This window comes from Gallaecimonas zhanjiangensis, from assembly GCF_057624825.1.
Genome location: NZ_CM172603.1, coordinates 284,897 through 509,689 on the forward strand (window position 1 = coordinate 284,897; position 224,793 = coordinate 509,689).

Consider the following 224,793-nt stretch of genomic DNA (forward strand, 5'->3'; position numbering starts at 1 on the left):
TTGTGGGACCAGAGCCGGTGGTAGCCAGCGGTAATGGACAGGTTGCAAAAACAGAACAGAACCGCGAAGGCTATCCATTGCCCGGCGCTGAACCCGTGGAAGACTCCCCACAGCGGTACGGCAACCAATGCCAAGAGGGTAGAGACAACGAAGAAGATGACGTTGGCCCAAATGATACGGGGCTTTTCCATCGGATATCCTGATTTCGGCTTACAACTGTTCGCCAATCTAGGGGGAGGGGCCTTTACTGTCAATGCGATTTAAGTGGAATCTTGATCAGGGTTAAGCTTTGGCTGGCTATTGGCTTTGGGATCTCGCTGAAAAATGGCGCTAAACTAGGCCTCTTTGTTTTCTGGAGCTATTCATGGGCCCCCGCGCACAACAAAAATTCAAGACTCGCCGCACCATTATCGATGCCGCCTTGAACCAGCTCAGTGCCGAGACCAGTTTTTCCAACCTCTCGCTGCGGGAAGTCACCCGGGAAGCCGGTATAGCCCCCACCTCCTTTTATCGCCATTTCAAAGACATGGACGAACTGGGGCTGACCCTGGTGGACGAAGCCGGCCTGACCTTGCGCCAACTGATGCGCCAGGCCCGCGCCCGCATCGCCGATACCAGCGGTGGCTCGGTGATCCGCACCTCGGTGGAAACCTTTATGGAGTTCATCAACGACAACGGCAACGTGTTCCGGCTGCTGCTGCGGGAGCGCTCCGGCACCTCGGCGGCGTTCCGGGCGGCGGTCAGCCGCGAGATCCAGCACTTTATTGCCGAGCTTGGGGATTACCTGCAAAAGGAGCTGGGTTTTGCCGAAGACGAAGCCCGGGTGCAGGCCGATGCCATGGTGATCCTGGTGTTCTCAGCCGGTGCCGAAGCGCTGGATTTGTCCAAAAGTGCCCGCCAGGGGCTGGCGGAAAAAGTGATGATGCAGCTAAGAATGGTGGCAAGAGGGGCAGCCACCCTGAAAGCCAAGAAGTAAAAAGCGGCCCTTGGGCCGCTTTTGGATTTAAGAGTTGAGCTTGTCGAGCTTGGTGATGCCGTCCTTGAGGCCAATCTCGCCGAGCAGGGCGTCCACCAGAGGCGCCTGGGTGCGATAACGCAGCGCCGCCTCGGTCACTGAATCGGCCAGGTTGCCTGACCCTTCCCGTTTGTCGTCGCCATGGCCGCTGGCCTGGCCGGCAAAGCCGTCCATCTGCACTATCTTGATGCCGTCGATGTTCTCCAGCGGTTTGACCGACTCGCGGATAATGTCAGGCAGGTACTTGTACAGCGCCAGCTTGAGCTGCATTTCCACCTGCTCGGGGGAGAGCACGTTGCTGGCTTCGTGCAGGGCGCGTTGGCCGGCTGCTTCCACTTCGTAGCTCTTGGCCTTGGCGTCGGCGCGGGTCTTCTCGGCTTCGGCTTCGGCCTGGGCTTCAATCTCCGCCTTCTCGGCGTGGGCTTTGGCTTCGGTCAAGAGGGCCTGGGCGCGGTCTTCGGCGGCGGCCTTTTCGGTCTCGGCGGCGACACGGATCTTCACCGCATCCATTTCGGCCGCTTTGCTGGCTTCGATGATCTCGATTTGCTTGTCACGCTCGGCAACGGCGGTTTCCTGGACGGTGCGCACATTCTCTTGCGCCGCCACCGACAGCGCTTCGGCCTCGGAGGCCTTTGCTCTGGCGGCGGACTCTTCTTCTGACTTGCGGGCAAGGGCAATGGCCTTTTCCTGCTCGGCCAGTTCCAGGGCGCGCTTACGGACGATCTCCGCTTCTTCCAACTGGCGGCGCTTATCAATTTCGCGGGCTTCTACTTCCCGCTCCTTGGCGATGCGTGCTTCCTCTATGGCCCGGTCGGCCTCGATGGTCACCAGCTCCGCTTCGCGGTTTTTGTCGGCGCGTTCCTTGGCAATATCGGTAGTTTGCGCGGCGCGGCGCAGCTCCACTTCTTTTTCTTGCTGCAGGCGGGCGTATTCGCTCTCCCGCTTGATGGCCAGGGAGCGCTGCTCGGTTTCGAGGTTACGCTCCTGAATTTGCACTTCGGTCTCGCGCTCGATGTCGTTGCGCTGCTTGCGGCGCGACTCGGTTATTTTGGTGAGCTGGGTCAGACCCTCGGCGTCAAAGGCGTTATCGACCCGGAAGAATTTAGGGTCGGTTTGGTCAAGGCCGGTCAGGGACACCGACTCCAGCTCCAGGCCGTTCTTCTCAAGGTCCACCCGCACATTGTTCTGCACCCGCTGCACGAAGTCAGAGCGTTTCTCATGCAGCTCTTCCATGGCCATTTCAGCGGCCACGGCCCGCAATACGTCAACAAACTTACCTTCAATCAGGGATTTAAGGGCGTCTACCTCGAGGGTGCGGTTACCCAAGGTTTGGGCCGCCACGCTGATGGCTTCCACGGTCGGGGCCACCCGCACGTAAAACTCGGCGGTAACGTCTACCCGCATCCGGTCGCGGGTAATAAGCGCCGCTTCGTTGGCCCGGCGCACTTCCAGGCGCAGGGTGTTCATGTTGACGTTGATCACTTCCTGCAGCACCGGAAGCACCAGGGTGCCGCCGTCTTTGACGACCTTCTCGCCGCCCATGCCGGTGCGCACAAAGGCCACTTCCTTGGAAGCCCGGTGGTAGAGCTTGGTGAAAATAAGGCCGATGAACAGCAAACCGGCTACAACGGCGCCGGCAACCATCAGTATGAAGTTGAGATTTTCCATGGGTCTTCCTTGTACTCAGCCCGGGTAAGGGCTTACTAAATAGATGCCGTCTTCCAGGTCAAACAGCAGTACCTGCTGACCTTGGCTCAGCACCAGATCGTCATAGGGCTTGGCCATGACGTAATGCTTGTGTCCTTGTTTGTCGGTCACCGACACCTCGGCGGCGCGTTCGCGGCTGGCTTCCCCTATCACCACTTCGCCTACCAGGCCGATAAGTTCGCGCTGGAATACCGCATTGGTCTCGGTCGTGGGTAACAGTTTGACCAGCAGCAGGCTCAGGCGCCGCTGGAGCGGCAAGGATACCGCCAGGGCGGCAATGGCCACAGGCAAAGGTGGCAGTAGGCCGCCCAGCAGGTTCATCAGCAGCCACTGGAAGGTCCAGCCGACAACCGCAAACAGCAGCAGCCACAGCAGCAGCCAAATCAGAAAAGGCAGGCGCCCCAGGCACAACCAGTTAAAACCGTTGGCAAAAAAGCCGGGGTTGTCGATGTCGAAGTCCGGTAGGGCGGTGTCGATGAGTTCACTCAGGCCCAGGCCCAGCAGCAGGCTGAGCAGCTGCAACAGGCCAATGGCGCAGACCAGCACAAAGGCGAGAGAAAAAGGCAGGTTACCGCTGGCCAAAATAAAGTCCCACATGGCCCATATCCCTTTGGTGACAATGCTCCCACGCTATTATTTAACTTTTGTTCAGTCAAACCTTCAGATGTAAGCATCCATGAAAAAGGCCGGTTAAACCGGCCTTTTTATCAACGCATTACCAGCCAGACGCCAGATTCCATATGGTGGCTGTAGGGGAACTGGTCAAAGAGCGCCAGCTTCTCGACCCTGTGGGTTTGGGTCAGGGTTTCGAGGTTCTTGGCCAGCGTCTGGGGGTTACAGGAGATATAAAGGATATGCTCATAGGCTGCCACCAGCTGCTCGGTGGCTGGGTCAAGGCCGGCCCGGGGCGGGTCCACTACTATGGTGCGGCAATTAAAGGCCTTGAGGTCGACCCCTTTTAGGCGGCGGAACTCGCGCTTACCTTCCATGGCCTCGGTAAATTCCTCGGCGGCCAGGCGGGCGACGGTGACGTTATCCACGCCGTTGGCGCGCATGTTGTACTGAGCGGATGCCACCGAACTGGTAGCGATCTCGGTGGCCAGCACCTTGTCGAACTGGCTGGCCAGCGGCAGGGTGAAGTTGCCGTTGCCGCAGTAAAGCTCCAGCAAATCGCCGCCAATGCCGGCGGTGCAGTCCAGGGCCCAGGTCAGCATCTTCTCGTTAATGCCAGCGTTGGGCTGGGTGAAGCTGTTCTCCACCTGCTGAAAGGTCCAGCTGCGGCCTTTAACGGCCAGCTTCTCCACCACAAAGTCGCGGTCCAGCACCTTCTTTTGCTTCTTGGCACGGCCAATGAGGTCAACCCGGCCGTACTGCTGGAGCTTGTCTTTTAGCTGGCTGGCTTCCACTTCCCATTCATCGGTCAGTGGTTTGTGATAGAGCAGACTCACTACCGCCTCGCCGCTCTGGCTGGTCAGAAACTCCACTTGGAACAACTTTTTGCGCAGCAGGGTGTTGGGCTTGAGCAGCTCGATAAGGGCCGGCATCAGGGTGTTGATCAGGGCGCTGCCCATGGGGTAGCTGTCGACCCGAATGCGCTCATGGGACTCTTGGTCGAACATGATATAGAAGAGGTCATCCCCCTGGTGCCAGACGCGAAACTCGGCCCGCATCCGGTAATGACTGGGGCTGGAGGCAAACACCTCTGGCGCCGGCGCACCGAACGGCTGCATCAGCGCATTGAGCCGGCTGACCTTCTCGGCCAGTTGTGTTTGGTAGTTGTCGGGGTAAACCGCGCCCGGTTGTTGCATGCTTGCCTCCTTTATAGGGGAGCAAATGATAGGCAAGGCGCACTCAATGTCCAGTGCTGGTAAACTGGGCGGGCAAAAATATCAGGTAGGTCATTGGCAAACAGCATGAGTCAGTTGCTCTTTTTCGATTCAGGGGTAGGCGGTCTTTCCATCTGGCAACAGGTCCATCAGGCCCTGCCCGGTGTTGAGGCGGTTTATGCCATGGACGATGCCGCCTTCCCTTATGGCGAGCTGAGTGAGTCCGTGCTGGTCGAGCGGGTGTTGGCGGTGTTTGACGCCGTCACCCAGCGCCACGACATCAGCCTGGCCGTGGTAGCTTGTAATACCGCGTCTACCCTGGTGTTGCCCCATCTTCGCCAGCGCTTTAGCTTCCCGGTGGTTGGCGTGGTGCCTGCTATCAAGCCGGCGGCGCGGCTTACTCGTAGCGGCGTCATTGGCCTGTTGGCAACTCCCGGCACCGTCAACCGCCCTTATACGCATCAACTCGAAGCCGACTTTGCCGCTGGCAAGCAAGTCTTGCGGCTCGGCTCCAGTGAGCTGGTCACCATGGCAGAAGCCAAACTGCGTGGCCAAGAGCTGGATATTGACCGGCTGGCCGACATTCTTGCCCCTTGGCTGCATGCCCCCAAGCCTGACACCGTGGTGCTGGGTTGCACTCATTTTCCCCTAGTAAAAGAGGAACTGGCGAAGGTCTTGGGGAGTGATGTGACTTTGGTGGACTCCGGTGAAGCCATTGCCCGGCGGGTGCGCAGCTTATTGCCGGTTGGCGCTGGCAATAAAAAAGGTGGCCTGAGCCACCTTTATCACACGGCCTCCAACCCCAAGGGGCTGGAGCTATTGCGGGCCTGGCTGCAAGAAAGCGCCTTGCCCGAATACCTACCGCTTTACTCTTCTTCTTGATCCCGGCGTTCCTTGGCTTCCCTGACTTTCAGGGTACGGTCTTGGAACTGCTGGTCATTAAGGCCGTTAATGGCGGCCTGGGCATCTTCAGTCAGCATCTCGACAAACCCAAAGCCGCGGCGGCGGCCGGTTTGGCGATCCTTCATCAGTCGTACCGACAATACCTTGCCGAAACGCTCGAAGGTCTGCTGCACCGAATGCTCATTGGCACGATAGGGCAGGTTACCGACATACAGGGTGACGGTAGCAATATCCTCGGTACGGGTAGCTTGCGCTTTAGGGCGCCCCATAAAGAAGGCAACAACGCCCCCCAAAAGGATACCGAGCCCAAAGAAGGTCGGGCGTGAGTAAGGAAATTCGACAGGGACGAAAGACAGTAAGACCGATCCCAGAATCGCAACGACGAAAAGGGTAATAGCTGGATGCATGGTTTAGCTCGTTAAAGTGTACAGGTACAGTGAATTTGATAAGGGGAATGCGCGAGCATGTTAACTTTATTTACATCATTGCGCAAAGAAAGGGCCGCCAGGTGAAGATTTCACCGATCAGTTCGCCTGTATTAAAAAGCACTTGCGCTCCAAAATCCGATCCCTATAATGCCGCCTCGTCGCCAAGGGAAAGCGCGGTTGAGAGCTGATTAAGCGGTGCTTAAAAAGGCCTTGACCGATAAAGATAAGTGAGTAGAATGGCGGCTCGCTTCGGGGATTGAGTCGAAAGGCTTAAAAAACGAAGTTTAGTGTGAAGCGAAAGGGCTTGACACTGTATTGGGAGGCTGTAGAATGCGCCTCCTCGCTTGAGAAAGCGACGCTCTTTAACAATTGAATCCAAGTAATCTGTGTGGGCACTCACAGTTGGGTAGACTCAAAAAAATTGAGAACTACTCGATGAAGTGAAGTGTTCAACACTTCAGCAATTCATTGAGCATCAAACACTTTTAATTGAAGAGTTTGATCATGGCTCAGATTGAACGCTGGCGGCAGGCCTAACACATGCAAGTCGAGCGGTAGAGGGGAGCTTGCTTCCCTTGAGAGCGGCGGACGGGTGAGTAATACGTAGGGAGCTGCCTGATAGTGGGGGATAACCATTGGAAACGATGGCTAATACCGCATGATGTCTACGGACCAAAGAGGGGGACCTTCGGGCCTCTTGCTATCAGATGCACCTACGTGGGATTAGCTAGTTGGTGAGGTAACGGCTCACCAAGGCGACGATCCCTAGCTGGTCTGAGAGGATGATCAGCCACACTGGGACTGAGACACGGCCCAGACTCCTACGGGAGGCAGCAGTGGGGAATATTGGACAATGGGCGCAAGCCTGATCCAGCCATGCCGCGTGTGTGAAGAAGGCCTTCGGGTTGTAAAGCACTTTCAGCGAGGAGGAAAGGTTGATGCTTAATACGTATCAGCTGTGACGTTACTCGCAGAAGAAGCACCGGCTAACTCCGTGCCAGCAGCCGCGGTAATACGGAGGGTGCAAGCGTTAATCGGAATTACTGGGCGTAAAGCGCACGCAGGCGGCTTGTTAAGTTAGATGTGAAAGCCCCGGGCTTAACCTGGGAATTGCATTTAAGACTGGCAAGCTAGAGTCTTGGAGAGGGGGGTGGAATTTCCGGTGTAGCGGTGAAATGCGTAGAGATCGGAAGGAACATCAATGGCGAAGGCAACCCCCTGGCCAAAGACTGACGCTCAGGTGCGAAAGCGTGGGGAGCAAACAGGATTAGATACCCTGGTAGTCCACGCCGTAAACGATGTCAACTTGGAGTTTGTGTTCTTGAAACGTGGACTCCGGAGCTAACGCGTTAAGTTGACCGCCTGGGGAGTACGGCCGCAAGGTTAAAACTCAAATGAATTGACGGGGGCCCGCACAAGCGGTGGAGCATGTGGTTTAATTCGATGCAACGCGAAGAACCTTACCTACTCTTGACATCTAGCGAACTTGGTAGAGATACCTTGGTGCCTTCGGGAACGCTAAGACAGGTGCTGCATGGCTGTCGTCAGCTCGTGTTGTGAAATGTTGGGTTAAGTCCCGCAACGAGCGCAACCCTTATCCTTTGTTGCCAGCGAGTAATGTCGGGAACTCAAAGGAGACTGCCGGTGATAAACCGGAGGAAGGTGGGGACGACGTCAAGTCATCATGGCCCTTACGAGTAGGGCTACACACGTGCTACAATGGCGCGTACAGAGGGAAGCAAGCTAGCGATAGTAAGCGGATCCCAAAAAGCGCGTCGTAGTCCGGATCGGAGTCTGCAACTCGACTCCGTGAAGTCGGAATCGCTAGTAATCGTGGATCAGAATGCCACGGTGAATACGTTCCCGGGCCTTGTACACACCGCCCGTCACACCATGGGAGTGGGCTGCACCAGAAGTAGATAGCTTAACCTTCGGGAGGGCGTTTACCACGGTGTGGTTCATGACTGGGGTGAAGTCGTAACAAGGTAGCCGTAGGGGAACCTGCGGCTGGATCACCTCCTTACTAAAGAGATACCTGCTGTTGCAGTGTCCACACAGATTATTTGGAAAAGCCCGCTTTCGAGCGGGCTTTCTAGTTCTTTAACAATTCGGAAAGCTGATAACACTGCAATTTAAACGAGATTCTCAAGTTTTACTTTGAGCGTCCGGCGAAAAACCAGGTGTTAGTCACATACGGATGTCGCCATTAACGGGCGATATGTTCGCACAAGCGAAACCCTTAGGGGTTGTATGGTTAAGTGACTAAGCGTACAGGGTGGATGCCTAGGCAGTTAGAGGCGATGAAGGACGTGCTAATCTGCGATAAGCATTGGTGAGGTGATAAGAACCGCTTGAGCCAATGATTTCCGAATGGGGAAACCCACTGACATAAGTCAGTATCTGTATCTGAATACATAGGGTGCAGAGGCGAACCGGGAGAACTGAAACATCTAAGTACCCCGAGGAACAGAAATCAATTGAGATTTCCTCAGTAGCGGCGAGCGAACGGGAAAGAGCCCAGTGTGTTTATCAGCGGTTGGTATAGTGGAAGGCTCTGGAAAGTGCCGCGATACAGGGTGATAGTCCCGTACATGAAATGCCAGCTGTTGTTGCACACGATGAGTAGGTCGGGACACGTGGTATCTTGACTGAATATGGGGGGACCATCCTCCAAGGCTAAATACTCCTAACTGACCGATAGTGAACCAGTACCGTGAGGGAAAGGCGAAAAGAACCCCGGCGAGGGGAGTGAAATAGAACCTGAAACCCTGTACGTACAAGCAGTAGGAGCACCTTCGTGGTGTGACTGCGTACCTTTTGTATAATGGGTCAGCGACTTATATTTTGTGGCGAGGTTAACCGAATAGGGGAGCCGTAGGGAAACCGAGTCTTAACTGGGCGTCCAGTCGCAAGGTATAGACCCGAAACCCGGTGATCTAGTCATGGGCAGGTTGAAGGTGCCGTAACAGGTACTGGAGGACCGAACCCACTACTGTTGCAAAAGTAGGGGATGACCTGTGATTAGGGGTGAAAGGCCAATCAAACCGGGAGATAGCTGGTTCTCCTCGAAAGCTATTTAGGTAGCGCCTCGGACGAATACCTTGGGGGGTAGAGCACTGTTTGGGCTAGGGGGTCATCCCGACTTACCAAACCCATGCAAACTCCGAATACCCAAGAGTACTATCCGGGAGACAGACAGCGGGTGCTAACGTCCGTTGTCAAAAGGGAAACAACCCAGACCGTCAGCTAAGGTCCCAAAGTCATAGCTAAGTGGGAAACGATGTGGAAAGGCTTAGACAGCTAGGAGGTTGGCTTAGAAGCAGCCACCCTTTAAAGAAAGCGTAATAGCTCACTAGTCGAGTCGGTCTGCGCGGAAGATGTAACGGGGCTAAGCTATGCACCGAAGCTACGGGTTCACGCTTAGCGTGAGCGGTAGAGGAGCGTTCTGTAAGCCTGCGAAGGTGTGTCGGGAGGCATGCTGGAGGTATCAGAAGTGCGAATGCTGACATGAGTAACGTTAATGGGGGTGAAAAACCTCCACGCCGGAAGACCAAGGGTTCCTGTCCAACGTTAATCGGGGCAGGGTGAGTCGGCTCCTAAGGCGAGGGCGAAAGCCGTAGTCGATGGGAAACAGATTAATATTTCTGTACTTCTATGCAATGCGATGGGGGGACGGAGAAGGCTAGGCAGGCATGGCGTTGGTTGTCCATGTGAAAGTGCGTAGGGAGAGTGCTTAGGTAAATCCGGGCGCTTAATTCCGAGACACGAGACGAGTCACTACGGTGACGAAGCTGTTGATGCCACGCTTCCAGGAAAAGCCTCTAAGCTTCAGTTGCATAGGAACCGTACCCCAAACCAACACTGGTGGTCAGGTAGAGAATACTAAGGCGCTTGAGAGAACTCGGGTGAAGGAACTAGGCAAAATAGTACCGTAACTTCGGGAGAAGGTACGCTCTTGTTTGTGAAGGACTTGCTCCGTAAGCAGACGAGAGTCGCAGTGACCAGATGGCTGGGACTGTTTATCAAAAACACAGCACTGTGCAAACTCGAAAGAGGACGTATACGGTGTGACACCTGCCCGGTGCCGGAAGGTTAATTGATGGGGTTAGCCGTAAGGTGAAGCTCTTGATCGAAGCCCCGGTAAACGGCGGCCGTAACTATAACGGTCCTAAGGTAGCGAAATTCCTTGTCGGGTAAGTTCCGACCTGCACGAATGGTGTAACCATGGCCATGCTGTCTCCATCCGAGACTCAGTGAAATTGAAATCGCTGTGAAGATGCAGTGTACCCGCGGCTAGACGGAAAGACCCCGTGAACCTTTACTACAGCTTGACACTGAACATTGAGCCTACTTGTGTAGGATAGGTGGGAGGCTATGAAACCCGGACGCCAGTTCGGGTGGAGCCAACCTTGAAATACCACCCTGGTATGTTTGATGTTCTAACTTAGACCCGTTATCCGGGTTGAGGACAGTGTCTGGTGGGTAGTTTGACTGGGGCGGTCTCCTCCTAAAGCGTAACGGAGGAGCACGAAGGTTGGCTAATCCTGGTCGGACATCAGGAGGTTAGTGCAATGGCATAAGCCAGCTTAACTGCGAGACAGACACGTCGAGCAGGTACGAAAGTAGGTCATAGTGATCCGGTGGTTCTGAATGGAAGGGCCATCGCTCAACGGATAAAAGGTACTCCGGGGATAACAGGCTGATACCGCCCAAGAGTTCATATCGACGGCGGTGTTTGGCACCTCGATGTCGGCTCATCACATCCTGGGGCTGAAGTCGGTCCCAAGGGTATGGCTGTTCGCCATTTAAAGTGGTACGCGAGCTGGGTTCAGAACGTCGTGAGACAGTTCGGTCCCTATCTGCCGTGGGCGTTGGATGATTGAAGGGAGTTGCTCCTAGTACGAGAGGACCGGAGTGAACGAACCTCTGGTGTTCGGGTTGTCACGCCAGTGGCACTGCCCGGTAGCTAAGTTCGGAATCGATAACCGCTGAAAGCATCTAAGCGGGAAGCGAGCCCTGAGATGAGTCATCCCTGAGACTTCGAGTCTCCTAAAGGGTCGTTGAAGACTACGACGTTGATAGGCTGGGTGTGTAAGCGTAGCGATACGTTGAGCTAACCAGTACTAATTGCCCGTGCGGCTTAACCATACAACACCCAAAGGGTTTTGTGGGACGCCAAAGTAAGGCGAGAGAATCGAAAGCACTGTTATCAGCTTAATCCGAATTGATAAGTTGGCTCGCAAGAGCGGACTTAAACGAATTCGCCTGGCGGCAATAGCGCTGTGGAACCACCTGACTCCATTCCGAACTCAGAAGTGAAACGCAGCCGCGCCGATGGTAGTGTGGCATTCGCCATGTGAGAGTAGGTCACCGCCAGGCACCTAATATGCGTGCTGATATAGCTCAGTTGGTAGAGCGCACCCTTGGTAAGGGTGAGGTCGGCAGTTCGAATCTGCCTATCAGCACCACTAAAATGAATGAGCCCCGGTCTTTTGACCGGGGCTTTTTCGTTTCTGGCATCTTGGATACACTAAGCGCCTCTTAAAAGCGGTTCTCACCATGCACATCCTGTCCAACACTCCCCTTCAGCCTTTTAATACATTCGGCCTTGCGGCCAATAGCTCAGGTTTTTGCCTGCTGGAAGACATCAGTACATTGCGCGAAACACTGCCCTTGGCTGCCGGTGCCAATGTCTTGGCTCTCGGTGGCGGTTCCAATGTGCTGTTCTGCGAAGACTATGAAGGGCTCATTCTCAAGAACGCCCTTCAAGGGCGAGCAGTGCGTGAGAGCGATGACGCTTATCACCTGCATGTGATGGGGGGGGAAAGCTGGCCTGAACTGGTGGATTGGACAGTTGCACAGGGCCTTGGTGGCCTTGAGAACCTTGCGCTGATCCCGGGGACAGCCGGAGCGGCGCCCATCCAGAATATCGGTGCCTATGGGTTGGAACTGGCCGAGCGCTGCGAGTACGTCGAGTTTATCGATTTTGACGGCGGCGGCCTGCACCGGCTGAGTCGCGAGGAATGCCGCTTTGACTATCGGGACTCCATCTTTAAAGGTGAGCTGCAAGGCAAGGTGTTTATCACCGCCCTTGGCCTGCGACTGGAAAAGCAGTGGCAACCGGTACTGGACTATGCACCGCTTAGTGAACTGGCATATGATGGCGCTGAACCGCACCAGATTAGCGAGCTGGTCAAGTCGGTTCGCCGGGCTAAATTACCCGATCCCTCTCTTTTGGGTAACGCCGGTAGCTTTTATAAGAATCCAACAATTACAAGAACAGCATTCGATGCGTTGAAAGAAGGTTATCCCGACTTGCCAGGCTTTATCCAAGCCGATGAGCTGGTCAAGGTGCCAGCCGCTTGGCTTATCGATAAGGCCGGGTGGAAGGGCAAGCGTCTGGGGGGAGCAGGCGTGCACCAGCATCAGGCACTGGTTTTGGTCAACTATGGCCAAGCAACGGCCGACGATGTTCTGACGCTGGCGCGTCAGATCCGGGATGACGTAGAAGCCAAGTTTGGTATCCGACTGGTCCCTGAGATCCGGTTGATTGGCGCATCGGGAGAATTTTCACTTTAAATAGATGCGTTCAAATGAAAAAACTCGACCCCGCCAATCAGCTGCTGTTGGCGCAGCTTGCTGATGGGCGCTTCCATTCAGGCGAGGAACTGGGAGAAATGCTGTCCCTGTCCCGCGCATCAATCTCCAAACGGATGGCAGAACTCAGGCGCCTTGGCCTGGACGTGTTCAGCGTCAAAGGTAAAGGTTACCGCCTGCCGTATCCCATCTCCTTACTGGATGAATCCAGGCTCAAAGCGTCCCTTGGCGACAACCTCCAGGTATGGTCCGAAGTTGGTTCAACCAACGATCTACTAAAAGACGCTGCTAGCCTGACCAGCGGCGACGTGGTGCTGGCCGAGTGTCAAACCGCCGGCAGGGGGAGGCGCGGGCAGACTTGGGTTTCACCCTTTGGAGCCCATCTCTATTTCAGCCTGTTCTGGCAATTAGATAGCCGCCATGCCGCGTTGCAAGGGCTGAGCCTGGTGACCGGCGTCGCCGTAGCCAAGGCCATCAATGATTGGCTGGGTGATGCGGTACGTCTTAAGTGGCCAAACGACCTTTACCACAATGGCCGCAAGCTTGGCGGTATTCTAGTAGAGATGGTTGGCCAAGCTAATGGGCCGGTGAACATCATTATCGGTGTCGGCCTCAATGTGGCCATGCCACCCGAATCGGCCAGTAGGGTCGACCAACCCTGGGTAGACTTACAGCAAATCTATGGTCAGCAAGTCGACCGTACTGAGCTTGCTAATCAGGTGATCAGTGCCTTGCGTGAAGCTCTCACCCTTTTTGCCGATAAAGGCCTTGCCGCCTTTGTTGATGATTGGAATCGCTTGGATTGCTTTTGGGGGCAGGCCGTTGTCCTTAAAAACGAGAAGAGCCAGCAGGTGGGTATTTGCCGGGGCATTGAAGGTGATGGCGCTTTGCTGCTGGAAGCCGGCGGCCAAGTTACCCGCATCTATGGCGGCGAGTTATCAATGAGAAGCCATGACAACGCTCTTGGTTGAAGCCGGTAACAGCTTCCTTAAATCGGCGGTGCTTTCGGGGGCAAAGTTGTCCCCCTCTCTACGTTTTCAAGCTGAGCAGATCGCGGCGATGCCGGTGCCGGCAGATTGCCAGCGGATGGTTTTTGCTTCCGTGGGTAATGAGGCAATAGCCAATGCGTTTTTCTCGTTTGCCAAGTCGCAGGGTATTGAGTGCCTAGAGATTAAAAGTGAGGCCAGGGCTTTTGGAGTAACCAGTGCCTATGCCGAGCCGCAGCGCTTGGGGGTTGACCGTTGGCTCGCCATGCTGGCCGCTTTTAATGAAGCTAAAGGCGCCTGCTTGGTGCTGGATATCGGTACTGCCGCCACAGCGGACCTTATCGATAACAACGGCCGGCACCTTGGCGGTTGGATCGCCCCTGGCTTTCAAATGATGACCGATGCGGTATTGAGCCGGACGGCAAAGGTCATTGGCCTTGAACCCACCGAAGGGGAACTGGCTTTTGGCGCAAGTACCGGCACCGGTTTATATGCTGGTTGCCGTGCCATGGTCACAGGCTTTGTAAGCTCAGCCATCGCCACGGCAAAGGCCCAGATTGGCCAGGACATTCCCCTGTTCCTTACTGGCGGTGGCATTCGCCACTTGCCCAATTCAATGGGGTCTTTGGGAGCGTACCGGCCAGACCTGGTGCTTGAAGGGCTGGCGCTCTACTCCTAGGCATTGGCCAAAGTTTGCACAAATGACCGCTTTTACAGGCAAATAGCTGCAACAAGCTATTGCCCTGGCTTTCACTCTCTCTTAGAATGCGCACCACTTAATGGGCTTCTGACCGGCCTGCAGCGTGCAATACGCTCGAATCAGGACAGGAAAATTCGGTGGGGTTCCCGAGTGGCCAAAGGGATCAGACTGTAAATCTGACGGCTCAGCCTTCGAAGGTTCGAATCCTTCCCCCACCACCATATTCATGGTTTGAGGTCGCCTCTCAAAAAGGGATAGTTAGCGGGCATCGTATAATGGCTATTACCTCAGCCTTCCAAGCTGATGATGCGGGTTCGATTCCCGCTGCCCGCTCCAAATAATGTGTGCTGATATAGCTCAGTTGGTAGAGCGCACCCTTGGTAAGGGTGAGGTCGGCAGTTCGAATCTGCCTATCAGCACCACTTTTCCCTCCCTGCCTTTCAAGCCATAATATCTTTCTTGTAAATGCCATTTTTGAAGACTGCCTTGTGGCCAGTCAAATTGTGAACCGAGGGACTATCATGTCTAAAGAAAAATTCGAGCGTACGAAGCCGCACGTCAACGTAGGTACCATCGGTCACGTTGACCACGGTAAAACCACCCTGACTGCCGCCATCACCTCCGTACTGGCCAAAACCTACGGCGGTGCTGCCCGCGCTTTCGACCAAATCGATAACGCGCCGGAAGAAAAGGCTCGTGGTATCACCATCAACACCTCTCACGTTGAGTACGATACTCCGACTCGTCACTACGCCCACGTTGACTGCCCCGGCCACGCCGACTACGTCAAAAACATGATCACCGGTGCTGCCCAGATGGACGGCGCGATCCTGGTAGTAGCAGCCACCGACGGCCCGATGCCGCAAACCCGTGAGCACATCCTGCTGGGTCGCCAGGTAGGCGTTCCTTACATCATCGTGTTCATGAACAAGTGCGACATGGTTGATGACGAAGAGCTGCAAGAGCTGGTCGAAATGGAAGTGCGCGAACTGCTGTCCGCCTACGACTTCCCTGGCGACGACCTGCCGGTCATCAAAGGTTCTGCTCTGAAAGCGCTGGAAGGCGACGCTGAGTGGGAAGCCAAGATCATCGAGCTGGGCGAAGCCCTGGACACCTACATCCCTGAGCCGGAGCGCGCTATCGACAAGCCGTTCATCCTGCCCGTGGAAGACGTGTTCTCCATCTCCGGCCGCGGTACCGTGGTAACCGGTCGTGTAGAGCAAGGCATCGTTAAAGTTGGTGAAGAAGTGGAAATCGTCGGTATCAACCCGACCACCAAAACCACTTGTACCGGCGTAGAAATGTTCCGCAAGCTGCTGGACGAAGGCCGTGCTGGCGAGAACGTAGGTGTTCTGCTGCGTGGTACCAAGCGTGACGAAGTCGAGCGTGGCCAAGTACTGTGTAAGCCTGGTTCAATCAAGCCGCACACCAAGTTCGAATCCGAAGTGTACGTGCTGAGCAAAGAAGAAGGTGGTCGTCATACTCCGTTCTTCAAAGGCTACCGTCCGCAGTTCTACTTCCGTACTACTGACGTGACCGGCACCATCGAACTGCCAGAAGGCGTAGAGATGGTAATGCCTGGCGACAACATTCAGATGGTAGTAGAGCTGATCGCTCCTATCGCGATGGATGAAGGTCTGCGCTTCGCTATCCGCGAAGGTGGCCGTACCGTAGGCGCCGGCGTTGTAGCCAAAATCATCGCCTAATCGCGGTGATTGCCAGAAAACAGGGCGCCTCGGCGCCCTGTTTTTCTGAGTAAACGAAAAAAATCCTGCGGCTTCATAATCCCAGAAGAAATATTGCGCACATTCTGTTAGTATCGGCAGCTCGCTTGCGCGAGGTCGCAAATTAACTACTGGAAGGGTAGTGGGAAAAGACGCTGAAGCGTCTGGGAGAGAACGATAAAATGACTCCCCGTTTCCGCTGCCAGAGGCGCCATTCGCAGGATGGCTCCGAATCGACGAAAATTGACTAGGTTGGTCATGATGAGTGTGAATACTGAACATCAACAGCAGCCCAAAGGCGGTGCGCTGGATGTAGTTTTGTGGATCCTGGTTGTTGCTCTGCTGTGTGGCCTGGTAGTGGTTAACCACTTCTATGGCCAAGACACTTCCATGCTGATCCGTGCTGTGATTGGTGTGGCAGCTTTCGCCATTGCTATTGGTTTGGCTGCATTGACCCGCAAGGGCAAGCAAGCGCTGGCCTTTGCCAAGGAATCACGCACTGAAGTTCGCAAGGTTGTTTGGCCGACTCGTCAGGAAACCGTCCACACTACGCTTATCATCATGGCGGCCGTAGCCGTTATGGGCCTGCTGTTGTGGGCAATGGATGGCATCCTGGTACGGGTGATCGGCTGGTTCACTGGTTTGGAGATCTAATACCTATGTCAGAACAGAAAAAACGCTGGTATGTGGTCCAGGCCTTCTCTGGCTTTGAGTCCCGTGTAGCTCAGTCGCTGCGCGAGCACATCAAGATGCATGGCATGGAAGAGCATTTCGGCGAAGTGCTGGTTCCTACCGAAGAAGTGGTAGAAATGCGTGCCGGCCAGAAGCGCAAGTCCGAGCGTAAATTCTTCCCAGGCTACGTGCTGGTGCACATGGCTATGAATGACGAATCCTGGCACCTGGTGCGTTCCATTCCCCGGGTGATGGGGTTCATCGGCGGTACCTCCGACCGCCCGGCGCCGATCTCTGATAAAGAGGCCGATGCCATCCTCAACCGTCTGCAAGAAGCAGTAGACAAGCCGCGTCACAAGACCCTGTTCGAGCCCGGCGAAGTGGTACGTGTTACCGATGGTCCTTTTGCCGACTTCAACGGCGTGGTCGAAGAAGTCGACTACGAGAAGAGCCGCGTGAAAGTGTCTGTGATGATCTTCGGCCGTTCCACTCCGGTAGAGCTGGATTTCGGGCAGGTCGAAAAAGGCTAACGCACGAAAAATCGTCAAGTCGCTTGGCAGGGGCAGCGAGATTCAGTAGAATTCGCTGCCCTAATTTCTTTAGGGACCCCAAAGGGGAGCCTCTTTTGAGGCGCTAGAACCCAAATAATGAGGTAAATCATGGCTAAGAAAGTAACAGCCTACATCAAGCTGCAGGTTGCAGCTGGTATGGCTAACCCCAGCCCGCCGATCGGTCCTGCCCTGGGTCAGCACGGCGTGAACATCATGGAATTCTGTAAAGGCTTCAACGCCCGTACCGAGTCCTTGGAAAAAGGCATGCCGCTGCCTGTGGTTATCACCGTGTACAGCGACCGTTCCTTCACCTTCATCACCAAAACCCCGCCTGCCAGCTTCCTGCTGAAGAAAGCGGCCGGTATCAAGAGCGGTTCCAAAAAGCCGCACGTTGATAAAGTGGGTAAGGTTAACCGCGCTCAGCTGGAAGAAATTGCCAAGCTCAAAGAGCCGGATCTGACCGCAGCCGACATGGACGCCGCCGTGCGTACCATCGCTGGCTCTGCCCGTTCCATGGGCCTGGTAGTGGAGGACTAAGACATGGCTAAGCTGACCAAGCGTATGCGTCTCATCCGTGAGAAAGTCAACGCCACCCAAGACTACGCCATCAACGAAGCCGTTGCCCTGCTCAAAGAGCTGGCCACCGCCAAATTCGTTGAGAGCATCGACGTTGCCGTGAACCTCGGTATCGACGCACGTAAATCCGACCAAAACGTTCGTGGCGCCACCGTGCTGCCCAACGGTACTGGCCGTAGCGTTCGCGTAGCCGTATTCACCCAAGGTGCCAACGCTGAAGCCGCCAAGGCTGCTGGCGCTGACATCGTGGGTATGGAAGACCTGGCCGAGCAAGTTAAAGCCGGTCAAATGGACTTCGACGTGGTTATCGCTTCTCCCGACGCCATGCGTGTTGTGGGTATGCTGGGCCAGATCCTGGGTCCCCGCGGCCTGATGCCGAACCCGAAAGTCGGTACTGTAACCCCTAACGTTGCCGAAGCGGTTAAGAACGCCAAGGCTGGTCAGGTGCGTTATCGCAACGACAAAAACGGTATCATCCACACCACCATTGGTAAGGTTGATTTCGAAGACAGCAAGCTGAAAGAAAACCTTGAAGCTCTGCTGGCTGCCCTGAAGAAAGCGAAGCCCGCTACTTCCAAAGGTCAGTTCATTAAGAAAATCAGCCTGTCCACCACCATGGGCGCTGGTGTTTCTATCGATCAAAGCTCTCTGGACGTTCAATAATCCAGCGGCTTTGAGAGAGATTGGCGAAAGCGTCAGCAGGTGTTATACTCTGGCGCTTTCGCATGGGTCGACGTTCAAGTTTTGAACGTTCGTCCAAGACCGTAGGAGCCTTCGGGCTTAAACCTTTCCTACGCAGACGGTGTAGGCCCTAAGAGATTTTCTCTCTTGGATGCTGTCACCGTGAGGTTGTCAGGGATTTCCCCTGACATGTATTACTACCGGTTTGACCGGTGAAATCCAGGAGTAAGCCAATGGCATTAAGACTCGACGACAAAAAAGCAATTGTTGCTGAAGTCAACGAAGCTGCCAAAGGCGCGCTTTCTGCAGTTGTTGCCGATTCTCGCGGCGTAACTGTAGCAGCAATGACTCAGCTGCGTGCGACTGCCCGTTCTCAGGGTATTTTCGTGAAGGTTGTTCGTAACACCCTCGCGCGTCGTGCTGTAGAAGGTACCGATTATTCAGTACTGTCTGACGTCTTTGTTGGCCCAACTCTGATCGCTTTCTCTAACGAGCACCCTGGTGCTGCGGCGCGTCTGTTCAAAGACTTTGCCAAAGAGAACGACAAGTTTGAGGTAAAAGGTGCTGCCTTTAACGGGGAATTTATCCCTGCAGCAGACATTGACCGTCTCGCAAAACTGCCGACCTACGAAGAAGCTCTGGCGAAGCTGATGGCGACTATGAAAGAAGCCGCCGCTGGCAAGCTGGTTCGTACCCTGGCCGCACTGCGCGAGAAAAAAGAAGCCGAAGCTGCCTAAGGGCTGTTTGGGTGTAACAAATACTTCAGTAATTAGGAACTTGAGTCATGTCCGTAACTAAAGATCAAATCCTTGAAGCCGTAGCCGCCATGTCCGTAATGGAAGTGGTTGAGCTGGTTGAAGCCATGGAAGAGAAATTCGGCGTTTCTGCCGCTGCTGCTGTTGCCGTTGCTGGCGACGCTGCTGCTGCCGTCGAAGAGCAAACTGAGTTCAACGTTGTTCTGACCGCTGCTGGCGCGAACAAAGTTGCTGCTATCAAAGCCGTTCGCGGCGCCACCGGTCTGGGCCTGAAAGAAGCTAAAGACCTGGTTGAGTCTGCTCCTGCTGTTATCAAAGAAGCTATCTCCAAAGGCGAAGCCGAAGCGCTCAAGAAAGAACTCGAAGAAGCCGGTGCTTCTGTTGAGATCAAGTAATCTAGTTAATAGATTACAGCCCCTTCACGGGGGCAAAGGCTGGTGGCGTAGCGCCACCGGCCTTTTCGCGCTGTAGGAATAGGCAAAATTTCGCGTCGTTTATTTTGCCTATTCCGGCAGTTCGGTCACCCGGATTGCCAACGACAAAACGACGTTGCGCTGAGACTGTCCCGTCGGACATTAGTGGGTCACACTTTCGCGAGCTGAGGAACCCCATGGTGTACTCTTACACAGAGAAAAAACGCATCCGTAAGGATTTTGGTAAACGTTCACAAGTTCTGGACGTGCCTTTCCTGTTATCCATCCAGTTGGACTCTTTTACCAAGTTCATCGAGATGGACCCAGACGGTCAAAACGGCCTGGAAGCCGCTTTCCGTTCTGTTTTCCCGATCAAGAGCTATTCCGGCAATGCCGAGCTCCAATACGTCAGCTACCGTCTGGGTGAGCCCGTCTTTGACGTGCAAGAATGCCAGATCCGTGGTGTTACTTACGCAGCCCCGCTGCGGGTCAAACTGCGCCTGGTGCTGTTTGACAAAGAAGCGGCGCCCGGCACCGTAAAAGATATCCGCGAACAAGAAGTCTACATGGGTGAAATCCCCCTGATGACTGACAACGGTACCTTTGTTATCAACGGTACCGAGCGCGTTATCGTGTCTCAGTTGCACCGCTCTCCTGGCGTGTTCTTCGATCACGATCGTGGTAAGACCCACTCTTCCGGTAAGGTCCTCTACAACGCTCGCATCATTCCTTATCGTGGTTCCTGGCTGGATTTCGAGTTCGATCCCAAAGACAACCTCTTTGTGCGTATCGACCGTCGCCGCAAACTGCCGGCGTCCATCATCCTGCGTGCCTTGGATTACAGCACCGAGGAAATTCTTGATCTGTTCTTCGACAAGGTGACTTTCGAGATCAAGAAAGACAAGTTGATGATGACTCTGGTACCCGAGCGTCTGCGTGGCGACACCGCCAGCTTTGACATCAAGGGTATCGATGGCGAAGTGCTGGTCGAGACCGGCCGCCGCGTGACTGCCCGTCACGTTCGCCAGATGGAAAAGGACGGCATGGACAAACTGGAAGTACCTACCGATTACATTATCGGTAAGGTGCTGGCCAAAGACTATGTTGACCAATCCAGCGGTGAAGTGATTGCAGTGGCTAACCAGGAGCTGTCCCTGGATCTGCTGGCCAAGCTGTCTCAAGCCGGTTACAAGGCCGTTGAAACCCTGTATTTCAACGATCTGGACCACGGCGCTTACATGTCCGAGACCGTGCGTGTCGACTCCACCAATAGCCGCCTTGAAGCGCTGGTTGAGATCTATCGCATGATGCGTCCCGGTGAGCCGCCGACCCGCGAAGCCGCCGAAGCCCTATTCAATAACCTCTTCTTCTCTGAAGAGCGTTATGACCTGTCTACCGTTGGCCGGATGAAGTTCAACCGCCGCGTGGGCCGCGATACCATCGAAGGCTCTGGCGTACTGGATAACCAGGACATCATCGATGTCATGAAGACCCTCATCGAGATCCGTAACGGTCGCGGTGAAGTGGACGACATCGACCACCTGGGTAACCGTCGCATCCGCTCTGTGGGCGAGATGGCCGAGAACCAGTTCCGCGTTGGCCTGGTACGTGTAGAACGTGCCGTGCGCGAACGTCTGTCTCTGGGCGACATGGACGGCCTGATGCCGCAAGACTTGATTAACGCCAAGCCTATTAGCGCTGCCGTTAAAGAGTTCTTCGGTTCCAGCCAGCTGTCTCAGTTCATGGACCAAAACAACCCGCTGTCCGAGGTTACCCACAAGCGCCGTATCTCGGCTCTGGGCCCGGGCGGTCTGACCCGTGAGCGTGCCGGCTTTGAGGTTCGTGACGTACACCCGACCCACTACGGTCGTCTGTGCCCCATCGAAACCCCTGAAGGCCCGAACATCGGTCTGATCAACTCACTGTCCTGCTTTGCCCGCACCAACGAGTACGGTTTCCTCGAAACCCCGTACCGTAAGGTTGTGGACGGCCAGGTGACCGACGATGTCGAGTACCTGTCTGCCATCGAAGAAGGCCAGTACGTGGTGGCCCAGGCCAACGCTTCCGTAGACGAAAACAATCGTCTGCTGGATGAGCTTGTGCCTTGCCGTCACAAGGGTGAATCAACCTACATGAACGCCAGCGACATTCAGCTGATGGACGTAAGTCCCCAGCAGATCGTTTCTGTTGCGGCGTCATTGATCCCCTTCCTTGAACACGATGACGCCAACCGCGCCCTGATGGGCTCGAACATGCAACGTCAGGCCGTTCCGACCCTGCGCGCTGACAAGCCGCTGGTAGGTACCGGTATGGAGCGCACCGTAGCGGTGGACTCCGGCGTCTGTGTGGTGGCCAAACGTGGCGGCACCATCGACTACGTCGACGCCTCCCGTATCGTGGTTAAGGTCAATGAAGATGAAATGCTGCCTGGCGAAGCCGGCATCGACATCTACAACCTGATCAAATACACCCGTTCCAACCAGAACACCTGTATCAACCAGAAGCCGGTATGTAACGTGGGTGACCCCATCGTGCGTGGCGACGTGCTGGCTGACGGTCCGTCCACTGACCTGGGCGACCTTGCTCTGGGCCAGAACATGCGTGTCGCGTTCATGCCCTGGAACGGTTACAACTTCGAAGACTCCATCCTCATCTCCGAGCGCGTGGTGCAAGAAGATCGCTTCACCACCATCCACATTCAGGAACTGTCCTGTGTGGCGCGTGACACCAAGCTGGGGCCGGAAGAAATCACTGCCGATATCCCCAACGTCGGTGAGTCTGCCCTCTCCAAACTGGATGAGTCCGGTATCTGCTACATCGGTGCCGAAGTGAAGCCTGGCGACATCCTGGTCGGTAAGGTCACCCCCAAAGGTGAAACCCAGCTGACCCCGGAAGAAAAACTGCTGCGCGCCATCTTTGGTGAGAAGGCCTCCGACGTTAAGGACACCTCCCTGCGTGTGCCCGGTTCCACTTACGGCACCGTAATCGACGTACAGGTGTTCACCCGTGACGGCGTAGAGAAAGACAAGCGCGCTCTTGAAATCGAAGAGATGCAACTCAAGCAGGCCAAGAAAGACCTGACCGAAGAGTTCCAAATCCTCGAAGCCGGTATCTATGACCGCGCCAAGAACCTGCTGCTGTCTTCTGGTTTCGACGAAGCCAAATTGGCCAAGCTTGAGAAAGCCAAGCTGCTGGAACAGTCCATCGATGACGAAGCCAAGCAGGTTGAGCTGGAGAAGATCGCCGAACAGCTCATCGAGATCAAAGCCGACTTCGACAAGAAGTTCGAAGCCAAGCGCGCCAAGATCATCCAAGGTGATGACCTGGCTCCTGGCGTGCTGAAGATCGTCAAGGTTTACCTGGCCGTTAAACGCCGCGTACAACCCGGTGACAAGATGGCCGGTCGCCACGGTAACAAAGGTGTTATCTCCACCATCGTTCCTGTGGAAGACATGCCTTACGACGAAAACGGCAACCCCGTTGACATCGTACTGAACCCGCTGGGTGTACCGTCGCGGATGAACATCGGTCAGATCCTCGAAACTCACCTGGGCATGGCTGCCAAAGGTGTGGGCGAGCGCATCAACGAGATGCTGCAAGAGCAGCGTGAAATCGCCGAACTGCGCGACTTCCTGAAAAAGGTTTATGCCCTGGGCAACTACCGTCAGGAAGTGGACATCGACAGCTTCAGCGATGACGAAGTCATCCGTCTGGCCAAACACCTTAAAGGTGGTGTGCCGATCGCCACTCCGGCTTTCGATGGCTGCGCCGAAGCCACCATCAAAGACATGCTGGAACTGGCTGGTCTGCCCCGTTCAGGCCAGATTAAGTTGCATGATGGTCGTACCGGTAACGAGTTTGAGCGTGCGGTAACCGTGGGTTACATGTACATGCTGAAACTGAACCACTTGGTTGACGACAAGATGCACGCCCGTTCCACCGGCTCCTACAGCCTGGTTACCCAGCAGCCGCTGGGTGGTAAGGCTCAGTTCGGTGGTCAGCGGTTCGGGGAGATGGAAGTCTGGGCTCTGGAAGCCTACGGCGCCGCCTACACCCTGCAGGAAATGCTCACCGTCAAGTCGGACGATGTGAACGGCCGTACCAAGATGTACAAAAACATCGTGGATGGCGATTACTCCATGGAGCCGGGCATGCCCGAGTCCTTCAACGTATTGCTGAAGGAAATCCGCTCTTTGGGTATCAACATCGAGCTGGACGAAGAGTAAGCCGCAAGGCCGAAGTGAATCGAGGTTTGGGGGCGGCGTTCGCGCCGCCCCGCAGGGTTTAACTCCGATAGGAGAAAAGCGTGAAAGACTTACTCAAGTTTTTGAAACAGCAGAACAAGACTGAAGAATTCGATGCCATTCGCATCGGTCTTGCGTCTCCTGACATGATTCGCTCTTGGTCTTACGGCGAAGTCAAAAAGCCTGAGACCATCAACTACCGTACCTTCAAGCCGGAGCGTGACGGTCTTTTCTGTGCCCGTATTTTCGGCCCGGTAAAAGACTACGAGTGCCTGTGCGGTAAGTACAAACGCCTCAAGCACCGTGGCGTTATCTGTGAAAAATGTGGTGTTGAAGTCACTCTGACCAAAGTGCGCCGTGAGCGCATGGGTCACATCGAGCTGGCCAGCCCCGTTGCCCACATCTGGTTCCTTAAGTCCCTGCCGTCCCGTATCGGCCTGCTGCTGGACATGACCCTGCGTGATATCGAGCGCGTGCTTTATTTCGAAAGCTACGTGGTTATCGAGCCGGGCATGACCAACCTCGAAAAGAGCGCCATGCTGACCGAAGATCAGTACCTGGACGCCCTCGAGCAGTGGGGTGACGAGTTCGACGCCCGCATGGGTGCGGAAGCCGTACAGGAGCTTCTCAAGCGTATCGAGCTCGAAAAAGAAATCGAGCAGATGCGTGAAGAGCTGCCCTCTATCAACTCCGAGACCCGTCGCAAGAAAGTGACCAAGCGTCTGAAGTTGATGGAAGCCTTCTTCAAATCCGGCAACAAGCCGGAGTGGATGATCATGGCTGTGCTGCCAGTGCTGCCGCCGGACCTGCGTCCGCTGGTACCCCTGGACGGTGGCCGTTTCGCGACTTCGGATCTTAACGATCTGTACCGCCGCGTGATCAACCGTAACAACCGTCTCAAGCGTCTGCTGGACTTGGCTGCGCCCGATATCATCGTGCGCAACGAAAAGCGGATGCTGCAAGAAGCGGTTGACGCCCTGCTGGATAACGGCCGCCGTGGCCGTGCCATCACCGGCTCCAACCGTCGTCCGCTGAAATCCTTGGCTGACATGATCAAGGGTAAGCAAGGTCGTTTCCGTCAGAACCTGCTGGGTAAACGTGTCGACTACTCTGGTCGTTCCGTTATCACCGTAGGCCCGACCCTGCGCCTGCATCAGTGCGGCCTGCCCAAGAAGATGGCCCTTGAGCTGTTCAAGCCCTTCATCTACGGCAAGCTGGAAGCGCGTGGCTTGGCCACCACCATCAAAGCCGCCAAGAAAATGGTTGAGCGCGAAGTGGCCGAGGTATGGGATGTTCTGGATGAAGTGATCCGCGAACACCCTGTGCTGCTGAACCGTGCACCGACCCTGCACCGTCTGGGTATCCAGGCGTTCGAGCCCGTGCTGATTGAAGGTAAAGCCATTCAACTGCACCCGCTGGTCTGTGCCGCGTACAACGCCGACTTCGACGGTGACCAGATGGCGGTCCACGTACCGCTGACTCTGGAAGCCCAGCTTGAAGCCCGCGCGCTGATGATGTCCACCAACAACATCCTGTCCCCGGCCAACGGTGAACCTATCATCGTTCCCTCTCAGGACGTTGTACTGGGCCTCTATTACATGAGCCGTGAGCGCATCAATGCCAAAGGTGAAGGCATGGTGCTGCGTGGTCCCAAGGAAGCCGAGAAAGTCTATCGCGCTGGCCTGGCTGACCTGCATGCTCGCGTCAAAGTGCGTATCACCCACTGGGTGGAAGCCGAGAACGGCGAATACGTTGCTGACATCCGTCTGACCGACACCACTGTTGGCCGCGCCATTCTGAGCCTCATTCAGCCCAAGGGCATGCCCTTTGAGCTGATCAACCAGAACATGGGTAAAAAGCAGATCTCTCGTCTGCTGAACGCCTGTTATCGTCGCCTGGGCCTGAAAGATACCGTTATCTTTGCTGACCAGCTGATGTACACCGGTTTCCATTACGCCACCCTGGCGGGTGCCTCTGTTGGTATCGATGACATGGTCATCCCCGATGCCAAAGCGGCCATCATTGCCGAGGCGGAAGCGGAAGTTGCCGAGATCCAGGAGCAGTTCTCCTCTGGTCTGGTAACCGCCGGCGAGCGTTACAACAAAGTAATCGATATCTGGTCAACCGCGAACGAGCGCGTTTCCAAAGCCATGATGAGCAACCTCTCTACCGAAGAAGTAGAGAACCGCGACGGCGAAATGGAAACTCAGGCGTCCTTCAATTCCATCTACATGATGGCGGACTCCGGCGCCCGGGGTAGTGCGGCTCAGATCCGTCAGTTGGCCGGTATGCGGGGCCTGATGGCCAAGCCCGATGGCTCCATCATCGAGACCCCTATCACCGCGAACTTCCGTGAAGGCTTGAACGTACTGCAGTACTTCATCTCCACCCACGGTGCGCGTAAAGGTCTGGCGGATACCGCACTGAAAACCGCGAACTCCGGTTACCTGACTCGTCGTCTGGTCGACGTGGCGCAAGATTTGGTTATTACCGAATCCGACTGTGGCACCCTCGAAGGTCTGTGGATGACTCCGCTGATCGAAGGTGGTGACGTAGTAGAGCCGCTGCGCGAGCGCGTACTGGGCCGTGTGGTCTGTGAAGACGTACTGGTTCCCGGCAGCGACGAAGTGCTGATGCCGCGTAACACCCTGCTGGACGAGGCCAAGGTGGATATCCTTGAAGCCAACTCCGTTGACCAGGTAAAAGTGCGCTCCGTTATCACCTGTGATACCGACTTCGGTGTTTGTGCTCACTGTTACGGCCGCGACCTGGCCCGTGGCCACATCATCAACGGCGGTGAGTCCATCGGTGTTATCGCTGCCCAGTCCATCGGTGAGCCGGGTACCCAGCTCACCATGCGTACCTTCCACATCGGTGGTGCCGCATCCCGGGCGACTGCAGAGAACTCCGTACAGGTGAAAAACACCGGTTCTCTGAAGCTGCACAACGCCAAGTTCGTTGAGAACGTTGACGGTAAAGTGGTAGTAACTTCTCGCTCCACCGAGCTGACCGTAACCGACGAAAACGGCCGCGAGCGTGAGCGCTACAAGCTGCCCTACGGTGCCGTGCTGTCCAAGAAGGACGGTGAGGCTGTGACCGGTGGCGACATCGTTGCCAACTGGGACCCGCACACCCACCCGATCATCACCGAGGTAAAAGGTCGCATCAAGTTCGTGGACATGCTTGACGGCGTGACCATGAGCCGCCAGACCGATGACCTGACCGGTCTGTCCAGCATCGTTATCCTCGAGCCGTCTCAGCGCCCAAGCGCCGGTAAAGAGATGCGTCCGATGGTGAAACTGGTGGACGAAAAGGGTAAGGACGTCAACATCGCTGGTACCGATATTCCGGCCCAGTACTTCCTGCCCGGTAACGCCATCGTTAACCTCGATGACAACGTCGAAGTGAACGTGGGTGACGCCCTGGCGCGTATTCCGCAGGAAACGTCCAAGACCCGCGACATCACCGGTGGTCTGCCACGGGTTGCCGACTTGTTCGAAGCCCGTCGCCCGAAAGAGCCTGCCATTCTGGCGGAAATCACCGGTACCATTTCCTTCGGTAAAGAAACCAAAGGTAAACGTCGCCTGGTGATCACCCCGGCCGAAGGCACCGCTTACGAAGAGATGATCCCGAAATGGCGTCAGCTCAACGTGTTCGAAGGTGAACAGGTTCAACGTGGTGAAGTTATCGCCGACGGTCCGGAAGCACCTCAGGACATCCTGCGCCTGCGTGGTATCGAAGCCGTTGCCCGTTACATCGTTAACGAAGTGCAAGACGTTTACCGTCTGCAGGGCGTTAAGATCAACGACAAGCACATCGAAACTATCGTTCGCCAGATGCTGCGTAAGTGCACCATCAACAACCCGGGTGATTCCGAGTTCTTGGAAGGCGAAACCCAGGAAGTGGCCCGCGTCAAGATCGCTAACCGTGAGCTGGAAGAAGCCGGCAAGCAACCTGCGAGCTTTGAGCGTCAGCTGCTGGGTATCACCAAAGCCTCTCTGGCTACCGAGTCGTTCATCTCCGCGGCCTCCTTCCAGGAGACCACCCGCGTACTGACCGAAGCGGCTGTGTCCGGTAAGGCTGATGACCTGCGTGGTCTGAAAGAGAACGTCATTGTGGGCCGTCTGATCCCGGCCGGTACCGGTTACTCCTATCACCAGGAGCGCAACCGTCAACGGAACCGTGGTGCCGTTATTGCCGAGCCGCAGATGACTGCCGACGATGCAGAAAAAGCGCTGACCGATCTGCTGAACGCTGATCTGGGTGGCGAAGAGTAAAAGTTGTCATAACAACGTCAAAGGCCGTCCCTAAAGTGGACGGCCTTTGTTGTCTTGACACTTTTTTGAGCGGCATTTAGAATGCCGCGGCCCTTATTGGGGCGATTTTTCACCGTAAAAAGCATCTAACCAGGAGTTAGCAAGCTAATGGCTACAATTAACCAGCTGGTGCGCAAGCCCCGCGTCAAGAAAGTTGCTAAGAGCAACGTTCCTGCGCTGGAAGCCTGCCCCCAAAAGCGTGGTGTATGTACTCGTGTGTACACCACCACCCCGAAGAAGCCGAACTCCGCACTGCGTAAAGTTTGCCGTGTGCGTCTGACCAACGGCTTCGAAGTGACTTCCTACATCGGTGGCGAAGGCCACAACCTGCAGGAGCACTCCGTTGTTCTGATCCGTGGCGGTCGTGTAAAAGACCTGCCAGGTGTGCGTTATCACACCGTACGCGGCACCCTTGACTGTGCTGGCGTTAAAGATCGTAAGCAAGCCCGTTCCAAATACGGCGCCAAGCGGCCCAAGTCTTAATGGTTCTCCGTTAAGTAAGGCCAAGCTAAGTATTCATTAATTAGGTTTTGGGTAATCCCTGAAGCATACGGAGAATAAGTCATGCCAAGACGTCGCGTGATTGGTCAACGCAAGATCCTGCCTGATCCGAAATTCGGATCCGAGATCATTGCCAAATTTGTCAACGTTGTAATGGTTGACGGTAAGAAATCTACTGCCGAGAAGATCGTTTACGGTGCCCTGGACATCATGAACGAGAAAACCGGCAAGTCGCACCTGGAACTGTTCGAAACCGCCCTGGACAACGTTCGTCCTGCGGTCGAGGTTAAGTCCCGCCGTGTGGGTGGTTCCACCTACCAGGTGCCTGTTGAAGTACGTACTGTGCGTCGTAACACCCTGGCTATGCGCTGGCTGGTAGATGCTGCCCGTAAGCGCGGTGAAAAATCCATGGCTGCTCGTCTGGCCGGTGAACTGCTGGACGCTGCCGATAACAAAGGTTCTGCCGTTAAGAAGCGCGAAGACGTGCATCGCATGGCAGAAGCGAACAAAGCATTCGCTCACTACCGCTGGTAATGCTGTTGTGGCCCCTTTCGGGGGCCACCTATTTCACAGCATCACCATAGGTTTCTTAATTAGAGGAAAGCTATCGTGGCTCGCAAAACACCTATCGAGCGCTACCGCAATATCGGTATCAGCGCTCACATCGATGCAGGTAAAACGACCACCACTGAGCGGGTCCTGTTCTATACCGGTGTTTCTCACAAGATCGGTGAAGTACATGATGGCGCTGCCACCATGGACTGGATGGAGCAGGAGCAGGAGCGTGGTATCACCATTACCTCCGCTGCCACCACCGCTTTCTGGAGCGGCATGGGTAAGCAGTTCCCCGAGCACCGCATCAACATCATCGACACTCCCGGACACGTTGACTTTACCATCGAGGTAGAGCGTTCAATGCGTGTTCTGGATGGTGCGGTAATGGTTTACTGCGCTGTGGGCGGCGTTCAGCCCCAGTCCGAAACCGTATGGCGCCAGGCGAACAAGTACCACGTACCCCGTATCGCCTTCGTCAACAAAATGGACCGTACCGGTGCCAACTTCCTGCGCGTTGTTGATCAAATCAAAACCCGCCTGAAAGCCACCCCGGTTCCAATTCAGCTGCCTATCGGCGCCGAAGAGCACTTCAAAGGTGTTATCGACCTTATCAAGATGAAGGCCATCAACTGGTCTGAAGAAGATATGGGTACCACTTTCACCTACGAAGACATTCCTGCCGACATGCAGGACCTGGCCGACGAATGGCGCATGAACATGGTGGAAGCAGCCGCTGAAGCCAACGAAGAACTGATGGAAAAGTACCTCGGCGGCGAAGAGCTGACCGAAGAGGAAATCAAAGAAGGCCTGCGCGCACGCGTGCTGAGCACTGACATCATTCTTTGTACCCTGGGTTCTGCGTTCAAGAACAAGGGTGTTCAGGCCATGCTGGATGCCGTTATCGAGTTCCTGCCTGCGCCTACCGACGTTCCGCCGATCAAGGGTGAACTGCCCAACGGTGAAGTCGCTGTGCGTAAGTCTAGCGATGACGAGCCCTTCTCTTCTCTGGCGTTCAAGATTGCTACCGACCCGTTCGTTGGCTCTCTGACCTTCTTCCGCGTTTACTCCGGTGTGGTTAACTCCGGTGACTCGGTTCTGAACGCCACCAAAGACAAGCGTGAGCGTATCGGCCGTATCGTACAGATGCACGCCAACAAGCGTGAAGAGATCAGCGAAGTTCGCGCCGGCGACATCGCCGCTGCCATCGGCCTGAAGGACGTCACCACCGGTGAAACCCTCTGTACCGAAGCTGATCCGATCATCCTGGAGCGCATGGAATTCCCTGAGCCGGTAATCTCCGTTGCCGTTGAGCCGAAGACCAAGTCTGACCAAGAAAAAATGGGTCTGGCTCTGGGTCGTCTGGCCAAGGAAGACCCCTCCTTCCGCGTTTGGACCGACGAAGAGTCTGGCCAAACCATCATCGCTGGTATGGGTGAGCTGCACCTGGAAATTCTCGTTGACCGTATGAAACGTGAATTCAAGGTTGAAGCCAACGTAGGTAAGCCGCAGGTTTCCTACCGCGAAACCATCCGCAACAGCGTTGAAGTCGAAGGTAAGTTCGTACGTCAGTCCGGTGGCCGCGGTCAGTTCGGTCACGTTTGGCTGCGCATTGAGCCAGTCGAAGAAGGCAAAGGCTACGAATTCGTCAACGCCATCGTGGGCGGTGTGGTTCCTAAGGAATACATCCCGGCCGTTGATAAAGGTGTTCAGGAACAGATGAAGAACGGTGTTCTCGCCGGCTTCCCCATCGAAGACCTGAAAGTTACCCTGTACGACGGTTCTTACCACGACGTGGACTCCAACGAGATGGCGTTTAAAATCGCTGCCTCTATGGGTTTCAAAACCGGCTTTATGAAAGCCAACCCCGTGCTGCTCGAACCTATCATGAAGGTAGAAGTCGAAACGCCCGAGGAAAACATGGGTGATGTGATCGGTGACATCAACCGTCGCCGTGGCCTCATCGAAGGCATGGATGACGGCCCGTCCGGTAAGATCGTCCGTGGCCAGGTACCGCTTTCCGAAATGTTCGGTTACGCTACCGACCTGCGTTCTGCCACTCAAGGCCGTGCTTCTTACTCCATGGAGTTCTTGAAGTACCAAGAGTGTCCGAACAACATCGCCAAAGAAGTTATCGAAGCTCGCAAAGCTGGCGAGTAATACATAGCGAAAAAGGGCCAGCTCAGTGGCTGGCCCCCTTTTACATGAAGGATTTTAGCCGTGTCTAAAGAAAAATTTGAACGTACAAAACCCCACGTCAACGTAGGTACCATCGGTCACGTTGACCACGGTAAAACCACCCTGACTGCCGCCATCACTTCCGTACTGGCCAAAACCTACGGCGGTGCTGCCCGCGCTTTCGATCAAATCGATAACGCGCCGGAAGAAAAGGCTCGTGGTATCACCATCAACACCTCTCACGTTGAGTACGATACCCCGACTCGTCACTACGCCCACGTTGACTGCCCCGGCCACGCCGACTACGTCAAAAACATGATCACCGGTGCTGCCCAGATGGACGGCGCGATCCTGGTAGTAGCAGCCACCGACGGCCCGATGCCGCAAACCCGTGAGCACATCCTGCTGGGTCGCCAGGTAGGCGTTCCTTACATCATCGTGTTCATGAACAAGTGCGACATGGTTGATGACGAAGAGCTGCAAGAGCTGGTCGAAATGGAAGTGCGCGAACTGCTGTCCGCCTACGACTTCCCTGGCGACGACCTGCCGGTCATCAAGGGTTCTGCTCTGAAAGCGCTGGAAGGCGACGCTGAGTGGGAAGCCAAGATCATCGAGCTGGGCGAAGCCCTGGACACCTACATCCCTGAGCCGGAGCGCGCTATCGACAAGCCGTTCATCCTGCCCGTGGAAGACGTGTTCTCCATCTCCGGCCGCGGTACCGTAGTAACCGGTCGTGTAGAGCAAGGCATCGTTAAAGTTGGTGAAGAAGTGGAAATCGTCGGTATCAACCCGACCACCAAAACCACTTGTACCGGCGTAGAAATGTTCCGCAAGCTGCTGGACGAAGGCCGCGCTGGTGAGAACGTAGGTGTTCTGCTGCGTGGTACCAAGCGTGACGAAGTCGAGCGTGGCCAAGTACTGTGTAAGCCTGGCTCCATCAAGCCGCACACCAAGTTCGAATCCGAAGTGTACGTGCTGAGCAAAGAAGAAGGTGGTCGTCATACTCCGTTCTTCAAAGGCTACCGTCCGCAGTTCTACTTCCGTACTACTGACGTGACCGGCACCATCGAACTGCCAGAAGGCGTAGAGATGGTAATGCCTGGCGACAACATCCAGATGGTAGTAGAGCTGATCGCTCCTATCGCCATGGATGAAGGTCTGCGTTTCGCTATCCGCGAAGGTGGCCGTACTGTAGGCGCCGGCGTAGTAGCCAAAATCATCGCCTAATCGCGGTGATTGCCAGAAGAAGGGGCGCCTCGGCGCCCCTTTTTTTGCGTGAAGGGCAGGGCAGTGCTGGATTTTTGTGCGCTGGGGTTGAAATTGGCTGACGGCTACGTATAATGCCCCGACCTTCTATGTGAAGGTAATGCTCTTGCTGAAACAGGTGAACAATTGGTTCGCCACTACAGCAGCCCCGATATGGGGCTGACGGATAAGAGAATCGCTTCTCCCATCTCATTAGAGATGTGGTAGAAGTGTGTTTTTTTGTCTGTAGCTCTTTAGTTCTTTTTAACGGAGTCAATTGCAATGGCTAATCAGCGTATCCGTATCCGCCTGAAGGCTTTCGATCACCGTTTGATCGATCAGTCTACTGCGGAAATCGTGGAAACGGCTAAGCGCACTGGTGCCCAGGTTCGCGGTCCTATTCCGCTGCCTACTCGCAAAGAGCGTTTCACCGTGCTGATCTCCCCGCACGTCAACAAAGATGCGCGGGATCAGTATGAGATCCGTACTCACAAGCGTCTGGTGGATATCGTAGAACCCACCGACAAGACTGTTGACGCCCTGATGCGCCTTGATCTGGCCGCTGGCGTCGACGTACAGATCAGCCTGGGCTGATCCTCTGCGTGGCAACACTCTGAACAGTCTTAGAGGTTTATAATGGCTATTGGTCTAGTCGGTAAAAAAATCGGGATGACCCGTATCTTCACTGAAGACGGCGTTTCCATTCCCGTGACCGTAATCCAAGTAGAAAGCAACCGCGTTACCCAGGTTAAGACTCTGGATACCGACGGTTACCGCGCGCTGCAAATCACCACTGGCTCCAAGAAAGCCAACCGTGTGACTAAACCGCAAGCGGGTCACTTTGCCAAAGCTGGTGTTGAAGCCGGCCGTGGCCTGTGGGAATTCCGTCTGGCAGACGGCGAAGGCGAAGGCCTGGAGCTGGGTGCCGAGCTGAGCGTAACCCTGTTCGAAGACGTCAAGAAAGTTGACGTGACCGGTACCTCTAAAGGTAAAGGCTTCGCAGGTGCCGTTAAGCGTTGGAACTTCCGCACTCAAGACGCTACTCACGGTAACTCCCTGTCTCACCGCGTACACGGTTCTATTGGTCAAAACCAATCCCCGGGTAAGGTATTCAAGGGCAAGAAGATGGCTGGTCACATGGGCGACGAGCGCGTCACTACTCAGAACCTCGAACTGGTTCGTGTAGATGCCGAGCGCGGCCTGCTGCTGGTAAAAGGTGCTGTACCCGGCGCCACCGGTGGTGACCTCATCGTTAAACCCGCTGTGAAAGCGTAACGTCTGAGGAGATAGGTGATGGAATTGGTATTGAAAGACGCGCAAGGCGCTCTTGAAGTTTCCGAAGCTACCTTTGGGCGTGAGCTGAATGAAGCCCTGGTACACCAAGTAGTTGTAGCCTACGCTGCTGCTGCTCGTCAGGGTACCCGCGCTCAGAAGACCCGCTCAGAAGTATCCGGTGGCGGCAAGAAGCCCTTCCGTCAAAAAGGCACCGGCCGTGCCCGTGCCGGCACCATCCGCAGCCCGATCTGGCGCTCCGGTGGTGTGAATTTTGCGGCCAAACCGCAAAATTACGAGCAAAAAGTTAACAAGAAAATGTATCGCGGCGCGATCAAAAGCATCCTGTCTGAACTGGTTCGTCAGGAGCGTTTGGTTGTTGTCGAGAACTTCGGTGTTTCTGCACCCAAGACCAAAGAACTGGTTGCCAAGCTCGGCGAGCTGGAGCTGAAGGACGTGCTGATCGTGACTCAAGAAGTCGACGAGAATCTGTTCCTGGCTGCTCGCAACCTGTACAAGGTCGACGTGCGCGACGTGGCCGGTATCGACCCGGTGTCTCTGATCGCCTTCGACAAGGTGCTGATGACCGCTGGTGCTGTTAAGCAACTCGAGGAGATGCTGGCATGATCCGTGAAGAACGCATTCTGAAAGTCATTCGCGCCCCTCACGTCTCTGAAAAGAGCACGCTGGTAGCCGAGAAGTTCAACACTGTTGTGTTGAAAATCGCTACTGACGCTACCAAGGCCGAAGTTAAGGCTGCCGTAGAAAAGCTCTTCGAAGTGGAAGTGGACGCAGTTCGCACCGTAAACGTCAAAGGCAAAACCAAACGCCACGGCGCCCGTACCGGCCGTCGCAGTGATTGGAAAAAAGCCTATGTGACCCTGAAGGCCGGTCAAGCGATCGACTTCGGCGGCGCTGAGTAAGGGGAGGATTCAGAGCTATGGCTATCGTTAAATGTAAGCCGACATCTCCGGGTCGCCGCCACGTTGTTAAAGTGGTTAACCCTGAGCTGCACAAAGGCAAACCGCACGCCGCCCTGCTGGACAAAAAGTCCAAGTCTGGTGGTCGTAACAATGCTGGCCGCATCACTACCCGTCATATCGGTGGTGGTCACAAGCAGCATTACCGGATCATCGATTTCAAACGCACCAAAGATGGCGTTCCTGCCACTGTTGAGCGTCTGGAATACGATCCGAACCGTAGCGCCAACATCGCGCTGGTTCTGTACGCTGACGGTGAGCGTCGTTACATCCTGGCCCCCAAAGGCCTGCAGGCTGGCGACAAGATCCAATCCGGTGTAGATGCGCCTATCAAAGCAGGTAACGCCCTGCCGATGCGCAACATCCCTGTTGGTTCTACCGTTCACGCTGTAGAAATGAAGCCTGGCAAAGGCGCTCAGCTGGCTCGTTCCGCTGGTGCTTATGTTCAGATCGTTGCTCGCGACGGTGCTTACGTGACTGTGCGTCTGCGCAGTGGCGAAATGCGCAAAGTGCCTGCTGATTGCCGCGCCACCGTAGGTGAAGTGGGCAACGCTGAGCACATGCTGCGTCAACTGGGTAAAGCTGGTGCCAAACGCTGGCGCGGTGTTCGTCCGACCGTTCGTGGTGTTGCCATGAACCCGGTAGATCACCCGCACGGTGGTGGTGAAGGCCGTACCTCTGGTGGTCGTCACCCGGTTTCTCCGTGGGGCAAGCCTACCAAGGGCGCCAAAACCCGCAAGAACAAGCGTACCGATAAGTTCATCGTACGCCGTCGTAGCAAGTAAATAAGCTAGAGGAATCACCATGCCACGTTCTCTCAAGAAAGGTCCGTTTATCGACCTGCACTTGCTGAAGAAGGTAGAGAAAGCGGTGGAAAGCGGGGACAAGAAACCAATCAAGACTTGGTCCCGTCGTTCAATGATCATTCCGAACATGATCGGTTTGACCATCGCTGTCCATAATGGTCGTCAGCACGTTCCGGTATACGTTTCCGACGAAATGATCGGTCACAAGCTGGGCGAGTTCGCGCCGACCCGTACTTACCGTGGTCACGCCGCGGACAAGAAAGCCAAGAAGCGTTAAGGAGTAAAAGATGGAAGCTATCGCTAAACATCGTTTTGCCCGTACCTCTGCGCAGAAGGCTCGCCTGGTTGCTGATCAGGTTCGCGGTCTGCCCGTGGCTAAGGCCATCGACACTCTGACCTTCAGCGACAAGAAAGCTGCCGCCCTGGTCAAGAAGGTACTGGATTCAGCCATTGCCAATGCCGAGCACAACTTCGGTCTGGACATTGATGAATTGAAAGTGGCGAAGATCTTCGTTGACGAAGGTCCGTCCATGAAACGCATCATGCCCCGCGCCAAAGGTCGTGCGGATCGTATCCTCAAGCGCACCAGCCACATTACTGTGGTTGTCGCTGAGCGTTAATCCAGGAGATAAGCAATGGGACAGAAAGTACATCCTAATGGTATCCGCCTGGGCATCGTGAAGCCTTGGAACGCGACCTGGTACGCGGACACCAAAGATTTTGCTGACAACCTGCATGGCGATCACGAAGTGCGTCAGTTCCTGAAAAAGGAACTGAAAGCCGCTTCTGTATCCCGCATCGTTATCGAGCGCCCGGCTAAGTCCATCCGCGTTACCATTCACACTGCCCGTCCGGGTGTGGTGATTGGTAAGAAAGGTGAAGACGTTGAGAAGCTGCGCAAAGCTGTTGCCAAAATTGCCGGCGTGCCCGCGCAAATCAACATCAGCGAAGTGCGCAAGCCTGAGCTGGACGCGCAACTGGTAGCTGACAGCATCAGCAGCCAGCTGGAGCGCCGCGTCATGTTCCGTCGCGCTATGAAGCGTGCGGTACAAAACGCCATGCGTCTGGGTGCCAAGGGTATCAAGGTAGAAGTGAACGGCCGTCTTGGTGGCGCCGAAATCGCTCGCACCGAATGGTACCGTGAAGGCCGTGTGCCGCTGCACACCCTGCGCGCTGACATCGATTATGCCACTTCCGAAGCTCACACCACTTACGGCGTGATCGGCACTAAAGTCTGGGTCTTCAAAGGTGAGATCCTGGGCGGTATGCCGGTTGCCGAAGTCCAGCCTGAGCCCAAGAAGAAAGGCAAAGGTGGCAAGTAAGGAGTTCCAGCGATGTTGCAACCGAAACGTACAAAATTCCGTAAGCAGCACAAGATGCGTAACCGTGGTCTGGCGCAAGCCGGTGCCAAGGTTTCCTTCGGTACCTTTGGTCTGAAAGCCATTGGCCGTGGTCGCATGACTGCTCGTCAAATTGAAGCTGCCCGTCGTGCCATGACCCGTCACGTCAAGCGTCAAGGTAAGATCTGGATCCGGGTATTCCCCGACAAGCCGATCTCCGAGAAGCCTCTGGAAGTGCGGATGGGTAAAGGTAAAGGCTCCGTTGAATACTGGGTCGCCGAAATCAAACCCGGCAAAGTCCTGTATGAAATGGACGGTGTCTCCGAAGAGCTGGCACGTGAAGCGTTCGCCCTGGCGGCCGCCAAACTGCCGTTTAAGACCACCTTTGTGATTCGGACGGTACTGTAATGAAAGCGACTGATCTTCGTAACAAGAGCGTTGAAGAGCTGAACGCTGAGCTGATCAATCTGCTGCGTGAGCAATTCAACCTGCGCATGCAGTCAGCAACTGGTCAGCTGTCACAGTCTCACGAGCTCAAGAAAGTGCGTCGCAATATTGCACGCGTGAAGACTGTTCTCAACGAGAAGGCAGGTGCGTAATGACTGAGAAGACTGTTCGTACGCTGCAGGGCCGCGTGGTCAGCGACAAGATGGACAAGTCCATCACTGTTGCTATCGAGCGCTTTGTGAAGCACCCGATCTACGGTAAGTTCATCAAGCGTACCACCAAGCTGCACGTGCATGACGAGAACAACGAGTGCCAAGCTGGTGACGTCGTGACTATTCGCGAATGTCGCCCGCTGTCCAAGACCAAGTCCTGGACTCTGGTGCAAATCGTTGAGCGTCCGGCCAAGGTTTAATCGCCTTAGCCTGCGCAAAACCGCAATGACCCCGGCAACGGGGTCATTGTATTTTTATTAGCCTTAGCGCTACCCATTGCAAAGTGATGGTGTTAAACTGTCGCGCCTTTGCTATAGGCAGCCAAAGGTGGCCCAATTCTGGGCCGTAGTTATTTTTTAGCGGAGCACTAACATGATCCAAATGCAAAGTATGCTCGACGTTGCTGATAACAGCGGCGCTCGCAGCGTAATGTGTATTAAGGTTCTGGGTGGTTCGCACCGCCGTTATGCCGCTGTTGGCGACATCATCAAAGTTACCGTTAAGGAAGCAATTCCGCGCGGTAAAGTGAAAAAAGGTGATGTGGTTAACGCGGTGGTAGTGCGTACCAAGAAAGGTGTGCGTCGTCCTGACGGGTCACTGATCCGTTTCGATCGTAACGCTGCGGTACTGCTTAATGCTAAGCAGGAACCCATTGGCACCCGTATCTTCGGCCCGGTGACTCGTGAACTGCGTTCTGAGAAGTTCATGAAGATCATCTCTCTGGCGCCGGAAGTACTGTAAGGAGTATCCCAATGGCAGCGAAAATTCGTCGTGACGATGAAGTGATCGTGCTGACCGGCAAAGACAAGGGCAAGCGTGGCAAAGTCACCAAGGTCCTGGCTACCGGCAAGCTGATCGTTGAAGGCGTAAACGTCATCAAAAAACACCAAAAGCCCAACCCCTACCTGGGTGTTCAGGGTGGCATTGTTGAAAAAGAAGCCCCTATTCAGGTTTCCAACGTAGCCATCTACAACCCCAAAACTGGCAAGGCTGACCGTGTCGGTTTCCGTTTTGAAGAAGGCCAAAAGGTCCGTTTCTTCAAATCCAATAACGAAGTCATCAACTGATTTTTGGAGTAAACGATGGCGAAACTGCATGATTTCTACAAAGAGACTGTAGTGCCTGGGCTCGTTACCGAGTTCGGCTACAAGACAGTCATGCAAGTCCCTCGGATTGAGAAAATCACCCTTAACATGGGTGTAGGTGAAGCTGTGGCTGATAAAAAGCTGCTGGATAATGCCTCTGCCGATCTGGCAGCCATTTCCGGTCAGAAGCCGCTCATCACCAAAGCGCGTAAATCCGTGGCGGGCTTCAAAATCCGTGAAGGTTACCCCATTGGTTGCAAAGTAACCCTGCGTGGCGAACGTATGTGGGAATTCTTCGAGCGTTTGGTCTCGATTTCTATCCCCCGTATCCGTGACTTCCGTGGCCTCAACCCGAAATCTTTCGACGGTCGTGGCAACTACAGCATGGGTGTTCGCGAGCAAATCATCTTCCCTGAAATCGACTACGACAAAGTCGATCGCGTACGTGGTCTGGATATCACCATCACCACCAGCGCGAAGAATGACGAGGAAGGTCGTGCTCTGCTGGCTGCCTTTAACTTCCCGTTCAAAAAGTAAGGAATTAGGGTTATGGCAAAGCAATCAATGAAGGCCCGCGAGGCCAAGCGCGCCAAGCTGGTAGCTCAGTTCGCTGAAAAACGTGCGACCCTGAAAGCTACTATCAGCAGCGTCAACAGCTCTGACGAAGAGCGTTGGGACGCCGTGCTCAAACTGCAATCCCTGCCGCGTGATTCCAGCCGCAGCCGTCAGCGTAACCGCTGCCGTGTGACTGGTCGTCCGCACGCCTTCCTGCGCAAGTTCGGCCTGAGCCGTATCAAGGTGCGTGAAGCTGCGATGCGCGGTGAAATTCCTGGCCTCAAAAAGGCCAGCTGGTAAGCCACTTACGGGAGTGAAGCATTATGAGCATGCAAGATCCTATCGCTGACATGCTGACTCGCATCCGCAACGGCCAACAGGCCCGCAAGGTTGCGGTCATCATGCCTTCTTCCAAGCTGAAGGTGGCTATCGCCGAGACGCTGAAGAAAGAAGGTTATATCGCCGGTTATCAAGTTTCTGGCGACGTCAAGCCCGAGCTGGAAGTGACCCTGAAATATTTCCAGGGCAAGCCGGTTGTCGAGAGCATTCAACGCGTTTCCCGCCCTGGCCTGCGCATCTATAAGAAAAAAGATGAGCTGCCGAAAGTAATGGGTGGTCTGGGCGTTGCTATCGTCTCTACGTCCAAGGGCGTGATGAGCGACCGTGCTGCGCGTAAAGCCGGCATGGGTGGCGAAATCATCTGCTACGTAGCGTAAGGGGGTAGAACAATGTCTCGTGTCGCTAAAGCACCTGTGACCATTCCTGCCGGCGTTGAAGTTAAATTCGACGGCCAGGAAATCACAGTTAAGGGTAAAAACGGTACTCTCAGCCGCGTTCTGAACAACGCTGTGACCGTGAACCAAGAAGACAACCAGCTGAAAGTTAGCCTGAAAGACGGTGCTACTGAAATTGCTCAGGCCGGCACTGCCCGCGCCCTGATCAATAACATGGTCATCGGTGTTACTGAGGGCTTCAGCCGTAAGCTGCAACTGATTGGCGTGGGTTACAAAGTACAGGTACAAGGTTCCAAGCTGAACCTGGCCCTGGGCTTCTCTCACCCGGTAGAGCATGAACTGCCGCAAGGCATCACTGCCGAGTGCCCGAGCCAAACTGAAGTGGTTATCAAAGGCGCAGACAAACAGTTGGTCGGCCAAGTTGCTGCCAACGTTCGCGGCTACCGTCCGCCCGAGCCCTACAAAGGCAAAGGTGTTCGCTACGCTGACGAAACTGTTCTGCGTAAAGAGGCTAAGAAGAAGTAAGGTAACACTATGGACAAGAAAGCATCTCGTCTTCGTCGCGCTCTGCGCGTACGCAAGCAGATTAAAGAGCTGGGTGCGAATCGTCTGGTGGTTCACCGTACACCGCGCCACATTTACGCGCAGCTGATCGCAGCCAACGGTTCTGAAGTGATCGCCTCTGCCTCCACTCTGGAGAAAGCACTGGCCGAGCAAGTGAAATACTCCGGCAACATCGATGCTGCCAAAGCAGTGGGTAAAGCCATCGCCGAGCGCGCTCTTGAAAAAGGCGTGAGCACCGTTGCATTCGATCGTTCCGGTTTTAAATATCACGGTCGTGTAGCTGCCCTGGCGGACGCTGCCCGTGAAGCCGGCCTGAAGTTCTAAGGAGCAGTCATGGCGAACGTAGAAAAGCAAGCCGGTGACCTGATCGAAAAGCTGATCAGTGTTAACCGTGTTTCTAAAGTAGTTAAGGGCGGCCGTATCTTCAGCTTCACTGCATTGACTGTAGTGGGCGACGGCAACGGTCGCATCGGTTTTGGTTACGGTAAAGCCCGTGAAGTTCCTGCTGCCATTCAAAAGGCTATGGAACAAGCTCGCCGCAACATGGTTACCGTCTCTCTGAACGGCACCACCCTGCATCACCCTGTTAAGGGCCGTCACTCCGGCTCCCAGGTGTACATGCAGCCTGCCTCTGAGGGTACCGGTATCATCGCCGGCGGTGCCATGCGCGCCGTGCTGGAAGTTGCTGGCGTGCACAACGTGCTGTCCAAGGCCTATGGTTCCACCAACCCGATCAACGTGGTTCGTGCGACCATCGGTGCCCTGGTAGACGTTAAGTCTCCGGAAGCCGTAGCGGCCAAACGTGGTCTCACCGTTGAAGAAATTCTGGGGTAATCACAATGGCTAACAAAACTGTAAAAGTGACTCAAACTCGCAGCTCTATCGGCCGTCTGCCTAAGCACAAGGCCACGCTGCGCGGTCTGGGCCTGCGTAAGATCAACCACACTGTAGAGCTGGAAGATACTCCTGCTGTACGTGGCATGATCAACCAGGTCTATTACATGGTGAAGGTGGAGGGCTAATCGGATGAAACTGAATACCCTGTCCCCCGCCGCTGGTTCCAAGTCCGCACCTAAGCGTGTTGGCCGTGGTATCGGTTCTGGCCTGGGTAAAACCGGTGGCCGTGGCCATAAAGGTCAAAAGAGCCGCAGTGGTGGTAAAGTACGTGCCGGTTTTGAAGGCGGTCAAATGCCGCTGCAACGCCGTCTGCCGAAGTTCGGCTTCACTTCTCGTAAGTCCCTGGTGACTTCCGAAGTGCGCCTGTCCGAGCTGGCCAAGGTAGAAGGTGATGTGGTTGATCTGAACAGCCTGAAAGACGCTAACGTCATCACCCGTAACATTGAATTCGCCAAGGTTGTACTGTCCGGCGCCATTGAGCGTCCTGTGACTGTACGTGGTCTGCGCGTCACCAAAGGTGCCCGTGCTGCCATTGAAGCCGCTGGCGGAAAGGTCGAGGAATAATAGGCAATGGCTAAACCAGGACTGGATACTCAAAAGGCACAAGGCGGGCTGTCGGAACTTAAACGCCGACTGCTGTTCGTGCTCGGGGCGATTATCGTTTTCCGGGCCGGCTCCTTCGTCCCCATTCCTGGTATTGACGCTGCTGTTCTTGCCGATCTGTTTGCACAGCAAAAAGACACCATCGTTGCCATGTTTAACATGTTCAGCGGTGGTGCCTTGTCCCGTGCCTCCGTGTTTGCACTGGGGATCATGCCGTACATTTCGGCATCGATCATCGTGCAGCTGCTGACCGTGGTGCACCCTGCGCTCGCCGAACTGAAAAAGGAAGGTGAAGCAGGCCGCCGCAAAATCAGCCAGTACACACGCTGGGGTACATTGGCGCTGGCGATTGTCCAGTCCTTCGGGATCGCAACCGGTCTCCCTAACCTGGTTAACGGCCTTGTGCTGGATCCAGGCCCGGCTTTCTACTTCACCGCAGTAGTCAGCTTGGTGACCGGTACTATGTTCCTGATGTGGCTGGGTGAGCAGATCACTGAACGGGGTATCGGCAACGGTATCTCCATTCTGATCTTTTCCGGTATCGTCGCGGGCCTGGCCCCGGCGATCGGCAAGACAATAGAGCAGGCGCGTCAAGGGGATTTGAATTTCCTGGTAGCGATCCTGATTGCAGTTGTAGTTGTTGCTGTCACCTTTGGTGTTGTTTTCGTTGAGCGCGGCCAGCGCCGCATCGTCGTCAACTATGCCAAACGTCAGCAAGGCCGTCGCGTCTTTGCCGCGCAAAGTACGCATCTGCCGCTGAAGATCAACATGGCTGGGGTTATCCCGCCGATCTTCGCCAGCTCCATTATTCTGTTCCCGGGCACTGTGGCTCAATGGTTCGGTCAGAACCAGTCACTGTCTTGGTTGCAGGATATTGCTCTGTCGCTGTCACCAGGTCAGCCGTTGTACGTGATGCTGTATTCAGCAGCCATCATCTTCTTCTGTTTCTTCTACACCGGGCTGGTATTCAACCCGCGTGAAACAGCTGAAAACCTGAAGAAGAGCGGTGCCTTTATTCCGGGCATTCGCCCAGGCGAGCAAACTGCTCGTTATATCGACAAAGTGATGACTCGCCTCACTCTGGCCGGTGCGATCTACATCACCTTGGTGTGTCTGATCCCTGAGTTCATGATGGTGGCCTTTAATGTGCAGTTCTACTTCGGTGGTACCTCACTGCTCATTATCGTCGTCGTGATCATGGACTTTATGGCGCAAGTGCAGACTCATCTGATGACCCATCAGTATGAGTCGGTCATGAAGAAGGCGAACCTCAAGGGCTACGGGCGATAAGCCCGGCCTTTGGTGTCGTTGAACATACGGAGTAAGCAATGAAAGTTCGTGCATCCGTTAAGAAAATTTGCCGCAACTGCAAAATCATCAAGCGCCACGGCGTGGTTCGCGTGATTTGCACTGAGCCGAAGCACAAGCAACGGCAAGGCTAATCCGGGGCTGACCAGCAAATAGCTGGTCAGCTTAATTGAAAACAGGCTTTCTGTTGGGTATCCTTACGGGCTTTCCGCAGATAGCCACTACTTTAGGAGTGCAGTTGATGGCCCGTATAGCCGGCATTAACATTCCTGATCATAAACATGCTGTGATCGCACTGACTGCCATTTTTGGCGTCGGTCGTACCCGCGCTAAGGCCATTTGTGCCGCCGCTGGTATCGAAGAAAGCGTGAAAATCCGCGAGTTGGATGAAGCGCAAATCGACAAACTTCGTGACGAAGTCGGTAAGTACACCGTTGAAGGTGATCTGCGCCGTGAAGTCACCCTGTCTATCAAACGTCTGATGGACCTGGGTTGCTTCCGTGGCCTGCGCCACCGTCGCGGTCTGCCCGTACGTGGTCAGCGCACCAAAACCAATGCGCGTACCCGTAAGGGTCCTCGTAAGCCGATCAAGAAATAATTTGGGAAGGTAAACGATGGCTAAAACTCCGACTCGCGCACGTAAGCGCGTTAAGAAGCAAGTGGTTGATGGTATCGCCCACGTACATGCTTCTTTCAACAACACTATCGTGACTATCACTGACCGTCAGGGCAACGCCCTGTCCTGGGCTACCGCTGGTGGCTCTGGTTTCCGTGGCTCTCGTAAGTCTACTCCTTTCGCTGCGCAGGTTGCTGCTGAGCGTGCTGGTGTAGTTGCTGCTGAGTACGGTGTGAAAAACCTGGAAGTGAATGTGAAAGGTCCCGGTCCGGGCCGTGAATCCGCAATCCGCGCTTTGAATGCTGCCGGTTTCCGGATCACCAACATCACCGACGTCACGCCGATCCCGCACAACGGTTGTCGTCCGCCCAAGAAGCGTCGCGTGTAATTCGCTTCTAGAGGATAGTGGAGAAAGAACATGGCAAGATATTTGGGTCCTAAGCTCAAGCTCAGCCGCCGCGAAGGTACTGATCTGTTCCTGAAAAGCGGTGTACGCGCGATTGATTCCAAATGCAAACTCGAGCAAGCCCCTGGTCAACACGGTGCCCGTAAGCCCCGTCTGTCTGACTACGGTGTACAGCTGCGCGAGAAGCAAAAAGTTCGTCGTATCTACGGCGTACTGGAAAAGCAATTCCGTAACTACTACAAAGAGGCCGCCCGCCTGAAAGGCAACACCGGTGCAAACCTGTTGCAACTGCTGGAAGGCCGTCTTGATAACGTGGTTTACCGCATGGGTTTCGGTGCTACTCGCGCTGAATCTCGCCAGCTGGTGAGCCACAAAGCGGTCCTGGTTAATGGCAAAGTAGTAAACGTTGCCTCCTTCCAGGTCTCCGTCAATGACGTCGTCTCCATCCGTGAGAAAGCCAAGAAACAGGCTCGCATCAAAGCAGCTCTGGAACTGGCTGAACAGCGTGAAAAGCCGACCTGGCTGGAAGTTGACAAAGACAAGATGGAAGGCACCTACAAGCGTCTTCCTGAGCGTACTGATCTGTCCGCCGACATCAACGAACAGCTGATCGTCGAGCTTTACTCCAAGTAAAGCTTAACGCACTAGAGAGGACTATATGCAGGGTTCTGTTACTGATTTTCTCAAGCCGCGGCTGGTGGACATTGAAAGCCTCAGCCCGACTCGAGCCAAAGTGACCCTGGAGCCGCTTGAACGCGGTTTCGGCCACACACTTGGCAATGCGCTGCGCCGCATTCTCCTGTCTTCCATGCCCGGCTGTGCCGTAACGGAAGTGGAAATTGATGGCGTACTGCACGAGTACTCCAGCAAAGAAGGTGTTCAAGAGGATGTTATTGAGATCCTTCTGAACCTGAAAGGCCTGGCTGTGAAGCTGCACGGTAAAAACGAAGCCATGCTGACACTCACCAAGAGTGGCGCTGGCGCTGTCGTTGCGGCAGACATCACTACTGACGGTGATGTGGAAATCATGAACCCCGAGCACCACATCTGCACTTTGACTGGCGACGCGGAAATTTCCATGCGCATCAAAGTAGAGATGGGTCGCGGTTACGTACCTGCTTCTTCTCGTCTGACTCTGGAAGAGGATGACCGTCCCGTGGGCCGCCTGCTGGTCGACGCCGGTTTCTCTCCCGTTGAGCGTATTGCTTACAACGTGGAACGTGCTCGTGTTGAACAACGCACTGACCTCGACAAACTCGTTATCGACATGGAAACCAACGGTACCATCGATCCCGAGGAAGCTATCCGTCGCGCTGCCACCATTATGGCCGAGCAACTGGAAGCCTTCGTCGAGCTGCGCGACATGAGCGAGCCGGAACAGAAAGAAGAGAAGCCGGAGTTCGATCCGATCCTGCTGCGTCCTGTTGATGATTTGGAGCTGACCGTGCGTTCGGCTAACTGCCTCAAAGCAGAAGCCATCCACTACATCGGTGACCTGGTACAGCGTACCGAGGTAGAGCTCCTCAAAACGCCTAACCTGGGTAAGAAGTCTCTGACCGAAATCAAAGACGTATTGGCCTCTCGTGGTCTTTCTCTGGGCATGCGCCTCGAGAACTGGCCGCCTGCCAGTCTGGTCGACAGAGATTAATCCGGGTTACGTGTTCAACTGATTTAGTTAAAAGGAAACTCCCATGCGCCATCGTAAGAGTGGTCGTCAACTAAATCGCAACAGCAGCCATCGCCAGGCCATGTTCCGTAACATGGCCAGTTCACTGGTTCGTCATGAAGTTATCAAGACTACCGTGCCGAAGGCGAAAGAACTGCGTCGCGTTGTTGAGCCGTTGATCACCCTGGCCAAGATCGACAGCGTTGCTAACCGTCGTCTGGCCTTTGCCCGCACTCGTGATAAAGAAGTCGTGGGTAAACTGTTCAACGAACTGGGTCCGCGTTACCAAGATCGCCCCGGCGGTTACCTGCGCATTCTGAAGTGCGGTTTCCGTGCCGGCGATAACGCCCCCATGGCATTCGTAGAACTGGTTGATCGTCCTGTTGCTGCCGTAGCTGCTGAAGAAGCCGCTGCCGAGTAAGCTGCAGACCTGTAAAAAAGCCGAGGCATTTGCCTCGGCTTTTTTATTGGCGTTTTTTCTTCAGGGCTGATGCGCTCCTTGTTGCGCAGACACATCATCTTCTTTCTTGAGTGCAAACATGGCTTTTACAGTGGCCATTGCTTCATCAGCCTGATCGGGCACCAGCTTTTTCACCAGTGCTAACAGCTCATTAATATGGTCAGGGTGCTGCTCGGCTGTTACCTGCACAATACTGTCTACAGCCAGCGGTTCGGTAGAAAGTGCCACGGTCATGATCTGGCTGAATCTGGCTGGCTCATCATTAACAGCAGAATTGACGACCACATCTGAACAGGCAGGATCGGCATGGATAGCTGCTTGGACCACTGCGTCCGTATCGACTCCAGGAAGTTTCAGTGCCTGGTCGACTGCAAGGGACAACAACCCAGGTTGTTGCTGCGCAATACCACTGATGATCTTAGGTATGGCATCGGGGTAGCTACGGTACGCTTCATTAAGGATGACTTCCGAAGCATTCGGGTAATTCTGCACCAGAATGCTCACTGCTTTGGGGACAGAATTATTTTGGGCAACCTGGTTTTCTAGCAGATCATGAAGGGAAGCCTGACCAGCAAGTGCCGGCAAGCTGCACAAGCTCAATGTAGCTAGCAGTACGCAATAGTTTGGTACCAGACGCATAGACCCCTCTCTATATGACTTTCTTATTCTTTACCTATCTTCAGACTGCATTAATCCGAGATAGTTTGCTTATGTTTTAGCCTTATTTAGTTTTTCCTGCGAGCCCTAAAAAAAGATCTTGTGATCTGAAACAAGATCCCTATAATGCCGCCTCGTCGCCAAGGGAAAGCGCGGTTGAGGGCTGATTAAGCGGTGCTTAAAAAGGCCTTGACCGATAAAGATAAGTGAGTAGAATGGCGGCTCGCTTCGGGGATTGAGTCGAAAGGCTTAAAAAACGAAGTTTAGTGTGAAGCGAAAGGGCTTGACACTGTATTGGGAGGCTGTAGAATGCGCCTCCTCGCTTGAGAAAGCGACGCTCTTTAACAATTGAATCCAAGTAATCTGTGTGGGCACTCACAGTTGGGTAGACTCAAAAATTGAGAACTACTCGATGAAGTGAAGTGTTCAACACTTCAGCAATTCATTGAGCATCAAACGCTTTTAATTGAAGAGTTTGATCATGGCTCAGATTGAACGCTGGCGGCAGGCCTAACACATGCAAGTCGAGCGGTAGAGGGGAGCTTGCTTCCCTTGAGAGCGGCGGACGGGTGAGTAATACGTAGGGAGCTGCCTGATAGTGGGGGATAACCATTGGAAACGATGGCTAATACCGCATGATGTCTACGGACCAAAGAGGGGGACCTTCGGGCCTCTTGCTATCAGATGCACCTACGTGGGATTAGCTAGTTGGTGAGGTAACGGCTCACCAAGGCGACGATCCCTAGCTGGTCTGAGAGGATGATCAGCCACACTGGGACTGAGACACGGCCCAGACTCCTACGGGAGGCAGCAGTGGGGAATATTGGACAATGGGCGCAAGCCTGATCCAGCCATGCCGCGTGTGTGAAGAAGGCCTTCGGGTTGTAAAGCACTTTCAGCGAGGAGGAAAGGTTGATGCTTAATACGTATCAGCTGTGACGTTACTCGCAGAAGAAGCACCGGCTAACTCCGTGCCAGCAGCCGCGGTAATACGGAGGGTGCAAGCGTTAATCGGAATTACTGGGCGTAAAGCGCACGCAGGCGGCTTGTTAAGTTAGATGTGAAAGCCCCGGGCTTAACCTGGGAATTGCATTTAAGACTGGCAAGCTAGAGTCTTGGAGAGGGGGGTGGAATTTCCGGTGTAGCGGTGAAATGCGTAGAGATCGGAAGGAACATCAATGGCGAAGGCAACCCCCTGGCCAAAGACTGACGCTCAGGTGCGAAAGCGTGGGGAGCAAACAGGATTAGATACCCTGGTAGTCCACGCCGTAAACGATGTCAACTTGGAGTTTGTGTTCTTGAAACGTGGACTCCGGAGCTAACGCGTTAAGTTGACCGCCTGGGGAGTACGGCCGCAAGGTTAAAACTCAAATGAATTGACGGGGGCCCGCACAAGCGGTGGAGCATGTGGTTTAATTCGATGCAACGCGAAGAACCTTACCTACTCTTGACATCTAGCGAACTTGGTAGAGATACCTTGGTGCCTTCGGGAACGCTAAGACAGGTGCTGCATGGCTGTCGTCAGCTCGTGTTGTGAAATGTTGGGTTAAGTCCCGCAACGAGCGCAACCCTTATCCTTTGTTGCCAGCGAGTAATGTCGGGAACTCAAAGGAGACTGCCGGTGATAAACCGGAGGAAGGTGGGGACGACGTCAAGTCATCATGGCCCTTACGAGTAGGGCTACACACGTGCTACAATGGCGCGTACAGAGGGAAGCAAGCTAGCGATAGTAAGCGGATCCCAAAAAGCGCGTCGTAGTCCGGATCGGAGTCTGCAACTCGACTCCGTGAAGTCGGAATCGCTAGTAATCGTGGATCAGAATGCCACGGTGAATACGTTCCCGGGCCTTGTACACACCGCCCGTCACACCATGGGAGTGGGCTGCACCAGAAGTAGATAGCTTAACCTTCGGGAGGGCGTTTACCACGGTGTGGTTCATGACTGGGGTGAAGTCGTAACAAGGTAGCCGTAGGGGAACCTGCGGCTGGATCACCTCCTTACTAAAGAGATACCTGCTGTTGCAGTGTCCACACAGATTACTTGGGTTAAAGGTAAGAGCGTATACAAGTGTGGGTCTGTAGCTCAGCTGGTTAGAGCGCACCCCTGATAAGGGTGAGGTCGGTGGTTCAAGTCCACTCAGACCCACCACACTTTTGGGGCTATAGCTCAGCTGGGAGAGCGCCTGCTTTGCACGCAGGAGGTCAGCGGTTCGATCCCGCTTAGCTCCACCATTATTGATGTCCCCTTCGTCTAGAGGCCTAGGACACCGCCCTTTCACGGCGGTAACAGGGGTTCGAATCCCCTAGGGGACGCCATCAATAAGGTTCGCTCGAGAGAAGACTAAGTTAAGTCAACGACTTACCTTAGGCTTTTTAAGCCTGTTCTTTAACAATTCGGAAAGCTGATAACACTGCAATTTAAACGAGATTCTCAAGTTTTACTTTGAGCGTCCGGCGAAAAACCAGGTGTTAGTCACATACGGATGTCGCCATTAACGGGCGATATGTTCGCACAAGCGAAACCCTTAGGGGTTGTATGGTTAAGTGACTAAGCGTACAGGGTGGATGCCTAGGCAGTTAGAGGCGATGAAGGACGTGCTAATCTGCGATAAGCATTGGTGAGGTGATAAGAACCGCTTGAGCCAATGATTTCCGAATGGGGAAACCCACTGACATAAGTCAGTATCTGTATCTGAATACATAGGGTGCAGAGGCGAACCGGGAGAACTGAAACATCTAAGTACCCCGAGGAACAGAAATCAATTGAGATTTCCTCAGTAGCGGCGAGCGAACGGGAAAGAGCCCAGTGTGTTTATCAGCGGTTGGTATAGTGGAAGGCTCTGGAAAGTGCCGCGATACAGGGTGATAGTCCCGTACATGAAATGCCAGCTGTTGTTGCACACGATGAGTAGGTCGGGACACGTGGTATCTTGACTGAATATGGGGGGACCATCCTCCAAGGCTAAATACTCCTAACTGACCGATAGTGAACCAGTACCGTGAGGGAAAGGCGAAAAGAACCCCGGCGAGGGGAGTGAAATAGAACCTGAAACCCTGTACGTACAAGCAGTAGGAGCACCTTCGTGGTGTGACTGCGTACCTTTTGTATAATGGGTCAGCGACTTATATTTTGTGGCGAGGTTAACCGAATAGGGGAGCCGTAGGGAAACCGAGTCTTAACTGGGCGTCCAGTCGCAAGGTATAGACCCGAAACCCGGTGATCTAGTCATGGGCAGGTTGAAGGTGCCGTAACAGGTACTGGAGGACCGAACCCACTACTGTTGCAAAAGTAGGGGATGACCTGTGATTAGGGGTGAAAGGCCAATCAAACCGGGAGATAGCTGGTTCTCCTCGAAAGCTATTTAGGTAGCGCCTCGGACGAATACCTTGGGGGGTAGAGCACTGTTTGGGCTAGGGGGTCATCCCGACTTACCAAACCCATGCAAACTCCGAATACCCAAGAGTACTATCCGGGAGACAGACAGCGGGTGCTAACGTCCGTTGTCAAAAGGGAAACAACCCAGACCGTCAGCTAAGGTCCCAAAGTCATAGCTAAGTGGGAAACGATGTGGAAAGGCTTAGACAGCTAGGAGGTTGGCTTAGAAGCAGCCACCCTTTAAAGAAAGCGTAATAGCTCACTAGTCGAGTCGGTCTGCGCGGAAGATGTAACGGGGCTAAGCTATGCACCGAAGCTACGGGTTCACGCTTAGCGTGAGCGGTAGAGGAGCGTTCTGTAAGCCTGCGAAGGTGTGTCGGGAGGCATGCTGGAGGTATCAGAAGTGCGAATGCTGACATGAGTAACGTTAATGGGGGTGAAAAACCTCCACGCCGGAAGACCAAGGGTTCCTGTCCAACGTTAATCGGGGCAGGGTGAGTCGGCTCCTAAGGCGAGGGCGAAAGCCGTAGTCGATGGGAAACAGATTAATATTTCTGTACTTCTATGCAATGCGATGGGGGGACGGAGAAGGCTAGGCAGGCATGGCGTTGGTTGTCCATGTGAAAGTGCGTAGGGAGAGTGCTTAGGTAAATCCGGGCGCTTAATTCCGAGACACGAGACGAGTCACTACGGTGACGAAGCTGTTGATGCCACGCTTCCAGGAAAAGCCTCTAAGCTTCAGTTGCATAGGAACCGTACCCCAAACCAACACTGGTGGTCAGGTAGAGAATACTAAGGCGCTTGAGAGAACTCGGGTGAAGGAACTAGGCAAAATAGTACCGTAACTTCGGGAGAAGGTACGCTCTTGTTTGTGAAGGACTTGCTCCGTAAGCAGACGAGAGTCGCAGTGACCAGATGGCTGGGACTGTTTATCAAAAACACAGCACTGTGCAAACTCGAAAGAGGACGTATACGGTGTGACACCTGCCCGGTGCCGGAAGGTTAATTGATGGGGTTAGCCGTAAGGTGAAGCTCTTGATCGAAGCCCCGGTAAACGGCGGCCGTAACTATAACGGTCCTAAGGTAGCGAAATTCCTTGTCGGGTAAGTTCCGACCTGCACGAATGGTGTAACCATGGCCATGCTGTCTCCATCCGAGACTCAGTGAAATTGAAATCGCTGTGAAGATGCAGTGTACCCGCGGCTAGACGGAAAGACCCCGTGAACCTTTACTACAGCTTGACACTGAACATTGAGCCTACTTGTGTAGGATAGGTGGGAGGCTATGAAACCCGGACGCCAGTTCGGGTGGAGCCAACCTTGAAATACCACCCTGGTATGTTTGATGTTCTAACTTAGACCCGTTATCCGGGTTGAGGACAGTGTCTGGTGGGTAGTTTGACTGGGGCGGTCTCCTCCTAAAGCGTAACGGAGGAGCACGAAGGTTGGCTAATCCTGGTCGGACATCAGGAGGTTAGTGCAATGGCATAAGCCAGCTTAACTGCGAGACAGACACGTCGAGCAGGTACGAAAGTAGGTCATAGTGATCCGGTGGTTCTGAATGGAAGGGCCATCGCTCAACGGATAAAAGGTACTCCGGGGATAACAGGCTGATACCGCCCAAGAGTTCATATCGACGGCGGTGTTTGGCACCTCGATGTCGGCTCATCACATCCTGGGGCTGAAGTCGGTCCCAAGGGTATGGCTGTTCGCCATTTAAAGTGGTACGCGAGCTGGGTTCAGAACGTCGTGAGACAGTTCGGTCCCTATCTGCCGTGGGCGTTGGATGATTGAAGGGAGTTGCTCCTAGTACGAGAGGACCGGAGTGAACGAACCTCTGGTGTTCGGGTTGTCACGCCAGTGGCACTGCCCGGTAGCTAAGTTCGGAATCGATAACCGCTGAAAGCATCTAAGCGGGAAGCGAGCCCTGAGATGAGTCATCCCTGAGACTTCGAGTCTCCTAAAGGGTCGTTGAAGACTACGACGTTGATAGGCTGGGTGTGTAAGCGTAGCGATACGTTGAGCTAACCAGTACTAATTGCCCGTGCGGCTTAACCATACAACACCCAAAGGGTTTTGTGGGACGCCAAAGTAAGGCGAGAGAATCGAAAGCACTGTTATCAGCTTAATCCGAATTGATAAGTTGGCTCGCAAGAGCGGACTTAAACGAATTCGCCTGGCGGCAATAGCGCTGTGGAACCACCTGACTCCATTCCGAACTCAGAAGTGAAACGCAGCCGCGCCGATGGTAGTGTGGCATTCGCCATGTGAGAGTAGGTCACCGCCAGGCACCTAATAAACGAAGAACCCCAGCCTTACGGCTGGGGTTTTTTGTTTATCCGGTGTTTGATGACCCGCTCTCACATGGCGACATCAACAGCGCGGCCAAAGGCCGCTTCAACACCCTGTGAGAGTAGGGCGAAAAGCCGGTCGCAACGCGAGAGGCAGTGCCGGTGGCACTGGCTCAGGCTTGCAGCGCGAAGGGCTTGCCCCTGAGCTGGCCACCGCAGGCTTCATTAACGGCTCTTGGCTATTTGACAGTCCGGAGTGGTTGTCGTCCTGACGGCTCCTGCCGGTTCGGCCATCCAGGCCTCACGCTCAGCTGCACCAAGGCAGCGCCTTGGCTTCGAGCTTCGCCCCTGGCCGTCCACAGCTCACAGGCAAGCTGCTCGCGTTCGCCAGCTAAAGTCGCCTGCGTGAAAGCGGCGCTTTCACTTCAAGGCTCACCCACCGCCGCTAGCGGTGTGGCATGGCGACGCACGTCCTTGTGCGTCGTCCCTGCGGGACCGTGCTGCGCACGTCCAAGCGCCGGTTCCCGACGCGCTTGTCGCTAGGTGATGCTGCTTGTGAGATTCGCGGGCTTCATACACCGTCAAACCTCTCTTATTTATCGAGATCACAGCGCCGGTGTTTCGAGATTTTGTGGGAGTTGCAGGAAGAATGTGGTGCCTTGGCCTGGCTGGGATTGGACTTTAACTTTGCCGCGCAGCACGCTTACCACCCAGTTGTAGACAAAGTGCAGTCCCAGGCCAGAGTTGCCCTTACCGCGACCTGTGGTAACGAATGGGTCGAAGATCTGGGGGATAAGGCTAGGCTCAATGCCCTTGCCGTTGTCAGATACCGTTATTGATACCCAACCTTTATCCAGCGTGGCATTGATGGTGATGCTGCCTTTGCTGTTAGTGTCAAAGCCATGATCCAAGGCGTTTGTGATTAGGTTCTGTAGCACCTGGGACAGGGTGCCAGGCTGCGAACGCATTTCAATCTCTGGCGGTATATCCAGCACTATCGTGACATGCTGTTTGGCCGCTCGTATCTTTATGGCGTCGGTAAGGTCGTTTGCTACTTGCAGCAGTTTAAAAGCAACCACGTCTTCATTACTGCGGTCTATGGCCAGCCGTTTAAAGCGTTGCACTAGGGTAACGGAACGGGCCAAGTTCTGCTCTGCCAAGGCCAGTCCCTGTTCGGCATTGACAAGAAAGCTATCCAGATCAGAGCGGGTGAGGCCGCCGCTAATTTGAACCTTGAGGGTGTCCAAGTCACTTTGTTGTTTGGATATAGCCATCATGGCGCTGCCGATAGGGGTGTTGAGCTCATGGGCAACACCCGCCACCATCATGCCGAGAGAAGACAGCTTCCTGGCTTCGACCAAGTCATCTTGCAGGACTTGCTGCTGCTCAAGCAGGGTTTGGGCCTGTTGCTGGGCCTCAAACAGGCGCTGATTATCGCGGTCCAGCTGATCATTTAGCCCCTTGAGGCTGTGCAGGTAATTGCGCTCGTGCCTGATAAGCCAAATCCCTGGGATAAAAAGCACCAAAGCAATCACGCCTGCCTCCCACAGCACGCGCTGTCGGTTTGCCTGGGCTTGTTCAGCCGGGGTGATAGCCAACAGGAAAATATCGCGGCTGCCATCTGCCATCAGGCTGCTGCGTTCGCTGGATACGGTGCCAAGTTTAAAGGTTACGGCATTGTCTGTCTTATCCTTGGTCAGCCCCTGCCACAATGCCGGTGTCTGTGTTTTCAGATTGTATTGAGGGTGGTTGAGGTCGCGCCCCCACTGCCAGTCACTTTGTGGTGATAGCAACCAGTAGCCGTTGTCGTCGGCGATGCTGAGTTGGGTCTGGTGTTGCTTGAGCGCGCTTAAGCGTTTGAATAAGTTGGTGAGATCGTAGTTGAGGATCAATACCCCGTTGGGCATGGGGTCGATAATGCCGGTATGAAAGGCCACCCTTACCGTCGGTTTAAAAGGTCGCTCCACTTCGCCATGTTCAACGTTGAGGTCGATAGGGGAAAAGTACAAAGCCGGCGGCATGGTTTTCATGGCATCGGCAAAGTAATAGCGGCTGGCCTTGTTTTGTAGCTGCCAAGGTTGGGCAATCACTGTCTTTTGGTTCTTGATGTCGACCCTCACCATTTCCATGCCGTTTTCATCCAGCCAGCGCACCTGCTGGAGATTACGGATGGACAGCCCAAAGCGGGTAAAAACATCGGCGGCTATGCCGAGTTGAGGAGCCTGTTGCCGGTCCAGGGCGATATTGAGGGAGTGGTCGAGGTGTAGCAGGTTCAGGGCATTGCGAATATCCCCGAGCTCGCGGTTAATAAGGGCGATACCGCTGGTCAGCAGATTGTGGTGATCCCGCTCCATGTCGCTTTGAAGCTCTGCGAGCTTGGTTTTGTACCAAAAGCCCGCTATCAGCAACGGCAGCAGCAGCACCGTTAGGTAAAGTATCTGCAGGTAACTGCGGTTATGGTAACGGCGACTTGCCATCAACGGGCCTGGGCCTGGGTGGCAAGCCAATCGAGCAAAGCGGGCAAAGGCATGGGCCTTGCGTAGTAGTAGCCCTGGCCCAGGGTGCAGCCCAGTTGCAACAGCATGCTTGATTGTTCTTCCGTCTCAATACCTTCGGCGACGATGGTGTAGTCAAACTTCTCCCCCAGCCTTATCACCATGTCTGCAAGGGAATGCGTTACTTCGCTAAGTAGCAGGTCATGCACAAAACTGCGGTCCAGCTTGATGATATCGATAGGCATCCAGGCTAGATGGGCCAGGGACGAATACCCGGTACCAAAGTCATCCAGGGCGATCTTCAGCCCGGTTTGCCGCAGCCGCTCCAGCAGCGGGCTGATTTCGTCATAGTCGGCCATGGCCTGGGATTCGGTGATCTCCAGCTCCAAGAAGGGGGCCAGCAACGGGTTTTGTGTCAGCACATTGGTCAGCCGCTCCATGTAGCGGGGATTGACCAGATCCTTAAGGCAGGCGTTGAAGGACAATTGCAGGTAGAAGCCGAGTTGGTGCAACTGCTTGATAGCTTTGATGCACTCTTCAAAAACAAAGATATCGATAACGTGGCTGGTGCCGGAGGCCTCGGCCAGGCGCATGAACAGCTCCGGCGAGATCATGGTGCCGTCTGCGGTTTGCCAGCGGATCAACGCCTCCAGCCCCAGTGGCCGGCCATCGCCCAGCTTTACCTTTGGCTGGAACACCAAAAAGAACTCGTTGTTTTCCAAGGCGCTGAACGAGCGCTGCAATATCTCGTAGTGTTCCCGCTGCTGGCGCGCTATCTGCGGGCAATAAGGCAGGTAGGAAAGGCCTTTTTCATGGGCTCGGGTCAGGCTTACTCGCGCCAGGTTCAGCACGTCTTCGCCGCTCAGCTCTCCCACTTCGCTAAGGCCGATGCTGGTGACGGTCAGCGGCAGGGAGTGGAGCACCGCATCGACCGTTACTTCAAAGGAGTCCAGCCGTTTGAGTTGTTCTTCTCCCGGCATGGCGTCTTGGCTGACCATCACCGCCAGGGTGTCTGAGGCGATGCGGGCGATGTCTCTGAATATCGGGTCGCCGGCCGCCAGTTGCAGCACCAGTTGCTGGATGATGCGCTCGATATGGTCGTGGCCGAAGGTCAGGCTGCAAGAGAAGTGGTCGTCGATGGAGATGGCGATAAGGGAGGTGGCCTGGCGCTCTTCTTCGTTGAGCAAAGACAGCTCTCGCAACAGCCAGTTGCGGTTGTGGATCTTCAAAGACGAGTCCAGGTATGCGAGCTCATTGAGGCGATTGGTCAGGGTGATTTGGGTAAAGCCGATGCGAGCGTTCTCGGCAAAGACCTGCAATAGCCTGATATGGCTGGTACTGAGCTTGATGGGGGATTTCACCACGATCAGGTAATGCTGGTTGAGCTCAGAGCTAAATTCGCGGTGCTCCTGTGATTTGAAGTAAAACACCGAGCAATTCTCGTTGATGGTATTGGCCTGGTTTTTAAGGGCATTTCTTATGGCGCTGCGGATGTCGTCCGTCAGTGGCGCCAGGGCTGTTGCCTCGTCCCCCAGCTCTGCCACCGTCATGCCGCTAAAGGCGCCGCTGGCGCACAGTACCCGTTGCGGAACACCATCGTCGTAAAGCAGGGCAACGATACCGTCGGCGGTGGCCGACAAGCCGATGATCTCCGACACCTGCTCCAAAATGGATTGGGCAAACTGCTCGGTGTTTTGGCGGTTGATCATGGCGCGGGAGGCATCGGCGATCATCTGCAGGCCGTTGCGGGCCTGTTCCAGCTCGATAAGGGTCTGCCAGGAGCGCAGGTTGGTGGTGACGATAGACGGCAACCGGCCTTTGAGTTCGGATTTATCCCAATATTCGTTGATGTCGTAGTTGTCGATCACATCATTGCGCGGTGCCACGCCGGGCTGGCCGGTCAACAGCACGATGCGCACCGACTGGTTGCCAATCACATTACGGATGGTCTCCACCAGCCGCAGCCCGGCATCGTCTACCTCCATCACCACGTCCAGCAGGATCAGGGCGATATCGCTGTGGGAGTTGATGGCGTCAATGGCGGTGGGGATGGAGTTGGCAGTGAGCACCTCGACTCGGCGGCCAAGGTAGTGCAGGTTGGATAAGGAATAGAGAATGGAGGCCTGAAACCCCGGGTCATCTTCAACCGAGAGAATGCGCCAGGGAGCGGCGTCCTGTTGGGGGCTGATTTCCTTGGCCCCAGTCTTTTCCACGGCAAACTCAAAAAGATCGTTCCTGATCATAGTTATTCCTGCTGCCTGTCTTAACCGGCGGCTGCCCGGCGGTTAGATTGTCCGTAAGTCACTATCACTTATAGGCATTAGCAGGCTTTGCTGCCAGTGAGGTTGCCGTCTTGGGAACGGAGTTTGTTGAGAATTTGCTCCCTCTTGCCGGGCCTTGAGGCTGGTATCTCAAAGCCAGCATCGGTAGGCTCTGGTTATTCTTCCTTTTCTTATGAGTTGTACATCATGCAGGCATTGTTGTTTGTTGCCCTGGGCGGCGCCGTGGGCGCCATGTTGCGTTTTGGCATCAGCGAGTTTGCGGTCTGGCTACTGGGCCGAGGCTTTCCCTACGGTACCCTGGCGGTAAACCTGCTGGGCTCCCTGCTGATGGGCATTCTGATGGGCTTTATCCTCTCCGGGCAGATGGAAACCTACCCCTGGCGTAACCTTGTTGGCATCGGTTTTCTGGGGGCTTTGACCACCTTCTCCACTTTTGCCATGGACAACGTGCTGCTGCTGGAGCAGGGCGACTTTTTAAAAGCCGGCCTCAATATCTTCCTCAATCTGAGTTTGACCATCTTGTTGGCCGTAGCCGGCATGGCGTTGGTCCGCCACCATCTGTAAGGAGCGGCCATGACCAACGCACTGACTCTCGAGCGTATCTTCTCGGCGCCGGGGCTTTCCGGTGCCGCCTTACGGGCGCCGTCCTTTTCTCCCGACGGGCGCCTGGTGACCTTCTTACAAGGCCGCGACAGCGACCCCAGTCGGCTGGACTTATGGGCCTATGACATCGCCAGCGGCACATTACGGCTGCTGGTGGATGCCGACCAACTGCACCATGGTGACGAATCCCTCAGCGACGAGGAAAAGGCCCGCCGCGAGCGCCAGCGCCTCTTTGCCTCGGGCATTGTCGAGTACCACTGGTCCCACGACGGCAAGGCACTGCTGTTCCCCCTGGCTGGCAACCTTTACTACTACCCGTTGCAAGGGGGGCAGGCCCGCCAGCTCACCGATTCTGCGGCTTTTGATCTCGACGCCAAGTTCAGCCCCGACGACACCCAGGTGGCCTTTGTGCGCGACCAGAACCTCCGGGTGCTGGACCTTGCCAGCGGCCAGGAGCGGCCCCTGACCCAAGACGGCGCCGGCCCCATTAAAAACGGTATGGCCGAGTTTGTGGCCCAGGAGGAGATGGCGCGGCTGAGCGGTTATTGGTGGTCACCCGACAGCCGCCAAATCGCCTTCTTGCAGGTGGACGAAAGCCCGGTGCCAGAGGTGACCCGTAACGAGATTTACGCCGAGCGTATCGAGCTTATCCAGCAGCGCTACCCGGCGGCGGGCGATGCCAATGTCAGGGTGAAGCTGGGCGTACTCAGCGTAGAGAGCGGCAGTGTGACCTGGCTTGACCTTGGCAGTGAAGAAGACATCTACATAGCCCGGGTCGATTGGAGCCATGACGCCAGCCTGCTGACCTACCAGTGGCAAAACCGCAACCAGCAGCGCCTTGAGCTGCGCGGTGTTGACCTTGCCACCGGCCACACCCGGCTGCTGCTGGCAGAAAACGCAGACACCTGGGTAAACCTTCACGACGACCTGCGCTTTCTAAAAGCTGACAACAGCCTGCTGTGGGCGTCTGAGCGCAGCGGCTTTAAGCACCTTTACCACCTAAAAGACGGCGAGCTGGCCCCGCTCACGCAGGGCCAATGGCAGCTGGATGCTGTGAAGGCCGTGGACGAAGCCAGTGGCTGGGTGTACTTCAGCGGCTGGCTTAGCGACCCCAAAGAGCGCCAGCTTTATCGAGTCCGCCTCAATGGCAGCAGCGCCAGCCCCGAGCTTGTCTCCAAAGAGGCCGGTTGGCATGAGGTTACCTTCAGCCCGGATGCCAGCCATTACCTGGATTTGTATTCGCGTTTTGACCAACCGCCCCAGGTTGCCCTTCATGACGCCACCGGGCAGCGCCTAGCGTACCTGGTTGAAAACCGCCTCGATGAGCGCCACCCCTTGAGCCCTTATCTTGGCCAGTGGACGGCGCCGCAATACGGCACCTTAGCGGCAGAAGACGGCCAAACCCTGCACTATCAGGTGTTCAAGCCGTCTACGCCGATGCCGCCACAGGGCTACCCGGCCATAGTGCGGGTTTATGGCGGCCCCCATGCGCAGCTGGTGGTCAACGCCTGGAGCGAGGCCAACCTCTGGACCCAATACATGGTGCAGCGCGGATATGTGGTGTTCCAATTGGATAACCGCGGCAGCTTCAACCGTGGCAAGGCCTTTGAAGATGCCATTTACCAGCAACTGGCGGTGGCCGAGCTTGCCGACCAAGTGCAAGGCGCCCAGTGGCTCAAAGCCCAGGGTTTTGTTGATGGCAGCCGGGTGGGCATCTACGGCCACAGCTACGGCGGCTTTATGACGTTAATGGCGATGTTCCGCTCAGGCGAGACCTTTGCCGCTGGGGTGTCCGGGGCGCCGGTAACCGACTGGTATCTCTACGACAGCCACTACACCGAGCGTTACCTCAATACCCCCCAGGCCAACGGCGCTGGCTATGAGCGCTCGGCAGTCTTTCCCTACACCGATGGCCTTGCAGGGGAGCTTCTTATCTACCACGGCATGGCCGACGACAACGTGCTGTTTAGCAACACCACCAAGCTTGCCAACCAGTTGCAGCAGCAGGGCAAACTGTTCGAACTGATGGCCTATCCTGGCGCCAAGCATTCCCTCTATGGCCGGGAAACCCGCATCCACATGTATAAAACCATCAGCCACTTCTTTGACCGCACCTTGGGGCGCGGCCTTATCACCGCCCCCAACCTCTGACCCAAGGCCGCCTCGCGCGGCCTTTTTTATCGCTATCTTTTTGATCCTTCCCGGTTTAGGCGCCCGAACTGTGGCCCAGATCATGCTCTCATGGCTGTTATAAAAATAAATATATTATACGGTATACGTAAATGCCTGGGCTTTACGACACCAAGAGGGTGGGATGGACAGACGACACTTTTTGCAATCCATGGCGGCCGCAACCGCCGCGTTGGCGGTGATGGATGCCAAGGCCGCCCCGGCGCCACTGTGGGGGGCGGTGAAAACGGCGCCCCTGGCGGATGTCGATTTAAGCGGGTACAGCCTGGTTTGCCATTTTGACGAGCAAGGTAAACGCTGGGCCGTCTATGAAGACTGGCAGCGTCAGGATGGTGCCCTGGTCTTTACCCAGGGCCAGCAGGCGCTAGTGCTGACCAAAAGGCTGGAGGCCACCTTTGCCGGCGATACCCCGCCTTACCTTGGCATGGCGCTTTCCAAAGTCGCCCTCAGCGATGCAGACCTGCTCGCCGATGCCCTGCTGGCCAACGGCGAGCCAGATGAAACTGCCGTGCGCACCGCCGCGCCGCCGCTCGCCTCCAAGCTCAACCCGGCCGAGTACGGCGGTCGCCTGCCCTGGAACAGCTTTGTGGGCACCCGCCAGTGCAACGACACCATGATGGTCTACCCCAATGGCCGCACCCGTACTTATCACCCGCGCCAAGTGCTTAAAGGCGCAGGCTCGGATGAGCTGGCCGCCAAGCGCTTTGAAGGGCTGGTAGGGGGCTGGATGCCAGCGGTGCATAAGGTGATCCCCTTGGGGGACGGCCGCTACTACGAGCTGCTGGTGTTTGCCGATGTGGACGCTACCGACACCTTTATTGCCCAAACCTGGCACCGCTCGGCGCTGATGGAAAAAGGCAAGGTGCTGGAGGTGCATTACGCCCACAGCTACCCGGCCTATCCGCCGCGCCGCGAGCCGCCGCCGGCCGCCGATTTCTACCGGGCGTTGCTGCGTTTTGCCGGCTACTGGCAACAGCAATTGGCCGACATGGCACCCTGCCAGCTGCCTGACCCCAGCTGGAGCGACATGGCCCGCTTTGCCTTTGCCCGTGAATTGGTGGTGCGCCCCGGTGGCACCTATCCCAAATACGGCGCCGTTGACCGTGACTACTACGGCCCCGAGTACGACGGCTTCCAAGACACCTTCACCAGCTCGCTCTACGCCAACCTCGAATGGGGCCGCTTTGCGCAAGCCAGTGCGGTGCTGGACCAATACTTCAGCGACTTTGTCTATGAGGACGGCATGATCAACATGCGCGGCCCCGAGACCGGCCAGTTCGGCCTGACCTTGTCGCTGCTGGCCCGTTATTTTCAGCTCACCGGCGACAAAGCCCTGCTGCAAAAGCACCGAGGCAAGATTGCGGCCACCGCCGCATTGCTGCTTGAGCTGCACGACGCCGCCCTGGCATTACCCAAAACGGCGCCGGGCTATGGCCTTATCCATGGCTGGAACGAGTCGGATGCCTGCCTGTTTGAAGACCCGTCCATTTGGTGGAAGCCCTATTACGCCAACAGCGCCATGACCGTTCGTGGCCTAGTGGATATCGCCGCCATCTGGCCAAAACTGGGGGGCGAACCGGCTCTGGCAGGGCGCTGGCGCCAGCGCGCCGACACCTTAAAGGCCCGCCTTGAAACCAGCATCAGGGCCAATATCCGCCACGATATGAGCCCGCCCTACATTGGCCCGCTGCCTGGGGTAGCGCTCACCTTCCGCCAGGCCCTTGCCCAGCAGCAACCCAGCGAGCAAGGCTGGCCGCACCGGGTTTATGCCGAGCTGCTGCACGCCGACGTGTTACCGGCGGATCTGGCCAACCTGGTGATCGATTGCATGCGCGCCTATGGCGCCACCAGCATGGGCGTGGTGGCCAATATCACGGCGCCGAACGACAAAGAGCGCAACCTGCTGGGCTTTATCTCCTACGGCTATGCTTTGCAGCTGCTGCGCCTGGGGCGGGTTGATGAGTACCTGCTGTTTATGTTCGCCCATCGCTACCACGCCCACACCCCCGGCAGCTGGACCGCCGGCGAGGTGAGCGATATCACCGGTGGCATGCCACTGTTTTGCATGCCGGCCCAGCTCACCATCCCGCTGCTGCTGCGCTGGGCGTTGGTGTTTGACGACGGCCCCCAGTTGCACCTGGCAAAGGCGGTGCCCCATGCCTGGTGGCAAAGCGGTAAAACCGTCGCCTGTGAGGCTATCCCCACCCCCTGGGGCAAGGTGGGGTATCGCCTGCAACTGCACTTGGGCGAGGGCCGCCTGAGTGGCACCGTCACGCTGCCTCAAAGGCTGCCTGAGGCGCTGACCCTGACCCTGCGCCTGCCCAAAGGTAAGCGTTGGCAGCAGTTGCTGGTGGGCGGCCAGCCGGCCGAAGCCTGTGGCCAGGATTGTTTTGTGATTCGCGGCAAGGCGGGGCAGGTGCTGGCGGTAGAGGGGCGGCTTGGCTGAGGGGGCCGGCCCCTGCTGCTGGCGGCATAACTTTGCTACCCTGTGGTCTTTTCGTCAGCAGCAAAGGCAACAGAGATGACCTATCACATTGGTACCCCAGGCTCGCCCTGGGGCGAGCAGGAAAAGGCCCAGTGGCTGGCCGAGCGCCATCTGCAGCGCAGCTACCAGGACGAAGTTGTCAGTCAGGTTCAGGCCCTGGCCGCAGGCTTGGAACTGGTGCAATACGGCGCCCTGAGTTACGACCCCGAGCGCTACCCGCTGCTGGCGCTCAAGTCCCCCAACTGGCAGCCGGGTAAACCCTATGTGCTGGTCACCGGTGGCATGCACGGCTACGAAACCTCCGGGGTGCAGGGGGCGATAGCCTTTGCCAGAGAGAAGGCCGGCCACTACGGCCAGTACTTCAACCTGCTGATCTGCCCCTGCATCAGCCCTTGGGGGTATGAGGTGATCAACCGCTGGAACCCGCTGGCGCTGGACCCTAACCGGTCTTTTATTGCTGACAGCCCGTCGGAAGAAGCGGCCGCCCTGCAAAAACTGGTTGCCGATATCGGGGCCGAATTTCTTTGCCATATCGACCTGCACGAAACTACCGACAGCGACGAGTCCGAGTTCCGCCCGGCCTTGGCGGCCCGCGACGGCAAAGCCTTTGAGCCCGGCACCATCCCCGATGGCTTCTACGTGGTTGACAACACCGAGTCCCCGCAGCCGGCCTTTCAGCAGGCCATTGTCGAAGCGGTAGCCAAGGTGACCCATATCGCCCCGGCCGACCCGGACGGCACCATCATTGGCTCCAAAGTGGTGGCGCCCGGGGTGATTGAATACCCGCTGAAAAAGCTGGGCCTGTGCGCCAGCGTAACCACCGCCCCCTATACCTGCACCACCGAGGTGTACCCGGACAGCCCCAAAGCAACCCCGGCCATCTGCAACGCCGCCCAGGTGGCAGCAGTGTGCGGCGCCCTGGAATTCCTGCTGGCCAGGTAATGCTCCCAAGGCCCGCCAACCCGTGACTTCTGGCACATTGTTGCGCCGCTAGCGGGCCGATAACCTTGCCAGGCAACCTACGCAAAAGGAGCCTGTCATGGTACTTGAGATACTCAAACACACCCCGCTGTGGGTTTACGGATTACTGCTGGGCTTGCTGTATCTGGGCGTGACCCAAACCCGCCCCCGCCAGCTTTCTCGCACCCGAGCCCTGATGCTGCCCATGGTCATGGTGGTGCTCTCGGCCCTTGGCCTTATCAGCAGTTTTGGCGCCACGGCGCTGCACCTGGGGCTGTGGCTGGCGGGCCTGGCGGTAACGGCACTGGTGGCGGGCGAGCTGTTCACGCTGGTTAAGGCGCGCTATCACGCCCACAGCGGCCAGTTTCATGTGGAGGGCAGTTGGTTGCCATTGCTGCTGATCCTCGGCATCTTCTTAACCAAGTACCTGGTGGGCGTGCTGAGCGCGCTGCACAGCCAGTTGTTGGCCGAGCCGGCCGTGGTGGCCATGCTCTGCCTGCTCTATGGGGTGCTAAGTGGCCTCTTTTTGGCAAGGGCCCGGCGCCTTTGGCGCCTGGCGCGCCAGCCGGAATAAATAGCCGGGCAGTGAAGCCTGGCGCGATGGAGAATCGATGAGAATTGCCGCTGTAGCGCTGCTGGCGCTGTTACTTCAGGCCTGCGCCAGCACGCCGCCGCCCCTTAGCCAAGACCCGCAATGCGAGGCAGAGTCCACCCTGGCCGGGGTGCTGGCGGGGCTTAAGTGGAATATCCGCAGCAAGGACTGGGACCAAGCCCGCAAGGACCGCAACTGGGCGCTGATGGCCCGCACCCTCTACCAAACCCAGAGCGAGCCGCGCCTCGCCGAAGGGCCCTTTCGTGACTTGGTCGAGCAGGTTCACGGCCTGGATCTGACCAGCAGTTTCAAAGATGAAATGCTGGCCTACAGCAGCGTGGTGGCGGCCCAGTGCGAGCTGCGCCGCGAAGGGCGCATCAGCTGGCCCCTGGCTAAGGTCAAGGCGCAGCTGCTGACCTGCCAACCCCAGCATATCGTGGCCAGTACCCAGGCCTGCCTGAAAAAGGTGCTGGCCGCCGACTAACCCCGTTTAGTTGCCAAAAAGCAGGCAGTCGGTGTCGCCTGCTGGGCAGGGTTTGGCATCCTCTGCCACCGGCACGCCTTGGCGGTAATGCTCGGTGCTGTAGAGCACGCCGCCGCTGTAACGGCGCTGCTCGCCGTCAAGCTCCCCATCTTGGTAGCGGCTCACTTCCTCCAGCAGGCCATTGGCGGCAAAGCGGTAAAAGGTGCCCTGGGGGCGGCCTTGCTGGTCGTACTGGGCCGTGCCCAGCAGGTAACCGGCCTCATCTTTGGCCTGCCACTTGCCCACCTGGTTGCCGGCCTGGTAGCGGCCATGCCAGAGCCGGGGGGCTTGCTCATAGGGGGCCTGGAAGACCCACTCGCCAGTGCGAAGGCCTTTTTCCATCAAGCCCTTACCCAGCAAGCGGCCGTCTTCATCGTATTGCAGCCACTGGCCGTGTTCCTGGCCGCGCCGGTAATGGGCAAGCAGCAACAGCTGGCCTGCCGGGGTTTGTTCGCGCACTTCGCCGTCGAGCTCGCCAGCCTGGTTGTAATGCTCGGTTTTAAGGGTTTGTTGGTGATAGTGCCAGGTGCCCACCTTGTTGCCTTGCTGGTATTGGCCTTCTGCCAGCAAGGTGCCCTCGCGGCTTTCGCTGTAGGGGCCATGGCGCTCGCCATTCTGGTAGTGGCTGCGGGTGATATGGCGGCGGCCTTGGAAATCGGTGTATTGCTCAAGCATCAGCCCCTGGCGGCGCCCGGCCAGGGTTTCTTGGCGGGTGATGGGCTGGTCGCCACCTGCAAAGGTTTCCACTAGGGTCCAGCGCCGGGCGTTATCGCTCTGGCGGCGCCGCTCAAGCTTGCCGTCTTTATAGTACTGCTCGGTTTCCAGGCGGTTTTTGCCCTGGTAGGCCAGGGTTTGGTGGTAGCTCAGGGTGCCGGCCTCGGTAAAGCGGCGGGTTTGGCTAAGGCGCCCTTGGCTGTCGTAGACCGCCAGCTCATTGAGCACCCCCGAGCTATAAAAGCGCTTTTGCTCACCGGTGCGTTTGCCGCCTTGGTAGTGCTCGACGCGCACCAGGGTGCCGTGCTTGTCAAAGCTTCGGGACTCGCCGTGCTGGCGGCCAGCCCGGTAGGCTGTTTCGTGGCTTAGGCTGCCGTCTTCGCGCCAGTCTTTGTCGGTGCCGTCGCGCCTGCCGTTTTTATAGAAGGTTTCGCTGCGCCGCTTACCGCTGCCCCAAAAGTAGGCCTGGCGGCCATCAAGCTGGCTGCGCGAGTTGTAGTGGCGAAGGGCGATCAGTTGGCCGCCTTCGCCATATTGCTTTTCTTCGCCCACTTGGCGGTCTTTGACATAGTGCTGCTCACGGCTGAGCTTACCGTCGCTGTTGTAGTAACTGACCACTCCGTTGATATAGCCCTGGCTGTCGCGCTGGCCTACCGCCTCAAGCTGACCGTTTTCATGAAAGTACCGGTAGGGGCCGACGGCCACGGCGCTGTTGATGTCCTGGCGGTCAAAACTGCCGACAAAGCGCTGCTGGCCGCTGCTTTTGTAGTAGATGGTGCCAAACCAGCGGCCGTCTTTTTCGGCCAGCGGCTCGGCCAGATAAAAGCTGGCCTGGCCGGGGGCGGTGCGGTTCCAGTGATCGTCCAGCCACACCTGGGCGGCGCTCACCTTCAGCGCCAGGGGCAGCAGCAACATCAAGATAAAACGCATGGTGGCTGTCCTCATGGCAGGGGCGGGAAATCGGTGGTCCATTGGCGCTGGTAGGGGACGGGTGCCACCACCAACTGCCGGGCTTTAACTGGCAGGCCGGCCACCCGCAGGTAACCGTCAACGCCGATGCTGGCCAGGGTATCGCCGGGTTTGGCGGGCATGCCGCTGTGGCCATCAAGTAGGGCCAGTGGCCGGCCTTCGCCATCCAGCAGCTGCAACCGGGCCAGGGTGGCCTCTACCGTGGCATTGCCATCCAGCCCGTCGATGTTGACCAGCCAGGGGCTGGCGGGATCGGCGCTAAAGGCAAGAGGCTGCCAGCCGGGCGTGCCGGTGCAGTCAAGGCGGGTGGTAACCGATTGGCCGTAAAAGTAGCGGCGTTTACCGTCGTCGGTGGCCAGCACCATTTGTTGCCCCGGCGCGGCAAAGCCAAGATAACCCGCCTCAGGCACGGCCGCGGGCTGCCAGGTAACGGGGTGGCCGTTCTCGCTAAAGCCCTTGTCGAGGCTTAGCTTGCACAAAGGCTGCCAGGCGGTGGGTAAGGTCAGCAGCAGCCCCTGGCCTTTATCCAGGTGCAGCGCCGGTTCCAGAGGGGCGCTGTCACTGCCTTCAAAGAGGGTCAATGCTTCGGGGGACGGGTAGTGGGGGTTGGCAAGGTAACGATTGGGGCTGATAAAACCCACTTGCCGGCGCAGCACCGGCTCGGAGCTTCGCTCCAGCACATAAAAGGTAACCTGGCCCGGCGCCTTATCCAGGTGAAACACTAGGCGCTCGGCGCCCTGGCCTGTGATGCTGGCGATGGCCTCTTTCTCTACCGGTTGCAGCCAGTCTGGCAGGGCCTTGGTATCGCTTTGCCAGTTCATGGTGCCTTGCAGGCCGTCAAAGCCCAGCAGCAGCCAACTGGTGGCGGTGTTGGTGTGGCTCAGGGTGAGCTCAAGGGGCGCGTTGGGCGACGAGCTTAAGGTGAGGATTTGGCCGCCAAGGCGCAGCTGCTGGGTTTTACCGGGCTGCAAGGTCAGGCTTTTGGCGCGCACTGTGGTGGTGTAGAGCTTGGCGTCGGCCCTGATGCTGGCAATGGCGGCGGGGTTTTCTTGCCAGCCGGTGCGAGCAAGGGAGGTGTCGATGCGGGCGATATCGCCGTAGAGCGGGTAGCGCGAGCGCTCCTGGATGAGCAAGGCGTCTTTTATCACCTGGCCGCCAGCGTCCAGCGCCTCGATGTTATCCAGCGCCAGCTCCTGGCGGTCCGGGTTGCCGGGTAAGAAGTAGCTTAGGCGCAAGTCGTCATGGCGCGGGTCGATGTAGCCCTCGGCGTAGAGGTGGTCGGTGGCCGGGGCATGGCTTTGCTGCTCGGGGGGCGTGGGAATGGCAAAGGGCTCGTCGTCCAGCTGCTGGTAGCTGGTGCGATAACTCAAGGAGGTGAGCGATCTGCCCTTGGGCGCCATCACCATCAAGGTGCGCAGCTGGCCGGTGATGCCAAAGCGCTCAAAAGGCGCCTCCATCACCAGGGCCATGTGGGTCAGCCAGGTGGTTTTTCTGTCAAATTGCAGGCGCCCGTAAAGGCGGGTTTGCTCGGCCTCGGCGCTGAAGTGGGCGTGTAGCTGCGAAGGGGTTACCTCGTCCACGGTGAGGGTGGCTCTGTGGCCCTGGATATCCGGCAAGGCCAGGGTGGCGCCCGGGGTGGCAGGAATGGCGCTGACAAAACCCGGCACCGCCATGCCCTGGCGCAACTGGCGGATAAGCTCGCTGCCGCCGCGCTCAAGGGCCTTTTGCCACAGAGCCTGGTCGTGGCCTTGAAGCGTGACCAGCGCGCCGCTTTTGGCGTCTACGGCCAGCTCAAAGCCGGCGGCCATCAACTGGCGCCATTCCTTGTCACCGCTGTTTGGCTGGTCGCTACGCAGCCGCCCTTGGCCACTGGCGTCCAGCGCCATGTAGTCGTTGGCGATATCAAAGCGCAGTACCTTGCCGGTTTCGGTGACCCGGTAACGCACCAGAGACTGGCTGTCCACGTGCTGGCTGGGGTAGTGGCCGTCCGGCTTGACCAGGGTGCTGGTCACTACCTGGTAGCTTTGCTCGTCCCCAAGCTTGGGGGAGAACACCAAATCGTCGTTGCAGCCACCGAGCAGCAGCAACGCCAGTAGCACCAAGGGCCTCATGGCTGCGCCTCAAGCGTGGCCTTGGCGGGCAACACCAGCAGCGTCATGGTCATCAGGGTCAGCACCATCTGGCTGGTGCCAGCCAGGATACAGGCCAGCATCAACTGCCAGGCCTCGCCCTCAAGGCTGAGTACCCACTGGCAAAGGCCGATAAGGGCCGACAACCCCAGATAAGTGCCGATAAATGGCGCCTTGGCCAGCCCGGCGTTATTGAGGCGCTTGACCACCAGCACCAGCCAGTAGATGACGGTGGCGGCAAACAGCAACACCATGGCCATGGTGGCCACCGTGAGCATGACAAGGCTGAGGCTCGCCATCCACGACAGCAGCGCCCCCACCACCAGCACCACCAAGGCCATTACCAGGTTTTTGTAGAAAAAGGCGCCGGCACTGATCTGGGTGCTGGCGGCTCGTGCCGGATTCAATGCCGCCAGTGGGTGGCGGCCAATGCCGGGCCTGAAGGCGGCAACAGCCACCAGGGCGAAGCATGTTGCCAGCGTCACCAGCCCCAGCGCGAAAAGGTAGGGCTGGGCGCCGTCGTTCAAGGCGTTCTCGAAGTTGGAGTTCATGCCTGCCAGGCGCCTTGGCAGCCGGGTCAGCACGTAACAGCCGAAGGCCAGCAACGGCGCCAAAAAGCGCCCACAAACACCCCGCGCCAGCAGGTAGCAAATGGCCAGCATCGGCAGGTCGCCCAGTACCCAGGTCGGCTGAAAGAATTCCAGCAGCACTTGCAGCTTGTTGACGATGAAGGGGTCAGTGCCGTTACGGTCTGCGTTTTCGATGACACTTATCAGGTAACGCTGGCCCAGGGTGCTGGACAGTTCCAACTGCAACAGCAGGGTCAGGCCGATAAAAAAGCGGGTTCTGTCGAGGCTTTGGCGGGGGGCGAGGAAAATATCCTTGAGGATTGCCAGCATGTGTCCGTCCGTGGGCTTGAAGGTGGCGGCATGATAGGGAATTTCCCCAGGCAGGACCAGCCAGGCCGGGTAGGTTGCACCTTTGCTCCGTTAAGTGGCTGGCCCTTTGCTGCAAAAGTGAGCGAAAACGCCGTTTTTTCAAGGCCGGCCACTATCTTCCTTTGCTAAACAGCCACTTCCTTTCTAGTCTTTGGCCTATCCAAGCCCGCCAAGAAGGCCTTATGGCAACCCGAATTCTTATCTGCGACGACTCAGGGATGGCCCGCAAGCAAATGGCCCGTTCCCTGCCCGCCGACTGGGAGGTCGATGTCCAGTTTGCCAAGGATGGGCGCGAAGGCCTGCAATTGATCAAGGCCGACAAGCCCGAGCTGCTGTTTCTGGATCTCAACATGCCCGACGTGGACGGCTACCAGGTGCTGGAGGTGCTCAAACGCGCCAACATCCAGCTGCCGGTGATCGTGGTGTCTGGGGACATCCAGGAAGAGGCTCACCGGCGGGTAAAAGCCCTGGGGGCACTGGATTTCATCAAAAAACCCATGGCCGCAGACAAACTGCTGGCGGCCCTGGAGGCCACCGGCCTTTACCGAAAAGCCGCCGCCAAAGCGCCCGAGGCGGCGCCCGCCCCCCCGGTGGCCGAACCGCAGCGCCAACAGCGCCCGGCCCTGGAGTTGTCTCCCGAGCTTCGCGACGGTTACCAGGAAGTGGTGAACGTGGCCATGGGCCAGGCCGGTGCCATGCTGGCCCAGATGCTGGGGATCTTCGTCAAGCTGCCTATCCCCAAGGTTGACCTCTTGGAGCTCAGCGAAATGCAGATGGCGCTGCAGTCGGCCATGTCAGACCGGGTTTCTGCCATCTGCCAGGGCTTTATCGGCCCGGGGCTGTCTGGTGAGGCATTATTGCTGCTGGACGACGCCGACCTGGGCGATCTGGCCCGGCTGCTCAAATACGAGGGCGAGTTGACCCCGGCGGTGGAAGTGGAGCTGCTGACCGACATCGCCAATGTGCTGACCAGCGCCTGCCTTGCCGGCCTTGCCGAGCAGCTGGACGTGCGTTTTTGCCAAGGCCACCCCACGGTGCTTGGCCTGCATCGAGACCTGCACGAGCTGCTGCGCCACGCCAAATCCTGGCAGCGGTTGCTGGCGGTGGAGATAAGCTACGGCCTGGAGGACTACAAGCTCACCTTCGACTTGTTGATCCTGCTGACCGAATCGTCCCTGCATACCCTCAATTTCAAAATCGCCCACCTGCTGGAGTAACTGATGAGCGCGCTTTCCGAACTCAACGAGATCCATTGGCTGGTGGAGCTGTTGCAGAATGTCGATGTGGGCATGATGGTGCTGGACCGCGACTACAAGGTGCAGAGCTGGAACGGCTTTTTGGAAAACCACAGCGGCATGTTGCCAAGCCAGGTCAAAGACCGGGTGCTGTTTGACGTCTTTCCCGAGTTGGAGCGGCCCTGGTTCGAGCGTAAGGCGGCCATGGTCTTTACCCTCAAAAGCCGCGCCTTTGTCACCTGGGAGCAGCGCCCCTACCTGCTGCGGTTCAACAACTACCGGCCCATCACCGGCACCGCCGAGTTCATGTACCAGAACGTCACCTTGTTCCCCATCACCGGCCTGACCGGCGATGTGACCCACATGGCGGTATTGATCTACGACATGACCGATCTGGTGCTGGCCCGTCAGGACACCAGCAAATAAAGGAATACCCCAAAGCCGCCAAAGAGGCAGGCGCCCAGCAGCAGGGTGATCAATAACGAAGGTGGAGCCTGGTGAGGTGTGGCGAGCCGGTCCTGGCTCGGCTTTGACGCGGCGGTTTTAGCCATGGGAATCCTTTCCATGTATATAACGAATTGATTATTAACAACTATTGCAATCCATGCCATAGCGGATACTAGTGCAGCGACGCCGCTTTGCCAAGTTAGGCGTCGCTGCATTAGCCCGGCCCGAATTAGCCGGTGTTACGCATACCGGCGGCAATACCGGCCATGGTGACCATCAACGCCTGTTTGACCGGCTCTGGCGCCGTCTCCGAAGCCCGGGCCCGGCGCAACAACTCCGCCTGCAGGATGTTGAGCGGGTCGGTGTAGGGGTTGCGAAGCTTGATGGACTCTTGCAGCCAGGGGTCCTGGTCCATCAGGAACTCTTCCTTGGACAAGGTCAGCAGGGTGTGAATGCCCTCGTGGAGCAGCGCCCGCAGCTGTTTACCCAGCGGCCACAGGTGCTCCGGAACCAGGCGCTGATCGTAATAAGCCGACAGCTCCGAGTCGGTCTTCATGTACACCATCTCCAGCATATCCAGCCGCGCCTTGAAGAAGGGCCAGCGTTGGTAGAGGGTTTCCAGCTCCTGCTGGCGGCCAGCCTCAATCATGTTACGAAGGGCCTGGCCGGCGCCCAGCCAGGCCGGCAGCATCAGCCGGTTTTGGGTCCAGGAGAAGATCCAGGGAATGGCCCTAAGCGACTCCACACCGCCATCGGGGCGGCGTTTGGAGGGGCGGCTGCCAAGAGGCAGGCTGGCCAGCTCCTGCTCGGGGGTGGCGGCGCGAAAATAGGGCACAAAGTCCTTATGGCCGCGCACCACGGCCCGGTAGGCGGTGCAGGCGTCGTCGGCCATTTTGTCCATCACCTCGCGCCAGCTTTGCTCGGGCTCGGGAGGCGGCGACAAGCGCGCTTCCAAAATGGCGGTGATGTAGATCATCAGGCTGTTCACGGCAATGGCCGGTTGGCCGAACTTGAAGCGGATCATCTCCCCTTGCTCGGTAACCCGCAGGCCGCCGTCCACCGAGCCTGGCGGCTGCGACAGAATGGCCCCCTGGGCCGGGCCGCCGCCGCGGCCAACGGTGCCGCCGCGGCCGTGGAAGAGCCGCAGGCTGATGCCCCGTTCCTTACCGATATTCACCAGCGCTTCCTGAGCCCGGTACTGGGCCCAGGCGGCGGCAATCACCCCGGCGTCCTTGGCCGAATCCGAGTAGCCAATCATCACCTCCTGGTGGTGGTTGGCGTAGTCGCGGTACCAGGGCACGTCCAGCAGCGCCGTTATCACATCGGCGGCGTTGTTGAGATCGTCCAGGGTTTCAAAGAGCGGCGCTATGGGCATGGCCCACCGCATGCCAGCCTCTTTAAAGAACAGCGCCACCGCCAGCACGTCCGAGGGCTGGGAGGCCATGGAGATGATGTAAATGCCCAAGGCTTCTTTGGGCTGGCGGGCCACCACCGCAAAGGTGTCCAGCACCTCCTGGGTGTCGGCGCCCGGTTGCCAGTTGCGGGGAATAAGGGGCCGCTTGGAGTTGAGCTCGGCCAGCAAAAACTGTTGGCGCTTGGCTTCGTCCCATTCGAGGTAGGAGCCCAGGCCAAGATAGCGAGTGACTTCGTCTACGGCCTCGGCGTGGCGGCCCGAGTCTTGGCGGATATCGAGGCGAATGAGGTTCAGGCCGAAGCAGCGGGCGCGGATGATCATATCCAGCAGCGGGCCGTCGGCGATTTGCTCCATCTTGCACTCGTAGAGGCTCTTGTGGACCGCCAGCAGTGGCTTGAGGAAGTCCTCGTCCTGCCAGAGGATGTTGTCGCTGTCGGCCTGTTCGCCGCGCAGGGTCGCCTCGATGTAATCGATGGTGTTGCGCAGCTGGCGGCGCACTTTGCGAAGGGCCACCCGGTAGGGCTCCTTGCTGTTGTCGCCCATGGCCATGACTTCGCTATTGGCCTGGTGCATGGACAGCTCGGAGATAAGCGGGCTGATGTCGCGCAGGAACAAATCGGCCGCCGTCCAGCGAGCCAGCAGCAGCACCCGCTCGGTGATTTTGGCGGTCACATTGGGGTTGCCGTCGCGGTCACCGCCCATCCAGGAGGCAAAGCGCACCGGGCTTTTCTCCCAGGGCAGTTCCAGCTCGAACTGGCCCAGCTTGGCGTTGCACTGGCGGATAAAGTCCGGCACTGCGTCCCACAGGGCGTTTTCTACCGTGGCAAAGCCCCATTTGGCCTCATCCACCGGGGTGGGGCGGGCGGAGCGAATTTCATTGGTGTGCCAGGCCTGGGCAATGAGCTGGCGCAGCCGGTCTTGCCACTTTTGCTGCTCGCTGGTGCCAATGTTGGGGTTCTCAAGGGCCTTGAGGCAGTCGGCAATCTCGTCGTATTTGACGATGAGGGTGCGGCGGGTCACCTCGGTGGGGTGGGCGGTGAGCACCAGCTCGATGTCCATCTCCTTGAGCACCTGGGGCAGTTTGGCTTTTTGCTCGGCATTAAGGCCGGCCAGCAGTTCGTCGAGGCGGCGGCCGACGCTGTCCATGTTGTTGGTGACGCTAAAATGCTGCTCGGCGATGTTGGCCAAATTCAAAAACTGGTTAAAGGCCCGGGCCACTGGCACCAGCTCGTCGTCGGGCAGGCTGGTGAGGGTTTCCAGCAGCTCGTCGCGCCGGGCGCGGTCGCCAAAGCGGGCAGCCTTGGCCAACTGGCGAATGGCCTCGATGCGATCGAGATAAGCCTCGCCCTGATCGTGGGCGATGGTCTGGCCCAGCATGTCGCCGAGCATGTGAACTTGTCGTTTCAGGGCGCCGTATTGGTCAGCCATGAGAATCCTCCTTCAATAACCGAGGGTCGTATTGACGACATGGTTAAGCGCCGTGCCTTGGCGCATTGCAAGATAGTTTTGATAGACCACCCTGGCCAAATCGTTACCGCTTGTGATGCTGGCGTTGTGGGGAGTGACTGTTATGGTTGGATGCCGCCAGAACGGGTGCTGGCGGGGTAGGGGTTCTTGGATAAACACATCGAGGCAGGCGCCGCGCAGCTGGCCGCCGTCAAGGGCTGCCAGCAGGGCCTGCTCGTCAAGCTGGGCGCCGCGCCCAACATGAATAAGATAAGGGGCGCTATTGAGCCGGGCAAAAAAGGCGCCGTTCATCAGCCCCTGGGTTTGGGGCGTTAGCGGCAGCAGGCACACCAGATAGTCGAGCCCGGCAAGAAAATCGCCAAGGGCTGCCTCGCCGCTAAAGCAGTCGATGCCCGGCAGCTGCCGGGGGCTGCGGCTCCAGCCTTTGACGCTAAAGCCAAGGCCGGCAAGCTGGCCCGCCACATAGCCGCCCAATTGCCCAAGGCCCATCACCCCAACGCAGCCGCCCCGGCGATAATGGCGCTGCTGCCAATCTTGGTTGGCTTGGTCGCTGGCCATGGCCTGCCACTGGCGCTGCTCGGCAAGGATGGCCAGCAGCACGTAATCACGCATATCGGTTTTGAGGTTGGGGCTGATGGTGCGACAGAGCGTCACCCCGGAAGGCATCTCGGCGGCCAGGCCGTCGACCCCGGCGCCCAGGCTTTGCACCACTTTGAGATTGGGAAACTGCGCCAAGGCGCCGGCTGGCGGCTGCCAGGCAACAGCAAACGCTACGGTCTGGGGAGCGGGGCAATCGGGCCACAGCTGAATATCCAACTGCTCATCCAGCGCCTTTAGTCGCTTGGCCAAACCCTCGCCGCCGCGCCCCGGCAGCACCAGTGCCAGGCTCATGCGCCGTCACCGGGTTGGCGTTTACGCAGCTGCACCACCTTGCGGCGGCCCTTGCGGGCGCGAATATTGAGCACTTCCACCCCCAGCGAGAAGGCCATGGCGAAGTACACGTAGCCTTTGGGGATGTCCAGGCCAAAGCCTTCGCCGGTGAGGGTAAAGCCCACCAGAATCAAAAACGACAGGGCCAGCATCTTGATGGTGGGGTGGCGGTCGACAAAATCGCCGATGGCCTTGGCTGCCAGCATCATAACCACTACCGACAGCACGATGGCGATGATCATCACCTCAATATGGTTGGCAAGGCCGACGGCGGTGATCACCGAGTCTAGGGAGAAGACGATATCGATAATGGCAATTTGCACCAGGGTGGCGGCAAAGGCGGCAGACTTGGGGGCTTCGTGGCTCTCTTGCTCGCCCTCCAGGCTGTTGTGGATCTCATGGGTGCTTTTCCAGATAAGGAATAGCCCGCCGAGAATAAGGATGCTGTCGCGACCGGTCACCGCGAAATCGCCAATTTCAAACCAGGGGCTGGTCAGCCCCATCACCCAGGACAGGCTCAGCAGCAACAGGATGCGGGTCAGCATGGCCAATCCCAGGCCAAGCAGGCGCCCCTTTTGCCGTTGCTGCTCGGGCAGCCTGCCTACCAGCACCGAGATAAAAATGATGTTGTCGATGCCAAGGACGATCTCAAGCAGGGTTAGGGTCGCCAAGGCGGCCCAGGCGCTGGGATCGGTTAACCATTCCATGATGTAAACCTGTTGTTAAAAGACAACGCTTCCCCGATGTTACGTGAGACACAGCCGCTTGACCATGCCTTGCACCAGTTCCATGGCCGGGCCTATCTGATCCATGGCCATAAACTCGTCGGGCTGATGGGCCTGGCGGATGGAACCCGGGCCCAGCACCAGCACCTCGCTGCCCAGGCTGGCAAAGAAGGGGGCTTCGGTGGCGTAGTTGGCGGTTTCCACCGGTTGGCCCAGCAGCCGGCTGACTTCGTCTTTCCAGGGCCCATCCGGGCTGACAAAGGCCGGGCAGGGCTCGTGCAGGTGCTGCCACTGCAAGGCGCCGGGATGTGCTTTTTCTACATTTGACAGCTTTTCTTTCAAAAGCCCTTCTAATTCGGGAATGCTCATGCCCGGCAGCGGGCGCATGTCGATATGCAGCTCGCAGCAGCCGCAGATGCGGTTGGCGTTGTCGCCGCCGTGAATGTGGCCGAGGTTCAGGGTCGGGTAGGGCACCGCGAAGTGATGGTCGCAGTAGCGCTCGGCCAACTCCTGTTTGAGCACAATCAAATCGCCCAGCACGCCGTGCATCAGCTCCATGGCGTTAAGGCCGGCGCCGGGGTCTGATGAATGGCCACTCTTGCCGGTAATGCGGATACCGGCGCTGATATGGCCCTTATGGCGGCCGATGGGTTTGAGCTCGGTTGGCTCCCCCACCAGGGTCAGGGCCGGGCTGAACGGGGCAGCCTCGGCCAGGCGGCGGGCCCCTTCCATAGAGGTTTCTTCATCGGCGGTGGCGGCGATACGCAGCGGCGCCTTGAGTTGGCTTAAATCCATGCCCTCCAGGGCCGCCAGCACCAGGGCGAAAAAGCCCTTCATGTCGGTGGCACCCAGGCCAAACCATTTGCCGTCGGCTTCGGTCATTGCCAGTGGATTTTTATTCCATCGGCCCTCGTCGAAGGGCACGGTGTCGGCATGGCCTGCCAGCAGCAGGCCGCCAGGGCCACTGCCCAGCTCGGCCCACAGGTTCAACTTGTTGTGGCCCACCGGCTGCAAGGTCACCTTAAAGCCCAGAGTCTCGCACCACTGGGCCAATTGCTCGATCACCGCCTTGTTGCCGGTATCCAGCGCCGGATCGGTGGCCGACACCGAAGGCAGGGTCAGCAACCGGTTAAACATCTGCGCCAGAGAGGGTAATTTCTGCATGAATAAATTCCCGGTGGTGTTGCATTAAAATTTAGGTTTGGGTAGTCTATCGAGCATTGAATTAAAATCCACCATCCAGGGATAAAAATGTTTCAACCGATGCGACGATACAACTGCGTATTCCATTGAATCCGGGACCGCTTTTTTAAAGCCTGCCCGGGAGCAGGCGCGTTGCATCAGGCTTCACTACTGCTCATCTAGACTTGGTGTCATTGATTCTTGAGAGCTGTTGCCATGTTGAAAACCCTTATTATTGGTGGCGCCGGTTACACAGGCCAGGAACTGTGCAAACTGGTTACCTCCCATCCCCAGCTGAAACTCGGACATGTCTTTGCCTCCGCCGGCTCCAAAAATGCCGGTGAGCCGCTGCCTTTGGGCATCAAGGGCGTGATTGAAGACGGCAACCTCGAAGCCATCCTGGCCGCCGCCAAAGACGCCCAGGTGATCCTGCTGGCCACCCCCCATGAAGCCTCTGCTGAGCTGGTGCCGGATTTGGTCAGGCACAGCGACGCGCTGATTGTGGACTTGTCCGGCGGCTTTCGCCTGGACGCCTCAGCTTATCCCAAATGGTACGGCTTCGAGCACCCCTCAAAGGATCTGCTGGCCGGCGCCGTTTACGGCCTGGTGGGCTGGAACGATGACGCCATCAAAAAAAGCCGCCTGATTGCCGCCCCTGGCTGTTACCCCACCGCCAGCCTGCTGGCCCTCAAACCGCTGATGAAAGCGGGCCTTATTGATGGCCTGCCCATTATCAATGCGGTCAGCGGTGTATCCGGTGCCGGTAAATCCAATAAGCCCCACACCCAGTTTTGTGAGGTGAGCCTCAGCGCCTACGGGGTGCTGGGCCATCGCCATCAGCCGGAAATTGCCCAGCACCTGGGCTGCGACCTCATTTTTACCCCGCACCTGGGCGCCTTTGACCGCGGCATCCTGGCCACCATCACCGTGCCGGTGAAGGCCGGTACCACCCAGGGCCAGTTGGACGCGCTCTACAACGACTGTTACGGCAATCATCCGTCGGTACAGCTGACCGGCAATCTTCGGGAAAAATCCCCGGCCATCAAGAACGTGGCCTATACCCCTTATGCACAAATCGGCTGGGCGGTGGACGAGACCCGCAACTTGGTGGTGCTGTCGTCTGCCATCGACAACCTGCTCAAAGGCGCGGCAAGCCAGGCAGTTGAGTGCATAAATACGCACTTCGGATTCAAGCTCCGGCCGCTGCCGGGCTACGGTTGGGAGGCCCTATGAAGCCGCTGGTAGTGAAAATCGGTGGCGCCGTACTGGACGCTGGCCAAGCCCTGGAAAGCCTGCTCAGTGCCTTGGTGGCCATCAAAGACCGCCCGGTAGTGCTGGTGCACGGCGGTGGTGACCGGGTTGACCAGGTGCTGAAACAAGCCGGTATCGAGCCCCGTAAGTTCAACGGCAAGCGCATTACCGATGCCGCCAGCCTGCCACTGGTGGTGGGCACCCTGGCCGGTGAAATCAACAAAACCCTGGCCGCCAAGATGCGTGCCTTAGGCGGTGAACCTGTTGGCCTGTCCCTGGCCGACGGCATCGCCTTTGCCGAACCGGCCGGGCAAGAGTGGGGCGCCGTGGGCGTACTCACCGAAGGTTCCGACACCCTGCTGTCGTTGTTGCTGCAAGGCGGGTTCATCCCGGTGGTGAGCTCCATTGCGGCCAGCAAAGGCGGGGATCTTTTGAATATCAATGCTGATGAAGCGGCGGCCAAGGTGGCCGAACTTCTGGATGCCGAGTTGGTGCTGCTCAGTGACGTACCCGGCGTGCTTGATGGCAACAAACAGCTGATCCCGTCGTTGACGGCGGCTGATATTGCTGCCCTCAAGGCCGACGGGGTGATCAACGGCGGCATGGTGGTGAAGGTGGACGCGGCGCTGTTTGCCGCCGGGAAACTGGGCCGGGCGGTACGCCTTGCCTCCTGGCGTGACCCCCAGTCCATCAGCAACGCCGCCCTTGGCACCCAGATCGCACCCTGAGGACGACATGAAACACTTATTGACAGACTTTGACTGGACCGAAGGCGAACTGAAGGCGCTTTTACAAAAGGCAGCGACCGTAAAGGCCAAGCCAGCCGACTACGCCCAGGCCCTGGCCGGCAAGTCGGTGGCAATGATTTTTGAAAAGCCCTCCCTGCGCACCCGGGTCACCTTCGAGCTGGGCGCCCAGCAGTTGGGCGCTTTTGTGGTCTATCTTGACCAGAACCATGGCGCCCTGGGTAAGCGTGAGCCGGTGGGGGATTTTGCCCAGAACCTGTCGTGCTGGGTGGACTGCATCGTGGCCCGTACCTTCAGCCAGACCACCATTGATGAGCTGGCGGACAAAGGATCGGTGTCGGTGATCAATGCCCTGTCTGACCGTTACCATCCCTGCCAGGCCCTGGCCGACATGCTGAGCCTGTACGAGGTGTTCGGCAAGCTCGAAGGGGTGAAGCTGGCTTATGTGGGGGACGGTAATAATGTCACTCAATCGCTGATGATACTGTCCAAGCTGTTGGGCGTAGAGATGGTGATTATCACTCCCAAAGGCTGTGAGCCGGCGGCGGACATCGTTGAAGCCACCGGCTTTACCGTGACCGACGACCTTGCTGCTTTGGAAGGGGTAGATGCCATCTACACCGACACCTGGGTCTCCATGGGGGACGACAAGGATCCGGAAGACGTGCTGCGCACCTTCCTGCCTTACCAGGTGAACAGCGAGATGATGAAAAAATACGGGGCCAAGGCCTTCATGCACTGCCTGCCTGCCTACCGCGGCAAGGAAGTGACCACCGAAGTGCTCGAGGGCCCGCAATCTATCGTGCTGCGCCAGGCCGAGAACCGCCTGCACGTGCAAAAAGCCGTTTATTTGAAGCTTCTTAAAGAGGATTAATACAGATGTCTGTATCCAAAGTGGTATTGGCCTATTCGGGCGGTCTCGACACCTCAGCCATCGTGCCGTGGCTCAAAGAAAACTACGACTGCGAAGTGGTCGCCTTCGTGGCCGACGTAGGCCAGGGCGCTGAAGAGCTGGAAGGCGTGGAAGCCAAGGCTTTGGCCTCTGGCGCCTCCGAGTGCCACATTGTCGACCTCAAAGAAGAGCTGGCCAACGAGTACATCTGGCCGATGCTCAAGGCCGAGTCCATCTACGAAGACGACTACATGCTGGGCACCTCCGTGGCCCGCCCGGTGATCGCCAAAGCCCAGGTGATGGTGGCCCGTAAAGTGGGCGCCGACGCCCTGGCCCACGGCTGTACCGGTAAAGGCAACGACCAGGTGCGTTTCGAGTCCTGCTTCGCCGCCCTGGCCCCTGATCTTAAAGTCATCGCCCCCTGGCGCGAGTGGACCATGCGCAGCCGTGAAGAGCTGCTCAACTACCTGGACGAGCGCAACATCCCCTGTAGCGCCAGCCTGACCAAAATCTACAGCCGCGACGCCAACCTGTGGCACATCTCCACCGAAGGTGGCGAGCTGGAAGACACCTGGACCACCGCCGGCGTTAACTGCTGGGCCTGGACCGTTGACCCCAAAGAAGCCCCGGACACCGCCGAAGTGGTGGAGCTGGATTTTGACGCCGGCATACCGGTATCTCTGAACGGCCAGAAGTTGTCCGGCGCTGCCCTGATTGAAAAACTCAACACCATCGCCAGCGCCCACGGCGTGGGCCGGGTCGACATCGTTGAGAACCGTCTGGTGGGCATGAAGTCCCGCGGTTGCTACGAGACCCCTGCCGGTACCGTACTGTTGGCCGCCCACCAGGCGCTGTCGCACCTGGTACTGGACAAGGTCTGCTCGCAACACCTGAAATACCTGGGCCTGCAATTTGCCCAGCTGCTCTATGACGGGCGTTGGTTCACCCCGCTGCGCGAAGCCATTGTCGCCGGCGTTGAGAGCCTCAACCAGGAACTGACCGGCAAGGTGAAAGTGGAGCTCTATAAAGGCCGCGCCACCGTGCTGGGCAGCGAGTCGCCCAACAGCCTGTTCTCCGAAGCCTTCGCGACTTTCGGCGCCGATGAGGTGTACAACCAGAAAGACGCGGCCGGTTTCATTCGTCTGTACAGCCTGCCAGCGCGCATCAAAGCGCTGAAGAAAGAGGGTAAATAACATGGCGGCGCTCTGGGGAGGTCGTTTTGAGCAAGGTGCCAGCGAGGCCTTTGCGCGGTTCAATGCCTCTTTACCTGTCGATTGGCGATTTTGGGCCGAGGACATCCAAGGCTCCCAGGCCTGGGCGGGTGCCCTGGCCGACGTGGGTGTACTGACCCAGAGCGAAGCCGAGGTGCTGCAAGGCGCCCTTGGCAAACTGGCCGGTCAGCTGGCCAGTGACCCCAGCCCGCTGCATGCCAGTAGCGAAGAAGACATCCACAGTTTTGTGGAGTCTTGGCTGATCAATGAAGTGGGCGATCTTGGCAAAAAGCTGCACACCGGCCGTTCCCGTAACGACCAGGTGGCTACCGATTTTCGGCTTTGGTGCCGTAACCGTGCCCGTGGCCTGCTGGGCGAGGTCTACCAGACCCTGGAGATCATGGCGGTGCTGGCCGAGCGCGAGCACGGCACCTTGATGCCGGGTTATACCCACCTGCAACGGGCTCAGCCGGTGACCTTCGGGCACTGGGTGATGGCTTATGCCGAGATGCTGGAGCGCGACGCCGAGCGCCTGGAAGACGCCATCAAGCGGGTGAATGTCTGCCCGCTCGGTTGCGGCGCCCTGGCCGGCACCGCCTATCCCATCGACCGGGATAAGCTGGCCAAGGAGCTGGGTTTTGACCGGGCTGCCCGTAACAGCCTGGATGCCATCTCCGACCGCGACTTCGTGCTGGAACTGCTGCAGGTGGCCTCCACCTCCGGTTTGCACCTGTCACGGCTGGCCGAAGACCTTATCTTCTTTGGCACCGGTGAAGCGGGTTTCGTGAAGTTTTCTGACACTGTCAGCTCCGGCTCGTCCCTGATGCCGCAGAAGAAAAACCCCGACGCCCTGGAGCTTATCCGTGGCAAAAGCGGCCGTATCTTTGGCTCCATGGCCGGTTTTGCCATGACCGTCAAAGCCCTGCCCTTGTCTTACAACAAGGACCTGCAGGAAGACAAAAACGGCCTCTTCGACGCCCTGGACACCTGGAGCGACTGCCTGCTGCTGACCCGTGAAGTGCTGGCCACCATCGAAGTGAACAAGGAAGCCTGCGCCAAGGCGGCCGCCGGAGGCTACTCCAACGCCACCGAACTGGCCGACTACCTGGTGGCCAAGGGCATCCCGTTCCGCGAAGCCCACCACATGGTTGGGGTGCTGGTGCGTATGGCCATCGAGCAGCAACTGCCCCTCGAAGCCCTGCCGCTGGCCCAGATGAAGCAAGTGGCAGAGGTTATCGAAGACGATGTCTACCCGGCGCTGGATTTGTTGGCGGCGCTGGAAAAACGCTGCGCTCAAGGCGGTGTGTCGCTGGCGCGCCAACAGGAAGCCATCAAGGCCTTTAATGGCCGCCTGGCTGCCAAGGCGGTGCGCCGCGCCAACCTCGAAGACGTGGATGCCATCGTCAAGCTGATTGGCCACTGGGCCGGCGAAGGTGAAAACCTGCCCCGTTCCCGGGAAGACATCATCCACTCCATCCAGGATTTTGTGGTGGCAGAAGTGGACGGCAAGGTGGCCGGTTGTGCCAGCCTGTACATCTACTCCACCGGCCTTGCCGAGATCCGCTCTTTGGGGCTGAACGAAAACGCCCACGGCAAAGGCCTTGGCCAAGCCATGGTGCAGATCCTGATGGACGAAGCCAGGTCGCTGAAACTCAAGCGCGTTATCGTGCTGACCCGGGTGGCGGGCTTCTTCGACAAGCAGGGCTTCAAGGTGATCTTCAAGGACACCCTGCCCGAAAAGGTGATGAAGGACTGCAAGCTCTGCCCGCGCCAGGACAACTGCGATGAAATCGCCATGGAGCACCGGCTCTAACGAATAAAAAACCCCGCTTCGGCGGGGTTTTTTATTGCCCGAAATGCAGCACGATACGGGCGCCGCCCAAGGGCGAATCTTCCAGGCGCAGCTCGCCGCCGTGCAGGTGCATGATACGGGCGCACATGGCGAGCCCCAGGCCCAGGTGCGGCGCCTGATCCTGGCTGCGGGCGCTGTCGCCCCGGTAAAAAAGCTGGGTAGCGCGCTGTTTTTCTTCTTCGCTAAGGCCGGGGCCGTCGTCTTCCAGATACAAGGCGTCGTCTTGCCAGCCCAGGCGGATCTGCGCTTTGGCGTAACGCTTGGCATTATCCAACAGGTTTTGCAGGCAGCGGGTTAAAAGGTGCGGGTCGGCGGCCAGGGTAGCCGGCAGGGCGCCGCTGATCTGCACCGCTTCCCCTGCCAGTAGCTTTGCCAGAAAAGCGGGCAGGGCAATGGTTTGGCGCTGGATGCTGTCCACCGCCTCCAGTTCGTGGAACTGGCTCCAGTGGTCGATGATCTGTTCCAGGTAATCGAGGTCGGCCTTGATGCTGTCGGAATGAGGGCCTTTGCCATTCATGGCCAGGGCAAAACGCAGCCGGGTCAGAGGGGTGCGAAGGTCGTGGCTGACGGCGCGAGTCATCAGGGCTTGGTCGGCCAGCAGCTGCTCGATGCGCTGGGCCATCCGGTTAAAACTCTGGGCCAAGTCCGACAGATAACCGCCGCGGCGCACCTTCACCCTTTGCTGCCAAAAACCGCGCCCGAACGCCTGGGCGGCCTTTTTTAAGGCGGCAAGCTCGCGGGCCAGCGGCCATTGCCACAGCAGCACAAAGAGCGCCAGCAGAATGAAAAACAGCGCTTCCAGGCCAAAGCTGCTGGCTCGGGGGCCTTCCTCAAAAGGGCCTATCAGCAGCAACTGGCTGCCTTGGGGAGTGAGTAGGAAGTCTTGCTTGCCTTGGGTTAGAGGCAGAATTTGCTCTTTGCTCAAAGGCGCGGTGAGCTGGATATCGCTTGGGCTTAGCAGCTTTGCCTTGACTCCGTGCTGGTCAAGGTAGGCCTGCCACTGCTCGGCCGGCAGCGGGGCCAAGTCACTTTTTATCAGCCGTACCAGTTGCACCTGGCTGGCGGTGGCTGGTGCCGGTTCACTGTTAATGTGCTGCCAGAGCTGGTCCAGGCCGTAGCCCAGAGACAGCAATGCCAGCGTCAGCAAGCCATAGAGGCTGATAAAAAGGCGTTTCATAACCAGGAGTCGGGTGCGAACAGGTAGCCGTGGCCCCAGATGGTTTTGATGCGGGTAGGGCTGTCGCTGTCGTCCCCCAGTTTTTTACGCAGCCTGGAAATGCGTTGGTCCAGCTTGCGGTCGCTGCCATCGTAGCTAAAGCCCAGCAGGCTCTCGTAGAGATAATCACGGCTGAGCGCTTTGCCGGCCTGGCTGGCCAGGGCCCACAGCAGGGCAAATTCGTTGCTGGTCAGCGCCACTTCTTTGGCCTGGTACTCGACGGTACGGGTGTCACCGTTGAGCACCAGCGAGCCAAATTGCAGCTTGGTGGAGAGCGGCACCCGGTTTTGGCGGCGCAGCAGGTTTTCGATACGGGCCAGCAGCAGCTCGGGCTCAACCGGCTTGACCACGTAATCGGCGGCGCCAAGGTTCAGGCCCTGAATTTGGTCGCGGCTATTGCTCAGGGCCGACAGGATCAGCACCGGGCCGTTGTATTGCTCTGCCAACTGGCTGCACAGGGTAAAACCGTCGGTATCCGGCAGCATCAAATCGAGGATGATAAGGTCCGGCTGCAACTCTCTGGCCAATGGCAGCACTCGGCTCCCGTTGGCAACCCAGTGCACAAAGTAACCCTGCTCTCGCAGATATAACTGCACCAGCTCGGCAAGACGCCTGTCGTCTTCAACCAGCAACAAACGGGCTTTGGGGTCGGATGTTATCAATGAAGGCTCCATGGCATGCGGTTACGCCGCTTTACGTGTTGGGTGAAAAGCACCTGCCAGCTTCCCTGCCAGATGACGGTGCCGTCGTTGAGGATCAGTTTGAACAGCTGGGGTGTGTCGGCTTTGACCTCGCCTTGCCAATGGCCCTGACGGTTAGCCGGCCAGCATTTGAGCTGCTGCTCCTGGCGATAAAGGCACAGCGGCAGCGGCTCGGGTTGGGACCATTGAAGCTGGACCTCGGCTTTGCAACTGGACTCAGTGGGGGCAGCCACGCACCATTTCGGCTGCAACTCAACCTGGGGCGCCGTTAGCGCCCCTGAGTTACCCATGAGAAAAACCAGGCCAAGCCATTTCATCGTTTCTAAAAGGTCAGGGTGATGCCGATAAAACTGTCCAAGACGGTCCTTTCGTCTACCAGCGGGCTATTGGCGATGCCGCTTCCAAGGCGACGGCTATTGAGGTTGACCAGCAACCCAAGGTGTTCGGAAAGGGGATAAAGCCATTGGCCGCTGACGACCCAGTCGACACTGCTGCGGCCTTGGTAGCCCATACCATCCTGGTCGAGGCTTTCCGTTCCATAGTAGTAGTCGACCAATTCGGCGCTTTTCCAATCAAAACCGCCGCTAAATTGCCACTGGCCGTAAAACTCAAAGCCCCGACCCAAGCGCAGGCTGGCAAAGGCGCCGTTGTGACGGCCGCTGATGTCGTTGAGCAGTTTGAGCCGCACAAACCCCTGTTGCCCGTAGTGGCTGAACCCCAGGCCCCCTAACCAAGCCCACTGCGGGTCGTGGTCTTGTTGGGTAACGACTTCTTCTGTGGTCATCACTTTATTGCATTCATTGCAAAAGGCCGGCAAACGGGAAGAGGCCAGAGAAACACGTTTCCAGTGATGAAAGTAAAAGGCGTCGTCAGAATAACTGACCATGACAAACAGCTGGTTATCGCCGTCGTCATAGAGGTTGGCGGCCAACTCGCCGTTGTCGAAATAACCCCAATCGGCGTAGTAGGCCAGTTGCGGCAACAGGTAGTAGCGGTTGTCCCCTTTTGTGGCCAGCGGATTTTGCTTATGGCCAGCCCCAACTGCCAGCCCCACTTCCCACTGGCCGGCAGCGATAGTGCTCAGCTCCTGGGCATGAGCTGCCAGGCTGGAGAGCAAAAAAATAAGGGATATCAGGGTCTTTGGCACAGGGGGAACAACAAACAGGCAAAGGGACAGCGGATTGTAACTGCTTAACCTTTGCCCGTCTGTGATGTCATACAAATTGCGACATCTGTGATGTACTGGCGGTGCTGCTCAGTCTTCGTCGTGCATCTGCGATTGCAGGTAGTTTTGCTGGCCCACGGTGGCTATCAGGTCAAGTTGGGTTTCCAGCCAATCGATGTGGTCTTCTTCAGAGCTCAGAATTTTGCGCAGCAGGTCGCGGCTGACGTAATCACGTACCTTTTCGCAATACTCAATGCCGTCTTTGAGGTCGGGCAGCGCTTTTTGCTCCAGGTCCAAGTCGCACTCCAAGCACTCTTTGGGATCTTCACCAATAGAGAGTTTGCCTAAGTCCTGCAGGTTGGGCAGGCCTTCTAGGAACAAGATGCGCTCGATCAGCCAATCGGCGTGTTTCATCTCGTCGATGGACTCGTGGTACTCGTGGTCAGCCAACTTTTCCAGGCCCCAGTTTTTGTACATGCGGGCGTGAAGAAAGTACTGGTTGATGGCAACCAACTCGTTGCCCAGTACCTGGTTGAGGATCTGAATGACTTTCTTATCGCCTTTCATGCAATGCTCCTGATGCTACTAACCAGAAAGCATGGGCTGATAAAAAAGTCTTGTCAAACAGCTATTTGAGTAATGAGAAGCGTTTGCGGAGGGCGCTGAGAGGTGGCTTTGGTAGTGGCTTCATTTAGCACGGCTTTTGCTTGGCGGGCGCACTTGCCACATTGGCCGGCAACGCCCAGTTCACAGCGCAACTGAGCCAGGGAATGACAACCGGAAGCGGCCGCTTTGCGAATTGCCTTGTCGGTTACAGCATTGCAGAGGCAAACATACATAAAAAAATCCGGCCTACTGAGAACAGTGGACCGGATTATAAATGCGAACTGTTTTTATTTCAATGTCAGTTTCCGGTCTTCTCTGGCTCCGCCGGGGCGAAAATATCGTCGTTGCTGCTTTGGCTGGGCTGCAACGGGCCGTCGAAGGGATTGGCCAGGGTATCGCGGGCAAAGGTCTTGGGCTCGGTACCGGCCTTGAAGTACTCAAAACGGCTGGTGTAGTCGGTGGCCCGAGTCAATTTGCCGGTTTCGCGGTCGATACGCACCGTCACGATGCCGGGCGGTACCGGGAAGCCTTCTTCCGGCATGCCGTCCAGCGCCACCTTCATATAGGCGTTCCAGGCCGGCTGGGCGCTCTTAGCACCGCCTTCCTTGCCGAAGATAGGGTCGTCGGTAATGGCCTTCATGCGGGTGGTGCCCCCCAGCTCATGCTGGTAGGTGTCGTAACCAATCCAGGAAGTGGCTTGCAGATCTGGCATGAAGCCGGAGAACCAAGCGTCTTTAGACTCGTTGGTGGTACCGGTTTTACCGGCGATATCATGGCGCTTGAGCTCGCGGGCAGCGCGCCAGCCGGTGCCGTTCCAACCGGTGCCGTGGTTCCAGGAGCCGCCGCCCCAGATGGTGCTTTCCATGGCCTGGGTGACCAAAAAGGCGGTTTGGGCACTGATGGCTCGGGGCGCCAGGCGGTTACTGCCGATATAGGACACCGGGCATTGTTCCTGCCAGCTGACATCGCCACTGCCCTGGAGCTGGGCAAAGGCGGCGTCCATGGCTGCTTCTTGGTCGTTGGCAACAGGCCAGGGTTTGGCTTTGGCCAACATCTGCTCGCATTCGGCGCAGGCGACTTTGGGGGTGGCCATCCACACCAGGTTACCGTAGCCGTCTTCCACTTTGTCTATCAGATAAGGGGTGACCAGGAAGCCGCCGTTGGCAATGGCGCTAAAGCCACGGGCCACATTCATCGGCGTTAATGACGCCGAACCCAGCGCCAGGGACTCGTTGCGGGGCAAGTCTTCGCGGGGGAAGCCGAAATCGCTCAGGCGGTTGATAACGGTATCGATACCCACGGCTCTTAGCAGCCGCACCGACATCACGTTTTTCGACTCCGCCAGACCCATGCGCAGGCGGGTCGGGCCGTTATACACCGGCGGCGAGTTTTTGGGGCGCCAAGCGTAGCCCTGAGAGCGGTCCCACTGATTGATGGGAGCGTCGTTGACCAAAGAGGCCAAGGTAAAGCCGTTATCCAAGGCCGCCGAATAGATGAAGGGCTTGATGTTAGAGCCTACCTGGCGTTTGGCTTGGGTGACCCTGTTGTACTTGCTCAGGTAATAGTTAAAGCCGCCAACCAGCGCCTCGATGGCGCCGTCTTTAGGGCGCAGTGATACAAAGGCAGAGTTCACCTCGGGGATCTGCGCCAGCAACCAGCCATCGCCGTGGGGGCGCACGTAGACAAGGTCACCGGGGGCGACAATTTCGCTGGCTTTGTCAGGCGCCGGGCCTTGACGGTTTTCATCGATAAAGGGCCGCGCCCAGTCCATGGCCGACCAATCCAACTCAAGTTTACCTTTGCCCTTCACCTCGACGGTGGCTGACTGGTCTTGCACGGCAGTCACCACGGCGGGTATCAGAGGGGTGTAGGTCATCTGGCTTTTCAGGAAATCCTGAATTTTGCTTTCATCCCAGGGCCAGTCTTTGAGTTTCTGCGCCGCGCCGCGCCAGCCGTGGCGGCGGTCGTAATTGAGCACATTGGTGATCACCGCCTGCTGGGCGGCACGCTGGTCTTTGCTGTTAATGGTGGTAAAGACTTGGTAGCCCTCGCCGTAAGCGGCGTCTTCACCAAACAGGTCGACCATTTCCTGGCGCACCATTTCCGCTACGTAGTGGGCCGACAACGTTATCTCGGCGCCATGGTATTTGGCGGTGTTGGGGGCTTTGGAGGCGTCGTCATACTGGGCCTGGGTGATATCACCCATGTCCTTCATGCGGGCCAGTACCACGTTGCGCCGGGCCAGAGCCCGCTCCGGGCTGGAGATGGGGTTCAAGGTGGAGGGGGCTTTAGGCAGGCCGGCCAACACCGCCATTTCCGGCAGGGTGAGGTCTTTTACATCTTTGCCGTAATAGACCTGCGCGGCAGCACCGACCCCAAAGGCACGGTGCCCCAGCTCGATTTTGTTGAGATACAGCTCAAGGATTTCGTTTTTGCTCAGCAACTGCTCGATATGCCAGGCAATAAACATCTCCTTTATCTTGCGGATATAGGTTTTTTCGCGGGTCAGGAAGAAGTTACGGGCCAGCTGCATGGTAATGGTACTGGCGCCCTGGCTTTTATGGCCGGTCAGTACCAGGTTGACTGCCGCCCGGCCGAGACCGACGAAGTCGATACCGGGGTGTTCGTAAAAGCGGCTGTCCTCGGTGTCGAGGAAGGCCTTGATCAAAAGCGGCGGCATATCCTCGATATTCAACGGGATACGACGCTTTTCACCAAATTGGGAGATCAATTCGCCATCGGCGGAATAGACCCGCATCGGGGTCTGCAAGCGCACGTCCTTGAGCACGGCAACACTGGGTAATTCCGGCTTGATGTAGTAGTACATACCCACCACACCAAGGGCGCCAACGATGGCCATCGCCCCCAGGGCAAACAAAATTCTAACCAGCCACTTCACTTATCACCTCGCAATTGCCCCCGGGCTTGCCCTATTATCTGCTTGATTAGGCGGCAAAACTATAAACGCTCAACTAGACCGCTTGCAAAAAGAGCACTATTCTTGTTCACCACATAACAAAAAATTTACGACGGTCCTATGCTTGCAAAACTCTTCCGTCGGCAAGCCCCCATCATGGTTGGCGTTGATATCGGTTCACACTCGATCAAGGCCGTGTTACTGGCGAAAAATGGTAACACGTTCAAAGTTGAAGCGGTGGCCGTTGAACCCACACCCAAAGGGGCTGTAGTCGACCACGAAATCCAAGACATCGAACCCGTGGGTGAGGCACTGCGTCGTCTGGTGCGCCGCTTGCCCTCGAAAATCCAGACTGCCGCCATGGCAGTGGCCGGTTCGTCGGTGATGACCAAGATCATTCTCATGGACGCTTCCTTAAGCGACGATGAAATGATGAGCCAGATAGAGGTGGAGGCCGAGAACCTCATCCCCCACCCACTGGACGAGGTTAACCTGGATTTTGAACGCCTCCATCCTCATGCCAACGACCCTTCCCGGGTAGACGTGCTGCTGTCGGCGGCCCGCTCCGAGTCGGTGGTGGCCAGGGTCAGCGCCATGGAAATCGCCGGTCTTGATACCGGCATCATGGACATCGAAGCCTACGCTCTGGGGAGAGCCATGGCGTCGGTCGCGGCGCGCCAGCCCGGTTTGGCCGACGCCAAGCTGGTGGGAGTCATCGATATCGGTGCCCGTACCAGCACCCTGGCGGTGATGGAAAACGGCGAGGTGATTTACACCCGGGAAGAGGCCTTTGGCGGCGAGCACCTTAACCAGATCATCCAGTCCACTTACGACATGAGCGTGGACGAGGCCGAGCGCGTGAAATTGCGCGGCGAGCTGCCCAGCAGCGCGGCCCTTGAAGTGCTGGCCCCTTTTCAAACCGAATTCCTGCAACTGGCCCGTCGCTCCCTGCAACTTTTCTACACCACCTCCGGCCATGACGAACTGGACGCACTGCTGCTGACCGGCGGCTCGGCCATGGTAGAAGGCCTGCCTGAAACTCTGACCGAAGAGCTGGGCTACCAAGTGTTGGTGGCCGATGTCTTTGCCGGCATGAAGGTTGGGGCTGACGTTAATAAACGCGACTTCGAGCGCTACAACGCGGCCCTGGCGATTGCCACAGGCCTGGCCCAGAGGAGTTTCGGTTAATGGCAAACATCAACCTTCTGCCCTGGCGGGAAGAAGCCAGGGAAAAGGAGAAAAAGGAGTTCACCGCCACCCTTATCGGCATGGTGGTGCTGACCGTGCTGCTGGCCTTTCTGGCTAACTGGATAGTCAGCCAATATGTCGATGGTCAGCGCCAGCGTAACGCCTACCTGCAAGGGCAAATCAAAGAGCTGGAGCAGGCTATCTCCGAAATCGAACTGCTGAAAAAGCGTAAAGCCGACCTGCAACAGCGCATGGGCCTCATCGCTCGCCTGCGGGCCAGCCGGAACGTGACCGCGCATATTTTCGATACCGTGGCCGACTCCGTACCTCCCGGCATGTACCTGACCGAAATGAAGCGCGATGGCGACGATTTGTCGGTGAAAGGGAAAACCGAGTCCAACAACCGGGTGTCCAGCCTTATCCGCTACATCAAGGAATCCGAGTGGCTGGCCAATCCCGAGCCGCGGCGTATTCAGTCGGTTAACAAGTCCAGTGCTCTTTCAGACTTTGACCTGGGCGTACAGGTTCGCCTGGACGGCGTTGCCCCGGCACCGGCTGCGGGAGGTAAAAAATGAACATCAACGAACTAGACCTCTCGGAAATCGGCAGCTGGCCCAAGGCCGCCAAAGCGGTCTTTATCGGCTTTGTCTGCATCGTGGTGGCGGCGCTTTTCTACTACGTGCAAATCAGCGACAACCTCGACCAGCTGTTTGCCGAGCAGAAAAAGGAAGAAGAGCTTAAGCATACCTTTGAAAGCAAGCAGCGAATGGCGGCCAACCTTGAGGCCTACCGCGCGCAGATGCTGCAACTGGAAGCGACCTTCTCCCAGTTCTTGAAGCAGTTGCCAACCGAGGACGAAACAGCTGGCTTGCTTGACGACATTAACTTTGTGGGCACCTCCAGCGGCCTGGATTTCCGGGTTATCCAATGGCAGGCACCACAGGAAAAGGAATTCTATATCGAGCTGCCCATCGATATAGAGGTGGTAGGGGATTACCACCAGCTTGGCACCTTTGTCAGTGACGTGGCGGCGCTGCCGCGCATCGTCACCCTCCACAACTTCGATATCAAGGCCCTGCCTGACGGCAAGCTGCTGATGAAGCTGCAGGCCAAGACATACCGATATAAGGAGGACAGCAATGCCAAGAAGAAACGCTAAATGGCTGCTGCTGGTATCGGTGCTGGGGCTGGCCGGTTGTAATGACGACACCAGTGACCTGCAGGCCTTCGTCGCCGAAGTGAAGCAGCGCCCAGTGCCCGGTATTGAACCGATGCCAGAGCTCAAATCCTTTGAGCACTTCCGCTACGAGCCCGGTGACCGGCGCAGTCCCTTTACCCCGCCGAGTCCCGAACTGCTGGCGGAAAGTGCGGCTAACCGTAACCCCGATTGTTTGCAGCCCGATTTTGATCGGGTCAAAGAGCCTTTGGAGCAGTTCCCGCTGGATACCCTTTCTATGAAAGGCACCCTGGGCAGCGCAGGTGAGTTGTGGGCCCTGGTCAGGGCTGGCGACGGCAACCTGTACAGGGTCACCACCGGTAACTATCTGGGGCTATATAACGGCTTAATTCAGGAGATCTCCCGTAGCGGCATCAAGATACGGGAGCTGGTTCCGGATGGGGCGGGGTGCTGGCAAGAGCGTGATGCGTCGCTCGACTTGGTCAGTGAATAACAATGAGATTCTCGAAGGGACATGATGTGATGAATGCTTGCAAATCCCCTAGAACCCCGGCCTTTTCTGTATGGCGTCGGGCTAAACAAATCGCCCTGGGGCTGCTGCTGGCCATGCCGGTAGCCCAGGCTCTGGCGACTTCCTTGGTGGATGTGAAGGAAAACACCCTTGGCAGACAAGGGATAGAACTGGAATTCGTGATGGACGGGGACTTTATCGAACCCCGTACCCGTATCTCCTACAACCCGGCCGAGCTCTACATCGATTTTCGCGGTGTCGACTCCAAGCTGGCCATGTCGGAGCTGGCTGTCGCGGCGGGGGGCCTCGATAAGATCACCACCACCCATATCAACGATGGGGTGCGGGCGGTACTGCATCTGGACAAACTGATGTCCTACCAGACCAAACGTGTCGACAACCGTTATGTGGTGTCGCTGGGTCAGGCCATTGCCGGCGGTAGTGAAGAGGGTGACGGCAAACAAATCAATGCCATCAAGGCCATTGATTTTCGCCGTGGCAAGGACGACGAAGGCAAGATGCTGGTGTTTATGCAAAACACCTCCGCTGCGGTGGACGTGCACCAGCAAGGGCCGCGTATTGTTGCCGAGTTCCTCAACACCGCTATCCCGGACAAGTTGATCTACCAGCTGGATGTAACCGACTTTGGTACGCCGGTGCAGAATATTGAAACCTTCCGCGATGGCGACAAAACCCGGATAGTGATCAAGCCCACTGGTAATTTCACCTTCAAATACCAGCAGTCTAATAACCTGTTCTCTCTGGAAGTGCTGCCTAAAAAGGAAACCGCCAAGGAGAAAGAAAAAGCCTCTTACGACGGCAAACGCATCTCCCTGAACTTCCAGGACATTCCGGTGCGTACCGTGTTGCAGATCATTGCCGACTACAACAACTTCAACCTGGTGACCTCCGATACCGTCAACGGCAATATCACCTTGCGTCTCGATGGTGTGCCCTGGGACCAGGCGCTGGACATCGTGCTTAAAGTCAAAGGGTTGGGCAAACGGGTTGATGGCAACATTCTGATGGTGGCCCCGGCCGATGAGCTCACCGCCCGTGAAGCCCAGGAGCTGGAAGCCCAGAACAAGGTGCAGACTCTGGTACCGCTGTTCTCCGAGTTCATCCAGATAAACTACGCCAAGGCTAAGGATCTGGCTGACTTGCTCAAAAGCAGTGAAGCAAGCCTGCTCTCCGAGCGTGGCACCGTGACCATCGATGAGCGGACCAACACTCTGTTGGTGCAAGACACCGAAGACAAGCTCAAAGAAATCAAGAACCTCATCAAGGTGCTTGATGTGCCGGTTAAACAGGTGTTGATTGAGTCGCGCATCGTCACCGTAAAAGACAGCGTGGTGGAAGACTTGGGTGTGCGCCTGGGCTTTACCGACGCCAACGGCAGTAACGGCGTGTCTGGTACCCTGGAAGGAGCCAACGGCGCCGCCAACGGTGGCAGCAGCTCTGTGGACTTGGCGGACCGCCTGAACGTCAACCTGCCAGCCAGTGTCGACAATGCCGCTTCCATTGGTTTCCATATCGCGAAATTGGCGGACGGCAAACTGCTGGACTTGGAGCTGTCGGCTCTGGAGCAGGAGAACAAAGGCGAGATCATCTCCAACCCGCGCTTGACCACGGCTAACCAGAAGGCGGCCTACATCGAGCAGGGTACCGAGATCCCCTACGTGCAAAGCACTTCTTCTGGTGCCACCTCGGTTACCTTCAAAAAAGCGGTGCTGAGTCTGCAGGTGACCCCGCAGATCACCCCGGATAACAAGATTATTCTGGACCTGGTGATCACCGAAGATACCCGTGGCGACACAGTACAGACCGCAACCGGTAGCGCCGTTGCCATCGACACCAAGGAAATCGGTACCCAGGTACTGGTGGATAACGGCGAAACCATAGTGCTGGGCGGTATCTTCCAGCAGGAGCGCTCGAAAGTGGTGTACAAGGTGCCGCTGCTGGGTGATATCCCCGGCCTTGGCTGGCTGTTCCGCAACACCTCAGACTCCAATGTGAAGAGCGAGCTGCTGATCTTCGTTACGCCACGGATCGTCACCGAGGACCTGGACTAGATTTTAATGAAAACAAGGCTCTGGCACCGAATTTAGCGGCCAGAGCCTGAAAATCTACCCTTCAATGGCAAGGGGCCCTGCTTGGCAGGGCCCCTTTATTTTGTAAGCGCTGACAAGATGCTTGCCATGTTCAGTTGCCTGATGGGCGTACAATTGCGATAATCCGCCGTCACCTAACGACCTGTGGGGAACTTTCACCAGGGCGTTCCGCCCCCTGTTTCAGATAGCGAAGACGTAATCACCAATATGGCAGAAAAACGCAATATCATTCTTATTGGCCCCATGGGGGCTGGCAAAAGCACCATTGGCCGTCAACTTGCCCAAGATCTCCATCTGGAATTCTACGACTCAGACCATGAGATAGAGCGCCGCACCGGTGCCGATATCAACTGGGTGTTTGATGTCGAGGGTGAAGATGGCTTTCGCAAGCGCGAATGCAGTGTTATTGAAGAGCTGACTGAGCTGCAGGGCATTGTCCTGGCCACCGGTGGTGGTGCCGTCATCAACAAAGATACCCGCAACCGCATTTCCGCGCGGGGGATCGTGGTTTACCTTGAAACCACCATCGACAAACAGTTGGCCCGTACCCAAAAAGACAAGCGTCGCCCGTTGCTGCAAAAAGGCGAGCCGAAGGACACCCTGGTTCGCCTGGCAGAAGAGCGCAACCCGCTGTACGAAGAAGTGGCCGATATCGTGGTTCGTACCGACGATCAAAGTGCCCGCAGCGTGGCCAGCCAAATCATTGACCAACTGGGTTTCTAACGTTATGAAAAGACTGGATGTAGGCCTTGGTGAGAGAAGTTATCCGATACTCATAGGCCTAGGGTTGCATCCCAGTCTTAAAGATCAGGTTCAGGGGCGTTCGGTTGTTGTTGTTAGCCAGGCGCCCCTGGCCGGTCACCTGCAAACCCTGAAATCTTTCCTGGGGGACGCCCCAAAATCCCTGACCTGCTTTGAACTGCCCAATGGCGAAGGTGCCAAAAACCTGGGTGAGCTCGAGCGCCTCATCGGCTGCCTGATTGAAGCTGGCCTTGGGCGTGACGGTATGCTCATCGCCCTGGGCGGCGGTGTGGTGGGGGATATCACCGGCTTTGCGGCTGCCTGCTACCAGCGGGGCATGGATTTTATCCAGCTGCCCACCACCTTGTTGTCCCAGGTGGACTCGGCGGTAGGCGGTAAAACCGCTGTCAACCATCCGCTGGGCAAGAACCTTATCGGTGCCTTCCATCAGCCCCAGGCGGTGCATGTGGATCTGCACTGGCTCGATACCTTGCCAGACAATGAAATGTCGGCCGGTCTTGCCGAAGTCATCAAATACGGCGTCATTGCCGATGCCGATTTCTTCCTCTGGCTTGAAGCCAATATGGCCGGGCTGAGAGCCAAGGATAAAGCCCTGCTTTCTCATGCCATTGCCACCTCTTTGGCCATCAAGGCCGACATCGTTGCCCAGGACGAGCGCGAGCAAGGGGTACGTGCCCACCTCAATCTTGGCCACACTTTCGGCCATGCCATCGAGGCTAATCAGGGGTACGGCAACTGGCTCCACGGCGAAGCTGTCGGCGCCGGTATGCTGATGGCGGCCGAACTTGCCAAGTCCAGGGGGATGCTGGATGATGAGCAGCTGATGCGCCTTTACCGTCTGAATAAAGCTGCCGGTTTGCCTCTCAAAGGGCCAGCCCAAATGACGCCGGAGCAGTACCTGCCGCTGATGATGCGTGACAAAAAAGTACTGGCCGGCAAGTTGCGACTGGTATTGCCAAAGGGCCTGGGTCAGGCCGTTGTGGTCAGTGACGCCACCGAAGCGGAGATCCTGGCTGCCATCGCGGCTGTTCAGACGGCCAACCATTGAGTTGAGCTATGCCAAATGCCCTTGAGGCCCTGCTAAGCCGGATCCAACACCTGCTGCATTTTGGCCAGGACCCTGTGGTGGTCATCGAGCCTGACAATGCCGACCGAGGCCTACTGATCAACCGTCTGCTGGATAAACTCCCCGACGGCCAAGACGTGGCCCTGCTGCGTTACAAAAAGTCCCCGGGCATGCGCAAGCTGCGCACCGATATCCTTTCCCAGTGGTTCTCCGACCCCGTTATCAACCCGGACGATACCCTAGCCGAGAGCTACCTGCGCCTGTCGCAGCAAGGCGCGCAGCGGCTATTGATTGTTGATGGCTCCTGCCCTTTGGAAGCCGATATCTTCAGAGAATTCCTCGCCCTTAGCGAACATACCGACGACCAAATGGGCCTGCTGGTGATCGCCCCCGACACCGCCGCGGTCCCGGCGCTGCGTTGGCAACCAATCTGGCTGGGCGACATTGGCCAGAAGGAAGCGCCGGCCAGTGCCAAGGCCGAAACCAAGTCTAAAAAGCCCAAACCGCTGCTGCTGATTGTGGCGGCCGCCCTGGTGTTGGCGATGGTTGTGCTGGCCGTGCTTTATAAAGGCAAAGAGGCCGATGCGCCGCAATCGGTATCGGTGCCGTTACCTGGCGTGACCGGCAATGCCAGTCCTGGCGCCGTGGCCTTGAAGCCGCAGCCGGTACAAAACAGCACCTCTGTGCCCAATGCGACTCATGCCGAGCCAGAGTCGGACAAGCCTGCGGCGCCGCCGCAGATGAACGCTGAGCAGCGCAAAGACATGGCCGAAGCCCGGGCAGACATCATCCATGTCGATGCCAATGCCAGCGCGCCGGCTACTGAGCCCGCTGCTACTGCGCCCACCGCCAGTGAGCCAAAGCCAGAGGCTGAAAAGGCCGACCCTCAGCCCAAGCCGCAAGTGGCCCAGCAGCCCAAGCCTGAGCCCAAAACCGAGCCAGCCCAGCCCGCCCCGGCCAAAGCCGAACCTAAAAATGATGCCTGGCCTGCCGGTATCCCCGACAGCCACTACGCGCTGCAACTTATTGCCGGGCAAGACCAAGGCAAGGTTCAGGCGGCTATGGCTGGGCAAGGCGTCAGCGACTGGCAACTGGTGAAAACCCGCCGCAACGGCCAGGATTTTTACTTGGTGGTGCAGGGCAACTACGCCAATCTGGACGACGCCAAGGCGGCCATTGCCAAGCTGCCGGCCACCTTTCGCAAAGCGGGGGCCTGGCCCAAGCGTTACGACAAAATCAAGGCAGAAATTAAGGCTGGCAAAGGCTAGAATGGCGGACTGTCTTTACCTCTATTGGCCCTCATGAAGAAACACCGTGCCTTTTTAAAATGGGCTGGCGGCAAATACTCGCTGGTTGACGATATTCGCCGCCATCTTCCCGAGGGTGAGGTACTGGTGGAACCCTTCGTGGGCGCCGGCTCGGTGTTTCTTAATAGCGACTTCGATCGCTACGTGCTGAACGACATCAACCCTGACTTGATTGCCCTCTACCAGCACCTGACCGCAGACCCTAACCGCTTTATCCGCGACGCCCGGCAGCTGTTTACCCCTGCCACCAACCAGCGAGCGGTTTACTACCGGCACAGGGAGCAGTTCAACGCCAGCCGCGACAGTTACCAGCGCTCCTTGCTGTTTTTGTACTTAAACCGCCACGGCTACAACGGCCTGTGCCGTTACAACCGCAAAGGCGGCTTCAACGTGCCCTTTGGCTCCTATAAGGCGCCTTACTTTCCCGAAGACGAGCTGGGCTTTTTTGCAGAAAGAGCGCGCCGGGCCGTGTTTACCTGCCAGCATTTTGTCAGCGCCATGCATAACGCCGGCAGCCGCCATGTGGTGTATTGCGACCCGCCCTATGTGCCGCTTTCGGTGACCGCCAGTTTTACTACCTACGCCAGCCCGGGCTTTACCCTGGACGACCAGGCAATGCTGGCCAAGACGGCGCTGGAATCGAGCCGCCGCGGGGTGTCGGTGCTTATCTCCAACCACGACACCGAGCACACCCGCTGGCTTTACCGGGACGCCGCCCTCAATACGGTGCAGGTAAAACGCAGCATCAGCCGCAACGGCAGTGGCCGGCAAAAGGTGGGTGAGCTTCTGGCCCTGTATCGCTCAGCCGAGCACCAGGCTCACCAGCAGCCAGAGCAGCAGAACGAACAGCACCACACCGACAATGCCGCCGATTATGTAAGGCAGGGGTGATTGCGAGGCGAAATCCTGGGCATGGCGCTTGCTGCTTTGCACACCAAAAAGGGCGCCTGCAATACTCAGGAAAAGGTTGGAGCGGGGTTTGTTACTTTTTGACCTGCTGGCCATTTTCGTGACGGGTTACCAGCTCAAGCAAGTCCAGAAAGTGCATCTGCACCGAACCGCTTTTACCGATCAACCACTGTCCCCAGCTGACCTGGGCTTCTGACTCTTCGCTGCTGGCAGCGGGGCGGGCAAGCCAAATGGCCATGGAGGCCAGCAAAGCAACGATCAGACCCAGCGCGGCGGCTTTTCTGATTGGCATTCTGTCCTCCTTAAGCAATTGGCTAAACAGTTGCTGAGTATACCCAACTGTTTAAATCCTGGCCAATAAAAAAGGGGCCAAAGGCCCCGAGCGGTCAAATCGACGCAAGGATGGGAAAATCAAAAGCTGGCGGTAAGGCCGAACAATATTTTGCCTTCGGTGGCGTGGGCCTTGTCGTTGTCCTGATGCCAGCTGTAGCCCACAAAGAGGCTTTGGTGCTGGCTAAGGGCATAACCCAGTTTGACGGCGGCGTCGGCGTAGGCTTTGCCATAAGCCCAATAATCCGGGGAATAGCGCTTCTCACCGTAATGCTTGTAGCCGGCGTGCAGTTGCAGCTGCCAGTTGTCAGCCAGGGGCAGGGCCTTGTTCAGTTCGTAATAGTTGTGGCCATAGTCCCAGTCGTGGCGGGCTGAGAGATTGAACCAGGGCGTCATCAGGGTGACTGAACCTTCGGTTTGATGGTTGCTGCCGCCAGGGTAATAAAAACGGGCCAGGCGAAAATCCAGCGCGTAATCGGCATTGAGCTGGTAGACATAGCCGCCCCACCAGTCAATTTCGCCCCCTTCATCTCCGGACGTTCCCCACAGCCCCACGTAAGCGCCGCTGTCGTGGGCAATATCGATATATCCCTGCACCACTGGATCGTTAGACGAACCGCTGACTCCACGGGAGACATAGTTGTTGGCAAAGGTAATGGCCTGGCTGACTTGAATGTGATCGTTAATCTCGTCGGCGTGAACTGCGAAAGCGCTGGCAGTCATCGCCAGGATAAACGGCGTATACGTCTTGAGCACGTCGTTCCCTATTATTTAAAATGGTAATACCAATTTACCTTTGTGAAAAAAGGCGAAGGCGGACTTTACTTGAAGAAAAGGGGGCGATGCAATTGGCAAATCGACAGGAAGGAGGAGTTTGTTTAGCTAGTTTTCTATGTTTTACGGGAAGTGAGTACTTATGGTGAAGCTAAGTTGCGGCCCCGGTTGATAAAATACACATTGGTCAGGCCAATGGTTATTTTGGGGCCGCCTTGAACAATTATTTACCCAGCCCGGCCAGGCACAGGTATTTCATTTCCAGGTATTCATCCAGGCCGTATTTGGAGCCTTCCCGGCCCAGCCCCGAGGATTTAACGCCACCAAAAGGGGCCACCTCGTTGGAGACCAACCCGGTATTGATGCCCACCATGCCCGATTCGAGCTGGCCTGCGACCCGGAACACCCGGGCCAGATCCTGGCTGTAAAAGTAGGCAGCCAGGCCAAAGGGAGTGTCGTTGGCCATGGCAATGGCCTGGGCTTCGTCCTCAAAGGGAAAGAGCGTCGCCACTGGGCCGAAGGTTTCTTCTTCGGCTATTCGCATTTCCTGAGTCATGCCGCTTAACAGGGTGGGCTCGAAGAAGCTGCCGCCACGGCTATGGCGTTTGCCGCCCATATGCAGGGTGGCGCCTTTATCCAGGGCGTCTTTGACGTGGGCCTCGACTTTCTCAACCGCTTTTAAATCAATCAACGGGCCTGTGGTCACTCCCGCTTCGGTGCCGGCGCCCACCTTGAGGGTGTGCATGGCCTGTTGCAGCTTTTCGGTAAAGCGCTCCATGACTTTGTCGTGGACATAAAAGCGGTTGGCGCAGACGCAGGTTTGCCCGGCGTTACGAAACTTGGCGGCCATGGCCCCTTCAACAGCGGCGTCGAGGTCGGCGTCGTCAAAGACAATAAAAGGCGCGTTGCCGCCCAGCTCCAGCGACAGCTTTTTGATGTCGTGGGCACATTGCTCCATCAACAGGGCACCCACGGCGGTGGAGCCGGTAAAGGAGAGCTTGCGCACCTTGGTGCTGCTGGTGAGCACCTTGCCGATGCTGCCGGCGTCGCCGGTAACCACATTGAATACCCCGGCCGGAATTTCGGCGCGGTGGGCGAGTTCAGCCAGTGCCAGGGCCGTTAGCGGCGTTTGCGAGGCGGGGCGAGAAACCACGGTGCAACCGGCGGCGAGGGCCGGGGCCACCTTGCGGGTGATCATGGCGGCGGGGAAGTTCCAGGGGGTAATGGTGGCAACCACCCCAACCGGGGCCCGTTGCACCAGCAGCTGCTGGCCAGCTTGCGGAGCGGGGATAATATCGCCGTAGGCGCGCTTGGCTTCTTCGGCAAACCACTCGACAAAAGAGGCGGCGTAGGCGATTTCGCCGCGCGCCTCGGCAACGGGTTTGCCTTGTTCGGCGCTCATGATTTGGGCCAAATCCTGCTGGTTGCTCATGATGAGCTCAAACCAGCGGCGCAGCTTTTGGCTGCGTTCCTTGGCGGTGGCCGCACGCCAGGCGGGCAGGGCGTTGTGGGCGGCGTCGATGGCAACTTTTACATCGGCTTCGCTCAGGCTCGGTACCTGGGCCAGCACGCTGCCGTCGGCGGGGTTGGTAACTTCAAAGCTCTTGCCGGCTTGCTGCCATTGGCCGTCAATATAGGCCTGGGATTTAAGTAACTCGGGGTCGCGTAATTGCATACTGCCTCCTTGTTCACTACCGCCAGACCATAGCAAAGTCCGGCTTCATTACCCATGAACGCTATCGCTTGGTTTACAATAGCGCCGGACTGAATCTGGAGCCTGCCCATGAAAGACTTTTTGATTGCCCCTTCTATTTTGTCGGCCGACTTTGCCCGCCTGGGCGAAGAGGTAGCCAATGTGCTGGCTGCCGGCGCCGACGTGGTGCATTTTGACGTCATGGATAACCACTATGTGCCCAACCTCACCATTGGGCCCATGGTCTGCGACGCGCTGCGCAATTACGGCATTAAGGCTCCCATCGATGTGCACCTGATGGTCAAGCCCGTAGACCGCATCGTGCCGGATTTTGCCAAGGCTGGCGCCAGCATTATTACCTTTCATCCAGAGGCCTCCGAACATGTCGACCGCACCCTGGGCCTGATTAAGGACAGCGGCTGCCAGGCCGGCCTGGTGTTTAACCCTGCCACTCCGCTCCATTACCTCGATTACGTGATGGACAAGCTCGACGTGATTTTGCTGATGTCGGTCAACCCCGGCTTTGGCGGCCAGTCTTTTATTCCCGGCACCCTCGACAAGCTGCGCCAGGTGCGCCAGCGAATCATCGAGAGCGGCCGTGACATCCGCCTGGAAATCGACGGCGGCGTCAAAGTGGACAACATCGGTGAAATCGCCGCTGCCGGCGCTGACATGTTTGTGGCCGGCTCCGCCATCTTCGGCAAGCCCGATTACCAAGCGGTGATCGACGCCATGCGCAGCGAACTGGCCAAGGCCTGCGCATGATAAAGGCGGTCGCGTTCGACCTCGACGGCACCTTGGTGCACAGCCTGCCGGATCTCGCCTGGGCCGCCAACGCCATGCGCCGCCAGTTGGGGCTGGCGGCGGTCAGTGAGGCAACGGTGGGCCAATGGATAGGCAACGGCATTAAAAAGCTGGTGGAGCGGGCCTGCGCCGAGCTTGGCGAGCCGGCCAACGCCCTGGCGCTGTTCGAGTCGGCCTACGAGAGCCACCTGGCGGTGGATTCCACCCTGCTGGCCGATGCTATCGCGGTGCTGGCCGAGCTTGAGGCGCGCGGCTTCAAGCTGGCGCTGGTGACCAACAAGGCCACCCATTTTGCGGTGCCGCTGGTGCGCGAGTTGGGCCTTGAGCCTTACTTTGAGCACCTGCTGTGCGGCGACACCCTGGCCGCTAAAAAGCCCGATCCTTTGCCGCTCACCTGGCTGTGCCAGCAGTGGCACATCGCCCCTGGCGAGCTGATGCTGGTGGGCGACTCGAAAAACGACATCCAGGCTGCCCAAGGGGCCGGCTGCGTCTCGGTCGGCTTGACGGGTGGTTACAACTACGGGGAAGATATCGGCCTTTGTCACCCCGATTTTATTATTGATTCGTTGGCGCAGCTCAAAACGCTTGGCGCCCTGCAACAGAGGTACAGTTAGTCATGTCCAAACCCATTGTCTTGAGCGGCGCGCAACCCTCCGGCCAGCTTACCCTTGGCAACTACCTGGGCGCGTTGCGGCAGTGGGACCAGATGCAATCTGACTACGACTGCCTGTATTGCATCGTCGACCTGCACGCCATTACCGTGCGCCAGGACCCGAAAAAACTGTACGAGGCCACCCTCGACAGCCTGGCACTGTACCTGGCCTGCGGCATCGACCCCAAGCGCTCCAGCGTCTTTGTGCAATCCCATGTGCCCGAGCACGCCCAGCTGGCCTGGGTGCTCAACTGCTACACCCAGTTTGGCGAGCTGTCGCGCATGACCCAGTTCAAGGACAAGTCCGCCCGCTTTGCCGACAACATCAACGCCGGCCTCTTTACCTACCCGGCGCTGATGGCGGCCGACATCCTCTTGTACCAGGCCAACCAAATCCCGGTCGGCCAGGACCAAAAGCAGCACCTGGAGCTGTCTCGTGATGTGGCCTTCCGCTTCAACAACATCTACGGCGACGTGTTCACTGTTCCCGAACCCTTTATTCCCAAGGTGGCGGCGCGGGTGATGAGTCTGCAAGACCCCACCAAGAAGATGTCCAAGTCTGACGACAACCAGGGCAACTTCATCGGCCTCTTGGAAGATCCCAAGGTCATTACCAAGAAGATCAAACGCGCCGTTACCGACTCCGACGAGCCGCCTTTGGTCCGTTTTGATGCCGAGAACAAAGCCGGTGTTTCCAACCTGCTGGGTATTCTCTCTGCCATCAGTGGCAAGAGCATCGAAACCCTCGAAGGCGAGTTTGAAGGGCGCATGTACGGCCACCTTAAAGGCGATGTAGCCGACGCCGTGGTGAACTTCCTTGAGCCTTTGCAAGCCCGTTACAAGGAGCTGCGCGAAGACCGCACCACCCTAGACGCCATCATGCGCGCCGGGGCCCAGGAAGCCAGCGCCCGCGCCGCCCAGACCCTTAAAAAGGTCTACGAGGCCGTGGGTTTTGTACCCCGCCCCTAAGCCGGGTTTTATTGAAAAGGCGCCGTTTGGCGCCTTTTTTTATGCCTTTTATCGAAAGCGGCTCGTGCAAAGGTGAAAATGACAATGGTTATCAGTTATCATTCGCGCACTTTGGCTAACCCACTTTGTCGATGCGCCTTTCCAAACGTCAGCAATGGCTGCTTAAAAATATCCGCCTTATCCATATCTACAGCTCCATGGCGGTGCTGCTGGCGCTGCTGTTCTTTTCCCTGACCGGGGTCACCCTCAATCACGGCGACTGGGGCAGCGATGCCGGTAAGCATTACCGGGAGCTGGAACAGCGCCTGCCTGAAGGGCAATTTCCCACGGCGCTGCCGGCCGGTAGCGACCAGCGCCGGGCCCTGGCCGCCCGGCTGCGCCAGTGGTTGGAACAGGCTCACGGCATGCCGGGGGGCGAGCTCACCCAAACCTTTGACGAGTCAGAGCAGCGCATCGAGCTGGATATCAAGCGACCCGGCGGTTATGCCCTGGCCGACATCAACCTGGCCGAGCAGCAGTTTTACCTGGTGGACGATTTCGCCGGTTACCTGAGCCTGGCCAACGATCTGCATAAAGGCCGCCACGCCGGTGGCAGCTGGCGCTGGCTGATTGATGTGGTGGCGGTTATCTGCGTGCTGTTCGCGCTGAGCGGCTTTTACCTGTTGTGGCGGCAACTGTCGCGCCGTAACGCCGGGCTGCTGACTTCCCTGTTCGGGGGCCTGCTGATGGTGCTGGCCTTTTTATTGTCTTCCCATACGTAGAAGGAGCCTCTTATGGTCAAGGGCCTGTTATTGCCCGTGCTGCTGTGCAGCAGTTTGCCGCTGGCCGCCGCGCCAAGCCTGGATATCAGCCTTGGTGTACCCAGCATCGACACCCACGAATACCAGCGCCCCTATGTGGCCGCCTGGATTGAGGATGCCAACGGCAAGCCGGTGCGCACCCTGGCGCTGTGGCGCGGCGAAGACGACTGGCTCAAGGATCTGCGCGCCTTTTGGCGCAAGGTCGGCCGCCGCGACAGCCAACTGGTGGACGCACTCAGCAGCGCCACCCGCCTGCCCGGCAACTACCAGCTGAGCTGGGACGGCAAAGACGACAGCGGCCAGCTGCTGCCCGACGGCGACTACAGCATCTATTTTGAGGCGGCCCGCGAGCACGGCGGGCGCAGCATCCTCAGCGAGAAGCTGCATTTTGCCGGCCAGGCATTCACCAAAACCCTGGCTGCCAAGCCCGAGCTTGGCCCGGTCACCCTCTCTTATCCTGCAAGGAGCAACTAACCATGAAACTGCGCCACCTTTTGGCCGGCTTTGCTTTTGTCAGCGCCGCCGCCAGTGCCCACACCGTTTGGGTGATGCCAAGCCAATACACCCTCTCCAGCGACAACACCTGGATTGAGGTCACCGTCACCGCCGGTAACATGACCTTCGTGGTCGACAAACCGGTCAGCGCCGACAACCTCAAACTGTTCGGCCCCGACGGCAAGCAACAAACCATTGCCTCCCACTACCAGGGCAAACGCCAGTCCCTGGCCGAGGCATTGTTGAAAACCGACGGCACCTACCGCCTGGAGCTGTCCGGGGCGCCCCGTTACATGACCTTCTATAAAGAAGGCGACGAGCGCAAACGGCTGTTCTTGGATAAACAACAAGCCAAGGCCAAGCTGCCTAAAGACGCGACCGAGGTGCAGACCATGCAGGTTGTCGGCAAGGCCCTGGCCTTTGTTACCGTCAACGGCCCCACCGACGCTCCCCTCAAAGCCACCGGCCATGGCCTGGAAGTGACCTTAAGCAAACACCCCGCCGACATCGTTGAAAAAGAACCGGTGACCTTCACCTTCACCCTGGACGGTAAACCCGTGCCCAAGCTGGAAGTCACCTTGTCTCACGGCGGCGAGCTGTACCGTAACGACCCAGGCCGCCAGCACCTGGTTACCGACGGCAAAGGCCAACTCACCCTGACCCCAAGCGTTGCCGGCCGCTACCTGCTGGAAACCGGCCTGCAAGGTAAAGCCGACGGCATCAAAGCCGACCGCCGCCGCGACAACCTCACCCTCACCTTCGAAGCCGGTTTGCTCTAAACCGCCTCCTGCGCCAGGGGCCATCCTGCTCCTGGCTAATCAAACGCTCAGCACCTCCTTTCACTCATCCTTTGCACTGGCTCATATCTACGTTATCCCCTGCGTTCGGGCTTGCCCTATGGCAACAGCTGCCAATAACTGCATGGCGAGTCGGTGCTGATAAAGGCGACCTTCTCGCGCCGTTTTTTGATAAGTTCGCAACAACGAAGTGCAGCTGTGCCCAGTGCGTTATCAGCCCACAAGTAACAGGACTTATTACATGGAATATCAGCGGGGTTGGATGGCGTTATGAAAAAAGCAGAACTGGTCAAGTATTTTAAGGCGCGTTTCCCCTCAAGGAATGATGGGGGGGGGGGTTGGGCTTTCTTTTTCAAGGACGATGAACAGGGGTTTCTCCAGGCCAGGCCCAATTTGCGTTCGTTGCCCAATAGGCAATGGTGCTATTTGAGCCTGGTAGGTAACCCCAGGTGGTTTATCGATATCCAAGAGCAGGTCTTTGTCGAAGGTGGCTCTTATCTTTTGGGTGCAAGCGCCGGCGATGTTGAAATTCGAAGTGAGGCCGGCCCCCTTGAGATAGACCGCCTTGGCGAGTTGCAGGCCAAGGCTTTTGCCTGGTTTGAAGAGCAGCTCAAACCCGAACATATCGCCCGAAAGCTGCGCATTCATTACGATGTCTACGACAGGGGCGGCGGCTGGCAGTTTACCCATATCACCGCCTGCATCATTAAAGGGGACGTGGAGCGCCTTAAAGGCTATCTTGCTGCCTTTGAGCGGGGCGACCGCATGGATTTTATCCCCCTTATCAAACAAGAATTTTTTGAGCGCGCCATTCCCCTGGCGGAAAAATACCGCTCGGGGGAGCTAATCGCACCCATTGAATTTTAACGCCACCATTGAAGACCTTCTTCTCAGATAAATGGGGTGTGAAGTATGACTAAGGATATTGTAGTGGTTTGGATATATAGGGGGACCCACCCATGATAAAACGTCATGTTGTTCTTAAAAAGGAAATAGCTTTTGTTCAACTAAGTGATTTTGAAGATATTTTGAATGGACAAGGGCTTGTTTCTAATATTGGAAATAATAATGGTGGGAATGTTATGGGGCTGTATGTTAGCGAGTCCCTCAAGGCTTTTTGCTACTCAATTATGGCCGATGAGAATCTTAAAAGGACTCTCTATTACTTAACTGTCGCTAAAGAGTTTGGCGTGGCTCACTTTGATATGTTGGTGCGGCAAGGTGAAAGATTCACCGCTACTATCAATAACGAGGTTTATGAGTTCACTGGTCGTAGAAAAGGTGATTACACCGACACCAATGCCTGGTGTAGAGTGTATTTTTCCGCGATTCTATTACGTGATATGAATGCTGTAGAGCGCCTGCAAAAGGTTATGCCAGAACATTTTGCTGTGTCCAACATTCGTAACGATCCTTTCGATTTGGCGTTGGTCGCTGTGTTAAAGGGGATGTTCCAGCAGGGTAAAGACATGGGAGCCTTGTTGGAAGCAGCATTAAAGGCAGAAGTACAGGGCGAGAAGAAGAGGGTGAAATATGTGAACCACATTTTACTGCCCCTGCTGCCGATTATCCGCTGTATTTTTTCTAGCAATGCCGATGCCGAGTTTAATGGTTTCTTGAAAGAGGCCGTGTTAAAGCACCAAAAGTACTGGAATGGTGACAAATACAATAAGACTGGTTGGGTATCGCTCCCTCTGACTGCGTTGGCTGCCGTTGCCAAGGCGCGTAACGGTTACCAAATGAATTTTGAAACTGACTATATTCCCCAGTGGCTTGTTGATGGAAGAAAAGAATGAAAATTAAAGATAAAGGACATTCTACTTATGAGTAGACAAATATCCAGTTTCGCATTGTATCGACAGTGCGGTATTAATCAGTCTTACAAGGTGTTTGCTTTACGCTGATGTCGGTTTTTTTTGTTAGCATGATTGGATGGGTGTCCCTTTTCTTTACTTAGATTACGAGGTTATGAAAATGCAAGAGGAGTTTTGTCCTTATTCTGTCGATCAATTGCCTGCTGGTTTTAAATATCCCAGTAGATATTTGGACTTTGCCAAGTCTATTGGTCTGCCTAAAGATTTTTCCTGGTGGTTTGACGATGCAAGCACGGAAGGCGGTCAGTTGTCGTGGAAATTGCGGGGAAGTTATGGTGCATGGGTGGGTTTAGAAGGGAGAAATCTAATACCCTTTGCACAGCTAAATGATGATGCTGCTTTTTTTGATGGCGATGACTTAAGTGGCGACCCCAAGGTTGTCGTCATTGATTTAGGCAACAAAGAGAGAGTTTATGAGCTGCCGAGCTTTGAGGCTTGGCTCTACGATGTTCTCCAGGGCTAATTTTGAGAGGGTGCGTATTTTTGACATCCATCTTCTGAGTGATTACCGGCGCTGATAAACCGCATTGCCGCCCTTGAGGCCGCTCCTAACTAACCCCTGCCAGTTCGCCCCACAAGGCGCCCAAGGCCACCACTTGCCAGGGCGCAACACGCCAGCGGCTTAGCATCAGCAGTGCCAGCAGCGCCAGTAGCAGATCGCCAAGGCTGCCGATGGCCGCCGGCCAAACCGGTGTTATCAAAGCGGCCAGCAGCAGGCCCACCACGGCGGCGTTAATGCCGCCAAGGGCCTTGCGAATGGCCCGTTGCTGGCGCAGCCGTTCCCAGAGCGGCAACACCGCAAAGACCAGCAGCGCGGCCGGCGTAAAAATGGCCAGCAGCGCAACCAGGCCGCCTCGCCAGCCGTCTATGGCCCCACCCAAAAAGGCGGCAAAGGTAAAGAGCGGGCCAGGCACGGCCTGGGCCGCCCCGTAACCGGCCAGAAAAGTGTTGCTACCGAGCCAGTGGTGGCTTTGCATTTGGGCATCAAGCAGCGGCAACACCACATGGCCGCCGCCAAACACCAGGGCGCCGCTTCGGTAAAAGGCATCGGCAATGGCCAGAGGTAGCCCCATATCTGCCAGCCAGGGCAGGGTGAACAACAACAATGCAAAAAGCCCAAGCCAGCCAAAGCAATGCCAGTGCTTGCCCGGTGGTGTGTGCGTTGCCGGTGCGGGGGCAGCGTCCAGCCACAGCCAGCCGCTGGCCGCGCCAAGGGCGATGGCCAGCAGTTGCCCGCCGCTGCCCGGTAGCCACAACACCAACAGGCAACTGGCCAGCATCAAAGCCAGGCGGGGTACGCCAGCACAATGCTGGCGGCCCATGGCTAACAGGGCCTGCGCCACCACCGCCACAGCCACCACTTTTAAGCCATGGACCGCGCCCGATGCCGCCAGCCCCTCGATATGGCTAACTCCCAGAGCAAACAGCAGCATCAGCAGCGCCGAGGGCAGCGTGAAGGCCAGCCAGGCGACCAGGGCGCCACGGTAACCGGCGCGGTCATAACCGATGGCCATTCCCACCTGGCTGCTGGCCGGGCCCGGCAAAAATTGGCACAAGGCCACCAACTCGCCATAGCGGCTGCCAGTAAGCCAGCGGCGCCGCTCTACAAACTCGGCGCGAAAATACCCCAGGTGTGCCACCGGGCCGCCAAAAGCAGTCAACCCCAGGCGCAAAAACGCCAAAAAAAGCGGCCAAAGGCGGGAAGGGGGAGTCATAAGAAAATGGGCCCTCGGCGTTTCATCTAGTTTACCGTCTGGCGTATTAAGCCATGAGTTGGCGCCCTGTAGGCTTAATTTTTTGCATGAGAATAAAGGAATAAAGGACATCCATCTCCTGAGTAACCAAAAATTTATTTTTCGCAATACATCGACAGTGCTCTACTAATCAGTCTTGAGGGTGTTTGCTTTGTTCTGATACCGCGTTTTGTTGTTAAAAACGCAAATCCAAGAGGAGCGAGATTGTCAGCGGGTGCCGATGGTCTGTGAGCGTGGTGCTGTGAGGAGATTAAGCGGCTTTTATCGGTGGGCCGACCACGTGTCGTCGATGATGGGCTTTGGCGTAGGCACTTTGGGCTTGCTTGTGGCCAATCACAGAGCCTCGGGAAAGTTGATGTTGGCCAAGGGCAATAAGGAAGCTGTCGGCATCGAGGCCTAAGCGTTCCAAAATGGCAGGGGTTTCTGGGGTGATAAAGCCGCGCTTGTCTTCTCGTTGCGCCCGGCCAGTCCAATCCACCAGCGCCAAGTAATCAGCCAGCGCAAAGGGAATGCCTTTGGGGCTGTCTTTAAACTGGGTAACAAAGGGCAATAACGCTGGCTTGCTGTCGTCAGTATTAAGCCGTGCTGAGAGTGACACATCGGCTGAGGCTTCCGGGGTATCCACTATCTTGGCGCGAAGCGGGTTGAGGTCCACATACGCCATACAGGCCAATAACCCTGCTTCATCTAAAATGGCTTGCGACTTAAACCGGGCCTCCCAAAATCGCCCCTTACACTTGTCTTCTTCATTAGCCCGACGGGCAATATGCTCGTTCAAGCAACGCATAAACCAGGACAGGTCACACAAGCGCTGCCGCAACTTCTCGATATGTGACCGCGCCACAATCCGCTCAGCCTCACAGGTCAACTTACCGGCCCGGTAGCGGCTGATGAGCAGCGGCAAAGCAAACAGCACCTCCCAACGGGCCATTACCGCGTCATCGTCTAACGCCGCTGCGGCTTTGGCGTCCACATGCACCACCAAGTGGTAATGGTTGGACATCACCGCATAGGCGCAAAGCTCGATGGTAAAGACAGACTGCAACACCTTTAGCCGTTCCATCACCCAGGTCTTGCGGTGACTAAAATCCTGGCCGGTGAGTGTGTCTTTGCCACAGAGAAAGGCACGGCGAACACAACGACCAATGCAGTGGTAATAGGGCGTGTCGTTCACCGACACCAGTTCAGCACGAGGACGGGTCATGGCCGGAACCTTTATCAAGAGAGGGGTCTTTCAAGGCTAGTTTTCGATGGGCAATTTCACCATGATTGGATGGGTGTCCTTTATTCTTTTCTGCTCAAGGAAGACGGTACCTACCGTCTGGAGCTTTCGGGCGCTCCCCGTTATATGACCTTCTACAAGGAAAAGGGCGAGCAGAAACGGCTGTTCGCGGACAAGGTAGCCGCCAAAGGCCAGCTGCCCAAAGACGCCACTGAGGTTCGGTCGTTAATGGTCAACGGTAAGTCCCTGGCCTTTGTGACCGTCAATGGTCCAAGCGACGCAGCCCTGGCCACCACCGGTCATGGCCTGGAAGTGACTCTGGGCACCCATCCGGCCGACCTGGTGGAAAAGGAGCCTGTGACCTTCACTTTCACTCTGGACGGCAAACCGGCCAAGGGCCTGGAAGTGACTGTGTCCCGAGGCGGCGAGCTGTACCGCAACCAGCCGGGCCGCCAGCACCTCACTACCAATGATCAGGGCCAGCTGACCCTGACTCCGGCTGTTGCCGGCCGCTATCTGGTGGAAACCGGCCTGGCAAGCCAAGCCGACGGCGTCAAGGCCGACCAACGCCGTGACAACCTGACCCTGACCTTCGAAGTGGGTTTGCAATAAGGCCGAGAAAAAAGGCGCCTAAGGGCGCCTTTTTCATCTGCTGAGCCTGGCCTATCTAACGGTGCCGTGCCTATTGCTCGATTATGCCAGGCAGGCCGTTCGCTCACGCTTCGTTATCCAACCGGCGAGCAGGGCCAGCAGCAAAGCGCCGAGGGACAGTAGGGCACCGGCCCAGTTGGGGGAAGCCAGGCCAAAGCCGGCCGCGATGGTGGCGCCGCCAGCCCAGGCGCCAAGGGCATTACCAAGGTTGAACATGCCGATATTGACTGAGGCCGCCATGGTCGGAGCGCCTGCCTTGTTGGCCCTGTCCATGACCAATTTCTGAATTGGGGAAACCGTAGAAAAGCCAAAGGCGGCCATCAGGAAGATAGACAAGGAGGCCACAACTGGGTTGTCGGCCCAAAGCCAAAACGCGAACAGTACCGCAGCCTGTGCGGCCAGCGAAATGTATAGTGTTTTAAACAGCGCCCGGTCAGCAAAGCGACCACCAATGCTGTTACCCACCACCAGGCCCAAACCGAACAAGATCATTAGTTTGGCGACGCCACTTTCACTAAAGCCAGCCTGCTCCATCATCATGGGAGCAATGTATGTAATAGAGGTGAAGAAGGCTGCAGGGCCAAGCACCGTAATGCCCATGGTCAGTAGCACCTGCGGATCGGTGAAGGCACTCAACTCTGTTTTTACCGAGAATCGTTCGCCATTTTTGATATTCGGAACCAGCAGTAGCACACCCAGTATGGTCAGTAGGCCGATACCGGCAATGATCCAAAAAACCAACCGCCAGCCTGCTACCTGAGCCAACCAGGTACCCACCGGCACACCCACCAGATTTGCCAGCGTCAGCCCTGAAAACATCAAGGCAATGGCACTGGCCTGGCGGTTGGGGGCCACCAAAGATGCGGCAATGATAGAGCCGATACCAAAAAAGGCGCCATGGTTGAAGGATGTCAATAGCCGCCCGGCTAATGCGATAGTCAAGGTCGGGGCTATCGCGGTGATGATGTTGCCAAGGGTGAAAAGGGTTGCCAGACCAATGAGCATCTTCTTACGTGGCACCCTGGAACCGAGCACCGTTAACAAGGGGGCTCCCACAAATACACCCAAGGCATAGACGGTAGCCATCATTCCAGCCTGAGGAATGTCGATGCCGAATCCCGATGCTACCTGGGGTAGGATGCCGGCGATGACGAACTCCGTCATGCCGATACCGAAAGCGCCTACCGCTAAAGCCAATAGAGCAATGGGCATGAATAACCTCCAATAGAAACTTTATTTAATCTAACCAGATTCTGTATTTTTCGAATTATCCAGAATAATATTCTGCTGTGAAGGAGGTGTTTTGATGTCAGATAAAGAAAGAGATGAGGTTCGGCAAAGACGCCATAAACCGGTGGAACTGGATGACATTGACCGAAAAATATTAAGGGAGCTGGCAAGGGATGCATCCCAGAGTTATGCCGAACTGAGCCAGTCAGTGCATTTGTCTACCGCTGCCGTTCATGACCGGGTGAAAAGACTCAAACGAGATGAAGTGATCACCGGCACCGTTGCTCGCCTCGATGGATGCAAGCTAGGCCGTACCTTGTTGACCTTTGTTCTGGTTGATACCAGTAGCTATGCGGCAACCCGTGAACTTCTGGCATTCAACGTCAGGCCTGATGTGGAGGAGATCCACAGCGTCGCCGGCGACTCGAGTGTGATGATAAAGGTGCGTGCCAACGACACAGAATCATTGGAAGCCTTTCTGATGGAGGTACAGCGCTTGGAAGGGGTGCGGTCGGTACGAAGCTATATCGCGCTTTCTACCTTTCTCGAGCGCGGCCCAATACCGGACTGATGACCTTCAATCACGCTTAGTGGCGGTGAGAAGACGGGACTGCTTGGACTATTTCATTAGCGGTGGGCTTCGGTGACAATAGCGCCCCTTGCTCGGGTACGGGGTGTTACTGGCCGATGCAGCGAGAAAAATTGCGGGTATCGTTTTCTGATTTTGATGTTTTAGTTTAATTAAATCAATTCCTTAGGTCTGGCATGCTACTGGTTATCGACAACTACGACTCCTTTACCTACAACCTGGTGCAGTATTTCCAGGAGCTGGGGCAGCAGGTGCGGGTGGTGCGTAACGATGCGGCGACCTTGCGCGAGCTGGAGGCCATGGGCCCCGAGCGGTTGGTGATCTCCCCCGGCCCTTGCTCGCCCCGTGAGGCGGGTATTTCCCTGGCGGCTATCGAGCATTTTATGACCCGGCTGCCGGTGCTGGGGGTTTGCCTTGGCCACCAGGCCATAGCTCAGGCTCTGGGCGGGCAGGTGGTACGGGCGCCCAAGGTGATGCACGGCAAAACTTCGCGAATCGATCATGACAACAGCGGCCTTTTTGCCGGCCTGCCCAACCCCCTTACCGTGACCCGTTACCATTCCTTGCTGGTTGAGGCGCAAAGCCTGCCGGCGTCGCTACGGGCCAATGCCTGGACCGAAGAGGGCCTGATCATGGGCTTTGCCCACCGTCAATTGCCGCTGCACGGCGTGCAATTTCACCCCGAAGCCATCCTCACCGAAGCCGGCCACGCGCTGCTGGCCAACTTTCTGGCCCTTTAAGGGCATTTTTGCCGACTTGTTAGCAAATTAGCCTGGCTAATGTTTCATTATCTTGGATAAGCAAAATTTTTTGCGACAATCGAGCAGGCCAGTTATCTAAGGGTAAGACGCCAAAGACAGTGCCTGAGTCCTTTGAAATAATCAGGCCACCGTCCTGCCCGGCCCGCGGGGGCAAGCCTTTTACACTCTCTCTCCCCTCGCTGGCGCAACCCATTGGAGAATCAATATGTCCGAGCAAATGTCAGTCAGTCGTGCCACGTTCGATGAAGTGATGGTCCCCAACTACAACCCGGCGGCCATCATTCCGGTACGTGGTAAAGGTGCCCGGGTATGGGACCAGGAAGGCAAAGAGTTTGTGGATTTCGCCGGCGGCATCGCCGTTAACGTGCTGGGCCATTGCCACCCGGCGCTGGTAGGCGCGCTGAAGGAGCAGGGCGAGAAGCTCTGGCACCTGTCCAACGTCATGACCAACGAGCCGGCCCTGCGCCTGGCCAAGAAATTGACCGACGCCACCTTTGCCGAGCGCATCTATTTTGCCAACTCCGGCGCCGAGGCCAACGAAGCGGCCTTTAAGCTGGCGCGCCGTTATGCCCTGGACCACTTCGGTGAAGGCAAAGACCAAATCATCTCCTTCAACAAGTCCTTCCACGGCCGCACCTTCTTCACCGTGACCGTGGGTGGCCAAGCGGCTTACTCCGACGGTTTCGGGCCCAAGCCTGGCGCCATCGACCACCTGGATTTCAACGATCTGGCCGGTCTTGAGGCGCTTATCAGCGACAAAACCTGCGCTGTTATCATGGAGCCGATGCAAGGCGAGGGCGGCATCATCCCCGCCGAGCAAGCCTTTATCGAAGGCGTGCGCGCCTTGTGTGACAAACACAACGCCCTGCTGGTGTTCGATGAAGTGCAAACCGGCATGGGCCGCTCCGGCCACCTGTACGCCTACCAAAAATACGGCGTTACCCCGGACATCCTCACCTCCGCCAAATCTCTGGGCGGCGGCTTCCCCATCGGCGCCATGCTGACCACCGCCAAAGTTGCGGCCAGCCTGAAAGTGGGCACCCACGGTTCTACCTACGGTGGTAACCCGTTGGCCTGCGCCGTTGCCGAAGCGGTACTGGACGTGGTGAACACCCCGCAAGTGCTGAACGGCGTGAAGCAGCGCGAAGCCTGGTTCCGCGAGCACCTCGAAGCCATCAACGCCAAGTACAACGTCTTCAAAGAAGTGCGCGGCATGGGCATGTTGCTGGGCGCCGTGCTCAATGACCAATACCAAGGCCGTGCCCGCGACTTTTTGACCGCTGCCGTTGACCAGCAGCTGATGGTGCTGGTAGCCGGCATGGACGTGGTGCGTTTTGCCCCGTCGCTGGTTATTAGCGAAGAAGACATCAAGGAAGGTATGGCCCGCTTCGAGCGCGCCGTGGCCAAGGTGGTCGGCGCCTGAGCCGACTTGGGCGGCGCTTGGCGCCGCCCTTGTGACTCACACCAATCATAGGAGCCATCTATGCTGGTTATCCGTCCTATTACCAGCCGAGATCTGGTTGCCCTGCTGCGCATCGCCGAAGAATCCGGCGTTGGCTTTACCTCACTGCCGGTCAACGAAGAACGGCTGGCGGCGAAAATCGCCCATTCGGAAGCCTCCTTTGCCCTGAGTGACAGCCAGTGTCAGTCTGGCGAGCAAGGCTATCTGCTGGTGCTGGAAGACACCGACACAGGCGAAGTGGTGGGTACCACCGCCCTGGAAGCGAGAGTCGGCCAGACCGACGCTTTCTGGCACTACCACCTGGGCAGCGCAGTGCATTCGTCGCCCTCTCTTGGCGTACATAAAGAGCTGAAAACCCTGAGTTTGTGTAACGACTATTCCGGGGTTTCAGAGCTGTGCACCTTGTTTTTGAGCGAGAGCCACCGCCAGGGCTATAACGGCAAGCTGCTATCCAAGTGCCGCTTTATGTTCCTGGCCGAGTTTCGCGACCGCTTCTCCGACGTGGTGATCGCCGAGATGCGCGGCGTCTCCGACAGCGAAGGCAAATCGCCGTTCTGGAGCTGGCTGCAAGAGCACTTTTTCGACATGGAATTCCCCCAGGCCGACTATCTCTCCGGCCTTGGTAAGAAGACCTTTATCGCCGAGCTGATGCCACGCCACCCCATTTATGTGGACATGCTGCCCCAGGCCGCCCAAGGCGTGATTGGCCAGGTGCACGACAAAACCCGGCCAGCCCTTAAGCTTTTGAAAGCCGAAGGCTTTCGCTGGCGCGGTTATGTGGATGTCTTTGACGCCGGCCCCACTGTCGAGTGCGACATCGACCATATCAAGGCCATTCGCGAAAGCGAGCGGTTGGAAGTGGCCATTGGCGACGCCTCTGAAGGCGTGCAGACCATGATCGCCACCACCCATATTCAGCAATTTCGCTGCACCCTGGCCCAGGCCTGCCACCGTAAAGGCGACCTGGTTATTGACCAGGCCACCGCCGACGCCCTGGGCGTCAAAGCCGGTGACTGGGTGCGCGCCATTGCCTTTGAGAAGGAGTAACCCATGAGCCAATTGATTAACGGCCAATGGCTGGCCGGCGAAGGCCAGGCCTTCCGTTCCCTAAACCCTGCCGATGGCCAAACCATTTGGGAAGGCCAAGGGGCCAGCCCGGCGCAGGTGGACGCCGCAGTGGCTGCCGCCCGCAGCGCCTTTGTGGCCTGGGCCGACCAATCGGTTGAAGCGCGCCTGGCCATCATCAACGCCTTTGGCGAGCAGCTTAAAGCCAACAAAGAGGCCTTGGCCCGCACCATCGCCGAAGAAACCGGCAAGCCGTTCTGGGAAACCCAGACCGAAGTGGCGGCCATGATTGGCAAAATCGCCATCTCTACCCGCGCTTATGAAGAGCGCACTGGCCTGGTGGAAAACGACGTAGCCGGTGGCCGCGCCTACATTCGCCACAAGCCCCACGGCGTGGTAGCGGTGTTTGGCCCCTATAACTTCCCCGGCCACCTGCCCAACGGCCACATGGTGCCGGCGCTCATTGCCGGTAACGTGGTGGTGTTCAAGCCTTCCGAGCTGACCCCGAAAACCGCCGAGCACACCTTGAAACTCTGGCAAGCCGCTGGCCTGCCGGCTGGGGTAATCAACCTGGTGCAAGGGGAGCTTGAAACCGGCAAGGCCCTGGCAGGGCACGCTGGTATCGACGGCCTGTTCTTTACCGGCTCGTCCAACACCGGCCAACTGCTGCACAAGCAATTTGGTGGCCGCCCGGAGAAAATTCTGGCCCTGGAAATGGGTGGCAACAACCCGCTGCTGGTGCGCGACGTGGCCGATATCAAAGGCGCGGTGCACGAGATTTTGCAATCGGGCTATATCTCTACCGGCCAGCGCTGCACCTGTGCCCGCCGCCTCTTTGTGCCCAAGGGCGCCAAGGGCGATGAGCTGGTCAGCGCCCTGGTTACTGCCGTTAACGCCATCAAAGTGGGCGGCCAGTTTGACCAAGAGCAGCCCTTTATGGGCCCGCTTATCTCCGAAAAAGCGGCCCTTGGCATGGTGGCGGCCCAGAACAACCTCAAGGCCCTGGGCGGCGAGGTACTGGTGGAGCTCAAACACCTGCAAGCCGGTACCGGCCGGGTGAGCCCGGGCCTTATCGATGTTACAGCGATCGCTGACCTGCCTGATGAAGAATACTTCGGGCCGCTGGTACAGCTTATTCGTTACAGCGATTTCGACGCCGCCATCGAGCAGGCCAACAACACCCGCTACGGCTTGTCTGCCGGGCTGTTGGCCGATAGCCGCGACGACTGGGACTACTTTTTCCGTCGTATTCGTGCTGGTATTGTCAACTGGAACAAGCAGACCACCGGTGCCTCCGGTGCCGCGCCCTTCGGTGGCGTGGGCGCCTCCGGCAACCATAGGCCCAGCGCCTACTATGCAGCCGATTACTGTGCTTACCCTGTTGCCAGCGTGGAAGCGGAGGCGGTCAGCGCCCCAGCCACTCTGGCCCCCGGCCTGAGCCTGTAATGACGATAAACGGCAGCCTAAGGCTGCCGTTTTTTACAACGAGAAGAGGTTCGTATGCACAAGGACATCAATACCCTATTTGAGTGCCTCTGGAATAACTACCTGGAGGTTACCCCCAGCGCCAAGAAGGTGCATCAGCTGCTGGCCAGCTCCGAGCAGGGCGACGACATCATCAACGACCACGTTGCCTTCCGTACCTTCAACATCGGCAAGGTTGGCCTGGACAAACTGGCCGCCCACTTCCTGGCCCTGGGCTACGAAGAAAAAGGTGAATACCACTTCGAGGCCAAGAAGCTCTACGCCAAGCATTTCGAGCACCCGGACGACACCCAGCCCAAGGTGTTTATCTCCGAGCTTTTGGTAGAAAAATGCAGCCCGGCGCTGCAGGCCCTGGTGCACAAGATGGTCGAGCAAGTGGATGCTGGCGCGGTAAGCGCTGACGATTTCCTCTACTCCTGCACCCACTGGCAGGTGTCTCACAGCGATTATGAAGCCCTGCTGGCTGAGAGCGAGTACGCGGCTTGGATGGCGGCCTACGGCTACCGCGCCAACCACTTCACCGTGTCTGTTAACCACCTGAGCAACTTCGAGACCCTCGAATCGGTGAACCAGGCCCTCAAGGATGCCGGTTTCACCCTCAACACCTCTGGTGGCGAAATAAAAGGCAGCCCAGAGGTGTGTCTGGAGCAGTCTTCCACCATGGCCGACAAGGCCGAGGTGAGCTTCACCGATGGCAAGGTTGCCATCCCCAGCTGCTTCTACGAGTTTGCCCGCCGTTACCCCCTGGCCGATGGCAAGCTCTACACCGGCTTTGTGGCGGCCAGCGCCGACAAGATTTTTGAGAGCACTAACGCCAAGGTGCAGTGCAACGCCTGATACCTCAGGCAAGAAAAAAGGCCGCTTTAAGCGGCCTTTTTTGTTATTCCACGTCGTATTTTTCTTTTAATTCCCGCCACTTGCCGGAGCGCATCAAGTCCAGGCGGCCCTGGTTGAGCCACTCGACCAGCTCGGGGCCGTTGCGTTTGTTGGAGCAGGCCACGTAGAGCGGCACCGGTTTGGTGAATGAGCCGGCATCACGGAACAGCTTACCGAGATCGTGGCTTTTCATGTAGTTGAGCATCTCCCGCTGCGGCGAGGCGATAACGTCTATCTCGCCAAAACGCAGTTGGCGCACCAGTTCGTCCATGCCGGCGTTCACGGAGATCACCTTGAGCTGGCCGGGCTTGAATTTCTTCAATGGCTCCAGCGCCGCTTCCATCCGTGAGCCCTTGATCACCCCCACCCGGCGGCTTTGAAAGCTGCTTAGGTCTTCGTACTTGAGGGGATCTTCAGTGCGCACAAAAAGGTGCGGCGACATCACGGTCCAGGCCTCGGAGGTGAAGTTAAGATCCGGCGCTTCCGAGGTATGAATGCCCAGCAGGCAATCATAGAGGCCGCTTTCGCCACCGGCGATCATGGCGTTCCAGGGAACCATTTTGTAATCGGTTTGCTCGCCATGGCTGGCGAAAATGGCTTCGGCTGCCTCAACGAAGAAGCCGGGATGGTCAGTACCGGGCGTGCCGGTAAAGGGATAATCGTCTGGCCCCCTCAGACGCAATTCGGCGGCCTGGGCTACGCCGGCCACCATCAGTAGTACCAGGGGAAAGATCTTACTTTTCATTGGTGTACTCCTAGAGCCGCTGGTCAGCTTTATCTTAGGCGATAGCGCTCATGCTTGGTACTTTGCTTTTAAAGACGTAGGCTTAAGAAAACAAAAAGAGGTAGCTTGCGTGTCCCTTTCCAATCAAATCCTGAGCCAACTCAACGGTGTGTTGCTGGGCAAAGACGAGCCGGTGCGCCTGGCGCTGTGCTGTTTGCTAAGCGGCGGCCACCTGCTGATTGAAGACTTGCCCGGTACCGGCAAAACCACTTTGTCCCATGCCCTGGCCGCCACCCTGGGGCTCGATTACCACCGGGTGCAATTTACCTCCGACATGCTACCGGCCGACTTGATTGGGGTGTCGATTTTTCGCCAGGAGCAGGGCCATTTTGACTTCCAGCCCGGCCCTTTGTTCAGCCAGGTGCTGCTGGCCGATGAAATCAACCGGGCCAGCCCCAAGACCCAGAGCGCGCTCTTAGAAGCCATGGCCGAAGGGCAGGTGAGCGTGGATGGTCGCACCTACGAGCTGCCCAAACCCTTTTTCGTTATCGCCACCCAAAACCCGGTGGAGCAGGCCGGCACCTACCCGCTGCCCGAGTCGCAGCTCGACCGCTTCACCATGCGCATTACCCTGGGCTTTCCGCCAAGGGATGCCGAGAAGCGGCTGTTAAAAGGCGAGGCCTTGGCGCACCAGGCCCTGGCGCCGCTGCTGGATGACAAAACCCTTGCCCAGTTGCGGGCCAAGGTGGCGGCGGTCAGCGCTTCGGACGACCTCCTCGATTACCTGCTGGCGCTGCTTAAGGCCTCGCGGGAGCTTCCTGATGTGCCAAGGCCGCTCTCTCCCCGGGCCGGCAAGGCGCTGCTGGCGGCGGCCAAGGCCTGGGCCTTTCTGGCCGGGCGCGATTACGTGCTGCCTGAGGATATTCAAGCCATCTTCCCGGCGGTGGCCGAGCACCGGCTGAGCCCGGTGGTGCAGGGCGGCCAGCAGGCCTACGCCAGCCTGGTGCTGGGCGCCGTGGATCCGGTGCTGTCATGACCGGCTGGCGCCAATGGCTGCTGGCGCGGTTTTTGGCAAAAAGGCAACCGGCTGCCAGCCAGTGCCGCTTGGGTAATGCCAACATCTATATTCTGCCCACGGCCTTTGGTTACGCCTTTTTGGCGCTGGTGATGGCCATTTTCCTGCTCGGCACCAATTACCAAAACAACCTGGTGTTGCTGCTGGCCTTCTTCCTGATCAGCCTCTTTACCACCGCCATGTACTTTACCCACCGCAACCTAGCCGGTTTGACCCTGCATCGCCTGGCTCTTGAGCCCCAGGTGGCGGGAGACGATCTTCGCCTTGACCTGCAAGCCGATGGCAAGGGCCATTGGGGTCTGGAATTTTGCTACGGTCAGGGGCCGGTGCGTAAAAGCGATGTGGATGGCCTGAAAAGGCTGGTGCTCCTGGCGCCGCCTGGGGCCAGGGGCCGCCACCGGCCGGGGCGGCTGACCGTGGCTTGCCGCTTTCCACTCGGGTTGTTTCGGGCCTGGAGCTACCCCGATTTAGACCAGGAGCTGCTGCTCTATCCGCGGCCCGAGCCCTGGCAGCGGGGTCTGGGGCTGGATCTGGATAAAGGCGCGGTGCAGGGCCGGCACCATGGCGAGGACGACTGGCAGGGCCTTAAAAATTATCAGCCCGGCGACCCCCTCAAACGGGTGGCCTGGAAGCAATTGGCCCAGGGCCGTGGCATGTGGTCCAAGGAATTTGCCCGCCCCGAGCAAGACAGCCGCTGGCTGCGCCTGAGTGAAATAAAAGGCGCCAGCCTTGAGCAGCGCCTGGCTCGGCTGGCCTGGCTGGTATTGGACAGCGAGCAGCGCCAGGCCCAGTACGGCCTGGATTTGGGTGGCGTGAAAATCAACCTCGGCAGCGGCCATGGCCACTGCCGGCGCTGCCTTGAAGCCCTGGCTTGTTATGGAGAGCCGGCATGAGATGGTATTTGCCCCGGCGTACCCTGGTGCTGCTGATCGTCTCGCAGTTGATGGCGGTGCTGCCCACCTGGGACAGGGTCGGGCTGGTGCTGGTGGCGGTAAACCTGTTTTGCCTTGCTTGGTGCAGCGGCATTTGCCTGGGTCGCTTTGGCCAGCCGCCGCGCTGGCTGTTGGTGGCGCTGGCGGTGGGCGGCGCCATTGCCCTTGGCATTAGCCTGCCCGGCAAAGGGGTGTACCTGGCCATGGTGTCTTTGCTGGTGCTGGGTTACAGCCTCAAGGTGCTGGAGATAAAGGCGCCACGGGACCTGTTCGCCCTGGTGCTGTTCGGCACCTTCTTGCTGGCTACCAACCTGGTGCGCTACCAGTCCATGGCCATGGCGCTGTATTTGCTGCTGGCGGCCCTGGTGCAGCTGTCGGTGCTGCTGAGCCTGCAAAACACCTTGCCCTGGCCCCGGTTGGTGCGGGCCCTGGGCCGGATGAGCCTGGCCAGCCTGCCGCTGACCCTGCTGCTGTTTTTGCTGCTGCCCCGGCTCTCGCCGCTGTGGCAAATGCCGGACGCCCAGTCCGGCACCACCGGGCTTTCCGATGTGATGAGCCCGGGGGATTTTTCCTCCCTGGCGCAATCGACCGAGCTGGCCTTTCGGGCCGAATTGCCCTGGCGCCCAGCCGGTAGCAGCCTTTATTGGCGCGCCCTGACGTTGGAGGCTTTCGACGGCCGGGCCTGGCGCCAGGCCGATTTTCGAAAAGCCGAAGAGGAGCGGGCCAGCAGCCCAAACCCAGGCCAGGGCCGGGACTGGACCCTGATGATGTCGCCATCCAGCAAACCCTGGCTACCGGTGCTGGACGGCACTAAGCCCCTTTCTACCGGGCTGGTTTACACCAGTGACCGGCGGGTGCTGAGTAAAGAGCCGCTGGCCAAAACCACCCAGCTTAAGCTGCGCCAGGGTACGCCTTTGCGCGACAAAGACAGCGACGCGGTGCTGGCCTTTGACCAGCGCCTGCCCCAAAGCGGCAATCCCAGGGCCCGCCAATTGGCGCTGTCCCTTCGCCGCCAGTACCCCAGTGATGGCGCCCTGGCCCAGGCCATGAACCGCTATTTTGCCAACCCGGCGTTTCGCTACAGCCTGTCACCGCCACCCCTTGGGGAAAACGCCGTCGATGCATTCTTGTTCGACACCCAAACCGGCTTTTGCGGCCACTACGCCTCGGCCCTGGCGTTTATGCTGCGCGCCGCCGGCGTCCCGGCTCGGGTGGTGGCCGGGTATCAAGGGGGGCAATACGTGCCGGAGGCCGGTTTTTACGCCCTTTATCAATACGATGCCCATGCCTGGGTAGAGGCCTGGCTGCCACCGGCTGGCTGGACCCGGTTTGACCCCACCGCCCAGGTGGCACCCACTCGCCTCAGCCAGGGGCTGAGCGGTCTTGCTAGCAACCCGGCCTTCAGCGCTGGCGGTGGCTGGCTGTGGCAACTCAAGCAGCAGCCGGCCATGAAGTGGCTGCGTTACCAGGCTGCCTTGATGGATTACCGCTGGAACCGCTGGGTGCTTAACTACGGCAGCGGCCAGCGCGAGCAGTTGCTGTCGTGGCTGCTGGGCACCAGCGACTGGCTACCGGCGGCGCTGCTGTTTGGTGGCCTCTTGCTGGGGGCCTTGCTGCTGATGCACTGGTGGACCCGCCGCGAACGGCGCCAGCCCTTGGCCGAAGTCAGCCGCCTGTACCTTAAGGGCTGCAAACGCATTGGCCTTGAGAGGTTACCGGGGGAGGGGGCTGAAGCCTATGCGCGGCGGGTGGCGGCAACCTACCCGCCACTGGCGGCCCACTGGAACCACATCACCGGCCTTTATCAGCGGCTGCGTTACGCCCAGGCCGAGCCGGCGCTGGTGCGCGAGCTGAAAAGGCGGGTGCGGGCGCTGCCCCGATCGGTGAAAATGCCCACATGAATGATTTCAATACCTTAAAGGCCGAAGCCGCCCAAAGCTGGCAGCGCCGCTTGCTGTTGCTGACCGGCGAGCCCGAGCAGAACCAAGCCAAGGCCCGGGCCATGGCCGAGAGTGTCGCGTCAAGCTTGTGGCTTGGTGCTGACGGCATCGCCCCCAAAGATGCGCGCCATTACCTGGGCCAGGAATGCGAGCTGCTGGTGGTGGACTGGCACCAGGGCATTCACCTCGATGCCCTTGGCGCCCTGGCGGGCTGCTTGCGCGGCGGCGGTGTGCTGGTACTGCTTAGCCCGCCGCTAGAGATATTGGCGGCCCAAAGCCCGCTGGGCGCCTGGCTGGCGGCGGTGTTGGCCGGGCGCACTCCAAAAGGGGCAAGCCAGCACGTGCCCCTTAACGGGCTGAGCAACGATCAGCAAATCGCGCTGGCGGCGGGGCTTAAGGTACTGACCGGCCATCGCGGCCGGCCACTGGTGATGACTGCCGACCGGGGCCGGGGCAAAACTGCCACCCTGGGGCTGCTGGCCGCAGAAGCCCTCAAGGCGGGGCGCGGGCCGGTATGGGTGACGGCGCCGCGCTTTGAGGCGCTGGCGCCACTTTTTAATTTTGCCGAGCGGATACTGGACGGCGCCGAGCGCCGCGGCCAGGCCCTTTATTGGCAGGGGCAGACCATCGCCTTTTATCCACCGGACCGGCTCCTGGCCGAGCAACCCGAGGCGGCGCTGCTGCTGGTGGACGAAGCGGCGGCCATTCCCACCAGCTTGCTGGACCGGATAGCCGGCCACTACAAACGGCTGGTGCTCTCTACCACCTTGCACGGTTACGAGGGCTCGGGGCGCGGTTTTGCCCTGCGCTTTTTACCCAGGCTCAAAGCCCTCTACCCCGGCACCCAAGCTGTGCACCTGAGTGAGCCGGTTCGCTGGGCCGCCGGTTGCCCGGTAGAGCGGGACATCAACCAAATGCTGCTGCTGGACGCCGAGCCCGACACTATCGCCGCCGGCCCGCTGGCCCTGCATTGGCTCAGTGGCAGCGAATTGGTGGCGCGCCCGGCCTGGTTAAAGGCGGTGATGGGGCTTTTGGTCAGCGCCCACTACCAGACCGCCCCTTCGGATATCCAGCATTGGCTGACCGACGACAAGGTGACCTTTGCCGTGGCCACCTGCCAGGACCAGGTGCAAGGGGTGATGGCACTGGTAGCCGAGGGCGGCCTGGACCCGGCCCTTTGCGAGGCGGTGTACCTGGGCAAAAGGCGCCTTAAAGGGCACTTGGTGTTGCAGTCGTTGAGCGCGCATCTGGGTATAAAGGAAGCGCCGGCTTTTGAGGGGCAACGGGTAATGCGCATTGCCGTGCTCAATCGCCGCCAGGGTCTTGGCAGCTGGCTACTGGAAGAGCTCGAACGGCGCGCCAAGCTGCTGCTGGTGAGCTTTGCCGCCGATGAAGAGCTGTGCCGGTTCTGGCAGCGCTCCGGCTGGCAGGTGCTGCGCCTTGGCAGCAGCATCGATGCCGCCTCGGGGTTGCCGTCGGTGATGATGGCCAAGGGCCTTGAAGACAAAAGCCAAGCTTTGGTGGCTAAATCCTGGGCCCGTTTTACCGAAATTCTGCCCTGGCAGCCGGGCTTGCCGGCCGAGCTTATCAATCGCCTTTACCAAGGGGCTGAAGCCGTGGCGCTCAGTGACTGGGACAAACGCGACTTGGCCCGGCTGGTGGCGGGCGGCGCCAACCTCGATACCTTGCAGCTGCCTCTTTGGAAACTGGCCTGGCAAGCGGCGGCTGAAGGAGAATGCCCGCTGCTGATGCGGCGGTGGTTGGCCGGGGAGGCCTTTGAAAAACTAGGACCGCGCAAGGCGGTCCTGGCAGAGGTGCGAGACTGGGTGGCTCAGCGGGTGCCGTAAACGACGATAGTTTTGCCACGAGCGTGAATAAGGCTCTGTTCTTCAAGCATTTTCAGCACCCGGCCCACGGTTTCGCGGGAACAGCCAACAATCTGACCAATCTCCTGGCGGGTAATTTTGATTTGCATGCCGTCAGGGTGGGTCATGGCGTCCGGTTGCTTGGCGAGATTCAGCAGGGTCTGGGCGATACGGCCCGCCACATCCAAAAAGGCCAGGTCGCCCACCTTACGGCTGGTGGAACGAATGCGTTTGGCCATCTGGGCGCTGAGTTTTAACAGGATCTCGGGGTCCTGCTGAATGATCTGGCGAAATTTCTGATAGCTCATTTCCGCTATCTGGCATTGGCTTTTGGTTCTCACCCAGGCAGTACGCACGGGTTCTTCTTCAAAAAGCCCCAATTCCCCGAAAAAGTCCCCCTGGTTGAGGTAGGACAGGATCATCTCTTTGCCTTCATCATCCTTGATCAGTACTACCACTGAGCCCTTTACCACGTAGTAAAGGGTATCGGCCTTTTCGCCGGCATGGATGATGGGTGCCTTGGCACCGTACTGTTTGACGTGGCAGTGGGAGAGAAACCGTTCAAGCACGGGGTCGTTTGGAATGCGACCAAGGATTGCCATGGTTTTGCCTCACTTCTACCCATTGAATTTATGGACGTTATCACACTTTGGCAGGGTCGACGTGGGGCATCAAGCATAAATTGATCCTTTAAATGGCATTTCGTTGTGGTATCGTTGCGCCCACTTTGGGAGTGCTCGGGTAAGCAGTTAATGGAAGCGAAGGTCCGCTGGCTTGAAGGTATGCGCTTTGTCGGCACCAGTGGCAGTGGCCATGACCTGGTGATGGACGGCGACAACCCCGGCTCGGCCCCCAGCCCCATGGAAATGATCCTGCTGGCCATAGGTGGTTGCAGCTCGGTGGACGTGGTGTCCATTTTGCAAAAGGCCCGCCAGGACGTGACCGACTGCGAAGTGGAACTCAAAGGCCTGCGCGCCGACGACCACCCCCGGGTATTTACCGACATCGAGCTGGTGTTTGTTATCACCGGCCGTGGGGTACAGGAAAAGCACGTTGAGCGTGCCGTGAACCTGTCCATGGAAAAATACTGTTCGGTGTCGAAGATGCTGGAAAAGGCGGCCAATGTCCGCCACAGCTACCGCATAGTCGACCTGCCGTAACCTGGCATCAAGCAATCTTGGTGCGTTACACCGTGACTGGCCCTAAGGCTGGTCGCGGCGTCGTTGTTCTCGCGCAAGCGAATGCATATCAAGGCGCTTCAATGCTTTAGCGTCTCGACATGCAGACCAGCAATGGCTCTGTCTGCCGCTCAGTCGGCAAGGTGTGCGTTGTATCCATCGGGGATGCAACCAGTGTTAACGCAAGGTCGCTTTGCGGCCAGGTAGGCGAGGAACCCGATAAGTGGAAGAGTCCAAGCTCAAGCTGCACGGCTTTAATAATCTGACCAAGAGCCTCAGTTTCTGTCTTTACGACATCTGCTATGCCAAGACGGAACAGCAGCGTCAGGAGTACATCGAGTACATCGATGAGCAGTACAACGCGGATCGTCTGACCGACATCCTGACCGAAGTCTGCGACATCATCGGTGCCAACATCCTCAATGTGGCTCGTCAGGACTACGATCCCCAAGGCGCCTCCGTCACCATCCTGGTGTCAGAAGAGCCTCTCAAGGACTCCCAGCAGGTTGATACCTCCGAAAAGCCCGGCCCTATCCCGTCGGACTCTTCCGTGGTGGCGCACCTGAATAAATCCCATATTTGTGTACACACCTACCCGGAAGTGCACCCCGATGACGGCATCTGTACCTTCCGTGCCGATATCGAAGTGTCTACCTGTGGTGTGATCTCCCCGCTCAAGGCGCTGAACTACCTGATCCACGCCCTGGAGTCCGACATTGTCACCGTCGACTACCGGGTTCGCGGCTTTACCCGCGACGTGCGTGGCACCAAGCACTACATCGACCACGAGATCAATTCCATCCAGAACTTCCTGTCTGAAGACACCAAGAGTCATTACCAGATGGTGGATGTGAACATGTACCAGGAGAACATCTTCCATACCAAGATGATGCTCAAAGAGTACGATCTGGACCATTACCTGTTCGGGGTCAGCAAGAACGACCTCACCGGTCACGAAGTCGAAGAGATCACCGAGAAGCTCTGGAAAGAGATGCAAGAGATCTACTACGGCCGCAACATCCCGGACGTAAAATAAGAAAAGGCCCCGCAAGGGGCCTTTTTTTATGGGCCGGTGCTTAGCGGCGCCCGAAGATGCCGTTTTTCATCGAGATTTGTTCGTTCAGGGTCCAAAAGTCATACAGCAAGCCCACCAGGAACAGGCCGCCGGTCAGCAGGTAAATAATGCCGGTGATGATTTTGCCCTGGTAGAAGCGGTGAATGCCGAATACCCCGAGGAAGGTCAGCAGCAGCCAGGCGATGTTGTAGTCGATGGGGCCGGGGGTGAATCGCTGGTCTGCTTCCCTGTCCATGGCCGGGATAAGGAATAAGTCGATGATCCAGCCCACAAAAAACAACCCCAGAGTAAAGAACCAGATGGTGCCGGTAATGGGTTTGCCGTAGTAAAACCGGTGTGAACCAGTAAAGCCAAACAGCCACAGCAAGTAGCCAAAGAGTTTTGAATGGGTATCGCCATGTTGCATAAAAGGGCCCCTTTTTACCTTTTGCTAAAGAGTGCCAGGCCAGCCTGACAACTTCACGAAAAAAAATGCGCATTGCGCAAAAAATACCCGTATAATGCGCGACCTTTTACGCTACAGAGAGCCGCTATGACCGCGACCTTTACAGAGCTTTCCTTGCCTCAGCCGATCATGCAAGCCTTGGATGACCTGGGTTTCGTAACTCCATCCCCCATTCAGGCCAGTTGTATCCCGCTGCTTTTGGAAGGTCGCGATGTCCTGGGTATTGCACAGACTGGTACCGGTAAAACCGCTGCCTTTGGTCTGCCGCTGCTGGCGGGTATCGACACCCGCCAGGGCGTACCCCAGATGCTGGTGCTGGCCCCGACCCGTGAGCTGGCCCAGCAGGTAGCTGCTGCCCTGGAAGACTTCGGCCGTCACATGACTGGCCTGAAAGTCGTCACCCTGTACGGCGGCTCTCCTTTCGGTCCCCAGCGCAACGAACTGCGCCGTGGCGCCCAGGTGGTGGTAGCGACCCCTGGCCGGATGATCGACCACCTCGACCGTGGCTCCCTGACCCTGGACACCATCCAGGCCGTGGTGCTCGACGAAGCCGACGAAATGCTGCGCATGGGCTTTATCGAAGACGTAGAACGCATCCTTGGCGAAACCCCGGAAGACCGCCAGACCGCGCTGTTCTCCGCCACCTTGCCGCCGATGATACGTAACCTGGTTGCCAAGTTCATGAACGACTACCAGGAAGTGAAGGTGTCTGCCCCGGCCCAGACCGTGGACCGCATCACCCAAAAAGGCATCATGGTGTTCGAAGAGCACAAGCCGGCGGTGCTGACCCGCGTACTGGAAGCCGAAGAATTCGACGCTGCCATCATCTTCGCCCGCACCAAGGACGCTACCGTTACCCTGGCCGAGCACCTGAACCAGAACGGCTTCAAAGCCACCGCCATGAACGGCGACCTGGGCCAGAAAGAACGTGAAGCCGCCGTTGAAGCCCTCAAAGACGGCCGCCTGGACATCGTGGTTGCAACCGACGTTGCCGCCCGTGGTCTGGACGTAGAGCGTATCGGCCTGGTGGTGAACTACGACATCCCCCGCGAGCCTGACGCCTACGTACACCGTATCGGCCGTACTGGCCGCGCCGGCCGCACCGGTACCGCCGTGCTGCTGTACACCCCGCGTGAGCGCTTCCTGCTGGGCCGTATCGAGAAGGTAACCCGCCAGAAGGTGGACGCCATGGAACTGCCTAACAGCGACGCCATTTTCGAGCGCCGCCTGGGCAAGCTCAAAGAGAACCTGGCTGCCGCTGACCGTGACGAGCGCCTGGCGCTGGTTGCCCGCCTGGGTGAAGAACTGGAGCAAAGCCCGGCCGAGCTGGCTGCCAGCCTGCTGGCGCTGCTGGAAGGCTTCCAGCCGCTGGCTGTGGGTAACGATCCGAAGATGCCGTCTGACCGTGGCCCCCGTGACGACCGTCCGCGCCGCGAGTTCGACCGTGACCGTCGTGGCAACGACCGTGGCGAGCGCCGTTTTGACCGTAACGACCGTGGCCCCCGCAGCAACGACCGTGGCGCTGAGCGCGGCGGCGAGCGTCGCTTTGACCGTGGCGCCGATGAGCGTCCGCGTCGTGACCGTGCCGAGCGTAGCGACCGCCCTGAGCGCAGCAACGCCGACATGGAAGCCTACCGTCTGGACGTAGGTCGCAGCCACGGCGCCACCCCGCGCCACATCGTCGGCGCCATCGCCAACGAGGCTAAGATCAGCTCCAAGTTCATCGGCCAGATCAAAATTCACGACGAGCACAGCGTGGTGATGCTGCCCAAGGGCATGCCCAAGGACATCGAGCGTCAGTTCCAGCGCGTGTTCATCTGCTCCAGGCCGATGAAACTGCGCCTCGACAGCAACAACGGTTAATACCGCTTGCTGACAAAAAAGCCCGCATCATGCGGGCTTTTTTTATGGGCGTAATTTAGGCCTTGGACTTTTGACCCATCATCCAGGCCGGGATCACCGCCAGGAAGAACACGATGGCGACGATCAAAAAACCGTCTTGATAGGCCAGCAGCCGCGCCTTGGGCAGCACCACCTGCTGCATGTATTCCATAATGCCGGGGTTCACCTTCAGCGACAGAGTTTCGCCAAAGGGGTTGCCCCAATGGCCGAAGAACAGCCCCAGGCGCCGCACTTCTTCGGCAAAGGCGGGGTTGGCCGGGGTCAAGGTTTGGGCCAGGGCGTCGGAGTGTAAAAAGGTGCGCCTGTCCACCAGCACCGACAGCAGGTTTACTCCAAAGGCGCCGCCCAGTTGGCGGATAAAGTTGAGGCTGCCGGCCCCTTGGGCCAGCAGCTCCGGGGGCAGGGTGCGAAGGCCGCCGGCGTTCAGCGCCGGCAACATCAACCCCAGGCCGATGCGGCCAATCAGTACCCACAGCGCCATCTGCCAAAAAGCGGTGTCGATATCCACCTTACGTGACAGCCAGCAAGACAGCCCGAAGATAGCCAGCCCCGCCATCACCGGCCACTGGGGCCGGACCTTGTCGCTCAGTTGCCCGGCGATGGGAAACACCAGGGCGAGGATCAGCCCCGCCGGCATCATCAGCAGCCCCGAGCGGGTGGGGGTGTAGCCCTGCACCGTTTGCAGGAAAAGCGGAATGATGTAGGTGGAGCCGTAAATGCCGGCGCCAAGGGCAAAGGCCACCAGGCAGGCCGCCACAAAAGGCCCGACCCGAAATACCCGCAAATGCAGCAGCGGGTGCGGGCAGCGCAGCTCCCACCAGATAAAAAGCGCGGTAGCCAGCAGCGACAGCGCAAAGCAGCCCAAGATGAAGTCAGAATCCCAGCCGTGGCGCTGGCCATTGGAGAGCCCGGCCAGCAGTGCGGTCAGGCCGCTGCAAAGCAGCAAAAAGCCTAACAGGTCAAAGGGCACATGGGGTTTGTGGTGGTCTTGGTGCTTGCCGGGAAAGAGCACATTGGCGGCCAGCAGGCCGATAAGGCAAAAGGGCACCACTACCAGGAACACGTCGCGCCAGCTGTATTGGTCCACCAAAATGCCGCCCACTGTCGGCCCAAGGGCCGGTGCCAGCACGATACCGACCCCGTAAATGCCCATGGCCTTACCGCGCTGCTCGGCGGGAAACACCTGCGACATCACCACCATCGCCATGGGCTGCACTATTCCTGAGGCCGCCCCCTGAATGACCCTGGCCAGGATAACGGTGTCACTGCCGGTGCTGGCGGCCCCCAGTATCGAGCCGAAGATAAAAAGCGCCATGGCGCCGGCAAAAGTGGCCCGGTAACCCAGGTGGTCGAGGGCCCAGGCGGTCATCAGCATGGTGGCAGTCATGGCGGCCAGAAAGCCGGTGGACAGCCACTGGATTTGGTCAGACCCCATGCCGAAGGCGCCCATGATGTCGGTCAGGGCGACGTTAACAATGGTGGCGGTGGCAGTGGTGGCGATGGTACCCATCATCACGGTGCCGGTGGCCAGCCACCGATACCAGGGCCCGAAGCGGACCCCGTAGCTTTCAAGAACCGACATGGATATCCACCTCCACCATCAAGCCGGGCTTGAGGCGGGGATCGGTTTGGTCAAAGCGGATCCGCACCGGCACCCGCTGGGTGATCTTGGTGAAGTTGCCGGACGGGTTGGGGCTTGGCAGCAGCGCAAACTGGTTGGTGGCGCTGTTGCCGATGCGGGTGACGGTGCCGGTGAAATGGGCGTCGGGGTAGGCATCGACACTGATATCCACGCTCTGGCCCAGTTTAACCTGGCCAATCTTGGTCTCTTTGACGTTGGCCTCAATCCAAATCTGGGCCGGGTCGTGTACCAGCATCAGCCATTGCCCGGCCTGGGCGTAGTCGCCCTTTTCAATCAAGGTTTTATCCACCACCCCATCGACCGGGGAACGAAGGCTCAGGTCATTGATGCTTTGCTGGGTCTGGGCAGCCTGGGCCTTTAAGGCCTGGATCTGTTGCTGCTGCACCTGGATTTGCTGGTTCAGCACCGCTGTTTGGCCAAGGGTGGCCTGAGCCCTGGCGAGCTTGGCCTGGGCCGCGCCAAGATTGGCCTGGGCTTGTTGGTGCTGGTCTTCGGCTTGCAGCAGTTGGGTGTGGTCGTCGTCCCATTGTTGGTGGTTGGATAGCCCTTTTTTCAGCAGCTCGTCGGTACGTTTAAAGGTGCTCTTGGCCAGGGTCAGCTGATGCTGGCTGGTGTCGAGGCTCGCCTGGGCCGCTTGCAGGTTGGCACGGGCTTCGTCGAGGGCGGCGCTGTTTTGGCTGTCGGTCAGCGCTTTTTGGGCCTGCAACTGGCTGACGGTCAGCTCACCGGCGCCGATTTGGGCGTTGATGTCGCTCAGTTCCAGCTTGGTGTTGCGGTCGTCGATTTGCGCCAACAGCTCGCCTTTGTGGATGGTATCGCCTTCGGTGACAGGGCGGGCCATCACCCAGCCGTCGAGGCGGCTGGCCAGGTTAATCATCTCGCCTTCGATACGGGCGTCGGTTTCGTGGACCTTGCCGGCGCGGCTGGTCAGCCACAGCACTACGGCGGCGGCCACCACCAGGGCGGCAATCACAAAGAGCCAGGTTTTGGGGGTAATGCGGCGGGGGGTACTGCTCACGACTTCGGCTCCTGTTCCAGGGCACCCAAGCTGACCAAGAGCCCTTGCAGCACGGCTAGGGTGGTGTCCAAGTCTTTGTCATCGATAGGGCCCAGTACCTGCTGGCGCACTTCATTACCGACCCGGTTGACTTGCTCGGAAATGGCCTGGCCTTGGTCGGTCAGGTGCAGGGTTTTTACCCGGCGGTCCTGGCCTTCCTGGCGGGTGATAAGCTGCTGCTTCTCCAGGGTGTCGAGGATGCGCACCAGCGCCGAGCCGTCTACTGCCAGCAGTTTGGCCAGGTCTTTTTGGCGCAGCGGTTCACTGGCCCTGGCTATGTACCACAGGGGCAGCCAGGTGGCCTGGGTCAGGCCGAAAGGTTGCAGTTTCTTGTCGAGGGTCTGGCGCCATTGGCGGCTGACTTGGGCGATAAGGCTGCCCAGTACCTGATGATTGGCATTCATATCGATGACGAGTTAAATAAATGACACGTCAATTATATGCCTGTCAGTATTTTGAGATCTACCCCCCACCGTTATTCCAAGCCGTAGCGTTCCAGTTTTTTCAGCAATCCCTGGCGCGACAGCCCCAATTGGCGGGCGGCGGCGGAGCGGTTGCCCTGCTGCTGGCCAAGGGCTTGGCTGATAAGGCGAATTTCAAGGGCCCGCACCTGTTCTTCGAGGCTGTCGCCTTGAGGCTCGGCGGTGGCGTCTGTGGGGTAGAGCAGGGCGATGTCGTCCAGCCCAATTACTTGGCCCTGGCTGATGGCCGCCACTGATTCGAGGGTGTTTTTCAGCTCCCGCACGTTACCGGGCCAGCTGCGCCCCAAAAACCATTGACGCGCCGAAGAGGAAAGGCGCAGGCTGCGGCCGCTTCGTCGGCACCAGCCGGCCAACAGGCTTTCGCACAAAAGCGGCAGGTCTTCCGGCCTGTCGTCCAGGGCCGGGGTTTGCAGGTTAACCCCCTTGATACGGTAGTAAAGATCTTCACGAAAGCGGCCGTCCGCCACCCGGTGTTGCAGGTCGGCATTGGTGGCCGATACCACCCGCACGTCGATGCTCTGCTGCTCGCGCCCGCCCACCGGGTAGAAGGTGCCTTCTTGCAGCACCCGCAGCAATTTCACCTGCATCGACAGCGGCATGTCGCCAATTTCATCCAAAAACAGGGTGCCGCCGTCGGCCATGGCCAATAGGCCCGGCCTGTCTTTGTCGGCGCCGGTAAAGGCGCCCTTTTTGTAACCGAACAGCTCGCTCTCCAAAAGCTCGGCCGGAATGGCGCCGCAGTGCACCGAGATAAAAGGCCCCTCGGCCCGGCGTGACAATTTATGCAGGGCGCGGCTGACCATCTCTTTACCGGTGCCGGAGGGGCCGGTTACCAGCACCGGCACATCGGTGGGGGCGATGCGCTGAATAAGGGCCTTGAGGTTGCCCATGGCCTGGCCGTTGCCCACCAGCTCGTCCAGAGGGCCCTGGCCGGCTTGTTTGAGGCGGCCGAGTTCGCGGGTCAGGTTCTGCTTGGTGAGCGCCCGGCGAATAACCACCGCCAGCATGTCCGGGTCCACCGGTTTGGACAAAAAGTCCCAGGCGCCACGGGCCATGGCGTTAAGGGCCAGTTGCCGCTCGGCATGGCCGGTGAGGATGATAATGGGCCTGTCACCCAGGCTTGGCAGGGCTTCGAGGGTGTGGCTGGGGTCCATCTGGGGCGGTAGCGCCAAATCCAGCAGGATGAGGTCGGCGTCGAAGCTCGCCAACTGGCTGCGGGCCTGGTCCAGGTTGTGGGCACTTTTGACCTGGTAGCCGTCTTCTTCGAGCCAGGCGCTGGCCAGTTCACAAAAGGCGACTTCGTCGTCCACCAGCAGGATGCGGCCGGTCATAGGGGAAACTCCAGTTCAAAGGTGGTGGGCCAACCGAGATCGGTGCGCAGCCTGACGCTGCCGCCGTGGGCCTTCATGATGCGCTGCACTATGGCAAGGCCCAGGCCTGAGCCGCCGGGGCGTTTGGACACAAAGGGCCGGAACAGTTTGTCGGCAAGCTCGGCGGGGACCGGCGGGCCGTCGTTGTGGATGAACACCCGGTTGCCCTCGGCCTCAAGGCAGATGTGCTGGGCAAAGGCGCGGGCGTTTTCCAAGAGGTTTACCAGCACCTGGGTCAGGCGGTGAGGGTCGGCGCTCAGCACCAGCGCCTGGGGTACCTTGAGTTCCACTCCGGCGGCCTGGGGTAGGCTTTGCACCAGAGCCAGCAAGGTTACGGCTTGCTTATCGACGGTCACGTTGCCGCCGTAGGAGAGCAAATCCTGGATCAGGCGGTCGGCGCGAGTCAGTTGGTCCTGAATGTGGCGGCGGGTTTTTTCTTCGGTGCGGGCCGAGGCCATGGCGATGATATTAAGGGGGTTTCTAAGCTCGTGGGCCATGGCCGCCGAGAGTTCCCCCAGCTCTACCAGGTGCTGCTGGTCGAGGCGGCGCTTTTCTTCTTCAGCGAGCGCCAGGGTGCGCTCGAGGTTGTCGCAGGCGCTGGCCAGCAAGGAGGCAAACACCTCCACTTGCAGGTGCTGGGCTGGCAGCAGTTCCTGCCCCCCCATCACTTCTGCCTGCCACATGGGGCCCTGGCGGTAGCAATGAATATGGGGGCCGGCGGCGCTTTGCTGGCTAACGCTGATGGCAAGGCCAAGGTCTTCTTGGAGCAGTGCCTCGGCGCCCTGCATCAGGCCCTGCCAGTCGCTGGTGGTGCCCAGTTGGTCACGCCAGCGGCCCAGCAGTTGCTCGTCAAGGCGGGCGCCGGGGTAAATGAGCTGGCGCACCCAACGGCTCAACATGGGGTAGAGCAGGGCGCTGGCCCCTAAGGTCAGCAACGAGTAAATCCACAGCAGCAAGCCCGAGCGGGTAAAGCCGAGGCTGGCGGCCAGCGCCGAGAGCACCCCTGCCACCAGCGCCAGGCCCAGGGCGATAAGGATGCGGCTGGCCCAGAGATTGACCTCCAGCATCCGATAACGCAGCACCGCGAACACCAGTAGCAGCACGTAGCTTGGCAGCGCCAGCATCGAGTAAGGGAAGTAGTCGATATCCAGAGACGGAAACACGAAGCTCGATGCCAGCAGCAAGCCCCAGCCCCCCACCATAAAGATGGCGAGGATGGAGCGGCGCACCGTGCTTTTTTGCTCGCCCCAGGCTTTGAGCAGCACCCCGTGGGCGCAAATCCCCAAAAACACCGTCCAACCCAGGTTCAGCCAGCCCAGAGGATGCAAGTGGATAAAGCCGCTGAAGGGCGGCCAGGGCTGAATGCTGGCGCCCCCCAGCAGGCTGCACAAAAAGATAAAGGTGCTGGTGCCGTAGCTTAGGCGCAGCAGGTGCTGCTTTCGGGCCGGGGTGGTGGTGAGGTAACCCAGGGCAAAGTGCAAAAAGGCATTGGGCATGAAGGGGTTGGCCAGCAGCAGCGGCAGCGCCAGCAGGCTCGAATAGGGACTTAGCAAATGGCCAAGGCACCACAGCCCCATCACGGTGACAAACCCGGCCAGAGGGCGCAAGTCGGTCTGGCGCCACAGCCACAGGGCAGTGGCCAAGCCGCTGAGCAGGGTGGCACCCATGGCCACTTCAAACACCAGCACCAGCTCGGGTGTAAACATCGTTGACAGTTACCTCGTTGTTATCGTCAACGTCGTTGACGAATTGCCGGCAGCTTAGCCCCTGAAATTGATATAAATCAAGGGTTGGCGCAGTTGGCGCGGCTTTTGCAAAAGTTGGCACGCAGTCCTTAGCAAGGAGTAGACCATGAGCCAATTTTTCCCCGACCTGCTGTTCGTTGTTGCATCCGTCGCCCTAGCGGCATCGCCTTGGGTGGTCAGCCGCTGGTTGCGGAGGTAAACCATGGATGCCGCGCTGCTGTCGCGGATCCAGTTCGCCTGGACCGTGAGCTTTCATATTCTGTTCCCCACCATGACCATAGGTCTGGCGGTGCTGATCGCCACCTGGGAAGGCTTGTGGTTGAAAACCCGCAATCCCCGCTACCTGCAATTGGCCAAGTTCTGGATCAAACCCTTTGCCATCACTTTTGGCTCCGGGGTGGTGACCGGTATCGTGCTGTCTTACGAGTTCGGTACCAACTTCAGTGAATTTTCCCATCTGGTCGGCCCGGTGCTGGGCCCACTGATGACCTACGAGGTGCTGACCGCCTTCTTCCTGGAAGCGGGCTTTTTGGGGGTAATGCTGTTTGGCTGGCAACGGGTCGGCGAGCGGCTGCACTTTTTTGCAACCCTGATTGTGGCCCTGGGCACCTTGCTCTCGGCGTTCTGGATCCTGGCCGCCAACTCCTGGATGCAAACCCCGGCGGGCTATGAATTCGTGAACGGCCAGTACGTACCGGTGGACTGGTTCAAGGTGATTTTCAACCCCAGCTTCCCGCTGCGCCTGGTGCACATGCTGCTGGCCACCTTCCTCACCGCCAGCTTCCTGGTGGCGGGCATCAGCGCCTGGTACCTCCTTAAAGGTTACGACCGCGAGTTTGCCAAGCGCGGCTTGTCCATGACCTTATGGTTCATCCTGGTGCTGGCGCCGTTGCAGGCTTTTGTCGGCGACGAGCACGGCCTTGTGGTCAAAGAGCACCAACCGGCCAAGCTGGCGGCGATGGAAGGCATCTGGGACAAGGTTGAGAAAAGCCCCGGCCTGCGCCTTTTTGCCATTCCCGATGAAAAGGCCGAGACCAACCATCTGGAAGTGGAAGTGCCGTATCTCGCCTCCATCATCCTCACCCACAGCCTTGACGGCGAAGTAACTGGCCTTAAAGCCTTTGCGCCACAAGACCGCCCCCCCGTTACCCCGGTGTTCTTCAGCTTTCGGGTGATGGTGGGCTTGGGTGTGCTGATGGTGCTGGTGGCGTTCTGGGCCAACTGGCGGCGCCGTGGCGGCAAGCTGTGGCAAGACAAGTGGCTGCTGCGCCTGCTGGTGTGCATGACCCCGGCTGGCCTGATTGCCACTATCGCCGGCTGGTGGGTGGTGGAAATTGGCCGCCAACCCTGGCTGGTCTATGGCCTGGTGCGCACCGAGCAGGTGGTGTCCAAGCTTCCTGCCGAGCGGGTAGCGCTGACCCTGGCCCTGTTCGTGGTGACTTACCTGGTGTTGTTGGCGGCCTTCTTGCACTTCTACCGCAAGCTTATCCGCAAGGGCCCGCCGGATATGGCCAAGCTCGAAAGCCAACTGGTGGGCATGCAGGCCCCCGGCTATGCCCTGAACTGGGTACGTGAGCTCAAGAAGGAGGGCTTCTGATGGAACTCTTTTATTTCCTGCTGCTGGGTTTTGCCATCCTGATGTATGTGGTGCTGGACGGCTTTGACCTGGGCCTGGGTATCCTCTACCCGGCCCTGCACGAGCAGCACGACCGCGACATGATGATGCGCTCGGTCTCCCACGTCTGGGACGGCAACGAAACCTGGCTGGTGTTTGGCGGCGTGATTTTGATGGGCGCCTTCCCGGCGGCCTACGCCACCTTGCTGCCCACTTTGTATTTGCCCATCTGCCTGATGCTGGTGGCGCTGATTTTCCGGGGCATCGCCTTTGAATACCGCTTCAAGGCCCATAGCTCGCGCCAATGGTGGGATCTCGCCTTTGGCCTGGGCTCCTCGGTAGCCGCGTTCTGCCAGGGCCTGATGCTGGGCAGCCTGGTGCAGTCCGGCGGCGAAGTGCTGCTTAGCCCCTTTAGCGTGCTGACCGCCTTTGCGGTGATGGCGGGTTACGCCCTGCTGGGCGCCACCTACCTGGTGGTGAAAACCTCAGGGGAGCTGCAAAGCAAGGCCAAGGCTCTGGTCAAGCCGCTGCTGGCGGCGGTGGTGCTGGCCATGTTGGCGGTGAGCCTGTGGAACTTTGCGGCGGTGCCGTCGGTACACAGCCGCTGGCTGGAGAACATCGGCTGGCTGTGGCCCATTCCCTTTATTACCGCAGTGCTGGCCTTTGCACTGCTCAAAAGCCTCAAGCACTCGGAAGTGGCGCCGTTTTTCTGTGCCGTGGCGCTCTTTGTGATGGGCTTTATCGGCCTGGTGGTGGGCTTGTTCCCGGAACTGGTGCCGGGGCGCTTGAATCTCTTTGAGGCGGCGGCTCCTGCCCACAGCCTCAAGTTCATGCTGCCCGGGGCGCTTATCTTTGTGCCGCTCATTCTGGCTTACACCTTCTGGGGCTACCGGATCTTCCGTGGCAAGGTGCATGACTTCGAGGAGGGTTACTGATGCTCAAGCAAAAATGGTTTTGGTTTGTTGGCCTTTATCTGGGCAGCGTTGTGGCGCTGTCGGTTGTGGCCTACGGCCTTCGCTGGTTGCTCAGCTGATGTCTGGACAGCTCTAAAAATCCAGACTGTACGCACGATGTTTTAGATGGGTCAGGGCGCTTAATCATCAGCACTCTTTGCGTGTGAATTCGTCCCGCAGATGATGCTCGAAGTGGGGGAGACCCCACTTCCTCGTGACTTTAGTCTTACGGCGGTTTTCGGCATGTTGTCCTTCTTGAGCCGAAGCCGCCGTTTTTTTTTGCCTGTTTTTCGCCCATAAAAAACCCGCCGTGAAGCGGGTTGTCTTTGGCGTTATCGCCGCTTATTTCAAGATGCCGCAGCCGATACGAGCGCCGTCGGGGCCGTGAACCACGATGGCGTGGCCTTTGTCGTCTTTGTAACCGAGGTCAGATACCACAGCGAAGGAGCCGATGGCTTCACCCTTGCTGTCGGCAGACCACAGCCCGCTCTTCCAGTAATCACCGGCGGTGGTGGGGGAGAAGTAGTGGCCGCCTACTTTTTCGGCGTCGTCACAGGTTTTACCCACGTGAATATGCAGGCCGCCGTTGGTCACAGGGGCCAGGCCCTTGAGGTCGTAATGGACCATGGTGCGGCCGTCGTGGAAACTCACTTTTACCTTGCCGGTAACGGTCTGGCTGGTGCCAGGGTAGGCGCCCACTTTGGCGCTAAGGGAGGCGGCTTGGGCGCTGACGGAGAGGCTGCCCAGCAGCAGAGCGGCACTGAGAACGGAAAGGGACTTTTTGGAAGAGAAAGAAATCATGTCAGGAACCTTCAGATGTGATTATGAAAAAATTATTTGATTCAACAGGTTAACCTTTTGCGAGGCCCTTTGGCGCCGCGCCACCAGGGGTGACCTGATAGCGGCGTTAAGGCAGCCAGGGGCGCCCGGTACTTAAGCGTGAAAAGCCTTAACGAAATATGATTTTGCCATTTCAGTTCAGCCTGTCGACAGCTGGCTGTTACTTTTCATACCGCTTTTCCTGCTTTCTATCCTTTTGATAACGCTGTTGTTATTAACGCTCTACATTTTCAGCCTGGGTTATTTTCCAAAACAGCACCCGCCATTAACCGAACCAGCGACATTCGGACTATCCGATTAACTGCCATTAAGTTTGACTGTTTTATTGAATTAGTTAGGGTGCTAGCATTGATGAACAGGATAAAAAAGCGTCAAGGAGCAATGTTGTGAGTAATGCCAATGCATCAAAGGACAGCTTTAAAGCCCGCAAATCCCTGGTTGTGGACGGCAAGTCCTACGATTATTTCAGCCTGGCGGCAGTCAAGGACCTCGGTGAGGTAGCAAGACTGCCGTTTTCATTACGGGTGTTGCTGGAAAACCTCCTGCGTTTCGAAGACGGTGACACTGTCACCACCGAGGATATCCACGCCCTTATCGACTGGCTCAAGACCAAAAGGTCTGACCGTGAGATCCAATACCGCCCGGCGCGGGTGCTGATGCAGGATTTCACCGGGGTGCCGGCGGTGGTGGACCTGGCCGCCATGCGCGATGCCATGGCCAAAGCTGGTGGCGATCCTGAACGTATCAACCCCCTTTCTGCTGTAGACCTCGTTATCGACCACTCGGTGATGGTAGACGCCTTCGCCAGCCCCCAGGCCTTTGCCGAAAACGTCGCCATCGAGATGGAGCGTAACCAGGAGCGTTACCAGTTCCTGCGCTGGGGCCAGCAAGCCTTTGACAACTTCCGGGTGGTGCCGCCGGGCACCGGTATCTGCCACCAGGTGAACCTCGAATACCTGGGTAAAGCGGTGTGGAGCCAGGACGGTATGGCCTACCCCGACACCCTGGTGGGCACCGACTCCCATACCACCATGATCAACGGCTTAGGCGTGTTGGGCTGGGGCGTGGGCGGTATCGAGGCGGAAGCGGCCATGCTGGGCCAGCCTATCTCCATGCTCATCCCCGAAGTCATCGGTTTTCGCCTCAAGGGCAAGCTCAAGGAAGGCATGACCGCCACCGACCTGGTGCTGACCGTGACCCAGATGCTGCGTAAAAAAGGCGTGGTGGGTAAGTTTGTGGAATTCTACGGCCCGGGCCTCGACGACTTGCCCCTGGCCGACCGCGCCACCATTGCCAACATGGCCCCGGAATACGGCGCCACCTGCGGCTTCTTCCCCATCGACGGCGAAACCCTTCGCTATATGGCGCTCTCTGGTCGCGACCCGCACACCATCAAACTGGTGGAAAGCTACGCCAAAGAGAACGGCTTCTGGCGCGATTCTGCCGCCCCCGAGCCGTTCTTTACCGACTCCCTTGAGCTGGATTTGAACGACGTAGTGCCCAGCCTGGCCGGCCCCAAACGCCCCCAAGACCGGGTTGCCCTGCCTGAGCTTGGCAGCGCCATCGACGGCGTGCTGGATCTTGCCGGTGTCGACAAAGACCAGCGAGTACCGGTTGACGGCGAGAGCTTCCAGCTTTGCCACGGCGACGTGGTGATTGCCGCCATTACCAGCTGTACCAATACCTCCAACCCCAGCGTGATGATGGCGGCCGGCCTAGTGGCCAAAAAGGCGGTGGAAAAGGGCCTCAAGCGCAAGCCCTGGGTGAAATCCTCCCTGGCCCCCGGCTCCAAGGTGGTCACCGACTACTTGGCCAAGGCCGACTTGCAGCAATATCTGAACGAACTGGGTTTCAACCTGGTGGGTTATGGCTGTACCACTTGTATCGGTAACTCCGGCCCGCTGCCCGATGCCATTGGCAAGGCGGTGGAAGAAGGGGATTTGACGGTCAGCTCGGTGTTGTCCGGTAACCGCAACTTCGAAGGCCGGGTACACCCGTTGGTGAAAGCCAACTGGCTGGCGTCACCGCCGCTGGTGGTGGCCTTTGCCCTGGCCGGTACCACCCGTATCGACCTGCAATCCGAGCCCCTGGGCGAGGACATGGACGGCAACCCGGTGTACCTCAAGGACATCTGGCCCACCTCTGCCGAGATCCAAGCCGTGGTGCGGCTGGTGGACGAAGGCATGTTCCAGAAGGAATACGCCGAGGTGTTTGAAGGTGACGCCGACTGGCAGGCCATCAAGGTCAGCCCCGGCAAAACCTACAACTGGTCGAATGATTCCACGTACGTGCAGAACCCGCCGTACTTCGACCACATCACCGAGCCGGTCAAACCGCTCCAAGATATCGAAAGTGCCCGTATCCTGGCGCTGTTTGGCGATTCCATCACCACCGACCACATCTCCCCGGCCGGTAACATCAAGGCCGACAGCCCGGCCGGCCGTTACCTGCAAGAGCACGGCGTGGCGCCCAAGGATTTCAACTCCTACGGCTCGCGCCGCGGCAACCACGAGGTGATGATGCGCGGCACCTTCGCCAACATCCGCATCAAAAACCAGATGCTCGATGGCGTTGAAGGGGGTTACACCCGCCATATACCCTCCGGCGAGCAGCTGGCCATCTATGATGCCGCCATGCGCTACCAGCAAGAGGGCACGCCGCTGGTGGTGATCGCCGGTAAGGAATACGGCACCGGCTCTAGCCGCGACTGGGCCGCCAAAGGCACCACCTTGCAAGGCATCAAAGCGGTGGTAGCCCAGAGCTTCGAGCGGATTCACCGCTCCAACCTGGTGGGCATGGGCGTGCTGCCGGTGCAGTTCCCCGACGGGGTCTCCAAAGAGAGCCTAAAGCTCACCGGCGACGAGAAAATCAGCCTGCTGGGCCTGGCCTCCCTCAAACCTCGCGCTGCCTTGACGCTGGTTATCGAGCGCGCCAACGGCGACAAGGTAGAGCAGGAGGTGATTGCCCGGGTGGATACCAACACCGAGCTTGAGTACCTCAAGAGCGGCGGCATCTTGCACCATGTGCTGCGCGGCATGATTGGCTCCTAAGCGCACCCTGTAGCCAAAAGCCCCGCTTTTTAGCGGGGCTTTTTTATTGATAAACAAGCGTTATTTTAGTCTGGTCATGTGCTGACACTGATCTAGACTGGGAAAGACGGCACACAGAAGGAGAGCCAATGAAAGGGATCATCGGTCTTATTATTCTCATCGCCGATATCTACGCCATAGTGCAGGTGCTAAAGAGTGGCGCCAAACCGGTCGAGAAATTACTGTGGGTCTTGTTGATACTGGTGTTGCCATTGATTGGACTCATCATCTGGTTTTTTGCCGGCCCCGGCCGCAAGTAACCACACCGACACAAGGACGTCATCATGCTCAGGGATATATTCCAATCCATGCGCGCCCGTCGCCTGTTACGGGCTACCCCGCAACTGCTGGTTAAGCAGTTTTCTTCCTTGCCAAGCTACACCCCGGCCCAGGTGGACTGGGCGCTGAAAAAGTCCTTAGGCAAGCTGCCCAACCACCGTTATCTCGCTTACGCCCTGTTCTGCGACAAGCGCGATTTCATGCAGATCACCGGCGAGTCCAGCCACACCTGGGACAGCTGCCGCCGCCAGCTCGGCCGCGCCCTCTTTGCCGGCCGTACCGACTTTACGGTGCGCGAAGTGCTGCACTTGGCCGAGCAGGAAGCCGAGTTCGAGTCCAGCCACTAAGCTGCTGCCACTAACTTGCTGATCACACTGAGATAAAAGCGCCCTTCGGGGCGCTTTTGCTATCCAAGGCTTTATCTGTGGCGCTGCTACACTTTGGCAACATGCCAGGTGCGGTCAGGTTGCCTGTGGGGAGCGGGCATTCGATGCTGAGAAAATTCCTGTGGTCGGGTTTGGGGTTGCTGCTGGCACTGCTGGTGGCGGCAATGCTGGTGCTGATAAAGGGCAGCCAATTTCAAGCCATGGCGGCGGCTGGTGCCCAGATGCAGATGCCGCCCCAGAAGGTCAATGTGGCCGAGGTGCAACAAAGCCAGTGGCGTAACCGGCTGCCGGCGGTGGGCACAGTGGTGGCCATGCAGGGGGCGCAGCTGAGGGTAGAGGCCGAAGGCCGGGTCAAAACCATCGCCTTTACCGCTGGCGCTGAAGTGGCGAGCGGGGCGCCGCTTTTATACCTGGACGACGAAGTAGAACAAGCCCAGCTGAAAGAAGCCCAGGCCGCCGCCGCCCTGGCACAACTGACCGAAAAGCGGGCCCGTGAGCTTATCACCAGCCACAACATCTCCCAGGGGGAGCTGGACCAGGCCCGGGCCACGGTGCAGCAAACCCAGGCCCAGGTGGCCTATATCCAGGCCCTTATCGACAAGAAAATCCTACGCGCCCCCTTTGCCGGGCGCCTGGGTATTCGCCAGGTGAGCCTGGGGCAGTTCCTCGACAAGGGCAGCACTGTGGTGTCGTTGCAGTCTTTGGACCCCATCTATGTGGAGTTCTCCCTGCCCCAGCGCTACCTGGCGCTGCTGGCCGATGGCCTGGCGGTAACCGCCGGTATTGACGCCTTCGGCGGCCAGCAACTCACCGGCAAGGTGAGCGCCCTCAACCCTGACCTTGACCCTGCCACCCGCAACCTGCGGGTGCAGGCCACCTTTGCCAACCCCGAGGGCCAACTGCGCCCCGGCATGTATGTGACGGTGAGCCTGGCGGAAGCAGAAAGTCGAACCGTGCTGCTGATCCCCATCACCGCCGTGCAGCCGGGGGCTTACGGCGATTCGGTGTTTGTGGTGGAAAAGGCTGGCGACAAGCTCAGCCTTCGCCAACAGCCGGTGGAATTGGGTGAGCAGCGGGGGGATTTTGTGGTGGTGCAAAAGGGCCTTGAAGCCGGCCAGCAAGTGGTGAGCACCGGGGTGTTCAAGCTGTTCCCGGGGATGGCGGTGGAGGTGGACAACAGTCTTGCCCCGCACTTCCAGCTTGATCCCAAGCCCGACAACACCTGAGCGCCGCCATGAAAGCCATCACCGATCTGTTCGTTACGCGCCCGGTATTGGCCCTGGTGGTCAATATCCTCATCATCATCGCCGGGCTGCAGGCCGCCAACTCGCTGTCGGTGCGCCAATATCCGCGCAGTGAAAACGCCTCTGTTACCGTTGCCACCCCCTATATTGGCGCCAGCGCCGAGGTGGTGCGGGGCTTTGTCACCACCGCCATCGAAGGGGCCATCGCCTCGGCTGACGGCATCGATTACGTGGAATCGAAAAGCCTGCTGGGGCTGTCCATGGTCACAGCCCGGCTCAAGCTCAATGTGGATACCACCAAGGCCCTGGCGGACATCACCGCCAAGGTCAACCAGGTGCGCAACCAGCTGCCGCCTGAGGCCGAGCTGCCGGCCATCAGCGTGCAGTCGGCTGATTCTGAATTTGCCGCCGCTTACCTGAGCTTTGCCTCCAAGACCTTGTCGCAAAGCCAGATAACCGACTACCTGGTGCGGGTGGTGCAGCCGCGGCTGTCGGCCCTGACCGGGGTGCAGCGGGTGGAGATTTACGGCGCCCGCACCTATGCCATGAGGGTGTGGCTGGAGCCGGCAAAGCTGGCGGCCCTTAACGTCAGCCCGGCCCAGGTGTTTGACGCCCTGGCCGCCAACAACTTTTTGTCGGCGGTGGGCCAGACCAAGGGCGCCTTGGTGCAAACCTACCTCACTGCCAACACCGACCTGCACACCGCCCAGGCCTTTAAAAAGCTGGTGGTGCGCCAGCAAAACGACACCATAGTGCGCCTCGAAGATGTGGCCAAGGTGGAGCTGGGCGCCGAAGATTACGACACCCAGGCCAGTTTCAACGGCCAGACGGCGGTGTTCATGGGCATATTCCCGCTGCCCAATTCCAACACCATCTCGGTGATAAAACGGGTCCGTGAAGACTTGGCCGCTCTGCAGGCCGACTTACCGGCGGGCATGACGGCCCTGGTGGGCTACGACGCTTCCGAGTACATCTCCAGCGCCATTCACGAGGTGCTGGGCACCCTGCTGGACACCTTGGTCATCGTTATCATCGTGATTTTCCTGTTCCTGGGCTCGGTGCGCTCGGTGCTGGTGCCCATAGTGGCAATACCGGTGTCCTTGATTGGCGCCGTGTTCCTGATGCAGATCTTCGGCTTTACCCTCAACCTATTAACCCTGCTGGCCATAGTGCTGTCGGTGGGGTTGGTGGTGGACGACGCCATAGTGGTGGTGGAGAACGTCGAGCGCCACCTTCGCGAAGGGCGCACTCCAAAAGAGGCGGCGCTGATTGGAGCTCGGGAGCTGGTGGGCCCGGTGATCGCCATGACCCTGACCCTGGCCGCCGTTTACACCCCTATCGGCCTGCAAGGGGGCCTGACCGGCGCCTTGTTCCGCGAATTTGCCCTGACCCTGGCCGGCGCCGTGACCATCTCCGGCATCGTCGCCCTGACCTTATCGCCGATGATGAGCGCCAAATTGCTGCGAAGCGCCGACAAGGAAGAGCGCGGCTTTACCGGCTGGGTGAACCACAAGTTTGACCGGCTGCGCCTCGGTTATGGCCGGGCCCTCGGGGCTGTGCTCAAGCGCCGCAGCGCCGTCTATGTGCTGTGGGGCGGGCTTAGCCTGATGGTGGTGCCCATGTATATCTTCTCGCCCAAGGAGCTAGCGCCCCTTGAAGATCAAGGCTTTATGTTCGGCATTCTCTACAACGCCGCCAATGCCTCGGCCGACCAAAAACGCCTTTACGGCGAGGCGGCCCAGCAGGTGTTTTTGGATACCCCCGAGTGCGACGCCACTTTTCAAATTCTGCTCTCCCCCTCAGACCCCTTTGCCGCCGCCCTCGATGTGGGGGGCTTTTCCGGCATGGTGGTCAAACCCTGGAACCAGCGCAGCCGCGCGGTGCGTGAAATAGTGCCCGAGGTGCAGGCGGGGCTGTCCAACATTCCCGGCATGCAAATTTTCGCCGCCCAGCCTCCGGCGCTGCCGGGGGGCTCCAACTTCCCGGTGGAGTTTTTGCTGCTCTCCACCGACGAGCCCAAGCAGATGCTGGCCTACGCCCAGCAGCTTCAGCAAAAGGCCATGGAAAGCGGGCTCTTTTACTTCCCGCCGCAAATCGATTTGAAGATTGACCAGCCCCAGGCCAGCATCGTGCTGGACCACGAAAAGCTGGCGGCCATGGGGCTCACCAACCGCGATGTGGGCCGGGATCTGGGCGCCGCCATGGGCGGCAATTACGTGAACCGCTTCAATATCGAGGGCCGCGCCTACAAGGTGATACCGCAGCTGGTGCGGGCTGAACGGCTTACTCCTCAGCAGCTTGAGGGCCTTTATGTCACAGGCCCCGCTGGCCAGCTGGTGCCGGTAAGCACCTTTGCCCATATCGAAAACAGCACAGTGCCCCGCAGCCTTAACCGCTTTCAGCAACTGAACGCCATCAAGCTCTCGGGCCTCACCACTCGCCTCGACGAGGGCCTTAATGCCCTGGATAAAGCCGCGGCCGAGGTATTGCCCCCCAATTACAGCGTCAACTACACCGGCGAGTCGCGGCAGCTGCGCACCGAAGGGGGGAAATTCCTGCCGGCGCTGGGTATGGCGATATTGATGATCTTCCTGGTGCTGGCGGTGCAGTTTAATTCCTTTCGCGATCCATTGGTGATCCTGCTGGGCTCGGTGCCGCTGGCCATGTTCGGCGCCTTACTGTTTACGGTGCTGAAAATGCCCAACCCGGATATCCCCTTTTGGACCAACGGCTGGACCACCACCCTCAATATCTACGCTCAGGTGGGGCTGGTGACCCTGGTGGGGCTGGTGGCCAAAAACGGCATCTTGATTGTCGAGTTTGCCAACAAGCTGCAAGAGCAGGGCAAGGATAAGCTGGAAGCCATCCACGACGCCGCCATGACCCGGTTGCGCCCGGTGCTGATGACCTCGGTGGCCACCGTCGCCGGCCACTTCCCCCTGACCCTGGTCGACGGCCCCGGCGCTGCCGCCCGCAACTCCATCGGCCTGGTGCTGGTGGGCGGCATGGCCCTTGGCACCCTCTTTACCCTCTGGGTGGTGCCCAGCCTTTATATGCTGATCGCCAGGGATCATCGGAAGGATAAGGTGGTATCTGAGGATACTGCTGCGGCGCTGGCAGAGTCGTAATCTACTCTGGAGCGGTAACCTTGGTTTGCTTGCCTGACTAAGTAAGTTGGGGATGGTCGTTATTTGTGGTTAATGGTTATCTGTTCTTGGGGCTTAAGTTCGGATACACCTCAGGTTGTTTTAACAGCCGGGACTCGCCCCGGCGGGCGACTTACTTTCTTGCTTGTCCAAGAAAGTAAGCAAAGAAGGACCCCCCGGCGTTACGCGACGTCCTTACTTCTGGTCGCTTGCCGCTGACCGCTCCACACGCGCTCCAGGCGCGTCTTCCGCTTGTTCGTCATCCCTGACTCACATCAGCTCCCGCTCCCGCCAGTAAGGCGCTCCACTTAAAGGGGCCCCAAAGCAATCCCATCCGATCCTCTTCATCTGCCGATCGACTGACTTCGTTCTGATATCGAAACAAGTTGCGTCGAGTAAACGGCGCTCCTTTGGAAGTCTTTTCGTTATTTCGCTGAAACGAAGCGACGGACCTTTCAATATATCCGGTACTGCTGGTGAAACCCTGGAGCCCGTTAAGTGGAGCACTTCGCTGGCAGGGCGAGCGCGTTAAGAAATCAGTCCGGAGGACTGATTTTAGCTAGTGAGCGAGAGCGGCTTGTCCGCGAACTGACGTGGAGGGGCAGCTGAGACAAAGATGCGAAGGGGCCGCCTAGGTGCAGGTGAATACGTGCCGGGAGCGCGTATGAACCGGTGAACCGGGAACGACTAGAAGCGAAGACATCGCGACAAAATTGCCGGGAACGATTTTGAACATCGGAGCACCGCGACGATGGCCCGAAGGGCGAGGACCAAGGACGGTCCGAGTAAACATGGGCGGTGCTTTTGCCCGGGAGGCCCCGCCTACTTTGTGCGACAAAATCGTCAGGAACGATTTTGAACATCGGAGCATAGCGACGATGGCCCGAAGGGCGAAGGCCAGGGATGGCCTGAGTAAAACAAAGTACCCCGCCCGCCGGTGCGGGAACCGGCAAGCAATAAGCGGTGCCGAAGGCACATCAGCTATATTCGGCTAGTTCAATATGGAAATCAGAAAGTGGATAGGAGGGAATGTTTTAGTTAATTTTTTTATCAATACAATATTCTAGGTTTAGTAATTCACCGAATTTAATCAACCTGTTTTTTACTTCCAATGCATAACGTAAAGCATCGATTGCCCACAATTGTTCATAGTAATTACCAGAAAAGGAGAACGATTTTATTCTTATTGCTGCTCTGCTTTCCTGAAAGTCTAAAATGCGATGTAATTGAATGAGGTTGCGATGTTTTATCGTATTGACAAAGCCATTGACATACTTGTACTCATTGCTATCCAAGATACTACTTAACTCATCCTGCATTTTTCCATTTGGTAGCTCATTATAAATTCTACCGATATAACAATCATGAATTTTTTTTGGCTTCGGAATTAACAGGACATTTAGTAATTGAGCTAAAATGTCATACATCGCTCTAGAGTTATGTAGTGCAGCTTGCAAATGAGCCTGAGCAATGAGTACTTTATGACTTAATCTATGCTCTTCGATGCCAGTGGCAAAGATAAAGTCCATCATAGATTCAGGCTCTGTTGAGTCCAATTCGCTAACGATTTTAAATGCTTCGATTTTATGATATTCAAAGATATCAATAGTACGCGCTACCGACTCAAGATAGTCGATACACTGTTTAAACTGTTCTCCACGAAGCTCTAGATATTTTCTTAACTCAGGGATATCCCACATGATTCCTCCTTAACCATATCAATATGCGGTATCCCATCCTCTAGATACTCCTCGCCTTCTGCCACAAACCCATACCGCCCATAAAACCCCTGCAAATGCGCCTGCGCCCCGAGCTTAATGGTCAAACCCGGGAAGCGCTCGGCGATAAAGGCCAGGGCCCGTTCCATCATGGCGTGGCCCAGTTTGCGGTCGCGGGCGCTAGCGTCGGTGACGACCCGGCCTATGATCACCCGGCCTTGATTAAGCGCCGGGTCGAGGATGCGAAGGTAAGCCAGCAGCTTGCCGTGTTCCCAGGCCATCAGGTGGTAGGTGTCGCCGGTGAGATCGCTGCCGTCCACTTCCTGGTAGGGGCAGTTTTGCTCCACCACAAACACGGCGGTGCGAAGGGCAAGGCAGGCGTAAAGCTCGCTCGTGCTCAAGTCTTGCTGGTGCGTGATAAGCCAGTTCATAGGTAGGGCAAAAATCCTTTAAAGCGGTGAAAGGCGTCGAGGCTGTCGGGGGTAAAGGCGGGGCCTGGGCTTTGCAGCACTTCATCCAGCGCCAACCATTGAAAGCTGGTTACTTCGTCATCTTGCGGGTTGACCGGGCCGTTGTGGCGGCAGCCGTAGGCCACCCCAAAGCTGTAGTTGCCTTGGCTTTTATGGAGGAATTTACCTAGTAGCGTCAGCTTGCCCTCAAGGCCCAGCTCTTCGGCCAGCTCCCGCTGGGCGCAGGTAAGGTAGCTTTCTTGCCAGTCCACCACGCCGCCGGCGGCCAGATCTCGAAGGCCGGGGCAGTAGCCCTTGCTGGTGGCGCGGGTCTGTACGCAAAGCTGGTTGTCGTCGCTCAGCACAAAGATAAAGGTGGTGCGGTGAATCTTTTCGCCGAAGGGGAAGGTGCTGCGCAGCACCCGGCCGAGGGGCTGGTCACGGTCATCCACCTCCACCATCCATTCTTCATGCATAACGCTGCTCCAAGATCTTACGCACTATGGGGCGCAAGATAAGCTCCATGGCCAGGCCCATTTTGCCGCCGGGCACCACCAGGGTATTCATGCGGGAGATGAAGGAGCCGTGGATCATCTGCAACAGGTAGGGGAAATCCACCTGCGGCATATTGCGAAACCGCACCACCACCAGGGTTTCGTCGGCGGTGGGAATGGCCTTGGCGGAAAAGGGGTTGGAGGTATCCACCATGGGCACCCGCTGGAAGTTGATATGGGTGCGGGAGAACTGCGGAGTGATGAAGTTGAAGTAGTCGTCCATGGAGCGAACGATGGACTCGCGCACCTTCTCGCGGCTGTGGCCGCGCTCTTCGGTGTCGCGGATGATCTTCTGGATCCACTCGAGGTTGACGATGGGCACCATGCCCACCAGCAGATCCACATGCTGGGCCACGTCGACGTGGTCGGTCTTCACGCCGCCGTGCAGCCCTTCGTAGAACATCAAATCGGTGTTCTCCGGCAGGCTTTGCCAGGGGGTGAAGGTACCGGGCAGCTGGTTGTGGGGCACCGCTTCGTCGAAGGTGTGCAGGTATTTACGGGTGTCACCGGTGCCTTGCTTGCCGTATTGGGCAAAGAGCCTTTCCAGGCGCTCAAGGTCGTTGGACTCTTCGCCAAAGTGGCTGATGTGGCGGCCTTCGTCGCGGGCCTTGCGCACGGCGGCTTGCATTTCCTGGCGGGTATAACGGTGGAAGGCGTCGCCGTTTACAAAGGCGGCGTTAACCCCTTCGGCGGCAAAGATGTGCTGAAAAGCCAGGCTGGTGGTGGTGGTACCGGCGCCGCTGGAGCCGGTAACCGCAATAACGGGATGGCGCTTAGACATGGGGAACCTGATCCTTGGAGACAATGTTCAGGGTTTCATGGTGCTCTGACCATAACAGCACCGCTTCGCCCCTGGCCAGCTGCGCTTTTACCTGGGCCACCTTCTGGGCCAGGGGGACTTCCTGGCCGCCGTAATCGGTGCCCTCGCGGAGCACGAAGTGCTCAATGATGTTGTCGAGGGTGTCGGCTGCCAACGCCTGCCAGGGCACGATCATCGGAGTTACTCAGTTAAGCCAGGCCCTCCAGTGTAGCAAGAATGCCGCCGCTGCCAACCACCGGGCTAGAGCACCAGCGACAGCGCAAGCGCGGTCATCAGCACCGCCGTAAAGGCGTCGATACATTGCCAGGCCCGGGGCCGCGCCAGCAGCGGTGCCAGGCGGCTGGCCAGCAGGCTCAGGCCGTAAAACCAGAGCAGGGAAGTGGTCATGGCGCCAAAGGCAAAGGCCCATTTGGCCGGGCCCTGGTCGCCCGCCAGGGTGCCGATGATAAAGGCGGTTTCCAAAAACACCTGGGGGTTGGCAAGGGTCACGGCAAGGGCTGTCATCAGCGCTTTTTTCCGGCTCAGGCGCCGCTCGGGCAGGGCGCTCAGGCCATGTAAGTCTTTCACACGCTTGGCCGCCTGCCAGGCCAGGTACAAGAGGTACGCCGCGCCCAGGTATTGCAACAAGGCCACCAACCACGGCAGGCTTTGCAGGAAGGTCGCCAGCCCCAGCACCCCCAGCAGGATAAACAGCAGATCAAAGAAAGTGCATACCGATGCGACCAGCCAATGGTGCTCGCGGCGCAGGCCCTGGCTTAATACAAAGGTATTTTGCGCGCCTATGGCGACAATAAGGCCCATGGCCGTGAGCAGGCCCTTGGTGAAGACAAGAATAAACATGCGACAAACCCAGAAAAACATTCTGGATGTAAGGCTAGGGGGCTTTCGGTATTATAAAAAGAAATATATTCAAATAAGTCATTAAATAAAATTATGCAGCTTGACCCTAAACACCTGGCCGCCCTGGCCGCCGTTGTCGAACAAGGTTCCTTTGAACAGGCCGCCCGCTGGCTCAACCTGACCCAAGGCTCCATCTCGTTGCGCATTCGCGCCTTGGAGGAGCGGCTGGGGGGGCCGGTGGTGGTGCGCAGCCAGCCGATCCGGCTGACCGAGCTGGGCCAGGTGCTCTACCGCCACTATCAAGAGCTGCAACTGTTGTCGGCCGAACTGGCGGCGCGCTTGCCGCAGCTTAATGAGGAGCGGCCCCGCATTCGCATCGCCCTTAACGCCGACAGCCTGGCCACCTGGTTTTTGGATGCGGTGGTGCAGGTAAAGGACAAACTGCTGGTGGACCTGCTGGTGATGGACCAAGACATCACCCACGAAAAGCTCAAAGACGGCGACGTGCTGGCGGCGGTCAGCGCCTTTGGCCAGGCGGTGCAGGGCTGCAACGCCACCTTCCTTGGCACCATGCCGTATACCGCCATCGCCAGCCCCAGCTATGCCGCCGACTACTTCCCGGATGGCCCCACCAGCGAAGCGTTCAAGGCTGCTACCGCCATGGTGTACGGCCACCACGACCACCTGCTGTTGCAGTTTTTAAATCCCTGGCAGCTTAAAGACGGCGATTTCCCGGTACACACAATGCCGGCCGCCCAAAGCTTTGTGGACGCCGCCATCAAAGGCCTGGCCTGGACCTTAGTGCCGGTTTGGCAGGCCCAGGAAGCCATCGACAGTGGCAAGGTGGTGGAGCTGACCCCCAAAGATCGCATCAAGGTGCGGCTCTATTGGCACCAACGCCGCCTGGACGCCGGCCCGCTGCAGGCCCTCACTGAAGCGGTAATGCAGGCCACGTTATCGCTTAGAAAATAAGCATTAACTTTTTCGTCACAATATTTTTTGCCCTTCATCGTCTCTCGCCGGGCCGCCATGCTGGCCCGGCCCTCTCCCATCACGGATAGATGGAGATAATGATGAACAAAACCCTGTTACTGACCCTGGTGGCGAGCCTGTGCTCTGCCCCCGCCCTTGCCGCCAATAGTGACCGCCAACTGGCCCTGGACCTTGCCCGGGATCTTGGCCAATGGCAGCCCGCCACGGTGGCCAAGGATTATGCCGTACCCCTCGGTACCCTGATAAAGCAGCATCATCTTGACGCCTTGGCCACAGAGGCGGCGCAGCGCGAGTTGGCGGTACAAGCCAAACGCGGCCTGACCGGCAAAGTGGACAGCCTGATGCAGGTGCGCCTGGCGCATCCCAGCATGAAGGCGGCGTTGGATAAAGGCGCCGCGCCGCTGGTGGCCTACGTGCCAGACGGCGACGAGTCGCAATGGAGCGCCATTGAAGCCTTTGCGGCCGACGGCAGCAGCCAGATGCTGGACGTACACCAACTGCCGGCCCGGCCGGTATTTGTGGTGGGCCAAGACGGCCACAAGGCGCAAAGCGCCGGCCTGAAACTGGTGCGCCAGGCATTGGTGGACGCGGGCTTGAGTAGCCCCGTTATCAGCGCCGACACCGCGCCCCTTTCCACCACCTTGGTGCAGTCCATCCGCGCTAACGATGTGCAAGAGCCTTGGCTTTTGGGCAATGCCGAAGTCTTTGCGGTGGTGGCGGGCATCGACCCCTTCGCCGACGAACCCCAGGTGGATATTGTCGACATGCCGTATCTCGACGACGAAGACAAAACCTATTACCCCAACCAAATTCTGGTGTACTGGGACAGGTACCGGTGGGGCGCGGCAGACGTGGTGTTCTTCGAGCAGGATTCAGACTACAACTTCCAGGATCTGGCCAGCTTGTTGGTGCAGGTACTGGGCCAGGCCCTTTCTGCCGGTGGCGTGCCAGAGGCCCTGCCTTTTGCCCAGCTTGGCCAGCAGATCATCGAGGCCATGCCCAGCAGCTGGTTTACCAACGACGACGACTACCTGGACGCCTTCTACACCCTTGAGCAAAACCAGGTGTACAGCAACTACCCTGGGGCCTCGGGCAATATCAGGGTCAACCTGGTGCCCAAGACCATCAACCCCACCCAGTAAGACAAAGCCCGCGAAAGCGGGCTTTTTTCTTAGCGAAACTGCTGCAAGAAGGCCGGAATGCGGCTCTCCAGGTAATAGCTGGGCCGCCAGATGCTGCCGCTCACAAAGCCCACATGGCCGCCTTTGGCACTGAGTTCCAAGGTGGTGCTGGGGCTGAGCTCGGCCTCGGTGGGAATGGCGCTGTGGCTGATAAAGGGGTCGTCCTTGGCGTGGATTATCAAGGTCGGCTGGCAAATGCCGGCCAGCAGCGGCTTGCTGGAGGCGCGGGCGTAGTAATCGCGGCCACTTTCAAAGCCGTGCAGCGGCGCGGTAAAGGCGTGGTCGAAGGTGGCGAAATCACGAAACAACCGGCTGTCGGCGACATCGGGCATGGCCATCGCCAGGGCCGGATCGGTAGCCTTTTGGCGAAGGCTGCGGGCCAGGCAGTTTAACAGGTGGCGCTGGTAAACCCGAGACAAGCCCTTGCCAATGCGTTTGGACGACGCCAGTAAATCCATGGGCGCCGACACCGCCACCGCCGCGGCCAGTGGGCTTTGGCCGGCGTCTTCGCCCAGCCATTTGAGCAGCACATTGCCCCCCAATGAGTAACCCACCGCCATCAGCGGCGTGTTGGGGTAGCGAGCCTTGAGCACCCCGGCCAGCCAGCGCGGGTCGCCGCTTTCGCCGCTGTGATAGGCCCGTGGCAACTTGTTGGGCACCCCGCCGCAGCCGCGAAAATGCATCACCGCCACCTGAAAATCGGCCTTTTGCAGCGCCTCCATCAGCCCTTGCACATAAGGGGAGCTTACCGAGCCCTCAAGGCCGTGCAGCACCAGCACCAGGGGCCGGGCCGGGTCGTCCACAACAGGTTTTGGGGTCATCAGCCCCAGCTGATCGCCGTCGGGGGTGGTGAGCCACTCGCCACGGGTAGCCACCCAGGGCTTGGAGCGATTGAGAGTAGGGAACAGGGTTTGGGCGTGGCTGTTGGCCAGCCCCAGCGCGGGAACAAAACGGCTCTCTGAGATCATAACGGCTCTGATCCAACCAAGGAGGTGCACACCATACTGAGCTTTCCAGCCTATACCAAATGTCATTAATCGATTAGCACTATCCGGTTGCTACAACCGGACTAGGCTGAAAACAAAGCAGAAATAGGAGCCTGGCATGAAACCCCTCTTTTATTTGTGGTTGGCGCTGCTGGCCACCCCGGCGCTGGCGGTGACCACCGAGCAGGCCGAGGTGAAAGTGCAAACCCTGGCCCAAGGGCTGGACCACCCCTGGGGCATGGCCTTTATGGACGATGGCCGCATCCTTATTACCGAGCGCAGCGGCCAGCTGCGCATCTTGGAGCTGGGCGGCAAGCTCAGCGAGCCGGTCAAGGGCCTGCCCGCCATCGCCGTGGGCGGCCAGGGCGGCTTGCTGGATGTGGCCTACCGCCAGGGCTGGGTGTACTTCTCTTATTCCGAGCCCTCAGAGCAACGCGGCACCAACTCCACCGCCGTGGCAAGAGCCCGGCTCAAAGGCGACACCCTTACTCAGTTCAAGGTGATTTTCAGCCAGGTGCCCAAGTTCAGCTCTTACGCCCACTTTGGCTCGCGGCTCGCTTTTGCCCCGGACGGCAGTCTCTTTATTACCCTAGGAGAGCGCTACAGCGCCCGCGACCAAGCTCAAAACCTGGCCAACGACCTGGGCAAGGTGGTGCGCATCTGGCCAAATGGCTCCATCCCCGAAGACAACCCCTTTGTGGGCCAACTGGGAGCGCGCCCCGAGATCTGGTCTTATGGCCACCGCAACGTGCAGGGCGCCGCCATCAACCCCCGTACCGGTGAGCTGTGGACCAACGAGCACGGCCCTCAGGGCGGCGACGAGGTGAACATTGACCGGGCCGGCAAGAACTACGGCTGGCCGGTGGTCACCATGGGTGAGGAATACGGCGGCGGCAAAATCGGCGAGGGCAGCGCCAAAGCTGGCATGGAACCGGCCATCCACACCTGGGTGCCGTCCATTGCCCCCTCCGGCATGGCCTTTTATACCGGCGACCGTTTTCCCAACTGGAAGGGAGACTTGTTTGTCGGCTCCCTTAAATTCATGCAGCTGGTGCGCCTGGAGCTGGACGGCAACCGCATCACAGGCGAAGAGCGGATGCTGATGGTGCCTATCGGCCAGCGCATTCGCGACGTAAAACAAGGGCCTGACGGTTACCTCTACCTGCTCACCGACGCCGACGACGGCCGCCTTATTCGCCTGGAGCCAGCCCCCAGGAGCTGAGCCCAATCTGAATGAATGTCTTATTAAACAAAGGGTTTCATTGTTCATACAGGGGCGTCTTGTAAGGCTGGAATAAAGGGCGCCGCGTCAGGCGGCGCCAAGGCCGGACACAAGGAGGACGTCGTGAACAGTGTTAATACGGCAAGGCCCGTTATTCTGATCCCTGCCTACCAGCCGGATGAAACCCTCTACCAACTGGTGTTGACCCTCAAGGCCCGTGGCCCCCATTACCCGGTGCTGGTGGTGGATGACGGCTCCAATCGCCACCTCAAACCCCTGTTCGATGCCCTGGCCGAGCTGCGCGGGGTGGAGGTTATCCATCATCTGCGTAACCAGGGTAAAGGCGCCGCCATTAAAACCGGCTTGGCCTGGGTCGATGACCATGGGGCCGATAACTGCCCGGGAGTGGTCACCGCCGACGCCGACGGCCAGCACCTGGCCGATGACATTCTGGCCCTGGCACGGCGCCTGGAGGCCTACCCTCGCAAGCTGTGGCTGGGGGCGCGCCAGTTTGACCAGCAAGTGCCGTTGCGCTCGCGCTTTGGCAACAAGCTCACCGAGAAGGTGTTTGCCCTGGCCACCGGCCAGCATCTTAGCGACACCCAAACTGGCCTGAGGGCCATACCCAAGGCGTATTTCCCGGCACTGCTGGCCATCAAGGCCAACGGTTACGAGTTCGAGCTGGACATGCTGCTTGCGGCCAAGGACAACGGCATATCCATTGGCGAGAAGACCATCACCACCGTTTATGAAGCCGGCAACCCCAGCAGCCATTTTCGGCCCCTGGCCGACTCGCTGCGTATCTACAGCCGCTTTTTCCGTTTCGCCGGGGTAGGGCTGGCCTCGGCGGGGCTCGATTACCTGCTGTTTGCGCTGCTCTACATGGTCAGTGGCGAGATCTTGCTGGCCATGGTGCTGGCAAGGGCCTGCTCGGCAGTCTTTAATTTCGGCTGCAACCGGCTCTGGGTCTTTGGCAGCCAGGGCAGCCTGCTCAAAGAGGCCAGTCGTTACAGCATCTTGGCCATTTCCCTGATTGGGCTGGGTTATTTCCTTACCAAAGGCTTTTACGGCATGGGCATTTCGCCCTTTATCGGTAAGCCACTGGCAGAGGGAGTCATCATGGTGGTGAGCTTTATTGCACAAAGGTATGTAGTCTTTTTACGAGAAAAAGAGGCTTAAAGCCGCTATTCTGCCGGCCCGCTGACACTAATTCGGAAAGAAAATGACACCAGTCGCATGGATCATGATGGCGAGCCTGAGCGCTCAGGACCTGCCAAAGGCTGCCGACAGCGCCGACACCGAGGTGATTGAGGTGCAGGGCCACCGCCTGGGGGCCACCTTGCCGTCGGCTTCCTTGGCCGAGCCAGAGGCCGGGCCGCTGCTGGATAACGGCGACTGGTTGCAAGGCCTGCCCGGCTTGCAGGTGGACTCGCGGGTCAACATGGCCCAAGACACCCGCCTGGTGGTGCGCGGTTTTGGTGCCACGTCCAGCTTTGGGGTGCGCAGCCTGCGTATCGAGCAAGACGGCATTCCTATTTCCAGTGCTGACGGCCAGGGGCAATTGTCGGCGGTGCAGGCTGGCAGTATTGACCACGCCTTGCTGAGCAAAGGCCCGCTGGCGGCCCTTTATGGCAACGCCACCGGGGGCGTGTTGCAATTGCGCTCCAGCCTGCCCGAGCAAAGCGGCGGCAAGGTCGGCGCCATGGTGGGGCAGGACGGCCAGCGCCGCCTAAACGCGACCGGCAATTACCGCGATGGCGACAACTGGCTGAGCCTGAGTGGCCAGCGCCTGGAAATGGACGGTTTTCGCCCCCACAGCGAGGCTAGCCGCAACCAGTGGCGCCTGGCAGGCGGCAGCGGCGGGCTGACCGCCTTCACCCAGCAAAGCGTCGAGCCGCGCCTGAATGACCCCCAATCTGAAACCCTTAGCCAATGGCAAACCGACCCTGATGCTGGCAACGCTGCCGCCATCAAGTTTGACGCCCACAAGAGCGTGCGTGACCGCCTGAGCGGCGTGAATTACAACCAGGGCGACTGGCATTTGTCCGGTTGGAGTGGCGACCGCAAAGTATTGCAATACCTCACCTTTGTGGGCGATACCAGCGCCGGCGGTATTGTCGATCTGGACCGTGAAAACCAGGGCGCCCGGGTGGAATGGACCCCAACTTGGCAAAACGTCAACTGGACCCTGGGCAGTGAGTATCGCCGCCAAAAGGACGACCGCCAGGGCTATGCCAACCAGTTTGGCCACCAGGGCGTGCTGCGCCGCGACGAAACCGGCCGTATCCGTAGCCTCGACACCTACGCCATTGCCGATGTAGCTGGTGTTACTGCCGGGGTGCGCTATAGCCACAGCCGCTTTAGCGTCGATGACCGTTTTGAAAATGACGACAGCGGCAGCGGCAACTTTAACGAGCTGGCCTGGGCCCTTGGCTATCGCCATGAACTGGCGCCGGGCTGGACCGGTTTTGCCAGCATCGGTGAAGGTTTTGAAACCCCGACCCTCACCGAGATGGCCTATTCGGTGGACGGCGGCGGCTTTAACAAAGACCTTCAAAGCAGCAAGCATCGCCAGGCCGAGATTGGTGTCAGCACCGAGATGGGGCAATGGCACGCCACCGTTACCGGCTTTTATATCGACAGCAGCCGCGAGCTGGTGGTGGTGCAAAGCGATAACGGCCGTACCGTTTATGACAACGGTGAAGACTCTAAACGCAAGGGCCTGGAAGGGGAGCTGGTACGCCAGTTTGGCGACTGGCAATACCGCCTCAGCGGCACTTGGCTGGATGCCAGCTTTGACACCGGCGAGCGCATTCCTGGCATCGCCAAGCTGGACATGAGCCAGCGCTTGTCCTGGTTCTTTGCCGACGCGCAGTCACTGGCGCTGGACTGGCACCATCGCAGCCGCACTGCCGCCACCACCGACAACAGCGTCTATGTGCCGGGCGGTAACCGTTGGGACTTGGGCTGGCAGGGCGGCTTTGGGCCGGTGAACCTGTGGGCGCGGGTGGAAAACCTGGCGGATGAGAAGCTGGCAGGGGCGGTCGTGGTTAACCAAAGCGCCGGGCGCTATGTGGAGCCCCTGCCGGGGCGGCAATGGAGCTTAGGGCTGGACTGGGCCTTTTAAGCGGCGCAGTTTTGCCAGTAGACGATAACGCCATTTAAGCGGCTGTTGGGCGTCTCGCAGCTGGTGCAGCACCTCTTGCAGGAACTGCGCTTCGCTGGGGGCGGCCTCGGCCGCTTTGCTTTGGGCACACGCATTGCCTCTGGCCTTCGCCAACAAGGGGCCTGCATTACACTCTGTGCTTTTCGCCATCATCTGTTCCTGCCTTTGCTGTGCGTCCTGCGTTAATCGGCCTGTAAAATCACCGGCCCACCTTTCCTTATGGCTTCTTGATACTGCGAGTTTTTTCGACAACGTTCGATGAACGCCATGATATTGGGGCAATCATCAAGCCCGGCGCGGCTGGCGGCGGCCTCCAGCACAAAACTCATCTGGATATCGGCGGCGCTAAATTCCCCGGCAAACCAGTCGCCCCTGCTCAAGTGCTGCTCGATAAAGGCTAGGTGGCGGCTCAGCTGGGGCTGCAAAAAACTCTGGGTAACCTTGGCCATCAGTTTACGGGCCACCGGGCGCACCAAAAAGGGCATCGGGCCTTTGGGAATGCGGCTAAAGACCAGTTTCATCACCAGCAGCGGCATCAATGAGCCTTCGGCGTAGTGCATCCAGTAGCGGTAGTCCACCAGGGCCTGGCCAGCGGCAGGCTTGAGGCGGCCCTGGCCGTAGGTGTCCAGCAGGTATTCGAGGATGGCGCCGGACTCGGCAATCACCAGCTCGCCGTCTTCCAGCACCGGGGATTTACCCAGCGGATGCACCGCCTGTAGCGAGGCCGGGGCCAGCATGGTTTTGGCGTCGCGCTGGTAGCTTTGGATGCGGTATTCAAGGCCAAGCTCTTCGAGCAGCCACAACACCCGGTGTGAGCGGGAACGTTCAAGATGATGAAGGGTAAGCATGAGGGCTCCTTGTTAAGCCTTGCTCTACGCAACAAGCCGCCACCCGGATCGCCACCCAAACCTCTTTTTATGCCACCACCAACGCGCCCCTGCCTTATGAAAACGTATTCAAGGCGGTTGGCTTTGTCGGCGCCCCATGGCTCATCTAGGGTCAACAATGCCCTCTCCCGGGGCCGGCCCAACAGCATGGGCCGGGTATGCAGCAAATAATAAGATTTAAGGATAAACCAATGAAAGTCAGTGCCTTATGGTACTTGGCCGCCGGGCTGAGCCTTGCCTCTGCCCAATCACAGGCCGGTGCCTTCGTACACCTTTTCGAATGGAAATGGACCGACGTAGCCCAGGAATGCGAGCAGTTTCTGGGGCCCAAGGGCTACAGCGCGGTACAGGTTTCACCGCCCAACGAGCATATCCAGGGCAGCCAGTGGTGGACCCGCTACCAGCCGGTGTCTTACCAACTGCAGAGCCGTGGCGGCAGCGCCGCGCAGTTCCAGGACATGGTCAACCGCTGCAAAGCAGCCGGTGTGGACGTGTATGTGGATGCGGTGATCAACCACACCGCCGCCGGTAGCGGCACCGGGGTGGCCGGTTCCAGCTTTGACAGTGCCAGCCTGAGTTACCCTGTCTACAGCAGCAACGATTTTCACAGCAGCTGTGATATCCAGGGCAGCGACTACGCAAGCGATGCCTGGCGGGTACAAAACTGCCGGCTGGTGGGCCTGCCAGATCTCAACACCGCCAGCAATTACGTGCAGCAAACCCTGGCTAACTACCTCAACGGCTTGACCGCCATGGGCGTGGCCGGCTTTCGCATCGACGCCGCCAAACACATGGCGCCGAGCGACCTGGCTGGCATCTACAGCAAGCTCAATGGCAACCCGCTTATCTTCCAGGAAGTGATAGACCTTGGCGGCGAAGCGGTCAGCGCCAACGACTACACCGCCATGGGCAAGGTCACCGAGTTTCGCTACTCGGCCAATATCGGCAACGTGTTCCGTTACCAAAAGCTCAGCTACCTGAGTAACTTCGGCAGCGCCTGGGGTTTTGTGGGCGACCAGTCGGCGGTGGTCTTTACCGACAACCACGACAACCAGCGCGGCCATGGCGCCGGCGGCAGCGATATCCTCACCTACAAGGACGGTAGCCTCTACACCCTGGCCAACGTCTTTATGCTGGCCTACCCCTACGGTTATCCCAAGGTGATGTCGAGCTTCTACTTCACCGACACCGATGCCGGCCCGGGAGGTGCCAGCGTCTGGCAAAACGGCCAGCCCTCCGGCTGTTACAGCACCTTTGCCTGCGAGCACCGCTGGCGGCCCATCGCCAACATGGTGGGCTTTCGTAACGCCACCGACGGCGGCGCGCTCAGCAACTGGTGGGACAACGGCAACAACCAGGTGGCCTTTGGCCGCAGCGGCAAGGGCTTTGTGGTGATTAACCGTGAAGGCAGCAGCCTCACCCAGAGTTTCAGCACCGGCATGAGCGATGGCAGTTACTGCAATGTCATCAAGGGCGACCCTGAAAACGGCTGCCTGGACGACAGCGGCAACAGCCATTACCTGACGGTGTCAGGAGGGCAGTTGACGGTGACCGTGCCCGCCATGGACGCCGCCGCCATCTACCTGGGCGCTGGCTGCAGCGGCAATTGCTCGGGCTCGGGCGGCGGCAGCGCCAGCGTGGCGGTGAGCTTTAGCTGCAACAACGGCACCACCTACCAAGGCCAAAGCGTGTATGTGGTGGGGGATGTCGCGGCCCTCGGCGGTTGGGACCCGGCCGCGGCGGTGAAACTCTCACCCACCAGCTACCCCACTTGGACCGGTACCATCAACTTACCCAGCGATACCGCCGTAGCCTGGAAGTGCCTCAAGCGCGAAGAGGCCGACCCCAATGCCGGCGTGCAGTGGCAGGGTGGGGATAACAACAGCTTTAACACCGGCCAGAGCCAGTCGGTCAGCGCTGGGTTTTAAACCGGCCCGGGTTCACCCAAGCGGCCTTTCGGGGCCGCTTTTTCAGGCGTCGAGCAGGAAATTAACAAAGGCGGTGTTGGCCCGCGACAGGTAACTGCCCCTGCGCCAGGCGATGGACAGCTCCAGCCACACCGGTTCGCTAAAGGGGATGGAGACCAGATCCGGCTCGCCATCGACGGCTAATTTCAGCAAGGTGCTGATGCCAAAGCCTTGTTTAACAATGGATTTAATCAGCGGAATAAGGTTGGTTTGAAACACGATGTTGGGGGTACGCCCGGCCTCGCGGGCCAGCCGGTCGACAATTTTGCGGTGAAAATAACCTTCTTGGAACATCACCAGTTCCTGGTCAAAAAAGGTTTGAGGGTCGATGCTTTGGCGGCTGGCAAAGGGGTGATCCTTGGCTACCGTGACCCGCATTTCCTCGGTCAAAAACACCCGCGCTTCCAGCTCTGGCGGTAAAAATTCGGAGACGATCACCGCCAAGTCCAGCTCACCGGCTTCCAGCATTTGGCGCAGCTGCCAGGTGCCGGCTTCAATCACCGACAGGTTGAGGCTCGGGTGGCGGTGGCGAAAGGCCATCAAAATGGGCGGGAAGTAATAAGAGCCCAGCATCGACGGGATCCCCACCCGCACCTCGCCGGTACCCAGGCCCCTAAGCTCGTCCATCTCGTGTTCGGCGTCGGTCAGGGCGGTGAGAATGCGCTCGGCGTGGGGCAGCAGGCGGCGGCCCTCGTCGGTCAGGTTCACCTTGCGGTCCTGGCGGTGAAAGAGGCTCAGATTCAGCTCCGATTCGAGCTTGCGAATGGCCATGCTTACCGCCGGCTGGGCCACCCCCAACTGTTGGGCGGCCAGGGTGAAGCTTTGCAACTTGGCCACTTCGTGGAAATAGCGCAGCGCTTTGGTGTCCATCTGTTGTGTCCTTGAGTCCCTGTGAAGAGGCGATTGCCCCTATTTGCTCTGGGCGCCTATAACACCGCCAACAATGCCCATACGACCACTCAGGTAAATCCTGCGGCTTTTAAAATAGCGCCTGTGATAGAAAGGCGCCGTTGACGTTAACTGGTTGACGGTCTGTTCACATCGCATCCGCAACCGGGCTCTACGCTTTTGTCATGCATTCACTTCAGGGAAGTGTTTTCCCCTTGGACAAGAAGAAGCAAACCATGAACTGTAAAAAGACCCTTACCGCAGCCTCAGTACTGTGGCTTATCAGCAGCGGCTATGCAGCACATGCCGACGATTTTAACGCAGACAACTACCTGTTCGGTGATCTTGGGGGTTACCGCAGCCAGCTTCATAACGACGGCATCGATGTCAGCCTGGGTTACACCTTCGAAACCGGTGGCAACCTGAGCGGCGGTGAGCGTCATGCCTACAGCTATGCCGACCAGACAGTACTGGGCTTCGACTTCGATCTCAACAAGCTGTTCGGCCTCGACGGCGGCCGTTTCCGCTTCTCCCTGACCAACCGTGGCGGTCAGGCCCAGAACATCAACAACAAAGCCGAAATTGGCCAGTTGATGCAGTCTCTGGAAGTGTACGGCCGTGGCCGCACTACCCGTATCTCCGAATTCTTCTACGAGCAGAAGCTGCTGGGCGGCGACCTGGACCTGAAACTGGGCCGAATGAACGTCGGCGCCGAGTTTGGCGACTTCCAGTGCGAATTCTCCTACCTGGGCTTCTGCGGCTCCCAGCCGGGTAACTTCAACTCCACTCTGTACAACTGGCCGATCAGCCAATGGGCCGGTACCGCCAAGTACAACCTCAACCCCGAGTGGTACGTGAAACTGGGCGTTTACCAAATGAACCCCAGCTGGCTGAAAAACAGCCAAGGCCTGAACTTCGGTAGCCCCCACGGCACCAAAGGCCTGACCATTCCGGCCGAACTGGGCTGGACCCCGACCCTGAACGGCCTGCCAGGTACCTGGAAACTGGGTTACTGGTATGACACTGCCGGTGGCAACGACCTGTACTACAACGAGCAAGGCCAGCCGCTGATCCTCGACGGTGGCGTAGCGCGCACCCACAGCAACAAGTCCGGTGCTTACTTCGTGGTTGACCAGCAGATCACCTCTGTTGACGGCGACAGCAGCCGCGGCCTGAGCGTGTTCTCCAACATCACCCTCAACGACCGTGACATCACCACTGTAGACCGCTCCTTCAACGTCGGTATCGTCTACAAAGGGCCTTTCGCGTCCCGCCCGAAAGACCAGTGGGGCCTGGCAGGCCAGTACCTGCACGTCTCCGATCGCCTGTCTGACAGCCAGCGCCTCTTTAACGCCGCTGTGATGGGTGGCGACATGCCGGTACAAGACGACGAAATGGTGTTCGCTTCCTACTACAAATTCCAGGTCACTCCCGCTCTGGCGGTACGTCCTGAAATTCAGTACATCCACAACCCGGGTGGCCTGAGCGAAAACGACAACGCCTGGGTTGCGACCCTCAAAGGCAGCGTAGCTTTCTAAGCTCGCGCAACCATCTGAAAAAGGGAGGCTTAGGCCTCCCTTTTTTGTGCCTATTGGCCCTGAATGGAGAGATGAGCACACCGGAGGGCAAGCAATGAGTGCGATATATATGGAGGCGATAACGGGTGGTAGAGTAAGCGGTGTATATTGCAAATATCAGCCATGTACAATTGCGATTTGTGACACTAAACCAACAAGGATTATAAAATGAAATGGATCTTCGCTTTCTTTTTCTTCTTCTGTAATACCAGCTTCAGTGTGTTAGCCGACGAAAATAACGCCCAAATGGCTGTTGAGAAATGTGCTTCTGCTTATGTTAAGTCAGTAGGGCGTATTGATAATCACATAGACAGGGTTTACGTACAAGAAAGCAAACGTATGTCTACAGCTGGCTTTGTCCATGGTGCACTTGGCTATTTCGGTGAGAGAGATGAAAATTATGGTCTTTATTTTATTTGTGATTTTAAGGACGGTAAAGTTTTAAGGATAGTTGATAATGCATCTCAACGATTGCTGTTTGGAAAAAAGAGAGAAGATGGCTATGGTGATTTTTATAAAGGAAAAGTCTATATTTATTCCTTTCTTCGTAAAGGCGATAGCTTTGAATTTTATGATAGCGGGCTTTATGCAGTGGATGGAAAACCCACAAAAGAACTCATTTATAAGAAAAAATAATGTAAAAGTTGGTTGATATAGTGTTTTTTTACTTGGCTTGTGTGAAAATTGTAATTTTTTAAAGAGGCTTTTGTGGAGAATAGAAAATATTAAAACCCAAAGTATAAGGGACATCCACCTTCTCTGTAGGTCAACTTTATATCGCTTTCGAGCTCAAAACTGGTATCGTAGGAATATCAAGGCTGCAAGCTGCATACTATCAAATGAATGTGCCAAAAACAGATTTAGTGCTTCTGAAACAAATTAGTCATTAATGAGGGGAGAATGAATAAATCTTTTGTGAAAGAAATTATTTCGTCTATTCCTAGTTTGAAAGTATTAAATTTTAAACGTAAGGAGTTGATGCTATATGAAAGTGGATCTAACCGAGAGCTAGTTAAAGGTTTTCGAGTGTCAGAGTCTCAGTTTTCGATGATGCTGTCTATCTGGATATCTCCTATTATTCATTTTAGAGGAATCGGTGGACCCGCTTTTCAATGTCATGAATTAAATAAAGGAAATGGTAGTAAAGGGGAGTTGCGTTGGAATTTTTCAAATGTTGCGAAGGATGTTTTGGTTGCCGAAATTGTTGAATGCATTAAAATTAATCTTAACATATTAGATGGAGCTTCTAGCTATCATGAGTTGGTCGACTTTCTGTCAAAAAACGAGTCGCAATGGTTGATTTCTCCATACTCTAAAGTTCAATATGCGCTAACGCTTTTAAAAGATGGCCGTATTGATAAAGCTTTATATACACTTGAAAGTGTTCAGGGTAAAATGGTTTTTGAGAATCCCATAGCAAAGCAAAGTCGTGAACTATTAGAGATCATTAAAAATAATGATTATAAAAAACTAAGTGAATATCTAGATGAAATTAATTTAGAAAACATTGGTTATTTTAATGATCTTAGCGTTGTTTTATAGAGAGAAAAGAGAGGGTAAAGAACAGTGTAACAGTATAAGGGGCATATATGGACGCCCTGTTTTTTGCAACGGAAATAAAGGACATCCATTTTCTGAGTAACCAAAGTCCAGTTTTCGCAATGTATCGATAGCTCAGGATGACGTTGTTTCCCAAATTCACTGAACCAATCCGCCTGACTGTGATCCGATCCCCAACATATCGAAGGGGAGCAACCCATGGGCAAGGCCAAACACCCAATCCGCAACTGGGCTAAGTACAACCGCGTGTTGATCAATCGAGGTTTGCTGGGCTTTTGGATGGATAAGGCCGCCATCGCCGGTTGGTATTGCCCGGTGTTGTTTCCTAAATCCGACAAGCAAACGCAGTCCCCTAAAGGGCTGACCGCCTGGCGAACTGGCATGCCTAAGGTCAGCATTTTGTTCATCACTTTCACCCCAGCCAGGGCCTCGGCAACCTGCCCGTTGTAACTGCGCAGGCTGAGTTTCGGGCTGATAAGCTGTTTGTATCGCGACATCGCCACTTCTGCTTTTGACCGTTGGTGATATCCGCTTTCCCTTTTCCACTCCGCCAGTTGCCCGCCCTTAAGAGTAGCTACCGCTTCGTTTCGAGGATGGTCTTCCTCCCAGAACCCCGCTGTTTTACGGGGCGGAATACAGGCTTTGGCGCCTTTCTTTTGCCGTAGACCGTGGCAGGCTTTGCTGTCACAAGCCGCCATCGACGCTGAGCTGCTTGATACGTCGAGGATCGGATCACAGCCAAGCAGAATGGTTCATCTGATTTAGGAAACAACGCTCCCTATACCGTACTTGGCCTTGATGGCTTCGCGGTCTTTCTTTTTTAGCCCCGTCACCACCAGCGCATAAGAGCTGTCTACCATCCGTTCTATTTCTCCGGTGGGCACGGTGCCGTCCAGCAGCAGGGTGTTCCAGTGCAGTTTGTTCATGTGATAGGCCGGTTTGACGGCGCTGAAGATATCGCGAAGGGCGAGGGCTTGGTGGGGGTCGCATTTTAGGTTAACGGCGTCGCCCCCCAGGAAATGGCCGGTCAGGGCAAACATTTTGCCGCGAATTTTATAGACGGCGGCCTCTGGGCCGAAGGGGAAGTCTTCGATGGCTTCGGGTTTGCTTAAAAGATACTGGCGAAGCTGCGCTGGGGTCATGGCGAGGTTCCGGCAAAACCCCATCCTAAACAGCGCTGGCCCGATAGAAAAGGCCGGCGCTGAACAAGGGGTTAGTTGGGCGCCACGCCCAGGGTTTGCCTGATGTGGGCGGCAAAGGGGCCGGCGGCCATAAAGCCGGTCACCCGGGCGGCCCGCAGCTCTTGGCCTTGGCCGTCAAAGAACAAGATGCTGGGCAGGCCAAGCACCGCCAGGGCCTGGGTAAAGGCCTGGCTGTTGGCGTCGTTGCGGCTCAAATCCACCTGCAGCAGCAGGCTCTGGGCCAGGGCCGCCTTCACCTCGGGGGCCGGGAAGCTGTTGTGCTCGAACTCTTTGCAGGCCACGCACCAGTCGGCGTAAAGATCCAGCATCACCGGCTGGCCGCGCGCCTTGGCGTCGGTCAGTTGGCGGTTTAAGGCATCAAGGCTGGCCACCCGGGTAAAGGCCAGCGGCGCGGCGGCCTGGCTGGCAGTGGGAGCCGTGCTGGCCTGGCGCTGCCAGTGCAGGTAACCGTATTGCAGGCTGGCGAAGAGCCCGGCAAAGATAATGGCGCTGCGCACCCCTTTGGCGGCGCTGGCGGCCGAGTCCTGGTTAATTACCGACAGGTAACTAAAGGCGGCCAGCCCCAGCAGGCTCCAGGTGAGGGCTGTCCATAAGTTGCTGACCAGCCGCTCGATAAAGATCAGGGCCACCGCCAGCAGCATAAAGCCGAACAGCACTTTGACCGCCTGCATCCATGCGCCGGCCTTGGGCAGCAATTTGCTGCCGGTCATGGCAAACAGTATCAGCGGCAGGCCCATGCCCAGGCTCAACAGGTACAGTGCCAGCCAGCCAAAGCCGAGGTTACCGCTTTGGGCGATAAAGAGCAGTATTCCGGCCAGCGGCGCCGTGGTGCAGGGCGAGGCCACCAGCCCCGACAGTGCCCCCATCAGGAACACCCCGGCCAGTCGGCCGCCTTGTTGGCGATTGCTGGCCTCATTGAGGCGCAGCTGCCAGCGCTCGGGCAGGCGCAGCTCCCAAAAGCCGAACATGGCCAAGGCCAGGGCCACAAACAGTATGGCGATGGTGATCAGCAGCCAAGGCTGCTGCAAGGCGGCCTGGAAGCCCACCCCCAAGGATGCCACTGCCAACCCCATCAGCGAATAGGTCAGGGCCATGCCCTGCACATAGGCCAGGCTCAGGGCCAAGGTACGGCCCCGGCTCTTGGCGCCGCCGCCGAGCACAATGGCAGAGACGATGGGGTACATGGGAAAGACGCAGGGCGTAAAAGCCAGCAGCACCCCAAGGCCCAAAAAAAGCAGCAGCGTCAATGCCCGGTGCTGGCCACCGGCCAGGCGCTTGGCAAGGCTGGTTGACTGGCTCTCTGCGGCGGGAGATGGCTTGGGCGCGGCTTTGACGGCATCGAGGTAGAGGATGCGGGTGACCGGCGGGTAGCAAAGCCCGGCATCGGCGCAGCCGCGGTAGCTTATCTTCACCACCCCATCCTGGGCGGCGCTCAAAATGGCGTAGCGCAGCTGCACCTGGTGGCGAAACACCGGCGTGTCCCCAAAGTAAGGGTCTTGGTGGTGCTCGGCCTCGGGGCTGAAATTCGGCGGCGCCAGCTCGGCGTCTTGCAGCTCGGTTTTGAACTGGTCCTGGTAGAGGTAGTAGCCGTCAGCGATACGCCAGCTCAGCAGCAGTTGGTTGCCCCGCTGCTCGACATGAAAGCCGAACGCTTGGTCAACCGGCAGGAAGTCGGCCTCGGCGCGGGCGCCCAGGCTAGTCAGTGCCAGCAGGCACAATAAAAGCAGTTTTCTCATGGCAAGTTACCGGCAAAGGGAAAGCTGCCGGGGCACAAGGCCCCGGCGCGCTTTAGCGGGCGCTGATTTGGGCGGCGATGGCCTCAGGGGAGTCAAAGTCGGTGATGCGGGCTTTGACCTTGCCGTCTTCCAGCAGCAGCAGGGTCGGCAGCTCGCGGATGGCAAAGTGGTTGAACAGCACCCCCTGGGTGTCAATCGCGAAGGGGATCGGCATCTGGTATTGCTGCTCGAACTTGCTGACATCGTCCTGAGTGGTCCAGAGGTGGTTCACAAAGCCTTGCCAGGGTTGGCCGGCCAGTTTCTGGTGCAGGGCGGCCAGACCTTTTTGGACCTTGATGCAGCGCTGTGACATGGCCGGGCGGGTGTCGGCCAGATACCAGTCGCACCAGGTGGCGGTAAAGAACAGCAGGTGCCGGCCTTGCAGCCAGGGCTTGAGCAGCGCCTGGCTTTGGCTGGCAGAGAGAGCCCCGGTGTCGGCGGCCGGGCTGGCCTTGCCGTCTGCCAGCAGCGCCAGGTGGCGGTCCAGCTCGGCGTCCGCTTCGTGGCTGGTGTACACCACCTGGCCCTTGGCATCGATAAGCACATGGTAGGGCGTGCCCACCAAGCCAAGCGCCACCCCCAGGGCGCCGTCCTGGTCCAGCCACACCGGCATGCTCAAACCAAAGCGCTGGATCACCCGCTGGATGGCGGCCTTGCGCTCGTTGATGTTGATATCCAGCGCCAGCACATTGATGCGGTCATGGTACTGCTGGTAGGCGTGCTCAAAGTGGGGCATCTGCGCCATGCAGGGTTTGCACCAACTGGCCCAGAATTTGAGGTACAGCGGCTTACCCTTGGGCAGGCTGTCGAGGTTGACGGCGGCGAGATCCGGAAAGCGTTGCAAGGCAATGCGCTGGTAGTCGGCCGTTTGGGCGCCGGCCCAGGTGCTCAGCAGCAGACAGCAGGCGGCGAGGAGTGCAGGCAGTTTCATAGAAGCCTCAGGGTGGATTTGGGATGGGCGCAGCTTGCCAGCTATATTGGCCCTGTCAGAGGTCCAATTTTAAGGAATGTTATGGAGCCAATTTTCGGCCTGCACCTGCAGCTGGACCGGCAACTGGCCGAGCCCCTTGCCGTGCAGCTCTATCGCCAGCTGAGCCGGGCCATTGTTGAGCAGCGCCTGCAAGCCGGTACCTGGCTGCCGGCCAGCCGGCAATTGGCCCAGCATCTGGGGGTGGCGCGCAACACCGTGGTGCAGGTCTATGAGCGGCTGGCAAGCGAGGGGCTGGTAGAAAGCCAGGCCGGTAGCGGCACCCGGGTCTGCCAATTGCAGCGCCCGGCGCCCAGCGCCGCCGCCCGGCCAGACGCCAAAAGGTGGGTGAGGCCCTTGTGGCAGCAGCGCCAGCTGTTTGCCATGCCCGAGATGGCCGAGCTGCGCTTTGATTTTGGCTTGGGCCTGGCCGATACCCGCCACTTTCCCGCCGCCCTTTGGCGCCGCTATATGAACCGGGCGCTGCGCCAGCAAGAGAGCCAGCCCCAGCCGCTGCACTGGCAGGGGTATCCGCCCCTTCGCGAGCTGATTGGCCGCTTTGTGTCGCAGTCGCGGGCGGTGTCTTGCGCTGGGCGGCAGGTGCTGGTGTGCAATGGCGCCCAGCAGGCCTTCAGCCTGATAGGCGCGGCCCTGGTTACCCCTGGCGTGACCACGGTGGCGGTGGAATCTCCCGGCTACCCCATGGCCCGCCAGGCCTTTGAGGCCGCCGGCGCCCGCATTGTCGAGGTGCCGGTAGACCAGGACGGCCTGGTGGTAGATGCCATCCCCGAAGGGGTCGATTTGGTGTACGTCACCCCGTCACACCAGTTCCCCACCACGGTGGTGATGTCCCAGCAGCGGCGGCTGGCATTGCTGGCACTGGCCAAGGCCCGAGACTTGTTGGTGATTGAAGACGACTACGACTCGGAATTCCTGCTGGCCGGCCAGCCCATCGACGCCTTGCAGACCCTCGACCAAGACGGGCGGGTGCTGTACGTGGGCTCCTTTTCCAAGTGCATGTTCCACGACCTGCGCCTGGGTTACCTCATCGTGCCCGACTGGGCCGCCGACGCCCTGGTGCTGGCCCGGCAAAGCGCTGACCTGGTTGGCGCCATGACGGTGCAGCTGGCCCTGGCCGACTTTATCCGCCAAGGCGATTTGCGCCGCCATATCCGCACCATGCGCCAGCACTACCGGGCCAAATACCTGGCCATTGGCGAGGCCCTGGCCGGTACCGTATTGCGGCCGGTGCAGATGCTGACCGGAGTGCATATGGCCCTGGAGGCAAGCGACGGCCGGCCGCTCGCCGAGGTGGCCAAACGGGCCCAGCAGGCTGGCATTAACCTTTGCCACAGCAGCCTCTTTGGCAAAGAGGGCAACTTGCTGCTGCTGGGCCTTGGCCCCATCGCCCTTGAAGCCATTCCAGCCGCCATGGCGGCCCTCAAGGGCTGCCTTTAACCGTAAAAGGCGCCGTGAAAGCCCAGCGGCAGGGCCCGTGGCATGGTGGCGGTGGCAATGGGCCCTTGCTGGACCTTGGCCGGGTCAAACAGGGCAAGGCCGGTTTGCAGCCGGTTTTTGTCGAGCAGGGTGTGCAGCAGGTAGTTGTGGCCATCGCGGGCGGTTACCAGCAGCGGCTCTTCAACGGCGATGTTGTCGTCAAAGCGGTGCAGCTGGATGTGGTTGCCGGGGCTGATGGCGGCAATGGCGTTGCCAAGGCCACGGTCTTTTTGGGTGCTGGCCACCCCGAACTGGGTTTGGCGCCGGTAGGGGGCGCGCCAGTCGAACTGGGGAAATTCCAAATCTACCGCCAGGGCCTGGCGCTGGCAGCGGCCGCTGGCTAAATCCACCCGGTAGCGGACCATGGCGCTGGGGTAGGGCTGCTGGCCAAGATGGCGGGTATCCATGCCCTTTAGCATGATGTCGGCGTTGGGGTACTCGGCCACTGTCAGCTCCAAGGTGCCCTTTTCTTCAATGGCGGTGCCCAAGTGGAATGCAAAGCTGGCCGGCACCGACACCACCTTGTGTATCTGCAGGCTGTTTTTGTCCACCAGGATGATCTGGTTGTCGCTGGCGCCGTCAAAACGCAAACCGGCCAGGAAGCTGTCGCCCTTGTGGTAGCGAAGGGCGGTGTTAAAGAGCACCAGGTAACGCTCGCTCAGGGCAAAGGCGTGCATGTAGCCGTCTCGCGGCAGGTCAATCAGCTGGTAGCGGCTGAGTTTACCGCCCGCATCGAAGCGGTAAATCACCGCCTTGGCCAGGCCGTTGTAGAACAGCGAGCCGATATTCCAGGCCGAGCCGTCGGGCTCAAACTGGGGGTGTGCTGAGAACGGCAGGTGGGTCAGCTCCGGCGCGAAAGACACCAAGCCTTTGGTGTCCAGGGTGTCTGGGTCGATTTCATAGGCGCTGCCCGCTTCCCAGAGCGCCATATAGCGGTTACCAAAGCGGCGGACGCTGATATTGGCCGGGTTGGCGCTGTCGTTGTGGGCAATGGGCGCGCCGTGCCGCTGGGAACCAACGCCGGGGTAGAGAAAGCGCTTGGCCTGCTGCTCGGTCTGGTATTTCTCGGTGCGCACCAGCTTGCCGCTGTGGCTTATGCCGCCCGGGCCGATGCGAAAGGCCTGCACCATGCCGTCGCCGTCAAACCAGTGGCGTTGCTGCTCGCCGGCGCGGCGAAACAGCGCCGGGCCGTTACGGTAGAGGGTGCCGGTCAGTTGCTTGGGCCAGTTGCCCTGCAAGCTCATGGCCAGCGGCGCGAAATCGCCGCTAACGCCGCTCAGCCAGGTTTTGTCGAGGCTCGCTGCCAGGCCCGGCAGCGGCAGGGCGCCAAGGGCTGTGGCGCCGCCCAGGGCGCCAAGGGCTTTTAAAAAATCGCGCCTTTCCATGGCTTACCTCAGCTTGATGGTGATTTGGGTATCGCCCTCGACGGCAAAGGCGGCGTCTTCAAACTGGGCCGGGCCATGGCCGCCGGGCTTGCCGGAAAACCCATAAGGCTCGGTGGGAATACCGATGAGGTTGGTGTCGAGCTTGCCGTTGTCGTTGGCATCGTGAAACAGCTTGATGGCGTACTGGCCTTCGGGCAGGTCGTGAAAGCTCAGGTGGCTTTGGCCGTCATGGGGTTTTACCCGGCTGGCCGCTACCGGCTGGCCTTTGCCGTTAAAGGCGGCTTGGGAGTCGTACAACGACACCCAGGTGGTGCCGGTGTCGGTGGGGTATCCGGTAACGGTGACATCCAGGTTTTGGGCCATGCCCAGGGTGGGGGCCAGCAGCAGGGCAAACAGGGTTTTCATCGGGCAGCTCCTTGCGTTTGAGGTATGGCCTTATCCTAGAAGCTGCCCGCTTTTTGCACAGGTGCCAAAAGTCACTTTATTGCCCCTGACTTTTGGCCTAGAGATCCACCCCCATGTAGCGCTTGGCGGCAAAGCCGATGCCAAAGGAGATAAGCGCGACCCCGAAAGTCAGGGCCATCATGCTGATAAAACGCGAGCCAAAGGGAGCGTCCTTGGCCACCGAGATGTAAAAGCTGTACAGCCAGATCACCAGCACCGCAAAGACAAACATGGTGCCAAGGGCCAGGGCCATGGAGCCAAACACAAAGTAGGGCGCCACCAGCAGAGCCGTGGTGCCAATGTAGGCAAGGCCGGTGTTAAGGGCGTAGAGCTTGGGGTCTATGGCATCAACGGGGCTTTCCTTGGACTCAAGGTAAGCCGAGCCGGCCATGGAGAGGCTGGCGGCAATGCCCATGATAAGGCCGGTTACCCCCACGGTAGCGGTTTTGCTAAAGGCCAGGGCCACCCCGCACAGGGTGCCGGTGAGTTCTACCAGGGCATCGTTCATGCCCAGCACAATGGCGCCAGCGTAGTTGAGCTTTTTGTCGTGCAGCAAGGTCAGCAGCCGGTTTTCGTGGCGGGTTTCCTGGTCGTAAATCTGCTTGGCTTCGGGGATGTCTTTGGCCAGATCCAGGTAAAAGGCCTCGGCGTCTACCTCGCGGCTCTCCATGAATTTGGCGGCAAAGGACGGGCCCAGCAGTTTTATCAATATCAGGTAAAACAGCACCAGCGGCCGGGAGGCCTTCAGCTCCTTGCCGGTAATGGTGCGGCAGAAGTGGTAGTGGGCCTTTTCTTCCTCGGCGATTTTATGGAGCAGTTTGACGTTGTGGGGGTCTGGCTCGTGGCGGGCCAACAGGGTGTAGATGCTGTAGTCGTTGATTTCGTTTTGTTGCTGAATAAGGGCTTTTTGGACCAACTGCTCGGAAAAGGCCATGACAGGTTACCGGTACGGTGTTTGATGCTTCACCTTACTGCGGCCAAGGGGGGATGTCAGTGGCTAAATGAAAAAGTCGCCCGAAGGCGACTTTATTACTGCACTTGGCCGTAGAAGCTGCCGTATGGCGGCAAGTTCAGCACTGTTCCTGCCATATCGCCACTGACCAGCCCATGCTCGCCCAGGGCACTGATGTTGCCGGTAACGGCCAGCGTCTGGCTCACCGGCTGGTTGGAGAGGTTAAAGGCCACCAGCAGTTTTTGGCCGTCCAGCTCCCGCTCGAAGGCCAGCACCGGCTCGGCGGTATTCAAGAAGTGGATGCTGCCCGCCACCAGGGCCGGGAACTGCTTGCGCCAGGCCAGGAACTGGCGAAAACCGTTCAGCACCGAGGCGCTGTCCTGTTCCTGGTGGGCCACCGCTTTTTGCTTGTGGCTGTCCGGCACCGGCAGCCAGGGCTTGGTGGTGCTGAAACCGCCGTATTCGCCGCTGGTCCAAGGCATGGGGGTGCGGCAACCGTCGCGGCCTTTAAACTCGGGCCAGAAGGTCATGCCGTAAGGGTCTTGCAGATCTTCAAAGGCCACTTCGGCCTCGTCCAGCCCCAGCTCTTCACCCTGGTAGATGCACACCGAGCCGCGCAGCGAGCACACCATAGCGCTCAGCATTTTGGCCATGTGCGCTGGCGCCTCTTGACCGCCCCAGCGGCTGATGGCACGGGGTACGTCGTGGTTGGAGATGGCCCAGCAGGGCCAGCCCACGGTCATTTTCTGCTCCAGGCCCTCGACGGTGCTGCGGATGTAGGCCACCGAGAAATCATTCACCAGCAGCTCGAAGCTGTAGCCCATGTGCAGGCGGCCCTGCTGGGTGTATTCGGCGGTGGTGGCCAGGGAGTCCTCGGCGGAGATCTCGCCAAGGGTGGTGGCGCCGGGGTAGTGGTCCACCAGGGCGCGCAGCTCTTCGAGGAACGGCAGGTTCTCGGGCCGGGTGTTGTTGTAATAGTGGTATTGGAAGGCGTAGGGGTTGTCGGCGCTAAAGCCGCGGCCTACCCGCACTTCCTTGGGCTTGGCGGGGTTGTCCCGCAGTGCCTGGTCGTGGAAGCAAAAATTGATGGCGTCCAGGCGAAAGCCGTCCACGCCTTTGTCCAGCCAGAACTTGACGTTATCCAGGGTGGCTTGTTGCACCTCTGGGTTGTGGAAGTTCAAATCCGGCTGGGAGGACAAAAAGTTGTGCAGGTAGTACTGGCCGCGGCGCGGCTCCCAGCGCCAGGCCACGCCACCAAAGAGGCTCAGCCAGTTGTTGGGCGGGGTGCCGTCTTCCCGCGCGTCGGCCCAGACGTACCAGTCGGCCTTGGGGTTGTCGCGGTTCTCGCGGCTTTCCTTGAACCAGTCATGCTCCACCGAGGTGTGAGACAGCACCTGGTCAATCATCACCTTGATGCCGCGCTGATGGGCGCCGGCCAGCAACCGGTCGAAGTCGTCCAGCTTGCCAAACAGCGGGTCTACGTCGCGATAATCGGCGATATCGTAGCCAAAATCGGCCATGGGGGATTTGAAGAAGGGGGAGATCCAGATGGCATCCACACCCAGGGACTGGATGTAGTCCAGGCGGTCGATGATACCCGGCAGATCGCCCACGCCGTCACCGTTGGTGTCGCTGAAACTGCGAGGATAGATCTGGTAAATAACGGCGCCACGCCACCAAGGAGCTTGACTCATAGGTACCCCAAATTCGTTTACTGCGCCTTTTCAGGCTTGTTTTGTCTGCCGTGCAGCTTAAGGCAGGGGCCTTCGGGCTCACAACCAGCTGCATACGTATGCAGGGTAAAATCTTTACCTTGGCGTCAACCTTTTGGGCGGTTGCGCTTTTGGGAATAAAGGCCCGGTAGTTAATGTGTTTTTCCCTTATCATGCCTGGGCTGGGGCAGCCATCAAGGGGGCGGCTTGGCCATGAATACGTATGCAGGGCGTTGTCCGCAGCCGGGGTGCAGGCGAACATGTCGCCAACGTAAAGGTAAGGTGTTCGGGGCGAGGCTCCGGCAGGGCGCCAGCCGGGGCCCCAACGAGGAATAACAAGATGACCACTAAACCGCAGTTGTCCTTCTGGCAGATCTGGAACATGTGCTTCGGCTTTCTGGGGATCCAGTTCGGCTTTGCCCTGCAAAACGCCAACGTCAGCCGTATTTTCCAGACCCTGGGGGCCTCGGTAGACGACATTCCCATCCTCTGGATAGCCGCGCCATTGACCGGCCTGCTGGTGCAGCCGGTGGTGGGTTACCTGAGCGACCGCACCTGGACCGGCCTTGGCCGCCGCCGCCCCTACTTTTTAGCGGGCGCCGTGCTCACCACCCTGGCGCTCTTTGCCATGCCCAACTCCCCCACCTTGTGGGTGGCGGCCGGGCTGCTGTGGATCATGGACGCCTCCATCAATATCTCCATGGAGCCGTTTCGCGCCTTTGTTGGCGACCAACTGCCTGCCAAACAGCGACCCTTGGGTTACACCCTGCAAAGCTTCTTTATCGGCATCGGCGCCGTGGTGGCGTCCATGCTGCCGTGGATCCTCGCCAAGTGCGGGGCCAGTAACGTGGCCGAGCCCGGCGCCATTCCCGACACCGTCAAATACGCCTTTTACTTTGGCGGCCTGGTGCTCTTTTTGGCGGTGGGCTGGACAGTGGTGTCCACCCGCGAGTATCCGCCCGAGGCCCTCAAAGGCTTCGAGGGCCAGCAAAGCAGCGAACAGCCTTTGAATAAAAACCGCGCCCGCAGCAGCGGCCTTAAATGGCTGGTGGCCGGCGTGCTTTTAGGGGCCGGGGTGGCGTTTTGGCAGCTTGAGAAAGAGCTGTACCTGCTGGCGGCCGGGGTCGGTATTTATGGCTTGGCGCTGCTATTGCTGTCTCTTCGTAGCGGCCACGGTATGTTCAGCACCATCATGACCGACCTCTACCAGATGCCGGAGGCCATGCGCCGCCTGGCGGTGGTGCAGTTTTTCTCCTGGTTTGCCCTCTTTGCCATGTGGATCTACACCACCTCGGCGGTAACCGGCATTCACTTTGGCGCCACCGACCCAAGTTCTGCCGCCTACAACGACGGCGCCAACTGGGTGGGGGTGCTGTTTGCCGCCTATAACGGTTTTGCGGCTGTGGCGGCGCTGATTATCCCGCTGATGGTCAAGGCCTGGGGGCTGCGGGTGGCGCACCTGGTGAACGTCTGCCTGGGGGCGGCGGGGCTTATTTCCATCGTCCTTATCAAAGACCCCGACTGGCTGCTGCTGTCCATGGTGGGGGTGGGCTTTGCCTGGGCCTCGATTTTGTCGCTGCCCTATGCGCTGCTTTCCGACAGCCTGCCAGCCGAGAAAATGGGCATCTACATGGGGATCTTCAACTTCTTTATCGTGATACCGCAGCTGCTGGCGGCCAGCGTGCTGGGCTTTATGCTCAAAAGCTTCTTTGGCAACCAGCCGGTCTACGCCCTGGTGATTGGCGGGGTGAGCCTAGTGATTTCCGGCCTTTGCGTGCTGCGGGTGCAAGACGGCAGCGCCGCGCCTGAAGGGGCGTTGGCGGGCAGCAAATGAAGGCCCTGGCCCTTGGCGCCCTGGCGCTGTTAGGTGCGCCAGCGCAGGCAACCGACTACTACGGCACCACCGAGCCCTTTGCCAGTAACGCCATTTACTTCGTGATGACCGACCGCTTCGTTAATGGCGACACCAGTAACGACCATCGCCACCAGGGCGGCGCTCACCCCACCTTTGATATCCCCGTCAAAGGCCCAGACGGCCAAAGCGCCAACATCGGTTACCTGGGCGGGGATTTTAAGGGCATTCTCGACAACGCCGGGTACATCCACGGCATGGGCTTTGGGGCGGTGTGGATAACCCCCATCGTCGATAACCCAGACCAGGCCTTTACCGGCGGCAAGGCGGTGAGCTTTGGCAGCAGCTTTACCGACCAGGGCAAGACCGGTTACCACGGCTACTGGGGCGATAATTTTTACAAGGTGGACGAGCACCTGGAGAGCAAAGACCTCTCCTTTAGCCAGTTCACCGCCAAGATGCGCCAGCAGGGCCTGAAAACGGTGCTGGATATCGTGGTTAACCACGGCTCGCCGGCCTACGACATGCCCGTTGCGCAGCCCAAGTTCGGCCAGCTATTCGATAAAAACGGCAAGCTCATTGCCGACCATCACAACCTGCCCCCAGACCAGCTGGACCCAAAGGACCCGTTGACGGCCTTTTTCCACCGCAAGGCGGAGATGGTGCAGCTCTCTAACTTCAACGAAGACAACCCAGCGGTGATTGATTACTTCGTTGGCGCCTACCAGAAGTGGATAGACGCCGGGGCCGATGCCTTTCGTATCGACACCATCATGTGGGTGGACAACGCCTTCTGGAAGACCTTCAGCGACCGCATCCGCGCCAAGCACCCGGGCTTTTTCATGTTCGGCGAGGCCTACGATTACAACCCGGCCAAGATAGCGCCCCACACCTGGCCACAAAACGGCGCCATTAGTGTGCTGGATTTCCCGCTCAAGGCGGCGCTGGACAAGGTGTTTGCCAAGGGTGAGGGCTTTGAGGCATTAACGCCGGCCCTTTACTTGGATAAAGGGCCCTACCAAAACCCCTACGAGCTCACCACCTTCTACGACAACCACGACATGCCGCGCATGAATGCCAGCGACAACGGCTTTATCGATGCCAACAACTGGCTCTTTACCGCCCGCGGCATACCGGTGATTTACCAGGGCTCGGAAGTGGGCTTTATGCGCGGCGCCGCCGAGCACGCCGGCAACCGCAACTACTTTGGCCAAGCCCGCATCGACGCCGCCCCTCAAAGCCCCATCTACCAGAACTTAAGGCGGGTAGGGCAACTGCGCGCCGCCAATGTGGCGCTGCAAAAAGGGCTGCAACTGGATTTGAAACTGCAAGGCAACGAGGCCCAGTTTTTACGGGTCTACCAGCACCAGGGAACCCACCAGCAGGCGCTGGTGGTGCTCAACAAGGGCGATAAGGTGTTGGATACAACCGCTCGGGGGCCATTGCAGACCGGTAACTGGGTTGATGCTGTCAGCGGTGAAAAGATTCGGGTAAAAGATGGCCTGGCGCTTCGCGTCCAGCCCCATTCGCTTCGCGTGTTGTTGCTGGACGCGCCGGTCACCGACCCGGCACTGGCCAAGGCCCTTAACCGGCTGATGGCCCGGCCGGTTGACCACAAGAGCGGCGAATAACCAGCTCGGCAGGAATTTTGGCGCTGTGCGCTGGCAGCTTGTGAATGGTCTTGAGCAAGGACTGCACCAGCATCTCGCCAGCCAGCTTGGTGTTCTGGCGCACCGTGGTGAGCGGTGGGTTGGCAAAGGCGGCCATGTGGATGTCGTCAAAGCCCACCACCGCCACCTGCTCGGGCACCTTGATGCCACGGTCGGCCAGGGCGCGCATGGCGCCAAGGGCGATAAGGTCGCTGGCGCCGAAAATGGCGTCGAAGGACTGGCCGGCATCGAGCAGGGCGCACACGGCTTCGTAGCCGGCCTGCTCGGTGGTGATGGCGTCCAGTTGCAGCGCCGGGTCAGCCTTAAGGCCGGCCTCGGCCAAGGCGGCGCCGTAGCCCTGGTAGCGCTCAAAAAACTCCGGGTAATGATTGGAAGCGTGGCCAAGAAAGGCTACCCTTCGACGGCCCAGGGACAGCAGGTGGCGCACCAAATCGCGGCCACCCTGGAAGTTGTCACAGCCAATGGACAGGCCCGGCTGCTCTTGCAGCACCGCACCCCAGCGAACAAAGTGGGTGCCCTGGGCCACCAGTTGGTCAAGCTTTGACTGGTACGCGACATAATCACCGTACCCTAACAAAATAATGCCGTCAGCCTTGTTGCTGTCTTCATAATCGGCGTGCCAGTCATCGCTAAGCTGTTGGAAGGACACCAGCAGATCAAACCCGGCCTGGGCACAGGCGCGGGTGATGGACCCCAGCATGGACAGGAAAAATGGGTTGATCAGGGAGTCGTCCGGGGTTGGGTCCTCGAACAACAGCAGGGCCAGAGTGCCGGAATGCTGGCTACGCAGGTTGGAGGCATTTTTGTCCACCTTGTAGTTGAGTTCGCGGGCAATGGCCTGGATGCGATCACGGGTTTCCTTGTTGACCAGGGGGCTGCCGCGCAAGGCGCGGGAGACAGTGGACTGCGAAACGCCCGCTTTATGGGCGATGTCAAAAGATGTGGCTTTGCCTTTGTTACGCATCGGGAAGGGTCTTTTACGTTTTCGCGCCAGGGTCCGAGGAAATAAATTACCACGAATTTGTTTTATAAGAAGACGGTACGGTATCCATGGCAACGCAGACATCTCCATTCGTCGTCGCAGACATTGGCGGCACCAACGCCCGCTTTGGTCTGGTCACTGGCAAAACAGACGGCCGCTTTGACATCATTCACCAGGAACGCTTCGCCAGCTGCGACTTCCCAGACATGCAGTCTCTGGTCGCCCATTATCTCGAGATTGTCTCCGACTACGCCCCCCAGCACGCCTGCCTGGCAGTGGCTGGCCCGGTGGGCGGCGACGAAGTGCGCCTGACCAACTTGTCCTGGCACTTTTCCATCAAGGAAACCCAGCAGAACCTGGGCCTGACCCAGCTGGAAGTCATCAACGACTTCGTGGCCTACGCCAGCTCCATCCCGCTGTTGCCGCCCCAGGCCCTGGTGCAGGTGCGTGACGGTAAACCCCTGGAAACCGCCCCTATCGCGGTGCTGGGCCCAGGCACCGGCCTGGGAGTGGCAAGCCTTATTCCTGACGGTAAAGGCGGCTGGAGTGCCATCGGCTGCGAAGGCGGCCACATTGCCCTTGGCGCCTCCACCGAGATGCAGCGCAAAGTACTGTGCGCCATGGCCGAGGAGCTGGAGTTTGTCTCGGCCGAGCTGGCGCTGTCCGGCTCCGGCCTGCCCAACCTGTACCGGGCCGTGGCCAAGGTACGGGGCGTGCAGCCCAAGGCGCTGACCTCGGCCGATATCAGCGAGATGGCCCTGGACGGCGAGCCGACCTGCTACGAGACCCTGAGCCTGTTCTGTGAATGGCTGGGCGGCATGGCGGCAGACATCACCCTGGCCCAGGGCGCCCGTGGCGGCCTGTACCTGGGGGGCGGCATCCTGCCGCGCTTCTTGGAGTTCTTCTTGAAGAGCAACTTCGTCAAAGGCTTTACCGACAAGGGCGTGATGTCTGCCTATATGGCTGATATTCCTGTGTATCTGGCTATCGAGACCCACTCGGCCCTGACCGGTTCCGCCGCTTGGATGGAAGCGCATAAGGTTTGATTATCAAACCTATAAGTTGAATATATTTTCTTGATGATGGTGCCGGCCTTTATCATGTGATCTTCGTCACCCGAGGAATCACCATGATAGAGGTCGGCACCAAAGCCTTCTGGCGCGCAACCCTGGCCATGAGCCTGGGCTCCTTCCTGATCTTCGCCAACCTGTATTTCACCCAGCCGCTGCTGCCGATGTTGGCCAGCGAATTTGGGGTGTCTCCGTTGACGGCCTCTTACAGCTTTACCCTCTCCACCCTGATGCTGGGGGTGTCGCTGCTGCTGTACGGACCCCTATCCGACGCCCTGGGGCGCCGCGCCATCATGCTCACCACCATGGTTGGCGCCGTGGGCTGCACCTTGCTGCTGTCTCAAGTGCACAGCTTCGGGGCGCTGTTGGCGCTGCGGGCCTTGCAGGGGTTCTTCCTCGGTGGCTTGCCGGCCATTGCCATTGCCTACATGGGCGACGAGATGAGCCGCAAGGCGCTGGTGTCGGCGGTGGGGTTTTATATCAGCGCCAACAGCCTGGGCGGTATCTGCGGCCGGCTGCTGGGGGGCTTTTTGGCCGATACCCTGGGCTGGCAGATGGGCTTTGCCATCACCGGCGCCCTGAGCCTGGTGCTGCTGGGGGTGTTTGCCTGGCTGTTGCCGCCCAGCCAGCAGTTTGTCCGCCAAAAGCTGCACCCCAAACAGATGGTGCGCGACTTGGTGGGGCACTTGAAAAACCGCCTGCTGGTGGTGAGTTACGCCATTGGCGGCCTGAACTTCTTTATCTTCGTTAATCAGTACAGCTTTTTGACCTTCCGGCTCTCGGATGTGCCCTACAACCTGCCGGCCCGTTACTTAGGGCTGCTGTTTTTAACCTATCTCTCCGGCACCCTGGGCTCGGCTTTGTCCGGCAAGGTGTCGGCCAGGTTCAGCCAGCCGGTGGTGATGATGATGGGTATCGGCCTGATGGTGGTGGGAACCCTGGTCAGCCTCGGCGAAAGCATCAGCGTTATCATGCTGGGCTTTTTGTTCAGTGCCTTCGGCTTCTTTTTGTGCCACGCCAACTGCTCAAGCTGGGTTAGCCACAATGCCCGCCACGCCAAAGCCAGCGCTTCGTCGCTGTATCTGGTGTTTTACTACCTGGGGGCAAGCCTTGGCGGCACCTATCTGGCGCCGTTTTGGCACCATGGCCAGTGGGCCGGGGTGGTACTGGGGTCCCTTATCATCCTGGCCCTGACCTTTAGCCTCTGCTTGCTGCTGCGCCACTGGGCAAGCGCCCGGGAAGGGGCGCTGGTCAGTAACTGAAGTAGCGGTTAGAGCGGGTGGAGACCATCTGCACCTGCAACAGGCCGGTCTGGCTGTCCAGCAGTTCCTGAACGGGGTGAAAGCCCTGGCGCTTGAAGTACTGCTGGCCTTCGCTTGCTGCAGTAAAGAGCTGCACTTCCAGATCGCTAAAGCGGCTCATGGTGTAGTAGAGCAGCGCCTTACCAATGCCTTTGCCTTGGGCCGCCGGGTGCACGCAAAGGGCGCCGAGCTTACGGCCCTTGAGCTGAGCAAAACCCTGTACGCCGTGATAGTCGTAGATAAAAACCTGGCTTTGGGGCAGCAGCTCGCTGTCTAGCCACAGGGCAAAGGACTGCCACTTGGGCGCGGCAAATTGCGGGTCCAGCTGCTGGGCGGCGGCCTGCCAAAGCGCCACGATAACGCTTCTGTCCTGGGCCGATTGGGCTTCACGGATCATCTACCTACTCCTTCACTGAGATCCCTTAGCCATGCTAAGGCCCACCATTGCCTTTGGCTTGCAGATTTGCGTTAGCAAATATGTAGAAAAGCCCTTTCATTAACATTTACACACCAAGGCCTTAGCGTTGGAAATAACCCTGGCTGGTGCTGTGGATCATCAAGAGCTGCCACTGGCCGGTGCGCCCGTCCAACTGCTCGCTGACCGGCTTAAAGCCCTGGTGGCGAAAAAAGGCGATGGCGTCTTTGTGCTGGCAAGGGGCGCTGAGCCGCAGCGGGTGGCGGCGGGACTGGGCAAAGCTGAGCAAGGCCCGGCCTATGCCGCGCCGCTCGGCGTCTGGGTCTACGCAGAGGTGGTTGAGGCCGTCTCTAGACAGCAGCACAAAGCCGCGCACCCGGCCGTCGTCATAGAGCCAGGCCTCGCTTTGGGCCAGCAGCTGCTCGTTAAGCCAACACAGTTCCTGTTGCCATTGGTGGCGCGGCAGGTAGGCAAGGGCCTTGGGGGCTGATGCCAACCAGATATCGCTGACCATCTGCCGGTCCGCCTGGCTCTTTAGTTGCCGGATCATCACAACACTCCCATTAAGCACCTTTTGCCAGACTAGCGCCCCCTTTGGGCAGCATTGTGGAGCCTGAGTTAAGAAGTGTTGCCGGCCCTGAACGGGGCTGGCCTTGCAATAAAAAGACAGCGCTGTCATCTTGGCAAAAAACAGGGAGGTGGCAGTGAGTTCTTCTTCACGCTTGTTAAGTGTCGATGCCCTGCGCGGTTTCGATATGTTCTGGATCCTCGGGGGCGAGCTGCTGTTTGCCGCCCTGTATCACTTGACCGGGCAGCCTCTTTGGCAGCGCTTGGACACACAGGTGCACCACTCGCCCTGGCACGGCTTTACCGCCTACGACGGTATCTTCCCGCTGTTTATCTTCCTGGCCGGCACGGCCCTGGGGCTGGGGAGCGAGGCTGTGGCCGGGCAGCCCTTTGCCGCGCGGCGGCGGCTTTACCTCATGGCACTAAAGCGTCTGACGCTGCTGCTGGTGTTTGGGGTGCTCTACAACCACGGCTGGGGCAGCGGCCTGCCGGCCGAGTGGGGCGAGGTGCGTTACGCCTCGGTGCTGGGGCGTATCGGCCTTGCCTGGTTTGTGGCGGCCATGCTGGTTTGGCATTGCCAGCCCAGAGTCTGGTTGGGAGTGGCCTTGGCCATCTTGCTGGGCTACTGGGCATTGCTGGCTGGGCACCTGGACAACCCGGCCCTTACCCCCAATGCCTGGGTGGATGCCCGCTTTTTACCAGGTGTTCATTACCATCAGATGCCTGCCGACCCTGAAGGGCTGCTCTCTACTTTGCCGGCGGTGGTTAATGCGCTGTTAGGCGTGCTGGCGGGGCGGCTGTTAAAAGGCGCCTTGCCACCCTGGCAAAAGGCAGCAAGGTTGGCGGCCATGGGGCTTGGCCTGTTGCTGCTGGGGTATTTGTGGGCCCTGGTGTTGCCCCTGAATAAGACCCTCTGGACCTCCAGTTTCGTGCTGGTCACCAGCGGTTGGAGCGCCTTGCTGTTGGCGCTGTTCTACGCCCTGATTGATGTGCTGCGCTTACGCTGGTTGGGCTGGTTTTTTGCCGTTATCGGCGCCAACGCCATCGTGATTTATCTCGCCTCCAGCCTGGTGGACTGGCGTTATATCGCCAACAGCCTTTTTGGCCAGTGGATAGCGACGCTGAGCCCGGCCGCCCAGCCCTTGGTGGCGGCTTTGGCCTTGCTGGCGGTGCAATGGCTGGTGCTCGCCTGGCTTTACCGGCGGCAGATCTTTATCAAGGTCTGAGATAAGAAAATCTGGGGCAAAAGCCGCAAAAAGACTGGCCTGAACATCACCGCCTTGTCACGGTGCTTTTTTACGCTGTGCGCAGTTGATTACCGATTGGCACTTTAAGGAGCCGTGCGTGAAAAAGTCCCTGCTTGCGTTTGCCTCTCTGCTGCTCTGTGGCCAGGCCCTGGCCGCCGATGTCTATTCAAACCAGAAGTATTGCGCCCTCAAGGGGGCGGTGTCCCAACGCTACCTGGCCGCCTACGCCGGCAAGCTGGGGTATGCCCCCAGCCGCGAGGAATGCCGCCTGCTCAAGGCCAGCAATGTGGCCGCCAGTAAAAATGCCTGGGATTTTCAGGGGAATAAGGCGCTGCAAGGCTCGGTAGTGAGGTTGCCGGTGGCGGTAGTGACCAAGCTGCGGGCCATGCCGCCCAAGGCACGCGCCGAAGCGCTGTCAGCCCACTAAGGCCGCTGCCTCAAGGCAGCTGATAGAGCGCTTTTAATCGCGGCAGGTTCTTGGGACCTGCCGCTTTGTTTTGGGGGTAATCCTGGGCGCTGCTGTCGCGGCCCACCAGGGCCAGAAATTGGCGCTGGGCTTCCCGTTCCAGGCGCAGCTCCTGGGTTTTAAGCTCGTCATAATGGCGTTGGCTAACCTCGGCCTTAAGGCTGTGGCGCAGCGCCCGGTAAGGGGCCAGCCACTGGGCCTGGATGCGGCGGCTCTCGGCCAAAAGCGCCAGCCAGGTGGCTTGCTCGAGATACAGCGCTTCTTCGTCCAGCCAGGCCGCCAGCAGGTAGAGGTTCACATCCAGCTCGTGGCTTTGCTGCCAGGCCAGCAATTGCTTTTCCCATTGGGGGTAGACCAGCCGGCAGTAATCCCAGAAGGTCTCGCTCATGCAAACTGCTCCTCAAAGGCGCTGTCCAGGCCCTCAAGCTCTTCGGACAGGGCCATCCATTCCATTTCCACCGTTTCCAGCTCGGCCTTGGCATCCCCTTGTTCTTTAAGGAGCCGGGTCAGCTCGGCTTTGTTGGCCGCTTCGTAGATATCGGCTTCCCCCAGGCGGCCCTCGATGCTGCCCAGCTTGTCGCCGAGGCTGGCCATGGTTTTATCGAGCTTTTCAATCTTTTGCTTTAGCGGCCGGGTTTTGGTGCGGTGCTCGGCTTCCAGGCGCTTGCGGTCTTTGCGGGACTGGGCCGAGTTGTCCTTGGCAGGGGTCGCATCGGCGCCAGCGTTGGCGAGCTTTTCGCGGTCTTTGAGCCATTTGTGGTAATCGTCGAGATCGCCGTCAAAAGGCGCCACCTCGCCGTGGGACACCCGCAAGAAGGTGTCGGTGGTGGTGCGCAGCAGGTGGCGGTCGTGAGAAACGATGACCATGGCGCCGTCAAAATCCTGCAGGGCCAGGGTTAGGGCCTCGCGCATCTCGAGATCCAGGTGGTTGGTGGGTTCGTCCAGCAGCAACAGGTTGGGGCGCTGCCAAACAATCAGGGCCAGGGCCAGGCGCGCCTTTTCGCCACCGGAGAAAGGGGCAATAGGCTCTAAGGCCTTGTCGCCACGAAAATCAAAGTGGCCGAGAAAATCGCGCAGCTCCTGTTCGCGCACTTGCGGCGCCAAGCGCTGCAGGTGCAAGAGCGCCGAGGCGCCCGCGTCCAGGTATTCCAACTGGTGCTGGGCAAAATAGCCCACCTTCAGGCCCTGGGCCGGTACCAGCTCGCCACTTTGCGGGGCAAGGCCGCCAGCCAGGAACTTAATCAGGGTGGATTTACCGGCGCCGTTGGGGCCCAACAGGCCAATGCGCTCGCCGGGCTGCAGCCGCAGGCTGACGTTACTTAAAATTTGCTTGTCGCCGTAACCCAGGATGACTTTGTCGATGGCCAGCAGCGGTGAGGGTAGGGTGGCAGCATTTTCAAAGACAAAGGAGAAGGGCGAGTCCACGTGGGCCGCTTGCAGCTCTTCCATCCGCTCCAGGGCTTTGATGCGGCTTTGGGCCTGGCGGGCCTTGGTGGCCTTGGCTTTGAAGCGGTCGATAAAGCTTTGCAGGTGGGCGCGCTGGGTTTGCTGGCGCTCGAACATGGCTTGCTGCTGGGCCAGGCGCGCGGCGCGCTGGCGCTCGAAGCTCTCGTAGTTGCCGGTGTAGCTGTTGAGTTTCTGGTGCTCCACATGGCAAATGTGGGTGACCACATCGTCGAGAAAATCCCGGTCGTGGGAAATAAGCAGCAAGGTGCCCTTATAGCTGGTCAGCCAGTCGGCCAACCAGAACACCGCGTCCAAGTCCAGGTGGTTGGTGGGTTCGTCCAGCAGCAACAGATCTGAGGGGCAAATGAGCGCCTGGGCCAGGTTAAGGCGCATCCGCCAGCCGCCCGAGAAGGATGAAACCGCCCGCAGTTCGTCACCGCCGTTAAAACCCAAGCCGTGCATCAGGCTGCCTGCCCGGGCGCGAATGTCGTAGCCGCCGGCCTGCTCTATGTCGCCCATGATGCGGGCAATGGCATCGCCGTCGTTGTGCGCCTGGGCGGTGGCCAGTTTGGCCTCCAGGGCCCGGTAGCGGGCGTCGCCGTCAATCACATAATCGATGGCGGGGCGTTCAAGAGCCGGGGTTTCCTGCTTGACCGAGGCAATGGTCCAGTTGGCGGGCAGTTTGACGTCGCCGCCATCCACCTCCAGCTCGCCGCGCAGCAGCGCAAAGAGGGTGGATTTGCCGCAGCCATTGGCGCCTACCAGGCCCACCCGGTGGCCAGCGTGTACGGTGAGGGAGGCGCCGTCGAAGAGTTTCTGGCCGCCGCGGATCAATTGCAGGTCTTGAAGGTGTATCATGTGCGGTCTACATCTGCCGTGATGTCGGCAATCCTACTAGGTTGGAAGTCAGTATGGCAAAGCGTCGTTTTATCGCCGGGGCCAAGTGCCCGCAGTGCGAGCAGCAGGACAGCATTCAGCTCATCATTGAAAACAACGTCGAGCGCATCGAATGTGTATCCTGCGGTTATAAACAGACCCAGACCAGCCGCGACGCCGAAGGCGCCGCCAAGGGCGACAAGGAAAGCATCATCGGGCTGTTTAAACCCGAATAAGGGCGCCAGCGGCGCCCTTTTCAATAATGGGGAGGCGGGGTTTCTTCATGCTCGCCAGCGATGTTGCTACCCGAGACCCCTTTGAGCTTCCTGGCCATCAGCGTCAGTTGCTCACGCTGCTTTTCCACCAGCCGCTGCAGGCTGGCCATCTCGTCCGACAGCTCCTGGAGGGCTATCTCTTGAAAGGCCAGGCGGCTTTCCAGATCGGTTAGGCGTTCATCACTCATGGGGTTTCTCCAGCGGCCAGGCTTCTAACAGGCCGGCGGAGCTTACCGAATAGACCCGGTCTCTGGCAAAGGCTGTTGCGTAAACCACCGCCGAGCGCGGCCCAAAGCCTTTGGATACCCCCACTTCGGTTTGCCACAGGCGCTGGCCGCTTTGGGTGTCCCACATGATGAGCTGGCGGCCGGGGCCACCGGTGAGCAGGCGGCTGCCGTCGATGTTAAAACGGGCTGCGGTAAACAGCTCTTGCTTGGCTTTGGTGACGAGGCGAGCCTTAACCTCGCCGGTGCGGATATCCCACACCACGGCATTGTTGTCGGCGTCGTCGGTAAAGGCGTAGCGACCGTCGTCGGTCATGGCCACCAGCACCACGCGGTTGCTGGCGTCAAACTTCCTGACCACCTGGCCGGTCTGGCTGTTCCACAAAAAGGCGCGGTGATCGTTGCCGCCAGACAGCACATAAAGGCCGTTGCCGGACATGGCGATGGAATTGACCTTCTCGCTGTGGCCCAAAAATTCCAGGCGCCGGCCGGTAATGCGGTTGAAGTGGGTGACAACGCCGTCGGCCTGGGCGTAGGCAATGAAGTTGCCGCCGCTCGATACCGCCACATCGCGCAGGGTCTGTACCTGGCTGGTGCCGGGCTCGTCGATGCGGGGGCCGCCCCGGTAGCTGCCGGCCTGCCAATAGCCGAGGTTTTCACCGTCATCGCTTTTCCAAAGGGCGATGCGGGTTTGGTCGGCCGTGACCAGGTAGTCGCCATTGACTGAAAAACGGACCAGGGTGACCGGCAGCGGCTCGGCTGGTAGCCTGTCATCCGGCTTGTAGCCATCCCGGGTCAGGGCGGCTTTTGTTGGCGGCGCCACATTCATTTGCAACCTATAGCGCGGTTTGTTGTCTTTTAAACTCCAAACCACGACCCCCTCGGGATCGCCACTGATGGCGGCCAATCCGGCCGGTACGCTGATGTCAGCGCCATAGGCACCGTTCCCCACCACTGGCCAGCTAGCCAGTGACTGAGGTTTGGGGCTGCAACCGAACAGCAGCACAACGCAAAATAAAAGGACTCTGGGCATAGATTTAATAATGCCGGAATTTGTGTTTAGTATAAGGACTTTATCAAAGACGGAAGGGGATGGCCCCTTTCACTTAAGGAGCATTTTTATGAAACCCTGGTTCAAGCTGGCGGTGATCCCTGCCTTCGTTCTGGCAGTGACAGCCTGTCAACAAAAAGAAGAAAAAACCGACAAGGCCACCGACACAAAGGTTGAGCTGAAGTCCGATCAAGAGAAACAGGCTTACGCCATTGGTTCCAGCATTGCCGAGTACATCCGTACCACCATGGAAAAGCAGGAAGAACTGGGTATCAAGCTGGACAAAGAGCTGGTGATCGCCGGTTTTGAAGACGGCATCCACAACAAAGCCCAACTGGACGAAGAAACCGTCAAAACCCAGCTCCAGGCTCTGGACAAAGCTGCTTCCGAGAAAATGGCCACCAAAGCCAAAGAAGAAGCTGACAAGAACAAAGCCGCCGGTGAGAAATACCTGGCTGAAAACGCCAAGAAAGACGGCGTGAAAGTCACCAAATCCGGCCTGCAGTACGAAGTGCTCAAGGAAGGTACCGGTGAGCATCCCAAGGCCACCGACCGCGTCACTGTTAACTACAAAGGCACCCTGACTGACGGCACCCAGTTCGACAGCTCCTACGACCGTGGCGAGCCTATTACTTTCGCCCTGAACCGCGTTATCCCCGGCTGGACCGAAGGCGTACAGCTGATGACCGTGGGCTCCAAGTACCGCTTCGTGATCCCTGCCGACTTGGCCTATGGCGACCGCAACATGCAGACCATTCCCCCCAACTCCGTACTGGTGTTTGAAGTGGAACTGCTGGGCATTGACAAAGGCGACAAGGCCGACGAGTCCAAGGCTGAAAAGCCTAAAGCCGAAGCCAAAAAATAAGCTGCAAAGCTACCCAAAACCCGGCTCAGGCCGGGTTTTTTTATGGCATTTCGTCCGGGGTTTAAGCCAGGGGCCTTGTGGGACGCTTTGACTAATCAACAAGGCGTTTCAGTTAAGGCTGGTAGTCGATACGCTTTTTTCGATATGGTTTAGCGGCTTTAATACCAGACGTTTAACACAATGCGCCTGGTGCCAGGGATGGAAGATGGTGGTTTCCCTTCGCGTATTCTCTTCTCCTTCACTTTGGCCCGGGCCCTTCCCTATTTGATGGATTAATGCAGGTTGTTTTCCCATGGCTGTAATTGGAATTGATTTAGGCACCACCAACAGTGCCTGCTCGGTGTGGCGCAACGGCGAGGTGGAGATGATCCCCAACCGCCTGGGGGCGCTGCTGACCCCTTCTGTGGTGGGTGTGGACGACAAGGGCAACGTGGTGACCGGGCAGGTGGCCAAGGAGCGCCTGCTGACCCACAGCCAAAGTACCGTTAGCCTTTTCAAGCGCCTGATGGGCACCGAGCATGAGATAAAACTGGGGGCACGCCGCTTTAATGCCACCGAGCTTTCCTCTTTGCTGCTGCAATCGCTCAAGGAAGACGCCGAAGCCTACCTCGGTGAGCCGGTCACAGAAGCGGTGATCAGCGTGCCGGCCTACTTCAACCACAACCAGCGCCATGCCACCAAGGCCGCCGGCGAGCTGGCCGGGCTGGTGGTCAAACGCCTGGTCAACGAGCCTACCGCTGCTGCCATGGCCTATGGCCTGCACGAGCAAAAAGAAGGCACCTTTATCATCCTCGACATGGGCGGCGGCACCTTTGACGTGTCCATCCTCGAGTACTTCGACGGGGTGATGGAGGTGCATGCCAGCGCCGGCGACAACTTCTTGGGCGGCGAAGATTTTGTCGACGCCATGCTAAAGGGCATGCTCGACGAGCTAAAGGTGAGCGAAGACAAGCTCAGCCAGCAGGAACGCCAGCGCCTTTACGGCCAATTGGAAGCGGCCAAGCGGCGCTTGGGGGAAAAGACCGAACAGTCTCTTGAACTGGTGCTGGCCGGCACCACCCACCAATGGCTGTTCACCGACGAGTGGTTTGTGCGCCAGGTTACGCCGCTGCTGATCAAGGTCAGACGGCCCATTGCCCAGGCTATGTCTGACGCCAACATGGAAAACAGCGATATCGATGACGTGCTGCTGGTGGGGGGCGCCACCAAGCTCAAGCATTTTCGGGCAACGGTGGCCAAAATTTTTGGCCGCTTTCCGTCCTGCTCCCTTGACCCGGATCTGGTGGTGGCCATGGGCGCCGGTATTCAGTCGGGGTTGGTGGCCAAAGATCAGGCCCTGGATGATGTTGTGCTGACCGATGTCTGCCCCTACACCCTGGGTACCAGCGTCATAGGCCCAGACCGCCAAGATGGCTACTTCCTGCCGATCATTGAGCGCAATTCGGTGGTGCCGGTATCCATTGTGCGCAGCGTTTACACCGCCCACGACAACCAAACCCGGCTTAATGTTGACGTGTTCCAAGGTGAGAACCGCAAGGTCAGCAAAAACGTGTTTTTGGGCAACCTCTATTGCGATGTGCCCTCAGGCCCCGCCGGTAAGGAACGGGCTGATATCCGCTACAGCTATGACATGAACGGCCTGCTGGAAGTAGACGTGGAAGTGGTGTCCACCGGCAAGCGCTACAACACCGTTATCCAAAACTCTCCCACCCAGATGTCGGCCGAGGAAGTGGCCCGTTCCCGCGCCAAGCTCGCCAAGCTCAAGTTCCACCCCCGCGACCAGGAAGAGAACCTGCAGCTGATGGCAAAGGCCGACCGATTGTACGAATACAGCTTGGGCAATAAGCGCGAGTACATCGGCCAGCTTATCGGCCAGTTTGACGCCGTGCTCAATACCCAGAACCAGGCGGAAATTGCCCGGGCCCGGGTACGTATCGAGGAAGCGCTCAAGGGCCTGGACGACGGAGACTGGTACTGATGCTTGATTGGGCTCCCCTTGGCATCGCGCCCACCACCGATATCAGGGCCATTAAAAAGGCCTATGCCCAGCGCCTGAAGAAGGTAAAACCCGACGAAGAACCGGCCGCCTTTCAGGCTTTGCATCAGGCCTACAAGGCCGCTCAGCAATGGGCCAAAGCCCAGGGCGAGGAACGGGTTATACGCCTAACCCAGGAAGAGTTCGAGCAGGCCTTTGCGCCACAGGAAGAGCCGGAACAAGCGATGCCCCTTGAGGACATAGCGCCATCCTGGCCGCAAAACGATGTGCCTGATGCCGCGCAGAACGGACCTCAAGACCCCCATGAGGAGCCGTGGCCGGACAACGATGTGCCTGACCCGGTACTGGCCGTGCTTCGTGAAGAAGAGAGCGGCCCCTGGCCAGATAACGATGTCGGGCAAAACCTGGTGCCCGATACCGGGTTTGATGAAGAAGCCTTGCTGAGCCAAGTGGCCAAGCTCCTCGATAACAGCCTCAAGGCCAATCGCCTATCCAACTGGGCCTTTTTGGGTCAGGCCGATGCGCTTTTGGATAACCAGATTAACCTGCGGGTCGGTGACGCCGTATTTGCCATGGTAATGGGGTTTCTCAATCCCACGGGCAAGGGCTCTTCACGGCGAAAACGGCGCTATAACCAGCTCAGCCGGCCGGTGCGCCGCTACCTCGATGAACTGTTCAATTGGCAAAGCAGGGTGCCCGGTTTGGTGTCGGCTTTTGGGCAAAAGGCGGTGGCCGAGATCTTAAAAGGACTGGACGAGGACAGCAGCGCCCAAACCCAGCGGGCCCTTGAAGGGCTGCGTGGCGGTACTCTGGCCGAACCAAAGCAGGTGGCAAAGCCACAACCCCACTGGGAGCAGGCCACATACCATCCTGAAACGCCGGACATTTCGCCTTATGACACGGTTGTACAAACCGCCAATTGGCTGTTTTTATGGATCCCCTTGGTCGCCTTTGGTTTTTACCTCTTTTCGAAACATCAAAACCTGCACACCTGGGTAGGATACGGCCTGTTTTTTACGCTGAGTTTTACCTTGAGAAGGGCGCTGCGAAAGCGCCATAAATGGGGGTATTGGGTGATGTGGGTAGTGGGCGTAGCCCTGCTACCGCTATTCCCTGTGGGCACGGCCTTTGGCTTCGGGTTGTGTAAAAACCTCTATGCGTTGAGGCAAGGATAAAAAAGCCGGGGCAACCCGGTTTTTTATTGGTGTGGTAAGGGTTTGGTATGTTGCACATGATATTGATAATAATTATCATGTGTGGAAATAACATTCCTTAACCGGCGTGCTGGCCAACAGGTATTGGCAGCGCGCCCTTTACTCGAAAGGACTTGCCATGACCCCGCGATTTTCCCATCTGGCCATCGCCGTAACGACCATTTTGCTCAGCCAACCCGGTTGGGCCGACGACGACCAGGTAGAGCGTATCGAGGTGGTGGGCAGCCAGGGCAATATCACCGACTTGGGCACCGGCCTTGGCCTGGATGAGCGCCAGACCCCGCAATCAATGACGGTGATAGGCCAGGATGTGCTGAGCGATTACCGGCTCAGCACCCTCAACGAGGTGTTGGATTACACCCCAGGGGTAACGGTTGAGCGGGTGGAGACGGACCGCACCTATTTCACCTCCCGTGGCTTTGAGATAAACAACATCCAGGTCGATGGCCTGGGTGCTCCTTTTTATGCCGATGTGGTCAATGGCGACATTGACCTGAGCATGTATGACCAAGTGCAGGTGCTGCGCGGCGCCGGCGGCCTGATGGCGGGGATAGGTAACCCGGCCGCCACCATCAATCTGGTGCGAAAACGCCCCACCGATGACACCCGGGGTTATGTGAATTTGAGTGCCGGGCGCTGGAATGATTATCGCGGCGAGGTCGATGTGTCAGGCAGCCTGGCCAGCAACCTGCGCGGCCGTTTTGTGGGCAGCTATCAGGACAAAGACTCCTACATCGACTTATACAGTAAGACCCTGTCGTCCCTTTACGGTGTGCTGGATACCCGCCTGGGCGACAACACCCTGCTGACGGTCGGTGTTAATTACCAGGAGAGCAAGCCTGATTCGCCGATGTGGGGCGCGCTGACCTTGGCCTACACCGACGGCTCGCCAACTCACTTTGATCGCTCGTCCAGCACCTCGGCGGATTGGGCTTATTGGAACAGCTACAACACCCAGGCCTTTGCCGAGCTTGAACACCGCTTTGCCAACGGCTGGCGCGCCAAGCTGGCTTACAACTACCGAGCATCCACCCAAAGCGGCGACCTGTTCTATGTGTACGGCACTATCGACCGGGATACCAATGTTGGCCTTACCGGCTATGCCAGCCGTTACACCCTGGATAGCCACGCCAACCAGGTGGACTTGTCTCTTTCCGGCCAATATCAGCTGTGGGGCCAGAGCCACGAGCTGATGCTGGGGGCCAATTGGGTCCAAAACCAGCTCACTGACCAATCCTTGTATGACTACGTGAACGGCTTTCCGCCTATCGGTGATTTCACCCAGTGGCAGGGCCAGGCGCCTTACCCCAACCTGGTTGATGGCGCCACCGGCTCCGATATCAAAGACACCCAAAAGGCCATTTACGGCGCGACTCGCCTTAACATCACCGATGCCCTGCATGTTATTGCCGGCAGCCGAGTGGTTCGCTACCACAGCCAAGGCACCAGCTACGATCAGCCCGAAGACACCAAGGTTAATGACAAGGTGATTCCTTACGGCGGGGTGGTATTCGACGTAACCGATGCCTTGTCGCTCTACACCAGCTACGCCAAAACCTTTGACCCGCAAACCGAGCGCACCCTTACCGGCCATATGGCGCCGTCCGAAGGCAAAACCCTGGAAGGGGGTATCAAGGGCGAATGGTTTAACGGCGGCCTCAACGCCAGCCTGTCGGTGTTTAAAAACGAGTTCAACAACTTGGCCACCAGTGTTGGCCGCTATCAGGGCCAAACCATCTATGAGGGCCGAGATTTTCAAACCAAGGGCTTTGAAGCGCAGCTGAGCGGCGAGCTGAGCGACGAGGTCTCAGTGCTGCTTGGCTACACCCAGCAGAACATTGAAGACGCCGACGGCAATACCACCCGCCGTTATGTGCCCAAACAGAGCTTCAAGGCCCTGGCCAGCTACAGCCCAAGCCAAGTCGAAGGCCTGAAACTGGGGGCCAGCATGCGCTGGCAATCGAACATCTATGTGGATGCCACCTATAACGACGCCGGCAACACGGTGCGGATTAGCCAAGGCGCCTTTGCGCTTTACGGGCTTTTTGCCAAATACCAGTTCACCCCCAACATTACCGGGCAGCTGAACCTCAATAACATCACCGACAAGAGCTATTACAGCAGCCTTTATTGGGACCAGGCCTTTTACGGCTCCCCCCGCAGTTACACCGCCTCCCTGACCTGGAGTTTTTAAGAAAAAGCCGCCTCGAGCGGCTTTTTTATTCTCTATGGCCGGCACTTTGGTAAGCTCGAAGAAATTGCCCTGACAAGGAAAGCAAGGTGCCGCTGACTCCCCTTTATGCCGCCATGCTGGCGGTGCTGCTGATCGCATTGAGTGTCCGTACCATCCGTGAGCGGCGCCGCGCCAGGGTGGCCATTGGCTGTGGTGGCGACAAGCGGCTTGAGCGCGCCATGCGGGTGCAAGGTAACTTCACCGAATACGTGCCCATGACGCTGCTCCTGATGTGGCTGACTGAGAGTCTGTGGGGGCAGGGCGCAGCCTTGCTGCACCTGCCGGGTATGTTGCTGCTGGTGGGGCGGCTTTTGCATGGCTACGGGGTAGCGCAGCTGGATGAGCCCTTTAAGTTTCGCATTACCGGCATGGCGCTTACTTTCTCGGCCATGGCGCTTTGCGTGTTGGCCATTCTGGCCCGTTACCTGCTGGCGTTATAAGGACGTGACATGCGCGCAATACTGACCCTGTTATGGCTGCTGGTTTTACCGGCCCAAGGAGAGACGCTGATGAGTCAACACACGGCAACCGGCACCTTTGAGGTGAAACTCGATGCCCAGCAAGATGCCAACAGCCCCCTGGGCCGCTGGCTGCTGGACAAAACCTTCACCGGCGACCTCAAAGGCCACAGCCTTGGCCAGATGCTGGCCTATGGCGATCCGCGTAGCGGCTCGGCCGGCTATGTGGCGCTGGAGGTCTTTACCGGCAGCATTGATGGTAAGGAAGGGGGCTTTGCCCTTGCCCATAAAGGGGAAATGGACCAAGGCCAGCAGCAACTGGAGGTCTCTGTGGTGCCGGGCAGCGGCAGCGGCGCCCTCAAGGGCATCAGTGGCCGGTTGCAGATAGACATCAAAGACGGCCAGCACTTTTACAACTTTCAATACCGCCTGCCCGAGCCATGAATATCAGAACTATCGAAAGCCGCGACTGGCCAGCATTGATGGCAGTGCAGGCCGCCTGTTACACAGAACTTGAGCCAGAGAGCGAAGCGGCCCTTAAAAGTAAATGGCAGTTGGCGCCCGCCACCTGCCTGGCCTTGGCCGACGCCCAAGACAGGCTAGTAGGGTATTGCCTGGCTCACCCCTGGAATGGCGAAGCGCTACCCAAGCTTGGGGTGAAAACCGCCCCTGCTGACGGTGAGCGGCTCTATCTTCACGACTTGGCCATAGCGCCCTCGGCCAGAGGCAAGGGCCGGGCGAAATCGCTGGTTGCAGCGGTGCTCATGCGTGCTAAACGGCAGGGCTTTAAGAAGGTTACCTTGGTGTCGGTGCAGGGGTCACAAGGGTTTTGGCAAGGTTGCGGCTTTGCGCCCAGTACCCGCCAGGCACCGCCCGACTACGGGGACGAGGCTCAGGTAATGGCCCAGCACCTGTAAGCCCGGGGCCGGGTTGTGGGGCGCCGCATCATGGCCAACGGCGCCCGAGGAGTGGAGCGTTAGGCCAGTTGGGTTTGGTGCTGGTAAAGGGCGGCGATCAGCTTGTCTTCAAGGGCGAAGCGCTGCTCCAGGGTCTCCCCCAGGGCCGACAAGTCGCCATCAAGGCTCAGCAAGCTGTCTTCGTCTTCCAAGTCCTGGTATTTGTCATTGAAGTCCAGCACCAACTGGGTGGTGTCGGTTATCTTCGGGTAGATGCGCTGGGCCAGCGCCTTGCCTTCTTCACTGCGTTTTTCGCAGCCCATCACCACCTGCTCAAAGACCTCGAAGTGGCCAGCAGAGATGTAATCGAGCAAAATAGCGCAGAAGTTCTCCAGTTGATCGGCATCCGGCAGAGCGGACTGGCCCGGGCCCTTGGCTGCCAGCTTGCAGTAGGTGACCAGGAGTTGTTGGCGGGTTGCCAGCCAGCGATCGATGGTGTCGCTGGCGCCGCCCCATTTTTCTTTGGCTTGTTCGAGCTGGGTGAGCATAGTGGTCTCCCTCATTTGGCCATGGCGGGTACGGCTGCCATGTCTCTATCTCTAATGAAAAGGCCGGATGGGATCAACACTTTTCCACAAGGAATCCAACATGTCAGAGCTGTATGTGTCTTTCCCCTCATATACCGATGAGGCGTTGTGGTTACTGGTCAGGGGTGATCAGGTGTGGCTGGATGACGGCCAGTTACCCACAGGAAACAAGGCGGTTCTCCCCAGTTTTGACTCAGAGGCACCGGCCATTAATGTCGGGCTCTGGCAAGGGCGCACCGTGCTGATGGTGGAATGGCCCGACCGCAATGCCGAGCCGGAGCGCGGCGCCTTCAGCGGCCTGCGGCCCTTCATGGAGCAGGGCCAGTCGCAACTGTTCCAACTGGCTGGCCGAGGCGTGCAATTGGCCAATTTTTTCCGTACCCATCGTTTTTGCGGCCAGTGCGGCGCGCGGATGCGGGTGGTGCAGGAAGAGCTGGCGACCCACTGTGACCATTGCCAGCACCGCTGTTACCCGCGTATCTCGCCGTCGATGATCGTGGCCATCAAACACGGCCGGCAATTGCTGCTGGGCCGGTCAACGCGCTTTAAAAACGGTATGTACTCCACCCTGGCCGGTTTTACCGAGCCCGGTGAGTCCATGGAAGACACGGTGCGCCGCGAGGTGATGGAAGAGGTGGGGGTAACGGTGAAGAACATCCGTTATGTGTGCTCCCAGAACTGGCCATTCCCGCACTCGATGATGGTGGGCTTTATCGCCGATTATGACAGCGGCGAGATCCGGGTCGACCCGGCCGAGCTGGAAGACGCCGCCTTTTTTGATCTCGACGCCCTGCCGCCGCTGCCGGTTAAGGGCACCATTGCCCGGCACCTGATTGAACAGGCGCTGGCCGAGATCCGCAGCTCGTTGTAAAACACTTTGCCCGCACCTGGGGTGCGGGTAAGATGGCCTCTCTCTTAATGAAAATCGTTATCATAAGCAGATGTCATCAAAGAAGTGGACGCAGCGGATCAGTTTCAGGGTGCACCAATGGCTAGGGCTGGCTAGCGCTGCCGTGTTGTTGGTCGTGGGTCTGACCGGCGCCTTGCTGGCTCTTGAAGATCCTATCACCAGTCTCTGGCCTGCTCCCAAGGTGGCGGTTACCGGAGCTGTGCTAAGCCCGCCGCAGCTGGTGCCGGCCCTGGCCTTGCCGGGCAAGACCTTAAGCCGCATCTATCTTGAAGACGACCCGGCCCTGCCTGGCCGGGCCCTGTATTTTGTCGATAACAGCCAAGAGCTTTACTGGCGCGCCTTCAACCCCTACACCGGGCAAATTCTCGGGCCACGGCCTGCGGTGAGCGGCTTTTTTGCCGAGGTGATGGCCATCCATCGCTGGTTGCTGCTGCCCCGGTCCGCCGGCAGTTTGATAACAGGCAGCGCCGCGCTTTGCGCCATCGTGTTGCTGATCGCTGGCCTGATACGCCGGGCGCCGGATCGTATCGGCCGCCTCAAAGACTGGCTGGCCTGGAAAAAAGGCGCCAAGGGCCGCCACGCCCTGTGGCAGTTTCACGCCTTGCTCGGCACCTGGTTTTTTATTCCGCTGCTGATCATGGCCCTGACCGGCCCTTATTTCGCCTTTGACTGGTACCGCCAAGGGGCCACCTCACTGCTGGCATCACAAAGCGTGGCCAAGGCGCCAGCCAGTGAGACCAAGGGGTTAAACCTTGAGGCGGCCTGGCAGGGGTATCTCAAGGTGCGGCCCGATGGCCACTATGCCCGCTGGCAAATGCCCCGCGGCCCCAAAGGGGCGCTGGTGGTGCGTTACCTCGAAGCGGACGCCCCCCATCATCATGCCTATTCCTTTGTCAGCCTGGACGCCGTGAGCGGCAAGGTGCTGGCCCATAAGCGCTACTCCGAGCTACGCGGCGGCGACGCGCTACTCGCCAACCTCTATGCGCTGCACACCGGCCTTTACTTTGGCCTGCCGGGGCACATTATCTGGTCGTTGGCAGCCCTTGCCTTTGGCTCTTTTGCGGTCACCGGGGTCTGGCTCTTTGTGGTGCGCCGGGCCCGGCCCAAAAACAGCCAGGCTGGCGCCGCCGATACCCTTATCGCCTATGCCAGCCAAAGCGGCACCGCCGCCGCTTGCTCAGAGCGCCTTAAACGCTGGCTGGACGGCCAGGGCGTGAACAGCCACCTAGCCACCCTTGCCACCCTGGAGCCGGCCCAGCTCACCCAATACCGGCAGGTGTTGTTGCTGGCCGCCACCTATGGCGAAGGGCAGGCTCCCGATGCGGTGCTGGGGTTCCAGCAGCGGCTGAGCCAGGGTGGGGTGTCGCTACACGGGCTTGACGTCGCGGTACTGGCCTTTGGCGACCGCCAATATCAGCATTTCTGCGCCTTTGGCCACTGGCTGGCGGCGCAGCTGACCGAACTGGGGGCCAGCCTGCTGTTGCCGGTTACCGAGGTGGACAGAGGCGCGCCGGGCGCCATCGATGCCTGGCACCATAACCTGGCCGGGCGCCTGGCCCTGGAAGCGGCCGAAACCGTCGACGACTGGCAAGAGGCCATGGTCATGGCCAACCGCTGCTTGAACCCCGGCAGCCAAAGGCCGGTGCATGACCTGCACCTGGCTGTCGATGGCGCCTATCAGGCGGGCGATCTCCTGGAAGTCTTACCCCAGCGGGAGGAACCCTGGGCCCGCGCGCAGCTGGCGAGCATCGGGCTCGACCCAGCCGCTCTGGTGCTGGTGGACAACCAGCTACTGCCCCTTTGGCAAGCCATCGCCCTGCACCGCGAATTTGCGCCGCTGACCGGTCTTGGCGCCCAGGATTATGTTGACCAGCTCACCCCGCTTCGGCCCCGCACCTACTCGGTGGCCAGTGACCAGGGGCCGATCCGGCTGATGGTGCGTGAGCAGCGTCTGGCCGGTGGCGGCTCTGGGCTGGCATCTGGCCTGTTGGCGAGCTGCCGGCCAGGCCAGAGCCTCAAGGTGCGGCTGCGCCACCACGGCAGCTTTCACCTGCCCAGCGATGACAAGCCGCTTATCCTGCTGGGGGCCGGCACTGGCCTGGCGCCTTATCTTGGCTTTTTGGAGGCGCGCCGGCGCCTGGGGCACAAGGCGCCACTGTGGCTCATTTTTGGTGAGCGCCACGCCCAGCAAGACGATTATTACCACGCCGAGCTGGCCGCTTATGAGGAGCTTGGGCTCATAAGCCAATTGGACAATGCCTGGTCCCGCGACCAGGGCCAATACGTGCAGCATTGCCTTGCCGAGCAATCGGATTTGCTTGAGCGCTACCTGGCCGGCGGCGCCCATATTTACCTTTGCGGCGCCGTGGATGGCATTGGCAAAGGGGTGATGGCGCTGCTTGGTGAGCAACTGGGCGAAGGCGCAATGGCCGCGCTACAGCGGCAAGGGCGGCTGCACAGCGATTTGTATTGATTTACGGCAAGGGTTCGGCGGCAACTGCTGTTACAATGCGCCCGTTGTGAACATTGAGGCGGCATTATGCGCGAGTTGAAAAACGATCGTTACCTGAAAGCCCTGCTTCGCCAGCCGGTGGACCAAACCCCGGTGTGGATGATGCGCCAGGCAGGCCGTTACCTGCCTGAATATAAGGCCACTCGCGCCGAGGCAGGCAGTTTCATGGACCTTTGCAAGAACGCCGAGCTGGCCTGTGAAGTGACCTTGCAGCCGCTGCGCCGTTACGCCCTAGACGCCGCCATTCTGTTCTCCGACATTCTCACCATCCCCGACGCCATGGGGCTGGGCCTGTATTTTGAAACCGGCGAAGGCCCCAAGTTCGAGCGCCCGCTGCAAAGTGCCGCCGACATCAAGGCCTTGCCGGTGCCGGACCCAGAGCAAGAGCTGGGTTACGTGATGAACGCGGTGCGTACCATCCGCACCGCTCTTGACGGCCAAGTGCCGCTGATTGGCTTTTCCGGCAGCCCCTGGACCCTGGCCACCTACATGGTGGAAGGGGGCCCGACCAAGACCTTCTCCAAGATCAAAAAGCTGATTTTCTCAGAGCCGGCCCTGGCCCACCTGATGCTGGATAAATTGGCCGATGCCGTCACCCTTTACCTCAACGCCCAAATCAAGGCCGGCGCCCAGGCGGTGCAGATCTTCGATACCTGGGGCGGGGTGCTGTCTGGCCCGGCGTACCGCGAGTTCTCCCTCAAGTACATGGAGAAAATCGTGGCCGGCCTTATCCGCGAGCACGAGGGTCGCCGGGTGCCGGTGGTGCTCTTTACCAAGGGCGGCGGCCTGTGGCTCGAAGACATCGCCGCCAGTGGTTGTGACGCCGTGGGCCTCGACTGGACAGTGGACATAGCCGACGCCCGCCAGCGCATCGGCGACAAAGTGGCGCTCCAGGGCAACATGGACCCGTCCATGCTCTATGCGCCGCCGGCGGTTATCGAGCAGGAAGTGGCGCGCATTCTGGCCGGTTTCGGCCAAGGCCCCGGCCATGTTTTCAACCTGGGCCACGGCATCCACCCCGATGTAGACCCGGCCAATGCCGGCGCCTTTATCGAGGCGGTCAATCGCCTCTCTCGCCCCTACCACGGTTGAGTAAAAGCCCCCTTCTAGGGGGCTTTTTGTTGCTGGTGTTTGTTTTCTCTTTGTTTCCTGCCGATACTCAGATCCCCAAGGGATGTAAGGAAGGCAGGATGCACAGAGTCTCCCTCACCAACAGAGTGGCCTTGCTGGCGGTGGTTGCCGTTCTGGTTACCGGCATCCTGGTGCAATGGCTCACCTTCTCTCAGATGGCCAACGGCCTGACCAAAGAACAGCAGCAGCTGCTGCAATCCAAGACCCTCAACCTGCAACAAGCCATGGACAGCTACCGCGACGACGCCCAGCTGCTGGCGGGCCTTGGCGAGGTAAAACGCTGGCTGGCCCAATCTCCCCGCGCCCCGGCCCCGGCTTCCCTAGTGGATACCTTCGCCGAGATGATGGAGTACACCCCTGATTACTTTCAGGTGCGGTTGCTGGATGCCGACGGCCGCGAGGTGCTGAAGGTAGAGCGCCAGGACAACGGCCGCATCCACCAGGTGGCCGATGACCTGCTTCAGGACAAAAGCGACCGCGACTACATGATTAACAGCCAGGGCCTAGCGCCAGGGGAGCTCTATATCTCCCCCATGAACCTCAACCAGGAATTTGGCCGCATCCAGATCCCCCATCTGCCCACGGTCCGCTTGTTGGCGCCGGTGGTAGACGAAACCGGCAAGCGCCTCGGTTTTGCCGCCCTTAACGTGGATTTTCGCTACGACCTCAACAGCTATCTGGTGGACGACCGTAACGAGTCCTACACATATCTGCTCAATGAAAAGGGGCAAGTGTTGTTCTCGCCCCAGCCCAACGAGAGCTTTGCCTTTGAGCTGGGGAGCGACCTTCGCCTGCAGGACAAATTCCCGAGCCTGATGCACTCTGCCTTCAAGCTCACCGAGGATGGCCGGCTGGACTTGCTGAGCAACATGGTGCACCAGGACGGGCGCTACTTTTTCATCAGCCCGGTCTACTACACCGCCAACGGCGAAGGCCGTTACTGGTTTGTGGTTCGGGCCCTGCCGCAGCATTTTTTGCTGGCCGATGCCCTGAAATTTCGCAATATCTTCCTGTTGCAGCTGCTGGCATTGGTGGTGCTGATGTTCCTGCTGCTGACCTTCGGCATCCGGCGGCTGCTGTACCCGCTGCGGCTGCTGGGCCAGGCCACCTATCAGGTTGCCAGGGGCAACTACGGCGCGGCGCTGCCGGCGGCCAACTCCAAGGAGCTTCGGCGCCTGACCGACGACTTTACCCATATGCTCAATCGCCTGAAGGACAGGGAGATTGAGCTGACCCAAAACAAAGACCGCTTCGCCTTGTTCTTGTCCAAGGTGCCCTGCGAGGTGGCCATTTTCGACATGGGCATGCGCTATGTGGCGGCCAGCGACCAATGGATCGCCAGCCACGGCCTGGACGCCATGCACTACAAGGGCCGCAACCATTACGACCTTTTTGTAGGGGAATCGGAAGAGTGGCGCAGCATCCATGCCCGCTCCCTGCGCGGCGAAAGCCAAAAACGCGATAGCGACAGCTTTATGGTGGGCGACCGGGTGCAGTGGCTGCGCTGGGAAGTGGTGCCCTGGTATGACAGTGGCGACCGCCAGGGCGGCATCATCGTCTTTCAGGAGAACATCAGCGAGCGGGTGGCCCTGGAGGCCGACAAACAAGAAAGCGAACAGCTGCTGCGGGCCACCTTTGACAACGCCCCCGAGGGCATCGCGCTGGTGGATACCGAGCTGAAATGGCAGCGGGTCAACTTGTGGCTGGCCAAGGTGCTTGGCAATAAGCCGGCCGCCTTGGAAGGCAAAAGCGTAGTGGCCATGGTCAGCCACGACAGCCGTGACCGGCTGCGGGCGGCGCTGATGTCCCTTAAAGAAGGTGGGGTCAAGCATCGCCAGATTGACCTGCGTTTCGAATACGAGCTGGACGACGATCTGCTGCTGGAAACCCACATCGCGGCGGTACGGGGCCGGGGCGGGCAACTGCGCCATTATGTGTTCCAGATGCGCGATGTTACGGTGATCCGCCTGCTGCAACAGCAGCAGCAAAGCGTGTCCGAGCGGCTGGACATGGCCACCAAGGCCGGGCGTATCGGTATTTGGGAATACCAGGTGAGCGCCGGCGAGCTGCACTGGGACGAACTGATGTACAGCCTCTATCAGTTGGAGCCGGACCAAGACAAGGATCTGCTGACCCGCTGGCGGGCCCGGGTGCATCACGACGATCTGCCGGATCTGCAAAAGCGCTTTGACGATACCCTCAAGCTGGGCCTGCCTCTCGATTCCCAGTTCCGGGTGCAGCTGGATGACGGTGCGCCGCGCTTTATCCGCACCATGGCCCATGCCATCCGCGACGAGCAGGGCAAGGTGGTGCGGGTGGTGGGATGCAACTGGGATGTCACCGAGTTCAAGCTGGCCGAGCAGGCCCTGGCCGAAGAAAAAGAGCGCCTCAATGTCACCCTTGGCGCCATTGGCGATGCGGTGCTATGCACCGACGCCGAGGGACGTATCACTTATCTCAACCATGTGGCCGAAGAGCTGCTGGCCTGGAGCAGTGACGAGGTCATGGGCCGGGACGCCGAGTTGGTGTTCACCCTGTACGACGAGCACAGCGATCAGCTGCTGGATAACCCCATCCATCGCTGCCTGAGCCTCAACAGCCTGCAACACCCGGCCCAGGATGTGGTGATGGTCAACCGCCGTGGCAAGCGCTTTGACATCCTCTCCTCGGTGGCGCCGGTGCGAAGCCCCCAGGGCGCGGTTACCGGCACGGTGATGGTGTTCCAGGACATGACCCGCACCAAGTCGTTGCAGCGTGAGCTCAGCCACGCCGCCGCTCACGACGCCTTAACAGACCTTCTTAACCGCGCCCAGTTCGAGCAATGTGTCGAGCATTGCATCGACAAGGTGCAGCGCTCCGGTAAATCGGCGCAGCTGTGCTTTTTTGACCTCGACAGCTTCAAGGTGCTGAACGACAGCGCCGGCCACAGCGCCGGTGATGCGCTCCTTATCGAGCTGGGGCAGCTGTGGCGCAGCCTTATTCGCAGCGAGGAAGACACCCTGGCCCGGCTGGGGGGCGATGAATTTGGCTTGTTGCTGGAGCATTGCAGCCAGGAAAAGGCCAAGCAGATCGCCGAGCAAATGCTCGACGAGGCCCGCAAGCTCAACTTCCGCTGGGAAGGCCAGGATTACGACGTGACTGCCTGTGTGGGCATTGCCAGCATTACCCCCGGCACCCAGTCACTGGCGGAGGTGATGTCCCATGCCGATGTGGCCTGTTATGCCGCCAAGGCCTCGGGCCGGGCCCGGGTCTGTATCTACAGCGGCGATGACATGGCGCAGATGAGCCACCAGGAGCTGATGATGGCTTCTAGGCTCAAGGCCGCCATCTCCCAGCAGCGCTTCTTGCTCTACAGCCAGCTTATTCAGCCCTTTGACGGTGAGGAGCGGATGGTGGAGCTGCTGCTGCGGCTGCGTTCGGACGACGGCGGCATCATCGGCCCCGGCGCCTTTATTCCGGCGGCAGAGCGCTACGATCTGATGGAACAGCTCGACTTATGGGTGCTGGAACAGGTGCTGGTCAAGCAAGGGCCCAGCCTTGCCGAGGCGCCCATCGACTGCTTCTTCGTTAACCTCTCGGCCAATTCCCTTGGCAGCGAGCGTTTTGCCCACCACCTTTTGGAGTGGCTCAACAACAGCCCCCTGGCGGCCCATCGCATCTGCTTTGAGATAACCGAAACCGCCCTTATCAACCAGATGTCCAACGCCATCCGCCTGGTGCAGCAGATCCGCTCCATCGGCGCCAAGGTGGCCATCGACGACTTCGGCTCGGGGCTCAGCTCTTTTGCCTATCTGCGTCACTTCCAGGTGGATTTCATCAAGATTGACGGCTGCTTTGTGCAAAACGCCGCCCAAAACCCCCTGGACAGGACCATCATCTCCTCGGTCAGCAACATCGCCCACCGGATGCAGGCCAAGAGCATTGCCGAGTGGGTGGAGGACGACGTTACCGCCAACCTGATGCACAAGCTGGGGCTCGACTACGCCCAGGGATATTTCTTCAGCCACCCGCAGCCTCTGGCCGAATTGCTGGCCCAAGAGGGCAAGGCCGAGCGACCGGCGCCGCAATACGGCAAATCAGGGGGCCTTAATTAGCGGCTTTGAACTGCAGCTTGCCGTCGCCCACCGTCATGTTAAGAGGGATATGGGCGAAGGGGCTGCTGTCGGGGATGCGATACACCGGGTGGTTGTCGAGATACTGGGTCAGCCATTTGCCCATGGCGCTGGTGTCGGGGCCCAGGCTGCCGCTGTAGCCGAGTAAGTCGGCCTTGGCGGCCAAGAGCCGCACGTTACGCAGATACACCGCTTTGCCTTCCAGTGACGGGGTGCCTTCCACCGACAGGTGAATGGCCAGTGGCACCGCCTTGAAGAGCCTGCTGAGGGCGGCTTCACCGCCAACATCTATCCGCGCTTTTTGGTCGGCCAGTTTGATATCCAGCTGGTCGATATGGGTTTCTACGCCCAATTCCTTACCCAAGTCCTGGCTCCAACCGTCCAGTTGCTGGTTGAGGCGGCTTTGCAGCTCGCTTTGGCTGATGCTAAAGCCGGTCAGGCTGGCAAGTTGGGCGCAGCCGGCCAGGGCCAGCATGCCAAGGGCGATAACGAGTTTTTTCATGGGAGTGTCTTCGGGTGCGTTTTTTAGAAGCTTATCACCTCATTGCTGAACCGGCGGCGCCGGGTGGGGCTTTTCAGTAAAGGCTTTTTTACTGGCCCGATGACTCTGGCAGGCAAGTTTGATGGGCTCACTCTTCGTAGGGTTATTAGCGCAGCAAGGGCCCGCTCTTTGATCGAGATCCGGTTGTCATAGGGATCTTGAGCGCAGACTGGGCCTACTTCATAACAGCCATCTTCCAATGAAGGAGCATGTCATGGCTATCAAAGCACTTGCCGATCAAACCTTTGGATTCTTCATTCCCTGCGTCACCCTGATGGGGCTGGGCAGCGCCGCCGAAGTGGGCCCCAAGGCCCGTGAACTGGGGGCGCGCCGTGCCCTTATCGTGACCGACGCTGGTCTGCACAAAATGGGGGTGTCGGACCAAATCGCCACCTTCCTCAAGGCCGCCGACGTGGATGCGGTTATCTTCCCTGGCGCCGAGCCCAACCCCACCGATACCAATGTCCACGACGGGGTCAAGGTCTACCAGGATAACGACTGCGACTTTATCGTCTCCCTCGGTGGCGGCAGCGCCCACGATTGCGCCAAGGGCATCGGCCTGGTGACCGCCGGTGGCGGCCATATCCGCGATTACGAAGGGGTGGATAAGAGCACCGTGCCCATGACCCCCTTGATTGCCGTGAACACCACCGCTGGCACCGCCTCTGAGATGACCCGCTTTTGCATCATCACCAATACCGACACTCATGTGAAGATGGCCATTGTCGATTGGCGCTGCACCCCACTGGTGGCTATTGACGACCCCAAGCTGATGGTCGGCAAGCCGCCAGCCCTGACCGCCGCCACCGGCATGGATGCCCTGACTCACGCCATCGAGGCCTATGTCTCTACCGCCGCCAACCCCATCACCGATGCCTGCGCGGAAAAGGCCATTCGCCTCATCGCCCAATGGTTGCGCCCGGCGGTCGCCAACGGCCAGAACCTCGAGGCCCGCGATGCCATGTGTTACGCCCAGTACCTGGCGGGCATGGCCTTTAACAACGCCTCTTTGGGGTATGTACACGCCATGGCGCACCAGTTGGGCGGCTTTTACAATCTGCCCCACGGGGTTTGTAACGCGGTGCTGCTGCCCCATGTGTGCGAGTTCAACCTGATTGCCTGTCCCGAGCGCTATGCCGACATCGCCGATTTCATGGGTCTTGATACCCTGGGTATGACCGTCACCGAAGCGGCCGAGGCCGGTATTGGCGCCATTCGTGAGTTGGCAGCGGCCATCGGCATTCCTGCGAACCTCAGTGTTCTGGGAGTGAAAGAGGCGGACCTTGGGGTGATGTCCGAGAACGCCCAGAAGGACGCCTGCATGCTCACCAACCCGCGCCTTGCCACCCACGCTCAGGTGGTGGAGATCTTCCGGTCTGCCCTCTAAGGGATGCTGGCAACAAAAAGCCCGCCGATTGGCGGGCTTTTTAATTGAGCTTTTGGCGATAGCGCCCGGGGGTGACCCCGGCCGCGGCCTTAAAGCGGCGGTTAAAGTGCGACAGGCTCTGGTAGCCCAGTTCAAAGGCGATTTCGGTCACGCTCATCTGGCCTTCACTCAGCCAGCGCCGGGCCTGCTCGATGCGCAGCTGCTGCAGGTATTCCCCCGGGGTCTGGCCCAGCTCCTGTTTAAAAAGCCGGTAAAGCTGGGCCTTGGAGATACAAGCGGCCCGGCTTAGCAGGTCCATGTCCAGGTGCTGGCTGGGGTCGTCTTTTAGCTGCTGCATGGCGGCCAGCAGGCCGTGGTGGATCTGCCCTTGTTCGACGGCGCTTAACAGCAGGTCACGGCTTTGCTGGCGCAACAGGCGCATCACCAGTTCGGTCAGTTGCAGTTCGATGAGGATCTTCTGCTCCGCCACCGGTTCGATAAAGGTGCCTATCAGGCGTTCCAGCAGCCGCTGGGTCTCGCCGTTATGGCGGCAATGCACCGCTTTGGCCTGGTACTGGCAGGGGCCAAGGGCCGGGTCGCGCTGGTCGCTTAGCATCTGCGCCACCTGCTCGATACGGGCCGGGGTGATGTCGATGGCAAGGCAGGTGGTGGGGGTTTGCGGGCGGGCGTCGGGGAAATCTATCCACACCGGTTGGCCCGGCGCCAGCACAAAGGATTCATGGGGCAAAAACAGCTGCGGGCTGTCGCTGACGCCGTGCATGCTCTTGGTACCGCTGAGCATGGCGCAGTACAGCAGGTTCTCAGAACTGAGCGCCACCTGGCTGGCCGGCTCGTAGGTGTCGTAAATGGCCAGCTCGACCTGGGGGCCGTTGAAACAGAGCCGGTTTTCGACCGCTTCCTTTCGTCTTTTATCGCCGTGCAGTAATTCGAGCTTTTGCATGAACGCAATTCCTCCGGTGGCACATCACCTTAACGTAAGCGTCTATCCTTATCTGGCCCGATGAGTGTGTGAGGCAAGTCTTTGCAACTCAGGGGCAAGTGTCCTTGGCAGTAGGCAGCCATAGTAACCGCAATACAACAAGAGAGGAATGCAGCATGATTTATGCTCAACCTGGTCAAGCTAACGCTGTGGTTAACTTTAAAGATCGTTACGAAAACTTCATCGGTGGCCAATGGCAGCCGCCGGTAGAAGGCCAGTACCTGGACAATCTCTCGCCGGTCAACGGCAAGGTTTTTTGTAAGGTGCCTCGCTCCAGCGCGGCAGACGTAGACAAAGCCGTGGCTGCGGCTCACAAGGCGGCCGCCACCTGGACCAAAACCTCGGTCACCGAACGCTCCAACCTGCTGCTGCGCATTGCCGATCGCATCGAGCAAAATGTCGAGATGCTGGCCGTGGCCGAAACCTGGGACAACGGCAAGTCGGTCCGCGAAACCCTCAATGCCGACGTGCCGTTGGTGGTGGACCACTTCCGTTACTACGCCGGTTGTATCCGCGCCCAGGAAGGCAGCATCAGCGAGATTGACGAAAACACCGTGGCTTACCATTTCCACGAGCCGTTTGGGGTGGTGGGGCAGATCATTCCCTGGAACTTCCCGCTGCTGATGGCGGCCTGGAAGCTGGCACCAGCGCTGGCGGCGGGTAACTGCGTGGTGCTCAAACCCGCCGAGCAGACCCCGGCTTCCATCTGTGTGCTGATGGAAGTGATTGGCGATTTGTTGCCGCCCGGGGTGGTGAACATCGTTCACGGCCTTGGCGTCGAAGCCGGGGAAGCCCTTGGCACCCATACCGGCATTGCCAAAATCGCCTTTACCGGCTCCACCCCGGTGGGCTCGCGGATCATGTCCAACGCCGCCAAGCTGTTGATCCCCGCGACCCTCGAGCTGGGCGGCAAGTCCCCCAACATCTTCTTTGAAGACGTGATGGACCACGGCGATGCCTTCCTCGACAAATGCGTCGAGGGCCTGCTGATGACCTTCTTCAACCAAGGTGAGGTGTGTACCTGCCCGTCGCGGGCCCTTATTCAGGAGTCCATCTACGACCGCTTTATGGAGAAGGTCATGGCCCGTGCCAAAGGGCTGCGCCAGGGTAACCCGCTGGACACCGAGACCATGATTGGCGCCCAGGCCTCCAACCAGCAGCTGGAGAAAATTCTTTCTTACATGGATATCGGCCGCAGTGAAGGGGCCGAGGTGCTGATGGGCGGCGCTCGGGCTACCGTGTCGGGCTTGGAGTCGGGCTTTTATGTGCAGCCCACCATGCTCAAGGGCAACAACAGCATGCGGGTGTTCCAAGAAGAGATCTTCGGGCCAACCCTTGCCATTACCACCTTCAAGGACGAGGCCGAAGCGCTGGCCATTGCCAACGACACCAGCTTTGGCCTTGGCGCAGGGGTCTGGACCCGCGACACCGCCCGTGCCTATCGCCTGGGACGGGGTATTCAATCTGGCCGGGTTTGGACCAACTGCTACCACCTGTACCCGGCCCACGCCGCGTTCGGGGGCTACAAACGCTCAGGTATTGGCCGCGAAACCCACAAGATGATGCTGGACCACTACCAGCAGACCAAGTGCATCTTGATGAGTTACGACGAAAAGCCGCTGGGCTTGTTCTAACGCTAAAAAAACGCCGCTGCTGCGGCGTTTTTCTTATCCCCCTGGTGCGTATTCATGCAGGGCAATGGCGTGGCGGGCAGCGCCAAAGCGGGCCTGGAAATCGCCCTGATTTTTCGCATTTTTCCCTTGTTGTTCCTATGCTTGACGGGCGCGGCCCCGGCCGCAGGAATGGCCTGGGAAGGGGCGACGTGGCACCTGCATTTTGGTGCAGCTCTCATAGATAAAAAAAATCTGCCCGAGGGATGAAAAAACCGTTTGGCAAGGCCGGATTTGCGATTATATTACGCGAAAATTTGAGCTCCTTTCCAAACCTGGGGTGCGACCCACCTCTAGGCGTAAAAAGCAAAGCATTCCAAACCTTGGCAGTGGATGCTGCCGGTTTTGGGCAATAGGGTCCTGGCTTGCCTGCCAGGGTTTTGATTGGGATGTAAGCGCCCGGCTTTCCGGGTTGCCGTTGAAGTGGGTCTTAACGTGCTTTCGAGTGCGGTGCGCCGTTTCGGCTGCCCCCGGCAAGGCAGGTTTGACCAAAACCTGAAGGAGACTTCCATGCACAAGTCCGTGTTCGCCCTGGCAGGCCTAGCCCTGATGAGCGCCACTGCCCTGGCCGATGACGCCAGCCTGCACATCTATAACTGGTCTGACTATATCGACGAGCAGAGCATTCCGCTGTTCGAGAAAGAGACCGGTATCAAGGTTACCTACGACGTTTTCGACAGCAACGAAATGCTCGAAGCCAAACTGCTGGCCGGGCGTAGCGGTTTTGACGTGGTGGTGCCTTCCGGCCAGTTCCTGGGTAAACAAATTCAGGCCGGCGCCTTTATGAAGCTGGACAAGAGCAAGCTGCCCAACTGGCACAACCTCAACCCCAAGCTGATGAAGATCCTCGAAACCTACGACCCGGGTAACGAGCACGCCTTCCCCTACATGTGGGGCACCACCGGTATCGGTTTTAACCCCGATAAAGTCAAGGAGGTGCTGGGCGCCGATGCCCCCACCGACAGCTGGGCCCTGGTGTTCGACCCCAAGAACATGGAAAAGCTCAGTAAGTGCGGCGTGGCCTTTTTGGACGCCCCTTCCGAAGTGCTGCCTGCTGCCCTTAACTACATGGGCCTGAACCCCAACTCCGAAAACCCCGGCGACTACGCCAAGGTTGAAGCGATGCTGGGCAAAGTGGCGCCTTATGTCACCTACTTCCACAGCTCCAAGTACATTGACGATCTCGCCAACGGCGACATCTGCGTGGCCATCGGTTTCTCCGGTGACGTGCTGCAGGCTGCCACCCGCGCCGAAGAAGCCAAAAACGGCGTCAATGTGTCTTACGTCATTCCCAAGGAAGGCGCTGGCATGTGGTTTGACATGATGGCCATCCCCGCCGATGCCCCGCATCCGGAACAGGCCTACAAGTTCATGAACTTCATGCTTGACCCGAAAAACATCGCCCGGGTGTCTGACTTTGTGTCTTACGCCAACGCCAACAGCGCTGCTACACCGCTGGTGGACGAGAAGGTACGTAATAACCCCGGTGTGTATCCCACCGCCGAGGCCGAGGCCCACCTCTTTACCTTCGCCATCTTGCCGCAGAAGGTAGAGCGTGTTCGGACCCGAGTCTGGACCAAGGTCAAATCTGGTCAGTAATCAAAGCGGCCGGGTTTAGCCCGGCCCTGTTGTTTTTGGAGGTAGCAATGGCAACAACTGGCAGCGAAGCGCCTATCGCAACGCCCCCAGTGCTGCTGACCATTGAAGGCGTCAGCAAATTCTTTGGCCAGGTCAAGGCAGTGGACAACGTCAGCCTGGAGATCAACAAGGGCGAGATCTTTGCCCTGCTGGGCGGTTCCGGCTCGGGTAAAAGTACCCTGCTAAGGATGCTGGCAGGCTTTGAGCAGCCCTCCAGTGGCCGCATCCTGGTAGACGGTGTCGACATCACCGAACTGCCCCCCTATAAGCGCCCCATCAACATGATGTTCCAGTCCTATGCCTTGTTCCCGCATATGACGGTGGCCCAGAACATTGCCTATGGCCTTAAGCAGGACGGCCTGGGGAAAGCGGAAATCGCGGCCAGGGTCGATGAAATGCTGCGCCTGGTGCGCATGACCGATTACGCCCAGCGCAAACCCCAGCAACTTTCCGGTGGCCAGCGCCAACGGGTGGCTCTTGCCCGCAGTTTGGCGAAAAAGCCCAAGCTGCTGCTGCTGGATGAGCCCATGGGGGCGCTGGACAAAAAGCTGCGCACCCAGATGCAGCTGGAGCTGGTGCAGATCATCGAGTCGGTGGGGGTAACCTGTGTCATGGTAACCCACGACCAGGAAGAGGCCATGACCATGGCCCAGCGCATCGCCATCATGAACGAAGGCTGGATAGTGCAGCAGGGCAGCCCGCTGGACATCTACGAAAGCCCCAATAGCCGCATGACCGCCGAGTTTGTCGGCTCGGTGAATATGTTTGAAGGGGAGCTGACCGACGACGCCCCCGACCATGCGATTATCCAGGTTCCCGAGCTGCCGGTGCCGGTGTTTGTGTCCCGCGGCGTCACCACCTCCATGGAAGATCCCATGGTGTTTGTAGCGGTGCGCCCCGAAAAAATGCAGGTCAGTTTTGAAGCGCCGGAAGACAGCCAATACAACTGGGCCCAGGGCAAGGTTCACGACATTGCCTATCTTGGCTCTCACTCGGTCTATTACATCCGCCTGAGCTCCGGCCAGCTTATCCAGAGCCAGTACACCAACATCGAGCGCCGCGGCGAGCGCCCCACCTGGGGTGACGATGTATACGTGTGGTGGGAGTCCGCCAGCGCCATGGTGCTGAGGAGCTGATGATGAAGATCCCCGGTCGCCGCTTTGTAATGGGCATCCCCTTTGCCTGGCTGCTGCTGTTCTTCGTGGTGCCTTTTATCATCGTCCTGAAGATCAGCCTCTCCGAGAGCATTGTCGGCATTCCGCCCTACAAGCCGCTGCTGGAATGGGCTGACGACACCCTCAAGGTGGTGATGAACTTTGGCAACTTCGTGTGGCTGGCCGGTGACGGCCTCTACTTCGATGCCTATTTCAACTCCCTGAAGGTGGCGGCCATCAGCACCTTGCTGTGCTTGCTGGTGGGCTACCCCATGGCTTATGCCATTGCCCGCGCCAAGCCCAGCACCCAGCCGGCGCTGTTGCTGCTGATCATGCTGCCCAGCTGGACCAGCTTTCTGATCCGCATCTATGCCTGGATAGGCATCCTCAAGAACCAGGGGCTGCTGAACCAGTTTTTGATGTGGCTGGGGGTTATTCACGAGCCGCTGCATATCCTCAACACCAACACCGCCCTTTATATCGGCGTGGTCTATGCCTACCTGCCGTTTATGGTACTGCCCCTTTACGCCAACCTGAGCCGCCACGACCAGTCCCTGCTGGAAGCGGCCTCCGACCTTGGCGCCCGGGGCTGGAAGGCGTTTTTCACCGTGACCTTGCCCTTGTCCAAGGCCGGCATGATTGCCGGTGCCATGCTGGTGTTTATCCCGGTGGTCGGGGAGTTTGTGATCCCCGAGCTGCTGGGTGGGCCCCAGAGCCTGATGATAGGCAAAGTGCTGTGGAACGAGTTCTTCGCTAACCGCGACTGGCCGGTAGCGGCCGCCCTGGCGGTGGTGATGCTGGCGCTGTTGTGCCTGCCGATCGCCTATTTCAACCACCAGCAAGCCAAGGAACTGGAGGGGGAACAATGAGCCGGTTTTCGCTGCGTGGCCTGAGCCCGGCCCGGGTCTGGTTTGTGCTGGGCCTTATCTTCCTGTACGCGCCGATGGTGATCCTCATCATCTACTCGTTCAACAGCGCCCGGGTGGTGACGGTGTGGGCCGGTTTTTCCACCAAATGGTACGGCGAGCTGTTTAGCGACAACCAGCTGATGAGCGCGGTGTGGGTCAGCCTGCGGGTGGCGTTCTTTACCGCCTGCACCGCCGTGGTGCTGGGCACCATGGCCGCCTTTGTGCTGGTGCGCTTTCGCCCCAGCCGCTGGAAGACGGCGTTTTCCAGCATGGTAACGGCGCCGCTGGTGATGCCCGATGTCATTATCGGCTTGTCCCTGCTGCTGCTGTTTGTGGCCATGGCCAACACCCTGGGCTGGCCCCAGGACAGGGGCATGGTCACCATCTGGATAGCCCACGTCACCTTCTGCTCGGCCTATGCGGCGGTGGTGATCACCTCGCGGCTGCGGGAAATGGACTTAAGCCTGGAAGAAGCCGCCATGGACTTGGGCGCGGCGCCCTTCAAGACCTTTATGACCATCACCCTGCCACTGCTGACCCCGGCCCTGGCGGCGGCCTGGCTGCTGTCCTTTACCTTGTCTATCGACGATTTGGTGATAGCCAGTTTCGTGTCCGGCCCCGGCGCCACCACCTTGCCGATGGAAGTGTTCAGCTCGGTGCGTATGGGTATCTCCCCCAAGGTCAATGCCCTGGCAACGCTGATTATCCTGGTGGTGTCGTTGGCCGCCTTTATCAGCTGGCTGCTGGTGCGGCGCGCCGAAAAGCGGCGCAGCAACGATCTTAAGGCCCTTAAAGGCACGGCTTGATGCCCAGGTGAAAAAACGGCAAGGTGACCTTGCCGTTTTTTTTGGAGCCCGCCCTGTGAAAGTCGCCCTGCTGCAAACCGATATTCTGCATCCCGAGTTTCTCGATAAGTACCTGGGCTATGGCCATATGTTCCAGCAGCTGTTTGGCGCCGCTGGCCTTGAGGTACAAAGCGAGATCTTCAGCGTTATCGACGGTATCTATCCCGAAAACCCCGGCGCCTTCGACGCCCTCTTGGTAACCGGCTCCAAGGCCGATGCCTTTAGCGATGAACCCTGGGTGTTGCAGCTGGCCGATTACCTGCGAGCGCGCCACCAGCAGGGGCAAAAGCTGCTGGGGATCTGCTTTGGCCACCAGTTGCTGGCCCATGCCCTGGGCGGGCGCGCCGAGCGCGCCCAAGGAGGCTGGGGAGTGGGGGTGATGGATTATCAGTGGCAAAGCCAGCCAGCCTGGCTCAAGGCCGAAGCGCCCGCCTTCAAGCTTATTTGCAGCCACCGCGACCAGGTTACCGCCTTGCCTCCCGGTGCCACCTTGCTGGCGGCCAATGCCTTTTGCCCCCATGCCGCCTTTCATATGGGCGACAAGGTGCTGGCCTTCCAAGGCCACCCGGAATTTACCGCTGACTACGGCGCGGCGCTCTTGAAAAAGCGCTGGGCCGATATCGGCGAAGACAGGGCAGGGCCAGCCCTTGAAAGCTACCAGCAGGGCCACGACGGCCTGGCAGTGGCCAAGGTGATGGCGGATTTTATCCGCTACTAAAAAAGCCGCCCTGAGGCGGCTTTTTTATCAGTGGCTGCCCTTGGCTGGTGGCGGGGTAGCTTGTTTTTCGAAGTACCGTTTGGCGCGTTGAGCCTCGGCTTTGCTCGGAGCGTACTCTACCCAATCGCTTTGTTCGGTTTTACGGTAACGAACCAAGCCGTTTGTCGGGTCAAATTCGTAGAAGGGGTAGACTTCCCGCAAGTTATAAAGCAGTGCTGGCGCGAAAAAGATGATGTCGGCTGCCAGATACCCCCCGTTAAACTTCAAGGGCAGGATGCCGTAAAAAGGGGCTTGTCCCGGCCCTTCAACTTTAAATTCATAGTTGCCAAAGCTGGTGGCAGCGAGGGTTTCATCTCGCGGGCTAGCATTGCCCTTGGCGGCCTTTATTTCGATGTTGGTGTTGGGGTGGGTTGCTGTCAGGTGGGTGTTGGCGGTGCAGGCACTGAGCAGCAGGGTGACGGCGACGACAAGGCCTTTTTGCTTCAAGCAAGGCATAAGATAAATTCCTTTTTGTTATGGTGCTGTCATTATGCCGCTGGCATTAAGGCCTGTCTTTATCCCGGTATTGGCCTGAGTCACAAAAAAGCCGCTCAGTGAGCGGCTTTTTTGTCAGGAGGTGCGGCGTTTTCTGACGCAGGCGGCCAGTTCGCGCAGCACCTTGTCGGTGGCGTCCCAGCCGATACAGGCATCGGTGATGGACTGGCCGTAAACCGGCGCCTTGCCTTCTACTAGGTCCTGGCGGCCTTCTATCAGGTGGCTTTCAATCATCACCCCGAACACGGCGCTGTTGCCGCCGGCGATTTGCCCGCCCACGTCTTCGGCTACGTCCAGCTGCTTCTGGTATTGCTTGAGGCTGTTGGCGTGGGAGAAATCAATCATGATCTTCTGGCGAAGCTTGGCCTTGGCCAGCTTGTCAGTTACGTCCTGCACGTCTTCTTTGCTGTAGTTGGGGGCTTGGCCGCCGCGCAGGATGATGTGGCAGTCTTCGTTACCGGCGGTGGAGACAATGGCGCTGTGGCCGAACTTGGTCACCGACAAAAAGTGGTGCGGCGCCGAGGCGCTGCGGATGGCGTCGGCGGCGATTTTAATGTTGCCGTCGGTGCCGTTTTTAAAGCCCACCGGGCAAGAAAGGCCGGAGGCAAGCTCCCGGTGCACCTGGGATTCGGTGGTGCGGGCGCCGATAGCGCCCCAGCTGATGAGGTCTGCCAGGTACTGGGGGGTGATCATGTCCAAGAACTCCACCGCCGTGGGCACGCCCATGTCGGTGAGATCCAGCAGCAGTTTGCGGCCAATGCGCAAGCCGTCGTTGATGTTGCAGCTGTTGTCCATGTAGGGGTCGTTGATAAGGCCCTTCCAGCCCACCGTGGTGCGGGGCTTTTCAAAGTAGACCCGCATCACCACTTCCAGATCGTCCTTGAGCTCTTCGCGCAGTACCTTGAGCTTGGCGGCGTATTCCACGGCGGCCTTGGGGTCGTGGATAGAGCAAGGGCCAACAATCACCAGCAGGCGGTCGTCGCGGTCGTTGAGGATTTCATGGATGGCGTTGCGGGCATCGGACACGGTCTTGGCAGCCTGGTCCGTGGTTGGAAACTTTTCCAGAATGGCGATGGGGGGGAGCAGTTCTTTGATCTCGAGAATTCGCAGATCGTCATTCGGGAGCATGGTTTCTTTTCCTTTGGATCAAACATTCAAACAGTGTAAGGCCTTTACCTTAACCGGCTTTGCAGACCGCCGCATTACCGTATCCTTCGATAAAGGCGTTCGGCATCCGGCGCGGGCGGCCTGTACTCATCTCGATGCACACGAAGCGCGCTTCGCCGCGAAACAGGGTTTTACCGTCCGCCACCCGAATGAGCTGAAAGCCCCGCCGGGAGCTGAGCTTGCCGTCGGTATCCAAGACCCAGGTGCCCAGCAGCAGTTTGTCGCCTTCAAGGGCGGCGGCCAGATAATCGTATTCGGCATGGGCCATGGCCATGGCGCGGTCCAGTTCGCGATAGCACGCCAGCCCCAGGCCCAAGGCCGTGGTGTGGCGCCAGGCGATGTCGCCACACCAGCCGACATAAACGGCATTGTTGGTATGGCCCAGTTCATCGATATGGCTGGCATCAACGGTCAATTCCCAGGTGAAGGGGGCCGGATGATCCCAGGCGAATGGCGTGTCCATGGCGGGTACGGGCTGGCTGCGGTCGGCTCAAACTAGCAAGGCCTGTGAACAGGGGCAAGATCTGGTGATTATTTGTTGTGGCCGGGCCTTGCCAGCCGTAAGATGCGCCTCCCCCAATTCCCCCGGAGCCACCATGTCCAAGGTCATCGAGACGCTTGATATCACTTCCCTGACCGATAAGGGCGATGGCATTGCCAGCCTGGGCTCGCGCCGCGTCTTTGTTGCAGGTGCCTTGCCGGGGGAAACCGTCACCGCCGAGCTGTTTGGTATCAAGGCCGGTTATGCCCAGGGCCAGCTGCTGGAGGTGCTGCAACCTTCGCCGGCGCGGCGTGAGCCCTTTTGCCGCCACAGCGAGTGCGGCGGCTGCCAGCTTGGTACCCTCGATTACCAGGCGCAGCTGACGATGAAGACCGAGCGGGTGGGTAAAGCCCTGGCCGCCCGTGGCCTTGAGGCCGACATTGCGCCCTGCCTTGGCATGAGCAGCCCCCTTGGCTATCGCAACAAGTCGCTTTATAACGTGCTGGCTCAGGACGGCGTCAGTGACATCGGCTTTTTCAAAAAGCACAGCCACCAACTGGTGGCCGCCGACGATTGCCCGGTGCAGGGCGACAAGGTGCCGGCGCTGCTGGCCGAGGTGCGCCGCTGGATGCACGATTTTGCCATCCAAGGCTATAACGAGGCCGAGCACAGCGGCCAGCTGCGCGGGGTGATGGTGCGCGAAGGTCGCGCCACCGGTCAGTGGATGCTGGTACTGGTGGCCCTTGGCGACAGCCTGCCGGGCCTTGATGCCCTGGCCAGCGCCCTTGCCAAGAGCTGCCCCTGGCTGACCAGCTTGGTGCTGAACATCAACCCCGAGCGGGGCAACCGTATCCTCGGCCATGAAGAGCGGGTACTGCTGGGCAGCGCCGTGATTGAAGACTGCCTCGGCGGCCTTAATTTCGCCCTTTCCGGCCAATCTTTCTTCCAGATCAATCCAGAGCAGACCGAAAAGCTCTACACTACCGCCCTGGACTTTGCCGCACTGACCGGTGCCGAGCAGGTGTTCGACCTTTATTGCGGTATCGGCACCATTTCGCTGCTGCTGGCCAAAAAAGCCAAGTCGGTGGTGGGTATCGAGCTGGTGGAGCAGGCCATCATTGACGCCCGTGCCAACGCCGAGCGCAACGGTATCAGCAATGCCGAGTTTCACGCCGGTAAGGCCGAGCTGCTGCTGGCCGAGCTGAACCAGCAAGGCCATAACGCCGATGTGGTGCTGCTGGACCCGCCCCGCAAGGGCTGCGACGGCGCGGTGCTGGACACCCTGCTGGCAATGGCGCCGGCCACCGTGGTCTATGTGTCGTGCGACCCGGACTCCCTGGCGCGGGACTTGGCCAAACTGTGCGCTGGCGGCTACCGCCTCGACAAGGTGCAACCGGTGGACATGTTCCCCCATAGCCTGCATGTGGAGACGGTGGTGCGGCTGGTGCGCTAACGCGGGCTATTTGTGAAGTGGCGGCGTTTTTGTTATAAGGTCACAGTTCGACGTGGGAGGGCCTGAACTTTTTCAGGGCCAGGCGCTCTCACCAGCCAGGCAGTCCATCCAAGGTATTTGCCAGCAGTAAAGGTGAATTGAGAGGGCCGAACGCTGATGCGTCGCAATGACACGACTGACAAGTTAATCCAGACATTCACCCGCCTGCCCAAGGTGCACAAGCTCGCCATTGCCTCGGTAACCTTGTTGGTGGCCGCTGCCCTGATGATGCCCAAAGAGCATCAACCGGTGCCGTTGGTACTGGACCCGCCTCTTGTTCAGCCTGCCGCCCAAGATGCCGATACCACAGCGCCTGCCGAAGAGGCGCCGGTCGCCACGGCCGAGGACGCGACCAAGGCCGGTATTGCCTTGCCGGATATCGAATACCAGATCCGCCCCGGCGATACCCTCAGCGATATTTTCAACCACCTGGGCGTGGGCCAAAGCGCCATGTACCAGGTGCTTGAGTCTGACCAGGAAATTCTTGCCCTCGACACCCTGCAACCGGGAGACACCCTGCGCTTTTGGCTGGGCGGCGACAGCGGCACCGAGCTTGAGAAGCTGGAGCTGCGCTTTAACCTTGCCCACCAGGTGATTTTCTCGCGGGTGGACGACAGCCATTTTGAGTTCCAGAAAGTCGATATTCCCGGCACCTGGCAAAGCGAGCCCCTGAGCGGCGAAATTAACGGCAGCTTCTATGTCTCGGCCCAGAAGGCCGGGCTGTCGGATGCGGAAATTGCCCGCATCGCCGCCCTCTTTAAAGACAAACTCAATTTTGCCCGCGACCTGCGCGCCGGCGACCGCTTCCAGGTGGTGCGCCAGAGCCAGTTTGTACAAGGGCAGGCCACCGGCGATACCGAGCTGGACGCCATCCGTATCTTCAACCGCGACAAGGTGCTGACCGCCTACCTCTTTAGCGACGGCAGTTACTACGATAAAGACGGCGACAGCCTGGCCCGGGCCTTTTTGCGCTACCCCACCGCCCGCCATTACCGGATAAGCTCGCCCTTTGACCCGCACCGCCACCACCCGGTGACGGGCCGCTACGCGCCGCATAACGGCACCGATTTCGCCTGCCCCAGCGGCACCGCGGTGCTGGCTACCGCCGACGGCGTAGTTACCCGGGTCACCAACCACCCCTATGCCGGCAAATACATCGTTATCCAACACGGTGGTAAGTACTTGAGCCGCTACCTGCACCTGAGTAAATCCCTGGTGCACAAGGGCCAGATAGTGAGCCGTGGCCAGAAGATAGCCCTGTCCGGCGCTACCGGCCGGGTTACCGGCCCGCACCTGCATTACGAGCTGCACATCAATGGCCACCCGGTAAACCCCATGACCGCCAAAATTCCCATGGCGGCCTCGGTGGACGGCAAAGACAGGCCAGCCTTTATGGCCGAGGTCAAAAAGCTTGAAGCCCAGATGGACAACGCGTTATAAAAAAGGCCCCGCAAGGGGCCTTTTTTTAACTGGACAGCTTGTCCCTGTGGGTCAGAGCCGGGAACACTTTCATCCACAGCGCCACCACCGCCAGGGTGCCGATACCGCCGATGATGATGGCTGGCACCACCCCGAACCAGGCCGCCGTAACACCCGACTCGAACTCCCCAAGCTGGTTGGAGGTGCCGATAAAGATGTAGTTAACGGCGCTGACCCGGCCGCGCATGGCATCGGGGGTTTCAAGCTGGATAAGGGTAGAGCGGATGATGACGCTCACCATGTCCGACGCCCCCAGCACCAGCAGCGCCCCCATGGACAGCCACAGGTTCTGTGAAAGGCCAAAGACGATGGTGGCCAGGCCAAAAAGGGCAACGGCATAGAACATGGTCTTGCCCACCCGTTTTTCCAGCGGGAAGCGGGCCAGCCAAATGGACATCAGCAAAGCCCCCAGCGCCGGCGCCGAGCGCAGCAGGCCAAGCCCCCAGGAGCCGGTGTGCAGGATATCGCGGGCTACGATGGGCAGCAGCGCCGTAGCACCCCCCAGCAGCACCGAGAACAAATCTAGGGAAATAGCCCCCAGCACCACCGGGTTGTCGCGAATAAAGTGAATGCCGCTAAAGAGGCTTTTCAGGCTGGCCGGCTCTTTGCGAGGGGCCTGGTATTCGTATTGCAGCGACAACAGCACCAGCGCCGAGACCAAAAAGAACACCACTGAGGCGCCATAGAGCCAGGAGGCGCCAATCAGGTACACCAGGCCGCCAAGGGCGGGGCCGGCTATTACCGTGGCCTCGCGGGTGCCGGAGGTCAGGGCCAGGGCCCTTGGGAACTGGTCCGGGGTAATGAGGTTGGGGAGCAGCGCCTGGGTGGCGGGGGACTCAAAGGCGCGGGTGGCTCCCATCAGGGCGCCGCACACATAGATGATGGCCGGGCTTAGCTGGCCGCTGAGGTTGGCATAGACCAGGCCGCCCATGGTGCCTGCCAGCACCAGGCGGCAGACAATTACAATCACCCGCCTGTTGTACTGGTCGGCCACATGGCCAGCCACCAGGGTCAGCAGCAGTTGCGGCACAAACTGGGCGAGACCAATCAGGCCCAGGCTCAAGGCGCTGTCGGTGAGGTCATACATTTGCCAGCCAATGCCCACCACCAGCATCTGGTAAGCAAGGGAAGAGGCGGTCTGGCCCAGCCAAAATCGCAAGAAGGCGCCATGGCGCAACAAGAAGGGACTCGACATCAGATACTACTCAAAGCCGCAGGGGTGGCTATTTTACCTGGCTTTAGTTCGATATTCCCGATGCTTGAGTTCAGTGGTTGGCCAGTTACGGCCACAGTTGCAGGGCGTCGAGGCGCCGTTTGAGGGCCGGCAGCACCTCCTCTTCAAACCACGCATTACGCTTAAGCCACAGCAGGTTGCGGGGGCTGGGATGGGGCAGCGGGAAAAACCGCGGCCCGTAGTCGCCAAAGTGGCGCACCCGCTCAGTGAGGGTGCGATTGTCGTCAAGATAATGATCCTGCGCATAACGCCCCACCAGCAAAACCAGTTCAATGGCTGGCATGGCATCCAGCAGCGCCGGGTGCCAGGTGGGGGCGCATTCGGGGCGGGGCGGCAGATCGCCGCTCTTGCCCTTGCCGGGGTAGCAAAAGCCCATGGGCATGATGGCCACCCGGCTCTGGTCGTAAAATTGGCTTTTATCCTGGCCCAGCCACTGGCGCAGCCGGTCACCTGAGGGGTCGTTAAAGGGAATGCCGGTGGCATGTACCTTGGTGCCAGGCGCCTGGCCGATGATCAGTAGCCTTGCGCCCGCCTCGGCCCTGACCACCGGCCTTGGTCCCAAGGGAAGATGGGCCCGGCACAGGCAACATTGGCTTATTTGCGCTAATAGGTTATTTAAATCAGACATTTAGTTTGTAGCTGTCAAGGATGCGCCCTATGCACTTTGTGCCATTATCTCCGCTGTTGCAATTACTGCTGGCCCTGGGGCTGGGGCTTATCGTTGGCTCGGAACGGGGCTGGCGGGAGCGAGACGGCGCCAGCGGCAGCCGGGTAGCGGGCATTCGCACCTTTGCCCTGGTGAGCCTGCTCGGCTGTTTGTCGGGGCTGCTGAGCGAAGGGCTTGGGGTCTGGATAGTGGCGGTGATGGGGCTGGCGGTGGCCATACTGCTGGCGGTGGCTCACTGGCTGGATATCAACAACGAGCGCGATTACGGCCTGACCACGGTAGTGGCTGCCCTGGTTACCTGGTGCCTGGGGCTGGCGGTCACCCAGGGTCTGCAAACCGAGGCGGTGGCGGCGGCGGTGGTCACGGCGGTGGTACTGCACCTTAAAGAGCGTATGCACCAGTGGCTGAGCCGGCTGAGCGCCGACGAATTTCGGGCCATTTTGCAGCTGCTGGTGGTGTCGCTAGTGCTGCTGCCCATTCTGCCCAACGAGCGGCTGGGGCCCTGGGGCGCCCTTAATCCCTACAACATCTGGTGGATGGTGGTGCTCATCGCTAGCTTGAGCCTTGCCGGCTACTTTGCCCTTAAGCTTATTGGTACCGACCGGGGCATCTTGGTGACCAGCATCTTCGGTGGCCTGGCCTCCAGCACCGCCACCACCCTGAGCCTGGCGCGGCTGAACCGTGGCCTTAACCGGCCAAGATTGCTGGCGGCAGGGATCGTCATGGCTTGCACCATCATGTTCCCGCGAATGCTGGTGATAGTGGCGGTGGTTAATCGCGAGCTGCTGCCGGCGCTGTGGCTGCCCATCGGCGCCATGTTTTT

The 224,793-nt window shown here is 58.5% G+C and carries 209 protein-coding genes, 7 tRNA genes, 6 rRNA genes and 1 pseudogene (2 of these 223 only partly in view); 151 read left to right on the forward strand and 72 right to left on the reverse strand.

Translation table 11 applies throughout. The features are described 5' to 3' along the window. Window positions 1–191, reverse strand: partial view of an acyl-CoA desaturase gene (locus AC22G1_RS01290; RefSeq protein WP_487315202.1) — the 5' portion only. It extends 919 nt beyond the left edge of the window; 191 of the gene's 1,110 nt are visible here — the first part of the coding sequence; the start codon lies at window positions 189–191; the stop codon falls past the left edge of the window. 173 nt (window positions 192–364) lie between these two features. Here AC22G1_RS01290 and fabR point away from each other — a divergent pair, with 173 nt between their 5' ends. Further along, the gene (gene fabR, locus AC22G1_RS01295; protein WP_487315203.1) at window positions 365–976 is read left to right on the forward strand and encodes an HTH-type transcriptional repressor FabR; all 612 of its coding nucleotides are present in this window, start codon (window positions 365–367) and stop codon (window positions 974–976) included. A gap of 27 nt (window positions 977–1,003) precedes the next feature. Here fabR and AC22G1_RS01300 read toward each other — a convergent pair whose 3' ends face one another. From AC22G1_RS01300 to trmA, 3 genes are all read right to left on the reverse strand, one after another. After that, window positions 1,004–2,683, reverse strand: coding sequence for a flotillin family protein (locus tag AC22G1_RS01300; RefSeq protein WP_487315204.1), 1,680 nt, complete (start codon window positions 2,681–2,683; stop codon window positions 1,004–1,006). Between the two features lie 15 nt (window positions 2,684–2,698). Continuing rightward, window positions 2,699–3,319: an OB-fold-containig protein gene (locus AC22G1_RS01305; protein ID WP_487315205.1), complete on the reverse strand. Its 621-nt coding sequence runs from the start codon at window positions 3,317–3,319 to the stop codon at window positions 2,699–2,701. A 110-nt stretch (window positions 3,320–3,429) separates the two neighbouring features. Further along, a complete protein-coding gene (gene trmA / locus AC22G1_RS01310) occupies window positions 3,430–4,530 on the reverse strand; it encodes a tRNA (uridine(54)-C5)-methyltransferase TrmA (protein ID WP_487315206.1) in 1,101 nt (366 codons plus the stop codon). A gap of 105 nt (window positions 4,531–4,635) precedes the next feature. Between trmA and murI the strand changes: the two genes are divergently transcribed. Then, window positions 4,636–5,430 (forward strand): glutamate racemase, encoded by a 795-nt coding sequence (gene murI / locus AC22G1_RS01315; protein ID WP_487315207.1) that lies wholly within the window; start codon window positions 4,636–4,638, stop codon window positions 5,428–5,430. On the opposite strand, the gene AC22G1_RS01320 is transcribed toward murI, so the two are convergent. Next, complete coding sequence (locus AC22G1_RS01320; RefSeq protein WP_332317949.1) at window positions 5,415–5,720, reverse strand: RNA recognition motif domain-containing protein; 306 nt, start codon at window positions 5,718–5,720, stop codon at window positions 5,415–5,417. The two genes, murI and AC22G1_RS01320, sit on opposite strands and share 16 nt — an antisense overlap. Window positions 5,721–6,365: 645 nt before the next feature. Here AC22G1_RS01320 and AC22G1_RS01325 point away from each other — a divergent pair. The 51 genes from AC22G1_RS01325 (at window position 6,366) to rplQ (ending at window position 46,482) form a co-directional block, all read left to right on the forward strand. Beyond that, window positions 6,366–7,902 (forward strand): 16S ribosomal RNA (locus AC22G1_RS01325). A gap of 229 nt (window positions 7,903–8,131) precedes the next feature. After that, window positions 8,132–11,027: ribosomal RNA gene (locus AC22G1_RS01330) — 23S ribosomal RNA — on the forward strand. A 116-nt stretch (window positions 11,028–11,143) separates the two neighbouring features. Continuing rightward, window positions 11,144–11,258, forward strand: a 5S ribosomal RNA gene (gene rrf, locus AC22G1_RS01335). Together the 16S, 23S and 5S rRNA genes with 1 tRNA gene alongside form the textbook arrangement of a ribosomal RNA operon. A gap of 13 nt (window positions 11,259–11,271) precedes the next feature. Beyond that, a tRNA-Thr gene (locus AC22G1_RS01340) sits at window positions 11,272–11,347 on the forward strand. A 91-nt stretch (window positions 11,348–11,438) separates the two neighbouring features. Continuing rightward, window positions 11,439–12,458: a UDP-N-acetylmuramate dehydrogenase gene (gene murB, locus AC22G1_RS01345; protein ID WP_487315208.1), complete on the forward strand. Its 1,020-nt coding sequence runs from the start codon at window positions 11,439–11,441 to the stop codon at window positions 12,456–12,458. Window positions 12,459–12,472: 14 nt separating this feature from the next. Further along, a complete protein-coding gene (birA, locus tag AC22G1_RS01350) occupies window positions 12,473–13,447 on the forward strand; it encodes a bifunctional biotin--[acetyl-CoA-carboxylase] ligase/biotin operon repressor BirA (RefSeq protein ID WP_487315209.1) in 975 nt (324 codons plus the stop codon). Further along, a complete protein-coding gene (locus AC22G1_RS01355; protein ID WP_487315210.1) occupies window positions 13,428–14,141 on the forward strand; it encodes a type III pantothenate kinase in 714 nt (237 codons plus the stop codon). Before birA ends, AC22G1_RS01355 begins: the two co-directional genes overlap by 20 nt. 157 nt (window positions 14,142–14,298) lie before the next feature. Next, window positions 14,299–14,383: transfer RNA gene (locus tag AC22G1_RS01360), tRNA-Tyr, on the forward strand. A 40-nt stretch (window positions 14,384–14,423) separates the two neighbouring features. Next, window positions 14,424–14,498 (forward strand) — tRNA-Gly (locus tag AC22G1_RS01365). A gap of 10 nt (window positions 14,499–14,508) precedes the next feature. Further along, a tRNA-Thr gene (locus tag AC22G1_RS01370) sits at window positions 14,509–14,584 on the forward strand. Window positions 14,585–14,683: 99 nt separating this feature from the next. Continuing rightward, window positions 14,684–15,868, forward strand: a complete 1,185-nt coding sequence (gene tuf, locus AC22G1_RS01375) for an elongation factor Tu (protein ID WP_123422713.1) — start codon at window positions 14,684–14,686, stop codon at window positions 15,866–15,868. Between the two features lie 279 nt (window positions 15,869–16,147). Then, complete coding sequence (gene secE / locus AC22G1_RS01380; protein WP_050660931.1) at window positions 16,148–16,540, forward strand: preprotein translocase subunit SecE; 393 nt, start codon at window positions 16,148–16,150, stop codon at window positions 16,538–16,540. Window positions 16,541–16,545: 5 nt separating this feature from the next. Continuing rightward, entirely contained in the window at window positions 16,546–17,088 is a 543-nt protein-coding gene (nusG, locus tag AC22G1_RS01385) for a transcription termination/antitermination protein NusG (protein WP_487315211.1), read from the forward strand. Between the two features lie 129 nt (window positions 17,089–17,217). Beyond that, window positions 17,218–17,646: a 50S ribosomal protein L11 gene (gene rplK / locus AC22G1_RS01390; RefSeq protein ID WP_050660923.1), complete on the forward strand. Its 429-nt coding sequence runs from the start codon at window positions 17,218–17,220 to the stop codon at window positions 17,644–17,646. Between the two features lie 3 nt (window positions 17,647–17,649). Next, the gene (gene rplA, locus AC22G1_RS01395) at window positions 17,650–18,348 is read left to right on the forward strand and encodes a 50S ribosomal protein L1 (RefSeq protein WP_050660924.1); all 699 of its coding nucleotides are present in this window, start codon (window positions 17,650–17,652) and stop codon (window positions 18,346–18,348) included. Window positions 18,349–18,599: 251 nt separating this feature from the next. Further along, on the forward strand, window positions 18,600–19,103 hold the full coding sequence (rplJ, locus tag AC22G1_RS01400) for a 50S ribosomal protein L10 (RefSeq protein ID WP_050660925.1): 504 nt from the start codon (window positions 18,600–18,602) through the stop codon (window positions 19,101–19,103). Window positions 19,104–19,150: 47 nt separating this feature from the next. Continuing rightward, window positions 19,151–19,516 carry a 50S ribosomal protein L7/L12 gene (rplL, locus tag AC22G1_RS01405; protein ID WP_008486784.1) on the forward strand — a complete coding sequence of 122 codons (366 nt, stop codon included), beginning with the start codon at window positions 19,151–19,153 and terminating at the stop codon, window positions 19,514–19,516. Between the two features lie 215 nt (window positions 19,517–19,731). Continuing rightward, window positions 19,732–23,760 carry a DNA-directed RNA polymerase subunit beta gene (gene rpoB / locus AC22G1_RS01410; protein ID WP_487315212.1) on the forward strand — a complete coding sequence of 1,343 codons (4,029 nt, stop codon included), beginning with the start codon at window positions 19,732–19,734 and terminating at the stop codon, window positions 23,758–23,760. Window positions 23,761–23,840: 80 nt separating this feature from the next. Continuing rightward, entirely contained in the window at window positions 23,841–28,055 is a 4,215-nt protein-coding gene (gene rpoC, locus AC22G1_RS01415; RefSeq protein ID WP_487315213.1) for a DNA-directed RNA polymerase subunit beta', read from the forward strand. Window positions 28,056–28,202: 147 nt separating this feature from the next. After that, on the forward strand, window positions 28,203–28,577 hold the full coding sequence (gene rpsL / locus AC22G1_RS01420) for a 30S ribosomal protein S12 (RefSeq protein WP_008486781.1): 375 nt from the start codon (window positions 28,203–28,205) through the stop codon (window positions 28,575–28,577). Between the two features lie 81 nt (window positions 28,578–28,658). Next, entirely contained in the window at window positions 28,659–29,129 is a 471-nt protein-coding gene (gene rpsG / locus AC22G1_RS01425) for a 30S ribosomal protein S7 (protein ID WP_050660929.1), read from the forward strand. 75 nt (window positions 29,130–29,204) lie between these two features. Then, window positions 29,205–31,307 carry an elongation factor G gene (fusA, locus tag AC22G1_RS01430; protein WP_487315214.1) on the forward strand — a complete coding sequence of 701 codons (2,103 nt, stop codon included), beginning with the start codon at window positions 29,205–29,207 and terminating at the stop codon, window positions 31,305–31,307. A 60-nt stretch (window positions 31,308–31,367) separates the two neighbouring features. Beyond that, window positions 31,368–32,552 (forward strand): elongation factor Tu, encoded by a 1,185-nt coding sequence (tuf, locus tag AC22G1_RS01435; RefSeq protein WP_123422713.1) that lies wholly within the window; start codon window positions 31,368–31,370, stop codon window positions 32,550–32,552. Window positions 32,553–32,852: 300 nt separating this feature from the next. Then, the gene (gene rpsJ, locus AC22G1_RS01440; RefSeq protein ID WP_008486823.1) at window positions 32,853–33,164 is read left to right on the forward strand and encodes a 30S ribosomal protein S10; all 312 of its coding nucleotides are present in this window, start codon (window positions 32,853–32,855) and stop codon (window positions 33,162–33,164) included. Between the two features lie 42 nt (window positions 33,165–33,206). Further along, window positions 33,207–33,845, forward strand: a complete 639-nt coding sequence (gene rplC / locus AC22G1_RS01445) for a 50S ribosomal protein L3 (protein ID WP_050660951.1) — start codon at window positions 33,207–33,209, stop codon at window positions 33,843–33,845. An 18-nt stretch (window positions 33,846–33,863) separates the two neighbouring features. Beyond that, window positions 33,864–34,469, forward strand: coding sequence for a 50S ribosomal protein L4 (gene rplD, locus AC22G1_RS01450; protein WP_050660950.1), 606 nt, complete (start codon window positions 33,864–33,866; stop codon window positions 34,467–34,469). After that, window positions 34,466–34,765 carry a 50S ribosomal protein L23 gene (gene rplW, locus AC22G1_RS01455; protein ID WP_050660949.1) on the forward strand — a complete coding sequence of 100 codons (300 nt, stop codon included), beginning with the start codon at window positions 34,466–34,468 and terminating at the stop codon, window positions 34,763–34,765. Before rplD ends, rplW begins: the two co-directional genes overlap by 4 nt. A 17-nt stretch (window positions 34,766–34,782) precedes the next feature. After that, window positions 34,783–35,607, forward strand: coding sequence for a 50S ribosomal protein L2 (gene rplB / locus AC22G1_RS01460; protein ID WP_050660948.1), 825 nt, complete (start codon window positions 34,783–34,785; stop codon window positions 35,605–35,607). A 19-nt stretch (window positions 35,608–35,626) separates the two neighbouring features. Further along, the gene (rpsS, locus tag AC22G1_RS01465; RefSeq protein WP_008486816.1) at window positions 35,627–35,905 is read left to right on the forward strand and encodes a 30S ribosomal protein S19; all 279 of its coding nucleotides are present in this window, start codon (window positions 35,627–35,629) and stop codon (window positions 35,903–35,905) included. Between the two features lie 10 nt (window positions 35,906–35,915). Then, the gene (rplV, locus tag AC22G1_RS01470) at window positions 35,916–36,248 is read left to right on the forward strand and encodes a 50S ribosomal protein L22 (protein WP_050660947.1); all 333 of its coding nucleotides are present in this window, start codon (window positions 35,916–35,918) and stop codon (window positions 36,246–36,248) included. 15 nt (window positions 36,249–36,263) lie between these two features. Continuing rightward, on the forward strand, window positions 36,264–36,950 hold the full coding sequence (rpsC, locus tag AC22G1_RS01475; RefSeq protein ID WP_050660946.1) for a 30S ribosomal protein S3: 687 nt from the start codon (window positions 36,264–36,266) through the stop codon (window positions 36,948–36,950). 12 nt (window positions 36,951–36,962) lie between these two features. Further along, window positions 36,963–37,376 (forward strand): 50S ribosomal protein L16, encoded by a 414-nt coding sequence (gene rplP, locus AC22G1_RS01480; protein WP_008486813.1) that lies wholly within the window; start codon window positions 36,963–36,965, stop codon window positions 37,374–37,376. Beyond that, on the forward strand, window positions 37,376–37,567 hold the full coding sequence (gene rpmC / locus AC22G1_RS01485; RefSeq protein WP_050660945.1) for a 50S ribosomal protein L29: 192 nt from the start codon (window positions 37,376–37,378) through the stop codon (window positions 37,565–37,567). The genes rplP and rpmC overlap by 1 nt, the downstream gene beginning before the upstream one ends. Next, complete coding sequence (rpsQ, locus tag AC22G1_RS01490; RefSeq protein ID WP_050660944.1) at window positions 37,567–37,827, forward strand: 30S ribosomal protein S17; 261 nt, start codon at window positions 37,567–37,569, stop codon at window positions 37,825–37,827. Before rpmC ends, rpsQ begins: the two co-directional genes overlap by 1 nt. 172 nt (window positions 37,828–37,999) lie before the next feature. Beyond that, window positions 38,000–38,368 (forward strand): 50S ribosomal protein L14, encoded by a 369-nt coding sequence (rplN, locus tag AC22G1_RS01495; protein WP_008486809.1) that lies wholly within the window; start codon window positions 38,000–38,002, stop codon window positions 38,366–38,368. 11 nt (window positions 38,369–38,379) lie between these two features. Next, on the forward strand, window positions 38,380–38,694 hold the full coding sequence (gene rplX / locus AC22G1_RS01500) for a 50S ribosomal protein L24 (protein WP_050660943.1): 315 nt from the start codon (window positions 38,380–38,382) through the stop codon (window positions 38,692–38,694). Between the two features lie 15 nt (window positions 38,695–38,709). Then, window positions 38,710–39,249, forward strand: coding sequence for a 50S ribosomal protein L5 (gene rplE, locus AC22G1_RS01505; RefSeq protein WP_050660942.1), 540 nt, complete (start codon window positions 38,710–38,712; stop codon window positions 39,247–39,249). A gap of 12 nt (window positions 39,250–39,261) precedes the next feature. Then, window positions 39,262–39,567, forward strand: a complete 306-nt coding sequence (gene rpsN, locus AC22G1_RS01510; RefSeq protein ID WP_008486806.1) for a 30S ribosomal protein S14 — start codon at window positions 39,262–39,264, stop codon at window positions 39,565–39,567. A gap of 23 nt (window positions 39,568–39,590) precedes the next feature. Further along, complete coding sequence (rpsH, locus tag AC22G1_RS01515) at window positions 39,591–39,983, forward strand: 30S ribosomal protein S8 (protein WP_487315215.1); 393 nt, start codon at window positions 39,591–39,593, stop codon at window positions 39,981–39,983. A 12-nt stretch (window positions 39,984–39,995) separates the two neighbouring features. Continuing rightward, entirely contained in the window at window positions 39,996–40,526 is a 531-nt protein-coding gene (gene rplF, locus AC22G1_RS01520) for a 50S ribosomal protein L6 (protein ID WP_487315216.1), read from the forward strand. Between the two features lie 9 nt (window positions 40,527–40,535). After that, the gene (rplR, locus tag AC22G1_RS01525; RefSeq protein ID WP_050660939.1) at window positions 40,536–40,889 is read left to right on the forward strand and encodes a 50S ribosomal protein L18; all 354 of its coding nucleotides are present in this window, start codon (window positions 40,536–40,538) and stop codon (window positions 40,887–40,889) included. A gap of 9 nt (window positions 40,890–40,898) precedes the next feature. Then, complete coding sequence (gene rpsE, locus AC22G1_RS01530) at window positions 40,899–41,399, forward strand: 30S ribosomal protein S5 (RefSeq protein WP_008486802.1); 501 nt, start codon at window positions 40,899–40,901, stop codon at window positions 41,397–41,399. Window positions 41,400–41,404: 5 nt separating this feature from the next. Next, the gene (rpmD, locus tag AC22G1_RS01535) at window positions 41,405–41,587 is read left to right on the forward strand and encodes a 50S ribosomal protein L30 (RefSeq protein WP_008486801.1); all 183 of its coding nucleotides are present in this window, start codon (window positions 41,405–41,407) and stop codon (window positions 41,585–41,587) included. Window positions 41,588–41,591: 4 nt separating this feature from the next. Next, window positions 41,592–42,026: a 50S ribosomal protein L15 gene (gene rplO, locus AC22G1_RS01540; protein ID WP_008486800.1), complete on the forward strand. Its 435-nt coding sequence runs from the start codon at window positions 41,592–41,594 to the stop codon at window positions 42,024–42,026. A gap of 6 nt (window positions 42,027–42,032) precedes the next feature. After that, window positions 42,033–43,355 carry a preprotein translocase subunit SecY gene (gene secY, locus AC22G1_RS01545; protein WP_050660937.1) on the forward strand — a complete coding sequence of 441 codons (1,323 nt, stop codon included), beginning with the start codon at window positions 42,033–42,035 and terminating at the stop codon, window positions 43,353–43,355. A 38-nt stretch (window positions 43,356–43,393) separates the two neighbouring features. Further along, the gene (gene rpmJ / locus AC22G1_RS01550) at window positions 43,394–43,507 is read left to right on the forward strand and encodes a 50S ribosomal protein L36 (protein WP_008486798.1); all 114 of its coding nucleotides are present in this window, start codon (window positions 43,394–43,396) and stop codon (window positions 43,505–43,507) included. A 107-nt stretch (window positions 43,508–43,614) separates the two neighbouring features. Continuing rightward, window positions 43,615–43,971, forward strand: a complete 357-nt coding sequence (gene rpsM, locus AC22G1_RS01555; RefSeq protein ID WP_050660936.1) for a 30S ribosomal protein S13 — start codon at window positions 43,615–43,617, stop codon at window positions 43,969–43,971. Between the two features lie 16 nt (window positions 43,972–43,987). After that, entirely contained in the window at window positions 43,988–44,377 is a 390-nt protein-coding gene (gene rpsK, locus AC22G1_RS01560; RefSeq protein WP_008486796.1) for a 30S ribosomal protein S11, read from the forward strand. Window positions 44,378–44,407: 30 nt separating this feature from the next. After that, entirely contained in the window at window positions 44,408–45,028 is a 621-nt protein-coding gene (gene rpsD, locus AC22G1_RS01565; RefSeq protein ID WP_050660935.1) for a 30S ribosomal protein S4, read from the forward strand. 25 nt (window positions 45,029–45,053) lie between these two features. Next, window positions 45,054–46,043, forward strand: a complete 990-nt coding sequence (locus tag AC22G1_RS01570; protein ID WP_050660934.1) for a DNA-directed RNA polymerase subunit alpha — start codon at window positions 45,054–45,056, stop codon at window positions 46,041–46,043. Between the two features lie 43 nt (window positions 46,044–46,086). After that, the gene (gene rplQ, locus AC22G1_RS01575; protein WP_050660933.1) at window positions 46,087–46,482 is read left to right on the forward strand and encodes a 50S ribosomal protein L17; all 396 of its coding nucleotides are present in this window, start codon (window positions 46,087–46,089) and stop codon (window positions 46,480–46,482) included. Window positions 46,483–46,542: 60 nt separating this feature from the next. On the opposite strand, the gene AC22G1_RS01580 is transcribed toward rplQ, so the two are convergent. Further along, complete coding sequence (locus AC22G1_RS01580) at window positions 46,543–47,160, reverse strand: hypothetical protein (protein WP_487315217.1); 618 nt, start codon at window positions 47,158–47,160, stop codon at window positions 46,543–46,545. A 481-nt stretch (window positions 47,161–47,641) separates the two neighbouring features. Between AC22G1_RS01580 and AC22G1_RS01585 the strand changes: the two genes are divergently transcribed. The 6 genes from AC22G1_RS01585 (at window position 47,642) to rrf (AC22G1_RS01610) (ending at window position 52,842) form a co-directional block, all read left to right on the forward strand. Then, window positions 47,642–49,178 (forward strand): 16S ribosomal RNA (locus AC22G1_RS01585). Between the two features lie 71 nt (window positions 49,179–49,249). Further along, window positions 49,250–49,326, forward strand: a tRNA-Ile gene (locus AC22G1_RS01590). 7 nt (window positions 49,327–49,333) lie between these two features. Then, window positions 49,334–49,409, forward strand: a tRNA-Ala gene (locus tag AC22G1_RS01595). Between the two features lie 8 nt (window positions 49,410–49,417). Continuing rightward, a tRNA-Glu gene (locus tag AC22G1_RS01600) sits at window positions 49,418–49,493 on the forward strand. A gap of 222 nt (window positions 49,494–49,715) precedes the next feature. Next, window positions 49,716–52,611: ribosomal RNA gene (locus AC22G1_RS01605) — 23S ribosomal RNA — on the forward strand. A 116-nt stretch (window positions 52,612–52,727) separates the two neighbouring features. Continuing rightward, window positions 52,728–52,842: ribosomal RNA gene (gene rrf, locus AC22G1_RS01610) — 5S ribosomal RNA — on the forward strand. A 606-nt stretch (window positions 52,843–53,448) separates the two neighbouring features. Here the strand turns inward: rrf (AC22G1_RS01610) and AC22G1_RS01615 are convergent. Both AC22G1_RS01615 and AC22G1_RS01620 read right to left on the reverse strand, forming a co-directional pair. Next, window positions 53,449–55,320 carry a sensor histidine kinase gene (locus AC22G1_RS01615; RefSeq protein ID WP_487315218.1) on the reverse strand — a complete coding sequence of 624 codons (1,872 nt, stop codon included), beginning with the start codon at window positions 55,318–55,320 and terminating at the stop codon, window positions 53,449–53,451. Then, entirely contained in the window at window positions 55,320–57,581 is a 2,262-nt protein-coding gene (locus tag AC22G1_RS01620; RefSeq protein WP_487315219.1) for a two-component system response regulator, read from the reverse strand. The genes AC22G1_RS01615 and AC22G1_RS01620 overlap by 1 nt, the downstream gene beginning before the upstream one ends. A gap of 225 nt (window positions 57,582–57,806) precedes the next feature. On the opposite strand from AC22G1_RS01620, the gene crcB reads away from it, so the two are divergent. The 6 genes from crcB to AC22G1_RS01650 all read left to right on the forward strand — a co-directional run bounded on the left by crcB (window position 57,807) and on the right by AC22G1_RS01650 (window position 64,934). Then, the gene (gene crcB / locus AC22G1_RS01625) at window positions 57,807–58,184 is read left to right on the forward strand and encodes a fluoride efflux transporter CrcB (protein WP_487315220.1); all 378 of its coding nucleotides are present in this window, start codon (window positions 57,807–57,809) and stop codon (window positions 58,182–58,184) included. Between the two features lie 9 nt (window positions 58,185–58,193). Then, window positions 58,194–60,374, forward strand: coding sequence for a S9 family peptidase (locus AC22G1_RS01630; RefSeq protein WP_487315221.1), 2,181 nt, complete (start codon window positions 58,194–58,196; stop codon window positions 60,372–60,374). Window positions 60,375–60,537: 163 nt separating this feature from the next. Then, the gene (locus AC22G1_RS01635; protein ID WP_487315222.1) at window positions 60,538–62,859 is read left to right on the forward strand and encodes a glucosidase family protein; all 2,322 of its coding nucleotides are present in this window, start codon (window positions 60,538–60,540) and stop codon (window positions 62,857–62,859) included. Window positions 62,860–62,934: 75 nt separating this feature from the next. Continuing rightward, complete coding sequence (locus AC22G1_RS01640; protein ID WP_487315223.1) at window positions 62,935–63,840, forward strand: M14 family metallopeptidase; 906 nt, start codon at window positions 62,935–62,937, stop codon at window positions 63,838–63,840. Between the two features lie 97 nt (window positions 63,841–63,937). Next, the gene (locus tag AC22G1_RS01645) at window positions 63,938–64,432 is read left to right on the forward strand and encodes a DUF6622 family protein (RefSeq protein ID WP_487315224.1); all 495 of its coding nucleotides are present in this window, start codon (window positions 63,938–63,940) and stop codon (window positions 64,430–64,432) included. Window positions 64,433–64,469: 37 nt separating this feature from the next. Continuing rightward, complete coding sequence (locus tag AC22G1_RS01650) at window positions 64,470–64,934, forward strand: hypothetical protein (RefSeq protein ID WP_487315225.1); 465 nt, start codon at window positions 64,470–64,472, stop codon at window positions 64,932–64,934. A gap of 6 nt (window positions 64,935–64,940) precedes the next feature. Here the strand turns inward: AC22G1_RS01650 and AC22G1_RS01655 are convergent, their stop codons facing one another. From AC22G1_RS01655 to AC22G1_RS01665, 3 genes are read right to left on the reverse strand one after another with little or no spacing between them, the layout of a single operon-like run. Further along, window positions 64,941–66,617, reverse strand: a complete 1,677-nt coding sequence (locus tag AC22G1_RS01655; RefSeq protein WP_487315226.1) for a toxin-antitoxin system YwqK family antitoxin — start codon at window positions 66,615–66,617, stop codon at window positions 64,941–64,943. An 11-nt stretch (window positions 66,618–66,628) separates the two neighbouring features. Then, the gene (locus tag AC22G1_RS01660; protein ID WP_487315227.1) at window positions 66,629–68,767 is read right to left on the reverse strand and encodes a hypothetical protein; all 2,139 of its coding nucleotides are present in this window, start codon (window positions 68,765–68,767) and stop codon (window positions 66,629–66,631) included. Then, on the reverse strand, window positions 68,764–69,684 hold the full coding sequence (locus AC22G1_RS01665) for a hypothetical protein (RefSeq protein ID WP_487315228.1): 921 nt from the start codon (window positions 69,682–69,684) through the stop codon (window positions 68,764–68,766). Before AC22G1_RS01665 ends, AC22G1_RS01660 begins: the two co-directional genes overlap by 4 nt. A gap of 221 nt (window positions 69,685–69,905) precedes the next feature. On the opposite strand from AC22G1_RS01665, the gene AC22G1_RS01670 reads away from it, so the two are divergent. Together AC22G1_RS01670 and AC22G1_RS01675 are read left to right on the forward strand one after the other, a co-directional pair. After that, window positions 69,906–70,940, forward strand: coding sequence for a response regulator (locus AC22G1_RS01670; RefSeq protein WP_487315229.1), 1,035 nt, complete (start codon window positions 69,906–69,908; stop codon window positions 70,938–70,940). A 3-nt stretch (window positions 70,941–70,943) separates the two neighbouring features. After that, window positions 70,944–71,384: a PAS domain-containing protein gene (locus tag AC22G1_RS01675; RefSeq protein ID WP_050659195.1), complete on the forward strand. Its 441-nt coding sequence runs from the start codon at window positions 70,944–70,946 to the stop codon at window positions 71,382–71,384. On the opposite strand, the gene AC22G1_RS01680 is transcribed toward AC22G1_RS01675, so the two are convergent. From AC22G1_RS01680 to argE, 5 genes are all read right to left on the reverse strand, one after another. Beyond that, the gene (locus AC22G1_RS01680) at window positions 71,366–71,509 is read right to left on the reverse strand and encodes a hypothetical protein (RefSeq protein ID WP_157052937.1); all 144 of its coding nucleotides are present in this window, start codon (window positions 71,507–71,509) and stop codon (window positions 71,366–71,368) included. The two genes, AC22G1_RS01675 and AC22G1_RS01680, sit on opposite strands and share 19 nt — an antisense overlap. Window positions 71,510–71,634: 125 nt before the next feature. Then, window positions 71,635–74,247 (reverse strand): phosphoenolpyruvate carboxylase, encoded by a 2,613-nt coding sequence (gene ppc / locus AC22G1_RS01685; protein ID WP_487315230.1) that lies wholly within the window; start codon window positions 74,245–74,247, stop codon window positions 71,635–71,637. 12 nt (window positions 74,248–74,259) lie between these two features. Continuing rightward, entirely contained in the window at window positions 74,260–75,177 is a 918-nt protein-coding gene (locus AC22G1_RS01690) for a 2-hydroxyacid dehydrogenase (protein ID WP_487315231.1), read from the reverse strand. After that, complete coding sequence (locus tag AC22G1_RS01695) at window positions 75,174–75,923, reverse strand: TerC family protein (protein ID WP_487315232.1); 750 nt, start codon at window positions 75,921–75,923, stop codon at window positions 75,174–75,176. The genes AC22G1_RS01690 and AC22G1_RS01695 overlap by 4 nt, the downstream gene beginning before the upstream one ends. A gap of 39 nt (window positions 75,924–75,962) precedes the next feature. Then, entirely contained in the window at window positions 75,963–77,105 is a 1,143-nt protein-coding gene (gene argE, locus AC22G1_RS01700; RefSeq protein ID WP_050659199.1) for an acetylornithine deacetylase, read from the reverse strand. A 234-nt stretch (window positions 77,106–77,339) separates the two neighbouring features. On the opposite strand from argE, the gene argC reads away from it, so the two are divergent. Genes argC through argH form a run of 5 tightly spaced genes read left to right on the forward strand, consistent with a single transcriptional unit; the run spans window position 77,340 to window position 83,036 of the window. Further along, complete coding sequence (gene argC / locus AC22G1_RS01705; RefSeq protein ID WP_487315233.1) at window positions 77,340–78,356, forward strand: N-acetyl-gamma-glutamyl-phosphate reductase; 1,017 nt, start codon at window positions 77,340–77,342, stop codon at window positions 78,354–78,356. Next, window positions 78,353–79,102, forward strand: a complete 750-nt coding sequence (gene argB, locus AC22G1_RS01710; RefSeq protein ID WP_487315234.1) for an acetylglutamate kinase — start codon at window positions 78,353–78,355, stop codon at window positions 79,100–79,102. The genes argC and argB overlap by 4 nt, the downstream gene beginning before the upstream one ends. Before the next feature lie 7 nt (window positions 79,103–79,109). Further along, window positions 79,110–79,994: an ornithine carbamoyltransferase gene (locus AC22G1_RS01715; protein ID WP_487315235.1), complete on the forward strand. Its 885-nt coding sequence runs from the start codon at window positions 79,110–79,112 to the stop codon at window positions 79,992–79,994. Between the two features lie 5 nt (window positions 79,995–79,999). Next, complete coding sequence (locus AC22G1_RS01720) at window positions 80,000–81,205, forward strand: argininosuccinate synthase (RefSeq protein WP_487315236.1); 1,206 nt, start codon at window positions 80,000–80,002, stop codon at window positions 81,203–81,205. A 1-nt stretch (window position 81,206) separates the two neighbouring features. Further along, complete coding sequence (gene argH / locus AC22G1_RS01725; RefSeq protein ID WP_487315237.1) at window positions 81,207–83,036, forward strand: argininosuccinate lyase; 1,830 nt, start codon at window positions 81,207–81,209, stop codon at window positions 83,034–83,036. Window positions 83,037–83,067: 31 nt separating this feature from the next. On the opposite strand, the gene AC22G1_RS01730 is transcribed toward argH, so the two are convergent. The 7 genes from AC22G1_RS01730 to AC22G1_RS01760 all read right to left on the reverse strand — a co-directional run bounded on the left by AC22G1_RS01730 (window position 83,068) and on the right by AC22G1_RS01760 (window position 89,662). Further along, entirely contained in the window at window positions 83,068–84,252 is a 1,185-nt protein-coding gene (locus AC22G1_RS01730) for an ATP-binding protein (protein ID WP_487315238.1), read from the reverse strand. Then, window positions 84,249–84,953, reverse strand: coding sequence for a response regulator transcription factor (locus AC22G1_RS01735; protein WP_487315239.1), 705 nt, complete (start codon window positions 84,951–84,953; stop codon window positions 84,249–84,251). The genes AC22G1_RS01730 and AC22G1_RS01735 overlap by 4 nt, the downstream gene beginning before the upstream one ends. After that, on the reverse strand, window positions 84,950–85,282 hold the full coding sequence (locus AC22G1_RS01740; RefSeq protein ID WP_487315240.1) for a DUF3019 domain-containing protein: 333 nt from the start codon (window positions 85,280–85,282) through the stop codon (window positions 84,950–84,952). Before AC22G1_RS01740 ends, AC22G1_RS01735 begins: the two co-directional genes overlap by 4 nt. 32 nt (window positions 85,283–85,314) lie before the next feature. After that, window positions 85,315–86,139, reverse strand: coding sequence for a MipA/OmpV family protein (locus AC22G1_RS01745; RefSeq protein WP_487315241.1), 825 nt, complete (start codon window positions 86,137–86,139; stop codon window positions 85,315–85,317). A gap of 108 nt (window positions 86,140–86,247) precedes the next feature. Continuing rightward, entirely contained in the window at window positions 86,248–86,724 is a 477-nt protein-coding gene (gene bfr, locus AC22G1_RS01750; protein ID WP_487315242.1) for a bacterioferritin, read from the reverse strand. 53 nt (window positions 86,725–86,777) lie between these two features. Beyond that, a complete protein-coding gene (locus AC22G1_RS01755) occupies window positions 86,778–86,996 on the reverse strand; it encodes a bacterioferritin-associated ferredoxin (RefSeq protein ID WP_487315243.1) in 219 nt (72 codons plus the stop codon). A gap of 65 nt (window positions 86,997–87,061) precedes the next feature. Beyond that, entirely contained in the window at window positions 87,062–89,662 is a 2,601-nt protein-coding gene (locus AC22G1_RS01760; protein ID WP_487315244.1) for a penicillin-binding protein 1A, read from the reverse strand. 174 nt (window positions 89,663–89,836) lie between these two features. Between AC22G1_RS01760 and pilM the strand changes: the two genes are divergently transcribed. The 9 genes from pilM to AC22G1_RS01805 all read left to right on the forward strand — a co-directional run bounded on the left by pilM (window position 89,837) and on the right by AC22G1_RS01805 (window position 98,693). Then, complete coding sequence (gene pilM / locus AC22G1_RS01765) at window positions 89,837–90,868, forward strand: pilus assembly protein PilM (RefSeq protein ID WP_487315245.1); 1,032 nt, start codon at window positions 89,837–89,839, stop codon at window positions 90,866–90,868. Then, entirely contained in the window at window positions 90,868–91,443 is a 576-nt protein-coding gene (locus AC22G1_RS01770; protein ID WP_487315246.1) for a PilN domain-containing protein, read from the forward strand. The genes pilM and AC22G1_RS01770 overlap by 1 nt, the downstream gene beginning before the upstream one ends. Then, window positions 91,440–92,027: a type IV pilus inner membrane component PilO gene (pilO, locus tag AC22G1_RS01775; RefSeq protein WP_050659212.1), complete on the forward strand. Its 588-nt coding sequence runs from the start codon at window positions 91,440–91,442 to the stop codon at window positions 92,025–92,027. Before AC22G1_RS01770 ends, pilO begins: the two co-directional genes overlap by 4 nt. After that, on the forward strand, window positions 92,008–92,538 hold the full coding sequence (locus tag AC22G1_RS01780) for a pilus assembly protein PilP (protein WP_050659213.1): 531 nt from the start codon (window positions 92,008–92,010) through the stop codon (window positions 92,536–92,538). The genes pilO and AC22G1_RS01780 overlap by 20 nt, the downstream gene beginning before the upstream one ends. A gap of 29 nt (window positions 92,539–92,567) precedes the next feature. Next, entirely contained in the window at window positions 92,568–94,628 is a 2,061-nt protein-coding gene (locus tag AC22G1_RS01785) for a type IV pilus secretin PilQ (protein WP_487315247.1), read from the forward strand. A 246-nt stretch (window positions 94,629–94,874) separates the two neighbouring features. Beyond that, window positions 94,875–95,390, forward strand: a complete 516-nt coding sequence (aroK, locus tag AC22G1_RS01790) for a shikimate kinase AroK (protein WP_050659215.1) — start codon at window positions 94,875–94,877, stop codon at window positions 95,388–95,390. Between the two features lie 4 nt (window positions 95,391–95,394). Then, window positions 95,395–96,477, forward strand: a complete 1,083-nt coding sequence (gene aroB, locus AC22G1_RS01795; RefSeq protein ID WP_487315248.1) for a 3-dehydroquinate synthase — start codon at window positions 95,395–95,397, stop codon at window positions 96,475–96,477. Between the two features lie 8 nt (window positions 96,478–96,485). Next, window positions 96,486–97,763, forward strand: coding sequence for an SPOR domain-containing protein (locus AC22G1_RS01800; protein WP_487315249.1), 1,278 nt, complete (start codon window positions 96,486–96,488; stop codon window positions 97,761–97,763). Between the two features lie 33 nt (window positions 97,764–97,796). Further along, complete coding sequence (locus tag AC22G1_RS01805; protein ID WP_487315250.1) at window positions 97,797–98,693, forward strand: Dam family site-specific DNA-(adenine-N6)-methyltransferase; 897 nt, start codon at window positions 97,797–97,799, stop codon at window positions 98,691–98,693. On the opposite strand, the gene AC22G1_RS01810 is transcribed toward AC22G1_RS01805, so the two are convergent. From AC22G1_RS01810 to AC22G1_RS01825, 4 genes are all read right to left on the reverse strand, one after another. After that, on the reverse strand, window positions 98,604–98,807 hold the full coding sequence (locus AC22G1_RS01810; protein ID WP_487315251.1) for a DUF2970 domain-containing protein: 204 nt from the start codon (window positions 98,805–98,807) through the stop codon (window positions 98,604–98,606). The two genes, AC22G1_RS01805 and AC22G1_RS01810, sit on opposite strands and share 90 nt — an antisense overlap. Then, window positions 98,785–99,003, reverse strand: a complete 219-nt coding sequence (locus AC22G1_RS01815) for a hypothetical protein (RefSeq protein WP_050659219.1) — start codon at window positions 99,001–99,003, stop codon at window positions 98,785–98,787. The genes AC22G1_RS01810 and AC22G1_RS01815 overlap by 23 nt, the downstream gene beginning before the upstream one ends. Before the next feature lie 119 nt (window positions 99,004–99,122). Beyond that, the gene (locus AC22G1_RS01820; protein ID WP_487315252.1) at window positions 99,123–99,797 is read right to left on the reverse strand and encodes a TorF family putative porin; all 675 of its coding nucleotides are present in this window, start codon (window positions 99,795–99,797) and stop codon (window positions 99,123–99,125) included. A 241-nt stretch (window positions 99,798–100,038) separates the two neighbouring features. Continuing rightward, window positions 100,039–101,490 (reverse strand): NAD-dependent succinate-semialdehyde dehydrogenase, encoded by a 1,452-nt coding sequence (locus tag AC22G1_RS01825; RefSeq protein WP_487315253.1) that lies wholly within the window; start codon window positions 101,488–101,490, stop codon window positions 100,039–100,041. Between the two features lie 108 nt (window positions 101,491–101,598). On the opposite strand from AC22G1_RS01825, the gene rpe reads away from it, so the two are divergent. The 9 genes from rpe (at window position 101,599) to AC22G1_RS01870 (ending at window position 108,362) form a co-directional block, all read left to right on the forward strand. After that, a complete protein-coding gene (gene rpe, locus AC22G1_RS01830) occupies window positions 101,599–102,273 on the forward strand; it encodes a ribulose-phosphate 3-epimerase (RefSeq protein ID WP_487315254.1) in 675 nt (224 codons plus the stop codon). Further along, a complete protein-coding gene (locus AC22G1_RS01835) occupies window positions 102,270–102,926 on the forward strand; it encodes a phosphoglycolate phosphatase (RefSeq protein ID WP_487315255.1) in 657 nt (218 codons plus the stop codon). Before rpe ends, AC22G1_RS01835 begins: the two co-directional genes overlap by 4 nt. 2 nt (window positions 102,927–102,928) lie before the next feature. Further along, window positions 102,929–103,933, forward strand: coding sequence for a tryptophan--tRNA ligase (trpS, locus tag AC22G1_RS01840; RefSeq protein WP_487315256.1), 1,005 nt, complete (start codon window positions 102,929–102,931; stop codon window positions 103,931–103,933). 131 nt (window positions 103,934–104,064) lie between these two features. Beyond that, window positions 104,065–104,694, forward strand: a complete 630-nt coding sequence (locus tag AC22G1_RS01845; RefSeq protein ID WP_487315257.1) for a PepSY-associated TM helix domain-containing protein — start codon at window positions 104,065–104,067, stop codon at window positions 104,692–104,694. Window positions 104,695–104,706: 12 nt separating this feature from the next. Continuing rightward, a complete protein-coding gene (locus AC22G1_RS01850) occupies window positions 104,707–105,207 on the forward strand; it encodes a DUF2271 domain-containing protein (RefSeq protein WP_487315258.1) in 501 nt (166 codons plus the stop codon). 2 nt (window positions 105,208–105,209) lie between these two features. Beyond that, complete coding sequence (locus AC22G1_RS01855) at window positions 105,210–106,007, forward strand: DUF4198 domain-containing protein (protein WP_487315259.1); 798 nt, start codon at window positions 105,210–105,212, stop codon at window positions 106,005–106,007. A 288-nt stretch (window positions 106,008–106,295) separates the two neighbouring features. After that, on the forward strand, window positions 106,296–106,892 hold the full coding sequence (locus AC22G1_RS01860) for a DUF6990 domain-containing protein (protein WP_487315260.1): 597 nt from the start codon (window positions 106,296–106,298) through the stop codon (window positions 106,890–106,892). 92 nt (window positions 106,893–106,984) lie between these two features. Beyond that, window positions 106,985–107,821, forward strand: a complete 837-nt coding sequence (locus AC22G1_RS01865) for an immunity 49 family protein (RefSeq protein ID WP_487315261.1) — start codon at window positions 106,985–106,987, stop codon at window positions 107,819–107,821. 172 nt (window positions 107,822–107,993) lie between these two features. Beyond that, on the forward strand, window positions 107,994–108,362 hold the full coding sequence (locus tag AC22G1_RS01870; RefSeq protein ID WP_487315262.1) for a hypothetical protein: 369 nt from the start codon (window positions 107,994–107,996) through the stop codon (window positions 108,360–108,362). 85 nt (window positions 108,363–108,447) lie between these two features. Here AC22G1_RS01870 and chrA read toward each other — a convergent pair whose 3' ends face one another. Together chrA and AC22G1_RS01880 are read right to left on the reverse strand one after the other, a co-directional pair. After that, complete coding sequence (gene chrA / locus AC22G1_RS01875) at window positions 108,448–109,614, reverse strand: chromate efflux transporter (RefSeq protein ID WP_487315263.1); 1,167 nt, start codon at window positions 109,612–109,614, stop codon at window positions 108,448–108,450. A gap of 289 nt (window positions 109,615–109,903) precedes the next feature. Further along, a complete protein-coding gene (locus tag AC22G1_RS01880) occupies window positions 109,904–110,857 on the reverse strand; it encodes a transposase (RefSeq protein WP_487315264.1) in 954 nt (317 codons plus the stop codon). Between the two features lie 69 nt (window positions 110,858–110,926). Here AC22G1_RS01880 and AC22G1_RS01885 point away from each other — a divergent pair, with 69 nt between their 5' ends. Beyond that, entirely contained in the window at window positions 110,927–111,487 is a 561-nt protein-coding gene (locus AC22G1_RS01885) for a DUF4198 domain-containing protein (protein WP_487315265.1), read from the forward strand. An 81-nt stretch (window positions 111,488–111,568) separates the two neighbouring features. On the opposite strand, the gene AC22G1_RS01890 is transcribed toward AC22G1_RS01885, so the two are convergent. Then, on the reverse strand, window positions 111,569–112,738 hold the full coding sequence (locus AC22G1_RS01890; RefSeq protein ID WP_487315266.1) for an MFS transporter: 1,170 nt from the start codon (window positions 112,736–112,738) through the stop codon (window positions 111,569–111,571). Between the two features lie 94 nt (window positions 112,739–112,832). Between AC22G1_RS01890 and AC22G1_RS01895 the strand changes: the two genes are divergently transcribed. From AC22G1_RS01895 to AC22G1_RS01920, 6 genes are all read left to right on the forward strand, one after another. Then, window positions 112,833–113,327 carry an Lrp/AsnC family transcriptional regulator gene (locus tag AC22G1_RS01895; RefSeq protein ID WP_487315267.1) on the forward strand — a complete coding sequence of 165 codons (495 nt, stop codon included), beginning with the start codon at window positions 112,833–112,835 and terminating at the stop codon, window positions 113,325–113,327. A gap of 194 nt (window positions 113,328–113,521) precedes the next feature. After that, window positions 113,522–114,085: an anthranilate synthase component II gene (locus AC22G1_RS01900; RefSeq protein WP_487315268.1), complete on the forward strand. Its 564-nt coding sequence runs from the start codon at window positions 113,522–113,524 to the stop codon at window positions 114,083–114,085. A gap of 226 nt (window positions 114,086–114,311) precedes the next feature. Continuing rightward, window positions 114,312–115,529 (forward strand): aspartate aminotransferase family protein, encoded by a 1,218-nt coding sequence (locus AC22G1_RS01905; protein ID WP_487315269.1) that lies wholly within the window; start codon window positions 114,312–114,314, stop codon window positions 115,527–115,529. Window positions 115,530–115,589: 60 nt separating this feature from the next. Next, on the forward strand, window positions 115,590–116,615 hold the full coding sequence (gene astA, locus AC22G1_RS01910; RefSeq protein WP_487315270.1) for an arginine N-succinyltransferase: 1,026 nt from the start codon (window positions 115,590–115,592) through the stop codon (window positions 116,613–116,615). Window positions 116,616–116,618: 3 nt separating this feature from the next. Continuing rightward, window positions 116,619–118,079: a succinylglutamate-semialdehyde dehydrogenase gene (astD, locus tag AC22G1_RS01915; RefSeq protein WP_487315271.1), complete on the forward strand. Its 1,461-nt coding sequence runs from the start codon at window positions 116,619–116,621 to the stop codon at window positions 118,077–118,079. Between the two features lie 54 nt (window positions 118,080–118,133). Further along, the gene (locus AC22G1_RS01920) at window positions 118,134–118,955 is read left to right on the forward strand and encodes a DUF1338 domain-containing protein (RefSeq protein WP_487315272.1); all 822 of its coding nucleotides are present in this window, start codon (window positions 118,134–118,136) and stop codon (window positions 118,953–118,955) included. A 43-nt stretch (window positions 118,956–118,998) separates the two neighbouring features. On the opposite strand, the gene AC22G1_RS01925 is transcribed toward AC22G1_RS01920, so the two are convergent. Then, window positions 118,999–119,739: a substrate-binding periplasmic protein gene (locus AC22G1_RS01925; protein ID WP_487315273.1), complete on the reverse strand. Its 741-nt coding sequence runs from the start codon at window positions 119,737–119,739 to the stop codon at window positions 118,999–119,001. A 109-nt stretch (window positions 119,740–119,848) separates the two neighbouring features. Here AC22G1_RS01925 and AC22G1_RS01930 point away from each other — a divergent pair, with 109 nt between their 5' ends. The 4 genes from AC22G1_RS01930 to AC22G1_RS01945 are packed head-to-tail and all read left to right on the forward strand — an operon-like array spanning window position 119,849 to window position 125,512. Beyond that, window positions 119,849–120,754: an AAA family ATPase gene (locus AC22G1_RS01930; RefSeq protein WP_487315274.1), complete on the forward strand. Its 906-nt coding sequence runs from the start codon at window positions 119,849–119,851 to the stop codon at window positions 120,752–120,754. Further along, on the forward strand, window positions 120,751–121,686 hold the full coding sequence (locus AC22G1_RS01935; RefSeq protein ID WP_487315275.1) for a DUF58 domain-containing protein: 936 nt from the start codon (window positions 120,751–120,753) through the stop codon (window positions 121,684–121,686). The genes AC22G1_RS01930 and AC22G1_RS01935 overlap by 4 nt, the downstream gene beginning before the upstream one ends. After that, entirely contained in the window at window positions 121,683–123,626 is a 1,944-nt protein-coding gene (locus AC22G1_RS01940) for a transglutaminase TgpA family protein (RefSeq protein WP_487315276.1), read from the forward strand. Before AC22G1_RS01935 ends, AC22G1_RS01940 begins: the two co-directional genes overlap by 4 nt. Then, window positions 123,623–125,512 carry a tRNA(Met) cytidine acetyltransferase TmcA domain-containing protein gene (locus AC22G1_RS01945; RefSeq protein WP_487315277.1) on the forward strand — a complete coding sequence of 630 codons (1,890 nt, stop codon included), beginning with the start codon at window positions 123,623–123,625 and terminating at the stop codon, window positions 125,510–125,512. Before AC22G1_RS01940 ends, AC22G1_RS01945 begins: the two co-directional genes overlap by 4 nt. On the opposite strand, the gene crp is transcribed toward AC22G1_RS01945, so the two are convergent. Beyond that, a complete protein-coding gene (crp, locus tag AC22G1_RS01950; protein ID WP_050659241.1) occupies window positions 125,497–126,132 on the reverse strand; it encodes a cAMP-activated global transcriptional regulator CRP in 636 nt (211 codons plus the stop codon). The two genes, AC22G1_RS01945 and crp, sit on opposite strands and share 16 nt — an antisense overlap. A 150-nt stretch (window positions 126,133–126,282) precedes the next feature. On the opposite strand from crp, the gene AC22G1_RS01955 reads away from it, so the two are divergent. Both AC22G1_RS01955 and speD read left to right on the forward strand, forming a co-directional pair. Beyond that, window positions 126,283–126,690 (forward strand): OsmC family protein, encoded by a 408-nt coding sequence (locus AC22G1_RS01955; protein ID WP_487315278.1) that lies wholly within the window; start codon window positions 126,283–126,285, stop codon window positions 126,688–126,690. Window positions 126,691–126,931: 241 nt separating this feature from the next. Beyond that, entirely contained in the window at window positions 126,932–127,744 is an 813-nt protein-coding gene (speD, locus tag AC22G1_RS01960) for an adenosylmethionine decarboxylase (RefSeq protein WP_050659243.1), read from the forward strand. Window positions 127,745–127,784: 40 nt separating this feature from the next. Here the strand turns inward: speD and AC22G1_RS01965 are convergent, their stop codons facing one another. Continuing rightward, on the reverse strand, window positions 127,785–128,189 hold the full coding sequence (locus tag AC22G1_RS01965; protein WP_487315279.1) for an NINE protein: 405 nt from the start codon (window positions 128,187–128,189) through the stop codon (window positions 127,785–127,787). A 126-nt stretch (window positions 128,190–128,315) separates the two neighbouring features. Between AC22G1_RS01965 and AC22G1_RS01970 the strand changes: the two genes are divergently transcribed. Continuing rightward, on the forward strand, window positions 128,316–130,091 hold the full coding sequence (locus AC22G1_RS01970; protein ID WP_487315280.1) for a DEAD/DEAH box helicase: 1,776 nt from the start codon (window positions 128,316–128,318) through the stop codon (window positions 130,089–130,091). A gap of 55 nt (window positions 130,092–130,146) precedes the next feature. Here AC22G1_RS01970 and AC22G1_RS01975 read toward each other — a convergent pair whose 3' ends face one another. The 5 genes from AC22G1_RS01975 to AC22G1_RS01995 all read right to left on the reverse strand — a co-directional run bounded on the left by AC22G1_RS01975 (window position 130,147) and on the right by AC22G1_RS01995 (window position 136,387). Then, window positions 130,147–131,712, reverse strand: coding sequence for a DHA2 family efflux MFS transporter permease subunit (locus AC22G1_RS01975; RefSeq protein WP_487315281.1), 1,566 nt, complete (start codon window positions 131,710–131,712; stop codon window positions 130,147–130,149). Then, window positions 131,699–132,790: an HlyD family secretion protein gene (locus AC22G1_RS01980; protein WP_487315282.1), complete on the reverse strand. Its 1,092-nt coding sequence runs from the start codon at window positions 132,788–132,790 to the stop codon at window positions 131,699–131,701. Before AC22G1_RS01980 ends, AC22G1_RS01975 begins: the two co-directional genes overlap by 14 nt. Then, entirely contained in the window at window positions 132,787–133,233 is a 447-nt protein-coding gene (locus tag AC22G1_RS01985) for a MarR family winged helix-turn-helix transcriptional regulator (protein WP_487315283.1), read from the reverse strand. The genes AC22G1_RS01980 and AC22G1_RS01985 overlap by 4 nt, the downstream gene beginning before the upstream one ends. 71 nt (window positions 133,234–133,304) lie before the next feature. Next, entirely contained in the window at window positions 133,305–134,642 is a 1,338-nt protein-coding gene (locus tag AC22G1_RS01990) for a sigma-54-dependent transcriptional regulator (RefSeq protein WP_487315284.1), read from the reverse strand. Beyond that, window positions 134,639–136,387 (reverse strand): sensor histidine kinase, encoded by a 1,749-nt coding sequence (locus AC22G1_RS01995; protein ID WP_487315285.1) that lies wholly within the window; start codon window positions 136,385–136,387, stop codon window positions 134,639–134,641. Before AC22G1_RS01995 ends, AC22G1_RS01990 begins: the two co-directional genes overlap by 4 nt. Before the next feature lie 241 nt (window positions 136,388–136,628). Between AC22G1_RS01995 and AC22G1_RS02000 the strand changes: the two genes are divergently transcribed. Together AC22G1_RS02000 and AC22G1_RS02005 are read left to right on the forward strand one after the other, a co-directional pair. Next, complete coding sequence (locus AC22G1_RS02000; protein ID WP_487315286.1) at window positions 136,629–138,023, forward strand: cytochrome ubiquinol oxidase subunit I; 1,395 nt, start codon at window positions 136,629–136,631, stop codon at window positions 138,021–138,023. Continuing rightward, window positions 138,023–138,976 carry a cytochrome d ubiquinol oxidase subunit II gene (locus AC22G1_RS02005; RefSeq protein WP_487315287.1) on the forward strand — a complete coding sequence of 318 codons (954 nt, stop codon included), beginning with the start codon at window positions 138,023–138,025 and terminating at the stop codon, window positions 138,974–138,976. The genes AC22G1_RS02000 and AC22G1_RS02005 overlap by 1 nt, the downstream gene beginning before the upstream one ends. Window positions 138,977–139,336: 360 nt before the next feature. On the opposite strand, the gene AC22G1_RS02010 is transcribed toward AC22G1_RS02005, so the two are convergent. After that, window positions 139,337–139,795, reverse strand: a complete 459-nt coding sequence (locus tag AC22G1_RS02010; RefSeq protein ID WP_487315288.1) for a hypothetical protein — start codon at window positions 139,793–139,795, stop codon at window positions 139,337–139,339. Window positions 139,796–140,220: 425 nt separating this feature from the next. Here AC22G1_RS02010 and acnA point away from each other — a divergent pair, with 425 nt between their 5' ends. The 5 genes from acnA (at window position 140,221) to AC22G1_RS02035 (ending at window position 147,960) form a co-directional block, all read left to right on the forward strand. Beyond that, window positions 140,221–142,884, forward strand: coding sequence for an aconitate hydratase AcnA (gene acnA / locus AC22G1_RS02015; protein ID WP_487315289.1), 2,664 nt, complete (start codon window positions 140,221–140,223; stop codon window positions 142,882–142,884). Window positions 142,885–143,012: 128 nt separating this feature from the next. Next, window positions 143,013–143,183, forward strand: a complete 171-nt coding sequence (locus AC22G1_RS02020; protein ID WP_083445885.1) for a PLDc N-terminal domain-containing protein — start codon at window positions 143,013–143,015, stop codon at window positions 143,181–143,183. A gap of 24 nt (window positions 143,184–143,207) precedes the next feature. After that, window positions 143,208–143,549 carry a DUF6559 family protein gene (locus AC22G1_RS02025; RefSeq protein ID WP_050659255.1) on the forward strand — a complete coding sequence of 114 codons (342 nt, stop codon included), beginning with the start codon at window positions 143,208–143,210 and terminating at the stop codon, window positions 143,547–143,549. A gap of 143 nt (window positions 143,550–143,692) precedes the next feature. Beyond that, window positions 143,693–144,814, forward strand: coding sequence for an efflux RND transporter periplasmic adaptor subunit (locus tag AC22G1_RS02030; RefSeq protein ID WP_487315290.1), 1,122 nt, complete (start codon window positions 143,693–143,695; stop codon window positions 144,812–144,814). Window positions 144,815–144,822: 8 nt separating this feature from the next. Beyond that, complete coding sequence (locus AC22G1_RS02035) at window positions 144,823–147,960, forward strand: efflux RND transporter permease subunit (protein ID WP_487315291.1); 3,138 nt, start codon at window positions 144,823–144,825, stop codon at window positions 147,958–147,960. 1,052 nt (window positions 147,961–149,012) lie between these two features. Here AC22G1_RS02035 and AC22G1_RS02040 read toward each other — a convergent pair. The 6 genes from AC22G1_RS02040 to AC22G1_RS02065 form a co-directional block, all read right to left on the reverse strand. Further along, window positions 149,013–149,678, reverse strand: coding sequence for a hypothetical protein (locus AC22G1_RS02040; protein WP_487315292.1), 666 nt, complete (start codon window positions 149,676–149,678; stop codon window positions 149,013–149,015). Continuing rightward, a complete protein-coding gene (locus tag AC22G1_RS02045; RefSeq protein ID WP_487315293.1) occupies window positions 149,657–150,127 on the reverse strand; it encodes a GNAT family N-acetyltransferase in 471 nt (156 codons plus the stop codon). Before AC22G1_RS02045 ends, AC22G1_RS02040 begins: the two co-directional genes overlap by 22 nt. Then, entirely contained in the window at window positions 150,124–150,621 is a 498-nt protein-coding gene (locus AC22G1_RS02050; RefSeq protein WP_487315294.1) for an NUDIX domain-containing protein, read from the reverse strand. The genes AC22G1_RS02045 and AC22G1_RS02050 overlap by 4 nt, the downstream gene beginning before the upstream one ends. Continuing rightward, window positions 150,614–151,480 (reverse strand): phosphoribulokinase, encoded by an 867-nt coding sequence (locus tag AC22G1_RS02055; protein ID WP_487315295.1) that lies wholly within the window; start codon window positions 151,478–151,480, stop codon window positions 150,614–150,616. The genes AC22G1_RS02050 and AC22G1_RS02055 overlap by 8 nt, the downstream gene beginning before the upstream one ends. Beyond that, the gene (locus tag AC22G1_RS02060) at window positions 151,473–151,694 is read right to left on the reverse strand and encodes a YheU family protein (protein WP_487315296.1); all 222 of its coding nucleotides are present in this window, start codon (window positions 151,692–151,694) and stop codon (window positions 151,473–151,475) included. The genes AC22G1_RS02055 and AC22G1_RS02060 overlap by 8 nt, the downstream gene beginning before the upstream one ends. A gap of 65 nt (window positions 151,695–151,759) precedes the next feature. Further along, window positions 151,760–152,359, reverse strand: a complete 600-nt coding sequence (locus AC22G1_RS02065) for a LysE/ArgO family amino acid transporter (protein ID WP_487315297.1) — start codon at window positions 152,357–152,359, stop codon at window positions 151,760–151,762. Window positions 152,360–152,452: 93 nt separating this feature from the next. Here AC22G1_RS02065 and AC22G1_RS02070 point away from each other — a divergent pair, with 93 nt between their 5' ends. Together AC22G1_RS02070 and AC22G1_RS02075 are read left to right on the forward strand one after the other, a co-directional pair. After that, the gene (locus AC22G1_RS02070) at window positions 152,453–153,331 is read left to right on the forward strand and encodes a LysR family transcriptional regulator ArgP (protein WP_487315298.1); all 879 of its coding nucleotides are present in this window, start codon (window positions 152,453–152,455) and stop codon (window positions 153,329–153,331) included. A 101-nt stretch (window positions 153,332–153,432) separates the two neighbouring features. Next, window positions 153,433–154,494, forward strand: a complete 1,062-nt coding sequence (locus AC22G1_RS02075; protein ID WP_487315299.1) for a DUF3103 family protein — start codon at window positions 153,433–153,435, stop codon at window positions 154,492–154,494. Between the two features lie 29 nt (window positions 154,495–154,523). On the opposite strand, the gene AC22G1_RS02080 is transcribed toward AC22G1_RS02075, so the two are convergent. Next, the gene (locus AC22G1_RS02080) at window positions 154,524–155,501 is read right to left on the reverse strand and encodes a hydrolase (RefSeq protein WP_487315300.1); all 978 of its coding nucleotides are present in this window, start codon (window positions 155,499–155,501) and stop codon (window positions 154,524–154,526) included. 136 nt (window positions 155,502–155,637) lie between these two features. Between AC22G1_RS02080 and AC22G1_RS02085 the strand changes: the two genes are divergently transcribed. The 3 genes from AC22G1_RS02085 (at window position 155,638) to AC22G1_RS02095 (ending at window position 159,868) form a co-directional block, all read left to right on the forward strand. Further along, the gene (locus AC22G1_RS02085; protein WP_487315301.1) at window positions 155,638–156,741 is read left to right on the forward strand and encodes a PQQ-dependent sugar dehydrogenase; all 1,104 of its coding nucleotides are present in this window, start codon (window positions 155,638–155,640) and stop codon (window positions 156,739–156,741) included. 123 nt (window positions 156,742–156,864) lie between these two features. After that, window positions 156,865–157,920 carry a GtrA family protein gene (locus AC22G1_RS02090; RefSeq protein ID WP_487315302.1) on the forward strand — a complete coding sequence of 352 codons (1,056 nt, stop codon included), beginning with the start codon at window positions 156,865–156,867 and terminating at the stop codon, window positions 157,918–157,920. A gap of 43 nt (window positions 157,921–157,963) precedes the next feature. Further along, window positions 157,964–159,868 (forward strand): TonB-dependent receptor domain-containing protein, encoded by a 1,905-nt coding sequence (locus AC22G1_RS02095; protein WP_487315303.1) that lies wholly within the window; start codon window positions 157,964–157,966, stop codon window positions 159,866–159,868. On the opposite strand, the gene AC22G1_RS02100 is transcribed toward AC22G1_RS02095, so the two are convergent. Next, window positions 159,845–160,057, reverse strand: a complete 213-nt coding sequence (locus AC22G1_RS02100) for a hypothetical protein (RefSeq protein ID WP_487315304.1) — start codon at window positions 160,055–160,057, stop codon at window positions 159,845–159,847. The genes AC22G1_RS02095 and AC22G1_RS02100 overlap by 24 nt on opposite strands. Window positions 160,058–160,089: 32 nt before the next feature. Then, window positions 160,090–160,755: a glutathione S-transferase gene (locus AC22G1_RS02105; protein WP_487315305.1), complete on the reverse strand. Its 666-nt coding sequence runs from the start codon at window positions 160,753–160,755 to the stop codon at window positions 160,090–160,092. Between the two features lie 230 nt (window positions 160,756–160,985). Between AC22G1_RS02105 and AC22G1_RS02110 the strand changes: the two genes are divergently transcribed. After that, window positions 160,986–162,722 carry a carbohydrate-binding module family 20 domain-containing protein gene (locus tag AC22G1_RS02110; protein ID WP_487315306.1) on the forward strand — a complete coding sequence of 579 codons (1,737 nt, stop codon included), beginning with the start codon at window positions 160,986–160,988 and terminating at the stop codon, window positions 162,720–162,722. Window positions 162,723–162,764: 42 nt separating this feature from the next. On the opposite strand, the gene AC22G1_RS02115 is transcribed toward AC22G1_RS02110, so the two are convergent. Continuing rightward, a complete protein-coding gene (locus tag AC22G1_RS02115; RefSeq protein ID WP_487315307.1) occupies window positions 162,765–163,631 on the reverse strand; it encodes a LysR family transcriptional regulator in 867 nt (288 codons plus the stop codon). Between the two features lie 254 nt (window positions 163,632–163,885). On the opposite strand from AC22G1_RS02115, the gene AC22G1_RS02120 reads away from it, so the two are divergent. The 4 genes from AC22G1_RS02120 to AC22G1_RS02135 all read left to right on the forward strand — a co-directional run bounded on the left by AC22G1_RS02120 (window position 163,886) and on the right by AC22G1_RS02135 (window position 167,236). Then, window positions 163,886–165,187 carry a carbohydrate porin gene (locus tag AC22G1_RS02120; protein WP_487315308.1) on the forward strand — a complete coding sequence of 434 codons (1,302 nt, stop codon included), beginning with the start codon at window positions 163,886–163,888 and terminating at the stop codon, window positions 165,185–165,187. Between the two features lie 207 nt (window positions 165,188–165,394). Next, on the forward strand, window positions 165,395–165,862 hold the full coding sequence (locus AC22G1_RS02125) for a hypothetical protein (RefSeq protein ID WP_487315309.1): 468 nt from the start codon (window positions 165,395–165,397) through the stop codon (window positions 165,860–165,862). A gap of 264 nt (window positions 165,863–166,126) precedes the next feature. Next, a complete protein-coding gene (locus tag AC22G1_RS02130; protein WP_487315310.1) occupies window positions 166,127–166,768 on the forward strand; it encodes a hypothetical protein in 642 nt (213 codons plus the stop codon). A 216-nt stretch (window positions 166,769–166,984) separates the two neighbouring features. Then, entirely contained in the window at window positions 166,985–167,236 is a 252-nt protein-coding gene (locus AC22G1_RS02135) for a hypothetical protein (RefSeq protein WP_487315311.1), read from the forward strand. On the opposite strand, the pseudogene AC22G1_RS02140 reads toward AC22G1_RS02135, so the two are convergent. From AC22G1_RS02140 to AC22G1_RS02155, 4 genes and pseudogenes are all read right to left on the reverse strand, one after another. Then, a pseudogene (locus tag AC22G1_RS02140) lies at window positions 167,146–167,509 on the reverse strand (transposase); the annotation flags it as partial. The gene AC22G1_RS02135 and the pseudogene AC22G1_RS02140 overlap by 91 nt on opposite strands. 38 nt (window positions 167,510–167,547) lie before the next feature. Continuing rightward, window positions 167,548–167,928, reverse strand: a complete 381-nt coding sequence (locus AC22G1_RS02145; protein ID WP_487315312.1) for an MmcQ/YjbR family DNA-binding protein — start codon at window positions 167,926–167,928, stop codon at window positions 167,548–167,550. 71 nt (window positions 167,929–167,999) lie between these two features. Next, window positions 168,000–169,724 (reverse strand): protein-disulfide reductase DsbD, encoded by a 1,725-nt coding sequence (locus AC22G1_RS02150; RefSeq protein WP_487315313.1) that lies wholly within the window; start codon window positions 169,722–169,724, stop codon window positions 168,000–168,002. A gap of 52 nt (window positions 169,725–169,776) precedes the next feature. Beyond that, complete coding sequence (locus AC22G1_RS02155) at window positions 169,777–170,694, reverse strand: redoxin family protein (protein ID WP_487315314.1); 918 nt, start codon at window positions 170,692–170,694, stop codon at window positions 169,777–169,779. Between the two features lie 81 nt (window positions 170,695–170,775). Between AC22G1_RS02155 and pdxR the strand changes: the two genes are divergently transcribed. Further along, window positions 170,776–172,188 (forward strand): MocR-like pyridoxine biosynthesis transcription factor PdxR, encoded by a 1,413-nt coding sequence (gene pdxR, locus AC22G1_RS02160; protein ID WP_487315315.1) that lies wholly within the window; start codon window positions 170,776–170,778, stop codon window positions 172,186–172,188. Here the strand turns inward: pdxR and AC22G1_RS02165 are convergent. From AC22G1_RS02165 to AC22G1_RS02180, 4 genes are all read right to left on the reverse strand, one after another. Next, on the reverse strand, window positions 172,185–173,612 hold the full coding sequence (locus tag AC22G1_RS02165) for a carotenoid oxygenase family protein (RefSeq protein ID WP_487315316.1): 1,428 nt from the start codon (window positions 173,610–173,612) through the stop codon (window positions 172,185–172,187). The genes pdxR and AC22G1_RS02165 overlap by 4 nt on opposite strands. 3 nt (window positions 173,613–173,615) lie before the next feature. Next, the gene (locus AC22G1_RS02170; RefSeq protein ID WP_050659282.1) at window positions 173,616–174,017 is read right to left on the reverse strand and encodes a DUF2141 domain-containing protein; all 402 of its coding nucleotides are present in this window, start codon (window positions 174,015–174,017) and stop codon (window positions 173,616–173,618) included. Between the two features lie 97 nt (window positions 174,018–174,114). Beyond that, on the reverse strand, window positions 174,115–174,990 hold the full coding sequence (locus AC22G1_RS02175) for a VIT1/CCC1 transporter family protein (RefSeq protein ID WP_487315317.1): 876 nt from the start codon (window positions 174,988–174,990) through the stop codon (window positions 174,115–174,117). 95 nt (window positions 174,991–175,085) lie between these two features. Further along, complete coding sequence (locus AC22G1_RS02180) at window positions 175,086–176,702, reverse strand: alpha-glucosidase family protein (RefSeq protein WP_487315318.1); 1,617 nt, start codon at window positions 176,700–176,702, stop codon at window positions 175,086–175,088. A gap of 358 nt (window positions 176,703–177,060) precedes the next feature. On the opposite strand from AC22G1_RS02180, the gene AC22G1_RS02185 reads away from it, so the two are divergent. Together AC22G1_RS02185 and AC22G1_RS02190 are read left to right on the forward strand one after the other, a co-directional pair. Further along, window positions 177,061–178,554, forward strand: coding sequence for an MFS transporter (locus AC22G1_RS02185; protein ID WP_487315319.1), 1,494 nt, complete (start codon window positions 177,061–177,063; stop codon window positions 178,552–178,554). Next, window positions 178,551–180,203, forward strand: coding sequence for an alpha-amylase family glycosyl hydrolase (locus tag AC22G1_RS02190; protein WP_487315320.1), 1,653 nt, complete (start codon window positions 178,551–178,553; stop codon window positions 180,201–180,203). The genes AC22G1_RS02185 and AC22G1_RS02190 overlap by 4 nt, the downstream gene beginning before the upstream one ends. On the opposite strand, the gene AC22G1_RS02195 is transcribed toward AC22G1_RS02190, so the two are convergent. Beyond that, complete coding sequence (locus tag AC22G1_RS02195; protein WP_487315321.1) at window positions 180,157–181,206, reverse strand: LacI family DNA-binding transcriptional regulator; 1,050 nt, start codon at window positions 181,204–181,206, stop codon at window positions 180,157–180,159. The two genes, AC22G1_RS02190 and AC22G1_RS02195, sit on opposite strands and share 47 nt — an antisense overlap. 86 nt (window positions 181,207–181,292) lie before the next feature. Here AC22G1_RS02195 and glk point away from each other — a divergent pair, with 86 nt between their 5' ends. Beyond that, on the forward strand, window positions 181,293–182,270 hold the full coding sequence (gene glk / locus AC22G1_RS02200) for a glucokinase (RefSeq protein ID WP_487315322.1): 978 nt from the start codon (window positions 181,293–181,295) through the stop codon (window positions 182,268–182,270). An 83-nt stretch (window positions 182,271–182,353) separates the two neighbouring features. Further along, window positions 182,354–183,556 (forward strand): MFS transporter, encoded by a 1,203-nt coding sequence (locus AC22G1_RS02205; RefSeq protein WP_487315323.1) that lies wholly within the window; start codon window positions 182,354–182,356, stop codon window positions 183,554–183,556. On the opposite strand, the gene AC22G1_RS02210 is transcribed toward AC22G1_RS02205, so the two are convergent. Both AC22G1_RS02210 and AC22G1_RS02215 read right to left on the reverse strand, forming a co-directional pair. Further along, window positions 183,546–183,992 carry a GNAT family N-acetyltransferase gene (locus AC22G1_RS02210; protein WP_487315324.1) on the reverse strand — a complete coding sequence of 149 codons (447 nt, stop codon included), beginning with the start codon at window positions 183,990–183,992 and terminating at the stop codon, window positions 183,546–183,548. The genes AC22G1_RS02205 and AC22G1_RS02210 overlap by 11 nt on opposite strands. A 121-nt stretch (window positions 183,993–184,113) precedes the next feature. Then, window positions 184,114–184,560 carry a GNAT family N-acetyltransferase gene (locus AC22G1_RS02215; RefSeq protein ID WP_050659290.1) on the reverse strand — a complete coding sequence of 149 codons (447 nt, stop codon included), beginning with the start codon at window positions 184,558–184,560 and terminating at the stop codon, window positions 184,114–184,116. Window positions 184,561–184,714: 154 nt separating this feature from the next. Here AC22G1_RS02215 and nagX point away from each other — a divergent pair, with 154 nt between their 5' ends. Together nagX and AC22G1_RS02225 are read left to right on the forward strand one after the other, a co-directional pair. Next, on the forward strand, window positions 184,715–185,803 hold the full coding sequence (gene nagX / locus AC22G1_RS02220; RefSeq protein WP_487315325.1) for a transmembrane glucosamine N-acetyltransferase NagX: 1,089 nt from the start codon (window positions 184,715–184,717) through the stop codon (window positions 185,801–185,803). A gap of 118 nt (window positions 185,804–185,921) precedes the next feature. After that, window positions 185,922–186,251 carry a hypothetical protein gene (locus AC22G1_RS02225; protein ID WP_487315326.1) on the forward strand — a complete coding sequence of 110 codons (330 nt, stop codon included), beginning with the start codon at window positions 185,922–185,924 and terminating at the stop codon, window positions 186,249–186,251. A gap of 10 nt (window positions 186,252–186,261) precedes the next feature. Here the strand turns inward: AC22G1_RS02225 and AC22G1_RS02230 are convergent, their stop codons facing one another. Next, window positions 186,262–186,678 carry a DUF2390 domain-containing protein gene (locus AC22G1_RS02230; protein ID WP_487315327.1) on the reverse strand — a complete coding sequence of 139 codons (417 nt, stop codon included), beginning with the start codon at window positions 186,676–186,678 and terminating at the stop codon, window positions 186,262–186,264. Next, entirely contained in the window at window positions 186,675–188,594 is a 1,920-nt protein-coding gene (locus AC22G1_RS02235) for an ABC transporter ATP-binding protein (RefSeq protein WP_487315328.1), read from the reverse strand. Before AC22G1_RS02235 ends, AC22G1_RS02230 begins: the two co-directional genes overlap by 4 nt. A gap of 53 nt (window positions 188,595–188,647) precedes the next feature. On the opposite strand from AC22G1_RS02235, the gene AC22G1_RS02240 reads away from it, so the two are divergent. After that, window positions 188,648–188,848: a YheV family putative zinc ribbon protein gene (locus AC22G1_RS02240; protein WP_008482854.1), complete on the forward strand. Its 201-nt coding sequence runs from the start codon at window positions 188,648–188,650 to the stop codon at window positions 188,846–188,848. Between the two features lie 20 nt (window positions 188,849–188,868). Here the strand turns inward: AC22G1_RS02240 and AC22G1_RS02245 are convergent, their stop codons facing one another. Further along, the gene (locus AC22G1_RS02245; RefSeq protein ID WP_487315329.1) at window positions 188,869–189,075 is read right to left on the reverse strand and encodes a SlyX family protein; all 207 of its coding nucleotides are present in this window, start codon (window positions 189,073–189,075) and stop codon (window positions 188,869–188,871) included. Beyond that, window positions 189,068–190,144 carry a WD40 repeat domain-containing protein gene (locus tag AC22G1_RS02250; RefSeq protein WP_487315330.1) on the reverse strand — a complete coding sequence of 359 codons (1,077 nt, stop codon included), beginning with the start codon at window positions 190,142–190,144 and terminating at the stop codon, window positions 189,068–189,070. The genes AC22G1_RS02245 and AC22G1_RS02250 overlap by 8 nt, the downstream gene beginning before the upstream one ends. Before the next feature lie 88 nt (window positions 190,145–190,232). On the opposite strand from AC22G1_RS02250, the gene fkpA reads away from it, so the two are divergent. The 7 genes from fkpA (at window position 190,233) to AC22G1_RS02285 (ending at window position 197,845) form a co-directional block, all read left to right on the forward strand. Next, window positions 190,233–191,027: an FKBP-type peptidyl-prolyl cis-trans isomerase gene (gene fkpA / locus AC22G1_RS02255; protein WP_464950141.1), complete on the forward strand. Its 795-nt coding sequence runs from the start codon at window positions 190,233–190,235 to the stop codon at window positions 191,025–191,027. 292 nt (window positions 191,028–191,319) lie between these two features. After that, window positions 191,320–193,005: an Hsp70 family protein gene (locus AC22G1_RS02260; protein ID WP_487315331.1), complete on the forward strand. Its 1,686-nt coding sequence runs from the start codon at window positions 191,320–191,322 to the stop codon at window positions 193,003–193,005. Then, the gene (locus AC22G1_RS02265) at window positions 193,005–194,198 is read left to right on the forward strand and encodes a J domain-containing protein (RefSeq protein ID WP_487315332.1); all 1,194 of its coding nucleotides are present in this window, start codon (window positions 193,005–193,007) and stop codon (window positions 194,196–194,198) included. The genes AC22G1_RS02260 and AC22G1_RS02265 overlap by 1 nt, the downstream gene beginning before the upstream one ends. 157 nt (window positions 194,199–194,355) lie before the next feature. Further along, the gene (locus tag AC22G1_RS02270) at window positions 194,356–196,431 is read left to right on the forward strand and encodes a TonB-dependent siderophore receptor (RefSeq protein ID WP_487315333.1); all 2,076 of its coding nucleotides are present in this window, start codon (window positions 194,356–194,358) and stop codon (window positions 196,429–196,431) included. Window positions 196,432–196,517: 86 nt separating this feature from the next. After that, a complete protein-coding gene (locus AC22G1_RS02275; RefSeq protein WP_487315334.1) occupies window positions 196,518–196,910 on the forward strand; it encodes an MAPEG family protein in 393 nt (130 codons plus the stop codon). Between the two features lie 9 nt (window positions 196,911–196,919). Continuing rightward, window positions 196,920–197,372, forward strand: coding sequence for a DUF3224 domain-containing protein (locus AC22G1_RS02280; protein WP_487315335.1), 453 nt, complete (start codon window positions 196,920–196,922; stop codon window positions 197,370–197,372). After that, window positions 197,369–197,845, forward strand: coding sequence for a GNAT family N-acetyltransferase (locus tag AC22G1_RS02285; protein WP_487315336.1), 477 nt, complete (start codon window positions 197,369–197,371; stop codon window positions 197,843–197,845). The genes AC22G1_RS02280 and AC22G1_RS02285 overlap by 4 nt, the downstream gene beginning before the upstream one ends. 59 nt (window positions 197,846–197,904) lie before the next feature. Here the strand turns inward: AC22G1_RS02285 and rsd are convergent, their stop codons facing one another. Continuing rightward, complete coding sequence (gene rsd, locus AC22G1_RS02290) at window positions 197,905–198,372, reverse strand: sigma D regulator (protein ID WP_487315337.1); 468 nt, start codon at window positions 198,370–198,372, stop codon at window positions 197,905–197,907. Window positions 198,373–198,472: 100 nt separating this feature from the next. Here rsd and nudC point away from each other — a divergent pair, with 100 nt between their 5' ends. The 4 genes from nudC to AC22G1_RS02310 all read left to right on the forward strand — a co-directional run bounded on the left by nudC (window position 198,473) and on the right by AC22G1_RS02310 (window position 207,058). Continuing rightward, window positions 198,473–199,282 (forward strand): NAD(+) diphosphatase, encoded by an 810-nt coding sequence (gene nudC / locus AC22G1_RS02295; RefSeq protein WP_487315338.1) that lies wholly within the window; start codon window positions 198,473–198,475, stop codon window positions 199,280–199,282. Window positions 199,283–199,352: 70 nt separating this feature from the next. After that, window positions 199,353–201,794 carry a PepSY domain-containing protein gene (locus AC22G1_RS02300; RefSeq protein ID WP_487315339.1) on the forward strand — a complete coding sequence of 814 codons (2,442 nt, stop codon included), beginning with the start codon at window positions 199,353–199,355 and terminating at the stop codon, window positions 201,792–201,794. 66 nt (window positions 201,795–201,860) lie between these two features. After that, window positions 201,861–202,925: a uroporphyrinogen decarboxylase gene (gene hemE, locus AC22G1_RS02305; protein WP_487315340.1), complete on the forward strand. Its 1,065-nt coding sequence runs from the start codon at window positions 201,861–201,863 to the stop codon at window positions 202,923–202,925. 98 nt (window positions 202,926–203,023) lie between these two features. Further along, complete coding sequence (locus AC22G1_RS02310; RefSeq protein WP_487315341.1) at window positions 203,024–207,058, forward strand: EAL domain-containing protein; 4,035 nt, start codon at window positions 203,024–203,026, stop codon at window positions 207,056–207,058. Here the strand turns inward: AC22G1_RS02310 and AC22G1_RS02315 are convergent. Then, the gene (locus AC22G1_RS02315; RefSeq protein WP_487315342.1) at window positions 207,051–207,578 is read right to left on the reverse strand and encodes a DUF1439 domain-containing protein; all 528 of its coding nucleotides are present in this window, start codon (window positions 207,576–207,578) and stop codon (window positions 207,051–207,053) included. The two genes, AC22G1_RS02310 and AC22G1_RS02315, sit on opposite strands and share 8 nt — an antisense overlap. Window positions 207,579–207,831: 253 nt before the next feature. Between AC22G1_RS02315 and mdh the strand changes: the two genes are divergently transcribed. After that, the gene (gene mdh / locus AC22G1_RS02320; protein WP_487315343.1) at window positions 207,832–209,004 is read left to right on the forward strand and encodes an iron-dependent methanol dehydrogenase; all 1,173 of its coding nucleotides are present in this window, start codon (window positions 207,832–207,834) and stop codon (window positions 209,002–209,004) included. 40 nt (window positions 209,005–209,044) lie between these two features. Here mdh and AC22G1_RS02325 read toward each other — a convergent pair whose 3' ends face one another. Next, a complete protein-coding gene (locus AC22G1_RS02325) occupies window positions 209,045–209,944 on the reverse strand; it encodes a helix-turn-helix domain-containing protein (RefSeq protein WP_487315344.1) in 900 nt (299 codons plus the stop codon). Window positions 209,945–210,099: 155 nt separating this feature from the next. On the opposite strand from AC22G1_RS02325, the gene exaC reads away from it, so the two are divergent. The 7 genes from exaC to AC22G1_RS02360 all read left to right on the forward strand — a co-directional run bounded on the left by exaC (window position 210,100) and on the right by AC22G1_RS02360 (window position 216,916). Then, window positions 210,100–211,617, forward strand: coding sequence for an acetaldehyde dehydrogenase ExaC (exaC, locus tag AC22G1_RS02330; protein WP_487315345.1), 1,518 nt, complete (start codon window positions 210,100–210,102; stop codon window positions 211,615–211,617). 54 nt (window positions 211,618–211,671) lie between these two features. Further along, a complete protein-coding gene (locus AC22G1_RS02335; protein ID WP_487315346.1) occupies window positions 211,672–211,863 on the forward strand; it encodes a hypothetical protein in 192 nt (63 codons plus the stop codon). 300 nt (window positions 211,864–212,163) lie between these two features. Next, on the forward strand, window positions 212,164–213,252 hold the full coding sequence (locus AC22G1_RS02340) for a polyamine ABC transporter substrate-binding protein (RefSeq protein ID WP_487315347.1): 1,089 nt from the start codon (window positions 212,164–212,166) through the stop codon (window positions 213,250–213,252). A 47-nt stretch (window positions 213,253–213,299) separates the two neighbouring features. Then, on the forward strand, window positions 213,300–214,427 hold the full coding sequence (locus tag AC22G1_RS02345; RefSeq protein ID WP_487315348.1) for an ABC transporter ATP-binding protein: 1,128 nt from the start codon (window positions 213,300–213,302) through the stop codon (window positions 214,425–214,427). Further along, window positions 214,427–215,314: an ABC transporter permease subunit gene (locus AC22G1_RS02350; protein ID WP_487315349.1), complete on the forward strand. Its 888-nt coding sequence runs from the start codon at window positions 214,427–214,429 to the stop codon at window positions 215,312–215,314. The genes AC22G1_RS02345 and AC22G1_RS02350 overlap by 1 nt, the downstream gene beginning before the upstream one ends. After that, complete coding sequence (locus AC22G1_RS02355) at window positions 215,311–216,159, forward strand: ABC transporter permease subunit (protein WP_050659314.1); 849 nt, start codon at window positions 215,311–215,313, stop codon at window positions 216,157–216,159. Before AC22G1_RS02350 ends, AC22G1_RS02355 begins: the two co-directional genes overlap by 4 nt. A gap of 55 nt (window positions 216,160–216,214) precedes the next feature. Beyond that, a complete protein-coding gene (locus AC22G1_RS02360; protein WP_487315350.1) occupies window positions 216,215–216,916 on the forward strand; it encodes a glutamine amidotransferase-related protein in 702 nt (233 codons plus the stop codon). 27 nt (window positions 216,917–216,943) lie between these two features. Here AC22G1_RS02360 and AC22G1_RS02365 read toward each other — a convergent pair whose 3' ends face one another. From AC22G1_RS02365 to AC22G1_RS02375, 3 genes are all read right to left on the reverse strand, one after another. Next, on the reverse strand, window positions 216,944–217,411 hold the full coding sequence (locus AC22G1_RS02365; protein WP_487315351.1) for a hypothetical protein: 468 nt from the start codon (window positions 217,409–217,411) through the stop codon (window positions 216,944–216,946). A 114-nt stretch (window positions 217,412–217,525) separates the two neighbouring features. Continuing rightward, window positions 217,526–218,578, reverse strand: a complete 1,053-nt coding sequence (aroG, locus tag AC22G1_RS02370; RefSeq protein WP_487315352.1) for a 3-deoxy-7-phosphoheptulonate synthase AroG — start codon at window positions 218,576–218,578, stop codon at window positions 217,526–217,528. 49 nt (window positions 218,579–218,627) lie between these two features. Continuing rightward, on the reverse strand, window positions 218,628–219,080 hold the full coding sequence (locus tag AC22G1_RS02375) for an acyl-CoA thioesterase (protein ID WP_487315353.1): 453 nt from the start codon (window positions 219,078–219,080) through the stop codon (window positions 218,628–218,630). Between the two features lie 133 nt (window positions 219,081–219,213). On the opposite strand from AC22G1_RS02375, the gene rlmD reads away from it, so the two are divergent. Together rlmD and AC22G1_RS02385 are read left to right on the forward strand one after the other, a co-directional pair. Continuing rightward, the gene (gene rlmD, locus AC22G1_RS02380; protein WP_487315354.1) at window positions 219,214–220,551 is read left to right on the forward strand and encodes a 23S rRNA (uracil(1939)-C(5))-methyltransferase RlmD; all 1,338 of its coding nucleotides are present in this window, start codon (window positions 219,214–219,216) and stop codon (window positions 220,549–220,551) included. A 156-nt stretch (window positions 220,552–220,707) separates the two neighbouring features. Beyond that, window positions 220,708–222,030 (forward strand): peptidoglycan DD-metalloendopeptidase family protein, encoded by a 1,323-nt coding sequence (locus AC22G1_RS02385; protein ID WP_487315355.1) that lies wholly within the window; start codon window positions 220,708–220,710, stop codon window positions 222,028–222,030. 25 nt (window positions 222,031–222,055) lie between these two features. On the opposite strand, the gene AC22G1_RS02390 is transcribed toward AC22G1_RS02385, so the two are convergent. Both AC22G1_RS02390 and AC22G1_RS02395 read right to left on the reverse strand, forming a co-directional pair. Then, window positions 222,056–223,264: an MFS transporter gene (locus tag AC22G1_RS02390; RefSeq protein ID WP_417355488.1), complete on the reverse strand. Its 1,209-nt coding sequence runs from the start codon at window positions 223,262–223,264 to the stop codon at window positions 222,056–222,058. 85 nt (window positions 223,265–223,349) lie between these two features. After that, the gene (locus AC22G1_RS02395) at window positions 223,350–223,931 is read right to left on the reverse strand and encodes a uracil-DNA glycosylase family protein (RefSeq protein WP_487315356.1); all 582 of its coding nucleotides are present in this window, start codon (window positions 223,929–223,931) and stop codon (window positions 223,350–223,352) included. A gap of 29 nt (window positions 223,932–223,960) precedes the next feature. Between AC22G1_RS02395 and AC22G1_RS02400 the strand changes: the two genes are divergently transcribed. Then, window positions 223,961–224,793, forward strand: partial view of an MgtC/SapB family protein gene (locus AC22G1_RS02400; RefSeq protein ID WP_487315357.1) — the 5' portion only. The gene runs 418 nt beyond the window's last position; 833 of the gene's 1,251 nt are visible here — the first part of the coding sequence; its start codon is at window positions 223,961–223,963; its stop codon lies off the right edge, out of view.

Excerpts from the sequence above, each read along its gene's own strand:
- fabR (WP_487315203.1), top strand. The coding sequence starts at position 365 with ATGGGCCCCCGCGCACAACAAAAATTCAAGACTCGCCGCACCATTATC.
- AC22G1_RS01300 (WP_487315204.1), bottom strand. The coding sequence starts at position 2,683 with ATGGAAAATCTCAACTTCATACTGATGGTTGCCGGCGCCGTTGTAGCC.
- AC22G1_RS01305 (WP_487315205.1), bottom strand. The coding sequence starts at position 3,319 with ATGTGGGACTTTATTTTGGCCAGCGGTAACCTGCCTTTTTCTCTCGCC.
- trmA (WP_487315206.1), bottom strand. The coding sequence starts at position 4,530 with ATGCAACAACCGGGCGCGGTTTACCCCGACAACTACCAAACACAACTG.
- murI (WP_487315207.1), top strand. The coding sequence starts at position 4,636 with ATGAGTCAGTTGCTCTTTTTCGATTCAGGGGTAGGCGGTCTTTCCATC.
- AC22G1_RS01320 (WP_332317949.1), bottom strand. The coding sequence starts at position 5,720 with ATGGGGCGCCCTAAAGCGCAAGCTACCCGTACCGAGGATATTGCTACC.
- murB (WP_487315208.1), top strand. The coding sequence starts at position 11,439 with ATGCACATCCTGTCCAACACTCCCCTTCAGCCTTTTAATACATTCGGC.
- birA (WP_487315209.1), top strand. The coding sequence starts at position 12,473 with ATGAAAAAACTCGACCCCGCCAATCAGCTGCTGTTGGCGCAGCTTGCT.
- AC22G1_RS01355 (WP_487315210.1), top strand. The coding sequence starts at position 13,428 with ATGACAACGCTCTTGGTTGAAGCCGGTAACAGCTTCCTTAAATCGGCG.
- tuf (WP_123422713.1), top strand. The coding sequence starts at position 14,684 with ATGTCTAAAGAAAAATTCGAGCGTACGAAGCCGCACGTCAACGTAGGT.
- secE (WP_050660931.1), top strand. The coding sequence starts at position 16,148 with ATGAGTGTGAATACTGAACATCAACAGCAGCCCAAAGGCGGTGCGCTG.
- nusG (WP_487315211.1), top strand. The coding sequence starts at position 16,546 with ATGTCAGAACAGAAAAAACGCTGGTATGTGGTCCAGGCCTTCTCTGGC.
- rplK (WP_050660923.1), top strand. The coding sequence starts at position 17,218 with ATGGCTAAGAAAGTAACAGCCTACATCAAGCTGCAGGTTGCAGCTGGT.
- rplA (WP_050660924.1), top strand. The coding sequence starts at position 17,650 with ATGGCTAAGCTGACCAAGCGTATGCGTCTCATCCGTGAGAAAGTCAAC.
- rplJ (WP_050660925.1), top strand. The coding sequence starts at position 18,600 with ATGGCATTAAGACTCGACGACAAAAAAGCAATTGTTGCTGAAGTCAAC.
- rplL (WP_008486784.1), top strand. The coding sequence starts at position 19,151 with ATGTCCGTAACTAAAGATCAAATCCTTGAAGCCGTAGCCGCCATGTCC.
- rpoB (WP_487315212.1), top strand. The coding sequence starts at position 19,732 with ATGGTGTACTCTTACACAGAGAAAAAACGCATCCGTAAGGATTTTGGT.
- rpsL (WP_008486781.1), top strand. The coding sequence starts at position 28,203 with ATGGCTACAATTAACCAGCTGGTGCGCAAGCCCCGCGTCAAGAAAGTT.
- rpsG (WP_050660929.1), top strand. The coding sequence starts at position 28,659 with ATGCCAAGACGTCGCGTGATTGGTCAACGCAAGATCCTGCCTGATCCG.
- rpsJ (WP_008486823.1), top strand. The coding sequence starts at position 32,853 with ATGGCTAATCAGCGTATCCGTATCCGCCTGAAGGCTTTCGATCACCGT.
- rplC (WP_050660951.1), top strand. The coding sequence starts at position 33,207 with ATGGCTATTGGTCTAGTCGGTAAAAAAATCGGGATGACCCGTATCTTC.
- rplD (WP_050660950.1), top strand. The coding sequence starts at position 33,864 with ATGGAATTGGTATTGAAAGACGCGCAAGGCGCTCTTGAAGTTTCCGAA.
- rplW (WP_050660949.1), top strand. The coding sequence starts at position 34,466 with ATGATCCGTGAAGAACGCATTCTGAAAGTCATTCGCGCCCCTCACGTC.
- rplB (WP_050660948.1), top strand. The coding sequence starts at position 34,783 with ATGGCTATCGTTAAATGTAAGCCGACATCTCCGGGTCGCCGCCACGTT.
- rpsS (WP_008486816.1), top strand. The coding sequence starts at position 35,627 with ATGCCACGTTCTCTCAAGAAAGGTCCGTTTATCGACCTGCACTTGCTG.
- rplV (WP_050660947.1), top strand. The coding sequence starts at position 35,916 with ATGGAAGCTATCGCTAAACATCGTTTTGCCCGTACCTCTGCGCAGAAG.
- rpsC (WP_050660946.1), top strand. The coding sequence starts at position 36,264 with ATGGGACAGAAAGTACATCCTAATGGTATCCGCCTGGGCATCGTGAAG.
- rplP (WP_008486813.1), top strand. The coding sequence starts at position 36,963 with ATGTTGCAACCGAAACGTACAAAATTCCGTAAGCAGCACAAGATGCGT.
- rpmC (WP_050660945.1), top strand. The coding sequence starts at position 37,376 with ATGAAAGCGACTGATCTTCGTAACAAGAGCGTTGAAGAGCTGAACGCT.
- rpsQ (WP_050660944.1), top strand. The coding sequence starts at position 37,567 with ATGACTGAGAAGACTGTTCGTACGCTGCAGGGCCGCGTGGTCAGCGAC.
- rplN (WP_008486809.1), top strand. The coding sequence starts at position 38,000 with ATGATCCAAATGCAAAGTATGCTCGACGTTGCTGATAACAGCGGCGCT.
- rplX (WP_050660943.1), top strand. The coding sequence starts at position 38,380 with ATGGCAGCGAAAATTCGTCGTGACGATGAAGTGATCGTGCTGACCGGC.
- rplE (WP_050660942.1), top strand. The coding sequence starts at position 38,710 with ATGGCGAAACTGCATGATTTCTACAAAGAGACTGTAGTGCCTGGGCTC.
- rpsN (WP_008486806.1), top strand. The coding sequence starts at position 39,262 with ATGGCAAAGCAATCAATGAAGGCCCGCGAGGCCAAGCGCGCCAAGCTG.
- rpsH (WP_487315215.1), top strand. The coding sequence starts at position 39,591 with ATGAGCATGCAAGATCCTATCGCTGACATGCTGACTCGCATCCGCAAC.
- rplF (WP_487315216.1), top strand. The coding sequence starts at position 39,996 with ATGTCTCGTGTCGCTAAAGCACCTGTGACCATTCCTGCCGGCGTTGAA.
- rplR (WP_050660939.1), top strand. The coding sequence starts at position 40,536 with ATGGACAAGAAAGCATCTCGTCTTCGTCGCGCTCTGCGCGTACGCAAG.
- rpsE (WP_008486802.1), top strand. The coding sequence starts at position 40,899 with ATGGCGAACGTAGAAAAGCAAGCCGGTGACCTGATCGAAAAGCTGATC.
- rpmD (WP_008486801.1), top strand. The coding sequence starts at position 41,405 with ATGGCTAACAAAACTGTAAAAGTGACTCAAACTCGCAGCTCTATCGGC.
- rplO (WP_008486800.1), top strand. The coding sequence starts at position 41,592 with ATGAAACTGAATACCCTGTCCCCCGCCGCTGGTTCCAAGTCCGCACCT.
- secY (WP_050660937.1), top strand. The coding sequence starts at position 42,033 with ATGGCTAAACCAGGACTGGATACTCAAAAGGCACAAGGCGGGCTGTCG.
- rpmJ (WP_008486798.1), top strand. The coding sequence starts at position 43,394 with ATGAAAGTTCGTGCATCCGTTAAGAAAATTTGCCGCAACTGCAAAATC.
- rpsM (WP_050660936.1), top strand. The coding sequence starts at position 43,615 with ATGGCCCGTATAGCCGGCATTAACATTCCTGATCATAAACATGCTGTG.
- rpsK (WP_008486796.1), top strand. The coding sequence starts at position 43,988 with ATGGCTAAAACTCCGACTCGCGCACGTAAGCGCGTTAAGAAGCAAGTG.
- rpsD (WP_050660935.1), top strand. The coding sequence starts at position 44,408 with ATGGCAAGATATTTGGGTCCTAAGCTCAAGCTCAGCCGCCGCGAAGGT.
- AC22G1_RS01570 (WP_050660934.1), top strand. The coding sequence starts at position 45,054 with ATGCAGGGTTCTGTTACTGATTTTCTCAAGCCGCGGCTGGTGGACATT.
- rplQ (WP_050660933.1), top strand. The coding sequence starts at position 46,087 with ATGCGCCATCGTAAGAGTGGTCGTCAACTAAATCGCAACAGCAGCCAT.
- AC22G1_RS01580 (WP_487315217.1), bottom strand. The coding sequence starts at position 47,160 with ATGCGTCTGGTACCAAACTATTGCGTACTGCTAGCTACATTGAGCTTG.
- AC22G1_RS01615 (WP_487315218.1), bottom strand. The coding sequence starts at position 55,320 with ATGGCAAGTCGCCGTTACCATAACCGCAGTTACCTGCAGATACTTTAC.
- AC22G1_RS01620 (WP_487315219.1), bottom strand. The coding sequence starts at position 57,581 with ATGATCAGGAACGATCTTTTTGAGTTTGCCGTGGAAAAGACTGGGGCC.
- crcB (WP_487315220.1), top strand. The coding sequence starts at position 57,807 with ATGCAGGCATTGTTGTTTGTTGCCCTGGGCGGCGCCGTGGGCGCCATG.
- AC22G1_RS01630 (WP_487315221.1), top strand. The coding sequence starts at position 58,194 with ATGACCAACGCACTGACTCTCGAGCGTATCTTCTCGGCGCCGGGGCTT.
- AC22G1_RS01635 (WP_487315222.1), top strand. The coding sequence starts at position 60,538 with ATGGACAGACGACACTTTTTGCAATCCATGGCGGCCGCAACCGCCGCG.
- AC22G1_RS01640 (WP_487315223.1), top strand. The coding sequence starts at position 62,935 with ATGACCTATCACATTGGTACCCCAGGCTCGCCCTGGGGCGAGCAGGAA.
- AC22G1_RS01645 (WP_487315224.1), top strand. The coding sequence starts at position 63,938 with ATGGTACTTGAGATACTCAAACACACCCCGCTGTGGGTTTACGGATTA.
- AC22G1_RS01650 (WP_487315225.1), top strand. The coding sequence starts at position 64,470 with ATGAGAATTGCCGCTGTAGCGCTGCTGGCGCTGTTACTTCAGGCCTGC.
- AC22G1_RS01655 (WP_487315226.1), bottom strand. The coding sequence starts at position 66,617 with ATGCGTTTTATCTTGATGTTGCTGCTGCCCCTGGCGCTGAAGGTGAGC.
- AC22G1_RS01660 (WP_487315227.1), bottom strand. The coding sequence starts at position 68,767 with ATGAGGCCCTTGGTGCTACTGGCGTTGCTGCTGCTCGGTGGCTGCAAC.
- AC22G1_RS01665 (WP_487315228.1), bottom strand. The coding sequence starts at position 69,684 with ATGCTGGCAATCCTCAAGGATATTTTCCTCGCCCCCCGCCAAAGCCTC.
- AC22G1_RS01670 (WP_487315229.1), top strand. The coding sequence starts at position 69,906 with ATGGCAACCCGAATTCTTATCTGCGACGACTCAGGGATGGCCCGCAAG.
- AC22G1_RS01675 (WP_050659195.1), top strand. The coding sequence starts at position 70,944 with ATGAGCGCGCTTTCCGAACTCAACGAGATCCATTGGCTGGTGGAGCTG.
- AC22G1_RS01680 (WP_157052937.1), bottom strand. The coding sequence starts at position 71,509 with ATGGCTAAAACCGCCGCGTCAAAGCCGAGCCAGGACCGGCTCGCCACA.
- ppc (WP_487315230.1), bottom strand. The coding sequence starts at position 74,247 with ATGGCTGACCAATACGGCGCCCTGAAACGACAAGTTCACATGCTCGGC.
- AC22G1_RS01690 (WP_487315231.1), bottom strand. The coding sequence starts at position 75,177 with ATGAGCCTGGCACTGGTGCTGCCGGGGCGCGGCGGCGAGGGTTTGGCC.
- AC22G1_RS01695 (WP_487315232.1), bottom strand. The coding sequence starts at position 75,923 with ATGGAATGGTTAACCGATCCCAGCGCCTGGGCCGCCTTGGCGACCCTA.
- argE (WP_050659199.1), bottom strand. The coding sequence starts at position 77,105 with ATGCAGAAATTACCCTCTCTGGCGCAGATGTTTAACCGGTTGCTGACC.
- argC (WP_487315233.1), top strand. The coding sequence starts at position 77,340 with ATGTTGAAAACCCTTATTATTGGTGGCGCCGGTTACACAGGCCAGGAA.
- argB (WP_487315234.1), top strand. The coding sequence starts at position 78,353 with ATGAAGCCGCTGGTAGTGAAAATCGGTGGCGCCGTACTGGACGCTGGC.
- AC22G1_RS01715 (WP_487315235.1), top strand. The coding sequence starts at position 79,110 with ATGAAACACTTATTGACAGACTTTGACTGGACCGAAGGCGAACTGAAG.
- AC22G1_RS01720 (WP_487315236.1), top strand. The coding sequence starts at position 80,000 with ATGTCTGTATCCAAAGTGGTATTGGCCTATTCGGGCGGTCTCGACACC.
- argH (WP_487315237.1), top strand. The coding sequence starts at position 81,207 with ATGGCGGCGCTCTGGGGAGGTCGTTTTGAGCAAGGTGCCAGCGAGGCC.
- AC22G1_RS01730 (WP_487315238.1), bottom strand. The coding sequence starts at position 84,252 with ATGAAACGCCTTTTTATCAGCCTCTATGGCTTGCTGACGCTGGCATTG.
- AC22G1_RS01740 (WP_487315240.1), bottom strand. The coding sequence starts at position 85,282 with ATGGGTAACTCAGGGGCGCTAACGGCGCCCCAGGTTGAGTTGCAGCCG.
- bfr (WP_487315242.1), bottom strand. The coding sequence starts at position 86,724 with ATGAAAGGCGATAAGAAAGTCATTCAGATCCTCAACCAGGTACTGGGC.
- AC22G1_RS01755 (WP_487315243.1), bottom strand. The coding sequence starts at position 86,996 with ATGTATGTTTGCCTCTGCAATGCTGTAACCGACAAGGCAATTCGCAAA.
- pilM (WP_487315245.1), top strand. The coding sequence starts at position 89,837 with ATGGTTGGCGTTGATATCGGTTCACACTCGATCAAGGCCGTGTTACTG.
- AC22G1_RS01770 (WP_487315246.1), top strand. The coding sequence starts at position 90,868 with ATGGCAAACATCAACCTTCTGCCCTGGCGGGAAGAAGCCAGGGAAAAG.
- pilO (WP_050659212.1), top strand. The coding sequence starts at position 91,440 with ATGAACATCAACGAACTAGACCTCTCGGAAATCGGCAGCTGGCCCAAG.
- AC22G1_RS01780 (WP_050659213.1), top strand. The coding sequence starts at position 92,008 with ATGCCAAGAAGAAACGCTAAATGGCTGCTGCTGGTATCGGTGCTGGGG.
- AC22G1_RS01785 (WP_487315247.1), top strand. The coding sequence starts at position 92,568 with ATGAATGCTTGCAAATCCCCTAGAACCCCGGCCTTTTCTGTATGGCGT.
- aroK (WP_050659215.1), top strand. The coding sequence starts at position 94,875 with ATGGCAGAAAAACGCAATATCATTCTTATTGGCCCCATGGGGGCTGGC.
- aroB (WP_487315248.1), top strand. The coding sequence starts at position 95,395 with ATGAAAAGACTGGATGTAGGCCTTGGTGAGAGAAGTTATCCGATACTC.
- AC22G1_RS01800 (WP_487315249.1), top strand. The coding sequence starts at position 96,486 with ATGCCAAATGCCCTTGAGGCCCTGCTAAGCCGGATCCAACACCTGCTG.
- AC22G1_RS01805 (WP_487315250.1), top strand. The coding sequence starts at position 97,797 with ATGAAGAAACACCGTGCCTTTTTAAAATGGGCTGGCGGCAAATACTCG.
- AC22G1_RS01810 (WP_487315251.1), bottom strand. The coding sequence starts at position 98,807 with ATGGCCAGCAGGTCAAAAAGTAACAAACCCCGCTCCAACCTTTTCCTG.
- AC22G1_RS01815 (WP_050659219.1), bottom strand. The coding sequence starts at position 99,003 with ATGCCAATCAGAAAAGCCGCCGCGCTGGGTCTGATCGTTGCTTTGCTG.
- AC22G1_RS01825 (WP_487315253.1), bottom strand. The coding sequence starts at position 101,490 with ATGCAATTACGCGACCCCGAGTTACTTAAATCCCAGGCCTATATTGAC.
- rpe (WP_487315254.1), top strand. The coding sequence starts at position 101,599 with ATGAAAGACTTTTTGATTGCCCCTTCTATTTTGTCGGCCGACTTTGCC.
- AC22G1_RS01835 (WP_487315255.1), top strand. The coding sequence starts at position 102,270 with ATGATAAAGGCGGTCGCGTTCGACCTCGACGGCACCTTGGTGCACAGC.
- trpS (WP_487315256.1), top strand. The coding sequence starts at position 102,929 with ATGTCCAAACCCATTGTCTTGAGCGGCGCGCAACCCTCCGGCCAGCTT.
- AC22G1_RS01845 (WP_487315257.1), top strand. The coding sequence starts at position 104,065 with ATGCGCCTTTCCAAACGTCAGCAATGGCTGCTTAAAAATATCCGCCTT.
- AC22G1_RS01850 (WP_487315258.1), top strand. The coding sequence starts at position 104,707 with ATGGTCAAGGGCCTGTTATTGCCCGTGCTGCTGTGCAGCAGTTTGCCG.
- AC22G1_RS01855 (WP_487315259.1), top strand. The coding sequence starts at position 105,210 with ATGAAACTGCGCCACCTTTTGGCCGGCTTTGCTTTTGTCAGCGCCGCC.
- AC22G1_RS01860 (WP_487315260.1), top strand. The coding sequence starts at position 106,296 with ATGAAAAAAGCAGAACTGGTCAAGTATTTTAAGGCGCGTTTCCCCTCA.
- AC22G1_RS01865 (WP_487315261.1), top strand. The coding sequence starts at position 106,985 with ATGATAAAACGTCATGTTGTTCTTAAAAAGGAAATAGCTTTTGTTCAA.
- AC22G1_RS01870 (WP_487315262.1), top strand. The coding sequence starts at position 107,994 with ATGAAAATGCAAGAGGAGTTTTGTCCTTATTCTGTCGATCAATTGCCT.
- chrA (WP_487315263.1), bottom strand. The coding sequence starts at position 109,614 with ATGACTCCCCCTTCCCGCCTTTGGCCGCTTTTTTTGGCGTTTTTGCGC.
- AC22G1_RS01880 (WP_487315264.1), bottom strand. The coding sequence starts at position 110,857 with ATGACCCGTCCTCGTGCTGAACTGGTGTCGGTGAACGACACGCCCTAT.
- AC22G1_RS01885 (WP_487315265.1), top strand. The coding sequence starts at position 110,927 with ATGGGTGTCCTTTATTCTTTTCTGCTCAAGGAAGACGGTACCTACCGT.
- AC22G1_RS01890 (WP_487315266.1), bottom strand. The coding sequence starts at position 112,738 with ATGCCCATTGCTCTATTGGCTTTAGCGGTAGGCGCTTTCGGTATCGGC.
- AC22G1_RS01895 (WP_487315267.1), top strand. The coding sequence starts at position 112,833 with ATGTCAGATAAAGAAAGAGATGAGGTTCGGCAAAGACGCCATAAACCG.
- AC22G1_RS01900 (WP_487315268.1), top strand. The coding sequence starts at position 113,522 with ATGCTACTGGTTATCGACAACTACGACTCCTTTACCTACAACCTGGTG.
- AC22G1_RS01905 (WP_487315269.1), top strand. The coding sequence starts at position 114,312 with ATGTCCGAGCAAATGTCAGTCAGTCGTGCCACGTTCGATGAAGTGATG.
- astA (WP_487315270.1), top strand. The coding sequence starts at position 115,590 with ATGCTGGTTATCCGTCCTATTACCAGCCGAGATCTGGTTGCCCTGCTG.
- astD (WP_487315271.1), top strand. The coding sequence starts at position 116,619 with ATGAGCCAATTGATTAACGGCCAATGGCTGGCCGGCGAAGGCCAGGCC.
- AC22G1_RS01920 (WP_487315272.1), top strand. The coding sequence starts at position 118,134 with ATGCACAAGGACATCAATACCCTATTTGAGTGCCTCTGGAATAACTAC.
- AC22G1_RS01925 (WP_487315273.1), bottom strand. The coding sequence starts at position 119,739 with ATGAAAAGTAAGATCTTTCCCCTGGTACTACTGATGGTGGCCGGCGTA.
- AC22G1_RS01935 (WP_487315275.1), top strand. The coding sequence starts at position 120,751 with ATGACCGGCTGGCGCCAATGGCTGCTGGCGCGGTTTTTGGCAAAAAGG.
- AC22G1_RS01940 (WP_487315276.1), top strand. The coding sequence starts at position 121,683 with ATGAGATGGTATTTGCCCCGGCGTACCCTGGTGCTGCTGATCGTCTCG.
- AC22G1_RS01945 (WP_487315277.1), top strand. The coding sequence starts at position 123,623 with ATGAATGATTTCAATACCTTAAAGGCCGAAGCCGCCCAAAGCTGGCAG.
- crp (WP_050659241.1), bottom strand. The coding sequence starts at position 126,132 with ATGGCAATCCTTGGTCGCATTCCAAACGACCCCGTGCTTGAACGGTTT.
- AC22G1_RS01955 (WP_487315278.1), top strand. The coding sequence starts at position 126,283 with ATGGAAGCGAAGGTCCGCTGGCTTGAAGGTATGCGCTTTGTCGGCACC.
- AC22G1_RS01965 (WP_487315279.1), bottom strand. The coding sequence starts at position 128,189 with ATGCAACATGGCGATACCCATTCAAAACTCTTTGGCTACTTGCTGTGG.
- AC22G1_RS01970 (WP_487315280.1), top strand. The coding sequence starts at position 128,316 with ATGACCGCGACCTTTACAGAGCTTTCCTTGCCTCAGCCGATCATGCAA.
- AC22G1_RS01975 (WP_487315281.1), bottom strand. The coding sequence starts at position 131,712 with ATGTCGGTTCTTGAAAGCTACGGGGTCCGCTTCGGGCCCTGGTATCGG.
- AC22G1_RS01985 (WP_487315283.1), bottom strand. The coding sequence starts at position 133,233 with ATGAATGCCAATCATCAGGTACTGGGCAGCCTTATCGCCCAAGTCAGC.
- AC22G1_RS01990 (WP_487315284.1), bottom strand. The coding sequence starts at position 134,642 with ATGACCGGCCGCATCCTGCTGGTGGACGACGAAGTCGCCTTTTGTGAA.
- AC22G1_RS01995 (WP_487315285.1), bottom strand. The coding sequence starts at position 136,387 with ATGTTTACACCCGAGCTGGTGCTGGTGTTTGAAGTGGCCATGGGTGCC.
- AC22G1_RS02000 (WP_487315286.1), top strand. The coding sequence starts at position 136,629 with ATGGATGCCGCGCTGCTGTCGCGGATCCAGTTCGCCTGGACCGTGAGC.
- AC22G1_RS02005 (WP_487315287.1), top strand. The coding sequence starts at position 138,023 with ATGGAACTCTTTTATTTCCTGCTGCTGGGTTTTGCCATCCTGATGTAT.
- AC22G1_RS02010 (WP_487315288.1), bottom strand. The coding sequence starts at position 139,795 with ATGATTTCTTTCTCTTCCAAAAAGTCCCTTTCCGTTCTCAGTGCCGCT.
- AC22G1_RS02020 (WP_083445885.1), top strand. The coding sequence starts at position 143,013 with ATGAAAGGGATCATCGGTCTTATTATTCTCATCGCCGATATCTACGCC.
- AC22G1_RS02025 (WP_050659255.1), top strand. The coding sequence starts at position 143,208 with ATGCTCAGGGATATATTCCAATCCATGCGCGCCCGTCGCCTGTTACGG.
- AC22G1_RS02030 (WP_487315290.1), top strand. The coding sequence starts at position 143,693 with ATGCTGAGAAAATTCCTGTGGTCGGGTTTGGGGTTGCTGCTGGCACTG.
- AC22G1_RS02035 (WP_487315291.1), top strand. The coding sequence starts at position 144,823 with ATGAAAGCCATCACCGATCTGTTCGTTACGCGCCCGGTATTGGCCCTG.
- AC22G1_RS02040 (WP_487315292.1), bottom strand. The coding sequence starts at position 149,678 with ATGTGGGATATCCCTGAGTTAAGAAAATATCTAGAGCTTCGTGGAGAA.
- AC22G1_RS02045 (WP_487315293.1), bottom strand. The coding sequence starts at position 150,127 with ATGAACTGGCTTATCACGCACCAGCAAGACTTGAGCACGAGCGAGCTT.
- AC22G1_RS02050 (WP_487315294.1), bottom strand. The coding sequence starts at position 150,621 with ATGCATGAAGAATGGATGGTGGAGGTGGATGACCGTGACCAGCCCCTC.
- AC22G1_RS02055 (WP_487315295.1), bottom strand. The coding sequence starts at position 151,480 with ATGTCTAAGCGCCATCCCGTTATTGCGGTTACCGGCTCCAGCGGCGCC.
- AC22G1_RS02060 (WP_487315296.1), bottom strand. The coding sequence starts at position 151,694 with ATGATCGTGCCCTGGCAGGCGTTGGCAGCCGACACCCTCGACAACATC.
- AC22G1_RS02065 (WP_487315297.1), bottom strand. The coding sequence starts at position 152,359 with ATGTTTATTCTTGTCTTCACCAAGGGCCTGCTCACGGCCATGGGCCTT.
- AC22G1_RS02070 (WP_487315298.1), top strand. The coding sequence starts at position 152,453 with ATGCAGCTTGACCCTAAACACCTGGCCGCCCTGGCCGCCGTTGTCGAA.
- AC22G1_RS02075 (WP_487315299.1), top strand. The coding sequence starts at position 153,433 with ATGAACAAAACCCTGTTACTGACCCTGGTGGCGAGCCTGTGCTCTGCC.
- AC22G1_RS02080 (WP_487315300.1), bottom strand. The coding sequence starts at position 155,501 with ATGATCTCAGAGAGCCGTTTTGTTCCCGCGCTGGGGCTGGCCAACAGC.
- AC22G1_RS02085 (WP_487315301.1), top strand. The coding sequence starts at position 155,638 with ATGAAACCCCTCTTTTATTTGTGGTTGGCGCTGCTGGCCACCCCGGCG.
- AC22G1_RS02095 (WP_487315303.1), top strand. The coding sequence starts at position 157,964 with ATGACACCAGTCGCATGGATCATGATGGCGAGCCTGAGCGCTCAGGAC.
- AC22G1_RS02100 (WP_487315304.1), bottom strand. The coding sequence starts at position 160,057 with ATGGCGAAAAGCACAGAGTGTAATGCAGGCCCCTTGTTGGCGAAGGCC.
- AC22G1_RS02105 (WP_487315305.1), bottom strand. The coding sequence starts at position 160,755 with ATGCTTACCCTTCATCATCTTGAACGTTCCCGCTCACACCGGGTGTTG.
- AC22G1_RS02110 (WP_487315306.1), top strand. The coding sequence starts at position 160,986 with ATGAAAGTCAGTGCCTTATGGTACTTGGCCGCCGGGCTGAGCCTTGCC.
- AC22G1_RS02115 (WP_487315307.1), bottom strand. The coding sequence starts at position 163,631 with ATGGACACCAAAGCGCTGCGCTATTTCCACGAAGTGGCCAAGTTGCAA.
- AC22G1_RS02120 (WP_487315308.1), top strand. The coding sequence starts at position 163,886 with ATGAACTGTAAAAAGACCCTTACCGCAGCCTCAGTACTGTGGCTTATC.
- AC22G1_RS02125 (WP_487315309.1), top strand. The coding sequence starts at position 165,395 with ATGAAATGGATCTTCGCTTTCTTTTTCTTCTTCTGTAATACCAGCTTC.
- AC22G1_RS02130 (WP_487315310.1), top strand. The coding sequence starts at position 166,127 with ATGAATAAATCTTTTGTGAAAGAAATTATTTCGTCTATTCCTAGTTTG.
- AC22G1_RS02135 (WP_487315311.1), top strand. The coding sequence starts at position 166,985 with ATGGGCAAGGCCAAACACCCAATCCGCAACTGGGCTAAGTACAACCGC.
- AC22G1_RS02145 (WP_487315312.1), bottom strand. The coding sequence starts at position 167,928 with ATGACCCCAGCGCAGCTTCGCCAGTATCTTTTAAGCAAACCCGAAGCC.
- AC22G1_RS02150 (WP_487315313.1), bottom strand. The coding sequence starts at position 169,724 with ATGAGAAAACTGCTTTTATTGTGCCTGCTGGCACTGACTAGCCTGGGC.
- AC22G1_RS02155 (WP_487315314.1), bottom strand. The coding sequence starts at position 170,694 with ATGAAACTGCCTGCACTCCTCGCCGCCTGCTGTCTGCTGCTGAGCACC.
- pdxR (WP_487315315.1), top strand. The coding sequence starts at position 170,776 with ATGGAGCCAATTTTCGGCCTGCACCTGCAGCTGGACCGGCAACTGGCC.
- AC22G1_RS02165 (WP_487315316.1), bottom strand. The coding sequence starts at position 173,612 with ATGGAAAGGCGCGATTTTTTAAAAGCCCTTGGCGCCCTGGGCGGCGCC.
- AC22G1_RS02170 (WP_050659282.1), bottom strand. The coding sequence starts at position 174,017 with ATGAAAACCCTGTTTGCCCTGCTGCTGGCCCCCACCCTGGGCATGGCC.
- AC22G1_RS02175 (WP_487315317.1), bottom strand. The coding sequence starts at position 174,990 with ATGGCCTTTTCCGAGCAGTTGGTCCAAAAAGCCCTTATTCAGCAACAA.
- AC22G1_RS02180 (WP_487315318.1), bottom strand. The coding sequence starts at position 176,702 with ATGAGTCAAGCTCCTTGGTGGCGTGGCGCCGTTATTTACCAGATCTAT.
- AC22G1_RS02185 (WP_487315319.1), top strand. The coding sequence starts at position 177,061 with ATGACCACTAAACCGCAGTTGTCCTTCTGGCAGATCTGGAACATGTGC.
- AC22G1_RS02190 (WP_487315320.1), top strand. The coding sequence starts at position 178,551 with ATGAAGGCCCTGGCCCTTGGCGCCCTGGCGCTGTTAGGTGCGCCAGCG.
- AC22G1_RS02195 (WP_487315321.1), bottom strand. The coding sequence starts at position 181,206 with ATGCGTAACAAAGGCAAAGCCACATCTTTTGACATCGCCCATAAAGCG.
- glk (WP_487315322.1), top strand. The coding sequence starts at position 181,293 with ATGGCAACGCAGACATCTCCATTCGTCGTCGCAGACATTGGCGGCACC.
- AC22G1_RS02205 (WP_487315323.1), top strand. The coding sequence starts at position 182,354 with ATGATAGAGGTCGGCACCAAAGCCTTCTGGCGCGCAACCCTGGCCATG.
- AC22G1_RS02210 (WP_487315324.1), bottom strand. The coding sequence starts at position 183,992 with ATGATCCGTGAAGCCCAATCGGCCCAGGACAGAAGCGTTATCGTGGCG.
- AC22G1_RS02215 (WP_050659290.1), bottom strand. The coding sequence starts at position 184,560 with ATGATCCGGCAACTAAAGAGCCAGGCGGACCGGCAGATGGTCAGCGAT.
- AC22G1_RS02230 (WP_487315327.1), bottom strand. The coding sequence starts at position 186,678 with ATGAGCGAGACCTTCTGGGATTACTGCCGGCTGGTCTACCCCCAATGG.
- AC22G1_RS02235 (WP_487315328.1), bottom strand. The coding sequence starts at position 188,594 with ATGATACACCTTCAAGACCTGCAATTGATCCGCGGCGGCCAGAAACTC.
- AC22G1_RS02240 (WP_008482854.1), top strand. The coding sequence starts at position 188,648 with ATGGCAAAGCGTCGTTTTATCGCCGGGGCCAAGTGCCCGCAGTGCGAG.
- AC22G1_RS02245 (WP_487315329.1), bottom strand. The coding sequence starts at position 189,075 with ATGAGTGATGAACGCCTAACCGATCTGGAAAGCCGCCTGGCCTTTCAA.
- AC22G1_RS02250 (WP_487315330.1), bottom strand. The coding sequence starts at position 190,144 with ATGCCCAGAGTCCTTTTATTTTGCGTTGTGCTGCTGTTCGGTTGCAGC.
- fkpA (WP_464950141.1), top strand. The coding sequence starts at position 190,233 with ATGAAACCCTGGTTCAAGCTGGCGGTGATCCCTGCCTTCGTTCTGGCA.
- AC22G1_RS02260 (WP_487315331.1), top strand. The coding sequence starts at position 191,320 with ATGGCTGTAATTGGAATTGATTTAGGCACCACCAACAGTGCCTGCTCG.
- AC22G1_RS02265 (WP_487315332.1), top strand. The coding sequence starts at position 193,005 with ATGCTTGATTGGGCTCCCCTTGGCATCGCGCCCACCACCGATATCAGG.
- AC22G1_RS02270 (WP_487315333.1), top strand. The coding sequence starts at position 194,356 with ATGACCCCGCGATTTTCCCATCTGGCCATCGCCGTAACGACCATTTTG.
- AC22G1_RS02280 (WP_487315335.1), top strand. The coding sequence starts at position 196,920 with ATGCGCGCAATACTGACCCTGTTATGGCTGCTGGTTTTACCGGCCCAA.
- AC22G1_RS02285 (WP_487315336.1), top strand. The coding sequence starts at position 197,369 with ATGAATATCAGAACTATCGAAAGCCGCGACTGGCCAGCATTGATGGCA.
- rsd (WP_487315337.1), bottom strand. The coding sequence starts at position 198,372 with ATGCTCACCCAGCTCGAACAAGCCAAAGAAAAATGGGGCGGCGCCAGC.
- nudC (WP_487315338.1), top strand. The coding sequence starts at position 198,473 with ATGTCAGAGCTGTATGTGTCTTTCCCCTCATATACCGATGAGGCGTTG.
- AC22G1_RS02300 (WP_487315339.1), top strand. The coding sequence starts at position 199,353 with ATGTCATCAAAGAAGTGGACGCAGCGGATCAGTTTCAGGGTGCACCAA.
- hemE (WP_487315340.1), top strand. The coding sequence starts at position 201,861 with ATGCGCGAGTTGAAAAACGATCGTTACCTGAAAGCCCTGCTTCGCCAG.
- AC22G1_RS02310 (WP_487315341.1), top strand. The coding sequence starts at position 203,024 with ATGCACAGAGTCTCCCTCACCAACAGAGTGGCCTTGCTGGCGGTGGTT.
- AC22G1_RS02315 (WP_487315342.1), bottom strand. The coding sequence starts at position 207,578 with ATGAAAAAACTCGTTATCGCCCTTGGCATGCTGGCCCTGGCCGGCTGC.
- mdh (WP_487315343.1), top strand. The coding sequence starts at position 207,832 with ATGGCTATCAAAGCACTTGCCGATCAAACCTTTGGATTCTTCATTCCC.
- AC22G1_RS02325 (WP_487315344.1), bottom strand. The coding sequence starts at position 209,944 with ATGCAAAAGCTCGAATTACTGCACGGCGATAAAAGACGAAAGGAAGCG.
- exaC (WP_487315345.1), top strand. The coding sequence starts at position 210,100 with ATGATTTATGCTCAACCTGGTCAAGCTAACGCTGTGGTTAACTTTAAA.
- AC22G1_RS02335 (WP_487315346.1), top strand. The coding sequence starts at position 211,672 with ATGCAGGGCAATGGCGTGGCGGGCAGCGCCAAAGCGGGCCTGGAAATC.
- AC22G1_RS02340 (WP_487315347.1), top strand. The coding sequence starts at position 212,164 with ATGCACAAGTCCGTGTTCGCCCTGGCAGGCCTAGCCCTGATGAGCGCC.
- AC22G1_RS02345 (WP_487315348.1), top strand. The coding sequence starts at position 213,300 with ATGGCAACAACTGGCAGCGAAGCGCCTATCGCAACGCCCCCAGTGCTG.
- AC22G1_RS02350 (WP_487315349.1), top strand. The coding sequence starts at position 214,427 with ATGATGAAGATCCCCGGTCGCCGCTTTGTAATGGGCATCCCCTTTGCC.
- AC22G1_RS02355 (WP_050659314.1), top strand. The coding sequence starts at position 215,311 with ATGAGCCGGTTTTCGCTGCGTGGCCTGAGCCCGGCCCGGGTCTGGTTT.
- AC22G1_RS02365 (WP_487315351.1), bottom strand. The coding sequence starts at position 217,411 with ATGCCTTGCTTGAAGCAAAAAGGCCTTGTCGTCGCCGTCACCCTGCTG.
- aroG (WP_487315352.1), bottom strand. The coding sequence starts at position 218,578 with ATGCTCCCGAATGACGATCTGCGAATTCTCGAGATCAAAGAACTGCTC.
- AC22G1_RS02375 (WP_487315353.1), bottom strand. The coding sequence starts at position 219,080 with ATGGACACGCCATTCGCCTGGGATCATCCGGCCCCCTTCACCTGGGAA.
- rlmD (WP_487315354.1), top strand. The coding sequence starts at position 219,214 with ATGTCCAAGGTCATCGAGACGCTTGATATCACTTCCCTGACCGATAAG.
- AC22G1_RS02385 (WP_487315355.1), top strand. The coding sequence starts at position 220,708 with ATGCGTCGCAATGACACGACTGACAAGTTAATCCAGACATTCACCCGC.
- AC22G1_RS02390 (WP_417355488.1), bottom strand. The coding sequence starts at position 223,264 with ATGTCGAGTCCCTTCTTGTTGCGCCATGGCGCCTTCTTGCGATTTTGG.
- AC22G1_RS02395 (WP_487315356.1), bottom strand. The coding sequence starts at position 223,931 with ATGTCTGATTTAAATAACCTATTAGCGCAAATAAGCCAATGTTGCCTG.